At 69.1% G+C, this 227,290-nt stretch carries 216 protein-coding genes and 4 pseudogenes (2 of these 220 running past the window's edge); 73 read left to right on the top strand and 147 right to left on the bottom strand.

Annotation, left to right across the window (positions count from 1 at the left end):
* The 13 genes and pseudogenes from QGN30_RS12590 to mutA all read right to left on the bottom strand — a co-directional run.
* A protein-coding gene (locus QGN30_RS12590) for an SDR family NAD(P)-dependent oxidoreductase (RefSeq protein ID WP_038536633.1) crosses the window boundary here: on the bottom strand, positions 1-104 show its start. 676 nt of this gene lie to the left of the window's left edge; only the first 104 of its 780 coding nucleotides appear in the window; it begins with the start codon at positions 102-104; its stop codon lies beyond the left edge, outside the window.
* 95 nt (positions 105-199) lie between these two features.
* Complete coding sequence (locus tag QGN30_RS12585; protein ID WP_038536635.1) at positions 200-1,003, bottom strand: TylF/MycF/NovP-related O-methyltransferase; 804 nt, start codon at positions 1,001-1,003, stop codon at positions 200-202.
* Between the two features lie 115 nt (positions 1,004-1,118).
* Positions 1,119-1,925, bottom strand: coding sequence for a TylF/MycF/NovP-related O-methyltransferase (locus QGN30_RS12580; RefSeq protein WP_038536637.1), 807 nt, complete (start codon positions 1,923-1,925; stop codon positions 1,119-1,121).
* A gap of 166 nt (positions 1,926-2,091) precedes the next feature.
* Positions 2,092-3,378, bottom strand: coding sequence for a glycosyltransferase (locus QGN30_RS12575; RefSeq protein ID WP_051472950.1), 1,287 nt, complete (start codon positions 3,376-3,378; stop codon positions 2,092-2,094).
* Between the two features lie 364 nt (positions 3,379-3,742).
* The gene (locus QGN30_RS12570) at positions 3,743-5,011 is read right to left on the bottom strand and encodes a glycosyltransferase (protein ID WP_038536640.1); all 1,269 of its coding nucleotides are present in this window, start codon (positions 5,009-5,011) and stop codon (positions 3,743-3,745) included.
* A gap of 120 nt (positions 5,012-5,131) precedes the next feature.
* Positions 5,132-5,938: a TylF/MycF/NovP-related O-methyltransferase gene (locus QGN30_RS12565; RefSeq protein ID WP_038538692.1), complete on the bottom strand. Its 807-nt coding sequence runs from the start codon at positions 5,936-5,938 to the stop codon at positions 5,132-5,134.
* Positions 5,939-6,171: 233 nt separating this feature from the next.
* Positions 6,172-7,281, bottom strand: coding sequence for an NAD-dependent epimerase/dehydratase family protein (locus QGN30_RS12560; protein WP_038536642.1), 1,110 nt, complete (start codon positions 7,279-7,281; stop codon positions 6,172-6,174).
* A 173-nt stretch (positions 7,282-7,454) separates the two neighbouring features.
* Positions 7,455-8,465 carry a sulfotransferase family protein gene (locus tag QGN30_RS12555; RefSeq protein WP_038536644.1) on the bottom strand — a complete coding sequence of 337 codons (1,011 nt, stop codon included), beginning with the start codon at positions 8,463-8,465 and terminating at the stop codon, positions 7,455-7,457.
* A gap of 402 nt (positions 8,466-8,867) precedes the next feature.
* The gene (locus tag QGN30_RS12550) at positions 8,868-10,001 is read right to left on the bottom strand and encodes an acyltransferase family protein (protein WP_248923134.1); all 1,134 of its coding nucleotides are present in this window, start codon (positions 9,999-10,001) and stop codon (positions 8,868-8,870) included.
* A gap of 293 nt (positions 10,002-10,294) precedes the next feature.
* On the bottom strand, positions 10,295-11,581 hold the full coding sequence (locus QGN30_RS12545) for a serine hydrolase domain-containing protein (RefSeq protein WP_038536646.1): 1,287 nt from the start codon (positions 11,579-11,581) through the stop codon (positions 10,295-10,297).
* Between the two features lie 54 nt (positions 11,582-11,635).
* A pseudogene (meaB, locus tag QGN30_RS12540) lies at positions 11,636-12,618 on the bottom strand (methylmalonyl Co-A mutase-associated GTPase MeaB).
* A 76-nt stretch (positions 12,619-12,694) separates the two neighbouring features.
* Positions 12,695-14,944, bottom strand: coding sequence for a methylmalonyl-CoA mutase (gene scpA / locus QGN30_RS12535; protein ID WP_009953287.1), 2,250 nt, complete (start codon positions 14,942-14,944; stop codon positions 12,695-12,697).
* 6 nt (positions 14,945-14,950) lie between these two features.
* Entirely contained in the window at positions 14,951-16,828 is a 1,878-nt protein-coding gene (gene mutA / locus QGN30_RS12530; protein ID WP_038536648.1) for a methylmalonyl-CoA mutase small subunit, read from the bottom strand.
* Positions 16,829-17,008: 180 nt separating this feature from the next.
* Between mutA and QGN30_RS12525 the strand changes: the two genes are divergently transcribed.
* The 3 genes from QGN30_RS12525 (at position 17,009) to QGN30_RS12515 (ending at position 19,162) form a co-directional block, all read left to right on the top strand.
* Positions 17,009-17,776, top strand: a complete 768-nt coding sequence (locus tag QGN30_RS12525) for a TVP38/TMEM64 family protein (protein ID WP_008257927.1) — start codon at positions 17,009-17,011, stop codon at positions 17,774-17,776.
* Positions 17,777-17,825: 49 nt separating this feature from the next.
* Complete coding sequence (locus tag QGN30_RS12520; protein WP_038536650.1) at positions 17,826-18,809, top strand: endopeptidase; 984 nt, start codon at positions 17,826-17,828, stop codon at positions 18,807-18,809.
* A gap of 113 nt (positions 18,810-18,922) precedes the next feature.
* Positions 18,923-19,162, top strand: a complete 240-nt coding sequence (locus tag QGN30_RS12515) for a hypothetical protein (protein WP_142305269.1) — start codon at positions 18,923-18,925, stop codon at positions 19,160-19,162.
* Between the two features lie 82 nt (positions 19,163-19,244).
* On the opposite strand, the gene QGN30_RS12510 is transcribed toward QGN30_RS12515, so the two are convergent.
* The 3 genes from QGN30_RS12510 to QGN30_RS12500 form a co-directional block, all read right to left on the bottom strand.
* Entirely contained in the window at positions 19,245-20,714 is a 1,470-nt protein-coding gene (locus QGN30_RS12510) for a sensor histidine kinase (RefSeq protein WP_042792052.1), read from the bottom strand.
* Positions 20,711-21,442 carry a response regulator transcription factor gene (locus QGN30_RS12505; protein WP_038536655.1) on the bottom strand — a complete coding sequence of 244 codons (732 nt, stop codon included), beginning with the start codon at positions 21,440-21,442 and terminating at the stop codon, positions 20,711-20,713. The genes QGN30_RS12510 and QGN30_RS12505 overlap by 4 nt, the downstream gene beginning before the upstream one ends.
* Positions 21,443-21,560: 118 nt before the next feature.
* Positions 21,561-21,704, bottom strand: coding sequence for a hypothetical protein (locus QGN30_RS12500; protein WP_157742832.1), 144 nt, complete (start codon positions 21,702-21,704; stop codon positions 21,561-21,563).
* A gap of 28 nt (positions 21,705-21,732) precedes the next feature.
* Between QGN30_RS12500 and QGN30_RS12495 the strand changes: the two genes are divergently transcribed.
* The 3 genes from QGN30_RS12495 (at position 21,733) to QGN30_RS12485 (ending at position 22,988) form a co-directional block, all read left to right on the top strand.
* On the top strand, positions 21,733-22,101 hold the full coding sequence (locus QGN30_RS12495; RefSeq protein ID WP_042792051.1) for a hypothetical protein: 369 nt from the start codon (positions 21,733-21,735) through the stop codon (positions 22,099-22,101).
* A gap of 100 nt (positions 22,102-22,201) precedes the next feature.
* A complete protein-coding gene (locus tag QGN30_RS12490; RefSeq protein WP_051472948.1) occupies positions 22,202-22,486 on the top strand; it encodes a hypothetical protein in 285 nt (94 codons plus the stop codon).
* Between the two features lie 7 nt (positions 22,487-22,493).
* Positions 22,494-22,988: a nitroreductase family deazaflavin-dependent oxidoreductase gene (locus tag QGN30_RS12485; protein ID WP_038536657.1), complete on the top strand. Its 495-nt coding sequence runs from the start codon at positions 22,494-22,496 to the stop codon at positions 22,986-22,988.
* Here the strand turns inward: QGN30_RS12485 and QGN30_RS12480 are convergent.
* Genes QGN30_RS12480 through QGN30_RS12470 form a run of 3 tightly spaced genes read right to left on the bottom strand, consistent with a single transcriptional unit; the run spans position 22,985 to position 24,951 of the window.
* Positions 22,985-23,341, bottom strand: coding sequence for a DoxX family protein (locus tag QGN30_RS12480; protein WP_008257948.1), 357 nt, complete (start codon positions 23,339-23,341; stop codon positions 22,985-22,987). The genes QGN30_RS12485 and QGN30_RS12480 overlap by 4 nt on opposite strands.
* A gap of 9 nt (positions 23,342-23,350) precedes the next feature.
* Complete coding sequence (locus QGN30_RS12475; protein WP_008257951.1) at positions 23,351-24,481, bottom strand: SPFH domain-containing protein; 1,131 nt, start codon at positions 24,479-24,481, stop codon at positions 23,351-23,353.
* A 35-nt stretch (positions 24,482-24,516) separates the two neighbouring features.
* Entirely contained in the window at positions 24,517-24,951 is a 435-nt protein-coding gene (locus tag QGN30_RS12470; RefSeq protein ID WP_008257952.1) for an NfeD family protein, read from the bottom strand.
* A gap of 56 nt (positions 24,952-25,007) precedes the next feature.
* On the opposite strand from QGN30_RS12470, the gene QGN30_RS12465 reads away from it, so the two are divergent.
* Positions 25,008-25,952 (top strand): hypothetical protein, encoded by a 945-nt coding sequence (locus tag QGN30_RS12465; protein ID WP_326567162.1) that lies wholly within the window; start codon positions 25,008-25,010, stop codon positions 25,950-25,952.
* Here the strand turns inward: QGN30_RS12465 and QGN30_RS12460 are convergent.
* The 3 genes and pseudogenes from QGN30_RS12460 to fabG1 all read right to left on the bottom strand — a co-directional run.
* Positions 25,924-26,971: pseudogene (locus QGN30_RS12460) on the bottom strand (ferrochelatase); the annotation flags it as partial. The gene QGN30_RS12465 and the pseudogene QGN30_RS12460 overlap by 29 nt on opposite strands.
* Before the next feature lie 6 nt (positions 26,972-26,977).
* Positions 26,978-27,787 carry an NADH-dependent enoyl-ACP reductase InhA gene (gene inhA / locus QGN30_RS12455; RefSeq protein WP_009953267.1) on the bottom strand — a complete coding sequence of 270 codons (810 nt, stop codon included), beginning with the start codon at positions 27,785-27,787 and terminating at the stop codon, positions 26,978-26,980.
* Between the two features lie 34 nt (positions 27,788-27,821).
* Positions 27,822-28,589 carry a 3-oxoacyl-ACP reductase FabG1 gene (fabG1, locus tag QGN30_RS12450; protein WP_009953266.1) on the bottom strand — a complete coding sequence of 256 codons (768 nt, stop codon included), beginning with the start codon at positions 28,587-28,589 and terminating at the stop codon, positions 27,822-27,824.
* Between the two features lie 163 nt (positions 28,590-28,752).
* On the opposite strand from fabG1, the gene QGN30_RS12445 reads away from it, so the two are divergent.
* Positions 28,753-29,592, top strand: a complete 840-nt coding sequence (locus QGN30_RS12445) for a type IV toxin-antitoxin system AbiEi family antitoxin (RefSeq protein ID WP_038536661.1) — start codon at positions 28,753-28,755, stop codon at positions 29,590-29,592.
* Between the two features lie 69 nt (positions 29,593-29,661).
* On the opposite strand, the gene QGN30_RS12440 is transcribed toward QGN30_RS12445, so the two are convergent.
* From QGN30_RS12440 to QGN30_RS12415, 6 genes are all read right to left on the bottom strand, one after another.
* Positions 29,662-30,669 (bottom strand): VWA domain-containing protein, encoded by a 1,008-nt coding sequence (locus QGN30_RS12440; protein WP_008257965.1) that lies wholly within the window; start codon positions 30,667-30,669, stop codon positions 29,662-29,664.
* 7 nt (positions 30,670-30,676) lie between these two features.
* Entirely contained in the window at positions 30,677-31,588 is a 912-nt protein-coding gene (locus tag QGN30_RS12435) for a DUF58 domain-containing protein (RefSeq protein ID WP_014380439.1), read from the bottom strand.
* Between the two features lie 38 nt (positions 31,589-31,626).
* A complete protein-coding gene (gene moxR1 / locus QGN30_RS12430) occupies positions 31,627-32,760 on the bottom strand; it encodes a chaperone MoxR1 (protein ID WP_008257970.1) in 1,134 nt (377 codons plus the stop codon).
* A gap of 122 nt (positions 32,761-32,882) precedes the next feature.
* Positions 32,883-33,617 carry an NlpC/P60 family peptidoglycan endopeptidase RipB gene (ripB, locus tag QGN30_RS12425; RefSeq protein ID WP_008257972.1) on the bottom strand — a complete coding sequence of 245 codons (735 nt, stop codon included), beginning with the start codon at positions 33,615-33,617 and terminating at the stop codon, positions 32,883-32,885.
* 25 nt (positions 33,618-33,642) lie between these two features.
* The gene (gene ripA, locus QGN30_RS12420) at positions 33,643-35,079 is read right to left on the bottom strand and encodes an NlpC/P60 family peptidoglycan endopeptidase RipA (protein ID WP_042792050.1); all 1,437 of its coding nucleotides are present in this window, start codon (positions 35,077-35,079) and stop codon (positions 33,643-33,645) included.
* A 202-nt stretch (positions 35,080-35,281) separates the two neighbouring features.
* Entirely contained in the window at positions 35,282-35,854 is a 573-nt protein-coding gene (locus tag QGN30_RS12415; RefSeq protein WP_014380442.1) for an Rv1476 family membrane protein, read from the bottom strand.
* A gap of 259 nt (positions 35,855-36,113) precedes the next feature.
* Here QGN30_RS12415 and acnA point away from each other — a divergent pair, with 259 nt between their 5' ends.
* Positions 36,114-38,951, top strand: coding sequence for an aconitate hydratase AcnA (gene acnA, locus QGN30_RS12410; RefSeq protein ID WP_036459211.1), 2,838 nt, complete (start codon positions 36,114-36,116; stop codon positions 38,949-38,951).
* A 22-nt stretch (positions 38,952-38,973) separates the two neighbouring features.
* Positions 38,974-39,549, top strand: a complete 576-nt coding sequence (locus QGN30_RS12405; protein ID WP_008257987.1) for a TetR/AcrR family transcriptional regulator — start codon at positions 38,974-38,976, stop codon at positions 39,547-39,549.
* Here QGN30_RS12405 and QGN30_RS12400 read toward each other — a convergent pair.
* The 4 genes from QGN30_RS12400 to trxA form a co-directional block, all read right to left on the bottom strand.
* A complete protein-coding gene (locus tag QGN30_RS12400) occupies positions 39,546-39,743 on the bottom strand; it encodes a helix-turn-helix domain-containing protein (RefSeq protein ID WP_008257988.1) in 198 nt (65 codons plus the stop codon). The two genes, QGN30_RS12405 and QGN30_RS12400, sit on opposite strands and share 4 nt — an antisense overlap.
* Positions 39,744-39,926: 183 nt before the next feature.
* Entirely contained in the window at positions 39,927-41,564 is a 1,638-nt protein-coding gene (locus tag QGN30_RS12395; protein WP_202376548.1) for an ABC-F family ATP-binding cassette domain-containing protein, read from the bottom strand.
* A 27-nt stretch (positions 41,565-41,591) separates the two neighbouring features.
* Entirely contained in the window at positions 41,592-42,401 is an 810-nt protein-coding gene (locus QGN30_RS12390; RefSeq protein WP_083018278.1) for an enoyl-CoA hydratase, read from the bottom strand.
* 41 nt (positions 42,402-42,442) lie between these two features.
* The gene (gene trxA, locus QGN30_RS12385) at positions 42,443-42,796 is read right to left on the bottom strand and encodes a thioredoxin (protein WP_064940198.1); all 354 of its coding nucleotides are present in this window, start codon (positions 42,794-42,796) and stop codon (positions 42,443-42,445) included.
* Positions 42,797-42,941: 145 nt separating this feature from the next.
* Here trxA and QGN30_RS12380 point away from each other — a divergent pair, with 145 nt between their 5' ends.
* The 4 genes from QGN30_RS12380 to QGN30_RS12365 all read left to right on the top strand — a co-directional run bounded on the left by QGN30_RS12380 (position 42,942) and on the right by QGN30_RS12365 (position 47,016).
* Complete coding sequence (locus QGN30_RS12380) at positions 42,942-44,771, top strand: acyl-CoA dehydrogenase (protein WP_014382818.1); 1,830 nt, start codon at positions 42,942-42,944, stop codon at positions 44,769-44,771.
* Positions 44,772-44,844: 73 nt separating this feature from the next.
* Positions 44,845-45,633: a DUF5666 domain-containing protein gene (locus QGN30_RS12375; RefSeq protein WP_026071332.1), complete on the top strand. Its 789-nt coding sequence runs from the start codon at positions 44,845-44,847 to the stop codon at positions 45,631-45,633.
* A gap of 125 nt (positions 45,634-45,758) precedes the next feature.
* Positions 45,759-46,496, top strand: coding sequence for a DUF5666 domain-containing protein (locus tag QGN30_RS12370; protein ID WP_095763441.1), 738 nt, complete (start codon positions 45,759-45,761; stop codon positions 46,494-46,496).
* Positions 46,497-46,797: 301 nt separating this feature from the next.
* On the top strand, positions 46,798-47,016 hold the full coding sequence (locus QGN30_RS12365) for a hypothetical protein (protein ID WP_009955746.1): 219 nt from the start codon (positions 46,798-46,800) through the stop codon (positions 47,014-47,016).
* Positions 47,017-47,036: 20 nt separating this feature from the next.
* Here QGN30_RS12365 and QGN30_RS12360 read toward each other — a convergent pair whose 3' ends face one another.
* From QGN30_RS12360 to QGN30_RS12320, 9 genes are all read right to left on the bottom strand, one after another.
* A complete protein-coding gene (locus QGN30_RS12360; protein ID WP_009955747.1) occupies positions 47,037-49,982 on the bottom strand; it encodes an MMPL/RND family transporter in 2,946 nt (981 codons plus the stop codon).
* Entirely contained in the window at positions 49,979-50,404 is a 426-nt protein-coding gene (locus QGN30_RS12355) for an MmpS family transport accessory protein (RefSeq protein WP_008258012.1), read from the bottom strand. The genes QGN30_RS12360 and QGN30_RS12355 overlap by 4 nt, the downstream gene beginning before the upstream one ends.
* A 367-nt stretch (positions 50,405-50,771) precedes the next feature.
* Complete coding sequence (locus QGN30_RS12350) at positions 50,772-51,119, bottom strand: metal-sulfur cluster assembly factor (RefSeq protein WP_008258091.1); 348 nt, start codon at positions 51,117-51,119, stop codon at positions 50,772-50,774.
* Entirely contained in the window at positions 51,094-51,594 is a 501-nt protein-coding gene (gene sufU, locus QGN30_RS12345; protein ID WP_009955750.1) for a Fe-S cluster assembly sulfur transfer protein SufU, read from the bottom strand. Before sufU ends, QGN30_RS12350 begins: the two co-directional genes overlap by 26 nt.
* Complete coding sequence (locus tag QGN30_RS12340) at positions 51,591-52,907, bottom strand: cysteine desulfurase (protein WP_326567148.1); 1,317 nt, start codon at positions 52,905-52,907, stop codon at positions 51,591-51,593. The genes sufU and QGN30_RS12340 overlap by 4 nt, the downstream gene beginning before the upstream one ends.
* 1 nt (position 52,908) lies before the next feature.
* The gene (gene sufC, locus QGN30_RS12335; RefSeq protein WP_067168573.1) at positions 52,909-53,682 is read right to left on the bottom strand and encodes a Fe-S cluster assembly ATPase SufC; all 774 of its coding nucleotides are present in this window, start codon (positions 53,680-53,682) and stop codon (positions 52,909-52,911) included.
* The gene (sufD, locus tag QGN30_RS12330) at positions 53,682-54,866 is read right to left on the bottom strand and encodes a Fe-S cluster assembly protein SufD (protein WP_067168571.1); all 1,185 of its coding nucleotides are present in this window, start codon (positions 54,864-54,866) and stop codon (positions 53,682-53,684) included. The genes sufC and sufD overlap by 1 nt, the downstream gene beginning before the upstream one ends.
* Complete coding sequence (gene sufB / locus QGN30_RS12325) at positions 54,866-56,314, bottom strand: Fe-S cluster assembly protein SufB (protein ID WP_067168569.1); 1,449 nt, start codon at positions 56,312-56,314, stop codon at positions 54,866-54,868. Before sufB ends, sufD begins: the two co-directional genes overlap by 1 nt.
* On the bottom strand, positions 56,311-57,084 hold the full coding sequence (locus QGN30_RS12320) for a helix-turn-helix transcriptional regulator (protein WP_009955755.1): 774 nt from the start codon (positions 57,082-57,084) through the stop codon (positions 56,311-56,313). Before QGN30_RS12320 ends, sufB begins: the two co-directional genes overlap by 4 nt.
* Before the next feature lie 96 nt (positions 57,085-57,180).
* Here QGN30_RS12320 and mptB point away from each other — a divergent pair, with 96 nt between their 5' ends.
* The 4 genes from mptB to QGN30_RS12300 all read left to right on the top strand — a co-directional run bounded on the left by mptB (position 57,181) and on the right by QGN30_RS12300 (position 61,670).
* Positions 57,181-58,884: a polyprenol phosphomannose-dependent alpha 1,6 mannosyltransferase MptB gene (gene mptB / locus QGN30_RS12315; protein ID WP_009955756.1), complete on the top strand. Its 1,704-nt coding sequence runs from the start codon at positions 57,181-57,183 to the stop codon at positions 58,882-58,884.
* A 61-nt stretch (positions 58,885-58,945) separates the two neighbouring features.
* Positions 58,946-59,881, top strand: coding sequence for an ABC transporter ATP-binding protein (locus tag QGN30_RS12310; protein WP_036397191.1), 936 nt, complete (start codon positions 58,946-58,948; stop codon positions 59,879-59,881).
* A complete protein-coding gene (locus tag QGN30_RS12305) occupies positions 59,878-60,654 on the top strand; it encodes an ABC transporter permease (protein WP_014380452.1) in 777 nt (258 codons plus the stop codon). Before QGN30_RS12310 ends, QGN30_RS12305 begins: the two co-directional genes overlap by 4 nt.
* A gap of 62 nt (positions 60,655-60,716) precedes the next feature.
* Complete coding sequence (locus tag QGN30_RS12300) at positions 60,717-61,670, top strand: COX15/CtaA family protein (protein ID WP_009955760.1); 954 nt, start codon at positions 60,717-60,719, stop codon at positions 61,668-61,670.
* On the opposite strand, the gene QGN30_RS12295 is transcribed toward QGN30_RS12300, so the two are convergent.
* Positions 61,620-62,270, bottom strand: a complete 651-nt coding sequence (locus QGN30_RS12295; protein ID WP_009955762.1) for a hypothetical protein — start codon at positions 62,268-62,270, stop codon at positions 61,620-61,622. The genes QGN30_RS12300 and QGN30_RS12295 overlap by 51 nt on opposite strands.
* Before the next feature lie 19 nt (positions 62,271-62,289).
* On the opposite strand from QGN30_RS12295, the gene QGN30_RS12290 reads away from it, so the two are divergent.
* Positions 62,290-63,264, top strand: a complete 975-nt coding sequence (locus QGN30_RS12290; protein WP_038536674.1) for a quinone oxidoreductase family protein — start codon at positions 62,290-62,292, stop codon at positions 63,262-63,264.
* A 351-nt stretch (positions 63,265-63,615) separates the two neighbouring features.
* On the opposite strand, the gene QGN30_RS12285 is transcribed toward QGN30_RS12290, so the two are convergent.
* Positions 63,616-64,542 carry a heme o synthase gene (locus QGN30_RS12285; RefSeq protein WP_036390170.1) on the bottom strand — a complete coding sequence of 309 codons (927 nt, stop codon included), beginning with the start codon at positions 64,540-64,542 and terminating at the stop codon, positions 63,616-63,618.
* Positions 64,543-64,797: 255 nt separating this feature from the next.
* Between QGN30_RS12285 and tkt the strand changes: the two genes are divergently transcribed.
* Genes tkt through QGN30_RS12250 form a run of 7 tightly spaced genes read left to right on the top strand, consistent with a single transcriptional unit; the run spans position 64,798 to position 72,626 of the window.
* Positions 64,798-66,897 carry a transketolase gene (gene tkt, locus QGN30_RS12280; protein ID WP_008258107.1) on the top strand — a complete coding sequence of 700 codons (2,100 nt, stop codon included), beginning with the start codon at positions 64,798-64,800 and terminating at the stop codon, positions 66,895-66,897.
* 16 nt (positions 66,898-66,913) lie between these two features.
* A complete protein-coding gene (gene tal, locus QGN30_RS12275) occupies positions 66,914-68,035 on the top strand; it encodes a transaldolase (RefSeq protein ID WP_009955767.1) in 1,122 nt (373 codons plus the stop codon).
* Positions 68,032-69,576: a glucose-6-phosphate dehydrogenase gene (gene zwf / locus QGN30_RS12270; RefSeq protein ID WP_009955768.1), complete on the top strand. Its 1,545-nt coding sequence runs from the start codon at positions 68,032-68,034 to the stop codon at positions 69,574-69,576. Before tal ends, zwf begins: the two co-directional genes overlap by 4 nt.
* Positions 69,576-70,487 carry a glucose-6-phosphate dehydrogenase assembly protein OpcA gene (opcA, locus tag QGN30_RS12265; protein WP_008258116.1) on the top strand — a complete coding sequence of 304 codons (912 nt, stop codon included), beginning with the start codon at positions 69,576-69,578 and terminating at the stop codon, positions 70,485-70,487. The genes zwf and opcA overlap by 1 nt, the downstream gene beginning before the upstream one ends.
* Positions 70,484-71,239, top strand: a complete 756-nt coding sequence (pgl, locus tag QGN30_RS12260) for a 6-phosphogluconolactonase (RefSeq protein WP_009955770.1) — start codon at positions 70,484-70,486, stop codon at positions 71,237-71,239. Before opcA ends, pgl begins: the two co-directional genes overlap by 4 nt.
* A gap of 45 nt (positions 71,240-71,284) precedes the next feature.
* Positions 71,285-71,683 carry a hypothetical protein gene (locus QGN30_RS12255; RefSeq protein ID WP_009955772.1) on the top strand — a complete coding sequence of 133 codons (399 nt, stop codon included), beginning with the start codon at positions 71,285-71,287 and terminating at the stop codon, positions 71,681-71,683.
* Between the two features lie 13 nt (positions 71,684-71,696).
* Positions 71,697-72,626 carry a histone deacetylase family protein gene (locus tag QGN30_RS12250; RefSeq protein ID WP_014380459.1) on the top strand — a complete coding sequence of 310 codons (930 nt, stop codon included), beginning with the start codon at positions 71,697-71,699 and terminating at the stop codon, positions 72,624-72,626.
* Positions 72,627-72,640: 14 nt separating this feature from the next.
* Here the strand turns inward: QGN30_RS12250 and QGN30_RS12245 are convergent, their stop codons facing one another.
* The 8 genes from QGN30_RS12245 to QGN30_RS12210 all read right to left on the bottom strand — a co-directional run bounded on the left by QGN30_RS12245 (position 72,641) and on the right by QGN30_RS12210 (position 83,212).
* Positions 72,641-73,630, bottom strand: coding sequence for an aldo/keto reductase (locus QGN30_RS12245; RefSeq protein WP_009951912.1), 990 nt, complete (start codon positions 73,628-73,630; stop codon positions 72,641-72,643).
* Between the two features lie 130 nt (positions 73,631-73,760).
* Positions 73,761-76,574 carry a phosphoenolpyruvate carboxylase gene (ppc, locus tag QGN30_RS12240; RefSeq protein ID WP_248923138.1) on the bottom strand — a complete coding sequence of 938 codons (2,814 nt, stop codon included), beginning with the start codon at positions 76,572-76,574 and terminating at the stop codon, positions 73,761-73,763.
* 38 nt (positions 76,575-76,612) lie between these two features.
* Complete coding sequence (secG, locus tag QGN30_RS12235; protein WP_008258126.1) at positions 76,613-76,846, bottom strand: preprotein translocase subunit SecG; 234 nt, start codon at positions 76,844-76,846, stop codon at positions 76,613-76,615.
* Between the two features lie 30 nt (positions 76,847-76,876).
* Positions 76,877-77,662 (bottom strand): triose-phosphate isomerase, encoded by a 786-nt coding sequence (gene tpiA / locus QGN30_RS12230; protein ID WP_014382829.1) that lies wholly within the window; start codon positions 77,660-77,662, stop codon positions 76,877-76,879.
* Complete coding sequence (locus QGN30_RS12225; RefSeq protein ID WP_014380462.1) at positions 77,659-78,894, bottom strand: phosphoglycerate kinase; 1,236 nt, start codon at positions 78,892-78,894, stop codon at positions 77,659-77,661. Before QGN30_RS12225 ends, tpiA begins: the two co-directional genes overlap by 4 nt.
* Positions 78,895-78,897: 3 nt before the next feature.
* Positions 78,898-79,917: a type I glyceraldehyde-3-phosphate dehydrogenase gene (gap, locus tag QGN30_RS12220; protein ID WP_009951905.1), complete on the bottom strand. Its 1,020-nt coding sequence runs from the start codon at positions 79,915-79,917 to the stop codon at positions 78,898-78,900.
* A 126-nt stretch (positions 79,918-80,043) separates the two neighbouring features.
* Entirely contained in the window at positions 80,044-81,474 is a 1,431-nt protein-coding gene (locus QGN30_RS12215) for a phytoene desaturase family protein (protein ID WP_038536677.1), read from the bottom strand.
* On the bottom strand, positions 81,467-83,212 hold the full coding sequence (locus QGN30_RS12210; RefSeq protein ID WP_038536679.1) for a DUF3556 domain-containing protein: 1,746 nt from the start codon (positions 83,210-83,212) through the stop codon (positions 81,467-81,469). The genes QGN30_RS12215 and QGN30_RS12210 overlap by 8 nt, the downstream gene beginning before the upstream one ends.
* Positions 83,213-83,391: 179 nt before the next feature.
* On the opposite strand from QGN30_RS12210, the gene QGN30_RS12205 reads away from it, so the two are divergent.
* The 6 genes and pseudogenes from QGN30_RS12205 to QGN30_RS12180 all read left to right on the top strand — a co-directional run.
* Positions 83,392-84,201 (top strand): lysophospholipid acyltransferase family protein, encoded by an 810-nt coding sequence (locus tag QGN30_RS12205; protein WP_014380467.1) that lies wholly within the window; start codon positions 83,392-83,394, stop codon positions 84,199-84,201.
* A gap of 3 nt (positions 84,202-84,204) precedes the next feature.
* Positions 84,205-85,824 carry an acyl-CoA ligase FadD12 gene (gene fadD12, locus QGN30_RS12200; protein WP_038536682.1) on the top strand — a complete coding sequence of 540 codons (1,620 nt, stop codon included), beginning with the start codon at positions 84,205-84,207 and terminating at the stop codon, positions 85,822-85,824.
* Positions 85,824-87,095, top strand: a complete 1,272-nt coding sequence (locus tag QGN30_RS12195; protein WP_038536684.1) for an alpha/beta hydrolase — start codon at positions 85,824-85,826, stop codon at positions 87,093-87,095. The genes fadD12 and QGN30_RS12195 overlap by 1 nt, the downstream gene beginning before the upstream one ends.
* Positions 87,096-87,327: 232 nt before the next feature.
* Positions 87,328-88,380, top strand: a pseudogene (locus QGN30_RS12190) (13E12 repeat family protein); the annotation flags it as partial.
* Positions 88,381-88,618: 238 nt separating this feature from the next.
* Positions 88,619-89,689: an IS110 family transposase gene (locus QGN30_RS12185; protein WP_042792078.1), complete on the top strand. Its 1,071-nt coding sequence runs from the start codon at positions 88,619-88,621 to the stop codon at positions 89,687-89,689.
* Between the two features lie 99 nt (positions 89,690-89,788).
* A pseudogene (locus QGN30_RS12180) lies at positions 89,789-90,136 on the top strand (HNH endonuclease signature motif containing protein); the annotation flags it as partial.
* Between the two features lie 123 nt (positions 90,137-90,259).
* Here the strand turns inward: QGN30_RS12180 and QGN30_RS12175 are convergent.
* Genes QGN30_RS12175 through uvrC form a run of 5 tightly spaced genes read right to left on the bottom strand, consistent with a single transcriptional unit; the run spans position 90,260 to position 96,623 of the window.
* Positions 90,260-91,660: a WS/DGAT/MGAT family O-acyltransferase gene (locus QGN30_RS12175; protein WP_009954040.1), complete on the bottom strand. Its 1,401-nt coding sequence runs from the start codon at positions 91,658-91,660 to the stop codon at positions 90,260-90,262.
* 52 nt (positions 91,661-91,712) lie between these two features.
* A complete protein-coding gene (gene whiA, locus QGN30_RS12170; protein ID WP_026071328.1) occupies positions 91,713-92,690 on the bottom strand; it encodes a DNA-binding protein WhiA in 978 nt (325 codons plus the stop codon).
* Positions 92,687-93,763, bottom strand: a complete 1,077-nt coding sequence (locus tag QGN30_RS12165; RefSeq protein WP_038536688.1) for a YvcK family protein — start codon at positions 93,761-93,763, stop codon at positions 92,687-92,689. The genes whiA and QGN30_RS12165 overlap by 4 nt, the downstream gene beginning before the upstream one ends.
* Positions 93,760-94,671, bottom strand: a complete 912-nt coding sequence (gene rapZ, locus QGN30_RS12160) for an RNase adapter RapZ (RefSeq protein ID WP_009956169.1) — start codon at positions 94,669-94,671, stop codon at positions 93,760-93,762. The genes QGN30_RS12165 and rapZ overlap by 4 nt, the downstream gene beginning before the upstream one ends.
* A complete protein-coding gene (gene uvrC, locus QGN30_RS12155; RefSeq protein ID WP_038536691.1) occupies positions 94,668-96,623 on the bottom strand; it encodes an excinuclease ABC subunit UvrC in 1,956 nt (651 codons plus the stop codon). The genes rapZ and uvrC overlap by 4 nt, the downstream gene beginning before the upstream one ends.
* Positions 96,624-96,727: 104 nt before the next feature.
* Between uvrC and QGN30_RS12150 the strand changes: the two genes are divergently transcribed.
* The 3 genes from QGN30_RS12150 to QGN30_RS12140 all read left to right on the top strand — a co-directional run bounded on the left by QGN30_RS12150 (position 96,728) and on the right by QGN30_RS12140 (position 99,999).
* Entirely contained in the window at positions 96,728-97,900 is a 1,173-nt protein-coding gene (locus QGN30_RS12150; protein ID WP_038536693.1) for a cupin domain-containing protein, read from the top strand.
* A gap of 184 nt (positions 97,901-98,084) precedes the next feature.
* Complete coding sequence (locus tag QGN30_RS12145; protein WP_038536695.1) at positions 98,085-99,557, top strand: PPE family protein; 1,473 nt, start codon at positions 98,085-98,087, stop codon at positions 99,555-99,557.
* A gap of 103 nt (positions 99,558-99,660) precedes the next feature.
* Complete coding sequence (locus QGN30_RS12140; protein ID WP_014380474.1) at positions 99,661-99,999, top strand: hemophore-related protein; 339 nt, start codon at positions 99,661-99,663, stop codon at positions 99,997-99,999.
* A 92-nt stretch (positions 100,000-100,091) separates the two neighbouring features.
* On the opposite strand, the gene QGN30_RS12135 is transcribed toward QGN30_RS12140, so the two are convergent.
* The 4 genes from QGN30_RS12135 to QGN30_RS12120 form a co-directional block, all read right to left on the bottom strand.
* Positions 100,092-100,562 (bottom strand): PH domain-containing protein, encoded by a 471-nt coding sequence (locus QGN30_RS12135; protein WP_014385263.1) that lies wholly within the window; start codon positions 100,560-100,562, stop codon positions 100,092-100,094.
* On the bottom strand, positions 100,559-101,041 hold the full coding sequence (gene ribH / locus QGN30_RS12130) for a 6,7-dimethyl-8-ribityllumazine synthase (RefSeq protein ID WP_008258173.1): 483 nt from the start codon (positions 101,039-101,041) through the stop codon (positions 100,559-100,561). The genes QGN30_RS12135 and ribH overlap by 4 nt, the downstream gene beginning before the upstream one ends.
* Positions 101,042-101,090: 49 nt before the next feature.
* Positions 101,091-102,368, bottom strand: coding sequence for a bifunctional 3,4-dihydroxy-2-butanone-4-phosphate synthase/GTP cyclohydrolase II (locus QGN30_RS12125; protein ID WP_008258174.1), 1,278 nt, complete (start codon positions 102,366-102,368; stop codon positions 101,091-101,093).
* 123 nt (positions 102,369-102,491) lie between these two features.
* Positions 102,492-103,091 (bottom strand): riboflavin synthase, encoded by a 600-nt coding sequence (locus tag QGN30_RS12120; protein WP_014380477.1) that lies wholly within the window; start codon positions 103,089-103,091, stop codon positions 102,492-102,494.
* 118 nt (positions 103,092-103,209) lie between these two features.
* On the opposite strand from QGN30_RS12120, the gene QGN30_RS12115 reads away from it, so the two are divergent.
* Together QGN30_RS12115 and QGN30_RS12110 are read left to right on the top strand one after the other, a co-directional pair.
* Complete coding sequence (locus QGN30_RS12115) at positions 103,210-103,917, top strand: LppX_LprAFG lipoprotein (RefSeq protein ID WP_008258177.1); 708 nt, start codon at positions 103,210-103,212, stop codon at positions 103,915-103,917.
* Positions 103,914-105,470 carry an MFS transporter gene (locus QGN30_RS12110; RefSeq protein WP_008258179.1) on the top strand — a complete coding sequence of 519 codons (1,557 nt, stop codon included), beginning with the start codon at positions 103,914-103,916 and terminating at the stop codon, positions 105,468-105,470. Before QGN30_RS12115 ends, QGN30_RS12110 begins: the two co-directional genes overlap by 4 nt.
* Here the strand turns inward: QGN30_RS12110 and ribD are convergent.
* The 4 genes from ribD to fmt form a co-directional block, all read right to left on the bottom strand.
* Positions 105,467-106,492, bottom strand: coding sequence for a bifunctional diaminohydroxyphosphoribosylaminopyrimidine deaminase/5-amino-6-(5-phosphoribosylamino)uracil reductase RibD (gene ribD, locus QGN30_RS12105; protein ID WP_014380478.1), 1,026 nt, complete (start codon positions 106,490-106,492; stop codon positions 105,467-105,469). The two genes, QGN30_RS12110 and ribD, sit on opposite strands and share 4 nt — an antisense overlap.
* On the bottom strand, positions 106,489-107,196 hold the full coding sequence (gene rpe / locus QGN30_RS12100; protein WP_085977606.1) for a ribulose-phosphate 3-epimerase: 708 nt from the start codon (positions 107,194-107,196) through the stop codon (positions 106,489-106,491). The genes ribD and rpe overlap by 4 nt, the downstream gene beginning before the upstream one ends.
* A 152-nt stretch (positions 107,197-107,348) precedes the next feature.
* Positions 107,349-108,791 (bottom strand): 16S rRNA m5C967 methyltransferase, encoded by a 1,443-nt coding sequence (locus QGN30_RS12095; protein ID WP_042792047.1) that lies wholly within the window; start codon positions 108,789-108,791, stop codon positions 107,349-107,351.
* Positions 108,788-109,726, bottom strand: a complete 939-nt coding sequence (gene fmt / locus QGN30_RS12090) for a methionyl-tRNA formyltransferase (RefSeq protein ID WP_014382834.1) — start codon at positions 109,724-109,726, stop codon at positions 108,788-108,790. Before fmt ends, QGN30_RS12095 begins: the two co-directional genes overlap by 4 nt.
* Before the next feature lie 179 nt (positions 109,727-109,905).
* On the opposite strand from fmt, the gene QGN30_RS12085 reads away from it, so the two are divergent.
* Positions 109,906-110,733 carry a class I SAM-dependent methyltransferase gene (locus QGN30_RS12085; RefSeq protein ID WP_009956099.1) on the top strand — a complete coding sequence of 276 codons (828 nt, stop codon included), beginning with the start codon at positions 109,906-109,908 and terminating at the stop codon, positions 110,731-110,733.
* 18 nt (positions 110,734-110,751) lie between these two features.
* Here QGN30_RS12085 and QGN30_RS12080 read toward each other — a convergent pair whose 3' ends face one another.
* The 3 genes from QGN30_RS12080 to QGN30_RS12070 form a co-directional block, all read right to left on the bottom strand.
* Complete coding sequence (locus QGN30_RS12080) at positions 110,752-111,237, bottom strand: MarR family winged helix-turn-helix transcriptional regulator (protein ID WP_008258186.1); 486 nt, start codon at positions 111,235-111,237, stop codon at positions 110,752-110,754.
* Positions 111,238-111,365: 128 nt separating this feature from the next.
* Positions 111,366-113,378: a primosomal protein N' gene (locus tag QGN30_RS12075; protein WP_198347133.1), complete on the bottom strand. Its 2,013-nt coding sequence runs from the start codon at positions 113,376-113,378 to the stop codon at positions 111,366-111,368.
* A gap of 79 nt (positions 113,379-113,457) precedes the next feature.
* Positions 113,458-114,228, bottom strand: a complete 771-nt coding sequence (locus QGN30_RS12070) for a lysoplasmalogenase (RefSeq protein WP_038536698.1) — start codon at positions 114,226-114,228, stop codon at positions 113,458-113,460.
* Here QGN30_RS12070 and QGN30_RS12065 point away from each other — a divergent pair.
* Genes QGN30_RS12065 through QGN30_RS12055 form a run of 3 tightly spaced genes read left to right on the top strand, consistent with a single transcriptional unit; the run spans position 114,227 to position 117,313 of the window.
* On the top strand, positions 114,227-115,192 hold the full coding sequence (locus QGN30_RS12065; protein ID WP_038536701.1) for an alpha/beta hydrolase: 966 nt from the start codon (positions 114,227-114,229) through the stop codon (positions 115,190-115,192). The genes QGN30_RS12070 and QGN30_RS12065 overlap by 2 nt on opposite strands.
* Before the next feature lie 46 nt (positions 115,193-115,238).
* On the top strand, positions 115,239-116,726 hold the full coding sequence (locus tag QGN30_RS12060) for a flavin-containing monooxygenase (RefSeq protein ID WP_038538704.1): 1,488 nt from the start codon (positions 115,239-115,241) through the stop codon (positions 116,724-116,726).
* A 20-nt stretch (positions 116,727-116,746) separates the two neighbouring features.
* The gene (locus QGN30_RS12055) at positions 116,747-117,313 is read left to right on the top strand and encodes a pyridoxamine 5'-phosphate oxidase family protein (protein WP_020822973.1); all 567 of its coding nucleotides are present in this window, start codon (positions 116,747-116,749) and stop codon (positions 117,311-117,313) included.
* Between the two features lie 75 nt (positions 117,314-117,388).
* On the opposite strand, the gene metK is transcribed toward QGN30_RS12055, so the two are convergent.
* The 5 genes from metK to mihF all read right to left on the bottom strand — a co-directional run bounded on the left by metK (position 117,389) and on the right by mihF (position 121,453).
* A complete protein-coding gene (metK, locus tag QGN30_RS12050; RefSeq protein ID WP_008258192.1) occupies positions 117,389-118,600 on the bottom strand; it encodes a methionine adenosyltransferase in 1,212 nt (403 codons plus the stop codon).
* Between the two features lie 94 nt (positions 118,601-118,694).
* The gene (gene coaBC / locus QGN30_RS12045) at positions 118,695-119,957 is read right to left on the bottom strand and encodes a bifunctional phosphopantothenoylcysteine decarboxylase/phosphopantothenate--cysteine ligase CoaBC (protein ID WP_008258194.1); all 1,263 of its coding nucleotides are present in this window, start codon (positions 119,955-119,957) and stop codon (positions 118,695-118,697) included.
* 21 nt (positions 119,958-119,978) lie between these two features.
* Positions 119,979-120,305 carry a DNA-directed RNA polymerase subunit omega gene (gene rpoZ, locus QGN30_RS12040; protein ID WP_008258195.1) on the bottom strand — a complete coding sequence of 109 codons (327 nt, stop codon included), beginning with the start codon at positions 120,303-120,305 and terminating at the stop codon, positions 119,979-119,981.
* Between the two features lie 73 nt (positions 120,306-120,378).
* A complete protein-coding gene (gene gmk, locus QGN30_RS12035) occupies positions 120,379-121,050 on the bottom strand; it encodes a guanylate kinase (protein ID WP_085981088.1) in 672 nt (223 codons plus the stop codon).
* Positions 121,051-121,138: 88 nt separating this feature from the next.
* Positions 121,139-121,453 (bottom strand): integration host factor, actinobacterial type, encoded by a 315-nt coding sequence (gene mihF / locus QGN30_RS12030; RefSeq protein ID WP_007171927.1) that lies wholly within the window; start codon positions 121,451-121,453, stop codon positions 121,139-121,141.
* 634 nt (positions 121,454-122,087) lie between these two features.
* On the opposite strand from mihF, the gene QGN30_RS12025 reads away from it, so the two are divergent.
* Entirely contained in the window at positions 122,088-122,510 is a 423-nt protein-coding gene (locus QGN30_RS12025) for a TOBE domain-containing protein (protein ID WP_008258197.1), read from the top strand.
* Positions 122,511-122,566: 56 nt separating this feature from the next.
* Here the strand turns inward: QGN30_RS12025 and pyrF are convergent, their stop codons facing one another.
* Genes pyrF through pyrR form a run of 7 tightly spaced genes read right to left on the bottom strand, consistent with a single transcriptional unit; the run spans position 122,567 to position 131,215 of the window.
* Positions 122,567-123,391, bottom strand: a complete 825-nt coding sequence (pyrF, locus tag QGN30_RS12020) for an orotidine-5'-phosphate decarboxylase (RefSeq protein WP_008258199.1) — start codon at positions 123,389-123,391, stop codon at positions 122,567-122,569.
* Positions 123,388-126,753, bottom strand: a complete 3,366-nt coding sequence (carB, locus tag QGN30_RS12015) for a carbamoyl-phosphate synthase large subunit (RefSeq protein WP_009951745.1) — start codon at positions 126,751-126,753, stop codon at positions 123,388-123,390. Before carB ends, pyrF begins: the two co-directional genes overlap by 4 nt.
* Positions 126,753-127,889 (bottom strand): glutamine-hydrolyzing carbamoyl-phosphate synthase small subunit, encoded by a 1,137-nt coding sequence (carA, locus tag QGN30_RS12010; RefSeq protein ID WP_038536706.1) that lies wholly within the window; start codon positions 127,887-127,889, stop codon positions 126,753-126,755. Before carA ends, carB begins: the two co-directional genes overlap by 1 nt.
* Positions 127,886-128,401, bottom strand: a complete 516-nt coding sequence (locus QGN30_RS12005; protein ID WP_014380487.1) for a PH-like domain-containing protein — start codon at positions 128,399-128,401, stop codon at positions 127,886-127,888. The genes carA and QGN30_RS12005 overlap by 4 nt, the downstream gene beginning before the upstream one ends.
* Entirely contained in the window at positions 128,398-129,690 is a 1,293-nt protein-coding gene (locus QGN30_RS12000) for a dihydroorotase (RefSeq protein WP_009951742.1), read from the bottom strand. The genes QGN30_RS12005 and QGN30_RS12000 overlap by 4 nt, the downstream gene beginning before the upstream one ends.
* Positions 129,687-130,646, bottom strand: a complete 960-nt coding sequence (locus QGN30_RS11995; RefSeq protein WP_009951741.1) for an aspartate carbamoyltransferase catalytic subunit — start codon at positions 130,644-130,646, stop codon at positions 129,687-129,689. The genes QGN30_RS12000 and QGN30_RS11995 overlap by 4 nt, the downstream gene beginning before the upstream one ends.
* Positions 130,643-131,215, bottom strand: coding sequence for a bifunctional pyr operon transcriptional regulator/uracil phosphoribosyltransferase PyrR (pyrR, locus tag QGN30_RS11990; protein ID WP_009951738.1), 573 nt, complete (start codon positions 131,213-131,215; stop codon positions 130,643-130,645). Before pyrR ends, QGN30_RS11995 begins: the two co-directional genes overlap by 4 nt.
* A gap of 433 nt (positions 131,216-131,648) precedes the next feature.
* Here pyrR and QGN30_RS11985 point away from each other — a divergent pair, with 433 nt between their 5' ends.
* Complete coding sequence (locus QGN30_RS11985) at positions 131,649-132,863, top strand: serine hydrolase domain-containing protein (RefSeq protein ID WP_014380489.1); 1,215 nt, start codon at positions 131,649-131,651, stop codon at positions 132,861-132,863.
* Positions 132,864-132,876: 13 nt separating this feature from the next.
* Entirely contained in the window at positions 132,877-133,416 is a 540-nt protein-coding gene (locus QGN30_RS11980) for a GNAT family N-acetyltransferase (protein ID WP_009951758.1), read from the top strand.
* On the opposite strand, the gene QGN30_RS11975 is transcribed toward QGN30_RS11980, so the two are convergent.
* The 12 genes from QGN30_RS11975 to QGN30_RS11920 all read right to left on the bottom strand — a co-directional run bounded on the left by QGN30_RS11975 (position 133,417) and on the right by QGN30_RS11920 (position 146,220).
* Positions 133,417-136,131: a fumarate reductase/succinate dehydrogenase flavoprotein subunit gene (locus QGN30_RS11975; RefSeq protein ID WP_014382838.1), complete on the bottom strand. Its 2,715-nt coding sequence runs from the start codon at positions 136,129-136,131 to the stop codon at positions 133,417-133,419.
* A complete protein-coding gene (locus QGN30_RS11970; RefSeq protein WP_008258209.1) occupies positions 136,128-136,877 on the bottom strand; it encodes an ABC transporter ATP-binding protein in 750 nt (249 codons plus the stop codon). The genes QGN30_RS11975 and QGN30_RS11970 overlap by 4 nt, the downstream gene beginning before the upstream one ends.
* Positions 136,874-137,731: an ABC transporter permease gene (locus QGN30_RS11965; RefSeq protein ID WP_038536708.1), complete on the bottom strand. Its 858-nt coding sequence runs from the start codon at positions 137,729-137,731 to the stop codon at positions 136,874-136,876. Before QGN30_RS11965 ends, QGN30_RS11970 begins: the two co-directional genes overlap by 4 nt.
* Positions 137,728-139,116 (bottom strand): ABC transporter substrate-binding protein, encoded by a 1,389-nt coding sequence (locus QGN30_RS11960; protein ID WP_038536712.1) that lies wholly within the window; start codon positions 139,114-139,116, stop codon positions 137,728-137,730. The genes QGN30_RS11965 and QGN30_RS11960 overlap by 4 nt, the downstream gene beginning before the upstream one ends.
* 25 nt (positions 139,117-139,141) lie before the next feature.
* Entirely contained in the window at positions 139,142-139,372 is a 231-nt protein-coding gene (locus QGN30_RS11955) for a 4Fe-4S dicluster domain-containing protein (protein ID WP_014942483.1), read from the bottom strand.
* The gene (locus QGN30_RS11950) at positions 139,369-140,127 is read right to left on the bottom strand and encodes a GntR family transcriptional regulator (protein ID WP_038536715.1); all 759 of its coding nucleotides are present in this window, start codon (positions 140,125-140,127) and stop codon (positions 139,369-139,371) included. The genes QGN30_RS11955 and QGN30_RS11950 overlap by 4 nt, the downstream gene beginning before the upstream one ends.
* A gap of 188 nt (positions 140,128-140,315) precedes the next feature.
* Entirely contained in the window at positions 140,316-143,177 is a 2,862-nt protein-coding gene (locus QGN30_RS11945; RefSeq protein WP_038536717.1) for an aminotransferase class I/II-fold pyridoxal phosphate-dependent enzyme, read from the bottom strand.
* Positions 143,178-143,272: 95 nt separating this feature from the next.
* The gene (locus QGN30_RS11940) at positions 143,273-143,656 is read right to left on the bottom strand and encodes a hypothetical protein (RefSeq protein ID WP_038536719.1); all 384 of its coding nucleotides are present in this window, start codon (positions 143,654-143,656) and stop codon (positions 143,273-143,275) included.
* Positions 143,653-144,162 (bottom strand): transcription antitermination factor NusB, encoded by a 510-nt coding sequence (nusB, locus tag QGN30_RS11935; RefSeq protein ID WP_008258232.1) that lies wholly within the window; start codon positions 144,160-144,162, stop codon positions 143,653-143,655. Before nusB ends, QGN30_RS11940 begins: the two co-directional genes overlap by 4 nt.
* Positions 144,159-144,722: an elongation factor P gene (efp, locus tag QGN30_RS11930; RefSeq protein WP_007171952.1), complete on the bottom strand. Its 564-nt coding sequence runs from the start codon at positions 144,720-144,722 to the stop codon at positions 144,159-144,161. The genes nusB and efp overlap by 4 nt, the downstream gene beginning before the upstream one ends.
* A gap of 126 nt (positions 144,723-144,848) precedes the next feature.
* A complete protein-coding gene (locus QGN30_RS11925) occupies positions 144,849-145,073 on the bottom strand; it encodes a hypothetical protein (RefSeq protein WP_008258233.1) in 225 nt (74 codons plus the stop codon).
* A gap of 37 nt (positions 145,074-145,110) precedes the next feature.
* A complete protein-coding gene (locus QGN30_RS11920) occupies positions 145,111-146,220 on the bottom strand; it encodes a M24 family metallopeptidase (protein ID WP_038536721.1) in 1,110 nt (369 codons plus the stop codon).
* 33 nt (positions 146,221-146,253) lie between these two features.
* On the opposite strand from QGN30_RS11920, the gene QGN30_RS11915 reads away from it, so the two are divergent.
* The gene (locus tag QGN30_RS11915; RefSeq protein ID WP_009955904.1) at positions 146,254-146,940 is read left to right on the top strand and encodes a B-4DMT family transporter; all 687 of its coding nucleotides are present in this window, start codon (positions 146,254-146,256) and stop codon (positions 146,938-146,940) included.
* On the opposite strand, the gene aroQ is transcribed toward QGN30_RS11915, so the two are convergent.
* The 4 genes from aroQ to aroC are packed head-to-tail and all read right to left on the bottom strand — an operon-like array spanning position 146,937 to position 150,188.
* Positions 146,937-147,371, bottom strand: a complete 435-nt coding sequence (gene aroQ, locus QGN30_RS11910; protein WP_038536723.1) for a type II 3-dehydroquinate dehydratase — start codon at positions 147,369-147,371, stop codon at positions 146,937-146,939. The two genes, QGN30_RS11915 and aroQ, sit on opposite strands and share 4 nt — an antisense overlap.
* Positions 147,368-148,462 carry a 3-dehydroquinate synthase gene (gene aroB / locus QGN30_RS11905; protein ID WP_042792045.1) on the bottom strand — a complete coding sequence of 365 codons (1,095 nt, stop codon included), beginning with the start codon at positions 148,460-148,462 and terminating at the stop codon, positions 147,368-147,370. Before aroB ends, aroQ begins: the two co-directional genes overlap by 4 nt.
* Positions 148,459-148,983, bottom strand: coding sequence for a shikimate kinase (locus QGN30_RS11900; RefSeq protein WP_008258238.1), 525 nt, complete (start codon positions 148,981-148,983; stop codon positions 148,459-148,461). Before QGN30_RS11900 ends, aroB begins: the two co-directional genes overlap by 4 nt.
* Positions 148,983-150,188 (bottom strand): chorismate synthase, encoded by a 1,206-nt coding sequence (aroC, locus tag QGN30_RS11895; protein WP_008258240.1) that lies wholly within the window; start codon positions 150,186-150,188, stop codon positions 148,983-148,985. Before aroC ends, QGN30_RS11900 begins: the two co-directional genes overlap by 1 nt.
* Positions 150,189-150,351: 163 nt before the next feature.
* Here aroC and QGN30_RS11890 point away from each other — a divergent pair, with 163 nt between their 5' ends.
* Positions 150,352-151,425, top strand: coding sequence for an LLM class flavin-dependent oxidoreductase (locus QGN30_RS11890; RefSeq protein ID WP_038536726.1), 1,074 nt, complete (start codon positions 150,352-150,354; stop codon positions 151,423-151,425).
* Between the two features lie 5 nt (positions 151,426-151,430).
* On the opposite strand, the gene QGN30_RS11885 is transcribed toward QGN30_RS11890, so the two are convergent.
* The 6 genes from QGN30_RS11885 to QGN30_RS11860 form a co-directional block, all read right to left on the bottom strand.
* On the bottom strand, positions 151,431-151,868 hold the full coding sequence (locus QGN30_RS11885) for a prepilin peptidase (protein ID WP_042792044.1): 438 nt from the start codon (positions 151,866-151,868) through the stop codon (positions 151,431-151,433).
* Positions 151,869-151,878: 10 nt separating this feature from the next.
* The gene (locus QGN30_RS11880; RefSeq protein WP_248913659.1) at positions 151,879-152,664 is read right to left on the bottom strand and encodes a shikimate dehydrogenase; all 786 of its coding nucleotides are present in this window, start codon (positions 152,662-152,664) and stop codon (positions 151,879-151,881) included.
* Between the two features lie 79 nt (positions 152,665-152,743).
* A complete protein-coding gene (gene mltG, locus QGN30_RS11875) occupies positions 152,744-153,988 on the bottom strand; it encodes an endolytic transglycosylase MltG (RefSeq protein ID WP_038538707.1) in 1,245 nt (414 codons plus the stop codon).
* Complete coding sequence (ruvX, locus tag QGN30_RS11870; RefSeq protein ID WP_008258252.1) at positions 153,981-154,493, bottom strand: Holliday junction resolvase RuvX; 513 nt, start codon at positions 154,491-154,493, stop codon at positions 153,981-153,983. The genes mltG and ruvX overlap by 8 nt, the downstream gene beginning before the upstream one ends.
* Complete coding sequence (gene alaS / locus QGN30_RS11865; protein ID WP_038536733.1) at positions 154,494-157,208, bottom strand: alanine--tRNA ligase; 2,715 nt, start codon at positions 157,206-157,208, stop codon at positions 154,494-154,496.
* Positions 157,209-157,339: 131 nt separating this feature from the next.
* Positions 157,340-157,729, bottom strand: coding sequence for a secondary thiamine-phosphate synthase enzyme YjbQ (locus QGN30_RS11860; RefSeq protein WP_008258256.1), 390 nt, complete (start codon positions 157,727-157,729; stop codon positions 157,340-157,342).
* A gap of 164 nt (positions 157,730-157,893) precedes the next feature.
* On the opposite strand from QGN30_RS11860, the gene QGN30_RS11855 reads away from it, so the two are divergent.
* Both QGN30_RS11855 and QGN30_RS11850 read left to right on the top strand, forming a co-directional pair.
* The gene (locus QGN30_RS11855; protein WP_014382843.1) at positions 157,894-158,514 is read left to right on the top strand and encodes a putative quinol monooxygenase; all 621 of its coding nucleotides are present in this window, start codon (positions 157,894-157,896) and stop codon (positions 158,512-158,514) included.
* A 152-nt stretch (positions 158,515-158,666) separates the two neighbouring features.
* Entirely contained in the window at positions 158,667-159,290 is a 624-nt protein-coding gene (locus QGN30_RS11850) for a hypothetical protein (RefSeq protein ID WP_008258260.1), read from the top strand.
* A 13-nt stretch (positions 159,291-159,303) separates the two neighbouring features.
* Here the strand turns inward: QGN30_RS11850 and QGN30_RS11845 are convergent, their stop codons facing one another.
* Both QGN30_RS11845 and QGN30_RS11840 read right to left on the bottom strand, forming a co-directional pair.
* Positions 159,304-159,639, bottom strand: a complete 336-nt coding sequence (locus tag QGN30_RS11845) for a hypothetical protein (RefSeq protein WP_009955916.1) — start codon at positions 159,637-159,639, stop codon at positions 159,304-159,306.
* Positions 159,636-161,000: a replication-associated recombination protein A gene (locus tag QGN30_RS11840; RefSeq protein ID WP_038536736.1), complete on the bottom strand. Its 1,365-nt coding sequence runs from the start codon at positions 160,998-161,000 to the stop codon at positions 159,636-159,638. The genes QGN30_RS11845 and QGN30_RS11840 overlap by 4 nt, the downstream gene beginning before the upstream one ends.
* Before the next feature lie 405 nt (positions 161,001-161,405).
* On the opposite strand from QGN30_RS11840, the gene QGN30_RS11835 reads away from it, so the two are divergent.
* Both QGN30_RS11835 and QGN30_RS11830 read left to right on the top strand, forming a co-directional pair.
* Positions 161,406-162,077, top strand: a complete 672-nt coding sequence (locus QGN30_RS11835) for a membrane protein (RefSeq protein WP_009955920.1) — start codon at positions 161,406-161,408, stop codon at positions 162,075-162,077.
* A gap of 66 nt (positions 162,078-162,143) precedes the next feature.
* Positions 162,144-164,795: a circularly permuted type 2 ATP-grasp protein gene (locus QGN30_RS11830; protein WP_038536739.1), complete on the top strand. Its 2,652-nt coding sequence runs from the start codon at positions 162,144-162,146 to the stop codon at positions 164,793-164,795.
* On the opposite strand, the gene QGN30_RS11825 is transcribed toward QGN30_RS11830, so the two are convergent.
* The 3 genes from QGN30_RS11825 to QGN30_RS11815 are packed head-to-tail and all read right to left on the bottom strand — an operon-like array spanning position 164,792 to position 167,468.
* The gene (locus QGN30_RS11825; protein WP_232517756.1) at positions 164,792-165,463 is read right to left on the bottom strand and encodes a DUF6629 family protein; all 672 of its coding nucleotides are present in this window, start codon (positions 165,461-165,463) and stop codon (positions 164,792-164,794) included. The two genes, QGN30_RS11830 and QGN30_RS11825, sit on opposite strands and share 4 nt — an antisense overlap.
* Before the next feature lie 15 nt (positions 165,464-165,478).
* A complete protein-coding gene (locus tag QGN30_RS11820) occupies positions 165,479-166,534 on the bottom strand; it encodes a zinc-binding metallopeptidase family protein (RefSeq protein WP_038536744.1) in 1,056 nt (351 codons plus the stop codon).
* A complete protein-coding gene (locus QGN30_RS11815; RefSeq protein ID WP_038536746.1) occupies positions 166,527-167,468 on the bottom strand; it encodes a transglutaminase family protein in 942 nt (313 codons plus the stop codon). The genes QGN30_RS11820 and QGN30_RS11815 overlap by 8 nt, the downstream gene beginning before the upstream one ends.
* Positions 167,469-167,566: 98 nt before the next feature.
* Between QGN30_RS11815 and QGN30_RS11810 the strand changes: the two genes are divergently transcribed.
* Positions 167,567-167,956: an MmcQ/YjbR family DNA-binding protein gene (locus tag QGN30_RS11810; protein ID WP_008258269.1), complete on the top strand. Its 390-nt coding sequence runs from the start codon at positions 167,567-167,569 to the stop codon at positions 167,954-167,956.
* Between the two features lie 3 nt (positions 167,957-167,959).
* On the opposite strand, the gene QGN30_RS11805 is transcribed toward QGN30_RS11810, so the two are convergent.
* The 3 genes from QGN30_RS11805 to aspS are packed head-to-tail and all read right to left on the bottom strand — an operon-like array spanning position 167,960 to position 171,237.
* The gene (locus QGN30_RS11805; protein ID WP_095562811.1) at positions 167,960-169,027 is read right to left on the bottom strand and encodes an FUSC family protein; all 1,068 of its coding nucleotides are present in this window, start codon (positions 169,025-169,027) and stop codon (positions 167,960-167,962) included.
* A 3-nt stretch (positions 169,028-169,030) separates the two neighbouring features.
* On the bottom strand, positions 169,031-169,465 hold the full coding sequence (locus QGN30_RS11800; RefSeq protein ID WP_014385292.1) for a nitroreductase family deazaflavin-dependent oxidoreductase: 435 nt from the start codon (positions 169,463-169,465) through the stop codon (positions 169,031-169,033).
* On the bottom strand, positions 169,462-171,237 hold the full coding sequence (gene aspS / locus QGN30_RS11795; protein ID WP_009957659.1) for an aspartate--tRNA ligase: 1,776 nt from the start codon (positions 171,235-171,237) through the stop codon (positions 169,462-169,464). Before aspS ends, QGN30_RS11800 begins: the two co-directional genes overlap by 4 nt.
* A gap of 62 nt (positions 171,238-171,299) precedes the next feature.
* On the opposite strand from aspS, the gene QGN30_RS11790 reads away from it, so the two are divergent.
* The 3 genes from QGN30_RS11790 to ypfJ are packed head-to-tail and all read left to right on the top strand — an operon-like array spanning position 171,300 to position 173,582.
* On the top strand, positions 171,300-172,187 hold the full coding sequence (locus QGN30_RS11790; protein WP_198347191.1) for an oxidoreductase: 888 nt from the start codon (positions 171,300-171,302) through the stop codon (positions 172,185-172,187).
* 9 nt (positions 172,188-172,196) lie between these two features.
* Positions 172,197-172,694 (top strand): SRPBCC family protein, encoded by a 498-nt coding sequence (locus QGN30_RS11785; RefSeq protein ID WP_038536752.1) that lies wholly within the window; start codon positions 172,197-172,199, stop codon positions 172,692-172,694.
* A 9-nt stretch (positions 172,695-172,703) separates the two neighbouring features.
* The gene (ypfJ, locus tag QGN30_RS11780; protein ID WP_038536753.1) at positions 172,704-173,582 is read left to right on the top strand and encodes a KPN_02809 family neutral zinc metallopeptidase; all 879 of its coding nucleotides are present in this window, start codon (positions 172,704-172,706) and stop codon (positions 173,580-173,582) included.
* Between the two features lie 110 nt (positions 173,583-173,692).
* On the opposite strand, the gene QGN30_RS11775 is transcribed toward ypfJ, so the two are convergent.
* Positions 173,693-174,574, bottom strand: a complete 882-nt coding sequence (locus tag QGN30_RS11775) for a dihydrodipicolinate synthase family protein (protein ID WP_009957662.1) — start codon at positions 174,572-174,574, stop codon at positions 173,693-173,695.
* Between the two features lie 36 nt (positions 174,575-174,610).
* Positions 174,611-175,408, bottom strand: a complete 798-nt coding sequence (locus QGN30_RS11770) for an aldolase (protein ID WP_202378326.1) — start codon at positions 175,406-175,408, stop codon at positions 174,611-174,613.
* 71 nt (positions 175,409-175,479) lie between these two features.
* Here QGN30_RS11770 and QGN30_RS11765 point away from each other — a divergent pair, with 71 nt between their 5' ends.
* A complete protein-coding gene (locus QGN30_RS11765; RefSeq protein WP_064939927.1) occupies positions 175,480-176,004 on the top strand; it encodes a helix-turn-helix domain-containing protein in 525 nt (174 codons plus the stop codon).
* Here the strand turns inward: QGN30_RS11765 and QGN30_RS11760 are convergent.
* Positions 175,979-176,422 carry a hypothetical protein gene (locus QGN30_RS11760; protein WP_008258290.1) on the bottom strand — a complete coding sequence of 148 codons (444 nt, stop codon included), beginning with the start codon at positions 176,420-176,422 and terminating at the stop codon, positions 175,979-175,981. The genes QGN30_RS11765 and QGN30_RS11760 overlap by 26 nt on opposite strands.
* A 101-nt stretch (positions 176,423-176,523) precedes the next feature.
* Between QGN30_RS11760 and QGN30_RS11755 the strand changes: the two genes are divergently transcribed.
* Positions 176,524-178,104, top strand: a complete 1,581-nt coding sequence (locus tag QGN30_RS11755) for a purple acid phosphatase family protein (protein WP_236595487.1) — start codon at positions 176,524-176,526, stop codon at positions 178,102-178,104.
* Position 178,105: 1 nt separating this feature from the next.
* Here QGN30_RS11755 and QGN30_RS11750 read toward each other — a convergent pair whose 3' ends face one another.
* Positions 178,106-179,131, bottom strand: a complete 1,026-nt coding sequence (locus QGN30_RS11750) for an Rv2578c family radical SAM protein (protein ID WP_008258292.1) — start codon at positions 179,129-179,131, stop codon at positions 178,106-178,108.
* Between the two features lie 141 nt (positions 179,132-179,272).
* Between QGN30_RS11750 and QGN30_RS11745 the strand changes: the two genes are divergently transcribed.
* From QGN30_RS11745 to QGN30_RS11735, 3 genes are all read left to right on the top strand, one after another.
* Entirely contained in the window at positions 179,273-179,572 is a 300-nt protein-coding gene (locus QGN30_RS11745; protein ID WP_014385295.1) for a hypothetical protein, read from the top strand.
* Between the two features lie 68 nt (positions 179,573-179,640).
* Positions 179,641-180,135 carry an SRPBCC family protein gene (locus QGN30_RS11740; protein WP_014942497.1) on the top strand — a complete coding sequence of 165 codons (495 nt, stop codon included), beginning with the start codon at positions 179,641-179,643 and terminating at the stop codon, positions 180,133-180,135.
* A 23-nt stretch (positions 180,136-180,158) separates the two neighbouring features.
* Positions 180,159-180,383: a hypothetical protein gene (locus tag QGN30_RS11735; protein WP_008258295.1), complete on the top strand. Its 225-nt coding sequence runs from the start codon at positions 180,159-180,161 to the stop codon at positions 180,381-180,383.
* A gap of 28 nt (positions 180,384-180,411) precedes the next feature.
* Here the strand turns inward: QGN30_RS11735 and QGN30_RS11730 are convergent, their stop codons facing one another.
* From QGN30_RS11730 to QGN30_RS11720, 3 genes are read right to left on the bottom strand one after another with little or no spacing between them, the layout of a single operon-like run.
* Positions 180,412-181,920 carry an HNH endonuclease signature motif containing protein gene (locus QGN30_RS11730; RefSeq protein WP_248923139.1) on the bottom strand — a complete coding sequence of 503 codons (1,509 nt, stop codon included), beginning with the start codon at positions 181,918-181,920 and terminating at the stop codon, positions 180,412-180,414.
* Between the two features lie 54 nt (positions 181,921-181,974).
* Complete coding sequence (gene hisS, locus QGN30_RS11725) at positions 181,975-183,237, bottom strand: histidine--tRNA ligase (protein ID WP_008258300.1); 1,263 nt, start codon at positions 183,235-183,237, stop codon at positions 181,975-181,977.
* Positions 183,238-183,240: 3 nt separating this feature from the next.
* Positions 183,241-183,897 (bottom strand): MBL fold metallo-hydrolase, encoded by a 657-nt coding sequence (locus QGN30_RS11720; protein WP_009954373.1) that lies wholly within the window; start codon positions 183,895-183,897, stop codon positions 183,241-183,243.
* 115 nt (positions 183,898-184,012) lie between these two features.
* Here QGN30_RS11720 and QGN30_RS11715 point away from each other — a divergent pair, with 115 nt between their 5' ends.
* On the top strand, positions 184,013-184,903 hold the full coding sequence (locus tag QGN30_RS11715; RefSeq protein ID WP_009954372.1) for a peptidylprolyl isomerase: 891 nt from the start codon (positions 184,013-184,015) through the stop codon (positions 184,901-184,903).
* Between the two features lie 13 nt (positions 184,904-184,916).
* Here QGN30_RS11715 and QGN30_RS11710 read toward each other — a convergent pair whose 3' ends face one another.
* The 6 genes from QGN30_RS11710 to yajC form a co-directional block, all read right to left on the bottom strand.
* Positions 184,917-187,229 (bottom strand): RelA/SpoT family protein, encoded by a 2,313-nt coding sequence (locus QGN30_RS11710; protein ID WP_369751752.1) that lies wholly within the window; start codon positions 187,227-187,229, stop codon positions 184,917-184,919.
* A 201-nt stretch (positions 187,230-187,430) separates the two neighbouring features.
* Positions 187,431-187,973 (bottom strand): adenine phosphoribosyltransferase, encoded by a 543-nt coding sequence (locus QGN30_RS11705; protein ID WP_201359515.1) that lies wholly within the window; start codon positions 187,971-187,973, stop codon positions 187,431-187,433.
* A gap of 7 nt (positions 187,974-187,980) precedes the next feature.
* Positions 187,981-189,672: an ABC transporter substrate-binding protein gene (locus QGN30_RS11700; protein ID WP_248923140.1), complete on the bottom strand. Its 1,692-nt coding sequence runs from the start codon at positions 189,670-189,672 to the stop codon at positions 187,981-187,983.
* A 5-nt stretch (positions 189,673-189,677) separates the two neighbouring features.
* A complete protein-coding gene (gene secF / locus QGN30_RS11695; RefSeq protein WP_038538709.1) occupies positions 189,678-190,976 on the bottom strand; it encodes a protein translocase subunit SecF in 1,299 nt (432 codons plus the stop codon).
* Between the two features lie 4 nt (positions 190,977-190,980).
* Positions 190,981-192,813 (bottom strand): protein translocase subunit SecD, encoded by a 1,833-nt coding sequence (gene secD / locus QGN30_RS11690; RefSeq protein ID WP_095763473.1) that lies wholly within the window; start codon positions 192,811-192,813, stop codon positions 190,981-190,983.
* Positions 192,814-192,925: 112 nt separating this feature from the next.
* Complete coding sequence (gene yajC / locus QGN30_RS11685) at positions 192,926-193,252, bottom strand: preprotein translocase subunit YajC (protein ID WP_008258310.1); 327 nt, start codon at positions 193,250-193,252, stop codon at positions 192,926-192,928.
* Between the two features lie 211 nt (positions 193,253-193,463).
* Between yajC and gabT the strand changes: the two genes are divergently transcribed.
* The gene (gabT, locus tag QGN30_RS11680; protein WP_009953660.1) at positions 193,464-194,804 is read left to right on the top strand and encodes a 4-aminobutyrate--2-oxoglutarate transaminase; all 1,341 of its coding nucleotides are present in this window, start codon (positions 193,464-193,466) and stop codon (positions 194,802-194,804) included.
* A 139-nt stretch (positions 194,805-194,943) separates the two neighbouring features.
* Positions 194,944-198,468 (top strand): carboxylic acid reductase, encoded by a 3,525-nt coding sequence (car, locus tag QGN30_RS11675; RefSeq protein WP_233042756.1) that lies wholly within the window; start codon positions 194,944-194,946, stop codon positions 198,466-198,468.
* Positions 198,469-198,531: 63 nt separating this feature from the next.
* On the opposite strand, the gene QGN30_RS11670 is transcribed toward car, so the two are convergent.
* The 6 genes from QGN30_RS11670 to ruvC form a co-directional block, all read right to left on the bottom strand.
* On the bottom strand, positions 198,532-199,224 hold the full coding sequence (locus tag QGN30_RS11670) for a hypothetical protein (RefSeq protein ID WP_009953663.1): 693 nt from the start codon (positions 199,222-199,224) through the stop codon (positions 198,532-198,534).
* Between the two features lie 129 nt (positions 199,225-199,353).
* A complete protein-coding gene (locus QGN30_RS11665) occupies positions 199,354-199,740 on the bottom strand; it encodes a DUF1304 domain-containing protein (protein WP_008258316.1) in 387 nt (128 codons plus the stop codon).
* A 98-nt stretch (positions 199,741-199,838) separates the two neighbouring features.
* The gene (locus tag QGN30_RS11660; RefSeq protein WP_036459436.1) at positions 199,839-200,525 is read right to left on the bottom strand and encodes a hypothetical protein; all 687 of its coding nucleotides are present in this window, start codon (positions 200,523-200,525) and stop codon (positions 199,839-199,841) included.
* 92 nt (positions 200,526-200,617) lie between these two features.
* Complete coding sequence (gene ruvB / locus QGN30_RS11655; protein ID WP_014712018.1) at positions 200,618-201,667, bottom strand: Holliday junction branch migration DNA helicase RuvB; 1,050 nt, start codon at positions 201,665-201,667, stop codon at positions 200,618-200,620.
* Between the two features lie 52 nt (positions 201,668-201,719).
* Positions 201,720-202,319, bottom strand: coding sequence for a Holliday junction branch migration protein RuvA (gene ruvA, locus QGN30_RS11650; RefSeq protein WP_014942508.1), 600 nt, complete (start codon positions 202,317-202,319; stop codon positions 201,720-201,722).
* A complete protein-coding gene (gene ruvC / locus QGN30_RS11645) occupies positions 202,316-202,870 on the bottom strand; it encodes a crossover junction endodeoxyribonuclease RuvC (RefSeq protein WP_094081038.1) in 555 nt (184 codons plus the stop codon). The genes ruvA and ruvC overlap by 4 nt, the downstream gene beginning before the upstream one ends.
* 193 nt (positions 202,871-203,063) lie before the next feature.
* On the opposite strand from ruvC, the gene QGN30_RS11640 reads away from it, so the two are divergent.
* The 5 genes from QGN30_RS11640 to QGN30_RS11620 are packed head-to-tail and all read left to right on the top strand — an operon-like array spanning position 203,064 to position 206,693.
* Positions 203,064-203,675 carry a DUF4178 domain-containing protein gene (locus QGN30_RS11640; protein ID WP_009956149.1) on the top strand — a complete coding sequence of 204 codons (612 nt, stop codon included), beginning with the start codon at positions 203,064-203,066 and terminating at the stop codon, positions 203,673-203,675.
* 19 nt (positions 203,676-203,694) lie between these two features.
* Positions 203,695-204,210 carry a DUF2617 family protein gene (locus tag QGN30_RS11635; protein WP_233042757.1) on the top strand — a complete coding sequence of 172 codons (516 nt, stop codon included), beginning with the start codon at positions 203,695-203,697 and terminating at the stop codon, positions 204,208-204,210.
* Positions 204,207-204,638, top strand: a complete 432-nt coding sequence (locus QGN30_RS11630) for a DUF4247 domain-containing protein (RefSeq protein WP_009955062.1) — start codon at positions 204,207-204,209, stop codon at positions 204,636-204,638. Before QGN30_RS11635 ends, QGN30_RS11630 begins: the two co-directional genes overlap by 4 nt.
* A 25-nt stretch (positions 204,639-204,663) precedes the next feature.
* Entirely contained in the window at positions 204,664-205,119 is a 456-nt protein-coding gene (locus QGN30_RS11625) for a DUF350 domain-containing protein (protein ID WP_014385310.1), read from the top strand.
* Positions 205,116-206,693 carry a polyamine aminopropyltransferase gene (locus tag QGN30_RS11620; protein ID WP_248923141.1) on the top strand — a complete coding sequence of 526 codons (1,578 nt, stop codon included), beginning with the start codon at positions 205,116-205,118 and terminating at the stop codon, positions 206,691-206,693. Before QGN30_RS11625 ends, QGN30_RS11620 begins: the two co-directional genes overlap by 4 nt.
* A gap of 98 nt (positions 206,694-206,791) precedes the next feature.
* Here the strand turns inward: QGN30_RS11620 and QGN30_RS11615 are convergent, their stop codons facing one another.
* The 10 genes from QGN30_RS11615 to thrS form a co-directional block, all read right to left on the bottom strand.
* Entirely contained in the window at positions 206,792-207,547 is a 756-nt protein-coding gene (locus QGN30_RS11615; RefSeq protein WP_008258326.1) for a YebC/PmpR family DNA-binding transcriptional regulator, read from the bottom strand.
* 261 nt (positions 207,548-207,808) lie between these two features.
* Complete coding sequence (gene pdxT, locus QGN30_RS11610) at positions 207,809-208,399, bottom strand: pyridoxal 5'-phosphate synthase glutaminase subunit PdxT (RefSeq protein WP_009955058.1); 591 nt, start codon at positions 208,397-208,399, stop codon at positions 207,809-207,811.
* Complete coding sequence (gene tesB / locus QGN30_RS11605) at positions 208,396-209,232, bottom strand: acyl-CoA thioesterase II (RefSeq protein WP_014380522.1); 837 nt, start codon at positions 209,230-209,232, stop codon at positions 208,396-208,398. Before tesB ends, pdxT begins: the two co-directional genes overlap by 4 nt.
* Before the next feature lie 9 nt (positions 209,233-209,241).
* Positions 209,242-210,090: a pyridoxal 5'-phosphate synthase lyase subunit PdxS gene (gene pdxS / locus QGN30_RS11600; RefSeq protein ID WP_014380523.1), complete on the bottom strand. Its 849-nt coding sequence runs from the start codon at positions 210,088-210,090 to the stop codon at positions 209,242-209,244.
* Between the two features lie 132 nt (positions 210,091-210,222).
* Entirely contained in the window at positions 210,223-211,245 is a 1,023-nt protein-coding gene (locus QGN30_RS11595) for an NUDIX hydrolase (protein WP_008258330.1), read from the bottom strand.
* Positions 211,245-212,369 (bottom strand): glycosyltransferase family 4 protein, encoded by a 1,125-nt coding sequence (locus QGN30_RS11590; RefSeq protein WP_009953626.1) that lies wholly within the window; start codon positions 212,367-212,369, stop codon positions 211,245-211,247. Before QGN30_RS11590 ends, QGN30_RS11595 begins: the two co-directional genes overlap by 1 nt.
* Entirely contained in the window at positions 212,369-213,319 is a 951-nt protein-coding gene (locus tag QGN30_RS11585) for a phosphatidylinositol mannoside acyltransferase (protein ID WP_009953628.1), read from the bottom strand. The genes QGN30_RS11590 and QGN30_RS11585 overlap by 1 nt, the downstream gene beginning before the upstream one ends.
* A 17-nt stretch (positions 213,320-213,336) precedes the next feature.
* Positions 213,337-213,978, bottom strand: coding sequence for a phosphatidylinositol phosphate synthase (gene pgsA, locus QGN30_RS11580; RefSeq protein WP_008258333.1), 642 nt, complete (start codon positions 213,976-213,978; stop codon positions 213,337-213,339).
* Between the two features lie 13 nt (positions 213,979-213,991).
* On the bottom strand, positions 213,992-214,567 hold the full coding sequence (locus tag QGN30_RS11575) for an HIT family protein (protein WP_008258334.1): 576 nt from the start codon (positions 214,565-214,567) through the stop codon (positions 213,992-213,994).
* Positions 214,560-216,635 (bottom strand): threonine--tRNA ligase, encoded by a 2,076-nt coding sequence (gene thrS, locus QGN30_RS11570; protein ID WP_009953630.1) that lies wholly within the window; start codon positions 216,633-216,635, stop codon positions 214,560-214,562. Before thrS ends, QGN30_RS11575 begins: the two co-directional genes overlap by 8 nt.
* A 98-nt stretch (positions 216,636-216,733) precedes the next feature.
* Here thrS and QGN30_RS11565 point away from each other — a divergent pair, with 98 nt between their 5' ends.
* Positions 216,734-218,482: a cation:proton antiporter gene (locus tag QGN30_RS11565; protein ID WP_014382862.1), complete on the top strand. Its 1,749-nt coding sequence runs from the start codon at positions 216,734-216,736 to the stop codon at positions 218,480-218,482.
* A gap of 72 nt (positions 218,483-218,554) precedes the next feature.
* On the opposite strand, the gene QGN30_RS11560 is transcribed toward QGN30_RS11565, so the two are convergent.
* Positions 218,555-219,208, bottom strand: a complete 654-nt coding sequence (locus tag QGN30_RS11560) for a PaaI family thioesterase (RefSeq protein ID WP_009953633.1) — start codon at positions 219,206-219,208, stop codon at positions 218,555-218,557.
* An 11-nt stretch (positions 219,209-219,219) separates the two neighbouring features.
* Complete coding sequence (locus QGN30_RS11555; RefSeq protein WP_014382863.1) at positions 219,220-220,104, bottom strand: aldo/keto reductase; 885 nt, start codon at positions 220,102-220,104, stop codon at positions 219,220-219,222.
* A 58-nt stretch (positions 220,105-220,162) separates the two neighbouring features.
* Between QGN30_RS11555 and QGN30_RS11550 the strand changes: the two genes are divergently transcribed.
* Positions 220,163-220,663 carry a DUF1990 family protein gene (locus QGN30_RS11550; protein WP_009953636.1) on the top strand — a complete coding sequence of 167 codons (501 nt, stop codon included), beginning with the start codon at positions 220,163-220,165 and terminating at the stop codon, positions 220,661-220,663.
* Between the two features lie 7 nt (positions 220,664-220,670).
* Here QGN30_RS11550 and QGN30_RS11545 read toward each other — a convergent pair whose 3' ends face one another.
* Positions 220,671-221,126, bottom strand: a complete 456-nt coding sequence (locus QGN30_RS11545; RefSeq protein ID WP_009953638.1) for a DoxX family membrane protein — start codon at positions 221,124-221,126, stop codon at positions 220,671-220,673.
* Between the two features lie 92 nt (positions 221,127-221,218).
* Here QGN30_RS11545 and QGN30_RS11540 point away from each other — a divergent pair, with 92 nt between their 5' ends.
* The gene (locus QGN30_RS11540) at positions 221,219-221,923 is read left to right on the top strand and encodes a helix-turn-helix transcriptional regulator (protein ID WP_095763478.1); all 705 of its coding nucleotides are present in this window, start codon (positions 221,219-221,221) and stop codon (positions 221,921-221,923) included.
* 14 nt (positions 221,924-221,937) lie between these two features.
* Here QGN30_RS11540 and QGN30_RS11535 read toward each other — a convergent pair whose 3' ends face one another.
* From QGN30_RS11535 to fdxA, 5 genes are read right to left on the bottom strand one after another with little or no spacing between them, the layout of a single operon-like run.
* Positions 221,938-222,891 (bottom strand): NAD(P)H-dependent flavin oxidoreductase, encoded by a 954-nt coding sequence (locus tag QGN30_RS11535; protein ID WP_095763479.1) that lies wholly within the window; start codon positions 222,889-222,891, stop codon positions 221,938-221,940.
* A gap of 6 nt (positions 222,892-222,897) precedes the next feature.
* Entirely contained in the window at positions 222,898-223,242 is a 345-nt protein-coding gene (locus QGN30_RS11530) for a cupin domain-containing protein (protein WP_009952612.1), read from the bottom strand.
* Between the two features lie 54 nt (positions 223,243-223,296).
* Positions 223,297-223,722, bottom strand: a complete 426-nt coding sequence (locus tag QGN30_RS11525) for a hypothetical protein (protein ID WP_095763480.1) — start codon at positions 223,720-223,722, stop codon at positions 223,297-223,299.
* Entirely contained in the window at positions 223,719-224,462 is a 744-nt protein-coding gene (locus QGN30_RS11520; protein ID WP_014380532.1) for a helix-turn-helix transcriptional regulator, read from the bottom strand. The genes QGN30_RS11525 and QGN30_RS11520 overlap by 4 nt, the downstream gene beginning before the upstream one ends.
* A 24-nt stretch (positions 224,463-224,486) precedes the next feature.
* Entirely contained in the window at positions 224,487-224,843 is a 357-nt protein-coding gene (gene fdxA / locus QGN30_RS11515) for a ferredoxin (protein ID WP_043955118.1), read from the bottom strand.
* A 159-nt stretch (positions 224,844-225,002) separates the two neighbouring features.
* Here fdxA and QGN30_RS11510 point away from each other — a divergent pair, with 159 nt between their 5' ends.
* The 3 genes from QGN30_RS11510 to QGN30_RS11500 all read left to right on the top strand — a co-directional run bounded on the left by QGN30_RS11510 (position 225,003) and on the right by QGN30_RS11500 (position 226,691).
* Positions 225,003-225,842, top strand: coding sequence for a class I SAM-dependent methyltransferase (locus QGN30_RS11510; RefSeq protein WP_225331661.1), 840 nt, complete (start codon positions 225,003-225,005; stop codon positions 225,840-225,842).
* A gap of 191 nt (positions 225,843-226,033) precedes the next feature.
* Entirely contained in the window at positions 226,034-226,246 is a 213-nt protein-coding gene (locus QGN30_RS11505; RefSeq protein ID WP_026071309.1) for a hypothetical protein, read from the top strand.
* 181 nt (positions 226,247-226,427) lie between these two features.
* Positions 226,428-226,691 carry a hypothetical protein gene (locus tag QGN30_RS11500; RefSeq protein ID WP_095562820.1) on the top strand — a complete coding sequence of 88 codons (264 nt, stop codon included), beginning with the start codon at positions 226,428-226,430 and terminating at the stop codon, positions 226,689-226,691.
* A gap of 10 nt (positions 226,692-226,701) precedes the next feature.
* Here QGN30_RS11500 and QGN30_RS11495 read toward each other — a convergent pair whose 3' ends face one another.
* Positions 226,702-227,290: the end of a lyase family protein gene (locus QGN30_RS11495; protein ID WP_225325434.1), read on the bottom strand. Its footprint extends 638 nt past the window's final position; the window shows 589 of its 1,227 coding nt (coding positions 639-1,227); its start codon lies off the right edge, out of view; the stop codon is at positions 226,702-226,704.

The raw sequence follows: 227,290 nt of genomic DNA, 5'->3' as shown, positions 1-227,290 counted from the left end.
TCGTTTTCGGCCGCCACCACCAGGTCATATCCCCGCTGGGCAAAGAGCTCCGCTAGCTCGAGACCAATTCCACTGGACGCGCCGGTGATCAATGCTAATGCCATAGCAGAGGCCTACCCGTGTGAAAGAACGTGAAACCCGACCGCTCGGCAACTCGAGGTTCAGCGCGCTAAAACCCTTGGGAGAAGGCCTGGTTCGCCTAGCGCGCCGGCTTGATGAGCAGGCCCTGGCCCGTGGGCAATGTGCAGATTTTCACACCCAGCTCGCCGGCAACCTCGTCCATGGCGGCGCGCTGCTCGTCGCGTCCCCGGTTGGCGTAGTCATCCAGCAGCACGAAGGCACCCGGGGTGAGCCGCGGCCAAAAGTACCGGAGCGCAGCGACTTCGGGGGGAGCACAGTTCATGTCGATGTGCAGGTACGCCACCGACGGCGCATCGACCTGCTCCAGCGTCTCGGGAACCGCGCCGACGATGATGCGCTGGTTTTTCCATTGCGCGAAATTGGCGCGGACGCTGTCAACGCCGTTCACGTACATGCCGTTGCGCAGATGCCCTTTGCTGGTCTCCAGCGCGCCCGCCCGCCGTTCGTTCTCGGTGACGAACCGCGGGTCGAGACCGGCGAAGGTGTCAAGCAAATAGAACGTCTTGCCCAGCCGATCCCAGTCGAGGTACTCCATGATGGCGCTGCTCAAGAACCCGTAACTGACGCCGCACTCGACGAAATCACCCTCGAGCTTGCTGGCACTGGCCGCCGCCCACAGCCCCACGTGCACGCGCCATTGCCACTGGTACCAATCCTCGTTGCCGAGGGAGCGGGCACCACGCTGGTAAGCGCGCTGGAATTCGGGATCATCGAGAAACGCGTGAAAGTTGTTGAACGTGATCAACGCGTCATTGGCGTAGACGTCGGGCAACAATGTGCGCGCGAGCCAGTATTCGGTGCGCACCCACCACATCCGCAGGCGGGTGCCGGTTGTCAGCCCTGGTGCCACGGCGGCAACCATAGCATCGGCACGTACCGCGTCCGGTGCAAACGGAATCGGTTCATCATGGTCGTGTTCCGCCCATCCTGCACCGGAGGGCAAATCGTTTCGTGCACCTAGAGTTTCAGCGATCTCTTTAGGACTTGCGCCACAGCACGCCGGTGCCGTCGATCTCGACGATCTCGTCGGTCACGCCATGCTTGTCGCGATAGTCGGTCACCGCCTGCGCGCACGCCTTGATCGCGTGGTAGTCGTCGACGATGCAAAAGCCTCCTGGCGACAACCGCGGGTAGAGCGCATCGAGCGCCTGAATTGTCGACTCGTAAAGATCTCCGTCAAGCCGCAACACGGCAATGCGATCGATCGGGGCGTCCTGCAGCGTGTCTTTAAACCAACCCGGAAGAAAACGTACCTGGTCGTCCAACAAACCGTAGCGCTCGAAGTTGGCCTTGACGTGCTCTTGCGGCACACCCAGGATGCGCGCGTGGCGATGCAGCCGGATTCCTTTATCCGCCTTGTAATTGACGGTGTCGGGGGGCGGCACTCCGGCGAACGAATCGCACAACCACACGGTTCGCTTCTCGTCTCCGTGGGCCGCCAGCACGGCACGCATCAAGATGGAGGCACCGCCGCGCCAGACGCCGCACTCGACCAGGTCGCCGGGGACATCGTCTTCAAGAACCTTCTCCACACAGTGCTGCAAACTGGTCAGCCGCTGCATACCAATCATCGTCAAGGCATCCGCCGGCCAGTCCAGGCCCAGGTCGCGCGCCTTTTTATTGAATGGCCGCTTGCGCACGAGCATCAGGTTGCGGGTACTGAACAGGGGACGCCCCAGGCGGTACAACCCCACAGGTACTAACTCGTCGCTGCCGTACCTGGTCAGATCGCGCCGAAGCAGGTCGAGGTATGCAAACCGCGTGTCGTGATCGGTGACGGCCAAGACTGCCCCTAACTCCGCTTGCCTGTATTTCCCGCGATCGAGCCTAGTCGTCGATCAGCCTAATTAACGCGTTTGCACTGTATCCACGAGCGTCGTTCGGCTGGTTAACTCCGCGCCGGGCGACGCTGCTTCGGTCGTTTTCACGGATGGTCACCGGCCGGTCAACTTAGTGGCTTCGCCCAGCTCGAACGCCGCCTGTGCACCGCCCCGAACGCGCGAAATTCTCCAGCAGGTCAACTGCGCGACCCGCGCTCTCGGCGGGCTTGCTCATCCGGGTCGCGAGCTCACGGGCGCGGGTGAGGTATTCCGGCGCAAGGATTTTCCGCAGGTCCGCAACCAACGATTCAGGCGTAGTAGCCGAAAAACGCCGAGCGGTACCCACCTTGAGTTGCTTGATGTGTGACCCCCAGAGTGGCTGGTCCCCGGCCGTCCACAGGATCAGCATGGGGACGCCCGCGCGCAGGCAGGCGGCCGTGGTGCCCGATCCACCGTGGTGCACGACCGCACGGCAGGCGGGAAAGATCTTGGTGTAGTTGACCACGCCGACGACCTTGACGTGCTCCGGGTGAGGAACGTCGCTGAAGTCACTCCAGCCGGAGCAGATCAACGCGCGCTCACCCAGCTCGGCACATGCCGCACCAATTATTTCGACCGTATCGGCCGGCGATTCGGCGACCGGCATGCTCCCGAAACCGAAGCAAATCGGCGGAGTGCCAGAGGCGATCCACGACAAAACGTCGTCGTCGGCGTCGGTCGTCAACTCCATCGTCAGGGAGCCCACGAAGGGCCGCTGGCCACCCCACTTCGACCATTCGTCGGCTAGTCCTGGGAAGCAAACATCGTCGTAGGCCTGGATTTCCAACGAGCCGCGTTCGGCGATCCGCCGCGGTGAAGCAACCGTGGCGGTAGGTAGGCCAAGCTCGCGTCGCTGCCTGTCCTCGGCCTTCTTGTTCATCCGCCAGCACATCCAGTCGTACATCGCCATGCCGTTACGGACCAACGGTGCCGGCAGTTTCGGAATCAGCTGGCCATTGGGACGCATCGGGATGTAATGCAGCGTGGCCATCGGAATGCCGTAATAGTCCGCGACGTTAATTGCCAAGTCCTGGTAAAGCTGTCCGGTGAATAGCAAATCCGCACCGGCCCCTACCGACATCAACGCGGAGCTCATTTCCTGCCAGTTCCTCAGCACAGGCTCCCAGGCTTCCCGGATCAAGGTAACCGGACCCCGGACGAAATTCTTGAAAAAGTTCCGTATGAACTCGTCGCTCCAAAAGTCGTGCATATCTGGCCCGTAGGCGATCGCCGGGAGTCCGGCCGCTTCGGCAAGTTCGACGAGATTGGGCGGCACGGCCATACGCACCGAATGGCCCCTCCGCATCAGTTCACGACCGATGGTGAGGCATGGCTCTATATCGCCACGCGTTCCATAGCTTGCCACAGCAAATTTCATCGCGCCCGTTACCTTAATCAATCCCCGACCGCGGGGGCAAGATTGATGACGGCGTTTCCACCCCGTAATCTGCGGCTCGCCATCCGCCCCGGGATTGAATCAGAGTCGCTGGTTGCGCTTGCTTCGCAACGGTTTTGCCTACCCGCGCCGCAAAGGGGTCGCCACACGATAGCGGCGTACTTGAGTGCGGCAAAGCCAACCTCATCGGCCTTCCCCCCGACCGTAGAACTTTGACGACCTTTGGGCGGTTTGGCTGAACCCGGCGTCGTCGCCCGATCTTGTGTCAGTGTGCCAGACGATCGATGTCGTGTCCTGGGAAATCGGTAAGTCAGCCCAGCACAGCTGCTGTAAAGCTCTTTGACGATCACGCATGAGTTCGCGAGTTCACGAAGTTCTCCACAACATCGGCGGCCTTCACAACGCTGTCGGCAGGTTTGGTCATCCGGGCGGCGATCGCGCGAGCGCGCCGCGCGTAATCCGGGGCGAGGATTTGGCTTAAATCCTTCACCAGTGATTCGCGATCGGCAGCCGAAAACCGCCGGGTAGTACCCACTTTCAGACGTTTGAGCTGCGCGCCCCAGATGGTCTGATTCGCGTCCATCGAGAGGATCAGCGTGGGAACGCCGGCACGCAGGCTGGCGGCAGTCGTTCCCGATCCGCCATGGTGAACGACGGCACGGCAGACGGGAAATATCGTCGCGTAATTTACCGGTCCCACCACCTTGACGTGATCGGCGATCCGGACGCCACCGAAGTCGCTCCTGCCGGCGCAGATCAATGCCCGCTCGCCCAGCTGCGTGCAGGCGGAAGTGATCATCTCGACCGTGTCGGCCGGAGACTCGACCGGCATGCTGCCGAAGCCGAAGCAGATCGGCGGTGTCCCGGCGTGAATCCAGGACATCACGTCGTCGTCGGCCTCGGTGGTCAGCTCCATCGTCAGCGTGCCGACAAAGGGCCGCAGACCGTCCCATTTCGCCCATTCGTCCGCCAGCCCGGGAAAACAGGCCTCGTCATAGGCCTGGATTTCCAGCGATCCGCGCTCGGCGATCCGCCGCGGTGACGGCGCTGTCGCCTTCGGCAGCCCCAGTTGGCGGCGCTGGGCGTCCTCGACCTTTTTGTTCAGGCGCCAGCAATACCAGTCGAACGCCGTCATCGCCGAGCGGGCCAACGGCGGCGGCAGGATCGAAACCACCTGGCCGTTGGGACGCATCGGGACGTGATGCAGTGTCGCCAGCGGAAGGTCGTAATACTCCGCGACATTGGCGGCGGGCTCCTGATAGCTCTGGCCGGCGAACAGCAGGTCAGCCCCGTCGGCCAGCGACATCAGCGCGGTATTCATCTGCGCCCAACACTGGTCGCTGAGATCCCACATCTGGCGCCACATGCCGCGCATCTCCTGCACCTTCCAAAATCCGCGGAAGAACGAGGTCCAGAAGTTGCGGTAGACATCAAGCCATGTCTGCGAGTCCAGTCCGTAAGGGACCGCGGTCAGCCCAGCCGCCTCCGTGAAGCTCACCGAGTCGGGCGGGACCGCCATGACCATGTCGTGTCCCCTGCGCTGCAGTTCACGGGCGACGACCACGGAGGGCTCGATGTCGCCACGCGTTCCATAGCTGGCCAGCACACATTTCATCGCGATTCCAAGCCCTTCGGTTGCGCCATCACAGGGATGCACCGATCACTCTAAATATCGACGATCTCCACAGCGCCGGTTTGCGCGAGTACACCGGCTACGAATTGCGGTCGGCAGCTGTCACGGCTTGCGCCACAGCACGCCGGTGCCGTCGATTTCCTCGATCTCTGCGGTGACGTCGTGCGCCGTGCGATAGTCGCCCACAGCCTGCCGGCACGCGTCGATGGCGTGGTAGTCGTCGATGATGCAGAACCCTCCGGACGACAGTCGCGGGTAGAGGGCATCGAGCGCCTGGATCGTCGATTCATAGAGGTCACCGTCGAGGCGCAACACGGAAATGCGATCGATCGGTGCACCCTGCAGGGTGTCTTTGAACCAGCCCGGAATGAAACGAACCCGGTCGTCGAGCAATCCATAGCGCTCGAAATTCGACCTGACCTGCTCTTGAGGCACCGCGAGCACGCCTGCGGCGCGATGCAGGTTGATGCCTTTGTCCGCTTCGTAATGCGCGATGTCCGGGGGTGGCACCCCTTCGAACGAATCACACAACCACACGGACCGCTTCTCGTCCCCGTAGGCCGACAACACGGCGCGCATCAGAATGGACGCGCCACCGCGCCACACACCGCACTCGACAAGATCGCCGGGAATGTCCTGCTCCAAAACCGTCTCGACGCAGTGCTGCAAACTAGTCAGCCGCTGCATACCGATCATCGTCAGGGCATCCGCCGGCCAATCTAGGCCCAACTTGCGCGCCTTCTCGTTGAACGGACGCTTGCGCACGAGCAGATAGTTGCGGGTATTGAAAAGCGCACGTCCGAAGCGTTGCCAGCCGACCGGAACCAACTCGTCACTGCCGTACCGGGTGAGGTTGCGTCGCAGCAGGTCAAGATACGCCGACCGGGTATCAATGAACGAAGATCGCATGTCACGATCGGCCACGGTCAAGGTTGCCCCCTGTTCAGATGAAGTTCTGGCGTGATGACCTCGACATCGTCGAAGCCGTCAATGCGTTCGCATTGGTCCGACAAGCTCGACCGACGGCCTCCTTCACCCGCCCCGCGCCCAACGGCTGCCCCGTACCTACCGGGGAGTAGCAACCATCATAGGCGTTAATAAGCACTGCCCCCGCTTCTAGCAGTCACGCCAGACTCGACTTCTCAGAGGCGTCCCGCCTGTTCAACGGCCGGACGGCCCGATTGGTTCGATCCGGCCGCGGCTTCGGGCCGATCACCGATCCAGTCGAGCAGCGCGCGCAGGCCGTCGTCCAGCGTCCACTTCGGATGCCAACCGAGTTCGTTGATCGCCGGCTCGATGTCGCAACTTGCGGCGCGTACGTCGCCGTCGCGGAATTTCGGTACGACGGTTGGTTGTGGGGCGCCGCACAGCGCGGCGATCTTGTTGGCCAGCTCGTGGATGGTGGTGGCCTGACCGGACCCGATGTCGAGACAGCGCGGCTGGGTTGCCGGGCGCTCGACCGCCGCGAACAAGGCGTCGATGACAGCGTCGATGTAGACGAAATCGCGCACGATGCGGCCGTCTTCGTATACCTCCAACGCGAGCCCTTGGCGAGCTAACCGCGCGAAGAGGGCGACGATTCCGGTATACGAGTTGGTCAGCGACTGCCCGGGGCCGTAGACGTTCTGCAGACGCAGCACGCTGAGGTTGGTGTCGTGCGCGGAGGTCCAGGCGGCCAACAGGTGTTCCTGCGCGAGCTTGGTCGCCGCGTACACGTTGGTGGGCCGCGGCTCGGTGCGGTCGGCGCGGCTGGGCAGCGGCAACGCCTGCTCGCCCGCGGGGCCTTGCGGATCCCAGCGGCCCGCGACGAGCTGCGCGTGGCTGCGTGGTGGCGGGTAGAAGATGTGCGGGCCGGATTGCCACGAGCCCTCGCCGTACACCGCCCTCGACGACGCCAGGACGAGTTGGTCGGGCACCAGTCCCGAGCGGCTCAAGGCGTCGAGGAGCTGGGTGGTGCCGACGACGTTCACCGAGCCGTGCCGCGTCGCCTCGGACAGCGATTGCGCGGTTCCCGTCTCGGCGGCCAGGTGGACGACTTGGGACGGGCGGAACAATCGCAGCACCGCGTCGAAGTCGGGCGCGTGCGTGACGTCGCCGGTGAACAACCGCACCGACGGCGGCAACTCGATCGGCCGATCTCCCCCGTGCACCTGCGGATGCAGCACGTCCATCACGGCGACGTCGTATCCGGCCTCGATGAGACGACGTGCCAGCGCCGACCCGATGAATCCCGCCCCGCCGGTGATGAGCACGGACGCTGACACGAATCGACGCCTCCCTTTTGCGATGCTGAAGAAAATGTGCGATCGGCACATTTCGCCGAGTTCGCGGTCCGGTCGATCATATCGGGGACTTACCGCGGCATCAGACGATTCAGGTTAGCGGATCGTCGACACGCCAGGCCGAACCGAACGCGCGAAAGGCGCTACGCCCAAGTCCCCCTGTGCCGGTGGGCCATTGCGACGACCTCCATCACCGGCCTCGCGATGGCCGGACGGAAAAGCCGGAACAGCATGCTGTTGGACAAGCCGTGAAAGTCCTCGTACGCCTTTCGGAAATCACGCTCGCTGGCGCGGTAAGACTCGAAAACGCGGTCCAACGCTGACATGTCCATCGGGTCGTCCTGCGCGGCCTCACGAAGCGCTTCATAGACGGTGGAAATCCAATTGGCGCCGAAAAGATCCGTCACCGCGCCACAGTGCCGCTGCCGATGCAAGCCTGGCGTGAGGAACCCCTCGATGGCATCCTCGTCCTGAGTATGCAGGTCGATCTGCAACTCCGTGGAGATTCGCTTCACTTCCCGACGCCAGTCATCGAGCAGGTTCGCGTAGTCGACGAATACCCGTGGTACGCCGCGTGAATTCCGTTCGGCCAGGATGTTGCATTTCAACCACAGGGCGCTCGCGAGCGCGGGCGAAACACGCCAGGACTTCGCAATCGACGAAATGACCTCCTGCGGATGACGTACGGCGATCACCGAGGCGACGTCGAACCCGGCCCTGCGTGCCGCCTCGAACCACAGGTCGGACAGTGTCGTGATCCTAGGTTCTTTGATCACAACCAGCGGCGCCGCCGGCAACGTCGACAAATACTCCGCGACTTTGCCGATGCGAGCTTTGTTTTGTTTGGCGGGCGCATCGTCGTCTAGAAAGCGAAGCGAGGGGTCGTACCAATTGGTCCCCAGACGGCGCAGGATCGTTTCATTGAGCGAGATGGCCGCTCGCGGTTCCCAATACCCGAGCGGGTTGTTGGCGTCGGCGCCCAGCATCGCGGCCGGCAGCGTGCCACCGCACAGCGAGAGTACCCGGGTGAGCGCCGAGGTTCCCGACCGTTGCGGTCCCAGTACGAAAAGCGCGACCGGACGCTTTCCGGCGCCGAGGGCGTCGGAGGAAGCAACAGTATGTACGACGGGCTTGGTCATCCGGCCCAATCTCATCGCGAATCGAACCTTTCACTGGTCTCCGGTGTGGCACACGCGCTATCAACGCGCGCAGCAACCGTTCGAAATCGGCGCGGTCGTGCACACTACGATGTCAGGGAGCTAAATCCCAGCCTGCTCAACAACTTTGGCAAGGAAAAGACGACGCCCTCCTCCTGCGGAATCAGGCTCGACTTTTGACCGGCAACTTCTGCCCCCCCGGTGAGAACCATCGAATCATTGCGCCCGTTAAAGACTGTAGCCGGGCAGAAGGATCAAGACCTCGCTTTTGCGAAACTGTTTTGCTTACTTGACGTTTGATCGCGCCGCTCGTTGCGATCTCAACGTGGCCTGCCCACGACGGGCGCTGTTGACTGCGATGTCGCGCGCGTCGCGCCACGTCCGGGAATTCATCAGCGGCTATTCGCCCGAGACGGTGCCCATGGCCGGCTGCGCCTCAGCGACCACGCTGCCCGATTCGCGCCGTCTGCGCTTGAACCGAGCTTTGAGTGAAAGCGCACGCTTTTCGACCAGGAACCAGCTCATTGCGGCCAGCGGCAGGGTGGCCGCGGCGGCAACGACCGTGAACAAAAGCGGATGCAAGAACCCCAGGCCGCAGATGACCAGCAACTGCTGCATCGGCCATGCGTAGATGTAGACGCCGTACGAGAGGTCCGTGCGCAAGCGCAAACGCTCGTTGTGGATCAGAGCACCGGAAACAACGACCGCGTACGCCAGCGGAATGGCGGCGAGCACCCGGTAATTGGGAACGAACAAACCGGCCGCCACGACGATGCCCGCGCTCAGGGCGACGAGTGACCAACGTGCGGGAACCATGTCCTGGAACTGGTGCAGCAGCGCCCCCGCGGCGAACACAAGGGCGAAGCGCGTGATCATCTGGGCGATGTTTTCGACCGCGCCAATCGGGTAAGAAGCCAGCGCCGCAGCCACCAGAAACACTGCGAACACCACGGGGGCGGGCCACCGGCGCTTGAGGAGACCGGCGACGCCGGCAATGGCAATGGCGATGTAGCAAAAGAATTCGAAGATCAGGGTCCACAGCACCCCGTCCCACACGCCCGGGAACGGCACATTGCGCGGCGTTCCATCGATGCTGGCGTGATACACGTTCAGTACGGCGTTGTTCAACACGTACTCGATCGGCGCGGGAGACAGGAGCAGCTTGGCGGGCGAACCTCCTTGGATCACCACTCCGATCGGGGCGATGACGAAGGCGACCACGATCAGACAGACCCAGAGCCCCGGAAAAATGCGAAGAACCCGGGCGACGAAGTATTCGCGCAGCCGGGGGTTGCGCACCCAGCTCGCGGTGATGAGAAAGCCTGATATCACGAAGAATCCGTCGACCCATACCTGGGTCAGCAGCTGCTCGATTGGGGGGTAGATCTTGCGTCCGGTGAGCGGCCAAGAGTGTTGCAGGATGACGCCCGATGCCAGCACCAACCGCCAAACGTTCAGTGCGTTATTTCTGGTATCGAATATTTGCACGAGCCTCGGACTCACAGTCCTCGGCTCCTTTGTGCTCGCGCTCATCTCGACGATTCCTATGCGTTCAGCCAGGCGAACTGAGGTCGCCCGGTTCCCGGGTGCCAATGGCGCTGTCCAGCCATCACCGGACCCGCAAACTCAGGGTCGCAGACCGGCGTTCCCCAGCATTGCAACGGGCCTGCGCAGGCACGGACGGGTCAAACATCCGGACAGATTACATCCCCAGCAAATCAGAGGTAGCCGAACCTCATCTTCCCAGGGTCCCGCCGATTTGAGCTTGCGCCCATTTATGTTTGTGGCGCCCCGTGCAACGCGGACCTCATACCGTCCGCGCGCTTTCAGCCCGCGACGGCCCCCGGCTCGCAGAACGGCGCCCCGAACTCGGTGACCGGGCGGAATCCGCGTTTGCGGGCCTTGTCCGCGGCCCTGCGGATCAGCGCATAGATCCCGACGAACGCCGCGTGGTCACTCATCACGAGCGGCGTCAGCAGACGGTTGTGCACCAGCGCGAACGCCACCCCCGAGGCCGGGTCGGCCCATCCGACCGAACCGCCCATCCCGACGTGACCGAAGCCGGGCATCACGCCGCCGATCGGCAGACTGTGATAACCGAGGTGGAATGCCAACGGCACGTAGATGTTTCGGTCCGGCCGCAGGCTGCGCTCGCCCGTCAGGCCTGCCGTCAGGTCGTGGGAGAGGAATCGGATGCCGTCGACCTCGCCACCGTTGGCGATGGCGCCGTACATCCGCGCCAGGCCGCGCGCCGTGGCCACACCGTTGGCCGCCGGGATCTCGGCGTCGAGCAGCGGGGTGTCGCCCTGCACCGCCGCGACCATGCCCGGGAAATAGATCGACCGGAAGCCGCCGGAGAGCTCGTTGGCGACCTTGCGGGAGACGTAGTTGACGAGCGAACTGCCCAGCAGGTTCTGCGGCGCGACGATCTCGGCCACCCGCGTCGGGCATCCGGCCGGCGGCCGGCCCAGGTACAGGCCGTCGACGCCCAGCGGCTCGGCCAGTTCCTCGCGAATCAGCCTGCGCATCCCTTTACCGGTCACCGCCCGGCCCAGACCCGACATTAGCCAGCCGAAGGTCAGCGCGTGGTATGCGGATTTGCCGAACAGCCGCCCCGGAGCCGCCGCCGCCAGCCGCTCCTCCATCACCACGTGATCGAGGAGGTCTTCCTTGGTGGCGCCGCGCAGCCCCGAGAGGCCGGCCTGGTGGCTCATCACCTGGCGCACGGTCATGTCGGCCTTGCCGTTGGCGGCGAACTCGCGCCAATACTCGGCGACCGGGGCGTCGTAGTCGATCAGCCCCCGGTCAGCGAGCCGGTGGATGACGGTGGCGGCCATTCCCTTGGTCGCGGAGAACACCATCGGGGCGGTGTTCTCCGACCACGGCCGCTGCCCGCTCCGGTCGGCAAACCCCGTCCAGACGTCCACGACGGGCTGGCCGTCCACATAGACGGCCAACGCCCCGCCACCGAACCGGCGGGCGGGAAACATGCTGGAAAAGCTACGAACGACGCACCCGAAGTGTGAGTCCGCCGCGCCGGACACACGGTGACCTGCGTCAAGGTCATCGTGGACACGGACCGCGCGGCGATTGACTCGGCTATCCACCGTCACACTTTTGAATTTACTTGGATTACACACCGGGCAGGAGCGAAACCCCCCGATTATTTACCTATCCGTTAGCCAGACGCGGCCGTCAATATTTGCTGGGCGGCCAGGGCCGGAGTTAGCTCCCCCGCCTTGACCTTCCGCTCGACGTCGGCCCGGATCTTGCGCACCGCCGGGTTGGAGGCCAGCCGGTCCAGCACCGTGTCGCGCACCATCTGCCAGGTCCAGTCGACCAGCTGGCCGCGGCGGCGCGCCTCGAACTCCCCCGCCTCGCTGAGCACCTCACGATGGCGTTCGACGGTCTCCCACAGTTCGTCCAGTCCGGTCCCCTCCGCAGCGCTCATCGTGAGAACGGGCGGGCGCCAAAGGGTTTCGCGCGGATATATCAGCCTGATCGCCCCGGACAGCTCGCGGGCCGCCGACCGCGCCTCGGGCAGGTGATTCCCGTCGGCCTTGTTCACTACCACGATGTCGGCCAGCTCCAGCACGCCCTTTTTGATGCCTTGCAGCTGGTCGCCCCCGCGCGCCAGGGTCAGCAACACGAAGGTGTCGACCATGTTGGCCACGGCCACCTCGGACTGCCCGACGCCGACGGTCTCGATCAGGACCACGTCGAACCCGGCGGCCTCCAGCAGCACCGATGTTTCGCGGGTGGCCTTGGCCACCCCGCCGAGGGTGCCCGACGTGGGCGACGGCCGAATGTATGCATCCGGGTGCATCGCCAGGCGCGCCATCCGTGTTTTGTCACCGAGGATCGAGCCGCCGGTGCGCGTCGACGACGGGTCGACGGCCAACACCGCGACGCGATGGCCCAGTTCGATCAGGTGCATGCCGAGGGCCTCGATAGTGGTGGACTTGCCCACCCCGGGAATCCCGGTGATCCCCACCCGGTGCGCCTTGCCCGAGTCCGGCGTCAGCTCCAACAGCAGCCGCTGCGCCTTCTCCTGATGGTCCTTGCGGGTGGACTCCAGCAGGGTGATGGCGCGCGGCAACGCCGCGCGGTCACCGCTGCGGACCGCCTTGGCCAGCTGCTCTGGGTTCATTTCCACACCGCGAGACCGCAACTGGCGACGCATTTCCCGAGTAACCCTGTCGGTAGTTGCCGTCTCGCGCGCATCATTAGAGGTCGTAACCCAGCCGCTCGGCGAGCTTGTGCAGCAAGCCGATTGCGGCGTCGGCGATCACCGTGCCGGGCGGGAAGATGGCGGCGGCCCCGGCCTCGTACAGCTCGTCGAAATCGCCGGGCGGGATAACGCCGCCCACCACCACCATGATGTCGGGGCGCCCCACCTCTTTGAGCGCGTCGCGCAGCGCCGGCACCAGCGTCAGGTGACCGGCGGCCAGCGAGGACACCCCCACCACGTGCACGTCGTTGTCGGCGGCCTGGCGGGCCACCTCCTCGGGCGTGGAGAACAGCGATCCGACGTCCACGTCGAAGCCGATGTCGGCGAACGCCGTCGCGATCACCTTCTGGCCCCGGTCGTGGCCGTCCTGCCCCATCTTGGCCACCAGGATCCTGGGGCGGCGGCCGTCGGCCTCGGCGAACTTCTCGACCAGTTCGGTTGCGCTGGCCATGTTTCCGGCCTTTCCAGCTTCGTCGCGGTAGACGCCGGCGATGGTACGGATCTCCGCCTGGTGACGGCCATAGACCTTCTCCAGCGCGTCGGAGATCTCGCCGACGGTGGCCTTGGCGCGGGCCGCGTCGATGGCCAGCGCCAACAGGTTGTTGCCCAGCCCGTCCTCACCCGCACGACCGTGCGCGGCCGCGGCGCGTGACAACTCGGCGAGCGCGGCGTCGACGGCCTGCTGGTCGCGGCTTTCCCGCAGCTCCTTGAGCTTGGCCAGCTGCTCGGCGCGCACCCGGCTGTTCTCGACCTTGAGGACCTCGACCTCCTGGTCCTCCTCGACCTGGTACTTGTTGATCCCGATCACCGGCTGGATCCCGGAGTCGATGCGGGCCTGCGTGCGCGCGGCCGCCTCCTCGATGCGCAGCTTGGGGATCCCGTCGCTGATGGCCTGGGCCATGCCGCCGTGCTCGGCGACCTCGGCGATGTGGGCGCGGGCCTTCTGCGCGAGCTGATGGGTCAGCCATTCCACGTAATACGAGCCCGCCCACGGGTCGATGGGCCGCGTGGTGCCCGACTCCTGCTGCAGCACCAGCTGGGTGTTGCGGGCGATGCGGGCCGAGAAGTCGGTGGGCAACGCCAGCGCCTCGTCCAGCGCGTTGGTGTGCAGCGACTGCGTGTGCCCCTGGGTGGCGGCCATCGCCTCGATGCAGGTACGCGCGACGTTGTTGAAGGCGTCCTGCGCGGTCAGCGACCAGCCCGAGGTCTGCGAATGTGTGCGCAGCGACAGCGATTTGGCGCTCTTTGGGTCGAACTGGGAGACCAGCTCGCTCCACAACAGCCGGCCCGCCCGCAGCTTGGCGACCTCCATGAAGAAGTTCATCCCGATGCCCCAGAAGAAGGACAACCGCGGCGCGAACTTGTCGATGTCCAGCTCGGCGTCCAGGCCGGCCTTGATGTAGTCCACCCCGTCGGCCAGGGTGTAGGCCAGCTCCAAATCCGCTGTGGCACCGGCCTCCTGGATGTGGTACCCGGATATCGAGATGGAGTTGAACTTCGGCATCTTGGCGCTGGTGTAGGCGAAGATGTCGGAGATGATGCGCATCGACGGCTTGGGCGGATAGATGTAGGTGTTGCGCACCATGAACTCTTTGAGGATGTCGTTCTGGATGGTGCCGGCCAGCTTCTCCGGCGGGACACCCTGCTCCTCGGCGGCCACCACGTACAGCGCCAGGATCGGCAGCACCGCGCCGTTCATGGTCATCGACACCGACACCGTCGACAGGTCGATGCCGTCGAACAGCTGCCGCATGTCGAGGATGGAATCGATTGCCACACCGGCCATTCCGACGTCACCCTGCACGCGCGGGTGATCCGAGTCGTAGCCGCGGTGGGTGGCCAGGTCGAACGCCACCGACAGGCCCTTCTGTCCGGCCGCCAGGTTGCGGCGGTAGAAGGCGTTGGATTCGGCGGCGGTGGAGAACCCGGCGTACTGCCGAATCGTCCACGGCTGGTTGACATACATCGTCGGGTACGGCCCGCGTACGAACGGCGGTTCGCCGGGGAAGCTGTGCAGCGGATAGCCGTCGGCCTCGACCGCGGCGCGGTCGGCGGCGATGTAGACCGGTTTGACGTCGATGTCTTCCGGTGTGTGCCATTGCAGTTGGTCGGGCGTGTACCAGTGCGCGGCCGCGGCCGCGGCGACGTGTTCTTCGACGGCGGCTTCGGTCGCCGGTTTTATGGTCCGTTCGCTGTGCAGCGGCACATCGGCGAAGCTGCCGACAGCAGGTGCAGTGGTCGTCATAACTGGCTACGCCCCCAGCCTCGTGAGCAGATCCGACAGTGCTTCGACCGCATTGATTTTCGCGGTCAGGAATTGGTCCGGTTGGTGCTCGGCGTCGGCCACGGCCTTTTCCGGTCCGGCCAGATAAACCCGGTCGATGCCGGCGGCGCGCGCCGCCTGCACGACGCCGGACGCCTCGTCCTGGTAGCGTTTGTCGGTGCCGCAGATGACCGCCACCGTTGGCGTCCCCGCCTCAGCCACCGCCGCCGCGACGCCGGCGGCGTCGACGGTTCCGGGGTTGACCGCCTCGATGCCCCCGGAGGCCAACAGGTTCGACGCGAAGGTTGCCCGAATGTTGTTCTCGGCCAACGGGCCCAGCGGCAGCAACAACGCCTGGGGGCGCGAGCCGGTGCGGGCCACGAAGGCGTCGGAGCGGTCGCGCAGCGCTTCGAACTCCGCGGCGTAACGCACCAGCTTCCCGGCGGCGAGCGGCGAATACGACGAGTCGCTTTGCGGCAGCGGCGGTTCGGTGAGGTTCGGGAACTCGTTGACACCCGTGATCGCCGTGCGGCGGTGCGCGATGTCGTCGCTGCGGCGGGCCGCGATCTCGCCGATCTGGGCGGCGATGAAATCGACGGCCTCGGTGAATCCGCCGTGCGCCTCGATCGCCTGGAAGTGCTGCCAGGCCTGTTCGGCCAGCCGGGCGGTGAGGTCCTCGACGAACCAAGACCCGCCGGCCGGGTCCAGCACGCGACCTACGTGCGACTCCTCGAGCAGCAGCAGCTGGGTGTTGCGGGCGATTCGCCGCGCGAAACTGGTTGCGGTGCCCGGGAATCCCCCGTCGATCGCCACGTCGAAGGGGAACACCAGCAGCGAGTCCGCGCCGCCGACGCCGGCACCGAAGGCGGCCAGGGTGCAGCGCAGCATGTTCACCCAGGGGTCGCGCTGCGTCATCATCGGCAGCGAGGTCTCGGCGTGGATGACGGCCGCACCGGCGTCCGGATCGCCGACGACCTCGGCGACCCGCGCCCACAGGTTGCGTGCGGCGCGGAACTTGGCGATCGTCATGAACTGGTCGTCGTCGGCGGCGAACCGGAAGCTGATCTGGCGCAACGCCTGGCCGATCGGCATCCCCGCCTCGGTGAGCACCCGCAGGTAACTCACCGCGGCCGCGACACCGGCGGCCAGCTCCCAGGTCGCGTTGGCGCCCAGATTGTGGAACGCGGGTCCGTCGACGGTGATCGCCCGCACGCCGGTGTGCTCGGCGGCCCGCTTGGCGACGGCGACCACGTCCTCGATCTTCGGGGCGGCACGCTCACTGAGCGCCGCGGTCAGCGGGTCGCCGCCGAGGTCGATCGACACGGTGGCGCGCTGGTCGGGTTCCACCCCCTCGGCCAGCGCCAGCGCCACGTCGCTGGCCGCCGCGTAGTCGGCGCCGGCTTCGAGGATCAGCGGCGCCATGCTCAGGTAGACGCCCTGCAGCGCGTCGGCCAGCTGGCCGGGCGCCATGCCCGACTCCCCGATCCGCAGCACTAGGGCGCTGGCCCCGTTGCCGAGCGCGTCGAGCACCGCGGAGTTGACGTCGGCCGCCGCGACGCCGGGCACCGGGGTGGCCGGGAACGCCTCGGCGACCCGCCAGCCGGTCTTGACGTCGCGCAGCGCGTCGCCGCCTCGCACGTAGGGCCACTCGCCCGGCAGCGGCGGTTCGGGAAGCTCGTCGAGCGCGGTGTAGAGCGCGCGAATCGCGATCCCGTCGTACGTCGGGGTCTCCAGCAGGCGCTCCGGCGCGTCCCCCAACTGCTCGGGGTCCTTCCGGGTGCTCTTGGCCAGCACTCCGGCGACCGCACTGCGCCAACGCCCGCGAACCTGTTCTAGGCCGGCGAGCTCGGGTACATCAATGGACACCGATTGCTCCCTTTTCCCAGCATTTGGGCTACAGCTTTGGGGATACCACTTAGCTATTGAGGCTAATTGATGGGAGCTCTCCGCTAAAAACCGCCAGGCGACGCCACCCGACCGGGTTCTGGACGAAACGCCAGCCGCGGGCAACGCCCAATTCATCTGCGCCCCGTAACCTTGGATGCCGTGACGGGTTCCGCCACCAGCAAAATCACCGCGACGCTTCGCGATCTCGGCTGCGCCATCGGCGCGGCGGCCCGAAGTGTGTCTCGGTCGCGGATCGTCTGGACAGTGGTGGGCATCACAGCGCTGCTGGTGCTGGCGTCGTGGCTTCCGCTGCCCTCGCCGGTGCAGATGCGCGACTGGGCGCAGTCCCTCGGACCGTGGTTCCCGCTGGCGTTCTTGGTCGCCCACATCGTCGTGACGGTGGTGCCCATCCCGCGGACCGCGTTCACGCTGGCGGCCGGGTTGCTCTTCGGCCCGCTGCTGGGCGTCGCCATCGCGGTGGTCGCCAGCACGGCGAGCGCGATGATCGCCCTGCTGTTGGTGCGGGCGCTCGGGTGGCGGTTGAACCGCCTGGTGCGCCACCGATCGATCGACACGGTGGAAGAACGGCTGCGGCGGCGGGGCTGGCTGGCGATCGTGTCGCTGCGATTGATTCCGGCGGTGCCGTTCTCGGCGCTGAACTACGCCGCCGGCGCGTCGAGCGTGCGGGTGCTGCCGTACGGCCTGGCGACGCTGGCCGGCCTGCTGCCCGGCACCACCGCCGTCGTCGTCCTCGGCGACGCGCTGGCCGGTCACCCGAGCTCGCTGCTTTACCTGGTGTCGGCGATCACCAGCGCGCTTGGCCTGGCGGGCTTGATCATCGAGGTCCGCCACTTCCGTCGGCACCACCGCCGCGCACACCGTCGCGTCGATGACGAACCCTCCCCCGAGCCGGCCACCGTCGGCTGATCCACCAACTCTGTCGAGAGCGCCGCGCGAGGCGGCAAAGACCGATCTAATGGGGGGCGTGTACGCGCTGGAGTTCGCCAGCTGGGGGTCGCCTTATTCGCCGGCTCGTACCGTCGCGCTGCCGCTCAGTGCCCTGGTGTTGGCGGTGCTGGCCGTGTTGGGCTTTCTGCCCAGCCGGGACCAGCGCCGGCGCAAGCCGAAGAGCCGTTTCTCCGATGTGCCGCAGCGCGCCAAACTGCACACCACACTGCTCATCCTGGCGGCGGTGTGCAGCACCGCCGCCCTGGTGGCGGCCGTCTGCCTGTACCCCAGGGCCGCGACCCCGGCGCGGCAGCCTCCCCTACCGCCGCCGCCGACCCTGGCGCCGATCGATCTGCCCGCGGCCAGCGCCATCGGCCCGGGTGCCGGCATTTACGTCGAGTATGCCGACGGATCCGGTGGAATGGGTTGCACCGCGGGATTTTTGGTGCATACCGGGGGCGGCCGGGCCGGGATCCTCACCGCCGGTCATTGCAATCGGCCCGGTCAGCGGAGCAAGGTGACGATGAACCTGGGCGGGGTCCTTCCCTACACCACGCTGGGCACGTTCACCGAGACGATCAGCGAGGGGGTCCACGACGAACAGCACGACATCGGCCTGATCACGCTCGACGGTGACAGCGTTCCCCAGTCCGCGGCGGTCGCCGCGTCGTTACCGGTCACCGGCGTCGCCACCAATCTTCAAGTCGGACAACAGTTGTGCAAGTTCGGCATGGGTTCGGGCGCGGACGCCTGCGGGCAGATCGTGGAGATCACCGCCAGCAAGGTCGTGTTCCTGGCGAGCGGGCAGTGTGGCGATTCGGGTGGGCCGGTGTACCACTACGAACGCGACGGCACCGTCAGCGCCGTCGGCATCCTCATCCGCGGCGGCGCCCCCTACACCCCCAAAGCCGGGTGCGCGGCGCGCGCCCAATTCTCCGTCGCCGAGTTGGTGCGGCCCTGGCTGGACAAGTGGAACCTGACCGCCGTCACCGCGCCGTCCTCCCCCGGCTGATTTCTTCAGGCCCACTTCAGGCTGACTTCCTACCGTCGCGACAAGCGGTGCGAGAACGACGATTTCGCGCCGCCGGGGTAAGGAAACGCCGATCGGAAGGATGGATGGGCCGAATGAATTTCAAGCAACTCATCGCGGGTTCGTTGGTCGCGGGGACCCTCGGGGCCGCCGTGGCCGGCATCGGCGCCGCGGTGGCGAGTGCGGATCCGCCGCCCCCGCCACCCGGGCCGGGCGGGCCGCCGCCGGGTGGACCGTTCGGTGCGCCCCCGCCCGGGCCGGGCGGGCCGCTGGGACCACCGCCTCCGCCGGGGCCGGGCGGACCGGTGCATCAGCCGCCACCGCCGGGATGGTGAGTGCGGCGGTGTGCTAGCGCTGCCCGAGCGGTGGTCGCGCCGAACGGATTTCGGCGGCGGCCACCGCTCGCCATCGGCCCCGTCACGCCCTCGGCAGGCTGAGCCGGAATCGCGCGCCGCCCTCGTGGGGCAGGCACACCAGTTCGCCGCCGTGGGCGCGGGCCAGCGCCCGCGCGATCGCCAGCCCCAGGCCGGCGCCGCCGTGGTCGCGGGCGCGCCCGGCGTCCAGGCGCAGCAGCCGCTCGAAGACGCGATCGCGCTCGTCGTCCGGGACGCCGGGGCCGGTGTCGGTGATGGTGACCTCCGCGACGTGGTCGTGGGCGCGAAGGTCGATGGTGATGGCCCCGCCGGCCGGCGTGTACCGGCGGGCGTTGTCGAGCAGGTTGGACACGATCTGGGACAGGCGGGTCGCGTCGACTTGGAGCGTCAGCGCGGTCGAACCGGTCCGGCTGACGCTGATCTGCGGTGCCAGCATCGCGGCCCGGTCCGCTTCGCCATCGAGGACGGCGGCCACGTCGACGTCCTGCCGCTCGAGCGCCAGCCCGGCGTCGATGCGGCTCAGGTCCAGCATGTCGGACACCAGCCGTCCGGCCCGACGCGCGTCGGAGAGCAACAGGTCCGCCCGACGGTACTGCCCGTCGTCGGAGCGCGCGGACGCGCTGTATGCGAGTTGCTCGGCGGCGACCTGAATGCCCGCGATCGGGGTGCGCAGCTCGTGGGCGGCGTCGATGAGGAAGCGCCGGGTGGCCGTCTCCGCGCGCTGCGCGGTGTCGGCGGCGCGCTGGGCGCGGCGCTCGGACTTTTCCAACGCGTCCAGCATGCCGTCGAAAGCGCTTGCGGCGCGGCCGAGTTCGGTGTCGGTCCGCTCGGGGTGCAGGCGACGGCCGCGGTCCCCGGTGGTGATGGCGTTGGCCAGCGCGGTGAGCCGATCCAGCGGGCGCAGCGCCGCCCGGCTCACCACGATCAGCAGCAGCGCCGCGATGAGCAAGGTCACCAGGCCCGCCGCGATCAAAAGCCCGCGCAGTTGGTGAGTGACCTGCGTGGTCTGCGTGGTGTCGGCGACCAGGATCACCCGGGAGCCGTCGGGCAACGCGTGCACCACGGCCGTCGCGGTGGCATCCGGCGGGGGGCCCGGCGGAGGCGGGAGTGGGTAGGGCGGTGGCGGGTAGGGCGGCGCATACGGCGGAGGCGGTGGTGGAAAGGGCGGCGGGGGCGGATAAAACGGTGGTGGCTCGACCGGCCCGGCGGTCAGGTCGGGGCTGATCCCGCGGTCTCCGTAGGCGGAGCCGTCGGCGGTGACGACGAGCGCCCGAATCCCGCCACCGTTGAGTTCGGCCGCGAGCAGATCGGGCGAGGTGTGCGCGGCGCTCAGCGCGTCGGCGCGCGATGTCGCCGCGAGCAGGCGGTCGTGCAGGTCGCGGCGGGTGAGGACACCCATCGTGACGTCGACGGTGACCCCGAGCACCACGAGCAGGGCGGCCAGCAGCGCCAACACCACCAGGGTTACCCGCCGTTGCAGCGACGGGGTCGGCGTCGTCGAGGCGGCCGTCATGGCCGCTCGGGTTGCAGGCGGTAGCCGATGCCGCGGACGGTGTGCAGGATCCGCGGCCCATGCGCCTCGAGCTTGCGGCGCAACCCGCTGACGTGCACCTGCACCAGGTTGGGGTCGTAGGCGTCGTAGCCCCACACCCCGTTCAGGATCTGGCCGGCGCTGACGATCCGGCCCCGCTGCTCCACGAGAAAGGCCAGCACGCGCAGCTCGGTGGCGGTCAGATTCAGCCGATGGCCGCCGCGCGCCGCGACACCCGCGCCGAGGTCCAGGGTCACGTCGCCCACCTGGATCACCTGTGGCAGCCGCCCGCGCCGGCGCAACACCGCGCCGACCCGAGAAACCAGTTCGGCCAACTCAAATGGCTTGATGACGTAGTCGTCGGCGCCGCCGTCAAGGCCGCGCAGCCGGTCCGTCAGCCCGTCGCGAGCCGTGATCAGGACGATCCCGATGTCACCCCAGGCGCGGATGACGTCGATGAGGGCGAAGCCGTCGCGCCCCGGCAGCATCACGTCGAGCACCACCAGGTCCGGCCGCATGCCGTCGAGAACCTCTTCCAGCCCGTCGCCGTCGCAGCGGGAATCGGTGTGATAGCCGACATCGGTGAGCGCTTCGCTGACCATCTCCCGGATGGTCTCGGAGTCTTCGACGACCAGCACCCGCGGCGTGCCGACGCTGAAGTGGCCGCCGCGGCCGCCGGCCGCGCGGAGGCAATCGGTCATGACGACCATTGTCGGCGCCGCTGCTGAAACCAACCTGAAGGTGCGGGCCCGGAAACGTCCGCCAGGGCAGCCTCGTCGGTCACGCGGGGTCGGCGATGCGGCTGTTGCCCACCTCCGAGCGACAATCTCACTTCCAGCGCGGCGTCGCGCTCACTTCCAGCGCGGCGTCGCGGCCGTTGTCGCTCGGTGGTGGGCACAACACTGCTTCCTTCTGCTGGTGACGGCCGTGGCGAATGGGACTCGTGGGGCGGAGCACTTTCTTCAGATCCATTTCAGTTCCGGCTCCTACCGTCCGTGACATGACCACGAACGACGACATCGATACCAATCCGCCACCGCCCGCCCACCAACCACCCGAACGACGCCGTCACTCCACCGGCGTGGTGATCGGCGCCGGGGTGGCCGGCGCGCTGGTGGGCGCCGTCGGCACCGTCGCGGCTATCGCCTTCGCGTGGATCGTCAGCGTCGGGCCGCCCGGCCCGCCGCTGCCTCCCGGGCCGCCGCCGATGCTGTTCCACGGGCCGCCGCCCCCGATGGCGGGCCCGGGAGGTTTCGGACTTGCGCCGCCGCCCGGCCCGCCGGGACCACCGCGCGGGGCCTGGCCGGCGCCGCCGAACGAGGGTTTCCCGGCGCCCCCCACGCCGCCGTCCGACACGCCGCGTCCCTAGCCGATCCGGTCGCCGTCACGATCCCCGAAATCGTGACGGCGACCGGCGTCCGGCCAGTACCGTCTCGGTTATTCACCGCCCGACGACCGTGGAGAGCCCCATGACATCGGACAACAGCGGCGCCCGCCGGTTTCCCACCGGCGTCGCCCTCCTCGCCGGGCTGGCCGGCCTGATACTGGGCGCGCTGGCCACCTTCGCGATCACCGGTCTCGTCTGGACGGTGCGCGTCGAGCTGCCCCCGCCGCCGTACCCGCCGCCGCTGGGGCAAACGTCGGGACCGGGCTGCGTGTATTCGCCGCCGCCATCGCCATCGCCATCGCAGGCGCCCGCGCAGGCACCCGCGCCCGCCGTCGTGCCGCCCCTGCCCCCGGCCCCGCGCCCCTGAGTGCAGGATGGGGAGCGTGCCACGAGATCAATCGTCTCCGCTCCCCGCCAAGCTCGCCGCACGGCTGCTACGGTCGCGCCACCTGATGCGCGCACCGATCTGGATCTACAAGGCCCGTGCGGGCGCGCTGTTCGGTTCGCGCATCCTGTTGCTCGAACACATCGGCCGCAAATCCGGAGCGCCGCGCCACGCGGTGCTGGAGGTCATCGACCACCCGTCCCCCGACACCTACGTCGTGGCCTCCGGATTTGGCCGAAAAGCCCAGTGGTTCCGCAACATTGCGGCCAACCCTCAAGTACGCGTCTACGCCGGCAGCCACGCGCCCAGGCCCGCCGCCGCGCGCGTCCTCGACCAACACGAGGCCGACCGCACGCTGGCCGACTACCGAACCCGCCACCCCAAAACGTGGGAGCGGATGCGCCCGGTGCTCGAGGACACGCTCGGCGCGCCGATCACCGACACGAATACCCCGCTGCCGCTGGTCGAGTTCAAGCTGGACTAACCCCGATCCGGGCCCTTGACCGTCATCGCGGCGAACAGGGCCAAAAACAGCGCGGCCGGAAGGCCGTTGACGACCTTGTCGCGCACCCGGACGTGCGCGCCGACCGCCACCACGAAGTACAGCGTCAGCATCGCCGTCGTCACCCTCGCCAGGACGGGGAAACGGGTGACCGACAGCAGGCCGACCGCGGCGGCCGCCTTCACCACCGGCAACACGGGCCGCACGTTCTCCGGCAGGCCCACGTCATCCAGCACCTTCTTGATCGGGGCCACCTGGACGCCGCACAGTACCGCGTCGACGGCGTGGAAGGCGCCAAGCGCCGCATAGGTCTTGGGGGAGGTCAACGCACTCATCCCGCAATCCTATTGAGTCAGCTCGCCCGGGCCTTCGGCCGGCTGACGGGCGATCGCCTCCGCCTTCGCCACCGCCTGGGCGATCGCGGGGTCGGTTTCGGTGGAGAACCAGTCCGCGACGTCGGCGTCGTCATCGGCGCTGTGCTTGGGCGCGTCCTCGACCGGCGAGGGCTGGAAGCGGAACACCCCGTCCTGGCCCGGGGTGCCCAGGAGTTTGGTGAATCCCTGCAGCGCCGCGCTGAAGTCACTGGGCACCACCCACACCTTGTTGGCGTCGCCGCGGGCCATCTCCGGGAGCGTCTGCAGGTACTGGTAGGCGAGCATCTCCGGGGTGGGCCGGCCCGCCTTGATCGCGGCGAACGTCTTCTCGATGGCCTTGGCCTGCCCCTGCGCCTGCAGGTAGGCGGCGGCGCGCTCACCCTGGGCGCGCAGCATCCGGGACTGCCGCTCGGCCTCGGCGCCCAGGATCGCCGCCTGCTTGGCGCCCTCGGCGGCCAGGATCTGCGCCTGCTTCTGACCCTCGGCCTCCTTGATGGCCGCCTCGCGCATACCTTCGGCGGTCAGGATCATCGCCCGCTTCTCGCGGTCGGCCTTCATCTGCTTTTCCATCGACGCCTGGATCGACGGCGGCGGGTCGATGCTGCGCAACTCGACCCGTGCGACCCGCAGGCCCCAGCGGTTGGTGGCCTCGTCGAGCACGCCGCGCAGCTGCCCGTTGATCTGGTCGCGCGATGTCAGCGTCTGCTCCAGCGTCATCCCGCCGACCACGTTGCGCAGCGTGGTGGTGGTGAGCTGCTCGACGCCGACGATGTAGTTGCTGATCTCGTAGACGGCCGCCTGGGGAACGGTGACCTGGAAGTAGACGACGGTGTCGATGTTGAGGGTCAGGTTGTCCTCGGTGATCACCGGCTGCGGCGGGAACGACACCACCCGCTCACGCAGGTCCACCCGGGCCCGGATGCGGTCGATGAACGGCACCAGCAGTGTGAGTTGCCCGCTGACGGTGCGGCTGTAGCGGCCCAGCCGTTCGATCACCGCGGCCTCGGCCTGCGGTATCAGCGCCACCGACTTGGCCACCACGACGATGGCAAAAATCACCAGCACCGCCAGCAGCACCAGACCAGCAACCGCACCTTGCATCGGAGTTCCTTTCTTTCGCAGCCGTTCTCGCGGCCCTACAGACCGGCCTTGAAGACCACAGCGGTGGCGCCGTCGATCTGCATCACGGTGACGGGCTCGCCGGGTTCGTAGACGTCGTTCTCGTCGAGCGGACGCGCCGTCCACACCTGGCCGTCGAGCTTCACCTGACCGTTGTCCCGGGCGACACGCTCGAGCACCAGCGCGGTTTTGCCCTCCAGCGCCTCGATTCCCAAGCGCGGCACGTTCGGCGTCAGCCGTCGCCGCAGCGGCGGACGCACCACTACCAACAGCAGCACCGAGACGACCAAAAACACCGCGCCGTCCACCCACACCGGAGAATCCAGCAACCAACTGGTGAGCGCCGCGGCCAGCGCGCCCCCACCGAGCATCACCAAAAACATATGACCGGTGAGGGCCTCCGCACCGGCCAGCACCAGCGCGAATATTAGCCAAAGCAGCGCGGCGTGCATGCGGCAAGGATACGCGTGATCGGCCTTTGCGGGGCAAAACAACTACACTGCGTCTCGTGTGGTGTCCCAGTGTTTCGCTGTCCCTGTGGGCCAATGCCTGGCTCGCGGGAAAGGCCGCGCCCGACGACGTCCTGGACGCGTTATCTGTTTGGGCGCCAAAGCAATCGGTGACCGCGTATGATGCTGTCGCGGCGGGCCATACCGGGCTGCCGTGGCCCGACGTGAACGACGCCGGCACGGTCACGCTGCTGCAGACGCTGCGCGCCGCGGTGGGCCGCCCGACGGTGGCCTCGGGGGCGCCTCCGCTGATGCGCGGGACCATCAACGTGGTTTTGCCGGTACCCGGCGATGTGCGCGGGCTGGCGCCGGGAACACAGTTCGAGCGGGACGCGCTGGCCGCCGGCGAGGCGATCATCATCACCAACCCCCACAGCCCCGCAACCGCCGTCGGCCTCGTCCCCGAATTCTCCTATCAGGATGACGACGACACGCCCGACGACTACGAGACGGGCCTGGCCGAACTGTGCGCGCTGACGTGGACGGTGTACTCGCTGCCCGGCGCGCCGATACTCGACCACTACGAGCTGGGCGACGCCGAATACACGCTGCGGTCCGCCGTGCGCTCGGCCGCCGACGCGCTCGGCGCCATCGGGCTGGGATCGGCCGCGGCCGACGTCGACGATCCACGGGGACTGATCGAGCAGTTGCTGGAATCCGCACGGCAACACCGCATTCCGGACCACGCGCCGTCGCGCGCGTTGCGGGTGCTGGAGAACGCCGCGCACGTCGACGCCATCATCGCGGTCAGCGCGGGGCTGAGCCGGTCCGACTCACCGGACCGTTTCGCCGCGCCCATCGCGGCCGGCCTCGAACCGCTCGGCACGCAGTCGTCGTCGGAGGCCCGCATCGCCAGCGACGCGCTGCGACCGCTGACCGCCGTGGTGCGTTCGGCGCGGATGGCCGCCGTGACCGCGATCCTGCATTCGGCCTGGGCGGACTAGTCCTGATAGCGGGCCGCACAGTGCGGGGGCTCGCATGGCGCGCCGTCGACGCTGGCGAGGCAGCCGGGCACCGGGTCGGGACCGGTCACGCGTTCGGGCGCGCGGCCGTGGCGCAATTCGTCGATCAGGTCGACGGCCAGTTGCGCAAAACGCGGGTGGGCGTTGGGCGTTGACGCCCGCACCATGACGATCCCCGCGGCCTCGGCCTGTCCCGCCAATTCGTGGTCGAGGTCCCATACCACCTCGATGTGGTCGGCCACAAAACCGATCGGGCAGACGACGACGGCCGTCGTGCCCGCCTCCGCCAGGGCCGCCAGGTGGTCGGCGACGTCGGGCTCAAGCCACGGAACCTGGGGCGGCCCCGACCGCGACTGCCATACCAGGTCGTAGTCGGCGTATCCGGCGGCGGCCGCCACAAGGCTTGCGGCGTAGGCGACTTGCCGGCTGTACAGCCGCGGGCCCAGCCGCTCGTCGGCGGCCACCGGGATCGAATGCGCGGTGAACACCAGGCGCGCGTCGGGAACCTTTTCGGCCGCGTCTGTGATTGCCCTGGCGAACATCTCCACGAAAAGCGGGTGGTCGAAATACGGCCGCAGCTTGACCAATTCGGGTGCGTCCGGCCCGGCGGCGCGTCGCGCCCGAGCGATGTCCTCGACGTATTGGGTGCAGCTGGAATAGCCGCTCCACGCCGAGGTGGTGAACACCGCCGCTCGGCGAATCCCGTTGTCGCGCATGGTTGCGACGGTGTCTTCGACGTAGGGCTCCCAGTTGCGGTTGCCGAAATAGACCGGGATGTCCAGGCCGCGGTCGGTCAGTTCGGCGCGCAACTGCTCGATCAGCGCCAGGTTGATCCGGTTGATCGGTGACACCCCGCCGAAATGCAGGTAGTGCTCGGCGACGTGGTCGAGGCGTTCCGGCGGCACGTTGCGACCCCGGGTGACGTTCTCCAAGAACGGCCGCACCTGCTCGGGGCCTTCCGGCCCACCGAAGGACAGCAGCAGGACGGCGTCGAATTCCATTAGGCTCTAAAGCAATTGCGTGCTGGCGCCACCGTCGGCGTAGATGATGGTCCCCGTCGTCGCCGGCAGCCAGTCCGACAGCAGCGCGCACACCGTCTTGGCGACCGGTGTCGGGTCTTTCATGTTCCAGCCGATCGGGGCGCGCTGGTCCCAACCCTCCTCGAGCAGCTGCATCTGGGCGCCGGCCTCTTCGCCCAGCGCACCGCCGACGATCGCGCTCATCGCCAGGGTCCGGATCGGGCCCGCGGCAACGAGATTGGAGCGGACGCCGAACTTACCCGCCTCGCGCGCCACAAACCGGTTGACCGATTCCAGCGCGCTCTTGGCGACCGTCATCCAGTTGTACGCCGGCATCGCGCGGCTCGGGTCGAAGTCCATGCCGACGATCGAACCGCCGGGGTTCATGATCGGCAGCGTCGCCTTGGCCAGCGAGGCGTACGAATACGCCGAGATGTGAATGCCTTTCGAGACGTCCTCGTACGGCGCGTCGAAGAACGGGTTGATGCCCATCCCCGTCTGCGGCATGAACCCGATCGAGTGCACCACGCCGTCGAGCTTGTTGCCGTCGCCGATCTCGGCCGTCACCCGCTCGGCCAGCGAGTTCAGGTGCTCCTCGTTCTGCACGTCGAGCTCGATCAGCGGCGCCTTCTCCGGAAGCCGGTCGGCGATGCGCTGAATCAGGCGCAACCGGTCAAAACCGGTCAGCACCAACTGCGCCCCGGCCTCCTGGGCCGCCTTGGCGATGTGAAACGCGATCGACGAATCGGTGATGATCCCCGAGATCAGGATCCGTTTGCCGTCGAGCAGTCCAGCCATGTCCGTCCTTAGTGTCCGTATGTCGTATTTGAACTCAGTGGCCCATGCCCATGCCGCCGTCCACCGGGATGACCGCGCCGGCGATGTAGCTGGCGTCCTCGGATGCCAGGAAGCTGACCACCCCGGCGACCTCGGCGGCGGTGCCGACCCGCTTGGCCGGGATGAAGTCCAGCGCGCCCGCCTGGATCCGCTCGTCGAGGGCACGGGTCATCTCGGTGTCGATGTAGCCCGGCGCCACCACATTCGCGGTCACGTTGGCCTTGGACAGCTCCCGGGAGATCGAGCGGGCCATGCCGATCAGGCCGGCCTTGGCGGCCGCGTAGTTGGACTGGTTGCCGATGCCCCAGCTGCCGGAGACCGAGCCGATGTAGATGATGCGGCCGAACCGCTTTTTCTGCATGCTGCGCGCGGCGCGCTGGGTCACCCGGAACGCCCCGGTGAGGTTGGCGTTGATGACCTCCTCGAACCGCTCCTCGGTCATCCGGATGAGGAATGCGTCCTTGGATATGCCGGCGTTGGACACCAGCACCTCAACCGGCCCCTGGTGCTCCTCGACCTCCTTGAAGGCGCGGTCGATGGCCTCGTTGTCGGTGACGTCGCACACGACGCCGAACAACCCCTCGGGCGCCCCGGATCCCCGGTGCGTGACCGCCACCTTGTGGCCGTCGGCGGCCAGCCGCTGCGCGATCGCCAGACCGATCCCCCGGTTTCCTCCGGTAACCAGGACCGAGCGGGCTACGAATGCGGGTCTGCCGTAGTCGGCAGCACTTTCGGTGGTGTTCTCGGTGGCCGTGTCAGTCACCCCGTCAACCTATCGCCTCGGCTCACGCTGGCCGAAACCTCCCCCTTTTCCCTCGTCCCGCTTTTTGCCACCGGCCGTAACGCCAGGGCGAAAAATCGCGCGAAATCCCGCCGTGGCGTTACGAGCGCGATCCGGTGTCGGTGTGACTCAGCACACTCTCGTCATGACCGACCCGTTCCTGGGCAGCGAAGCCCTGGCCGCGCGACTGATGTCGCGGCATGAGCTGCGGAGTCGTTACCTCGCCCTGCATCGCGATGTGTACCTGCCGAGGGATGCCGAACTGACGGCGATGCTGCGGGCCAAGGCGTGCTGGCTGCGATCGCGCCGAAGGGGCGTCCTGGCGGGCTTCTCGGCCTCCGCCATGCATGGCGCTCGGTGGATCGACCCGTCCCGACCCGCCGAGATCATCGATACCAATCGACGTCCGGCCCCGGGCGTACACGTCTGGGAGGAACGCATCGAACCGGACGAGATCACCGTCGTCGAGCAGATGCGCGTCACCACGCCGGCGCGCACCGCGCTTGACTTGGCACGTCGTCATCCCAGAGCCATCGCGGTCGCCGCGATCGATGCGCTGGTGCAAGCGACGGAGCTGAAGATGGCCGACGTCGAGGTGCTCACGGACCGCTACCGCAGCCGCCACGGCGTGAGGGCCGCCAGGGCGGTTCTCGAACTGGTCGACGGCGGGGCTCAGTCCCCGAAGGAAACGTGGCTGCGTCTGTTGTTGATCGATGCCGGCTTCCCGCGGCCGCAGACACAGATCGCCATACGCAACGAATGGGGTTGGGCCGAGGCGTATTTGGACATGGGGTGGGAGGACATCAAGGTCGCGGTCGAGTATGACGGCGACCACCATCGGTCCCTGCGCACCCAATACGCCAAGGACATCGGCCGGCTCGAGATGCTCGAGCGTTACGGCTGGATCGTCGTCCGCGTCATCGCCGAGCACCATCCCTCCGACATCATTCGCCGGGTGCGCGACGCCCGAGGCCGCCGCTTGTAACGCCAGGGCGAAAAATCGCGCGGAATCCCGCCGTGGCGTTACAAGCGGGCTCAGGGGGACGGCGAAGACTCAAGTCGGCAGGCGGCGGTTGATCAGCAGCGCCGCCAACGCCGCCAACGCCAACACCAGCGCGCCCAGCCGCACCCAGCCCACGCTCGCGTCGCCCTTGATCGTCTCGTAGCCGATCTGCTGTTGCAGGGTCGCGTAGACGGCCTTCAGCTCCTGCAAAGACGCTGCGTTGTAAGCGTTTCCGCCCGAGAGCTGGGCCACCTTCTTGAGGGTCTCGTCGTCGACCGGCACCGGCTGGCGCTGGTCGTTGATCTCGACGAAACCATAGGGGGTGCCGAACGAGATCGTCGAGATCGGCACGCCCTGGTCCTTGGCGGTGCGCGCGGCGGTGAAGGCGCCCTTCGGGTTGTCGGGGTTGGTCGGCATCGTCTCCTTGCCGTCGGAGAACAACACGATGCGCGCCGGCGGCGGCTTGTCGCCGCCGCCGATCACCGCGCCGACCGTCGCGATGGCCTGCAGGGCGGTGAAGATGCCCTCCCCGGTGGCGGTGCGGTCGGCGAACTGCAGCTTGTCCAGCGCGGCCTTGGTCGAGTCCCGATTGGTCGTCGGCGACACCAACACCGTCGCGGTCCCCGCATACGCGATCAGTCCCAGGTTGATGCCCGGGGTGAGCTCGTCGGCGAACTGCTTGGCCGCCTCCTGGGCCGCCGCCATCCGGTTGGGTTGCACGTCGGTGGCGCGCATCGACTGCGACACGTCGATCACCAGCATCACCACCGCGCGGTTGCGGGGAATGCGGACGTCGTTCGTCGGGCCCGCCATCGCGATCGTGAACAGCACCAGGGACGCGACCAGCAGGATGGCCGGCACATGCCGCCACGTCGAAGGCCGTTTGGGCGCAACGCTTTCCAGCAGCTCCATGTTGGCGAACCGCAGCATGCGCCGCTGCCGCGCCAACTGCATCAGGATGTAGAGCGCGGCCAGGCCGAAGACGACCAACAGGAACAGGAAGAACCACGAATGTTCGAAGCCCGACAACGACATCGGGCCCAGGAGCGGCAGGCTCATATCCGAGTCACTGGCGCCCCGCCAATGCCCCGCGCCGGCGGGATTCCACGAACCGCACGATGTCGGCGATCCAGTCGCGGTCGGTGCGCAGCGTCAGGACCGGGGCCCCGCAACTGCGGATGGTGCGCGCCACGTCGGCGCGGTGCGCCGCGGCGGCCTTGGCGAAGTCGTCGCGCAGCTGCGCGTCGATGGTGAACTCGCGGGTGACCCCGGACTCGGCGTCCTGCAGCACCACGTCGCCGATGTCGGGCAGTTCGACGTCGCGGGGGTCGAGCACCTCGATGGCCAGCACCTCGTGCCGGGCGGCGACCGCGCGCAGCGGGCGCATCCAGTTGATCGGCCCGAGGAAGTCGCTGATGATCACCGCCATACCGCGCCGGCGTTCCGGGCGGCGCAGCGCGTCGATCGCCGTCGCCAGGTCGCCGCGCACCCCGACCGGCGCGCGCGGCGTGGTGGCGATGGTGCGCAACAGCGTCTGCTCATGCTGGCGGCCGGAGCGGGCGGGCACCCGGGTGATGTTCGCGCCGGTGGACACGATCGCGCCGAGCCGGTTGCCGCCGCCGCTGTTGAGGAAGGTGATCGCGGCCGCGGCCGCCACCGCCAGGTCGCGCTTCTCGCACACGGTGGTGCCGAAGTCCAGGCTGGCCGACATGTCCACCACCAACCAGGTTTCCAGCTCGCGGTCGGCGATCATCTGCCGAACGTGGGGATGGGTGGTGCGCGCGGTGACGGCCCAGTCCATGCGGCGGACGTCGTCACCGGGCTGATACTCGCGCGACTCCCCCGGCTCGGAGCCCGGGCCCGGGATCAGCCCGAGGTGATCGCCGTGCAGCACACCGTCGAGCTTGCGTTTGACGGTGAGCTCGAGGGTGCGCAGCGCCGCCGACAGCTTCGGGTCATCGATCTGCCCGCGCTGCATCGACGGGGGATGGACAGCCGACCGCCCCTTGGGCCCGGTCACCGACCGCTGGCCGCGCCGGCGGGTTGCATCACCGGGGCCACCGAATGCCCTTGCTGCGGAACGGCATTCACCTGAGGCAGGGCGACCGTCTGCAGCACCCGGTTGATGACGATCTCCGGCGAGATCTCGTCGGCCAGCGCGTCATAGGTGAGCACGAGCCGGTGCCGCAGGACGTCGGGAATGACGTCCACGACATCTTGCGGAATCACGTAGTCGCGGCCGCGGACCAGCGCCAGCGACCGGGAGGCGGCGATGATGCCCAGCGAGGCGCGCGGCGACGCACCGAACGAGATCCACGTCTTGACGTCGTTCATGCCGAGCTGTTCGGGATGACGGGTGGCCGTCACGACGCGCACCACATAGTCCACCAGCGCGTGGTGCACGAAGACGTTGGCCGCGATGTCCTGCAGTCGCAACAGGTCGCCGGTGTTGAGGATCTGCTTGGGCTCCGGCGGGCGCACGCCCATCCGGTAGATGATCTCGCGCTCCTCTTCGGGCGACGGATAGCCGACGTTGATCTTGAACAGGAAGCGGTCGCGCTGCGCCTCGGGCAGCGGATACACACCCTCGTGCTCGATCGGGTTCTGGGTGGCCATCACCAGGAACGGGTTGGGCAGCGGGAAGGTCTTGCCGCCGATCGAGACGTGGCGTTCCTGCATGACCTCCAGCAGCGCCGACTGCACCTTGGCGGGCGCGCGGTTGATCTCGTCGGCGAGCAGGAAGTTGACCACCACCGGGCCGAGCTCGGTGTCGAACTCCTCCTTGCCCTGCCGGTAGATGCGGGTACCGATGATGTCGGTGGGCACCAGGTCGGGGGTGAACTGGATGCGCGCGAACGTCCCGCCGACCACCCGCGCGAACGTCTCGACGGCCAGCGTCTTGGCGACGCCCGGCACACCCTCGAGCAGCACGTGGCCCCTGGACAGCAGGCCGACCAGCATCCGCTCCACCAGCTGGTCCTGGCCGACGATGATGCGTTTGACTTCGAAGATGGCGCGCTCGAGGGTCTGGACCTCGGCGGCCAGTCCGTTGCCCCCGCCCGTCGGCGCTTCGTGAGCCGGCGAACCTGCTTGCCCGCCCGGGCCCGAGTAACCACTGGCGCCTGGCGGCGGCCCACCTGCTGCTGTCATCAAGAACCCTCCACGCTCAATCGGACACGACTGCCGGGCAGCGACGTGCCCTCGTCCAACTATTCCAGGCCTGCCGGTCCCCGTCGACGCTCGCCCGGCCGATGGGTCGCCGGCCCCCGCGATCAGTACTCGATGATCCTGGTCAAAAACGGCGTCATCCCCGGCTTACGAACCGGACTGACCGTAACCTTCCCGGCGCTGCCGGAGGCCTCCAGCATCTGGCCGTTGCCCAGGTACATGGTGACGTGCTGGCCGCCGTTCGGGCCGTAGAAGATCAGGTCGCCGCGCCTGGCCTGATCCGGCGGGATGTGGCGCCCGGCGTTGTACTGGTCACCCGAGAACCGCGGGATCAGCACGCCGACCCCGGCGAAGCCGTAGCGCATCAGCCCCGAGCAGTCGAAGCCGGTGATGTTGGCCCCGTCGCCGACGCCCTTGCTGGGGCCGTCCAGCGAACCGCCGCCCCACGAGTAGGGCACGCCCATCTGCGACCCCATGCGCTTGATCACGTACTCGATGGCCTGCCGCCCGTAGACCCGCGGGATCTTGCCGCCGGGGTTGGAGGGGGTGGCCGCGCTGGGAGCGGGATCCCCGCCGATGTTGATGCCGAGCCCGCCCAAAAACTGCTTGCCCAAATTGAACGTGGTCTGGGTGGCCTGGGCGGTGGCCTGCAGCGAGGCGTTGGCGACGGCGAGCGGATCGCCCGGGGCGCCGGCGCTGATTTGGGCCGGCAGGGTGGGATCCCACGCGCCCGGATCGGCCGCGGCCACCGGAGCCGGGCCGGCCACAGAAAGCATCAGCCCGGTCACCACGGTGGTGATCCAGGCGAAGTTGATGAGACGGAATCGCTTGCGGCGCATGACTTCCCGTTCAGTTCTCACTGGATCACCATTCGATGTATCGGACCACGTAGGGGGTCATGCCGCTGGTGCGCACCGGGGCGACGCGAACCTTCAACCCGATGTCGGGAGCCTCAAGCATCTGCCCGTCACCGAGGTAGATCGTCACGTGCTGGCTGCCGCCCGGGCCGTAGAAGATGACGTCGCCGCGGCGCATCTGCGAGGACGGGATCTTGCGGCCGAGGTTGTACTGCGAGCCCGAGTAGTGGGGCAGCTTGATGCCCACCCCGGCGAACGAGTACAGGACCAGGCCCGAACAGTCGAAACCGGTGATGCCGGCCCCGGAGTCGATCCCCTTGCTCGGGCCGGCCGCGTTGCCGCCGCCCCAGGAGTAGGGCACACCGATCTGCGACATGCCGCGCCGGATCACGTACTCGGTGGCCTGCCGGCCGTACACCCGGGGAATGCGCCCCCCGACCCCGCCCGGCGCCGCGTTGGTGATGCCGGTGTCGTCGGGCTTGAGGATGCCCAGCTGCTGCAGGAAGTTGCGGCCGAGACCGGCGGTGACCTGTGTCGAGGTGGCCGAGATGCCCAGCACCTGGTTGATCACCGCGATCGGGTCGCCGGGGATGTTGGCGCTCGGGACCATCGGCAGCGTGGGGTCCCAGGCGCCGTCCCACTGGCGGGCCCCAGACGACGGCGCCGCCCCGCCGGGCGTTCCCGTCTCCCAGCGATCGCCCGACGCCGGGGAGCCGCCCGACCCTTGCCGAGCGGCGGCCTCCCGCTTGGCCGCCTCGAGCTTGGCCTGCGCCTGGTTCCGCTCGGCGGCCAGCCGGATCATGTCCTCGCGCTGCTCGTCGAACTTCTGCCGGGAATTGGTCAGCGCCGCCACGGCGGCATCCTGGCTGGACTTGGCGTCGGCGGCGGCCTTGTCGGCGTTCTGCTTGGCCAGCCGCGCCGCCGATTCCTTGTTCAGCTGCTCGGTGCGGGCCTGCTGCAGCTTGGCCATCACGGTCTGCGAACTGGCGGTCAGGCTCTTGGCGGCGGCCTCGGTGGCGATGATGTCGTCGGGGCTGCTGGCGGTCAGGTAGCTGCTCGACGGTCCGTTCATATAGGCGGCCGCGGCGAACGTGTTGAAGCGCTGCTGCGCGCCGGCGATCGCCGAGTTGGCGTCCTTGACCGCCTGCTGGCTGGTCTCCAGATCGTGTTGGGCGGTGGCCACGTTGTCCCGGGCGGTCTCCACATCGACGAGGGCCTTGTTGACGCTTTCCTGTTCGGTCTGAATTTCGGCGCTCAGGTTCTGCAGGCGCTGGTTGGCCTTGGCGACGTTCGCGATCAGTGCCGCGAGATTGTCGGCGGCGGGGTCAGCCTCCGCCAGTCCCGGGGTGCACACCAAGAGGGCCACGCTCAACACCGATGGCACGACGGGCCGGAGCAATCTTGCGGTCGGTCGCGCGGAAGACCCCCAGCGTGTGCGTCTCATTCGACTAGGTCTCCTACGGCTCGACGCGACGGGCGGCGCCGGCCACAGCATTCTCGTAAGGCGCCAAAGACAACACCAGCATCATTTGCACCGTACGTCACACAGGTGGGCGTGCAAACGCTCCACCGAAATCGCACTCTCTACGTGCGTTTAATGTGACCGAACGGTGACCTGGCCCGTTTGCCGAATTAGCCGCGAGTCGTCAGGACCCGGTGTTGGCCTCGGCGTCCTCAGCGGTCGCCGACTCGTCCGAGGTTGCTGAGCGCTCGCCGCGCACCTGCAGCAATCGGGTGCCGACGGCCGCGGCGAAGACCGCGATCAACAGGAAGATCGTCAGGCCGGTCCAGGGAAACTCGGGCGTGTCGAGCTCGTGCAGGAAATGTTGCGCCGAGACCACAGGGTTGCCCGTCTTCGCGATGTCCTCGCCGGCCTCGAGGGTGACGCGCGGGAACTGCGTGCTGTAGCTGCCGACGTAACTCGGGCTCAGCGTCAGGACGGTGGCGTCGTGGTAGTCGGCGCCGACCACGGTCGAGATGTCGCGCAGCGGGGTGTCGTTCGGGGGGTTGTGGTCGAGCAGCACGATCTTGAGGTTGATGCCGTCGGCGTGCGCCTGGTTGACCACCTCGAGCAAACCGGGCATGGCCGCCGGTGGCGCGCTGACCCCGGTGGCGGCGACCTGGGCCTTGATCATCGTCATGTCGACGTCCACCGGAATGTAGGCGGGAAGGACCGGAACCGTTTGCGGCGGCGGTCCGAAAGAAACGTGCCCGGTCATCTGCGCCTCCTGCGGTAGTGCTAGAGGCACCGTACGCGACGCGCGGGCGCCGCAGCGCGCCCGGCGCCGATCGCGCCGCGTTCATCCCGGCGAGATTCGGGCGCACGCGAAGGTTTAACCGGCGGCCACCGCGATAAGACTGCAATCAGGACTGCCGTAGTAATGCAGGACAAGCGTACTGTTAAAGTTGCATGATCGTTTTGGACGATCCGCCGACACTCAGCCCGTCGGCGCTAGAACTAAATCCTTGGGAGTTGAAGTGACTGATTCTGTGAACTCATTCGGAGCCCGCAACACCCTCGAGGTCGGCGACAAGAGTTACCAGATCTATCGCCTCGACGCCGTCCCCAATACCGAGAAGCTCCCCTACAGCCTCAAAGTCCTGGCCGAGAACCTGCTGCGCAACGAGGACGGCAGCAACATCACCAAGGACCACATCGAGGCCATCGCGAACTGGGATCCCAAGGCGGAGCCCAGCATTGAGATCCAATACACCCCGGCGCGCGTCGTGATGCAGGACTTCACCGGCGTGCCGTGCATCGTTGACTTGGCCACCATGCGCGAGGCGATCGGCGAGCTCGGCGGCGACCCGGAAAAGGTCAACCCGCTCGCGCCGGCCGACCTGGTGATCGACCACTCCGTGATCGCCGACCTGTTCGGCACCGCCGACTCGTTCGAGCGCAACGTCGAGATCGAGTACCAGCGCAACGGGGAGCGCTACCAGTTCCTGCGCTGGGGCCAGGGGGCGTTCCAGGACTTCAAGGTGGTGCCCCCGGGCACCGGCATCGTGCACCAGGTCAACATCGAATACCTCGCCAAAGTGGTGATGTCTCGCGCGGACGCGCAAGGCACAGTCGTGGCCTACCCCGACACCTGTGTGGGGACCGACTCGCACACCACGATGGTCAACGGCCTCGGTGTGCTCGGATGGGGCGTGGGCGGCATCGAGGCCGAGGCCGCGATGCTCGGCCAGCCGGTGTCGATGCTGATCCCCCGCGTGGTCGGCTTCAAGTTGACCGGCGAGATACAGCCCGGCGTGACGGCGACCGACGTCGTGCTGACCGTGACCGAAATGCTGCGCCACCACGGCGTGGTCGGCAAGTTCGTCGAGTTCTACGGCGAGGGCGTGGCCGAGGTGCCGCTGGCCAACCGAGCCACCCTGGGCAACATGAGCCCCGAATTCGGTTCCACCGCAGCGATTTTCCCGGTCGACGAGGAGACCATCTCCTACCTGCGCTTCACCGGCCGCAAGGACGAGCAGCTGGCGCTGGTCGAGGCCTACGCCAAGGAACAGGGCATGTGGCACGACCCCAAGCACGAGCCCGAGTACTCCGAATACATCGAACTCGACCTCTCCGACGTGGTGCCGTCCATCGCCGGCCCCAAGCGTCCGCAGGACCGGATCGCGCTGGCCGACGCGAAATCCACGTTCCGCGAGCAGATTTGCGACTACGTCGGTGACGACCCCGACAAGAAGGAATACTCCAAGCTCGACGAGGTTGTCGATGAGTCGTTCCCGGCCAGTGACCCGGGGCAGGCAACCAACGGCCACGCCGACGACCACAAGGTGCAATCGGCCGCCGCGCACTCCAAGGGCCGCGTGAGCAGCCCGGTGACGGTCAAGTCCGACGAACTCGGCGAGTTCGTGCTCGACCACGGCGCGGTGGTGATCGCCGCCGTCACGTCGTGCACCAACACCTCCAACCCCGAGGTGATGCTGGGCGCCGCGCTGCTGGCGCGCAATGCCGTCGAAAAGGGCTTGGTCTCCAAGCCATGGGTGAAAACCACCATGGCCCCGGGCTCCCAGGTGGTCCACGACTATTACGACAAGGCCGGCCTGTGGCCGTATCTGGAGAAGTTGGGCTTCTATCTGGTCGGCTACGGCTGCACCACGTGCATCGGTAACTCCGGCCCGCTGCCCGAGGACATTTCGAAGGCGATCAACGACAACGACCTTTCGGTGGCCGCCGTGCTGTCGGGCAACCGCAACTTCGAGGGCCGCATCAACCCCGACGTGAAGATGAATTACCTGGCGTCGCCGCCCCTGGTGATCGCCTATGCGCTCGCCGGCACCATGGACTTCGACTTCGACGAGCAGCCGCTCGGCAAGGACAAGGACGGCAATGACGTCTTCCTCAAAGACATCTGGCCGTCGCAGCAGGACGTCTCCGACACCATCGCCTCGGCGATCAACCAGGAGATGTTCACCAAAAACTACGCCGACGTCTTCAAGGGCGACGAGCGCTGGCGCAACCTGCCCACGCCGAGCGGCAACACCTTTGAGTGGAACCCGGATTCGACGTACGTGCGCAAGCCCCCGTACTTCGACGGGATGCCCGCCGAGCCCGAGCCGGTCGCCGACATCACCGGCGCGCGGGTGCTGGCGCTGCTCGGTGATTCGGTGACCACCGACCACATCTCCCCCGCCAGCAGCATCAAGCCGGGCACCCCGGCGGCGCAGTACCTCGACGACCACGGCGTGGAGCGCAAGGACTACAACTCCTTCGGCTCGCGGCGCGGCAACCACGAGGTGATGATCCGTGGCACGTTCGCCAACATCAGGCTGCGCAACCTGCTGCTCGACGACGTGTCCGGCGGTTACACCCGCGACTTCACCCAGGATGACGCGCCGCAGGCGTTCATCTACGACGCGGCGCAAAACTATGCGGCGCAAGACATTCCGCTGGTGGTGCTGGGCGGCAAGGAGTACGGGTCGGGCTCGTCGCGTGACTGGGCGGCCAAGGGAACCCGGCTGCTCGGGGTGCGCGCTGTGATCGCCGAGTCCTTCGAGCGCATCCACCGGTCCAACCTGATCGGGATGGGCGTGATCCCGTTGCAGTTCCCCGACGGCAAGTCCGCCAAGGACCTGGGGCTGGACGGCACCGAGGTGTTCGACATCACCGGTATCGAGGCGCTCAACGACGGCAAGACGCCGAAGACGGTGAAGGTCAAGGCAAGCAAGGACGGTTCGGACGCAGTGGAGTTCGACGCCGTGGTGCGCATCGACACCCCCGGCGAGGCCGACTACTACCGCAACGGCGGCATCCTGCAGTACGTGCTGCGCAACATGCTGAAGTCGGGCCAGAAGTCGGACTAGCGCGAGACCGGCCCAGCCACTCGTGCCCAAAGTCAGCGAGGACCATCTGGCGGCTCGCCGCCGCCAGATCCTCGACGGCGCCCGCCGCTGCTTTGCCGAATTCGGCTACGACAAGGCGACGGTGCGCCGCCTGGAGAAGGCGATCGGGATGTCGCGCGGCGCGATCTTCCACCATTTCCGGGACAAGGACGCGCTGTTTTTCGCACTCGCCCACGAGGACGCCGAGCGGATGGCCGATGTCGCCTCCCGCGCGGGACTGATCCAGGTGATGCGGGACATGCTGGCCGCGCCCGACCAGTTCGACTGGCTGGCCACCAGATTGGAGATCGCCCGCAAGCTGCGCAACGATCCCGCGTTCAGCCGCGGCTGGGCGGAGCGTTCGGCCGAGCTGGCGGCGGCGACCACGGATCGGTTGCGTCGGCAGACGGAGGCACACCGGGTGCGCGACGACGTGCCCGGCGACGTACTGCAGTGCTATCTGGAGTTGGTGCTCGACGGCCTGGTCGCCCGGCTGGCGTCCGGCGAGGACCCGCAACGCCTGGCCTCGGTGCTCGACCTGGTCGAGAACTCGATGCGGCGCAACGGTTCTCGAGGTTAGGCCCGCGCCGCCTTCGCGGTCCGGTTGGGGCCGCCGCGGCTGCGCATCGTGGTACCCGACTCCCGCAGCAGGCTGTGGATCGACCCGTACGACCTACCGGTCGTGGCAACCAGGCTGCGGATGCTGGCCCCGCCTTCGTAGGCGTGGCGCAGTTCGTCCAACAACTGGTCGCGCGCCTTGGCCGACCTGTGCATTGCTCTTCTCATGGCTCCTCCGACACCGGGACACGACCGCAAGAAACCTAGAGTAAGAAGCCGTCGTCGACGGCGGGCGAATTTCGCCAAATCGCCTTGGGGCGCTTGCCGCCAGTGGCGATCGCAAGCGCGACCGCCGCAGAGTCCAAGCCGGGCGCAGCGGGTCGCCACCATCAGGCCAAGTCAGGCGAGCTCGATGAGATCCCGGTATTCGTCGGACCAGTAGTCCTCGGTGCCGTCCGGTAGCAGCACCACTCGTTGCGGGTCGAGGGCCTCGGCGGCGCCGGGGTCGTGCGTCACCAGCACCACCGCGCCCTGGTAACTGCGCAGCGCGTCGAGCACCTGCTCGCGCGACGCCGGATCGAGGTTGTTCGTCGGTTCGTCGAGCAACAAGACGTTGGCGGTCGACGCCACCAAACCGGCCAGCGCGAGCCGCGTTTTCTCACCGCCGGACAGGGTGCCCGCCAATTGGTCGAGCTGCGGACCGCTGAACATGAACGCGCCCAGCAGGCCGCGCAGGTCCTGCTCGCCCGAATCCGGTGCGGCGTGGCGGATGTTGTCCCACACGCTCGCGTCGTTGTCGAGGGTGTCGTGCTCCTGCGCGAAGTAGCCGATCCGCAGGCCGTGCCCGGGCTCGAGCCCTCCGGTGTCGGGGGTCTCGGTGCCGGCCAGCAGCCTCAGCAGTGTGGTCTTGCCGGCGCCGTTGAGCCCCAGCACCACCACCCGCGAGCCGCGGTCGATCGCCAGATCGACGCCGGTGAACACCTCCAGCGACCCGTAGGACTTGCTCAGCCCCTTGGCGACCAGCGGCGTGCGCCCGCACGCGGCCGGCGTCGGGAACTTGATGCGGGCCACCTTGTCGGCGACGCGCTCCTCGTCGAGCGCGGCCATCATCCGGTCGGCGCGGCGCAACATGTTCTGGGCCGCAACGGCTTTGGTGGCCTTGGCACCGAGCTTCGCGGCCTGGGTGCGCAGCGCGGCGGCCTTGCGTTCGGCGTTGGCGCGCTCCCGGCGGCGGCGCTGCTCGTCGGTCGCGCGCGCGTCGAGGTATTTCTGCCAGCCCATGTTGTAGACGTCGGCCTCGCCGCGCACGGCATCCAGAAACCACACCCGGTTGACGACGTCGGCGAGCAATTCGACGTTGTGGCTGATGATCACCAGCCCGCCGGTGTGGGCCCGCAGGAAATCCCGCAACCAGCCGATCGAATCGGCATCCAGGTGGTTGGTGGGCTCGTCGAGCAACAGCGTGGTCTCCGAGCCCGACGTTCCCGCTCCGCCCTCGGAGGCGGCGAACAGGATGCGCGCCAATTCCACCCGGCGGCGCTGCCCCCCGGACAGGGTGCGCAGCTGCTGGGTCAGCACCCGTTCCGGCAGGCCGAGACTGGCGCAGATGCGGCTGGCTTCGCTCTCCGCGCCGTAGCCGCCCAGGGCCACGAAACGCTCCTCGAGCTGCCCGTACCGACGGATCGCGCGGTCGCGGGCGTCGTCGTCGGCGACCTCGGCCATCAACGCCTGCTGCTTTTCCAGGTCGGTGAGCAACACGTCCAACCCGCGGGCCGACAGGACCCGGTCGCGGGCCAGCACATCGAGGTCGCCCTCTTTGGGATCCTGTGGCAGATAACCGATTTCGCCGGTCCGGGTAATCGACCCGGCGTACGGCTCGGTCTCGCCCGCCAGGATGCGCAGGGTGGTGGTCTTGCCCGCGCCGTTGCGGCCGACCAGGCCGATGCGGTCGCCGGGCTGGATCCGCAGGTCGGGGCCGTCAGGTGAGAGCAGGATGCGCGCGCCAGCGCGGACCTCCAGGTCCGTGGCCGTGATCACGATCGCTCTCCTGAGTTGAAAAGACGCCTATTTGTCGTCGGTGAATACCGCTGGTCGTCGTTCTGCGCGTGCGGCAACCGCTTCTTCGAAGTTGGCGGTGAGCAGGCGGACGAAAAGCTGTCCCAAGCCTTCGGCTTGCATGTGCCCTTCCAGGCTACCGGCGTCCAGTCCACTCCACAGCGTGCGCTTGGTCAACTCGACACCCGGGCGCGAGAACGCCGCGATCCTGGCGGCGATCGCGTAGCAGGTGTCCAGCAGCTGCTTGTCGGGCACCTGGCAGGACACCAGCCCGATGCGCTCGGCTTCCTCGGCGGTGATGTCGCGGCCGGTCAGCATGATCTCGAAGGCCCGCGAGGACCCGATCGCCCGCGGCAGCAGATACGACAGCCCCAGCTCGCTGGCCGTCAGCCCGTTGTTTATGCCGGCGGCGCGGAAGTACGCGCTGGTGGAGGCCACCCGGATGTCGGCGGCCAGCGCCAGGCACAGGCCCCCGCCGATGGCGGGTCCGTTGACCGCGGCGATCACCGGTTGGTGCAGCCGGCGCAACCCCAGGATGACCTCGTCGAGGATCTCCATGGAGCGCAGCGCGTAGGTGGGGCGGGTCAGCCCCTCGACGTGGGGCACCGAGCCCGCGGACTTGTGGTCAGCGCCCGAGGAAAAGCCCCGGCCGGCGCCGGTGAGCACGACCACGCGCACCGAGTTGTCGTGCCTGACCTTCTCCAGGGCCTCCTTGAGCGGCACCATGACGTCGAAGGCCATGGAGTTCATCCGCTCGGGCCGGTTGAGGGTTATCAGCGCGACGCCGGGCCTCGGGTGGTCTACCAGTACCAAACTCACCCATGCAACCTAGCGCGTGGCCGACGGCGACGCGGTCGCTCCTACTCGGCCGAACCGGCCTCGGCGGCGTCGATGTCGAACGCCCGGACCTGTTGGACCAGGTCCTCCAGTGCCGCCGGTGGCAGCGCCCCGGGCTGGTTGAACAGCAGTTTGCCCTTCTTGAAGGCCATCAGCGTGGGGATGGACCGGATCTGGGCGGCCGCGGCCAGCTGCTGTTCGGCCTCGGTGTCGACCTTGGCGTGCACGATGTCGGGGTGTTTCTCCGAGGAGGCCTGGAACGTGGGGCCGAACTGGCGGCAAGGACCACACCAGGACGCCCAGAAGTCGACGAGCACGATGTCGTTGCCCTCGATGGTTTCGTTGAACTTCTCAGCGGTGAGATCGAGTGTTGTCACATTTGCGGTAACGCCCGGCGTCGACACGGTGTTCCCGCTCCGCCGGCGCCGCGCCCGGCGCTGGTTACGGTTGCGTACGTTTTCCCGCGTCCGACAGACTGGGCCTGACCATCCGCCGCCTCAATGAACCAGTGAGGGAATCGCGTTGGGCCACTACATCGCAAACGTCCGTGATCTCGAGTTCAACCTCTTCGAGGTCCTCGACATCGGCGCCGTCCTGGGCACCGGGGGCTACAGCGAACTCGACGAGGAGACGGTCCGCACGATATTGGCCGAGGCCGCCCGCCTCGCCGAGGGCCCGGTCGCCGAATCCTTCGCCTTCGCCGACCGCAACCCGCCGGAGTTCGATCCGGCCGAGCACACCATCAGCGTGCCCGACGAGCTGGCCAAGACGGTGCGGGCGATCAAGGAGGCCGGCTGGTGGCGGTTGATGCTGGCCGAGGAGATCGGCGGCATGGCCGCACCCCCGCCGCTGGCGTGGGGGGTCAACGAGATGATCATCTGCGCCAACCCGTCGGCGAATTTCTTCTGCCTCGGCCCGTTGATGGCCCAGGCCCTGTACATCGAGGGCAACGAGCAGCAGCGGCACTGGGCCGCCGAGGGCGTCGAGCGCGGCTGGGCGGCCACCATGGTGCTCACCGAACCCGACGCGGGTTCTGACGTCGGCGCCGGCCGCGCCAAGGCCTTCGAACAGCCCGACGGCACCTGGCACATCGAGGGCGTCAAGCGCTTCATCTCCGGCGGCGACGTGGGCGACACCGCCGAGAACATCTTCCACCTGGTGCTGGCCCGCCCCGAGGGCGCGGGTCCGGGCACCAAAGGCCTGAGCCTGTTCTATGTGCCCAACTATCTGTTCGACCCGGACACATTCGAACTCGGTTCGCGCAACGGGGTTTTCGTCACCGGCCTGGAACACAAGATGGGCATCAAGTCCTCACCCACGTGCGAATTGACCTTTGGCGCAACCGATGTGCCCGCCGTCGGCTACTTGGTCGGCGACGTGCACCGGGGTATCGCGCAGATGTTCACCGTGATCGAGCACGCGCGCATGACGATTGGCGTCAAGGCCGCCGGCACGCTGTCCACCGGTTATCTGAACGCGCTGGCTTTCGCCAAGGAGCGGGTGCAAGGTGCGGACCTGACGCAGATGTCCGACAAGACCGCGCCGCGGGTCACGATCATCCACCACCCCGACGTGCGCCGCAGCCTGATGACCCAGAAGGCCTACGCCGAGGGCCTGCGGGCGCTCTACATGTACGCCGCCGCACACCAGGATGACGCAGTGGCCCAACGTGTTTCGGGCGCCGATCACGACATGGCGCACCGGATCGACGATCTGCTGCTGCCCATCGTCAAGGGCGTGAGCTCGGAGCGGGCCTACGAGGTGCTGACCGAATCGCTGCAGACACTGGGCGGTTCCGGCTTTTTGGCCGACTACCCGCTCGAGCAGTACATCCGCGATTCCAAGATCGACTCGCTCTACGAGGGCACCACCGCCATCCAGGCGCTCGACTTCTTCTTCCGCAAGATCGTGCGCGATCGGGGCCAGGCCCTGCAGTTCCTGACGACTCAGATCACCGCGACCATCGACGACTGCGACGAGGCCCTCAAGCCGGTCGCCCAACTCCTGCAGACCGCGTACGACGACGTGACGGCGATGACGGGCGCACTGACCGGGTATCTGATGTCCGCCGCCCAACAGCCCACCGATATCTACAAGGTGGGGCTGGCCTCGGTGCGGTTTCTACTCGCCGTGGGCGATCTGCTGATCGGCTGGCGATTGCTGGTGCAGGCCGGCGTCGCACACCGCGCGCTGACCGACGGCGCGGCGGGCGCTGACGAACCGTTCTATCAGGGCAAGGTCGCGACCGCGACGTTCTTCGCCAAGAACATGTTGCCTAAGCTGACCTCCCTGCGCACGGTCATCGAGGCCATCGACGACGAGATCATGAGGGTGCCCGAAGAGGCCTTCTGACGGTCACAGGTTACGCACAGCTCAAATGGGTAAACCATGACGTTCGCTCTCACCGACGAATGGAGAAACGTTGATGTCTGCCAGCTGTGCCGTGCCCCGGCTCACGCGCTTCGCGGTATTCGCGGTCGCGGGGGCCACCGCCCTGTCCCTGTCCGCCTGCGGCTCGTCGAACAAGTCCAGCTCCACCTCCACCTCGACGTCGACGTCGACGTCCACCGTGACCTCGGCGGCCCCCTCATCCACCCCGAACGCCGAAGCTAAGGTCAGCGGCCTTATCGCGTCGGTGGCCGGCAACTCCATCCAGGTCACCAAGGAAGACAACGCGACCGCCGCGGTGAACTTCACCTCGACCACCAAGATCACCGAGGCCGTTCCGGCGGGCCTGCCCGACGTGACCCAGGGCAGCTGCCTCAGCGTGAAGCCCACCGAGGGATCGGCGCCCGGGCAGCCGGTGACGGCCGCGAAGGTCAAGATCAGCGAGTCCGTCAACGGCACCTGCCCCAAACCGCACGAGTCCACCCCCGGCGGGGCCAGCAGCACACCGCCGTCCGGCTCGCCGTCGCCGGCCCCCGCCAAGCCGGCCTGGGTGCGGGGTTCGGTTGCGTCGGTGTCGGGCAACACCATCAACCTGACCGGCACGGATGCCAGCGGCAACACCACGCAGACGACGGTCACGGTCGACGACAAGACCAAATACACCAAGCAGACCAGCGCGAACACCGAAGCGATCGCGCCGGGCAAGTGCCTGTCCGCGCGCGGAACCACGGACAGCGGCGGCGCGCTGCAGGCGACGAGCATCAAGCTACGACAGGCCGTCGACGGCAAATGCGGCAAGCCCAAGCAGCCCGGCCAGGGTGGATGACCCAGGCTCGAGCTAGCTGAGATTGCCGTCACCGCCGGCGGGCGCGAGCGAAAACCGCGCCCGCCGGGGGTGATTGGCCACGACGGCGAACATGTGATGGAGAAGAGTCTGTGCGTGCCGCTTCGTTGAAACCCCGGCCGACGCACATCGCGATCGCCGCGGTGATCGTTTTCATCGCGTTGTGCGTGGCCATGTGCGACTCCCCGCGCGACACGTCGAGCAGTAACGCGCCGCCCGCCGTCACGGCCGTCCCGCCCAGCGCCGCACCGAGCGCGGTGCCACCGCCGGCGCCGCCCCCGCCGCCGCCGGTCGGCAAGGATTACGTCGAGGGCATGGTCCAGTCGGTGTCGGCTGGCACGATCGCACTGCGGACGCGAACCGGCTCCGCGAGTGTGGATTACACGCCCGAGACGAGGGTTGTCCAGGTCACCCCGGCCAAGCTGGCCGACGTGACCCCCGGCAGCTGCGTGAACGTCCGCGCCACCCCGCAGAGCGCGCCGACCCCCGGGGCGGTCACCGCGCAATCGGTGACGGTCACCGCGTCCGCGGACGGCAAGTGCCAACCGCCGGCCGGGTTCTACGGGACGGTTGCGTCGGTGTCGGGCAACACCATCACCGTCACCGGGCTGGGCCCCGGCGGCCCGGGCGCGCCCACCACCGTGACGGTCACCGAATCGACCTCATATCAACGGCAGACACCGTCGGACGCCCAGGCGATCACCAACGGTAAATGCCTGGGCGCTAACGGAACTCAAGACGGCGGTGTGCTGCACGCGGCGATGATCAGCTTGGAGACGTGCCCGCCCATGGGCCACCCGCACCACCACCACCTGCATCTGCCCCACCTGCCGTTCCACCTTTAGCCTGCGGCGGCGCGAAGCCGGGCGCAGCGGGCCGCCGGCCGTTCAGCCGTTGAACTGGTCGGAATAGACAGAGTCATTGTTGAGCTGCACCGGCAGCGTCGACCGTTTGACCCGTCCGGTTCGCTGATCTGCCGTGACGGCGGGAATCGAAAACGACCGAGTTGGTTTTGGGCGGCAGTTAATTCGTTAGCGAAATAAAGTGACTTTGAATTGCACGCCTCCTGTTTTGCGCAACGGAAATTGTCCGCTAGCGATAAGAAACCAGCACCGATTCAGGGCAGCCGCGCGTATTCTGACCAGTATGGTCAAGACCAAGACCTGCGTGCATTGCGGCCACACGTTCGACCCGGATGCCCGGCGGCGTGACCTATCCGATCCGGAGTGGCTCCCGGCCGCATCGGTCTATTGTTCGCACGAGTGCAGTGACCGCTACCATTGCGAGATCGTGCATTGCTGCTCGACCCACGTCAAAGAGAAGGCTCAGCGCGAAGCCGCCATGGCGGCGCATCGCGAAACGTAGACCGATTGTCCCGCCGGCTGCTATGTCTGCGCATCCGACGGCACCCCGCGTTGCGGGTGGTACAGCAGTGCACGAACAAGCGGGCGGGGTCCGACCGACCGGAGCATCTGACTGGCCGGGCGGACCCGTACCCGCTTCGGCCACCAGAACCAGCGTCCCATCACCGTCATGATCGACGGCGTGATGAGCGATCGGACGACGAACGTGTCGAACAACAGGCCGATGCCGATCGTCGTGCCGAATTGGCCGATCGCCCGGAGATCGCTGGTGATCATCGTGCCCATGGTGACGGCGAACACCACGCCGGCGGCCGTCACCACCGGCCCGGTCACACCCATGCCGCGGATGAGTCCCGTTTTCAGCCCCGCTCCGATCTCCTCCTCGATGCGGGACACCAGCATCAGGTTGTAGTCGGACCCCACCGCCAGGAGCACGATCAACGCGAATTCGGTTGCCACCCAGTGCAACTGGAAATCACCAAGGTGCTGCCAGATCAGTGTCGAGAACCCGAAGGCGGCCCCTAGCGACATCACGATGGTGCCGACGATGACGCCCGCCGCGACCAGCGCGCGGGTCACGATCACCATGATGATGAAGATGAGCACGATCGAGGCCACCCCGGCGATCATCAGGTCGTACTTGGCGCCGTTGGCGATGTCGTAAAACGTTGCGGCCGTGCCGCCGAGGTAGATGTCCGCGTTCTCCAGCGAGGTGAGTTTCAGCGCCTCCTTGGCCGCTTGGCGCTCCTGATCGACGGACGCGATTCCCTTCGACGTCGCCGGATCCACGGAGTGAGTGATGATGAAGCGCGCGGCCTTGCCGTCCGGCGACACCATCAGGCTCAACCCCAGCTGGAAGTCCGAGTTCTGGAAGATCTCGGGTGGCAGGTAGAACAGGCTCTCCACCTGGGCGTCGTTGAAGGACTTGCCCATCACGGCGTTCGTGTCGGTCAACCGGTCGAACTGATCGATCAGGCTGTCGAACGAGCTGTAGATGGTCAGCGTCGTATCCCGGATCGACTTCGAGACGGCGATGTTCTCGGGGATGATCGCCAGCAGTTCGCGCGTGGCCTTGGCCGTGTTGGTGAGGTCGCTCGTGAGGGCGTGGAACTTTTCGGCCAGCAGATCGAACCCGTCCAGCGCGTCGAACAGGCTCCGTAGCGACCAGCAGATCGGGATGTCGTAGCAGTGCTTCTCCCAGTAGAAGTAGCTGCGAATCGGTCTCCAGAAGTCGTCGAAATCCGCGATGTGATCCCGGATTTCGTCCGTGATGGCCGCCGTCTCCCCCGTGGTTTTCGAGCTGTCGTCGGCGGCGTTCGCGAGCTTCTGTGTGACCGCGTACTGACGCTCCAACAGCGCGATCTGGGTGTCGAGGAAACCGGTGATCTTCTTGATGTCGGCGACGCGATCCTTCAGGTAGTTCAGGTTGCTGCGGATCGGCGCGCTTTGCACACTGAGCTGGAACGGAATCGATCCGTCTTGAATCGGCGGGCCCAGAGGCCTGGTGATGCTCTGCACACGTTCGATGCCCGGCACCCGGAAAATGGCACCGGCGATCTTGTCCAGGACCAGCATGTCCCTCGGATTGCGCAGATCGTGGTCCGATTCGATCATCAGCAGGTCCGGGTTCAACCGGGCCTGGGTGAAGTGTTGATCGGCCGCGGTGTACGCCTGCACCGACGAAGCGCTCGGCGGCAGGTAGTACAGGTCGTTGTAACGAGGAGTGAAGCCCATCAAGCCAATTGCGCCGACGATCGCCAGGATGACCGACGTAGCGAGGATGGGCGCCGGCCACCGCACGATGGCCGTCGCCAAGCGGCGCCACCGCGTGTAGTTGAACTCGCGCTTCGGGTCGAAAAGGCCGAAGCCGCTTGCGAAGGCGATCAGCGCGGGCGTCAGCGTGACGCCCGCGGCCACCACCACCAGCAGACCGACCGCACACGGAAACGCCAGCGAACTGAAGTACGGCAGCCGGGTGAATTTCAGACAGGCCAGCGCCCCGACAATCGTCAAACCCGAGCCCAGCACCACCTTGGTGACACCGGCGAACGTGTCGTAATAGGCGGCTTCGCGATCCAGCCCCCGTTCGCGGCCCTCCTGGTAGCGGCCGACCATGAATATGGCGTAGTCGGTGCCGGCGGCGATGGCCAGTGCCGTCAACAAGTTGACGGCGAAGGTCGACAGCCCCATGATGCCGGTTTCGCCCAGCAGCGCAACGACGCCGCGACCGGTGGCCAGTCCGACGAACAGGATGACCATCGTCAGCAACACCGTGCCGATGGATCGATAGACGAACATCAGCATGATCGCGATGATGATGATGGTGATGATCGTCATCTTGGCCAGGCTCGCGTCGCCGACGACGATCGTGTCGGCGGTCAGGGCTCCCTGACCGGCGACGTAGGCCTTCACCCCGGCCGGCGGTTTCGAGTCCGCGACGATTTTGCGAACCGCCGCAACCGATTTGTCGCCGACGGCCCCGCCTTGGTCACCCCGCAGGTTGACCTGAACATAGGCGGCCTTGTGGTCGTAGCTCTCGACACCGGAAGACGTGAATCGCTGTCCCCAGAAATTCAGCGCATGCTCGACGTGTTCGTGGTCCTGCTGCAGCTTCTTGACCAGATCGTCGTAAAACCGGTGAGCATCCTCGCCGAGGGGTTTGTCACCGACCAGGGTCACCAGGACAAGGTTGTCGGAGTCGTACTCCTTGAATTTCTCCCCGATGTGCTTCATCCCGGTCACCGAGGGCGCGTCGGATGGCGAGAGCGGCACCGAGACTTCCTCGGCAACCTTTTCCAGCTGTGGGACGAAGACGTTGACGCCGATCGCGATCAGCAGCCAGACCACGATGATCGGCAGCGCCAGGACACGCATGGTGCGGGCGATCCGCGGTTTCCGGTCAACCTCGGTGCGCTGCACGACGGGGATTTCGGCCGTGTCGTCAGCGTCGCTGCTATCGCTGCTCACGCGGACTTGTCCAAGCAGGAAACCTGCGCGTTCCGGTTGGTGGCCTGTTGTTGATCGACCAACTTGCCGTCGACGGTGATGCGGCAGCCGATGAAGGGACTGTCACCTTGGGCGACGACGTAGGCGAAGATGCCGGGCATCTCGGCGACGATCGTCTTCGACCACGGCAAGGTGGTGAAGTTGGCCTTCTGCGGCAGTGACTCCGCATCCATCCAGTTGACGACGCCGGTCGTCCCGGGCGGTCCCAGGATTTCGTAGATGGCGGTCTTGGCCGCATACGGCGGGGTCGCGTCCCGGGGATCGGGCTTGGGCAGCCCGGGTCCTGGGAAAACGCCGTTGAGTCGGATCACTGCGACGCCACCGATGACCAGCGCCACAGCCACGACCAGCGGAACCCATGCCCGCTTGAGAAGCGTTAACACCGTGCCCCCCGATCAGGAATGCTCGACCGGCTGATATTAAGACATCTCTTCGCGTGCGCCACGGCTAGCCGAACGCAACAGCGGTCGAGTTGATTCCCGGGGGCGGCCGCCAGACCGACGCCGCAGCGGCCAGACATCCTCCTCTTTGTTGCGATGGCGTCGCGGCGCTTCATCCACCCGCGACACGTTGAATCCAAAGGCTACGGACAGTACGTAATTCTGCTCACGAGCCCGGGCGCGCCGCGGCGCAACGCATTTCGTGGCGTCGTCCACAACTGCGGCCGCGAACCGCGACGGATGATCGAGCGTCCCCTCCACAACCCGTGGCGGGAGCCGCGCGTCGGCGCGGCGTGCGAAAGGGCCGGTTCTAGACCGTGAAGCCAAGGGCGCGCAGTTGCTCGCGCCCGTCGTCGGTGATCTTGTCCGGGCCCCATGGCGGGTTCCACACCCAGTTGATCTTCAGCTCGTCGACCAAGCCGGCGCCGACGAGCGCGCTGCGCGACTGGTCCTCGATGACGTCCTGCAACGGGCACGCCGCCGAGGTGAGCGTCATGTCGATCAACGCCACCGGGCCCATCTCGCCGTGCTCGACCTCCAGGCCGTACACAAGGCCCAAATCCATGACGTTGATGCCGAGTTCGGGGTCGACGACGTCATGCATCGCTTCCTCGACGTCGGCGAGCAACTCGTCATGCGGTGTGGTGGTCTCGCTCATCTGTAACCTCCTCGAGGGCTGGTTCTTGTCGTGAGTAAGCCTGCGCCAGCGCGTCTTTGCACGCCATCCACCCCAGCAGCGCGCATTTCACCCGGGCGGGGTATTTGGCCACTCCGGCGAACGCGACCCCGTCGCCCAGCACGTCCTCGTCGCCCTCGATGGTGCCGCGGGAGGACACCATCTCGGTGAACGCGGTGATGGTCTTGAGGGCATCGCCGACACTTTGACCGATCACCTGCTGGGTGAGGACCGAGGTGGCCGCCTGGCTGATCGAGCAGCCCTGCCCGTCGTACGACACGTCGGCGACGGTTTCGCCGTCGTCGGACAGCGCGACGCGCAGGGTGACCTCGTCACCGCAGACCGGGTTGACGTGGAACACCTCGGCGCCGAACGGCTCCCGCAGCCCGCGGTGCTGTGGGTGCTTGTAGTGATCGAGGATCACGTCCTGATACATCTGTTCGAGGCGCAAGGTCATTGTCTCCCAACCGATGGCGACGACCCGCTGCGCCCGGCTTCGCCGGGCTTACGATCGCCGACGAAGAAATCCAGCGCGCGGCGCACGCCCGCGACCAACCGCTCGACCTCTTCGGCGGTGTTGTACACCGCGAAGGACGCCCGGGCGGTGGCCGCCAGTCCGAACCGGCGGTGCAGCGGCAGCGCGCAGTGGTGCCCCACACGCACCGCGACGCCATCGTCGTCGAGCACCTGCCCGACGTCGTGCGCGTGCACGCCGTCGACGACGAACGCCACCGGCGAGCCGCGGTTTTCCAGTGCGGTGGGTCCGATGATCCGCACCCCGTCGATCCCGGACAGGCCCTCGAGGGCGGCGGCGACCAGCTCGCGTTCGTGTGCCTCGACGGCGTCCATGCCGATGTCGTCGAGGTAGCGGGCCGCCGCGGCCAAGCCGACCACCTGGGACGTCATCGGGGTGCCGGCCTCGAAACGCTGCGGGGGCGCGGCGTAGGTGGAGGAGTCCATGGCCACGTTCTCGATCATCGAGCCACCGGTGAGGAAGGGCGGCATCGCCGACAACAGCTCACCGCGGCCGTAGAGCACGCCGATCCCGTTGGGGCCCAGCATTTTATGTCCGGAGAAGGCGGCGAAGTCGACGTCGAGGGCGTGGAAGTCGACCGGCCGGTGCGGCACCGACTGGCAGGCGTCCAGCACGGTGAGCGCGCCGACGGCTTTGGCGCGGGAGACCAGCTCGCCCACCGGCGCGAGCCCGCCGGTGACGTTCGAATGGTGGCTGAAGGTCACGACTTTGACGCGCTCGTCGAGCTCCAGCGAGTCCAGGTCGATGCGGCCCTGGTCGGTGACGCCGTACCAGCGCAGCGTGGCACCGGTGCGGCGGGCCAGCTCCTGCCAGGGGACCAGGTTGGCGTGGTGCTCGAGCTCGGTGGTGACGATGACGTCGCCGGGACGGACGGCGCGCTCGAACCGGTTGTCGCCGAGCACATAGGAGACCAGGTTCAGCGCCTCGGTGGCATTCTTGGTGAAGATCAGCTCTTGCGCGTCGGCGCCGACGAACGCCGCGATGTCGGCGCGGCCCTGCTCGTAGGCGTCGGTGGCCTCCTCCATCAGCTGGTGCGCCCCGCGGTGCACCCCGCCGTTGGACGTCAGCAGAAATTCGCGCTCGGCGTCGAGCACCTGCACCGGGCGCTGCGCCGTCGCCCCGGAGTCCAGATAGGCCAACTGATTTCCGCCGCGCATGACGCGCTTGAGGATCGGGAAGTCGGCACGGATCGCCGCGAGATCGAGACTGGAAGCCGCCGCATCACGCCGAGTCATGTCAGGCCTTCGCAGACGCCGCCTGCACGAAGCGCTCGTAGCCGTGCTCCTCGAGCTCGTCGGCCAATTCGGGGCCGCCGGCTTCCACGATGCGCCCGCCGACGAACACGTGGACGAACTGCGGCTGGATGTAGCGCAGGATGCGGGTGTAGTGGGTGATCAACAGGATGCCGCCCTGCTCGGCTTCGGCGTAGCGATTCACACCCTCGCTGACCACTCGCAGCGCGTCGACGTCCAGGCCGGAGTCGGTCTCGTCCAGGATGGCGATCTTGGGCTTGAGCAGCGACAGCTGAAGAATCTCGTGGCGCTTCTTCTCGCCACCGGAAAAGCCTTCGTTCACACTGCGTTCGGAGAACGCCGGGTCGATGCCCAGGTCGTCCATCGCGGCCTTGACTTCCTTGACCCAGTGCCGCAGCTTCGGCGCCTCACCGCGCACGGCGGTGGCCGCCGAGCGCAGGAAGTTCGACATGGACACCCCGGTGACCTCGATCGGGTACTGCATCGCGAGGAAGAGCCCGGCCCGGGCGCGTTCGTCGACGCTCATCGCCAGCACGTCTTCGCCGTCCAGCGTGATCGACCCGGACGTCACCTCGTACTTCGGGTGCCCGGCGATGGCGTAGGACAGGGTGGACTTGCCGGACCCGTTGGGTCCCATCAGCGCGTGCGTCTCCCCCGACTTCACCGTGAGGTTGACGCCCTTGAGGATTCCGATGGCGTCGGCCTCGTTGGAACGCGCGACGCTGACGTGCAGGTCCTTGATTTCGAGTGTGGTCATCAGTTCTTGTTTCCTTCGGTCAGCTCAAGCTCGTGTTCGATGGCCTCGGTCAGCCGCTCGCGCACGGCGGGCACGGCGATCTTCTGGATGATCTCGGCGAAGAACCCGCGCACGATCAGCCGTCGGGCCTGGTCTTCGGGGATGCCGCGGGCCCGAAGGTAGAACACCTGCTCGTCGTCGAATCGCCCTGTGGCGCTTGCGTGTCCGGCGCCGACGATCTCACCGGTCTCGATCTCGAGGTTGGGCACCGAATCGGCGCGGGCGCCGTCGGTCAGCAGCAGGTTGCGGTTGGTTTCGAAGGTGTCGGTGCCGGTGGCCTCGGCGCGGATCAGCACGTCGCCCACCCAGACGGCGTGTGCGTCCGGACGGTCGGATTCCGGATCCGCTTGCAGCGCACCCTTGTACAGCACGTCCGAGCGGCAATTGGGGTGCGCGTGGTCGACGAGCAGCCGGGATTCGATGTGCTGGCCGTCATCGGCGAAGTAGGTGCCGAGCAGCTGAGCGTCGCCGCCGGCGGCGGTGAACCGGACCGTCGTCGACGTGCGAACCAGGTCTCCCCCGAGCGTCACGTTGACGTGGCCGAGCACCGAATCCTTGCCCAGCCGTGCGTGATGCGCACTGACGTTGACCATATCGTCGGCCCAGTCGGCGATCCAGATCACGCCGAGTGCCGCCGAGTCTGCAACGATGATCTCGACGTTGTCGGCGTACGTTCCGCTGCCACGCAGGTCGACGACCACGATGGCCCGCGCGAGTTCTTCGACGCGAATCTGCAGATGGCCGTAGGCGACCGCGCCCTCGCCGGGCCCGTCCACGACGATCTCGATAGGTTTGGCGATCTCGGTGTCACGCTCCACGGTCACCACCGTCGCGGAGTTGAATGACGAGAAGGCCTGAGCCGCAACGCGATCGGTGGGGACGCCGCCCTGGCCCAGCCGCTCGTCGCCCCGGCGGACGGTCTCGGTGCGCACACCGGGCTGGTCGGTGACGGTGATCTGCGCCTTGCCGGTGGCATGCGCCGAACCGTCATGCAGGCCGCGCAGCCGGCGCAACGGGGTGAAGCGCCAGATTTCGTCGCGGCCGTGCGGGACCTCGAACGCATCCACGTCGAAGGAGGAGAACAGCTCCCCCTTGTTCAACGCGGTCAGGGCCGAGCCCTCAACCGCTTCGGTCAGATTCGTCACTATCCGACCGCGCCTTCCATTTGCAGCTCGATGAGGCGGTTGAGCTCGAGCGCGTACTCCATTGGCAGCTCTTTGGCGATCGGCTCGACGAAGCCGCGCACCACCATCGCCATCGCCTCGTCCTCGGTGAGCCCACGGCTCATCAGGTAGAAGAGCTGGTCCTCGCTGACCTTGGACACGGTGGCCTCGTGCCCCATCGTGACGTCGTCCTCGCGGATGTCGACGTACGGGTAAGTGTCGCTGCGGCTGATCGTATCGACCAGCAGCGCATCGCATTTCACGCTGGAACGTGATCCGTGGGCGCCCTTGTTCACCTGCACCAGGCCGCGATACGACGCGCGGCCCCCGCCGCGCGCCACCGACTTGGACACGATGTTGCTCGACGTGTTGGGCGCCAGGTGCAGCATCTTGGCGCCGGTGTCCTGGTGCTGGTCTTCGCCGGCGAAGGCCACCGAGAGCACCTCGCCCTTGGCGTACTCGCCGGTCATCCACACCGCCGGGTACTTCATGGTGACCTTGGACCCGATGTTGCCGTCGACCCACTCCATGGTGGCGCCGGCCTCGGCCCGGGCCCGCTTGGTGACCAGGTTGTAGACGTTGCCCGACCAGTTCTGGATCGTCGTGTAGCGCACGCGCGCATTGGGTTTCACGATGATCTCGACGACGGCGGAGTGCAGCGAATCCGATTTGTAGATCGGTGCCGTGCAGCCCTCGACGTAGTGCACGTACGAACCCTCGTCGGCGATGATCAGCGTCCGCTCGAACTGGCCCATGTTCTCGGTGTTGATCCGGAAGTAGGCCTGCAGCGGGATGTCGACATGCACGCCGGGCGGGACGTAGATGAACGAACCGCCGCTCCATACCGCGGTGTTGAGCGCGGAGAACTTGTTGTCCCCCGCCGGGATCACGGTGCCGAAGTACTCCTGAAAGATCTCGGGGTGCTCGCGCAGACCGGTGTCGGTGTCGACGAAGATGACGCCCTGGGCCTCGAGGTCTTCGCGGATCTGGTGGTAGACCACCTCGGACTCGTACTGCGCCGCGACGCCACCGACCAGGCGCTGCTTCTCCGCCTCGGGGATGCCCAGCCGGTCGTAGGTGTTCCTGATGTCCTCGGGCAGGTCATCCCAGGTCGCGGCCTGTTTTTCGGTGGAGCGCACGAAGTACTTGATGTTGTCGAAGTCGATGCCCTCCAGGTTGGAGCCCCACGTCGGCATCGGCTTGCGCTCGAAGATGCGCAGCGCCTTGAGCCGGGCCTGCAGCATCCACTCCGGCTCGCTCTTCTTCGCGGAGATGTCGCGGACCACCGCGTCGGACAGCCCGCGCTGGGCGCTGGCGCCCGCGACGTCGGAGTCCGCCCAGCCGTAGCCATACCGCCCCAGGGAGGCGATCGCCTCTTCCTGGGTCAGCGGTGCGGTAGCCGTCTTGCTGGCCTCGGGTGTGAGTGTCATCGAGACGCTCCTTTGATGCTCGTGGTGTCGGTCATGTGGCGCGGGCTGGGCGCCGTACTTGAAGCCTTGCTCTGCGTCAGCGGGACGTGCGTGGTGCAGGCGCAGTCGCCGTTGACGATGGTCGCCAACCGCTGGACATGGGTGCCCAGCACCTCGGCCATCGCCTGCTGTTCGGCCTCGCACAGCTCGGGGAATTCCTCGGCGACATGCGAGACCGGGCAGTGGTGCTGGCAGATCTGCACGCCGTGAATCGGCCCGCCGACCTGGGTGGTGCTGGCGACATAGCCGGCCTTGGTCAGCGCGGTGGCGATCCGTTCGGCGGCCGCCTCGACGTCGTCGTCCGCCGCGCTGTCAGCCGCGGTGACCTCGGTCAAGATGGCGTCGATCCGTTGCCGGGCGAACGCCTGAACCGCCTCTTCGCCGCCGATCTCGCGAAGCTGCCGCATGGCCGCCGCCGCCAGGTCGTCGTAGGCGTGGTCGAGCTTGGCCCGACCGCCGGCGGTCAACCGGTAGCGCTTCGCGGGACGCCCGCGCCCCGCCTGCTGCCATGCCGCGGGGGCCGTGGCCTCGGCATCGCCGGCCTCGATCAGGGCGTCGAGGTGCCGGCGCACACCGGCGGCCGCCAGGCCCAGCCGGTCACCGATCTCGCCCGCGGTGATCGTTCCGGATTCCAGCAGCAGGCGCACGATGGCGCGGCGGGTGTGACGATCCGAGCTCGCAGCGCCGACGTCGGGCGCGGCGACGCCATCGGGGCTGGTTCGGATTTTCACAACACCAGTGTGACGCAATTCCGACGATCGGTCTAGCAAGGGTCCCCTGTCCTGGCGTTGCGCTGGTCACACCGCCGGACGGCTACGCTGCTGAAGATGTCAGCCCGCCACCACACGCTGAGCTCGTCGATCGCGAGTCTGCACGGCGACGAGCAGGCGGTGGGTACGCCGCTGAACGATACCGAGCTGACCTCGCTCCGCCGCATCCGCCTGTTCGGCGCCAGCGGCACGATGCTGATGGCGATCGGCGCGCTGGGCGCCGGGGCGCGGCCCGTCGTGCAGGACCCGACGTTCGGGGTGCGGCTGCTCAACCTGCCGTCGCGCATTCAGACCGTGTCGTTGACGATGACGACCACGGGCGCGGTCATGATGGCGCTGGCCTGGCTGATGCTCGGCCGGTTCGCGCTGGGCAACCGGCGGATGTCGCGCGGTGACCTGGACCGCACCCTGCTGCTGTGGGTGCTGCCGCTGCTGATCGCCCCACCGATGTACAGCAAGGACGTCTACTCCTATCTGGCGCAGAGCCAGATCTCCCTGGAGGGACTCGACCCGTACCGGGTCGGCCCGGCCTCCGGGCTGGGCCTGTCCCACATCTTCACCCTGTCCGTGCCGACGCTGTGGCGCGAGACGCCCGCGCCCTACGGCCCGCTGTTTCTGTGGATGGGGCGCGGCATTTCGGCGATCACCGGGGAGAACATCGTCGCGGCCGTGCTGTGCCACCGGCTCGTCGAGCTGCTCGGCGTCGCACTGATCGTGTGGGCGACGCCCCGGCTGGCCCGGCGCTGCGGCGTCGCCGAGGTCAGCGCGCTGTGGCTGGGCGCGGCCAATCCGCTGCTGATCATGCATCTGGTGGCCGGCGTGCACAACGAGGCGTTGATGCTGGGCCTGATGCTGGCGGGTGCCGAATTCGCGCTGCGCGGTGTCGACACCCCGCGCCTGCTGCCGCGCTCCCTCAAGCCGGGTCCCGACTGGGAACCGCTGGGCATGCTGGTGGCCGGCGCCGTCCTGATCACGCTGTCGTCGCAGGTGAAGCTGCCGTCGCTGCTGGCGCTAGGCTTCGTCACGATGGCCCTTGCCTACCGGCGGGGAGGAAACCTGCGCGCCCTGCTGTTGACCGGAGGCGGCATGGCGGCCCTGTCGCTGGCGGTGATGGCCGTCGTGGGCTGGGCCAGCGGCCTGGGCTTCGGCTGGATCTACACGCTGGGCACCGCGAACGTGGTGCGCAGCTGGATGTCGCCCCCGACGCTGCTGGCGCTCGGCACCGGGCAGGTGGGCATCCTGCTGGGCCTGGGCGATCACACCACCGCGGTGTTGGGACTGACCCGTGCGATCGGTGTGCTGATCATCACGGCCATGGTGGCGTGGCTGCTGCTGGCCGTCTTCCGCGGCCGGTTGCACCCGATCGGCGGCCTCGGCGTCGCGCTGGGCATCTGCGTGCTGCTGTTCCCGGTCGTGCAGCCCTGGTATCTGCTGTGGGCGATCATCCCGCTGGCCTGCTGGGCCACCCGCGCCGGCTTCCGGGTGGCGGCGATCGTCATCAGCCTCGTCGTCGGCATCTTCGGCCCGACCGCCAACGGCGACCGGTTCGCACTGTTCCAGATCGTGGACGCCACCTTGGCCAGCACCGTCATCGTGGTGCTGCTCATCGCGCTGACCTACACCCGGTTGCCCTGGCGGCCCCCGCCGGTGCAGGCCCGGGAAACCGACCCCCGACCGGCCGCCGACCCGTCATCGCCCGCGCAACCTGCCCCGACCCCGCGGCCGACGCCGACCCATGACGCCTACGCTGATTCCACGTGAGCCGCGCCGACGACCCAGCCGTGCGCCGCATGAGCGGCGCCTATGAGGAGGAGCGGCGCTCGTGAGTCCCGACGTTCCTGACACGGTCGTGCGACTGCGCGGCGTGAGCAAGCACTACGGATCCACCACAGCGGTCTCCGATCTCGACCTGGAAGTGCACGCCGCCGAGGTGCTGGCCCTGCTCGGGCCCAACGGCGCCGGTAAGACCACGACGGTCGAGATGTGCGAGGGCTTCGTGCGCCCGGACGCCGGCACCATCGAGGTGCTCGGCCTGGACCCGATCGCCGACAACGCGCGGCTGCGGGCGCGCATCGGCGTGATGCTGCAGGGCGGCGGCGGCTACCCGGCGGCCCGCGCCGGCGAGATGCTCGACCTGGTGGCCGCCTACGCGGCCGATCCGCTGGACCCGGCGTGGCTGCTGGACATCCTGGGCCTCACCGACGCCGCGCGCACCACCTACCGCCGGCTCTCCGGCGGCCAGCAGCAACGGCTCGCGCTGGCGTGCGCGCTCGTCGGCCGGCCCGAATTGGTGTTCCTCGACGAGCCCACGGCGGGCATGGACGCCCACGCGCGGCTGCTGGTGTGGGAGCTGATCGACGCGCTGCGCCGCGACGGCGTGACGGTGGTGCTGACGACCCACCAGCTCAAAGAAGCCGAGGAGCTCGCCGACCGGATCGTCATCATCGACCGCGGGGCGACGGTGGCCTCGGGCACGCCCACGGAGCTCATGCGCAGCGGCGCCAAGGACCAGTTGCGGTTCAGCGCGCCGCCCCGGCTCGACCTGTCCCTGTTGACCGCGGCGCTGCCCGAGGACTACAAGGCCACCGAGGTGACGCCGGGCGAATACCTCGTCGAGGGCCCGGTCGACCCGCAGGTGCTGGCGACGGTCACGGCGTGGTGTGCCCGCATCGACGTGCTGGCCACCGACATGCGCGTCGAGCAACGCAGCCTCGAGGACGTGTTCCTCGACCTCACCGGCAGGAAGTTGCGGCCATGAGCGAATCACCTTTCCCCGCAGGCACTTTCGCCCCCGACCCGCGCCCCAGCGCGGTGCCCAAGATGCTGGCCGCGCAGTTCGGTCTGGAGCTCAAGCTGCTGCTGCGCAACGGCGAACAACTGCTGCTGACCATGTTCATCCCGATCACGCTGCTGGTCGGGCTCACGCTGCTGCCACTCGGCTCGTTCGGCCAGCACCGCGCCGCCACGTTCACGCCGGTAATCATGGCGCTGGCGGTGATCTCGACCGCGTTCACCGGGCAGGCGATCGCGGTCGCCTTCGATCGCCGGTATGGCGCGCTCAAGCGGCTCGGGGCCACCCCGCTGCCGGTGTGGGGCATCATCGCGGGCAAGTCCCTGGCCGTCGTCACGGTGGTGTTCTTGCAGGCAATCCTGTTGGGCGCCATCGGTTTTGCGCTGGGTTGGCGACCCGCGTTGCTCGCGTTGGCGTTGGGCGCGGGGGTCATCGCGCTGGGCACCGTGGTGTTCGCGGCCCTCGGCCTGCTGCTCGGCGGGACGCTGCGGGCCGAGATCGTGCTCGCGGTCGCCAACCTGATGTGGTTCGTCTTCGCCGGCCTGGGCGCGCTGACCGTGGAAACCGACATCATCCCGACGGGTGTGAAATGGGCGGCCCGGCTGACCCCGTCGGGCGCGCTGACCGAGGCGCTGTCGCAGGCGATGACCATGTCGGTGGACTGGTTCGGGGTGATCGTTCTGGCGGCCTGGGGCACGCTGGGCGCGCTGAGCGCGCTGCGCTGGTTCCGGTTCACCTGACGACCGCTCGGCGACCCAGGGCGTACTACAGCATGTAGTTTTCGGTGCCTTAGGATCGGGCCGTGCTCGGACGAACGCTGTTGCGACTGGTGGACCTGCTCCCCAATCCCAGTCTGGGCGTCCAGCGGCTGATCGCCGCGGCCGTCATCCTGACCCAGGGCGGCATCGCCATCACCGGCGCGATCGTGCGCGTCACCGCCTCGGGGCTGGGCTGCCCCACCTGGCCGCAATGCTTTCCGGGCAGCTTCGTCCCGGTGGCTCACGCCGAGGTGCCGCGCATCCACCAGGCCGTCGAGTTCGGCAACCGGATGGTCACCTTCGCCGTGGTGATCACCGCGGCGTTGGCCGTGCTCGCGGTGACGCGGGCCCGCCGACGGCGCGAGGTCCTGGTGTATGCGTGGCTGATGCCGGTGTCGACCGTCGTCCAGGCGGTCATCGGCGGCATCACCGTGCGCACCGGGCTGCTGTGGTGGACGGTGGCCATCCACCTGCTGACGTCGATGACGATGGTGTGGCTCGCGGTGCTGCTCTACGTCAAGATCGACGAGCCCGACGACGGAGCCGTGCGCGTGCTGATCCCCCCGCCGCTGCGCGCGCTGACCGCCCTCTCGGGCGTGAATCTGGCCGCGGTGCTGGTCACCGGCACGCTGGTGACGGCCGCCGGCCCCCACGCGGGTGACCGCAGCGCCACCCGGACGGTGCCGCGACTCAAGGTCGAAGTCGCCACTTTGGTGCACGTGCACTCCTCGCTGCTGGTCGCCTACCTCGCGCTGGTCGTGGGCCTGGGCTTCGGGCTGCTGGCGGTGCGTGCGACCCGCCCGGTGCTGCGGCGGCTCGGGGTGCTGCTCGTCCTGCTGTGTGCGCAGGCCGCCGTCGGCACCGCCCAGTACTACACCGGCGTCCCGGCGGCGCTCGTCGCCCTGCACGTGGCAGGGGCCGCCGCGGCCACCGCCGCCACCGCGGCGCTATGGGCGTCGATGCGAGAACGGGCCGAGCCCGAGCCGCTCGCAGCCTGACTCGACCGCCACGGCGAACCGGCGCTGCGCGAGCTCGCGAGTGGCGGCGTCCACGTGCCGCCAACCCAGCTGCGGCGCAACGAGATCCAGCTTCACCAACCGGTCCCCCGCCACGTCGGCGCGCGCGTAGAGGAGCTCCCGCGCGCCGACCCCGGCGCGTTCGGCGGCCGCCGCCAGCGCGGCATAGGCGAGGTCCCAGGACTCGAACTCCGGCTCGCCCGGCCAGGCGTGGGATCGCTCCCCGCCGAGAAAGATCAACGTCGAGCGGGCCGTTGCGCCAGGGTCCGTCGGGATCCCGTCGTCCGCGAGATCGCGCAGATAGCGCTCAGTGAAATTCCAGGCGATGGCGTCGGGCGGGTTGAGCAGGTGGCGCACCCGGCGGGTCCAGGCCAGGAATTCGTCGCGCCGGCCCGGCCCGACCGGGGCGGCCCGCAGGATCACCAGGTCGGCCTGGGCGGTCCCCGGGTCGTCCCAGGACAGCCACCGCGCGTGCAGGCCACGCCGGCGCAGCGCGGGCACCAGCCCCGCGTCGTCGGGGTTGTCGCCGGGCCCCGCCAGCACGATGCGGGGATGGAAGACGTCCGGACGAGCGAGCTTCATGCCCGGGCATGATAAGCACATGCACGCAATCGAAGTCAGCGAAACCGGCGGCCCCGAGGTGCTGCGCTACGTCGATACGCCGCAACCCTCCCCCGGCCCGGGCGAGGTGCTGATCGAGGCCGAGGCCATCGGCGTCAACTACATCGACACGTATTTCCGCTCGGGCCAGTACCCGCGCCAGCTGCCGTTCATCCTCGGCCAGGAGACGAGCGGCACGGTGGTGGACACCGGCGAGGGCGTCGAGGGGTTCACCGCGGGCGACCGGGTGGTCACCGCCGCGGCTTCCGGCGGCTATGCCGAATATGCCACCGCCCCAGCCTCTTTCACCGCGTCGGTGCCCGACGGCGTTCCCGCCGACGTGGCGGCCTCGGCGCTGCTGAAGGGGCTGACCGCGCATTACCTGTTGAAGTCGGTGTATCCGGTGCAGGCCGGCGACACGGTGCTGGTGCACGCCGGCGCGGGCGGTGTCGGACTGATCCTGACGCAGTGGGCGCACCTGCTCGGCGCGCGGGTGATCACGACGGTCTCGACCCCGGAGAAGGCGCGGATGTCGGCGAAGGCCGGCGCCGACGAGGTGCTCTCCTACCCCGACGACGCCGACGAGTTCGGCGAGCGGATCCGGGCGTTGACCGACGGTGCCGGGGTGGCCGCGGTGTACGACGGCGTGGGGGCGACCACGTTCGACGCCAGCCTGGCCAGCCTGGCCGTGCGGGGCACGCTCGCGCTGTTCGGCGCGGCCAGCGGGCCCGTTCCGCCGTTCGATCCGCAGCGGCTCAATGCCGCCGGCTCCGTGTTTTTGACCCGGCCGTCGCTGGCGCACTTCGTCCGCACCGGGCAGGAATTCAGCTGGCGCGCAGAGGAATTGTTCTCCGCGATCGCCCGTGGCGACATCACCGTCGAGGTGGGCGGGCGTTACCCGCTGGCTGATGCCGCCCGCGCCCACGAGGACCTGCATGGCCGCAAGACCACGGGCTCGATCGTGCTGGTGCCCTGAGGGCTGTCGAGTCACAGGGGTCACATTGGTCTCGCCGCGGAAGGGATGGGCGTTTTGCCCACCTCCGAGCGACAACGCATCGTGGTGGGGTTGCCGTTACTAGGCGCGGTGGGGTTGCCGTTACCCGCCTTGGTGGGGTTGCCGTTACTAGGCGCGGTGGGGTTGCCCTTACTCGCCGTGGTGGGTTTGCCGCTACTCGCCGTGGTGGGTTGCCGTTACTCGCCGTGGTGTGGGTTGCAACTACTCGGGCCGGGCGATTGTCGCGGGGAGGTGGGCATTCGCGGTCCACTCTCTCGGAGAGACGGGAGTGGCCCAAGTGACTGGCGGCGCCCGAGTGGCGGCCCCAGATCGTCAGAACAGGTGCGGCAGTCCGATGGCCGAGTCGATCGCCAACGCGCAGAACACCACCGCCAGGTAGTTGTTCGACTGCAGGAACAACCGCAGCGGCTTGACCGGCTCACCGACGCGCACCCCCGCGTACAGCTGGTGCGCCATCGCCAGGAACCACACCCCGGCCACCACGGCGACCGCCGCGTACAGCCAGCCCGTCGCCAGCGCCAGCGCCAGGGTGGACAGCACCGTCAGCCAGGTGTAGATCAAGATCTGCTTGGTCACGTGGCGCTCGGTCGCGACGGCCGGCAGCATCGGGACGCCCGCCGCTTTGTAGTCGTCCTTGTAGCGCATCGCCAGCGCCCAGGTGTGCGGCGGCGTCCAGAAGAAAATGATGGCGAACATCACCAGGGCGGGCCAGCCGATCGTGTTCGTCACGGCGGACCAACCGATCATCACCGGCATGCAGCCGGCCGCACCGCCCCACACGACGTTCTGCGAGGTGCGGCGCTTGAGCAGCAGGGTGTAGACGAACACATAGAACGCGATCGTCGCCAGGGCCAGCAGCCCCGACAGCAGGTTGGTCGTCCACCACAGCCAGAAGAACGATCCGACCGTCAGCACCAGCCCGAGCACCAGGGCGTTGCGGGTGGGCACCGCGGCCCTCGCCAGCGGCCGGCGCGCCGTGCGCTTCATCACCTTGTCGATGTCCGCGTCGGCCACGCAGTTCAGCGTGTTGGCGCCCCCGGCGGCCAGCATGCCGCCGATCAGGGTGTTGACGATCAGCAGCGGGTTGACCGTGCCGCGCTGGGCGAGCAGCATCGCCGGGATCGCGGTCACGAGCAACAGCTCGATGACCCGCGGCTTGGTCAGCGCCAGATACGCCAGCACCGTGCCTCGCACCCGGCTTGGCAATCGGCTCGGCGCGGCGCGCCCGCGAACGCTCACGCAATAACTCCTCGGGGTCGCAGCGGCGCGCAGCATCTACTACAGACGATGGTAGACCGAGTGGCGGCGATGCCCCGCCCGTGGGTCGGTTCCCGCAGACTTTTCCCAGTTTTCCGAACTGAATGTTAAGGGCTTTCGACGGGCGCGTAATTTTCTCACCTGCCGGCCGCGGGTACCCGAAATCCTGCTCTGCAAGAGCCGGCCCTCCCGCACTAGGGTGGGATTGATCAGCTCGATGACCCAAGGACTGAGTCTGTGACGACACTCGAAGAGATCTCCACGCTGACCCAACCGCACCTCCCGGACGACTGGTCCGAGCTCGACTCGGCCGCCGTCGACACCATTCGGGTGCTGGCGGCCGACGCGGTGCAAAAGGTCGGCAACGGCCACCCCGGGACGGCGATGAGCCTGGCCCCGCTGGCGTACACGCTGTTCCAGCGGACGATGCGCCACGACCCCAGCGACACCTACTGGCTGGGCCGCGACCGGTTCGTCCTGTCGTGCGGGCACAGCAGCCTGACCCTGTACCTGCAGCTGTACCTGGGCGGTTTCGGCCTGGAGCTCTCCGACATCGAGTCGCTGCGCACCTGGGGATCCAAGACGCCCGGACACCCGGAGTTCCGCCACACCAAGGGCGTTGAGATCACCACCGGTCCGCTCGGGCAGGGCCTGGCGTCCGCCGTCGGCATGGCGATGGCCGCACGCTACGAGCGCGGCCTGTTCGACCCCGACGCCGCCCCGGGCACTAGCCCGTTCGATCACTTCATCTACGTGATCGCCTCCGACGGGGACATCGAAGAGGGCGTCACCTCGGAGGCCTCGTCGCTGGCGGCCGTGCAGCAACTGGGCAACCTCATCGTTTTCTATGACCACAACCAGATTTCGATCGAGGACGACACCAACATCGCGCTGTGTGAGGACACCGCCGCGCGCTACGAGGCCTACGGCTGGCACGTGCAGAGGGTCGAGGGCGGCGAGAACGTCGTGGGCATCGAGGAGGCCATCGCGGCCGCCCAGGCCGTCACCGACCGGCCGTCGTTCATCGAGCTGCGCACCATCATCGGCTATCCCGCGCCGAAGTTGATGAACACCGGCAAGGCGCACGGCGCGGCGCTGGGCGACGAGGAGGTCGCCGCCGTCAAGCAGATCCTCGGCTTCGACCCGGACAAGAACTTCGAGGTGCGCGACGAGGTGATCGCCCACACCCGCAAGCTGGTCGACCGCGGCAAGGAAGCGCACGAGAAGTGGCAGGCGGATTTCGACGCGTGGGTGCAGCGCGAGCCCGACCGCAAGGCGCTGCTGGACCGGTTGACCGCCGAGGAACTTCCCGACGGCTGGGACGCCGACATCCCGCACTGGGAGCCGGGTTCCAAGGAGCTGGCCACCCGGGCGGCCTCGGGCAAGGTGCTGTCCGCGGTGGGACCGAAACTGCCCGAGCTGTGGGGCGGCTCGGCCGACCTCGCGGGCAGCAACAACACCACCATGGATGGCGTGAAATCCTTTGGCCCGCCGTCCATTTCGACGAAGGACTACACCGCCGACTGGTACGGTCGCACGCTGCATTTCGGCGTTCGCGAGCACGCGATGGGCGCGATCCTGTCCGGCATCGTGCTGCACGGCCCCACCCGCGCGTACGGCGGCACGTTCCTGCAGTTCTCGGACTACATGCGGCCCGCGGTGCGGCTGGCCTCGCTGATGGACATCGACACCATCTACGTGTGGACGCACGACTCCATCGGGCTGGGCGAGGACGGCCCCACCCACCAGCCGATCGAGCACCTCGCGGCGTTGCGCGCCATTCCCAAGCTGTCGGTGGTGCGCCCGGCGGACGCCAACGAGACCGCGCACGCCTGGCGCACGATCCTGGCCCGTGGCAACGGCAGCGGCCCGGTGGGGCTGATCCTGACCCGCCAGGGCGTGCCGGTGCTCGAGGGCACCAGCGCCGAGGGGGTCGCCCGCGGCGGGTACATCCTGGGTTCGGACGGCGAGGAGGCCGGCCAGGACCCCGACGTGGTGCTGATCGCCACCGGCTCGGAGGTCCAGCTCGCCGTTAAGGCGCAGAAGTTGTTGGCGGACAAGGACATTGTGGCGCGGGTGGTCTCCATGCCGTGCGTCGAATGGTTCGAGTCCCAGCCCGACGACTACCGCGACAGCGTGCTGCCGCCGTCGGTGTCGGCGCGGGTCGCCGTCGAGGCCGGCGTCGCGCAGAGCTGGCACAAACTGGTCGGTGACACCGGGAAGATCGTTTCGATCGAGCACTACGGCGAATCCGCCGACTACAAGACCTTATTCCGTGAATTCGGCTTCACTGCCGAAGCCGTCGCTGCCGCCGCGGAACAAGTCGTGGATAACTGAGGAAAGGGTAATTCACATGACCGCTCAGAACCCTAACCTCGCGGCGCTGAGCGCCGCGGGCGTTTCCGTGTGGCTCGACGACCTGTCGCGGGAGCGGCTTCGGTCGGGGAACCTGCAGGAGCTCATCGACACCAAGAGCGTCGTCGGCGTGACCACCAACCCGTCGATCTTCCAGAAGGCGTTCGCCGAGGGCGATGCCTACGACAGCCAGATCGCCGAGCTCGCCGAGCGCGGCGCCGACGTCGACGCCACCATCCGCACCGTCACCACCGACGACGTGCGCAACGCGTGCGACGTGTTGACGCGCGAGTGGGAGAACTCCGACGGCGTCGACGGCCGGGTGTCCATCGAGGTCGACCCCCGGCTGGCGGGCGACACCGACAAGACCATCGCTCAGGCCGTCGAGCTGTGGAAGATCGTCGACCGGCCGAACCTGTTCATCAAGATCCCGGCGACCGAGGCCGGGATTCCGGCCATCACCGCCGTTCTGGCGGAAGGGATTTCGGTCAATGTCACGCTGATCTTCTCCGTCGAGCGGTACCGGGCCGTGATGGACGCCTACCTGGCCGGTATGGAGAAGGCCCGCGAAGGCGGACACGACCTGTCCAAGATCCATTCGGTGGCTTCGTTCTTCGTCTCCCGGGTGGACACCGAGGTCGACAAGCGGCTGGAGAAGATCGGGTCCGAGGACGCCAAGGCGCTGCTGGGCCAGGCCGGTGTGGCCAACGCCCGGCTGGCCTACGCGGCCTACCAGGAGGTGTTCGAAGGCGGCGAGCGTTACCAGGCGCTCAAGGCCCACGGGGCCCGGGTGCAGCGTCCGCTCTGGGCGTCGACCGGGGTCAAGAACCCCGACTACTCCGACACCCTCTATGTCACCGAACTGGTGGCGCCCAACACGGTGAACACCATGCCGGAGAAGACAATTGACGCGGTCGCCGATCACGGTGTGATCAAGGGCGACACCGTCACCGGCACCGCCGCGGACGCCCAGGCGGTATTCGACAAGCTGGACCAGATCGGCATCGATCTGAGCGACGTCTTCGTGGTGCTCGAAGACGAGGGGGTGGAGAAGTTCGTGGATTCGTGGACCGAGCTGCTGGAGGAAACGCAGAAGCAGCTGGGTTCCGCCTCCAAATGAGCCCAGCCCGCACCGCGCAACAATGGCATAACCCGTTACGGGACAAGCGCGACAAGCGCCTGCCGCGCATCGCCGGGCCGTGCGGGATGGTCATCTTCGGTGTCACCGGCGACCTGGCGCGCAAAAAGGTCATGCCGGCGATCTATGACCTGGCCAATCGCGGGCTTCTTCCGCCGAGCTTTTCGCTGGTGGGCTTCGCCCGCCGGGATTGGAGCACCCAGGATTTCGGCAAGGTGGTGTACGAGGCGGTCAAGGAACATTGCCGCACCCCCTTCCGGGAGGAGAACTGGGAGCGGCTGGCCGAGGGATTCCGTTTCGTGCCAGGCGCTTTCGACGACGACGAGGCGTTCGCCCGGCTGGCCGAGACACTGGACAAGCTGGACGCCGAGCGGGGAACCGGTGGCAACCACGCCTTCTACCTGGCCATCCCGCCCAAGTCCTTCCCGGTCGTGTGCGATCAGCTGCACAAGTCCGGCCTGGCCCGCCCGCAGGGCGAGCGGTGGAGCCGGGTGGTCATCGAGAAGCCGTTCGGCCACGACCTGGAGAGCGCGCAAGCGCTGAACCAGTCCGTCAACGCCGTCTTCCCCGAGGAGTCGGTCTTCCGGATCGACCACTACCTGGGCAAGGAGACGGTCCGCAACATCCTGGCGTTGCGGTTCGCCAATCAGCTGTTCGACCCGATCTGGAACGCGCACTACGTCGACCACGTGCAGATCACCATGGCCGAGGACATCGGCCTTGGCGGTCGGGCCGGCTATTACGACGGCATCGGCGCCGCGCGCGACGTCATCCAGAACCATCTGATGCAACTGCTGGCGCTCACCGCCATGGAGGAGCCGGTCAGCTTCAGCCCCAGGGCGTTGCAGGCCGAGAAGATCAAGGTGCTCTCGGCGACGCAGCTCGCCGAGCCGCTCGACGAGACCACCAGCCGCGGCCAGTACGCCGCGGGGTGGCAGGGCGGCGAGAAGGTCCTCGGGCTGCTCGACGAAGAGGGGTTCGCCAAGGACTCGACCACCGAGACGTTCGCGGCCATCACCCTCGAGGTGGACACCCGCCGCTGGGCGGGCGTGCCGTTCTACCTGCGAACCGGAAAACGGTTGGGCCGCAGGGTAACCGAGATCGCCCTGATCTTCAAGCGCGCACCGCACCTGCCGTTCGACGCGACCATGACCGACGAGCTGGGCACCAACGCCATGGTGATCCGCGTGCAGCCCGACGAGGGTGTCACGCTGCGGTTCGGCTCCAAGGTCCCCGGCACCGCGATGGAGGTCCGCGACGTCAACATGGACTTCTCCTACGGTTCGGCGTTCGCCGAGGAATCCCCGGAGGCCTACGAACAGTTGATCCTCGACGTGTTGCTGGGTGAGCCGTCGCTGTTTCCGGTCAATGAAGAGGTCGAATTGGCTTGGCAGATACTCGATCCCGTGTTGGATAACTGGGCGGCCGGTGGCAAGCCCGAGCCTTACGAGGCGGGCACCTGGGGCCCGGACTCCGCGTTCGAGATGCTGCACCGCACGGGCCGGGAATGGCGGCGGCCCTGATGATTATCGATATGCCGGACGCCACCACCACCGCGGTCAACAAGAAACTCGACGAACTCCGGGAGAGGGTCGGCGCCGTCGCGATGGGCCGGGTCCTGACGCTGATCATCGCGCCGGACAGCGAGGAGATCCTCGAGGAGTCGCTGCAGGCGGCCAACGACGCGAGCCACGAACACCCCAGCCGGATCATCGTCACGATGAGGGGAAATCCGTACGCGGACAAGCCCCGGTTGGACGCGCAGCTGCGCGCCGGTGGCGACACCGGCGCCAGCGAGGTCGTGGTGCTGCGGCTGTCGGGCGCGCTGTCCGGCCACGCGGCCAGCGTCGTCACCCCGTTCCTGCTCCCCGACATCCCGGTGGTGGCCTGGTGGCCCGACGTCGCGCCGGCGGTGCCCGCGCAGGATCCGTTGGGCCGGTTGGCGATTCGCCGCATCACCGACGCGACCAACGGGGTCGATCCGCTGGCGGCGATCAAGAGCCGGCTGCCGGGATACACCGCCGGTGACACCGACCTCGCCTGGGCGCGCATCACCTACTGGCGGGCGCTGCTGACCTCGGCCGTCGACTTGACGCCGCACGAGCCCATCGAGTCGGCGCTGGTGTCCGGCCTGGCCACCGAGCCGGCGCTCGACGTCCTGGCGGGGTGGCTGGCCAGCCGGATCGACGGCCCGGTGCGCAGGGCGGTCGGCGAGCTCAAGATCGAATTGACGCGCAGCAGCGAGACCATCGTGTTGAGCCGCCCGCAAGAAGGCAGGACGGCCACGCTGAGCCGGACGTCGCGGCCCGACGCGCTGCTTCCGTTGGCGCGCAGGGAAACCGGCGAGTGCCTCGCCGAAGACCTGCGCCGCCTGGATCCCGACGAGATTTACCAAACCGCGCTGGAAGGCATTGAGAAAGTGCAATACGTGTGAGCACCAGCATCGAAATCTTCCCGGACAGCCAGGCCCTGGTCGACGCCGCCGCGACGCGACTGACGGACACCATCGGGAAGGCGGTCGCGGCCCGCGGCCGCGCGCTCGTCGTGCTGACCGGCGGCGGCAACGGCATCGGGCTGTTGCGGTCGCTGGTGGACCGGCCGATCGAGTGGTCCAAGGTGCACCTGTTCTGGGGCGACGAACGCTACGTCCCCGAAGACGATGACGAGCGCAATGACAAGCAGGCGCGGGCCGCGTTGCTCGATCATGTCGACATCCCGTCCAGCCAGGTGCACCCGATGCCGGCCAGCGACGGCGAATTCGGCGGCGATCTGGCCGCGGCGGCGCTGGCCTACGAGCAACTGCTGGCGGCCAACGCCGCGCCCGGCCAGCCGGTGCCGAGCTTCGACGTGCACCTGCTGGGCATGGGCCCCGAGGGCCACATCAACTCGCTGTTCCCGGACACCCCGGCCGTGCTCGAAACCACCCGCATGGTGGTGTCGGTCGACGACTCCCCCAAGCCGCCGCCGCAACGAATCACCTTGACGCTGCCCGCGATTGCGCGGTCCCGCGAAGTCTGGTTGATGGTGTCGGGCGCCGGGAAGGCCGACGCGGCGGCCGCGGCCATCGGTGGCGCCGCGCCGGTGTCGGTGCCGGCCGCCGGGGCGATCGGTCAAGAGACCACGCTCTGGCTGCTCGACGAGGACGCCGCGTCGAAGCTGCCGTCGGATCCGTCCGGCGTGGCCTGACGCGATTCCCACCGTGGGGTCCCCGGCCGGCCCGTCCGGGTCATAATGGCGGTCATGGCAGACAGAACCGTGCGCGGGGGGCAAGAGCGAAGCCGGATCAAGACGCTCACCCAGGCCGCCTTGAACGCCGACAAGACGGTGGAGCAGGTCGAAGACGTCCTCGACGGTTTGAGCAACACCATGAAAGAGCTCAGCAGCTCCTTGTCGGCGCTGAACGCCACGGTGGAACGCCTGGAAGCCGGCCTCGATCACCTGGACGGCACCATGGCCAGCCTGGACGATCTGGCCAAGCGGCTGATCGTGCTGGTCGAGCCCGTGGAGGCCATCGTCGCGCGGATCGACGAGATGGTGAAGGTGGGCGAGACCATGATGTCGCCCCTGGCGATCACCGAGCACGCGGTGCGCGGTCTGCTGGACAGGCTGCGCAACCGGACCGCGGAGTAGGCCCCGACCCCTGATGGCCACGCTGCTGCTGCACCACTCCGCCTTCGCCGCGCATCGGACGGCCCCCGGGCACCCGGAGCGGCCGGACCGCTATCGCGCGGTGGAGGCGGCGCTGCGCCAGCCCCGGTTCGACGCGCTGGTGCGCGAGACGGCTGAGCCGGCCGAGCTTGCCGCGGCGCGCTACGTGCATTCCAACCGCTACGTGGACGCGCTCGAGGCGGCGCGCCCCGAGCACGGCTACGTCTATCTCGACGGCGGCGACACCATGATGGAGCCCTCGACGTGGGAGACGGCCTTGCGCGGGGTGGGCGCCACGCTGCGGGCGGTGGACCGGGTGCTGGCCGGCGACGTGCAGAACGCGTTCGTCGCGTGTCGGCCGCCGGGGCATCACGCCGAGTCCGAGCGCGCGATGGGCTTCTGCCTGTTCAACAACATCAGCATCGGCGCGCGGCACGCGCAGCGCAAACACGGGCTGATGCGCGTCGCCATCGTCGATTTCGACGTCCATCACGGCAACGGCACGCAGCAGATCTTCTACTCCGACCCGAGCGTGCTCTACGCGTCCACGCACCAGATGCCGCTGTTTCCCGGCACCGGCGCGGCGCGGGAAACCGGGGTCGGCAACATCTTCAACGCGCCGCTGGCGCCCGGCGACGGCGGCGCCGAACTGCGCGCCGCCTTCGCCGACCGGATACTGCCCGCGCTGCACGCCTTTTCACCCGAACTGATCATCGTGTCCGCCGGGTTCGACGCGCACGAGCGCGATCCGTTGGGCTCGCTGACCATGACGACCGACGACTTCGCCTGGGTCACCAGGGAATTGATGAAATCGGCGGAGATGCTGTGCGACGGCCGATTGGTGGCGGTGCTCGAAGGCGGTTATGACCTGCAAGCCCTGGCCGATTCGGTGACCGCGCACGTCGGCGAGCTGGTGAAGGGCTAGGCGCCCTCCCCTGGTCAGCTCGCCTTTTTCTCGTGCATCTCGGGGGCCGGGCCGCCGACCGGCGTCGCCGACTTCATGATGTCCTCGATCGCGGCCAGGTCCGCGTCGGTCAGCGTGACGTCGGCCGCACCGGCGCTGTCCTGCAGGTAGGTGACGTGCTGCGCGCCCATGATGGCGGTGTGCACGCCGGGTTGCGCGAGCGTCCAGGCGATGGCCAGCTGGCTCGTCGTGACGCCGAGATCGATAGCCAAATGGCTCAGGTCATCAACGACTTTGAGGTTACGCAGATAATCCTCGCCGGTGAAGATCGGACTCTTGCCGCGCCAGTCGCCGTCGGCAAAGCTGGTGTCTGGCTTCATGGTTCCCGTGAGCAGGCCGTGCGCCAGCGGTCCGTACACCATCACCCCGATGTCGTGGGCGTGGCAATAGGGCAGCAGGTCGGATTCGATGTCACGGCGGAACAGGTGGTATGGCGGCTGCACCGCTTCCACCGGAAGCGTGGCCGAAAGTTCCTCGATCTGGGTCGTGTCGTAGTTCGAGACACCGACGTGCCGAATCTTGCCCTCCGACACCAGTTCTGCGAGCGCTTCACCCGTCTCGGCCGCCGGAGTCGTGGGATCCGGCCAGTGGACCAGGTAGAGGTCGATGTAATCCACGCCCAGCGCGCGGAGGCTGGACTCGACACCGCTGCGCAGGTACTCGCGGCTGGCGTCGCGGACCAGTCCCGTGTCGGTTTTGCGCAACCCGCCTTTGGTGGCGATCACCAACTCGTCGCGGGCCCGCGCGAAATCGTCGCGCAGGGCCTTGCCGAGAATGCGCTCGGATTCCCCGAACCCGTATTGCTGGGCGGTATCGAAAAAGTTGATCCCCAGGTCACGAGCGCGTTGGATCATGGTGATCGCGGCGTCCTCGTCGGCTTGGCCCCAGTCGCTGCTGAACGCCCAGGTGCCGAAGGCCAACCGGGAAACCTCAAGCCCCGTCTTGCCGAATGTGATGGATTTCAAATGCCAACCTCCCCCGTTGGATGTTCGTCCCTGCGTGCGCGGCCCGCGCAGGCAAGCCACGACTCAACCATAACGACGCCGACACCGCGTGCCGCAACACCGGTGGTCAGCGCGGGAAGTACGCGCGTCGTCAGCCGCTGTTGCGCAACGCGCTCGCCAGCCCGTTCATCGTCAGCAATATCCCGCGCTGCACCAATTCGTCGTCGTCCCCGGAGCGGTAGCGGCGCAGCAACTCCACCTGGAGGTGGTTCAGGGGCTCGAGGTACGGGAAGCGGTTGAACACCGACCGCGCCAGCGCGGGGTTGTCGGCGAGCAGGTTGTCCTGCCCGGTGATGAGCTTGTGCATGGCGATGGTTCGGCCGTGCTCGTCGACGATCTTGTCGAAGACCCGGCGCCGTAATTCCTCGTCGTCGACCAATTCGGCGTAGCGGGCCGCCAGGCCGAGGTCGCTTTTGGCCAGCACCTGAGCCAGATTCGACAGCACGCTGCGGAAAAACGGCCAGCGCTGGTACAAGTCGTGCAGGATGCTCACCCGCTCGGCCTCGCTCTGCGGGCCCGCCGCGATCCACTGCTCGAATGCCGATCCGGTGCCGTACCAGCCGGGCAGCATGACCCGCGACTGGCTCCACGCCAGCACCCACGGGATGGCGCGCAGGTCCGAGATCGACTCGGTGGGTTTGCGGGACGTCGGCCGGCTGCCGATGTTCAGTGACCCGATCTCGCTGACCGGGGTGGAGGCCATGAAGTAGTCGACGAAACCCGGTGTGTCGTGCACCAATTCGGCGTAGGCCCGCTGGGCCAGCACGGCCACCTCGTCGAGCACCGCGTACGCCGGTTCCGCGGCGTCGCCCAGGCCCTCGACGTCCAGCAGCGTGGACTCCAGCGTGGCGGCCAGCAGGCTTTCCAGATTGCGTTGCGCCGCTTGCGGTTCGGCGTATTTGGCGGCGATCACCTCGCCCTGCTCGGTGAGCCGCAGCGAGCCGTTCACCGCGCCGGGCGGCTGCGCCAGGATCGCCTCGTAGCTCGGCCCGCCGCCACGCCCGACGGTGCCGCCGCGACCGTGGAAGAGCCGCAACCGGATTCCGGTTTTGCGCGCTTCCACCAGCGCCAGCTCGGCCCGGTACACCGCCCAGCTGGACGCCAAATACCCGCCGTCCTTGTTGGAGTCCGAGTAACCCAGCATCACTTCCTGGGTCTCGCCGCGCGCGGCCACCAGCGCCCGGTAGATCGGAAGTTCCAGTATCGCGTGCAGGATCGTCGCGCCGTTGTGCAGATCGTCGATGGTTTCGAACAGCGGGGAAATGCCCACGGGGCAGTAGGGTTCGGGACCGGACGCGTCGATCAGCCCCGCCTCTTTCAGCAGGATCGCGGCCTCGAGGACGTCGGAGACCGAACGGCACATCGAGATCACGTAGTTGGGGACGGCGGACGGTCCGTAGCGCTTGATGGCGTGCGCGGCGGCGCGCACCACACCCAGCTCGCCGCGGGCCAGGTCGGACAGCTGCGCGTCGTCGGCGACCAGCGGGCGGCGGGTGCCCAGCTCGGCCGCCAACAGCTCGACGCGCTCGTCTTCGGGCAGCGACCGGTAGTCCGGGTGCACGCCGGCCCACGCCAGCAGCTCGCAGATCACCTCTTCGTGCGCGTCGGAGTTCTGCCGCATGTCCAGGCCGCACAGGTGGAACCCGAAGACCCGCACGCCTTCTCGCAGCAGCGCCAGGCGGTCGTCGGCCAGCAGCGCGCTGCCGTGGCCGCGCAGCGACTCGTCGATGGTGTCGAGATCGGCCCCCAGTTCGGCCGGGGTTTCGTACGGCGGTAGCCCCAGATCCAGCACCTGCTGCGGTGTCCGGTCCAGGATCGCCGCGCTCGTCGCGCTGAGGCGGGCGCGGATCACCCGCACCGCCCGCCGGTACGGTTCGTCGGCGCGGGCCTTCTCCGCGCAGCCCCCGGCGAGTTCGGTCAGCGCGGGGGTGACCGAGACCAGGCGCGCCGACATCGACAGCTCCTGCTCCAGCGCGGTCAGCTCGGCCAGGTAGTGCGCCAGCGCGGTGAACGCGGCGCTGCCGGTGGCCTGGCGCACCACGTCGGCCGTCACGTTCGGATTGCCGTCGCGGTCCCCGCCGATCCAGGATCCCGGCTGCAGCATCGGCTCGTCGAACAGGTCGGCGTCGGGCCAGCGGGCGCGCAGGGCGTCGCGGACCTCGGCGTTGACCTGCGGGATCACCTTGAAGAACGCGGCGGCGTAGTAGCGCAGACCCACCTCGATCTCGTCGGTGATCTGCAGGCGGGACAGCCGGATCAGCGCGGTCTGCCACAGCGTGAGGACCTGGCGGCGCAACTCGAGTTCGATGTTGCGGCCGTCGTCGGTCTCGGCGTGCCCCTCGGCGTGCAGCCGCATCAGCTCGGTGATCCGGTGCTGGGTGACGAAGACGGTGCGTCGGCGGGTCTCGGTGGGGTGGGCGGTGATCACCGGAGCGACCACGGCGCCCTTCAACGCGTCGGCAACCGTGTCCGAATCGAGTTGTGCCTCATCGAGTTTGGCGTAGGTCGCGGCCAGGGTGCTGTCCGGCGGCGGTTCGCCGGCGGCGACGTGGACAGCGCGGCGGCGCTCGCGGTGGATGTCTTCGGCGACGTTGGCCAGCAGCGCGAAGTGACTGAACGCGCGGATGACCGGAATGGCCTGGTGGATGTCGATGCGAAAGAACATCCGGGCCAGCTCCGCCCGGTCGATTTCGGAGCGGCGCACCCGGAACGATTCCACTCGGGCGCGTTCGACGAGCTCGAACACCTCGCGCCCGTTCTGCTCGCGCACCGTGTCGCCCAGGATGGCGCCCAGCAGTCGGATGTCGGCCCGCATCGGCTCGGTCGCCTCGCGCCCCACCGGGGTGCGCTGGACGGCGCCGATCGGTTCCAGGGTGTCCTCGGGGGCTTCGGAGGCGTCAGCCATGCGTCCCAGTATCGGCGTGCCGCGGGGCGGTCAGGTCGTCAGTGGTACTTGATCAGCAGCGCCATGCCGATGATGCACACCAGCCAGATGCCGGTGATGAACAGCGTCAGGCGGTCCAGGTTCTTTTCCACCACGGTGGATCCGGACAGGCTCGATTGGACGCCACCGCCGAACAGCGTGGACAGGCCGCCACCCTTGGCGCGGTGCAGCAGCACCAGCAGCACCACCAGGATGCTGGTGACGACCAGGGTGATCTGCAAAGCCAACTGCATGACGGCCAGCCTACCGGTGCCTTGGCCGCATCACGGAAGAGGCCCACCGGCGGCGATGGCCGCCAGCGTGGCGAATTGCTCGCCGTCCAGCGACGCGCCGCCGACCAGGCCGCCGTCGATGTCGTCCTGGGCGACGAGCTCGCCGACGTTCTTGGCGTTGACCGAGCCGCCGTAGAGCACCCGCACCGAGTCGGCGACCTGGGGCGAGGCGAGCGACGCCAACTCCTTGCGGATCGCCGCGCACACCTCCTGGGCGTCGGCGGCGCTGGCCACCCGCCCGGTGCCGATCGCCCACACCGGCTCGTAGGCGATGACGACCTTGCCGATCTGTTCGGTGGACAGCCCGGCCAGCGACCCCCGCAGCTGCTCTTCGCAGTGGATGACGTGGTTTCCGGCCTCGCGCACCTCGAGGTGCTCGCCGATGCAGACGATCGGGGTCAGTTCGTGCTTGAGCGCCGCGGCGGTCTTGGCGGCGACGACGGCGTCGTCCTCGTGGTGGTAGGTCCTGCGCTCGGAGTGCCCGACGACGACGAACGTGCAGCCCAGCTTGGCCAGGAAGGCGCCGCTGATCTCGCCGGTGTAGGCGCCGGCGTCGTGCTGGGACAGGTCCTGCCCGCCGTAGGTCAGCCGCAGCTTGTCGCCGTCGACCAGGGTCTGCACGCTGCGCAGGTCGGTGAACGGCGGCAGCACCGTGACGTCGACCTTGTCGTAGTACTTGTCCGGCAGCGCGAACGCGATCTTTTGCACCAGCGCGATCGCCTCGAAGTGGTTGAGGTTCATCTTCCAGTTGCCGGCGATCAGTGGCTTGCGGCTCACGCTGCGCCTCCAGTCGGTTGCGGACGGTCCAGTACCTCGACACCCGGAAGCGTCTTGCCCTCAAGGTATTCCAGCGACGCTCCCCCACCGGTGGAGATGTGCGAGAAGTCGCCTTCCGGGATGCCCAGCGCGCGCACGGCCGCCGCCGAGTCCCCGCCGCCGACCACGCTGAAGGCGCCCTTGCCGGTCGCGGTGGCGATCGCTTCGGCGACGCCCTTGGTGCCCGCGGCGAACGCCGGGAACTCGAACACGCCCATCGGCCCGTTCCAGAAGACGGTCTCGGCGTTGGACAGCAAGGTGGCGAACCGTTTGACCGATCCGGGCCCGATGTCCAGACCCATCAGGTCGTCCGGGATGGCGTCGGCGGCGACGGTCTGCGGGGTCGCGTCGGCGGCGAACTTGTCGGCCACCACGATGTCCACCGGGAGCCGCAGCACGTCGACGTAGGTGTCCAGCAGCCGCCGGCAGGTGTCCACCATCTCGGTCTCCAGCAGTGACTTGCCGACGGAAAAGCCTTGCGCGGCAAGGAAAGTGAAGCACATGCCGCCGCCGATGACGATGCTGTCGGCCTTGGTGGCCAGCGACTCGATGACCCCGAGCTTGTCGGACACCTTCGACCCGCCGAGCACCACGGCGTAGGGGCGTTTGGTGGAGCTGGTCAGCTGCTGGAGCACCTGGATCTCCTCGGCCACCAGCGTGCCGGCGTAGTGCGGCAGCAGGGTCGCGATGTCGTACACGGACGCCTGCTTGCGATGCACCACGCCGAAGCCGTCGGAGACGAAAGCGCCTGTGGGCCCGACCAATTCGGCGAGCTGGCGGGCGAGGGCGAGCCGCTCGGCGTCGTCCTTGCTGGTCTCGCGGGCATCGAAGCGGATGTTCTCCAGTAGCAGGACGTCGCCGTCGGTCAGCCCCTCGGCGCGGGCCAGCGCGTCGGTGCCGACGACATCCCCGGCCAACTGCACGTGGCGGCCCAGCTGCTCGGAGAGCGCCGCGGCGACCGGCGCCAGCGACAGCTTCGGGTCCGGCCCGTCCTTGGGACGCCCGAGGTGCGCGGTGACCACCACCTTGGCGCCCGCCTCGACGAGCGCCTTCAGCGTCGGCACCGAGGCGGTGATGCGCCCGGGGTCGGTGATCTTGCCGTCATCGAGCGGCACGTTCAGGTCCGAGCGCACCAGCACGCCTCGGCCCGAAACCCCCTCGCCGAGAAGGTCTTTGAGCGTGTGGACGGCCACGGGTTACAGCGACTTGCCGACCAGGGCGACCAGGTCCACCAGGCGGTTGGAGTAGCCCCATTCGTTGTCGTACCAGGACACCACCTTGGCCTGGTCGTCGATCACCTTGGTCAACCCGGAATCGAAGATCGAGCTGTGCGGGTCGGTGACGATGTCGCTCGAGACGATCGGCGCGTCGTAGTACTTGAGGATGCCCTTCATCGGCCCCTCGGCGGCCGCCTTCATCGCCGCGTTGATCTCCTCGGCGGTGGCGGACTTCTTCAGCTCGGCGGTCAGGTCGGTGACCGAGCCGGTGGGGATCGGCACCCGCAGCGCGTAGCCGTCGAGCTTGCCCTTCAGCTCGGGCAGCACCAGGCCGATGGCCTTGGCGGCGCCGGTGGAGGTCGGCACGATGTTCAGGGCGGCGGCGCGGGCGCGGCGCAGGTCCTTGTGCGGGCCGTCCTGCAGGTTCTGGTCCTGGGTATAGGCGTGGATGGTGGTCATCAGGCCCTTGACGATGCCGAACTCGTCGTTGAGCACCTTGGCCAGCGGCCCCAGGCAGTTCGTGGTGCACGAGGCGTTGGAGATGATGTTCTGGCTGCCGTCGTACTTGTCGTCGTTGACGCCGAGCACGATGGTGATGTCCTCGTCGGTGGCCGGCGCGGAGATGATCACCTTCTTGGCGCCGGCGTCCAGGTGGCCCTTGGCCTTGGCGGCGTTGGTGAAGATGCCGGTTGACTCGACGACGACGTCGACGCCCAGGTCGCCCCAGGGCAGCGCCGCCGGGCCCTCCTTGACCTCCAGCGCCTTGATCTTGGCGTTGCCGACGACGATGGTGTCGTCACCCTCGAGGCTGACGTCGTGCGGCAGGCGGCCCAGGATGGAGTCGAATTTCAGCAGGTGCGCCAGGCTGGCGTTGTCGGTGAGGTCGTTGACCGCGACCACCTCGATGTCCGCGGTGCCTTGCTCCTGTTGAGCCAGCAAGGCCCGGTAGAAGTTCCGCCCGATTCGACCGAAGCCGTTGATACCTACTCGGACCGTCACTTGTCTCTCCTCTGTCTTCTTTCCTGTGTCCGCTGATTTGCGCTCGTCGCCAGCCTAGATCAGCGCCGCCACCCGTTGCCGCGCTGGTACATCGGCCGTGACGTCGGCCACACGCGGCCCGTACCGCTAGGCCGGATTGCGGCGCTTGCGCAGCCAGCCCAGCGCCGCCTCGGCCGCGTGGTAGCCGCACAACCCGTGGATGCCGGCCCCGGGCGGGGTGGATTGCGAGCACAGGTATACCCCCGGCACACCGGTCGCATACGGGTTGACGGAGACCCGCGGCCGCAGGATCACCTGGAGCCCGTCGTTGGCGCCGCCGATGATGTCGCCGCCGATGAAGTTGGGGTTGTAGGCCTGCAGATCGGCGGTACCGCTGGTGACGGTGGCGACGACGCGGTCGCGGAATCCGGGCGCGAAGCGCTCGATCTGGTCAGTGATGATCTCGGTGGCATCGCCGGTGTAGCCGAACGGCACGTGGGCGTAGGCGTAGATCGGGTTGATATTGCCCGCCGAGCGCGACGGGTCGGCCAGGTACTGCTGCCCAAGGATGATGAACGGCCGCCGGTACATCCGTCCTTGCGACCGCTCGCGTTCGCTGTGTGCGATCTCGGCGAATGTCCCGCCCAGGTGCACGGTGCCGGCGTGACCGCAGTCGGGATTGGTCCAGGGAATGTGGCCCTCGATGGCGTAGTCGACCTTGAAGGCCGAGGACCCCTGGCGGTAGCGCCGGTAGGAGCGCTTGATGCGGCCGGGCATGGCGTCGCCGTAGAGCCGCAGCGTCGCGGCCGGGGTGAGGTCGAGCATGACGATGTCGGCGCCGGGAATGTCTTTGCGGCTGGTCACTGTGACGCCGGTGGTGATCGCAGCGCCGTGTTCGGCCAGGACGGCTGCTAGCGCCGCGATGATCGAACCCGATCCGCCCGCAGCCACCGGCCAGCCGTAGTGGTGCCCGCTGGCCATGAACATCAGCGCCATTGCGGCCGTCAGCGGCCGGTCGAGCCGGGTGTAAGCGTGCGCGGCCTGGCCGCCGTATAGCGCGCGTACCCGCTCGGTGCGAAACCAGCGGGCCAGCACGGTCGCCGGCAACAGCGCGCGCGGCCCGAAGGCAGCAAGCCGGATGGGGTGGTGCGGAACATGCAGGACCGGGCGCATCAGGTCTTGGCACAGCTCGTCGAAGCCGGCGGCGAGATCGCCCACCGCGAGCCGCCACCGCCGTCCGTCGGCGCCCATTTCGGCCACGGTTCGGTCGATCGACCGGTAGAGCAACCCGGCGGTGCCGTCGTCGAGCGGATGCGCGCAGTCGACCTCCGGCCACTTCCAGGTCAGCCCGTAGCTCCGCAGGTCGATCTCCTCCCAGAACGGTGAACCCACTGCCATCGGATGCGCAGCCGAGCAGACGTCGTGGATCACCCCGGGCACCGTCAGCTCGGCCGAGCGCGCTCCCCCGCCGACCGTCTCGCCGGCCTCCAGCACCTGCACGTCGACACCGTGGCGGGCGAGGTGGATCGCGGCCGCCAGCCCGTTCGGCCCGGCGCCGACGACGACTGCCCTAGCCATGGGCGTCATCAATGACGTGGACGGGGCAGTCATCCCCGGGCTCGGGCCACGGCTGGCGGGTCAGCATGTCCTTGACGTCGACGTAGCCCGCCTCGATCAGGCCGGTCTTGGCGTCGAGGATGCGATACGACTGCCGTTGGACGTGGATGGGCTGACCCTCCAGGACGATGACCCGCACGTCGCCGTCCTCGAAGCGGCAGCGGCGTTGCACCGCCTCCACAAGTTGCTCGTTGTGTAGGTGGCCCTCGCCGAAGTTCCACCCGACGAGCGGCCCGGCAACGATTTCGCCCTCACGGATCTTGTAGTCGGCTTCGTCGTCGATCGCGCGCGGCAGCAGCCCGTTGAGCGCCCGGCCATGCACGTGCATCGCGCGGAAGGCGGCGATCTTGTCCGCCAAGATTTCGGCGGTTTCCGGGTCGTAGAGCCTCGCCAGCTGATTGACGACGAGCGCGGAGCTCTTCACGATGTCGGCGTCGATCTTCTCCTCGGCGCCCGCACGGAAGCACCACACGCTGGTGGCCCAGTTGCCGGCGTAGTACCGCATCGCCGGAAGGAACGAAATCCTTTCGGGGAACATGTTTCCCACGATGACCACCACCACCGCGAGGATCACGAGGGCGAGCAGCACGGGCGAGCGAAGATCGGTGGCCCGGACCGCGCCGTAATGCCCGAACAGATAGAACAGCGAGAAGATGAAGAACACGTTCCATTCCAAGGGCACTCCCATTGGGAGGTTGGAAATGATGTTGAGATGGAACAGCACCATGAACGCGATCAGAAACCATCGCCACGGGTGATCGGCGGCGAAGAAGACCAGCACCGTCGGAACCACGAATTCCGCTGTGGTGCCGCCGACGTGGGCCATCAGCTTGGGCAGCAGCGACGGTCGCAGGTCGTTGACGTGGTCGAGGTAGAGCAGGTGCTTCAGCGGGGTGAACACCCGGCTTCGCAGCAGCGCGTTGTTGCTCGTCATCACCGCCACCACGTAAGGGAAATGGTGGTTGAGCTTGGAAACCGCTGCGCCCCACCACAAGCAGAGCATGATGAGCTTGCAGGCCGCGACCTGATCGGTGAACGGGAAGAAGAACACGAACAGCTTCAGCCAATAGTGTTCGCCGCGGGCGGCCAGGAAGACCGTCTTGTCGCGTAGACCCAACAGGGCCAGCGCCACGATCGTCGGGACGACCCGCACGGGGTCGATCAGGCCGACATCGCCCGCGGTGGTGACCGGCCCGCCGTGGCCGGGCGACAGCAGCGCCCACACCCCGCCGATCAGAACGATGGCATACAGCGCGACGTCGAAGGCGGTGCGCGTGTCGCCGCGGGTGAACGGAACCTTGCCGGGCCAGGCCGGGAGCCGAATTGTGTTGGGTCGCAACCAGTAAAGGATGCCGCCGATCGGTGGCATGAACCGCCCGGTCAGCGGCCCGGATCCGCAGCCGAGGCCGGTGACCTCGAACAGCAGCGTGAAGATGACGACCTTCTGGTAGACGATGGGTTGCGTCCACCAGTCGCCGATGCGGCCCAGACCGCCCAGGCCGGGGGTTAGCGAGATGATCGCGGCGGGGGCGGCGACGTAGAGGGCGATCTTGAGCAGGTAGAGCAAATACACCGCGTATGGCGTGCCGAAGCCGTGTTCCGCCCAGTGCCGGGTCACGACTTGCAGCCGGGTGGCCCGGGGCAACGTGGGCCAGGTGCTGCGGTCGACGTCCGGAAGCTCCGGTGACATGAATCCCATGGGCGGCCTCGTTCCTGTCGGAAAACCAGCTGGCCCATCGAATGTATCGGCACCGCAGCCGACTCAACGGCTTACGCGGGCGAAAATGCCGAAACACCATGACGGCGGCGCTTCCTTGGTCGCTACCATCGAGGGACTCGACTCGGCACCTGGCCCGGCGCGAGCGTCAAGGGAGGAACGTGACCGACAGCGACAACGCCGATGGCGGGGACATCGGCAAATTCGACCCCGTCTTGACCCAGCGCCTGATGGCGGTGATGCGCCCGGTCTTGAAGACGTACTTCCGGTCGGAGGTACACGGCTTGGACTCGTTCCCGCCCGGCGGTGCGCTGGTGGTCGGTAACCACTCGGGCGGCATGTTCCCGATGGACGTCCCGATCTTCAGCGCCCACTTCTACGACAAGCTCGGCTACGACCGGCCGGTCTACACGCTGAGCCACGACATCCTCATGACGGGCCCCACCGCGGACTTCTTCCGGCGTACCGGATACATCCGGGCCAATCGGGAGAACGCGGCCGTCGCGCTGCGGTCCGGCGGGGTGGTGATCGTGTTCCCCGGCGGCGACTACGACGCCTACCGGCCCACGCTGTCGGAGAACGTCATCGACTTCAACGGCCGCAAGGGTTACGTCCGCACCGCGATCGACGCCGGCGTCCCGATCGTGCCCGCGGTGTCGATCGGCGGGCAGGAGACGCAGCTCTACCTGACGCGCGGCACCTGGCTGGCCGAGCGGCTGGGCATCAAACGGTTGCTGCGCAGCGCGATTCTGCCGGTGTCGTTCGGTTTCCCCTTCGGCCTGAGTGCGGTCATCCCACCCAACCTGCCGCTGCCGACCAAGATCGTGACCCGGGTGCTGGAGCCGATCGACATCGCCGGGAAGTTCGGCGAGGACCCCGACATCGACGAGGTCGACGAGTACGTGCGCTCGGTGATGCAGGAGGCGCTGACCGAGCTCGCCGCCAAGCGCCGGTTCCCGATCCTCGGCTGAGTCATGCCAAACCCTTTGAGCGAGACCCTTGGTCTGATCGGCACCATGCGCCGCGCCGGACTGATCGCGCCCATGCGCCCGGATCGCTACGTGCGGATCGCCGCGGCCATGCGCCGCGAAGGCATGGGCATGACGTCAGGGTTCGCCAGCGCCGCCCAACGCTGCCCGGATCGGCCCGGGCTGATCGACGAGCGGGGCAGCCTGACCTGGCGCGAACTCGATGAGCGGTGCAACGCGCTCGCCGCGGCGCTGCAGGGGTTGCCGTCGGGCCAGCCCCGCGTCATCGGGATCATGTGCCGCAATCACCGCGGTTTCGTCGAGGCGTTGGTGGCCGCCGACCGGATCGGCTCGGACATCCTGCTGCTCAACACGTCGTTCGCCGGGCCGGCGCTGGCCGACGTGGTGACCCGCGAGGGCGTCGACGCCGTCATCTACGACGAGGAGTTCACCGAGACGGTGGACCGCGCGCTGGCCGGCACGCCTGACGCGACCCGCATCGTGGCGTGGACCGATGCCGAGCATGAGCGCACGGTCGAGGGGCTGATCGCGGCCCGGGCAGGCGCTCAACCCCAGCGCACCGGGCGCAAGGGCAAGATGATCCTGCTCACCTCCGGCACCACCGGAACGCCCAAGGGCGCCAAGCAATCTGGCGGCAACGCGGGAATCGGAACGCTGAAGGCGATCCTGGACCGCACGCCGTGGCGGGCGGAGGAGCCCATCGTGATCGTGGCGCCGATGTTCCACGCCTGGGGCTTTTCCCAGCTGCTGCTCGCGGCGTCGTTCGCCTGCCCGGTGATCACCCGGCGCAAATTCGACCCGGAGGCCACCCTGGACCTTATCGACCGGCACAAGGCGACCGGCCTGGTGGTGGTGCCCGTGATGTTCGACCGGATCATGGATCTGCCGACCGAGGTGCGGCGCCGCTACAGCGGCCGGTCCCTGCGGTTCGCCGCGGCATCCGGTTCGCGGATGCGCCCCGACGTCGTCACCGCGTTCATGGACGAGTTCGGCGACGTGATCTACAACAACTACAACGCCACCGAGGCGGGCATGATCGCCACGGCCACGCCGGCCGACCTGCGCGCGGCGCCCGACACCGCGGGCCGGCCCGCCGGTGGAACCGAAATCCGCATCCTGGACCCGGAATTCAACGAGCTGCCCGCCGGCGAGGTCGGCAGCATCTACGTGCGCAACAACACCCAGTTCGACGGCTACACCTCGGGCAGCACGAAAGACTTTCACGCCGGATTCATGTCGTCGGGCGACGTCGGGTACCTGGATTCCGCGGGCCGGCTGTTCGTCGTCGGCCGCGACGACGAGATGATCGTGTCCGGCGGCGAGAACGTCTACCCGATCGAGGTGGAGAAGGCGCTCGCAGCACATCCCGACGTGGCCGAGGCGGCGGTGATCGGCGTGGACGACGAACAATACGGCCAGCGGCTGGCGGCGTTCGTGGTGCTGGGGCCGGGCGCCGGCGCCACCCCCGACGCCCTCAAGCAACACGTGCGGGACAACCTCGCCAACTACAAGGTGCCGCGCGAGATCGCGGTCCTGGATGAACTCCCCCGCAGCAGCACGGGCAAGATCCTGCGCGCGGAGCTGCGAGCACGGGTCGGCGGCTGATGCGGTTCACCCGGATGATCAGAAGGCCCAGGCCACTGGTGCGCGCCGCGCTGGAATTGGCCAACGCCGCCAACGGTTTACGGCCGCTGGCCCGCAAGGGCTACAGCACGGTGTTGGTGTTCTGGTTCGGGTGGCCGGCGTCCGAGGTGCCGGGCGTGTACTTCTCCGCTTCGCTTTTGGACGTGCTGCGGCGCGGGCACCGCGGCGACTTCGCGGGACGTCGCGGGAAGGTGGCGCTGGCGCTGACGGCGGCGTCCTGGGCCATCCTGGCGGTGATCAAGTATCGCGGCGTGACGACCCCCGGGCCAGTGCTGGAGGCGGGGCTGCGCGAGCAACTCGGCGACGACTATGAAGAGGCGCTCGACAAGCTGCCGCAAACCAAGCCCACCCGCAGCGGGCGTCGCACCCTGCCGCTGGGGAATACGGTGGCGCGGCGCCGCTACGTGGAGAAGACGAACGTGGTGTCCTACGGGCCGCACGGTCGCGCCAATCTGGCCGACATCTGGCGCCGCCACGATCTACCGCGCGACGGCAAGGCGCCGGTGCTGGTGCAGGTGCCCGGCGGCGCGTGGGTGATCGGAATGCGCCGGCCCCAGGCCTATCCGCTGATGAGTCACCTGGCCGCGCGCGGTTGGGTGTGCGTGTCCATCGGCTACCGGGTGTCGCCGCGGCACACCTGGCCCGACCACATCGTCGACGTCAAGCGCGCGCTGGCCTGGGTGAAGCAGAACATCTCCCGCTACGGCGGGGATCCGAATTTCGTGGCGATCACGGGCGGTTCGGCCGGTGGCCATCTGTGTTCGCTGGCGGCGCTGACACCCAACGACCCGGCGTTCCAGCCCGGCTTCGAGGAGGCCGACACGTCGGTGGTCGCCGCGGTCCCGGTGTACGGGCGCTACGACTGGTTTTCCACCGAGGGCGAGGGCCGGCGCGAATTCGTGGAGTTGCTCCAAAAGTTCGTCGTCAAGCGGAAATTCAGCACCCACCGCGACATCTACGTCGACGCCTCACCGATCCGTCGGCTGCGCGCCGACGCGCCACCCTTCTTCGTCCTGCACGGGCACGACGATTCGCTGATCCCGGTGGGCGAGGCGCAGGAGTTCGTCGAGGAGCTGCGCGCGGTGTCGAAGTCACCGGTCGCCTACGCCGAATTGCCGCACGCCCAACACGCTTTCGACATCTTCAGTTCCCCGCGGGCCCACCGTTCCGCGGAGGCCGTAGCGCGGTTTTTGTCGTGGGTGTACGCGACGCGTCCGCCCCAGCGCGACTAGGACCGCTCTCGGCCGACCGAGGCGGTGCCCCGAGCCGTGCACGCTCCGGCGCCGCGGGCCGCGCGCGCTCCCGCGCCCCGGGCCGCCCGCGCTCCCGGCGACACGAGCCGCCCGCGCTCCCGCCGACACGATTTCGGATATCGGAAACGGATATTGAATTCCCTTGTGTCACTATGGTTTCTGTGGTCACAATGTGGGGTTTTGTGTCGGTGGGCCTCGATAGTTTGACGGTATGAGTTCGGGCGGCATCATCGATCGGGACGCGATCAGCGCGGCCTTCGACGCGCTCGATGCCGCCATCGAAGGCGTGGCGGGGCTGAGTTTTGATGCGCTGGCTCCTCGGGAGTGCCTGGCGCTGTTAGAGCGCTGCGAAAAGACGCGCCGCCGGCTGCCAGTGGCTGAGCATGCGTTGATCAATCACCTGGCCCGCCAAGCCAGCATCGAAGAACTCGGCGCCAAACTCGACCAGGCGATCGCCGACCGGCTGCGGATCAGCCACACCGAGGCCGCCCGGCGGGTCAAAGACGCCGCCGATCTGGGCCCGCGCCACGGCCTGACCGGTGAACCCTTGCCCCCGGTGTTGGCCGCCACCGCCGCCGCCCAGGCCCGCGGTGAACTCGGCGCCGCCCATGTGGCGGTGATCCGCCGATTCTTTCGCCGCCTGCCCGGCTGGATCGACCCGGCCACCCGCGAGCGCGTCGAGGCCGACCTGGCCGGCCACGCCGCGTATCACCGGCCCGACGAACTCGACGGCCTGGCCCACGTCCTGGAAGATTGCCTCAATCCCGACGGCCTTTTCACCGACGAGGACCGCGCCCGTAGCCGCGGGGTGACCCTGGGCCGCCAACAAGCCGACGGCATGTCGGAGTTGCGGGGCCTGATCACCCCCGAACTACGGGCCACGCTGGAAGCCGTGGAAGCCAAACTCGGCGCCCCGGGCATGTGCAACCCGCTTGATGAGATGCCGTGTGTGGAGGGGACGCCCAGCCAAGAGGCCATCGATCGTGATACCCGCTCGGCTGCTCAGCGCGGCCACGACGCCCTGCTGGCCGGGCTGCGTGGGCTGTTGGCCTCCGGGGAGTTGGGTCAGCACAACGGGTTACCGGCCTCCATCATCGTCACCACCACCCTGGCCGAGTTGGAGGCCGCCGCCGGGCGAGCCCTGACCGGGGGCGGCACCATCCTGCCGATGAGTGAGGTGATCCGCCTGGCCCGCCACGCGCATCACTACCTGGCGATTTTCGATAAGGGCAAGGCCCTGGCGCTCTATCACACCAACTTGTTAAATCCTTGCAGGCGATCGTGGTCTGCAGCCATGATCTCCGAGGTGGTGGCCGGTTGACTCGTATCACACCTGTCACCCGTGGTTGACTTTCGCTTGGCTTGTCGGCCGGTCACCGCCGTATATGCGCAGAGTGGCTGAAGAGAGGCCTGCGTAGCCGAAAGTTGGTGTGCCCTCCGCGCTTTCATCTCTAAACCGAGGCGAGGAGAGAAGTTTCGTGCCAGCGATATTGAAGACCCAGATGGTGATCGCAATCGATCCACACAAAGCGTCCTGGACTGCCGCAGCAGTGGACGCCTCGTCGCGGCCCGTAGCCGCCATTCGCGTACCGGTCAGCCGTGACGGCTACCGCGCATTGCGTCGTTTCGCCCGCCAGTGGCCCGACTCGACATGGGCGATCGAAGGCGCATCCGGTCTGGGCGCGCCACTGACAGCGTGGCTACGTACCGACGGAATCGACGTCGTCGATATACCTGCGAAACTAGCTGCGCGCGTGCGGACGCTGTCGACCGGCCACGGTCGCAAGAACGACGACGCGGACGCAGTAAGCGTGGGGATCGCCGCACTGAGCGCACGTTCGCTGACTTCTGTTGTGGTAGACGGCACCGTGATCGCCCTACGTGCGATCGTCGACCACCGCGACGACCTGGTCAAAACCCGCACCCAGACCGTCAACCGCCTGCACGTCGTGCTTGCCAATCTCATTCCTGGTGGTGCAAAACGTGATCTCACAGCCGAGCGGGCCGTCGAACTCCTTCGCAAGGTCCGTCCTCGCGATGCCGCCGGCAAAACCCTGCGCAGCCTCGCCGCCGACCTCATCACTGAGGTACGCCACCTGGACCGCCGAATCACCAAGGCGGCCGCCGACATCAAGACCGCCGTCAGCGCCTCTGGCACAACCCTCACCGAGTTGTGCGGCATCGGAGAATTGACCGCGGCCAAGATCCTCGCCCGAGTCGGCACCATCGATCGGTTCTGCTCCGCCGCGGCGTTCGCCAGCTACAACGGCACCGCCCCGATCGACGTGTCCTCCGGAGATGTCATCCGCCACCGGCTCTCTCGCGCCGGAGACCGCCAACTCAACTGCTGTCTACACATCATGGCCTTAACACAAATCCGGCAGGACACCCCAAGCAAGGCCTACTACTTGCGGAAACGAACCGGCGGTAAGAGTCACAAGGAAGCAATACGGTGCCTGAAACGACGCCTGTCTGACATCGTCTACCGCCAACTGCTCCGCGACGCGACAAGACGTAAGGCAGGCCCGGGAGGACAATCGGGGGCGGCTCTAATATCCAGCGCGGCCAGCTGAAACCCCGCACACTGACTCTTCGGACAAGCCACTTCCCGGACCTGCTAGCAGCCACCATACAACCGAACAATGGCACACCTCTTGACACAGAGAGGCGCCAAGCGGCTGGCCTCCCCGGGACAACGAATCGTGTTGTACGCCAAGGACCGCGGCTGCACCGCCCCGGGCTGCACCGTGTCGGGTTACTACTGCGAAGTCCACCACACCACCGACTACAGCACCTGCCACAGCACCGACATCAACCAGCTCACCTTCGCCTGCGGCCCCCATCACCGCATGCTCGACCCCGGCGGCTGGACCACCCGCAAAAACACCCGCGGCGACACCGAATGGAAACCCCCACCCCACCTCGAGCGCGGCCAACCCCGCACCAACACCTACCACCACCCCGAAAAACTCCTCCACCACGAACACGACGACGAAGCCGACAATCCCGGCGCCGCATAACACTTTCACCATCGCCGCTAGCTCCGATGGCGCCGACCCGCCTCGCCCGGCTGCGCCGCGCTCGCGATCGCCGCTAGGTCAAATGGCGGCGCCTCATAGTCGTGAGATCGCCTGGCAGCAGGCCTAGTTGGGGCTGTTCTCCCGCGCGGCGGCCTTTTCGAGGTCGGTGAGCGCCGGCTCGATGCGATCGGCCATGTCGTCGATGTCGTTGGCCACTTCGGGCGTCGTCACGAAGCCGAAGTCGAGGTAATCCGTGTAGGAGAAGCAGGTGATGTTCAGCGCGACGTCCATCACCGGGGGCCCCAGCGGCACCAGCGAATCGAGCTTGGCGCCGGCCATGTACAGCGGGAACGACGGGCCGGGCACATTCGAGACAACCAGGTTGATAGGGGCCAGGTTTCGCGACAGACCGCTGGCGGTATATGCCCGCGCGGCCAGCCCCAACAACCCCGGCGGTGTCGTCTCGGTCAGCCCCATGATTTGGTGCGCCGACAACGCCTTGGCCATCAGCTTGGCGTTCTGGGTGCTTTCGTGGATGGACCGCAGCCGCTCCCCGGGGTCTTCGATGTGGGTGGCCAACGAGACGGTCATCGAGCTCACCTTGTTGCCGACGTCATCCTTGTTCTCGTCGGTGCGCGTCGACACGGGGATCTGCGCGATGAGCGGTTTGGCAGGCAGCTCACCGCGTTTGAGTAGGTAGTCGCGGGCGGCGCCGGCCACCAACGCCAGCACCACGTCGTTGAGCTTCACACCGTAGGCGTCCTTGACGACCTTGGCGCGGGCCAGTTCGACGCGGCAGCCGGTGATGCGCCGGTGTGGCGAAACCGGCGCGTTGAAGCGGGTTTTCGGCGCTTCGAAGTAGCGCGGCGGCCTGCTGCGCACCCCCAGCGTGGCGATTTGCTGGCGCACGGTCTGCTCCACCAGCCGCGCGACGCGGAACGGCGTTTTGACGCCGACGTTGATGAGCGCGCCCACCGCCCGCCGCTCGATGCCCGGAATATTCAACCCCACCAGCGATCCGACCGTCTCCTGTTGCGGCGGTCGCGGTTCCGGCGTGACGTCCAGCAGGATCTCACCCAGGCCGGCGCCCGAGACGCCGTCGACGATGGCGTGGTGCATCTTGGTCAGCGACGCGATCCGGCCGCCCTCGACACCCTCGATCACCCACATCTCCCACAGCGGCCGGGCGCGGTCCAGCTTGTAGGACATCAACCGCCCCACCAGTTCCTCGAGTTCGCGCCGACCGCCGGGCGCCGGAACCGCGATGCGCCGGATGTGGAAGTCGGGGTCCAGGTCCTCGTCCTCGACGAACCACGGCCGGTCCAGGCCGAATGGCGCCCCGGTAACCCGCCACCGCAACTGCGGCAATTCCGGCAGCCGCTCGATGATCAGCTCGCGCAGTCGCGCAAAGCTGTACTCGGAGCATTCCTTCGGGTCGCAAATCGCCAGCGCCCCCACGTGCATGTGCCAGCCCGCGGTTTCGGCCGACCAAAACGCCGCATCAACGCTCGAAAGCCGTTTCATTCCCCGACCGTAGCCCCCGCCACCCCTTGCGAACAGCGATTCGCGCGACCAGTTAGGCGTCTTCCAGCAAATCCGGCGTCACCGCCGACTCGGTGTCGGGAATACCCTCGATCTTCGCCTTGCGGTCGGCCATCGACAGCAACCGCCGAATGCGGCCGGCCACAGCGTCTTTCGTCATCGGCGGGTCGGCGAGCCGGCCGAGCTCCTCCAGCGACGCCTGTCGGTGCTCGACGCGCAGCTTGCCGGCCGAGGCCAAATGGTCGGGGACGGTGTCGCCGAGGATCTCCAGCGCCCGCTCCACCCGGGCGGCCGCCGCGACCGCCGCGCGCGCCGAGCGGCGCAGGTTGGCGTCGTCGAAGTTGGCGAGCCGGTTGGCCGTGGCCCGCACCTCGCGGCGCATCCGGCGCTCCTCCCACACCAGCCGGGTGTCCTGGGCGCCCATCCGGGTCAGCAACGCGCCGATCGCCTCGCCGTCGCGCACCACTACCCGGTCGGCGCCACGCACCTCGCGGGCCTTCGCGCTGACCCCCAGCCGCCGCGCCGCGCCCACCAACGCCAGCGCCGCCTCCGGGCCGGGGCAGCTGACCTCCAGCGCCGAGGACCGTCCCGGCTCGGTCAGCGACCCGTGCGCCAGGAAGGCCCCCCGCCACGCGGCCTCGGCGTCGCCGACGCTGCCGCCCACCACCTGGGCCGGCAGCCCGCGCACCGGGCGGCCGCGGTTGTCGAGCAGCCCGGTCTGGCGGGCCAGCGCCTCACCGTCGTTGGCCACCCGCAACACGTACCGGGTGCTTTTGCGAATTCCACTGGCGGACAACACATGCACGACGGCGGTGTAGCCGTAAAGTTCGAAAATGTCTTTGCGCAGCCGCCGGGCGACATTGCCGAGATCGACCTCGGCCTCGACCACGACGCGGCCGCCCACGATGTGCAGCCCTCCGGCGAACCGCAGCAGGGACGTGACCTCCGCCCGGCGCGCGCTGACCGATTTCACGACCAGGCGGCTCAGTTCGTCCTTGACTTCGGTCGTCATCGCCACGAGTCGTCACCCCTTGGTCCGCTGCCGGCGGGCCCATCCCCACCTGGTGGTGGTTTTGCACCGTCGACCCGAATATCCGCGGTGGCCGTGGCCGGAGCCGCTTCCGGACCCTTGCGGGCCGCCCGGACCCCGTCCAGGGCCGCCGCGAGCTTGCCTGGATCATGTAAAGGTGTACCAGGTCGGGACACGTCGGCGAAGTGGACCTCGGCATGCAGCAGGGTGGCGGTGCGGCGCAGTTGCTCGCGTTCCCGCTCACTCGGCACCCGGTCGGCGTCGATGATGATGTCGTGCACGGTAAATCCCGGAGCGTGCTGGGCCAGCACGTGCAGATGACGCTCGACGGAGAACCCGGCGGTCTCCCCCGGCTCGGCCACCAGGTTGAGCACCAGGGCGCGCCGCGCGGACGTCGCCCGCAGCGCCGCCGCCAGCTCGGGCACCAACACGTGCGGGATCACGCTGGTGAACCACGAGCCGGGGCCCAGCACCACCAGGTCGGCGGCCATGATGGCGTCGATGGCCTGCCGGGTGGCCGGGGGGTGGTCCGGCAGCAGCCGCACCCGGCGCACCTTGCCCGGGGTGGTCGCGATCGCCACCTGGCCGCGGATCACCCGGAACATCCGCGGGTCGCCTTCCAGGCCGGACACGTCGGCCTCGATCTGCAGGGCGATCGGGCACATCGGCAGCACCCTGCCCTTGACGCCCAGGATGCGCCCGAGCTCGTCGAGGGCGGCCACCGGATCGGCCAGCACCTCCGACAGGCCAGCCAGCATCAAATTGCCGATCGGATGCCCCGCCAGAGCGCCGCTGCCACCGAACCGGTGCTGCAGGATGGTCGCCCACAGACGCCCATGTGGACTGTCAGAAGCCAAGGCCGCCAACGCCATTCGCAGGTCGCCGGGCGGCACCACGCCGAGTTCGCCGCGCAGCCGGCCCGAGGATCCGCCGTCGTCGGCGACCGTCACCACGGCGGTGACGTAGGGGGTGAGACGCCGGGCCGCCGACAAGGTCGCGTACAAGCCGTGTCCGCCGCCCAGCGCGACGATGCCCCGGTTGAACGGCTCGCTCATTCGCGACCCAGATCCCGGTGCAGCACGCGCACCGACAGCTGGTGATCGGCGTTCAGCAACTGCATCAATTGCTCGGCGATCGCGACACTGCGATGCTTCCCCCCCGTGCAGCCGATGGCGACCGTCATATAGCGCTTGCCCTCCCTGCGGTAGCCGTCCACGACCAGAGATAGCAGTCGATGGTAGGCGTCGAGAAACTCGGCCGCGCCGGGCTGGCTCAACACGTAATCCCGCACCGCGGGATCCTGCCCGGTGCGGGGGCGCAATTCGTCGACCCAGTGCGGGTTCGGCAGGAATCGCACGTCCATCACCATGTCGGCGTCCATCGGCAGGCCGTACTTGAAACCGAACGACTCGACCGTGACGCTGGTGGTCGCGCCGGCGTCATTGCCGAACGCCCGCTCGATGGTCTCGCGCAGGCCCCGCACCGACAGCGTCGACGTGTCGATGATCAGGTCGGCGGTGGCGCGCACCGATGCCAGCATCCGGCGCTCGGCCGCGATGCCCTCGGCCAGCGTCTGATCGCCCTGCAGCGGGTGGCTGCGCCGATTCTGCTCGTAGCGGCGCACCAACATGTCGTCGGATGCTTCCATGAACACCACCCGCGGGGCGATGTTTCGGGTCGCCAGCTCAGTGCGCACCGAATCCAGATCTCCGGTGAAGCCCCGCGACCGCACGTCCATCACCACCGCCAGCTGGGTGATGCGCGACCCCGCGTCCATGCCGAGGTCGACCATCCGGGTGATCAGCTGCGGGGGCAGGTTGTCGGCCACATACCAGCCGAGGTCCTCGAGCACCTTGGCCGCCGTACCCCGCCCGGCCCCGGACAACCCCGTCACGAGAACGACGTCGATACCGGCCGGGGCGTCCACCGAGGGATTCCCCGCCAACTCGCCCGGACCCGTCATTGCGCGGCCCTGGACTCGTCGGGGGCCCGCTCGGGTCGCAGCGCCTCCAGGACGGCGGTGGCGGTGGCGACGCCGATGCCGGGAACGGCGGTGATCTGGTCGACGGTGGCCTCCTTGAGGCGGGCTATCGATCCGAAATGGCTTACCAGTGCCTTACGGCGATGTTCTCCCAATCCTGGCACCGAATCCAGCACCGATGCCGTCATTCGCTTGGATCGCTTGCTGCGATGGTAGGCGATCGCGAACCGGTGCGCCTCGTCGCGGACACGCTGCAGCAGGTAAAGACCCTCGCTGTTGCGCGGCATGATGACGGGGTCGGGTTCCGAGGGCACCCACACCTCTTCGAGCCGCTTGGCCAGCCCGATCACCGCGACGTCGGTGATGCCGAGCCCTTCGAGCACCGCGCTGGCCGCGTTGACCTGCGGCGCGCCGCCGTCGACGACGTACAGGTTCGGCGGGTAGGCGAAGCGGCGGGACTTCCCTTCCGGTGAAAGCATATTCGGGTCGTTCTGCTCGCTGAGGTGGCGCGCGAAGCGGCGCCGGGTCACCTCGGCGATGGAGGCGACATCGTCGGAGCGCCCCTGTCCGGCGGCCTCCCGGATGCTGAAGTGCCGGTAGTCCGATTTGCGTGGCAGACCGTCCTCGAACACCACCAGCGAGCCCACCACGTCGGTGCCCTGCACGTGGCTGATGTCCACACATTCGATGCGCAGCGGCGCCTCGGACAGCCCGAGGGCTTCCTGAATGTTCTGCAGCGCAGCGGATCTGGCGTTGAAGTCACCGGCCCGCTTCAGCTTGTGTTGCTGCAGGGCTTCTTTCGCGTTGCGCTGCACGGTTTCGGCCAGTGCGCGTTTGTCACCGCGCCGCGGCACCCTCAAGACGACCCGGGACCCGCGCAGGCCGGACAACCAGCTCGTCAGCTCGTCGGCGTTGGACGGCAGGCAGGGCACCAGCACCTCCCGAGGCACCGGGTTCACCGATTCGTCTGCGGCGCCGCCCAATTCGGCCTGCTCGCCGTAGAACTGCGTCAAAAACTGCTCGACCAACTGCTCCTCGCCGGAATCGCCCGGGTCGGCGGACTTTTCGACGATCCAGCCGCGCTGACCGCGGACCCGGCCGCCGCGCACGTGGAACACCTGCACCGCGGCCTCGAGGTCGTCGTCGGCGAAGGCCACCACGTCGGCGTCGGTCCCGTCACCGAGCACCACGGCCTGCTTTTCCATCGCCCGCTTCAGCGCGCCCAGGTCGTCACGCAGCCGCGCGGCCCGCTCGAAATCGAGACGCTCTGCCGCGGCGTTCATCTGCTGTTCGAGCTCGCGGGCGAACCGGTCGGTCTTGCCGGACAGGAAGTCGCAGAAATCGTCCACGATTTGACGATGCTGTTCGGCACTGACCCTGCCGATGCACGGCGCCGAGCATTTGTCGATGTAGCCCAGCAGGCACGGACGGTCGATCTGCCTGTGCCGCTTGAACACTCCCGCCGAACAGGTGCGCGCCGGGAACACCCGGGTGAGCAGGTCCAGCGTTTCCCGGATGGCCCAGGCGTGCGAGTAGGGGCCGAAGTACCGGACGCCTTTGCGGCGCGGGCCGCGATAGACCATCAACCGCGGGAATTCCTCGTTGAGGGTGACCGCCAGCACCGGATACGACTTGTCGTCGCGGTAGCGGACGTTGAACCGCGGGTCGAATTCCTTGATCCAGTTGTATTCGAGCTGCAGCGCCTCGACTTCGGTGTTGACCACCGTCCACTCGACCTTGGCCGCGGTGGTGACCATCTGCCGCGTTCGCGGGTGCAGGCCGGAGATGTCGGAGAAGTAGGACGTGAGCCGGCTGCGCAGGCTCTTGGCCTTGCCAACGTAGATGACCCGGCCGTGCGGATCCCGGAATCGGTAGACGCCCGGCTCCACCGGGATGGACCCGGGCGCCGGGCGGTACGTGGCGGGATCTGGCACAGATCCAGGCTAGTAGCCGGGAACGACGTGCCGAGAAAGGCGGGGCGCCGGTCTACTGTGGTGCCCACGAACGTTGGGGAGGCCGGGAAGGGTTGGGAGGAACATTGGCCGCCGAGTCCTCGCTCGCCTGGTTGCTGCGGCCGGTTTCGGTCGAGGCGTTCCTCGACGAGATCTGGGCGATCAGGCACCACCACATCCAGCGTGGCGAGCCGGGCTACTTCGACGGCCTGCTGCCCGCGGCCGACGAACTCCTCGAGCAGATGCGAGCGGAGCCGTCGGCCGTGCGGCTGGTGAAGGGCGGCCAGGACAGGGATCCGGCGAGCTATCGCCGCGGCGACGGCAGCCTCGACCCGGACCGCGCCCGCGAGGGCCTCGCCGACGGGTACACCATCGTGCTGAACGGCCTCGAGCGGTACCTGCGCACGGTCGCGACGCTGTCGCATTCCCTCGAGGTCGAGCTGAACTTCCCGACGCGGGTCAACGCCTATGTCACGCCGCCCGACGCCACCGGCTTTTCCCCGCACTACGACCCGCACGACGTGCTGGTCCTGCAGATCCGGGGATCCAAGACGTGGCATGTGTCCACCGGCGCCCCCGTGCCGCCGCACGAGATCGAAAGCCGCAAAGGGGTCGGGACGGACGGGCCGGCGGCGGCGACCGACGTGTGCCTGCGCGCCGGCGACGTGCTGTATCTGCCACGCGGCCAAGTGCATTCGGCCGAAACGCGCTCGGAGCCATCCGTCCATCTGACGATCGGGCTGCACGCACCCACCGTGCTCACGCTCGTCACGCACGCGCTCTACGCGCTGAGTTTGCGCGACCCCCGGCTGCACACCCGCCTGTCGCCGCGCCACCTGGACGACGCGGGCGCCCGCGCCGGCCTGGAAGACCTGGTGCACGACACCCTGCGCACCGTCGAGGGCCCCGACATCGTCGCCGACGGCCTCGGCGCATTGGAGGACGTCCTGGTCCGGCGCGGCCGATGCCCACCGGTCGGGCGGGTGAGCGACACGGCCGGAATCGACGCCCGGACGCTGGTGCGCAAGCACCAGCCGCTCTACGCGCGGGTGACCCGCGCCGCCGATCGCGTTGTCCTGCACTTCGCTCAGCTGTCCGTGGCCGCCGGCCTCGACCACGAGGCCGCGATGCGGTTCCTCGCGTCGAGCACCGAGCCGTTCCGGGTCGGCGAACTGCCCGGCCTGAGCGCCCCGCAGCAGACGGGGTTGGTTCAGACGCTCCTGTTGAACGGGTTCCTTGCCCGGCTGTCCACTGACTGAAAAATACCTTCGCATTTCCGGTGAAAGTCGGGAATCGTATCCGTATTTGCGGACACTCTGGCGATAAGCTTCATGACATGCGGACCGCTGTCCGCACCGCGGCCGCCCTCGTCACTGCCACGCGACATCGGCGACCGCAGCCTTCGAACGAATCGCAGTGTCGCAACGACGAGGGTGGCCAACGATGACGATGCCGATCTGGGCGGCCTTTCCACCGGAAGTGAATTCGGCGGCGCTCACCACCGGCCCGGGGCCCGCCTCGTTGTTGAACTCGGAGACGGCGTGGCTGAACTTGAGCGCCGAATACGACACGGCGGCTACCGAACTCAGCGAGTTGTTGGCCGAGGTGCAGGCCGGGACGTGGCAGGGTCCCACCGCGGAGAAGTTCGTGGCCGCGCATGTGCCGTACCTGGCCTGGCTTTTACAGAACAGCGCCAACGCCACGGCGGCGGCCCTCGAGCACGACACCGTGATCGCGGCGTACAACGCCGCGGTGGCGGCCATGCCGACACTGGCAGAGATAGCAGCCAACAAAGCCCTGAACGCCTCCCTGATAGCGACGAATTTCCTTGGTGTCAATACGATTCCGATCGCGCAAAACGAGTTCGAGTATTTGCAGATGTGGCTGCGGGCAGCCACCGCGATGGCGATGTATGAAGCGGTGTCCCAGACCGCGATGACGTGGGTCCCGCCCACCGCGCCACCCCCGCCGATCCAGCTGACCAACCCCCCGAACCAAGATGCGGGCGGGGGGGCAAATCAGCTGAGCTGGTGGGTAGATCGCGTGCAGATGGTCGCCCAAGAACTCACCACGGACCTGAACCAGCCTGGGTCCAACCCGTCCACGGCCATCCACAGCCTGCTGACTGACCCGCTACTCCTCAAGGTTCCGCACTGGGCGGGCGAGTCGCTTTACACCTTCATTCCCCAAGTGCCGCAGTTGACTCAGCTCTCGGTCGGGCTGATCGTCCCGTTCCTGCCCGTCGCCGGGGCGGCCGGCCTGGCGGGGCTGGCCGGGCTGGCCGGCGTCGCGCCGCCCGCGCCCACCCTGCCCGGGGTGGCGGCCGCGCCGGCGCCGTCCCACACCGGAGCGCCCGTCGCGATGGCGCCCGGCCTGAGCGCACCCGCCCCGGCCGCAACGCCGGCCGCGGCGCCCGCGCCGGCACCGGCGGCGGCCCCGGCGTCCGCCGCGGCGCCCGCGGCGCCACCCGCGACCGCCGTCGCCGGCTTCGATTACCCCTACGTCGTCGGCCCGCCGGGCATCGGCGCCGGTGCGAACCTCCCGGCCGGCGCGCGGTCCCAGCAGAGATCGGCCGAACCCGGCACCGCGGCCGCGGCGACCGCCCCGGCCCGGCGGGAACAGGCCCGGCGCCGGCGCCGCCAGCGGCCCGGCCTGATCGACCCCGGCCGCCGCCACGAATACCTCGACGCCGACCCGGAGCCCGATGCCGCCGGCAAAACCACGGCGACGGCCACGGACCGGGGGGCGGGGCCCCTGGGGTTCGCCGGCACCGCCCGCGGGCCCGATGCGGCCCCAGTGGGGTTGACCACAATCGGCGCCGATTCCTTGGACGACGGACCCCGGATGCCGCTGCTACCGAGCAGCTGGGGCCCCGAAAGCGAGGGGGCGGAACCGGGGCAGACGGACGCCCCCTGAGCGGCCCGTAAGCGTTGCCGGCGGTTTGGGCGGCGCCGGTTCTGGCTACCAAGCCTCTAACTCAACGTTAGAGTGGGGGCACAGCAATGGAGGGAGTCCGTAAATGATGAAGCGCTCGTGGGCCAGACTGGCCGTCACCGTCGGCGGCTTGGCTTTGGCGTCGACCGCTGGGGCCGGGGTCGCATCGGCCAGCCCCGATTACGGTCCGATGATCAACACGACCTGTAGCTACGACCAGGCGATGCGGGCCGTGCACGCGGAGAACCCGATGGCCGCCCAGTACCTCGACCAGTCGCCGCCGAACCAGCAGTTTTTGCAGCAGTACCTGGCGTCGTCGCCCGATCAGCGCGTGAACCTGCTGCACGCGATCGAGCACAACCAGGGGGCGCAGCAGGCCCTGCCGATTTTCCAGCAGATGATGACGGACTGCACCCGATACTGAGTGCCTCCGATACGGGTCTCCGACTCAAGCGTTAGGTAGTCAGGCGGCGGGCCGCTGCGGGTACGCAGCGAGCCCGCCGGCCTGTACGGCGCTCAGGAGGCCGGCAGGTCCGGCCGATAGCGCGTCAGCAACGCGCGCACCGTGTCCATGGCCTCCACCGCGCGGCCCTTGTCGACGGCCTGGATGGCCATCACCGGGATGTACTCGTCGTCCGGCAAATCGATGCGCGCCCAGCGGTGGCCCACCGGAAACGAGACGTCGACAACATCGGGCCACTCGATCAGCTTGTCTCCCAGCAGGTTTCGCACCGATACGCCCGACGGCCCAACCCGCAGCCGGGGGCGGGCGAACAACAGCACGATGCCGGCGATGACCAGCCCCAGCACCGCGATCGCCACCTGGTCGGCAGTCTGAAAAACCACGCCGGTCGATCTCGCCTTGAGCAATAGCCCCACCACGATGTGCGCGCCGGCGATGAGCACCGCCGCCCCATAGGCGAACAGCGGCGTGCGGTGGGGACGCAACACCGCATCCCAGGTCTCGCGGTCGGGAGGCTCAGTCACGACCGAGCGCGCAACTCACGCAGGGTCAGCGCGGTGGTCAGGGCCGCCAGCGTGGCTTGGGCCCCTTTGTCCTCGGCCGATTCCGGAAGGCCGGCGCGGTCCAGTGCCTGCTGCTCGGTGTCGGTGGTCAGCACCCCGTTGGCCACCGGTGTGGAAGTGTCCAGCGACACCCGGGTCAGGCCCTGGGTCACCGCATCGCAGACGTATTCGAAATGCGGTGTCTGCCCACGGATCACGACGCCCAGCGCGACGACGGCGTCGTGGTTGCGGGCAAGCTCCTGGGCCACCACCGGAATCTCGATCGCGCCGATCACCCGGACCACCGTCGGGTCGTCGACACCCGATTCCGAGGCCACCTTGCTGGCACCCGCCAGCAGTGCGTCGCAGATCTCGCTGTGCCAGGTACTCGCAACGAGGGCCAGTCGCAGGCCGGACGCATCGAGCGGGGGAACCTCCGGCACCCCCTCGGCGGGGCTCATGGGCGCCGCTCCTGCGCATCACTTCGTTCTGCATCGTCGGCGGCGCGATTCACAACGCACCACCGAATTCACCTGGCAGGTGGACGGATTCGTGAAAGTCGTCCAGCCCGGCCAGGTCGTGGCCCATCTTGTCCCGCTTGGTCATCAGGTAACGGATGTTCTCCGCGTTGGCGCGCACGGGAAGCGGCACCCGCTCGATGATGTGCAGACCGTACCCGTCCAGCCCGACGCGCTTGGCCGGGTTGTTGGTCAACAGCCGCATCGAGCGCACGCCGAGGTCGACCAGGATCTGCGCGCCGATCCCGTAATCCCTTGCGTCGGCGGGCAATCCGAGCTTGAGGTTGGCGTCGACGGTGTCCTCGCCGGCGTCCTGCAGCTGATAGGCCTGCAGTTTGTGCATTAGGCCGATGCCGCGGCCCTCGTGGCCGCGCATGTAGAGCACGATGCCGCGTCCCTCGCGGGCGACCATCGCCATGGCGGCGTCCAGCTGCGGCCCGCAGTCGCAGCGGCGGGAACCGAAGACGTCACCGGTCAGGCACTCGGAGTGCACGCGCACCAGCACGTCGTCGCCGTCGGAGTCCGGCCCGGCGATCTCGCCGCGCACCAGCGCGACGTGTTCGACTTCCTCGTAGATGCTGGCGTAGCCGATGGCACGAAACTCGCCGTGCCGAGTCGGGATCCGGGCCTCGGCGATGCGGGCGATGTGCTTCTCGTGCTTGCGCCGCCACTCGATCAGGTCGGCGATGGTGATCATGGCGAGGTCGTGTTCGTCGGCGAACACCCGCAGCTCGTCGGTCTGCGCCATCGAGCCTTCGTCCTTCTGGCTGACGATCTCGCAGATGGCGCCCGCGGGCTGCAGGCCGGCCATCCGGGCCAGGTCGACCGCGGCCTCGGTGTGACCGGGCCGGCGCAGCACGCCACCGTCCTTGGCGCGCAACGGAACCACGTGACCGGGGCGGGTGAAATCGTCGGCGACGCTGATGGGATTGGCGAGCAGCCGCATCGTCGTGGCGCGGTCGGATGCCGAAATGCCGGTTCCCACACCATCTTTCGCGTCCACCGTGACTGTGTAAGCGGTGCCGTGCTTGTCCTGGTTCACGGCGTACATCGGCAGCAGCCCCAGGCGGTCGCAGATCGCCCCGTCCAGCGGCACGCACAGGTATCCCGAGGTATAGCGCACCATGAACGCCACCATCTCCGGCGTCGCCTTCTCGGCGGCGAAGATCAGATCGCCCTCGTTCTCGCGGTCCTCGTCGTCAATGACGATGACGGCCTTGCCGGCCGCAATGTCGGCAACCGCCCTCTCGACGGAGTCCAACCTCGTCATCCCTGCTACCTCGCCGTCCCCGCTTTTCCGAGGGGGAACACTGTCAAAACGGCCCACACGAGAAGCCCACGTGTTGCATTCAGTATGAACCACGCCGGCGGCGCCGTTATTGCGACGGCTTGATCAGCGGGACATCAACCGCTCGACGTATTTCGCGATCACGTCGACTTCGAGGTTCACCTGCGTCCCGATCGGGGCCTGGCCCAGGGTGGTCAGTTCGCGGGTGGTGGGAATCAACGAGACCTCGAACCAGTCGCGCGGGTCACTGCCGAGCCCGGACACCGTCAACGAGATCCCGTCGACGGTGATCGACCCCTTCTCCACGACGTAGCGGGCCACCTCCGCGGGGATCTCGATGCGCACGACCTCCCAGTGCTCGGACGGCGAGCGGGCCACGATCCGCCCCGTCCCGTCGACGTGGCCCTGCACGATGTGCCCGCCCAGCCGGCTGTTGACGGCCGCGGCGCGCTCCAGGTTCACCCGGCTGCCGACCTGCAATGCGCCGAGGTTCGACCGGTTCAGCGTTTCGCCCATCACGTCGGCGGTGAACAGCCCGCCGGGCAGCAGCTCGGCGACGGTCAGGCACACGCCGTTGACGGCGATCGAGTCGCCATGGCCCGCGTCGGCGGTCACGACGGCTCCGCGGATCGTCAGCCGCGCCGCGTCGGAAAGGACGTCGCGACCCGTCACCTCCCCGAGTTCCTCGACAATTCCGGTAAACATCCCCTAAGGCTAATTGGCCCGCCCGCACGCGGATGAGCAGGGCAAACACCACCGCACGGGCGACACCGGGGCCCCGCGTTAACCAGGGCAGTCACCGGCACCCTCTACGATGCGAAGTATGCAGACCCGCCGCCGTCTATCGGCCGTCCTCGCATCCCTGACCCTCGCCACCGCCTTGATCGCAGGCTGCTCGTCGGGCTCAAAGCAGAGCGGCGCACCACTGCCCGACGGCACGACCTTGGTCAAGCAGTCGGCCGACGCCACCAAGAAGGTGCAGAGCGCGCACATCGCGCTGAGCATCCAGGGCAAGATCCCCGGGCTCCCCATCAAGACGCTCAACGGCGACCTCACCACGGCACCGGCCACCGCCGCGTCGGGCAACGCCACCATCACCTTGGGCGGCTCCGACATCGACGCCAACTTCGTGGTCGTCGACGGGACCCTGTACGCCACGCTGACCCCCAACAAGTGGAGCGATTTCGGCAAGGCGTCCGACATCTACGACGTGTCGGTGCTGCTGAACCCGGACAGCGGGCTGGGCAACGCGCTGGCGAACTTCAGCGACGCCAAGGCCGAGGGCCGCGAGACCATCGACGGGCAGAGCACCATCAAGGTCAGCGGCAACGTCTCGGCCGACGCGGTGAACAAGATCGTGCCGCAGTTCAACGCGACCCAGCGGGTCCCGAGCACGGTGTGGATCCAGGAGTCCGGTGACCACCAGCTGGTGCGCGCCAACCTGGAGAAGAGTTCGGGCAATTCCGCCGAGGTCACCCTGTCGAAGTGGGGCGAGCAGGTTCAGGTCACCAAGCCCCCGGTGAGCTCGTGACCACACAAACCGGGCGCCGCGTCGCGATCAGCGCCGGCAGCCTGGCGGTTCTGCTGGGCGCCCTGGACGCCTATGTCGTCGTGACGATCATGCGCGACATCATGAGCGACGTTCACATCCCCATCAATCAGCTGCAGCGCATCACGTGGATCATCACGATGTACCTGCTGGGCTACATCGCCGCCATGCCGCTGCTGGGCCGGGCGTCCGACCGGTTCGGCCGCAAGCTGGTGCTGCAGGTCAGCCTGGCGCTGTTCATGGTCGGCTCGGTGGTCACCGCGCTGGCCGGTCATTGGGGCGATTTCCACCTGCTGGTCGGCGGCCGCACGATCCAGGGTGTGGCCAGCGGCGCGCTGCTGCCGGTCACCCTCGCCCTGGGCGCCGACCTGTGGGCCCAGCGCAACCGCGCCGGCGTGCTCGGCGGCATCGGCGCCGCCCAAGAGCTCGGCAGCGTGCTGGGCCCGCTGTACGGGATCTTCATCGTCTTCCTGTTCCACGACTGGCGCTACGTGTTCTGGATCAACGTCCCGCTGACCCTCATCGCGATGGTGATGATCCAGTTCAGCCTGCCGTCGCACGAACGCACCGAAACGCCCGAGAAGGTCGACCTGGTCGGTGGCGTGCTGCTCGCGGTCGCGCTGGGGCTCGCCGTGATCGGCCTGTACAACCCGCAGCCCGACGGCAAGCAGATCCTGCCCAGCTACGGGTTGCCGCTGGTGATCGGCGCGGCCGTGGTCGGGGTGCTGTTCCTGCTGTGGGAGCGGTTCTCCCGGACCCGGCTGATCGAACCGGCCGGCGTGCGCTTCCGGCCGTTCCTGGCCGCGCTGGGCGCCTCGTTGTTCGCGGGCGCGGCGCTGATGGTGACCCTGGTCGACGTCGAGCTGTTCGGCCAGGGAGTGCTGGGGCAAACCCAGACGCAGGCCGCCGGGCTGTTGCTGTGGTTTTTGATCGCGCTGCCGATCGGGGCGGTGCTGGGCGGGTGGATCGCCACCCGCGTCGGCGACCGGGCGGTGACCTTCGTCGGGCTGCTCATCGCGGCGTACGGGTACTGGCTGATCCATTACTGGCGCCAGGACGTGATGAGCCAGAAGCACAACATCCTGGGGCTGCTCAACGTCCCGGTGCTGCACGCCGACCTGCTGGTGGCGGGCTTCGGCCTCGGACTGGTGATCGGGCCGCTGACGTCGGCCGCGCTGCGCGTCGTCCCGTCGGCCCAGCACGGCATCGCCTCGGCGGCCGTGGTGGTGGCCCGGATGACGGGCATGCTGATCGGGGTGGCCGCGCTCAGCGCGTGGGGCCTGTACCGGTTCAACCAGATCGTGGCGGGCCTGACGGCCGCGATCCCGCCCGACGCCACCCTGTTGGAGCGGATCGCCGCGCAGGGAACGATGTACCTCAAGGCGTTCGCCATGATGTACGGCGACATCTTCGCGGCCACCGTCGTGATCTGCATCGCGGGCGCGCTGCTGGGTCTGCTGATCGGCGGCCGCAATGAACACGCCGAGGAACCGGAAATCCCTGAGCCGCAAGAAGTTTCGCTGAGCGAGCGCTAGGCGCTGCGCGGCACCAGGCTGAGTACCACGTCGGGTCCCACCCGATCGATTCCGTCGAACTGCCAGCGCAACGCCCGAGTTATCGTCGACACACCGACGTCGTCGACCGCGGTGACCGGTCCCCCTAACAGGGTCGGCGCGACGTAGGCGAGGATTCGGTCCACCGCCCCGGCCCGCAGGAAGGCGCCCGCCAGGGTCGGGCCGCCCTCCAACAGCACGTCGGTGCGGTCCGACACGGCCTTGAGCACCTCGGCGGGGTCGTGCGTCCGGATCAGCATGGTTCGCGAATCGTCGTTGAGAACCTTTGCCTCCGAAGGTATTTCGCGCATCCCCACGACGACCCGCAGCGGCTGTCGCGCGGCCAGCGAGCCGTCGGGCAAGCGGGCCGTCAGCGCCGGGTCGTCGGCCAGCACGGTGCCCGTGCCCACCACGATCGCGTCGCACGCCCCGCGGCGGCGGTGCAGGTCCAGCCGTGAGGCCTCGCTGGAAATCCACTGGCTGGAGCCGTCGGCGGCCGCGCTGCGGCCATCGACGCTGCTGGCGTACTTCCACGTCAGATGCGGCAGCCCGGTCCGCTGCTTGTGCAGCCACTCGCGCAGCGGCCCGCGGGCGACCTCGTCGGCCAGCACTCCGGAGCGCACCGCGACGCCCGCCTCCTCGAGCCGCGCCGCGCCCCCGGCGGCCTGCGGGTTCGGGTCGGCGACCGCGTAGACCACGGTGGCCACCTTCGCGTCCAGCAGCGCGTTCACGCACGGCGGGGTCTTGCCGTAGTGGTTGCACGGCTCGAGCGTGACCACGACGGTCCCGCCCGCAGCCAGGTCGCCGGCGCGGCGCAGCGCCAGGATCTCGGCATGATCGCCACCGGCCGGCTCGGTGCCGCCCACGCCGACCACCTCCCCGCCGGCGTCCAGGATGACCGCGCCGACCGGGGGATTCGGATACGTCGTTCCCTTGACGAGAGTGGACTGCTCGATCGCCAAGCGCATCGCGGCGTCAAGGCCGTCGCCCGGGGAAACGGTCATCGACGCCGATGCGGGGACGCGGCGGCGGCCTGACGGCGCAACGCGTCGATCGCCGTCTCCGGGTCGGCGGCGCCGTAGACGGCCGACCCTGCGACGAAGCAGTCGACGCCCGCCTCGGCGGCCTGCTCGATGGTGTCCCCGTTGATCCCGCCGTCGATTTCGACCAGGATCGTCAACTCCCCCGCGTCGATCAGCTTGCGGGCCGTGCGCACCTTGCTCAGGACCTCGGGAATGAAGCTCTGGCCGCCGAAGCCGGGCTCCACCGACATGATGAGCAGGGTGTCGAACTGCGGCAGGATCTCCAGGTACGGCTCGAGCGGCGTGCCCGGCTTCACGCTGATCCCCGCTTTGGCGCCGGCGGCGCGGATGTCGCGCGCGACGGCGATCGGATTCTGGGTGGCCTCGGCGTGGAAGGTGACGTTGTAGGCCCCCGCCTCGGCGTAGGGCGGCGCCCAGCGGTCGGGGTCCTCGATCATCAGATGGCAGTCCATCGGGATGGTGGTGGCCGCCAGCAGGCTCTCCACCACCGGCAGCCCGAGGGTCAGGTTCGGCACGAAGTGGTTGTCCATCACGTCGACGTGCAGCCAGTCGGCGCCGGTCACGGCGGCGGCCTCGTCGGCGAGCCGGGAGAAGTCAGCGGAAAGGATCGACGGTGCGATCAGGGGCCCCTTCGATGATTCCGTGTTGCCAGCCATGAGCGCCAGACTACTGAGCCGCGCGGGCCGGTTCACATCTGGCGGCGCTACCCCGCTTCGCGGCGCAGCGCGGCCGCGGCGGGGTTCGTCGTGTCGCGTCCCCGCTACCCCGCTTCGCGGCGCAGCGCGGCCGCGGCGGGGTTCGTCGTGTCGCGCCCCCGCTACCCCGCTTCGCGGCGCAGCGCCGCCGCGAACATCGCGTCGGTGCCGTGCCGGTGCGGCCACAGCTGAACGTAAGGCCCGTCGCCCAGGTGGTCGACGGGCTCGAACAACGGCCGGGTGTCCAGCGCGCTCACCGGATGGCGGCGCAGCGCGTCGGCGACCACCCCGACGGTTTCGGCCAGGTGCGGCGAACAGGTGGCATAGAGCACCACACCCCCGGGACGGGTCAGCGCGATCGCGGCGCCCAGCAACTCGCGCTGCAGCTTGGCCAGTGCCGGCACGTCGGACGGTTGACGGCGCCACCGGGCCTCGGGCCGGCGGCGCAGCGCCCCCAGCCCGGTGCAGGGCACGTCGACGAGCACCCGGTCGAACGCCGGCTCGAGGTCGGTGTGCCGGCCGTCGACCCGCAGCACGTCGACCGGCAGGCCGCGGGTGTTCTCGGTCACCAGGTCGGCGCGGCGCGGGGCCGGCTCCACCGCGGTGACGTGGGCCCCGGATCCCGTGCCCAGCGACGCCAGCAGCGCCGTCTTGCCGCCCGGCCCGGCGCACAGGTCGAGCCAGCGGCCGCCGTCGCGCTCGACCGGCGCCAGGGTCAGCGCGCGCGCCACCAGCTGGCTGCCCTCGTCCTGGACCAGCGCCGCACCGTCGCGCACCGGCGCCAGCCGCCCGGGATCGCCGCCCGGCAGGTACACCGCGTACGGCGAATACCGCCCGACGGTGCCGCCCACCGCGTCCGCCAGCTCGGCGGCGGTCAGCGCTCCGGCGCGCGCGGCCAGATGCACCTGGGGCCGTTCGTCGTCGCTGGCGAGCACCGCGTCGAGTTCACCCGCCGCCGCGCCCAGCGCGTCGGCGAAGGCCTGGGCGATCCATCGCGGATGGGCGTGCACGAACGCGGCGTGCCCGATCGGATCCCGCGCCGGGTCCGGCGCCAGCTCCGCGACCCAGGCTTGTTCGTCGCGCCCGGAGATGGTGCGCAGCACCCCGTTGACGAAACCCGCTCGCGCCGAATCGAATTCGATGCCCGCCTGTTCGACGGTGGTGGACACCGCGGCGTGCGCGTCGACCCGGGTGCGCAGCAACTGATACGCGCCCAGGCGCAGCAGGTCGAGCAGGACGGGGTCGATGGCTTGCGGGGTGCGCCCGGCGGCCGCGCCGATGACCGCGTCGAGCAGGCCACGGCTGCGGCACGCGCCGTACGTCAGCTCGGTGGCGAATGCGGCGTCGCGGCCGGTGATTCCGCGCTCGCGCAGCAGCGCGGGCAGCGCCAGGTTCGCGTACGCATCGCGCTCGCTGACCGCCCGTAGCACCTCGAACGCCGCTGCCCGGGCCGGGTCCAGCGGCCGGCGGGCGGGCCGCCGATCCCGCTGCGCAGGCCGGCGCTGCGGCCGGGCCGGCTGGCGGTCCGGCCGGTTGCGCTGGCGCCCGTCACGGCCGGCGCTCATGTCGCCCGCACCGCGGGGTCGAGCCGGGCGCCGCGCGCCCAGTCGACCGCGTTCATGAATTTCTTTCCGGGCGGCTGGATTTGACCCAGGCGAACCGGATCCGAACCGGTGCCGACCCAGACGCCTTTGCGATCGACGTGAATCGCGCCGGGCGGCAACGGTTCTGGCGAACCGGACGCGACGGCGGCGTCGACCGGCCCGAGTTTGACGCGCAGGTCGCCGATCACGGTCCACGCGCCGGGGTTGGGCGTGACGGCGCGAATGCGGCGTTCCACCACGAGCGCCGGCAGATCCCAGCGCACCCGGGCCTGCTCCACGGTGATCTTGGGGGCGACGCTGACCCCCTCGGCCGGCTGCGGCCGCGGCGTCAACGTCGAGTCGGCGATGCCGTCCAACGTGGTCGACAACAGCGCCGCGCCCGAAATGGCCAGTCGCTCAAGCAATTCCCCGGCGGTATCGGTCGGGCGGATCGTCTCGGTCACCACCCCGTAGATCGGGCCCGAGTCCAGGGTCGGCTCGATCTGGAACGTCGAGGCCCCCGTGATGGTGTCCCCCGCCGCGATGGCCGCCTGGACCGGCGCGGCGCCGCGCCAGGCGGGCAGCAGCGAGAAGTGCAGGTTGATCCAGCCCCGCGGGGGTACCGCCAGCAGGTCGTCGCGCAGCAGCGCGCCGTAGGCCACGACCGCGCAGCAGTCCGGCGCCAGCCGCGACAGCTCCGCGACGAATTCCGCCGAGTTGGGCCGCGGCGGCCGCAGCACCGGAATGCCCCGGTCGAGCGCCTCACGGGCCACCGGGGACGGCTCCGGCTTGCCGCGTCGCCCGGCGGCGGCGTCGGGCCGGGTCAGCACCGCGATCACGTCGTGGCGTGGCGAGTCGATGAGGCGGCGCAGTGCGGGCAGCGCGGGCTCGGGAGTACCGGCGAAGACAAGGCGCACCGGCCCAGTCTAGAAAGCGACGGAGGCCGGCCGGACCCACCCGAGGAGACCGGAATTGCGCGCGTACACTATTGCTTATAGCTACTATTTCTAGTAGTCATGATCCGAGCGGCGTGAGACCGCGCCGCGTGTCGACATCGACGTCGAAGACAACCTTTCCGTTCCCCCAAGGAGGTCTGATGACCGTCGACTCCACCATCAGCGACGCCCGAGTCGCCGCCACACACCGCACGGTTTGGGCACTGGGCGACTACGCCCTGATGGCCGAGGAAGTGATGGCCCCGCTGGGCCCCGCCCTCGTCGAGGCCACCGGCATCGGGCCCGGCGTCCGAGTCCTCGACGTCGCCGCCGGCTCGGGCAACATCTCGCTGCCGGCCGCCGCCGCCGGGGCGGCCGTCGTCTCCACCGACCTCACCCCCGAGCTGCTCCTGCGCTCGCGGGACCGGGCCGCGGCGCAGGGCCTGACGATCGACTACCGGGAGGCCAACGCGCACGCGCTGCCGTTCGGCGACGGCGAATTCGACGTCGTCATGTCGGCGATCGGCGTGCAGTTCGCGCCCGACCAGCAACGCGCCGCCGGCGAGCTCGTCCGGGTCTGCCGGCCCGGCGGCACGATCGGCGTGATCAGCTGGACCCCGGAGGGCTTCTTCGGGCGGATGCTGGCCACCATCCGGCCCTATCGCCCGAGCCTGTCGCACCCCGTGCCGCCGGCGGCGCTGTGGGGACGGCCCGGCTACGTCACGGCGCTGCTGGGCGACCGCGTCGGCGAAATCACCACGGCGCGTGGGATGTTGGCGGTGGACCGGTTCGCCAGCGCGGAGGACGTGCACGCCTACTTCAAGCGGCACTACGGCCCGACGATCGAGGCCTACGCGAACATCGGCCACAACCGGGTGCTGGCCGCCGAGCTCGACGCCCAACTCGTCGAGCTCGCGCAGCAATACCTCGTCGACGGCACCATGGGGTGGGAGTACCTGCTGCTCACCGCCACCAAGCGGACCGACTAGGCGGGGTAGACCCGGCGGCTACAGGCCGATATCGGCGTCCAGGTGCACGTCGGGCTCGCCACCGGCCGCGGTGAACGCGGTCAGCGCCCGCACCAGCCCGTGGCGCTCGGGCGGCGGCATCTTCGCGACGATGGCCGCGATCTCGGTGCGCCGGTGCGCGGTGACCTGGTGGACGACGTCGCGTCCGCGCGTGGTCAGCGCGGCGAGCAGCTCACGGCGCGAGGTCGGGTGCGGCAGGCGGTCGATCAGTCCGGCGGCGACCAGCCGGTCCACCATCCGGCCGGTGGCCGACGGCTGCACGCCCAACAGACCCGCCAGGGTGGCCAGATTGACCGGGCCGCGGTTGGACAGGATCACCAGCGTCCGGAACTGCGCGATGGTGATGGTCTCGTCGACCTGCCCGACCGAACGGGCCGAGATCGCCATCAGCAAACGGGAGGCCGTCAGCAAAGCGTCGGTGATGACATCCAACGACTCGTCAACGGTCGCGTTGTCCGCTGTCATATCGCCCCTCCCCGGATTGTTTCCGGCCTCTCGGCGGCTAAGGAATAGAAAGTGTAGCAACCTTCGAATGTCGTAAACAGGAAATATTGCATGCACATACTGTCGCCCAGGGTAACGGTTTGTGACCGCTAGCCGATGTGCAGCGGATCGATCTGGACCCGGGCGGGCTCATGGGTTTGCCGGGCGCTGAGCACACCGACGCCGCGGCGCAGCGCGGCCGCCAGCGCCAGGCCCTGCCGGCGGGGCACGCGCACCAGCATTCTCGTCACCGCCACGCCCGCCGGGGTCCCGGCGGGGCGGCGCACGCCGGCCGGCAGGTCCACCGGCCCGAGCAGGTCGGCTTCCAGTTCGGCGAGCCGGACCTCGCCGAGCAGCGCGGTCACCGCGTCGGGCGTTCCGTCGATGGCCGCCATGTGCACGCTCGGCGGCAGGCCCACCTCGGCGCGGGCGGTCAGTTCCGCTTCCGCGTGCCCCACCGGATCCCAGCGGATCAGCGATTGCACTGTGGGAAGCGATGATTCGGCGATCACCAGCACCACGCCGCCGTCGCCGCGAGCACGCACCAGCGCGGCGGCGCTCATCCAGCGCCACAACGCGTCCTCGGCGGCGCGCAGATCCTGCCGGCCCAGCAGCGCCCACGTGTCCAACAGCAGCGCCGCCCCGTAACCACCGGACGCGCGCGGTTCGGCCCCCGGGGTGGCGACCACCAGGGCCGGTCCGGGCGCGACCTCGGGCACGACGCCATCGCCCGACGAGGTGATCACGGCCGTGCCCGGAAACGCGCGGCCGAGCTCTTCGGCGGTGCGGCGGGCCCCGACGACCACGGCGCGCACCGCGTCCGAACCGCAGCGCGCGCACCGGCGCGTCGGGTCGATCCGCCCGCACCAGCGGCACACCAGCGCGGCGCCCCCCTCCTGCAGCGACAGCGGCCCGGTGCAGTGCCGGCACCGGGCGATGGTGCGGCAGCGCGCACACGCCAGCGACGGGACGTATCCGCGCCGCGGCACCTGCACCAGTACCGGAGTCCCGGCCTGCAACGCCGAGCGGGCCGCGCGCAGCGCGATCGAGGGAATGCGCGCCGTGCGGGCCGCCGGGTCGCGCTCGTCGGCGTAGCCGGTGTCGTCGAGCGCGCTCACCCTCGGGGTGCGGGCGCGCACCACGGGCCGCCCCGCGACGATGTCGTGCGCCCATCCGCTGCGCACCAGCGCGTGGGCCTCCGCGGTGCGCGCGTAGCCGCCGATCAGGGCCGCGCACCGGGCCTGGTGCGCGCGCAGCATCGCCACCTCGCGGGCGTGCGGATACGGGGCCCGCGGCTCGGCCAGGCTGTCGTCGGCGTCGGCCCACACCATGACCAGGCCCAGGTCGCTCAGCGGCGCGAACACCGCGCTGCGGGTGCCGATCACCAGCCGCGCGGTGCCCCGCAGCGCCGCCAGCCAGCGGCGATACCGGGCCGCGGGGCCCAGGCCCGCCGACAGGGCGACCACGCTGCCCTCGTCGATCCGTGTCGTCGCCGCCCGCCACAGGGCGTCCAGGTCGCGCTGGTCGGGAACGATCGCCAGCGCGGACCGGCCGGCCCGCACCGTTTGCGCGGCGGCCTCGGCGAATCGGTCGGTCCACGGCTCGCCCGGCAGCGCCTGCCAGACGGCCCGGGCGGCCCGCGACTCGGCCAGCGCGGCCAGGAATTGAGCGCCCCGCCCGTAGCCGTCCCAGCCCGCGGGGTCGACGGGGTCCGGGATCGCCGGGCCCGGCGGGTCCCGGCTCACGGCGGGCTCCCGCTCCACCCTGGCGTGGCGGGCCGGCACGGCCAGCCGCAAGACGTCGGGACGGGTGCCCGCGTAGCGCGCGGCCACGGCGTCGACCAGCCGGCGGATCTCGGGGGTGAGCACCGGTTCGGCCGACACGACGCGGTCCAGCCAGCCCAGCTTGCCCGGGTGGTCGGTGTCGGCGCGGCGCTCCAGCACGAACCCGTCGACCAGCCGGCCATGGAAACGCACCCGGACCCGCACCCCGGGCTGGGCATCGTCGGACTGCTCGGCCGACACCAGATAGTCGAACTCGCGGTCCAGGTGCGGCACGGACAGCATCGGCAGCACGCGGGCGATGGGTTCCACTTCGACCGGCGTGCGCGCGCTGGGGCTCACGGCGCCCTCGGGCCGCGAATCATGGTGCTATCCAATGCCTTACCGTCCGGCCCGCAGCGTACCGGCGACCACCGACAGATCAGCCTTCGGCGGGCGGCGCGGCGTCCCCGCCGTCCTGGCCGGGAAGCTCGCGGCCGAAGAAGAATCCCGCCGTGATCAGGATCTGGGCCGCCGCGTAGGACCACCAGATCGGCACGGCGAGCGCCTCGTTGCCCAGGATGAAGCGGCTGATCGCGATCATCGAATCCGAGGCCGCGAAACACACCGCCCCCACCGCCGTCCAGATCGTCGGCATTTTCGCCAGCAGCGCCGTGCACACCATCGCGGTCAGCACCACGATGTAGACCGTCACCGGCAACGTCAGCTTGTCCGGGCCCAGGTGCGGCCAAAACCACACCATCAGCGCGATCGACACCAGGCACATCAGGACCACCGCGGCGATCCGGAGCGCCGCGGGCCGCTCGGCTTGCGACGACCACGACAGCGGGGGAACCAGCGGCAGCAGGGCACCGATGAAACACATGTGCGCCAACAGGAATGCCGCCAGGCCGATCTCGAAGGACAGCGTCCACCACGGGATCGCGAGCACCCAGTCGCCCAGGGCCGACAACAGCAGGGCCGGCATCAGCCACCGCCGCTCCCGTACGCATCCGTGCCCGGCGGCGGCGAGCATCAGCAGGATCGCCATCGAGGCCTTGAACGCCGGCTGCAGCACCCAGTGCCCGGTCAGCTCCATTCCGGGCGGCGAGCGCAGCGCCAGCACGGTCAGGTAGATGCCGTAGCCCAGGGCCACCCAGCCGGCCACCACCCAGGCGCCGGCCACCAGACGAGGTGCGTACGGTACGTCCATGCCCAGCTTGGATAACACAGCCGACGAGAAACCCGCGATCGACCCCATCCTGCAGAAGGTACTGGACGCGGTTCCCTTCCGGCTATCCACCGAGGACGGCATCGACGCGGCGCGCCAGCGGTTCCGCGACCTGCCGCGCAGGCCGCTGCATCCCGAGCTGCGGGTCGAGGACCGCACGATTGCCGGCCCCGCCGGGCCGGTCGCGATCCGGATCTATTGGCCGCCAAGCCATTCCGACGGTCAAACCGGGGCGCCCGTCGTGTTGTTCTTCCATGGCGGCGGCTTCGTGATCGGCGACCTCGACACCCACGACGGCACGGCGCGCCAGCATGCGGTCGGCGCCGACGCGATCGTGGTGTCGGTCGACTACCGGCTCGCGCCCGAGCACCCCTACCCCGGCGCGGTCGAAGACGCGTGGGCGGCAACGCTTTGGGTCACCGGGCACGCCGCCGACCTGCACGGCGACCCGGGCCGGATGGCCGTCGCCGGGGATTCGGCCGGCGGCACGATCGCCGCCGCGGTCGCGCAGCGGGCACGCGATCACGGCGGACCGGCCCTGAAATTCCAGTTGTTGTGGTACCCGTCGACCATGTGGGACGCCACGCTGCCGTCCTTCGCCGAGAACGCCACCGCGCCGATCCTCGATGTCAAGGCCGTCGCCGAGTTCTCCCGTTGGTACGCGGGCGAAGTCGACCTGTCCGACCCGCCGTCGGACATGGCGCCGGGGCGCGCGAAGGACCTGAGCAACCTGGCGCCGGCCTACATCGGCGTCGCCGGCTATGACCCGCTGCGCGACGACGGCATCCGGTACGGCGAACTGCTGGCGGCTGCCGGGGTCGCCGCCGAGGTGCACAACGCCGAGACGCTGGTGCACGGCTACCTGGGCTACGCCGGTGTGGTGCCCGCGGCCACCGCGGCGCTCGAGCGCGGCCTGGCGGCGCTGCGAACCGCCCTGCGGGGCTGAGCCCGGGGCGTACGGTGAGTTCATGACGGAGCGCACCTTCGCCCGGATGGACGGGGAAACCCCCGATTACCACACGCTGATCATCGGTGCCGGATTCTCCGGCATTGGCGCCGCCATCAACCTCGATAAGGCGGGGCTACCCGATTATCTGGTGCTCGAGGCCGGCGACGGGGTCGGCGGCACCTGGCACTGGAACACCTATCCCGGTATCGCGGTGGACATTCCGTCGTTCTCCTACCAGTTCTCCTTCGAGCAGAGCCGGCACTGGTCGCGCACCTACGCGCCGGGCCGCGAACTCAAGGCCTACGCCGAACACTGCGCCGACAAGTACGGCGTCCGCTCGCGGATCCGGTTCAACACCAAGGTGCAGGCGGCCGACTTCGACGACGAGCGCGGGCTGTGGCGGGTGCAGACCGACCCCGGCGGCGAAGTCACGGCGAGGTTTTTGATCAGCGCCTGCGGCGTGCTGACGGTGCCGAACCTGCCCGACATCGACGGCGTGGACTCGTTCGCCGGCGTCACGATGCACACCGCGCGGTGGGATCACGGCCAGGATTTGCGCGGCAAGCGCGTCGCGGTGATCGGCACCGGCGCGTCGGCCGTGCAGGTGATCCCCGAGATCGCGCCAATTGTCTCGTCGCTCACCGTGTTTCAGCGCACCCCGATCTGGTGTTTCCCGAAGCTGGACGTCCCGCTGCCCGCGCCGGCGCGCTGGGCGATGCGCATCCCGGGCGGCAAGGCGCTGCAGCGGCTGCTCAGCCAGGCGTACGTGGAACTGACCTTCCCGATCTCGGCGCACTACTTCACGGTGATCCCGCTGGCCAAGAGGATGGCCGCGTTGGGACGCGCCTATCTGCGGCGGCAGGTCCGCGACCCGGTGGTGCGCGAGCAACTCACCCCGCGCTACGCCGTCGGCTGCAAGCGCCCCGGCTTCCACAACGGCTACCTGGCCACGTTCAACCGCGACAACGTGCGCCTGGTCACCGAACCGATCGACAAGATCACACCCGACGCGGTGGCGACCACCGACGGCGAAACCCACGAGATCGACGTGCTCATCCTGGCGACCGGCTTCAAGGTGATGGACCCCGACAGCGTCCCCACGTTCGCGGTCACCGGCAGCGGCGGTCGCTCGCTGAGCCGGTTCTGGGACGAGCACCGCTTGCAGGCCTACGAGGGCGTCACCGTTCCGGGCTTCCCCAACCTGTTCACGGTGTTCGGCCCGTACGGTTACGTCGGCTCTTCGTATTTCGCGCTCATCGAGGCGCAGACCCATCACATCGTGCGGTGCCTCAAGCGGGCGGAGCGCCTGGGCGCGACCCGCGTCGAGGTGAGCGAGGAAGCCAACGACCGCTACTTCGCCGAGATGATGCGCCGGCGGCACCGGCAGATCTTCTGGCAGGACAGTTGCGGGTTGGCCAACAGCTATTACTTCGACAAGAACGGCGACGTGCCGCTGCGGCCGGGCACCACCCCGGAGGTGTACTGGCGCAGCCGGCGATTCGATCTGGACGACTACCGCTTCACCGGCTAGCTAGCGGTTACGCTGCACGGGTGGCGAAGGAATTTGACTGCATCGACGAGTCGCTGCGCGACTTCATCCGCGAACAGGCCGTGTTCTTCGTCGCCACCGCGCCCTCCGAGGGTGGCCGAATCAACATGTCCCCCAAGGGATATTGCGACACGTTCGCGGTGCTCGACGAGCGCACCGTGGCCTACCTGGACCTGTTCGGCAGCGGCGTGGAGACCATCGCCCATCTGCGCGACAACGGCCGCATCACTGTCATGTTCTGCTCGTTCACCCGCAACTCGCGGATCCTGCGGCTGTTCGGAACCGGGCGGGTGATCCGGCCCGACGACGCCGAATTCGCCGATCTCATCACGCATTTCGGTGACCGGCATGCGGGGATCCGCGCCATCATCGTGGTCGATGTGGAGCGGATCGCCGACGCGTGCGGATTCGCGGTGCCCTACTACGAGCTGGTCGACGAGCGACCGGTCCTCGACGCGTATCACCACAAGGCGCCCGACGAGGCCTACACCCGGCTGATCAACCGCAACCGGCGCAGCATCGACGGGCTGCCCGCGCTCGATTCCGACCACCCGGGTCCACCGCGGTGACCCGTCGAACGTGACACTGTGGTCACGCTCGGCGCCGAACGTGACTGCGACGTCACGTTCGAGGCGGCGGGCACTCTAGATGGCGCGCTTGAGGTCGTCGACCTTGTTCAGCTGCTCCCAGGGCAGTTCGACGTCGGTGCGGCCGAAGTGCCCGTAGGCGGCGGTCTGCGCGTAGATCGGGCGCAGCAGGTCCAGGTCGCGGATGATCGCGCCGGGACGCAGGTCGAACACCTCCGGGACGATCTTCTCGATCTTGACCGGGTCGACGGTCGCGGTCCCGAAGGTCTCGATGAACAGCCCGACCGGCGCCGCCTTGCCGATGGCGTAGGCCACCTGCACCTCGACCCGCTCCGCGAGCCCGGCGGCGACGATGTTCTTGGCCACCCAGCGCATCGCGTACGCCGCCGAGCGGTCCACCTTGGACGGGTCCTTGCCGGAGAACGCCCCGCCGCCGTGCCGCGCCCAGCCGCCGTAGGTGTCGACGATGATCTTGCGGCCGGTCAGCCCGGCGTCGCCCATCGGGCCGCCGACGACGAACTTGCCGGTCGGGTTGACCAGCAGCCGCGTCGAGGAGGTGTCCAGCGTGTCGTGCGCCAGGTCGTTGAGCACGGTGTTGAGCACCTTTTCCCGGATGTCGGGGGTCAGGGTGTTCTCCAGGTCGATGTCGGCCGCGTGCTGGGTGGAGATGACCACGGTGTCCAGCCGGACCGGGACGTCGTCCTCGAATTCGATGGTGACCTGCGTCTTGCCGTCGGGGCGCAGGTAGGGCAGCACGCCGTTCTTGCGGACCTCGGTCAGCCGGCGCGACAGGCGGTGGGCCAGCGCGATGGGCAGCGGCATCCGCTCGGGGGTGTCGTTGATCGCGTAGCCGAACATCAGGCCCTGGTCGCCGGCGCCCTGCGCGTCAAGCGGGTCGGCGGCTCCCTCGACGCGGGTCTCGTGGGCGGTGTCGACGCCCTGGGCGATGTCGGGCGACTGCGCGCCGATGCCGATGTTGACCCCGCAGGACGCCCCGTCGAAGCCCTTGTCCGACGAGTCGTAGCCGATGTCGAGGATGCGCTCGCGGACCGTGTTGGTGATGTCGGCGAAGGCCTCCTTGGCCGTCGTCGTCACCTCGCCGACCACGTGCACCTGCCCGGTGGTCACCAGGGTCTCAACCGCGACGCGTGAGCGGGGGTCCTGCGCCAGCAGGGCGTCGAGGACCGAGTCGCTGATCGCGTCACAGATCTTGTCGGGATGTCCCTCAGTCACCGACTCACTGGTAAACAGGCGACCCTTTTCGCTCATGCCAATCCTTCCAAATAGTTAGTCAACCGAATTATATCGGCCCGCATCAGCCCGGCCGGCACCCCGTCCCGGTGCCGGGAAGAACTCGACCGCTTTACCCGCTGTCCCCGTGCAGGAACGCGGCGATCGCATCCACGATACGACTGGCCATCAATGTCTTGGAGCCGTGCTGCAGTGCGGACTCGGTGCCGTCGGAGGCCAGCAGCCAGCCGTCGTTGCTGTCCACCTCGAACGCGCGGCCCTCGCCGACGGCGTTGACCACCAGCAGATCGCAGCCCTTGCGCTGCAGCTTGGCCCGGGCGTGAAACAGCACGTCGCCGCTGGCGTCGCCGGTCTCGGCGGCAAAGCCGACGATGGCCCGCATGTTGGGCAACTGCCCGTGGGCGCGGGCCCGCACCGCCCCGGCGAGGACGTCGTCGTTGCGCACCAGCTCGATCGTCGGGGGCGCCGTCTCGTTCGAGGCGCTCTTTTTGATCTTGGCGGCGGCAACGTGCGCGGGCCGGAAGTCGGCGACCGCGGCGGCCATCACCAGCACGTCGGCCTCCGGGGCGCGCTTGGACACCGCGTCGCCCAGCTGGGCCGCGGAGCTGACGTGGACGACCTCGACACCGGCGGGATCGATCAGCCCGGCGGTGTGCCCGGCGATCAGGGTGACCTCGGCGCCGCGCTGGGCCGCCACCCGCGCCACGGCATAGCCCTGCTTGCCGGAGCTGCGGTTGCCGATGAAGCGCACGGGGTCGACCGGTTCGCGGGTGCCGCCGGCGGTGACCAGCATCTTGCAGCCGGCGAGGTCGTAGGGCAGCGCGTCGTGGCGTTCCAGCAGCAGGTGGGCCAGGGTGGTGATCTCCTCGGCTTCGGGCAGCCGGCCCGACCCGCTGTCGGTCCCGGTGAGGCGCCCGGCGGCGGGCTCGAGCACCACCGCGCCCCGCCGGCGCAACGTGGCCACGTTGTCGACGGTGGCCGGGTGCAACCACATCTCGGTGTGCATGGCCGGCGCGAACAGCACCGGGCACCGGGCGGTGAGCAGCGTGGCGGTCAGCAGGTCGTCGGCGCGGCCGTGCACCGCGCGCGCCAGCAGATCCGCCGTGGCCGGGGCCACCACGACCAGGTCGGCCTGTTTGCCGAGCTGGACGTGCGGGACCTCGGGAACGTCGTTGAAGACGCCGGTGTGCACCGGCTGGCCGGAGAGCGCCTCAAAGGTGGCCGCGCCGACGAAACGCAGCGCGGACTCGGTCGGGATGACCCGGACGGAATGGCCGGCCTCGGACAGCTGGCGGACGACGGTGCACGCCTTGTAGGCGGCGATGCCGCCGGAGACACCGACTACGACTCGTTTGGGGATCCGCGTGCGGTCCACAGCGCGCCCGGCCCGGCCCTGTTACTCGCCCTCGGTGTGCTCGAGCAGGTCGCCGTGGATCTCGCGGAGCGCGATCGAGAGCGGCTTCTCCTGCAGCCCCGGCTCGACCAGCGGCCCCACGTACTCGAGGATGCCCTCGCCGAGCTGGTTGTAGTAATCGTTGATCTGACGGGCCCGCTTGGCCGCGTAGATGACCAGGGCGTACTTGCTCGAGACCCGGTCCAGCAGCTCGTCGATGGGCGGGTTGGTGATGCCCAGCGGGGTGTCGTAGGCGCCCGGCGCCCCGGCGGACAGGTCGAACCGGTCGGGGACGGCGGCCAGCGCGGCGTCGGACTGCGGAATAGTCACTGAGGTCAATCTCCTCTACGTTCGAAGGCGGGCCAGGGCCCAAAACGGCTGATCGCCGGCGAAAAGTCGGTGCTCAATCTTGATTGGATGTGGTCTGGCTTTCGGTCTGGCCAGCCGGGTCGTGCCGGTCCGGGGCAGTTCCCACCAGCAAGGATACCAATTCGGCGCACGCAGACTCCAATCGACGGTTGACGACCACCCGGTCGAAGTCGTCACGGGCCGCCATTTCGATGCGGGCCGTCTCAAGGCGCCGCCGCATGACCTCCGGGGTCTCGGTGCCGCGGCCGACGAGCCTGGCCTCCAAGTCCTCCCAGCTGGGCGGCGCCAAAAACACCGTCAGGGCCTCGGGCATCGCCCTCTTCACGGCCTTGGCCCCGGCCAGGTCCACCTCGATCAAAACCGGGAATCCGCGGGCCGTGGCGTCGCGAACCGGCTCGGCCAGGGTGCCCGAGCGGTGCAGGCCCGCGTGAATTTCGGCCCACTCCAGCAGGGCGCCCTCGTCGATGAGCTGCTGGAAGCGGGCGGGGCTGACGAAGTGGTAGTCGACGCCGTCGACCTCGCCGGGCCGGGGCGCCCGCGTGGTGGCCGAGACGCTGAAATGCAGGTCCGGGACCCGCTCGCGCAGGCATCGGACCACGGTCGACTTGCCGACCGCGGAGGGACCGGACAGCACGACCACACGCCCCGCACGCGATGGTTCGGGACGTGCCCCGTGCTGGATGTCCGGTCCCCCGCCGCCGTTCATCGGCGCTCCCGGGCGGGTGCGCCCACGGCTCGGGTCGGTTTGCCCGCCTTCTCCTCAGGCCGTTCGGCCTGCATCGTCGGCGGCCGGGTTAGGAGCCGAACTTTTCCAGCAGGGCCTTGCGCTGACGGTCGCCGAGGCCGCGCAGGCGGCGGGTGGGGGCGATCTCCAGCTCAGTCATGATTTCCTGCGCCTTGACCTTGCCCACCTTGGGCAACGCCTCGAGAAGCGCCGAAACCTTCATCTTGCCCAGGACTTCGTCGGTCTCGGCGTCCTTGAGCACCTGGGTGAGGTTGGTGCCGCCACGCTTCAGCCGGTCCTTGAGCTCTGCTCGTGCACGACGTGCGGCAGCCGCCTTCTCCAACGCGGCCGCGCGCTGCTCGTCGGTCAACTGGGGAAGGGCCACGATTCCTCCGTATCTGATCAATCAATTTCAATCGATCTCATTTTGTCTCGCCGGTTCTTCTGCCAGCGGAGACGACCGTACTCAGGCCTCCTGACGAAATCTAACCCGCCCCCCTGCTTAACGGGGCAAACTCCCAGCATGCAACGGCGCGTGTCCCCCCAAAGCGGCCCGCCGCGCGACGTCGACGGCGCCCGCCGCGACGCCGTGCCGAGGGGCCCGGCGCGGCCCGTTTTGGGCCGTCGCTAAGCCATCTACCAGCGGCTTTATCCGAAGGGGCCGTCGTGGGGTGCGACGACGTGGCCGTCCGGAAACGCGCCGGCGCGCACCCGGGCGGGGCGGTGCGAGGGATCACGCATTCGTCGCGGCGTGTCGCGCGTGTCGCGTTCGGCCGGTCAAAGGGCAGGCCAGCGGCGCCGCCCCGCGGCCGCGCGGGCGGCGGGGGGTCCCGCGGGGTCGTGTGTGCCGCCCGGGCCTCACGGCGGCGGGCGTGTCACTTCCGCGGATTCGCGTCGGCGGGGGACGTGTCACCGCAGGGACGGGATCGTGGCCTGAGAGCGTTCCGTACCCGCGGGAAGGCTGCGGCGCCGGCCGCGTATCAGCTAATCCGCGGTCGTGGATCGGATACCATCGGGGCGTGTCCAACCTGCGAATTCGCCAGGCGGCTGAGCTGCTCGGCGTCAGTGATGACACTGTGCGGCGCTGGATCAACCAGGGGGCGTTGGAGGTCAGTCACGACGCGGCCGGCCGCAAAGTGATCGCCAGCGAGGACCTCGCCCGCTTCTCCCGCAGCAACGCGCCCGCGCCGCCGGCCGACCCGCTCAGCATCGGCAGCTCGGCCCGCAACCGCTTCGTCGGGCTGGTCACCGCGGTGGTCAGCGACAAGGTGATGACCCAGGTGGAGATGCAGTGCGGCCCGTTCACCGTCGTCTCGCTGATGAGCACCGAGGCCGCCGAGGAGTTGCAGCTGCGTCCCGGCAGCGTGGCGGTGGCCGTCGTCAAGGCCACCACGGTCATCGTCGAAACGGCCCAGCCCAGCACGGCGCTGGCGTCGGACTAGCGGCGATCGCAAGCGCGGCGTAGCCGGGCGCAGCGGGTCGCCGCCATCGGACTAGCTCACACCGCCAGGTAGGCGACGGCGTCCAGCATCCGTTCGGCCGCCCCGCGCAGCTCCGCCACCCCCGGCCCGGCCCGCAGCACCTCGCGCGCGACCGCGGGCAGCAGCTGCCCCGGCTCGGCGCCGCCCAGCCCGGCGAGCGCCTCGGGCCGCCCGCCCTGCACCCCGAGGCCCGGCACCAGCACGGGTCCACCCAGGGCGCTGAGATCGGGCGCCTGCAGCACCGTCGCACCCACGACGACGCCGACGTATCCGGGCCCGGACGGGGTCGCGGACCGATTCACCACGGCCGCCTGGTCGACGACCAGCTGGGCCACCGTGCGGCCGTCGAAGGCGGCCCGCTGCACGGTCGCGCCCTCCGGGTTGGAGGTCGCGGCGAGCACGAACACCCCCCGGTCGTGCGCGGCAGCGGCTTCCAGCAGCGGCCGCAACGACCCGAACCCCAGGTACGGCGTGGCCGTCACCGCGTCGGCGGCCAGCGGCGAATCCCCCGCCCAGGCGGCGGCATAGGCGGCCATCGTCGTTCCGATGTCGCCGCGCTTGGCGTCGGCCAGCACCAGCACGCCGGCCGACCGCAGGGCCGCGATGGTGCGTTCCAGCACCGCGAATCCGGCCGCGCCGTACGCCTCGAAGAACGCCACCTGCGGCTTGACGACGGCGAAGCCGGAGAACGCCTCGATGCAGATGTCGCAGAACGCGGCCAGCCCGTCGGCGGTGGTGGGCAGCCCCCAGGCCCGCAGCAGCTCGGGGTGCGGGTCGATGCCCACACACAGCGGTCCGCGTTCGGCCTTCGCGTCGCTCAGCCGGACCCCGAAGCCGGTCACCGGGCCCCGTTTCCGGGCAGGCCGCCCTGGCCGATCTGGCTGTGCAGCTCCTGCAGGCTGCGCACCCCGATGTCGCCGCGGATGCCCGCTTCGATGCCCTGCACCGCGGCCGACGCGCCCTGCACCGTGGTGACGCAGGGGATGTTGACCGACACCGCGGCCGAACGGATTTCGTAGCCGTCGATGCGCGGACCGGAATTGCCGTAGGGGGTGTTGATCACCATGTCGACCTCACCGGCCTTGATCACGTCCACCGCCGACTGCGCGGGCCGCCCCGGCTGCGGGTCCTCGAAGTGCTTGCGCACCTCGTCGCACGGAATCCCGTTGCGGCGCAACATCTCCGCGGTGCCCTCGGTGGCGAGGACGCGGAATCCCAGGTCGGCCAGCCGCTTGACGGGAAACACCAGCGAGCGCTTGTCGCGGTTGGCGACCGACACGAAGATCGTGCCCCGCGCCGGCAGCGACCCGTAGGCGGCGGTCTGGCTCTTGGCGAACGCGCTGCCGAAGTCGCGGTCGATTCCCATCACCTCGCCGGTGGACTTCATCTCCGGGCCGAGCAGCGAATCGATGGCGGCGCCGTCGATGCGGCGGAAGCGGTGGAAGGGCAACACCGCCTCCTTGACGGCGATCGGGGCGTCCAGCGCCGCGTGTGCCCCGTCCCCGGACGCCGCCAGCAGCCCCTCCTCGCGAAGCTGGGAGATGCTGGCGCCCAACATGACCCGGGCGCACGCCTTGGCGAGCGGGATCGCGGTGGCCTTGGACACGAACGGCACCGTGCGGCTGGCCCGCGGGTTGGCCTCGAGGACGTAGAGCACGTCGTCCTTGAGCGCGTATTGCACGTTCAGCAGCCCCACCACGCCGATGCCGTGCGCGATGGACTCGGTCGCGCGGCGCACCTTCTCGATGTCGCTGCGGCCCAGCGTGACCGGCGGCAGCGCGCAGGCCGAGTCGCCGGAGTGGATGCCGGCCTCCTCGATGTGCTCCATGATGCCGCCGATGTACACCTCGGTGCCGTCGCACAGCGCGTCGACGTCGATCTCCACGGCGTCTTCGAGGAAGCGGTCGACCAGCACGGGGTGTTCGGGCGAGAGCTCGGTCGCGCGGGTGATGTAGCCCCGCAGCGTCTCCTCGTCGTAGACGATCTCCATGCCGCGACCGCCCAGCACGTAGGACGGGCGCACCAGCACCGGGTATCCGATGTCTTCGGCGATCCGGCGGGCCTGGTCGAAAGTGGTTGCGGTGCCGTACTTCGGGGCCGGCAGGCCGGCCGCGGTGAGCACGTCGCCGAATGCGCCGCGGTCCTCGGCCAGGTCGATGGCTTCCGGCGGGGTGCCGACGATCGGCACGCCGGCGTCGGCGAGGCGTTGCGCCAACCCCAGCGGGGTTTGACCGCCGAGTTGCACGATCACCCCGACCACCCCCGGCCCGTCCCCGGCCGATTGTTGCTCGGCGCGGAACACCTCCAGGACGTCCTCGAAGGTGAGCGGTTCGAAGTACAGCCGGTCGGCGGTGTCGTAGTCGGTCGACACGGTCTCGGGGTTGCAGTTGACCATCACGGTCTCGAAACCGGCCTGGCTCAACGTCGTTGCCGCGTGCACGCAACTGTAGTCGAATTCGATGCCCTGCCCGATCCGGTTGGGGCCCGAACCCAGGATCAGCACCTTGGGTTTCTGGGTCTGCGGGGCCACCTCGGTCTCGGCGGCGGGGTCGAGCTCGTAGCTGCTGTAGTGATACGGCGTCTTGGCCTCGAACTCGGCCGCGCAGGTGTCGACGGTCTTGTACACGGGGTGCACGCCGAGGCGCTCGCGCAGCGAGCGCACCCCGTTCTCGCCGGCCAATTCCGGCCGCAGCGCGGCGATCTGGCGGTCCGAAAGCCCGTTGTGCTTGCCGCGCCGCAGCAGGTCGGCGTCGAGGACCGGGGCGGCGATCAGTTCGGCGCGCAGCGTGATCAGCTCGCCGATTTGCGCGACGAACCACGGGTCGACGCCGCTGGCCTCGGCGACGCGTTCCACCGAAGCGCCCAGGCGCAGCGCGAGTTCGATGTCGTAGAGGCGGCCCTCGGTCGGGGTGCGCAGCCGGGTCAGCACCTCCTCGACGTCGCCGTCGGGGTCCGGCTTGGTCCAAAAGCCCGTGCGGCTGGTCTCCAGCGAGCGCATCACCTTGCCCAGCGCCTCAATGAAGTTGCGGCCCAACGACATTGCCTCGCCGACGGATTTCATCGTGGTGGTCAGGGTGGGGTCGGCGCCCGGGAACTTCTCGAAGGCGAACCGCGGGGCCTTGACCACCACGTAGTCCAGGGTGGGCTCGAAGCAGGCCGGGGTCTCCTTGGTGATGTCGTTGACGATCTCGTCGAGGGTGTAGCCGATGGCCAGCTTGGCGGCGATCTTGGCGATCGGGAAGCCGGTGGCCTTGGACGCCAAGGCGCTTGACCGCGACACCCGGGGGTTCATCTCGATGACGATCAGCCGGCCGTCGGCCGGGTTGATCGCGAACTGGATGTTGCAGCCCCCGGTGTCCACGCCCACCTCGCGCAGGATCGCGATGCCCAGGTCCCGCATCCGCTGGTATTCGCGGTCGGTCAGCGTCATGGCCGGCGCGACGGTGACCGAATCACCGGTGTGCACGCCCATCGGGTCGAAGTTCTCGATCGAGCACACCACGACGACGTTGTCGTTGCCGTCGCGCATCAACTCGAGCTCGAATTCCTTCCAGCCGTAGATCGATTCCTCGATGAGCACGTTGGCGCTGGGGCTTTCGGCCAGCCCGGCGCCGGCCATCCGGTCGACCTCCTCGACGGATCGCGCCATCCCCGAACCCAAGCCGCCCATGGTGAAGCTGGGCCGCACCACCACCGGCAGGCCCAGCTCCTCGACCGTCTCGCGGACCTCTTCCATGGTGAAACACACTCGGCTGCGGGCGGATTCACCGCCCACCTTGGCGACGATGTCCTTGAACATTTGCCGGTCCTCGCCGCGCTGGATGGCGTCGAAGTCGGCCCCGATGAGCTCGACGCCGTGGCGCTCCAGCGCGCCGTTCTCGTAGAGCGCGACCGCGGTGTTGAGCGCGGTCTGCCCGCCCAGGGTGGCCAGCAGGGCGTCGATCTTGTTGCCGCGCTCGGCCTGCTGGGCGATCACCTTCTCGACGAATGCGGCGGTGATCGGCTCGACGTAGGTGTGGTCGGCGTACTCGGGGTCGGTCATGATGGTCGCCGGGTTGGAGTTGACCAGGCTGACCTCCAGGCCCTCGGCCCGCAGCACCCGGCAGGCCTGGGTGCCCGAGTAGTCGAACTCGCAGGCCTGACCGATGACGATCGGCCCGGAGCCGATCACCAGGACGTGACGCAAATCGGCGCGACGCGGCACTACCGCCCCTTTCCGCGGTTTGGGGCCGCCATCAATTCGATGAATTGGTCGAACAGGTAATTCGCGTCGTGCGGCCCGGCGGCGGCCTCGGGATGGTATTGAACCGAAAAGGCCCGCCCGTCGGCGAGTTTGACGCCCTCGACCACTCCGTCGTTGGCGCATGTGTGGCTGACGATCGCCTGGCCGAACGGCGTGTCGAAGGACTGGCCGGCCTCCCCCTCGAGCGCGAAGCCGTGGTTCTGCGCGGTCACCGCCACCCGCCCGGTGGCGTGGTCGATGACCGGGATGTTGATGCCGCGGTGACCGAACACCATCTTGTAGGTGGACAGGCCCAGCGCCCGGCCCAGGATCTGGTTGCCGAAACAGATGCCGAACAGCGGGATTCCGGCGCCCAGCACCTCGCGGGTCACCGCCACGATGTGGTCGGCGGTGGCGGGGTCGCCCGGGCCGTTGGACAGGAACACGCCGTCCGGTTTGATGTCGGCGATCTGCCGGTAGGTCGCCGAGGACGCCAGCACGTGGGTGCGGATGCCGCGGCGGGCGAAGTTGCGCGGCGTGTTGGTCTTGATGCCCAGGTCTAGCGCGGCCACCGTAAACCGGGGCTCGCCTTCGGGTTCCACGATGTAGGTGTCCGGCGTGCTGACCTCGCCGGCCAGGTCGGCGCCCAGCATGGACTGCTGGCCCCGCACCCGCTGCAACAGCTCGTCGGGGTCGGCGAGCGCGTCCCCGGAGAACACGCCCGCCTTCATCGAGCCGCGGGTGCGCAGGTGCCGCACCACCGCCCGGGTGTCGATGCCGGCGATCCCGACGACGTGCTGGCGGATCAGTTCGTCCTCCAGGGTGCCGGTGGCCCGCCAGTTGGACGGACGCGGCGAGGGATCGCGCACCGCGTAGCCGGCGACCCAGATCTTGTCACCGCGGCTCTCGGCGTCCTCGTCGTTCCAGCCGGTGTTGCCGATCTGCGGCGCGGTGGCCACCACGATCTGGCGGTGGTAACTGGGATCGGTCAGCGTCTCCTGGTAACCGGACATGCCGGTGGAAAACACGGCCTCGCCCAGTGTTTGGCCGATCTTGCCGAACGGGGTGCCGGTGAAGACGCGGCCGTCTTCGAGTACCAATAGGGCCTTACTGCTCACGCGACCTCATTCTCCTGGCCATCCCGTTCCTCCAGCCACGGGTCGTAGTCGTGGCGGTGATCCGCCCGGAAACCGGTGTCGATCTCGACGCCCGACGGCAGCCGCCAGCGGATCGCCAGAATGCCGATCCGGGCCGGCCTGACCGCCATTCCGCGCTCCATGCGGATGGCCGTGATCGAGTCCTGTGGAATCCAAATCGGGTGGGCCCGCAGGCGTTCCACCATGATGCCCCCGGCGTAGCGGGTCAGCACCGCTTTGCTGCGGTAACCGAGATCGCCCGCCGCGATCCGCTCGTTCCAGCCCGGCGCCATCATGGACCCGCAATAGTGGCCGCGGGTGGTGATGCTCGCCGCACCGACCTGGTCCGGGATCTGCGGCAGGTCGCCGATCAGCTCCGCCTGCCGCTGCGCGCGGCGCTGCCAGCTGCGCATCATCAGCTGGATCACCACCGTGATCACCACCACCAGCACGGCCGCGAAGATCAGCGACCCCACCAGCGTGCCCGAATTCATGCCGGGCACTTCCCGTCTCGGCAGGTGACCTTGCCGCGCAGCAGGGTCGCGGTCACGGTGGCGGGCAGGGTCATCGCTTCGTAGGGCGTGTTGGCCGACCGGCTGGCCAGGTCGGGCCCGGCGACGGTCCAGGAGGCGTCGGGGTCCACCACGGTCAGGTTGGCCGGCTCCCCCACTTCCAGCGGCCGGCCGTGATCGGGCAGGCCCACGATGCGCGCGGGGCTCTCGCTCATCACCCGGGCGAGGCCACGCCAGGTCAGCAGCCCCGGGATGACCATCGTCTGCACGACGATCGACAGCGCCGTCTGCAGTCCCAGCATGCCGGGCCGCGCCGCGGAGAACTCCACGCACTTCTCGTGCTCGGCGTGCGGGGCGTGATCGGTGGCCACGCAGTCGATGACGCCGTCGGCCAGCGCCTGGCGCAGCGCCACCGCGTCGGCGGCCTCGCGCAGCGGCGGGTTGACGCGGTTACGCCCGTCGTAGCTGGACAGCCGGCTGTCGTCGAGCATCAGGTGGTGCGGGGTGACCTCGGCGGTGATCGAAATCCCTTGACCCTTGGCCCATTTCACGATCTCGACGGTGCCCGCGGTGGAGGCGTGGCAGATGTGCACCCGGGCGCCGGCGTCGCGCGCCAGCAGCGCGTCGCGGGCGACGATGGATTCCTCGGCGGCCCGTGGCCATCCGGACAGGCCCAGCCGGGCGGCGGTGGGTCCCTCGTGGGCGACGGCGCCGACGGTCAGCCGGGGCTCCTCGGCGTGCTGGGCGACGAGCACGCCCAGCCCGGTGGCGTACTCGAGGGCGCGGCGCATCACCAGCGGATCGTGCACGCAGATGCCGTCGTCGGAGAACATCCGCACCTGCGCGGCCCCGGCGGCCATCATGCCCATCTCGGTGAGCTCCTTGCCGGCCAGCCCGACGGTGACGGCGCCCACCGGGTGCACGTCCACCAGGCCGACCTCCTGGCCCCGATGCCAGACGTGGTCGGTGACCACCGGGCTGTCGGCGACCGGGTTGGTGTTGGCCATCGCGAACACCGCGGTGTAGCCGCCCAAAGCCGCGGCGGCCGAACCGGTTTCGATGTCTTCGGCGTATTCGCGGCCCGGTTCGCGCAGGTGGGTGTGCAGGTCGACGAACCCCGGCAGCAGCACCTGGCCCGTCGCGTCGATGACGTCGGCGCTGTCGGGGATCTTCAGGCCCGGGCCGATCTCGGCGATCTGACCGTCCTCGGCCAGGACGTCGACGCGGTCGCCTTCGCCGTACAGCCGAACCCCGCGCAGCAACACGCTCATGCGGCCCCCTCGCTTCCGGCCGACTCGGCACCCACCAGCACGTGGAACAGCACCGCCATCCGCACGTGCACACCATTGGAAACCTGTTGCAGCACGGCCGATTGCGACGAATCGGCCACCGATGACGCGATCTCCATGCCGCGCAGCATCGGCCCGGGGTGCAGCACCACGGCGTGCGCGGGCAGCATCGCCTGGCGGCGATCGGAAAGCCCGTACAGGGACGAGTATTCGCGCACCGACGGGAAGAAGCCGCCGTTCATCCGCTCGGCCTGCACGCGCAGCATCAGCACCGCGTCGGCGGCGGGCAGCTCGGCGTCGAAGTCGTTCGACACCGTCACCGGCCAGCCGTCGACGCCGACCGGCAGCAGCGTCGGCGGTGCCACCAGCACCACTTCGGCGCCCAGGGTGTGCAGCAGCATGACGTTGGAGCGGGCGACCCGGCTGTGCAGGACGTCGCCGACGATCACGACCCGCCGGCCCTCGATGCCGCCGAGCCGCTGGCGGATGGTGAGCGCGTCCAGCAGCGCCTGCGTCGGGTGCTCATGGGTGCCGTCGCCGGCGTTGATCACCGAGGGGCCGGAATCGCCGCCGGCGCATGTCCATTCGGCAAGCAGGTGCGCGGCCCCCGACGCCGGGTGCCGGATGATCAGCGCATCGGCCCCGGCGGCCCGCAGCGTCAGCGCGGTGTCACGCAGCGACTCGCCCTTGCCCACCGACGATCCGGCGGCGCTGACGTTGATCACGTCGGCGCTCATCCACTTGCCGGCCACCTCGAAGGACACCCGGGTGCGGGTCGAGTTCTCGTAGAACATCGTCACGATGGTGCGGCCGCGCAGCGTCGGCAGTTTCTTGATCTCGCGGCCGACCAGCGCCTGGGCGAAGCGGTCGGCGTCGTCGAGGATGGCGGTGGCGTCGTCGAGGCTCAGGTCCCCGGCGGCAAGCAGGTGTCGGGTCATCGCGAGATCACCACGCCGTCGTCACCGTCGCTCTCCCGCAACAACACGTGCACGCTCTCGGTGCGTGAGGTGGGGACGTTCTTGCCCACATAGTCGGCGCGCAGCGGCAGTTCGCGGTGGCCCCGGTCGACCAGCACCGCCAGCTGCACCACCCGGGGGCGGCCGACGTCGCGCAGCGCGTCCAGGGCGGAGCGCACCGAGCGGCCGGAGTAGAGCACGTCGTCGACCAGGATCACCAAGGCGTCGTCGATCCCGCCGGCCGGGATCGAGGTGGCTTCCAGCGGCCGGGGTGGTTTTTGCATCAGGTCGTCGCGGTACAAGGTGATGTCCAGCGCGCCGTGGCCGACCTCGACGCCGCTGTATTCGCCGATGTTGCCGGCCAGGCGTTCGGCCAGGATCACGCCGCGAGTGGGGATGCCCAGCAGCACGACCCGCGGAGCGTCGGGGCCGTCGAGGGCCGTCTTTTCGATGATCTGGTGTGCGATACGGGAAATGGTGCGGCCCACGTCGGCCGCCGACATCAATTCCCGGGAATCACTGCCTGAGCGCGTGTCGCCCGCAGCACCCATACGAAACTTGACCTCCTTCTCCGCCTCACCGGACGGATCGTTAAAGGATGTCGACTGCACGGCAGCGTAGCACTTATTTCGGGGGCGGCGGCGCCGGCCGCGTGTGGCGCGCATCGCTCCCCGGTCGCGCTCGTCACACGCGTCCCACGAGTCTCTCCGGGGAGGCACACGATGTGTGCCCACCTCCCAGCGACAAGTTGCCGGGCGGCACCCGCCACGGGCGGCACCGCTACGGGCGGCACCCGCCACGGCCCGCCGTCCCGGCCCGTTGTCGCTCGGAGGCGGGCAAAACACCCATCGCTTCGCCAGTGACGCGTGGGAGGAGGATCGGACGGCGCGTTCGCGCGCGTTGCGCCGCGTTCGCGCGCGTTGCGCCGCGTCCGCGCGCGGCGGCGCCGGTCGCGCGGCGGCGCCGGCCCGCTAACCTGACCGGGTGAATCGCTCGACCCTTGACGGCAACGCGGCCTCCGTCCGCGAGGTGTGCGACGCCGGCCTGCTCGCCGGCGCGGTGACGGTGGTATGGCAGCGCGGAGAACTACTGCAGGTCAACGAGATCGGCTACCGCGACGTGGACGCGGGCCTGCCGATGCAGCGGGACACACTGTTTCGCATCGCGTCGATGACCAAGCCGGTGACGGTCGCGACGATCATGAGCCTGGTCGACGAGGGCAAGCTGACGCTCAAGGATCCGGTTGTGCGCTGGGCGCCGGAGCTGGCCGGCGTGCGGGTGCTCGACGATCCGCATGGCCCGTTGGACCGCACCCACCAGGTGAACCGCGCCATCCTCATCGAGGACCTACTCACCCATACCAGCGGCCTGGCATACGGATTCTCGGTGTCCGGCCCGATCGCCAAGGCCTACATGCGGCTGCCGTTCAACCAGGGCCCGGACGCGTGGCTGGCCGAACTGGCCAAGCTGCCGCTGGTGCACCAACCCGGCGAGCGGGTCACCTACAGCCACTCCATCGACCTGCTGGGCGTCATCGCTTCCCGCATCGACGGCAAGCCGTTCCATCAGGTTCTCGACGAACGGATCCTGGGGCCGGCGGGCATGACCGACACCGGGTTCTTCGTCACCGCCGAGGCGCGGCGGCGCGCGGCGACCATGTACCGGCTCACCAACGAGCACCAGCTGCAGCACGGGGTGATGGGCCCGCCGCACCTCACGCCGCCGTCGTTCTGCAATGCCGGCGGCGGGTTGTGGTCGAGCGCCGACGATTACCTGCGCTTCGTGCGAATGCTGCTCGGCGGCGGAACGATCGACGGGGTGCGGGTGCTCTCGGAGGAGTCCGTGCGGCTGATGCGCACCGACCGGCTGACCGACGAGCAGAAGCGGCACAACTTCCTCGGCGCGCCGTATTGGGTCGGCCGCGGCTTCGGGCTGAACCTGTCGGTGGTGACCGATCCGGCAAAAAGCACACCGCTGTTCGGACCCGGCGGCGTCGGCACGTTCAGCTGGCCCGGCGCCTACGGAACCTGGTGGCAGGCCGATCCCACCGCGGATCTGGTCCTGATCTACCTCATCCAGAATCTGCCGGACCTGACCGTCGACGCGGCCACGGCTGTCGCGGGCAACACGTCGCTGGCCAAACTCCGCACGGCCCAACCGAGATTCGTCCGCAACACCTACCGCGCGCTCGGCCTCTAAAGGGCGCATCGCCATGCCCGATTACCCACCCGACCGCATCAACGGGCCGCGGCTGACCCTGCGCCTGCCCACGCTCGACGACGCCGGACCGCTGTACCAGCGGGTCGCGCGCGATCCGCAGGTCACCAAGTATCTGCTGTGGGCACCGCATCCCGACGTCGCGGCGACGCGGCGGGTGATCACCGAAAAGCTCAACGCGGCCGCCGACGAGAAGACCTGGGTGATCGAACTGCGGCACCGCGGCGAGGTCGTCGGGCTGGCCAGCTGCCGACGCACGGCGGCGCACTCGGTCGAGATCGGCTACTGCCTGGGCCGGCGGTGGTGGGGCAAGGGCCTGATGTCGGAGGTGCTCGGCATGCTGCTCACCGCGCTCGACGCCGATCGCGACGTGTATCGGGTCTGGGCCACCTGCAGCGTCGACAACGAACGCTCGGCGCGCCTGCTCGAGCACGCCGGCTTCTACCTGGAGGGCCGGCTGGCCCGGCACGCCGTCTACCCCACCATGGGACCCGAGCCGCAGGACAGCCTCCTCTACGCCAAGATCCTGCGCTGACTAGCCGTTCTGCAGCGAGCCGTCGTGCTCGAGCGCCCGGCGGGCGTAGGCCCGCACGTCGGCGTCGCTGTCCTTGAGCGCGATCCCGAGCGCGTCGCGGGCGTCGGGTTCGGCCGCCCAGCGCGTCAGGCTGAGGACAGCCGCCTTGCGCACGTCCAGGTGCGCGTCGCTAAGCGCTTCGGACAGCTGGGGAACCGCGAAATCCGCGGCCGCGCCGGCCAGCGCGCGCGCCGCGCCTTCGCGCACCTGCCAGGCCGGGGCCCCTAGCGCCTGCTTGACGGCGGCGTAATCGCCTTGGCCGCAACCAATCTCACCCAGCGCGGCGAGGCCGGCGGCACGGACCAACGGGTCGGTGTCGGCGACCAGCCCGCGCACCGCCCGGCTAGCTGGGGCTGCCACCGCCGCTAGCGTCGCCAGACCGGCGGCCGCGGCGATCCGGACCTCCCGGTTCTCGTCGCCGGCGGCGTCGACGACGCCCTGCACGTCGTCGACGGACACCAGCGCGCGCACCGCCTCGATGCGGACCCGATGATCGGCATCGGCGAGGGCGCGGCGGTAGTGGGCGCCGTCACCGGCGCGGCGTGCCGCCAGCACGTACAGCGCCGCCGCCCGCACCACGCGGTCGGCCGAATCCAGGTATTCCCGGGCCTTTTCGGGCTCGGGCAGCACCTCGACCAGTTCGCGGATCCCGTCGGCGCCGGTGCGGCGCACGGCCGCGTCGTCGTCGCCCAGCGCCGCCAACAGCGCGGGGGCGTACCCGTCGGGGATGTGCTCGGTCAGCGTGGCCACCGCGGTGCGGCGCACGCCGGGATCGGAGTCGGCCAGGTAGCGCGCCAGGTCGGCGACCGTCGGCTCCTCGAGCGCCAGCACCTCGGCGATGCGGGGCGAGGGCGGCTCGAAAGCCGTTGTCGCCGGGGTGATTCGGGAGACCGCCGTGGCGGGCGCCTGGCCGCCGATCAGCGGCGGCTCCTCCACCGGGTACACGGTCCGGTCGGTGGGCGGCAGGCCGTCCAGCTCCGGGACCGGCACGAAGTACGGCGCCACCGGCCGCTTGAGGAACACCATCTCGCCGCCGGCGTCCTTGCGAAGGTTGAGGTGGTAGCCCCACTGGGCGTCGTCGCGGCCGGGCAGATCGGCGCGGTCGTGATAGAGGCCCCACCGCGATTCGGTGCGGGTGTGCGAGGATCGGGCGGCCATCTCGGCGCAGTCCCGGATGAACGACACCTCCACCGCGCGCATCAGCTCGTGCGGGTTGCGGGCGCCCATCTCGGCGATCTCCTCGCTCATCCGCTCGAAGGTGCGGATCGCGAGCGACAGTTTGGCCGCCGTCTTGGGCGGGGCGACATAGTCGTTGACGAAGCGGCGCAGCTTGTATTCGACCTGCGGCTGCGGCGGCCCGTCGGGGTGGCGCAGCGGCCGGTAGATCAGCTCGTGCGCCTCGCGCACCTGGTCCTGCGGAAGCCGTTGCGGCGCGGCGACGTCGGCCAGGGTGGACGCGGCGTGCGTGCCGGCGAGGTCGCCGAACACGAACGCCCCGATCATGTAGTTGTGCGGGACGCAGGCCATGTCCCCGGCGGCGTACAGGCCGGGCACCGTGGTGCGGGCCTGCTCGTCGACCCACACGCCGGAGGCGGAATGCCCACTGCACAAACCGATCTCGGAGATGTGCATCTCGATGTCGTGGGTGCGGTAGTCGTGGCCCCGGTTGGCGTGGAACGTGCCCCGGGTGGGCCGTTCGGTGGTGTGCAGGATGTTTTCCAGCGCCGTCAGCGTCTCGTCGGACAGATGCGTCACCTTGAGGTAGATGGGCCCGCGCGCGGAGTCGATCTCGCTTTTGACCTCGGCCATCATCTGCCCCGACCAGTAGTCGGAGTCCACGAACCGCTCGCCGTGCGCGTTGACCTGGTATCCGCCAAAGGGATTGGCCACGTACGCGCACGCCGGCCCGTTGTAGTCCTTGATCAGCGGGTTGACCTGGAAGCATTCGATGCCCGACAGCTCGGCGCCCGCGTGGTAGGCCATCGAGTAGCCGTCGCCGGCGTTGGTCGGGTTCTCGTACGTGCCGTACAGGTAGCCCGAGGCGGGCAGCCCGAGCCGGCCGCACGCCCCGGTCGCCAGGATGACCGCCTTGGCGCCGACGGTGACGAACTCGCCGGTGCGCGTGTTCAGCGCCGCGGCGCCCACCGCCCGGCCGCCATCAGTGAGCACCCGCACTGGCATCAGCCGGTTCTCGATCCGGATCTTCTCGCGCATCGACCGTTGCCTCAGCACCCGGTACAGCGCCTTTTTCACGTCCTTGCCCTCGGGCATCGGCAGCACGTACGAGCCCGAGCGGTGCACCCGGCGCACGGCGTATTCACCGTGCTCGTTCTTCTCGAACTTCACCCCATAGCGCTCGAGACGCTGCACCATCGCGAAACCGCGGGTGGCGGTCTGATAGATGGTGCGCTGGTTGACGATTCCGTCGTTGGCGCGGGTGATCTCGGCGACGTAGTCCTCGGGTTCGGCCTTGCCGGGGATCACCGCGTTGTTGACGCCGTCCATGCCCATCGCCAGGGCGCCCGAGTGCCGCACGTGGGCCTTCTCCAGCAACAGCACCTGCGCGCCGTTCTCGGCGGCGGACAGTGCCGCCATGGTGCCGGCGGTGCCGCCGCCGATGACCAGGACGTCACAGTCGAGCCGGACCGGAGCCGCCGGGTCGGGAATCTGCATCATGGGACCTCCGCGTGGTTCAGCGCGGCGATGATCTGCGCGCGCAACTCCTGCTGTGGCCGGTCGCTGCGCGGCTCCGGCACCTCGATCGAGGCACGCACCGGCTCACCGGCGCGGCCCAGCACCACGATGCGGTCCCCCAGCGCCAGCGCCTCGTCGACGTCGTGGGTGACGAACACGATCGTGGTCGGGTGGGTGCGCCAGGTGTCGATCAGCAGCCGCTGCATGGCGGCCCGCGTCTGGGTGTCCAGCGCGCCGAACGGCTCGTCCATCATGACCGCCCGGGGCGCCCCGGCCAGGCCCCGCGCGAGCTGGACGCGCTGGCGCATCCCGCCGGACAGGCTCTTGGGCAAATAGTTGCCGAATCCGGTGAGCCCGAGTTCGTCGATCCAGCGTTCGGCGGCGGCGCGCCGGCCGGCCCGGGGTGCGCCGCGCAGGCGCAGCGCCAATTCGATGTTGGACCGCACGGTGCGCCAGGGCAGTAATGCGTTGTCCTGAAACACCATTCCCCGGTCGCCCGAGGTGGTTTCGACGGGGTCGCCGTCGGCCAGCACGCGGCCGCCGTCGGGTAAGAGCAGGCCGGCCAGGGCGCGCAGCACGGTCGACTTGCCGCAGCCCGACGGCCCGGTCAGCACCAGGATCTCGCCCGGCCGCACCACCAGGCTCAGGTCGTCGATCACCGCAGGACCGTTGTAGGACAAGCGAACCCGGTCCAGCTCGAGGCCCATCCCGGTCTTGGTCGCGGTCATCGTGCGCCCTCCTGGGCGCGCGGCAGCCAGCGGGTCACGCGGCGGCCCACCAACTCGACGGCCGCCGACGTCACGAATCCCAGCACCCCGATGGTGATGATGCCGACGAACACCCGCGGGTAGGCCAGCACGGTGTAGTCCTGCCAGGTGCGGTAGCCGACGCCCAGGCGCCCGGAGATCATCTCGGCGGAGATCACGCAGATCCAGGCCACGCCCATGCCGACGGACAACCCGCCGAACACACCCGGCAGGATGCCGGGCAGCACCACCTGGGTGAGCACCTGCCAGCGGCCGCCGCCGAGCGTGCGCACCGAGTCCTCCCACAGGGTGGGCAGCGCGCGCACCGCGTGCCGGGTGGAGACCATGATCGGGAAATAGGCCGCCAGGAACGTGATGAACACGATGCCGGCCTCGTCGGTCGGGAACAGCAGGATGGCCACCGGCACCATGGCGATCGCCGGGATGGGCCGGGCCAGCTCCACCAGCGGCCCGAACACGTCGGCGAACAACCGCGAGCGGCCCAGCAGCACACCGGTCGCGACGCCGACGACGGCGGCCAGCCCGAACCCGGTCAGGATACGGATCAGCGACTGCGCCAGGTCGAGCCAGTACTCGCCGGTGCCGAGCCGGCGGTGCAGCGCGTTGACGATCTCGGTGACGGTGGGCAGCGTGTCGAACCGCAGCAACAGCCGCACCTTGTCCGCGGTGAGCAACTGCCACACCCCGATCGCGGCGGCCACCGACGCCAGCCCCAGCAGCCGAGACTGCCACCGCGCCGCGATCCGCCGGGGCCGCGCCACCGCGGGCGTCGAGACAACGCCGAGGACTTGATCGGCCACCACTTGGGCAGTCATACCGAACCTCCCAGTGCCTCTTGGTAATCCATGGCGACACCGCGCGGGTGACCGGCGAGGTACCGGTTCGCCCCGGCCGGGGTGCCGAACGGCAGGTAGTTCTGCCCGTCTTTGACCCAGAACGCTTTGTCGGCGAACCAGCGGGTGCCGAGCTCGGCGTCGGGAACGTAGGCGGCGCGGACCTTGGCTCCGCGGCTGACCGCGTCCCGCACGGCCTGCAGCAGCGCGGTCGGGGTCGCGACCGTCTGCGTGGCGTCGGCCCCGTCCAGCCACAGCTCGCTGGCCAGCGCGGGGTCGCCGCGCAGCGCCGACGGGTTGGCGGTGCGGGCCCGCGACGCCGCATAGTCGAGGCCGCGGGCGGTGAACACCGCGCGCAGCGGTTCGTCCACGACGAACTTCGCCACATCGAGATCGGCGAAGTCACCGATCGACTTCAGGTACGGCACATCGCTTTTCAGCGCCTCGACCAGCGACGGCTTCAGCGTGGTGTCGAACGACGTGCCCCCGGGACCGTTGTAGAGGTAGACGACCTCCTGGGGCAGCCCGCTTTCCTTGGCCACGATGCGGGCGGCCTGCAGCGGCTTGTCGTTGAGGAAATCGGTGGCGTCCAACTGCGCCTGCAGGAAGGCGCCCAGCACCTCCGGGTGCGCCGACGCGTAGGAGCGGCGCACCACCACACCGTGCAGGGTGGGCAGGTTCAGCTCGGCCCCGTCGTAGAGCAGCTTGGCCTTGCCCTGATAGACCAGCAGCCCCGGCCAGGCGACGAATTGCGAAAGCGCCTGTACCTGACCGGATTCCAGCGCCGATGCCCCGACCTGCGGTTGCTGGTTGAGCACCTCGACGCCGGTGACGCCGGCCCTGCCCAGCGCGCGCACCAGGGTGCCGTGGCCGGCCGACCCGACGCTGGCGGAGACCTTGGTGCCGGCGAGGTCGGCCAGGCCCTTGGCGCGCGAATCCGGGGTCACCACCACCATGTTGAGGGCGCCCTTGGGGTTGTAGCCGGTGATGGAGACGATCTCGGTGCGGGCCAGCGGGTTGGCCTGCGTCTTGGAGCCGTTGATCAGCATCGGATAGTCGCCCATCGAGCCGATGTCGATCTTCTCGGCGAGCATCTGCGCGGTGATCGGGGCGCCGGTGTCGTAATCCTGCCACCGCACCGCGTATTTGGTGCCGGTGCGGGTGGTGATGTCGGCAAGGCGGTGTTCGAGGTAGCCCTGTGCGCGCAGCAGCGTGCCCGCGGTGACGGTGTTGATGGTCTTGGACTGGTATCCCACCACCACGTTGACCACGCCGGATGACTGCGACAGGGATTCCAGCGAGCACCCGGAGGTGAACGCGGCGATCGAGATCATCACCGACGCCGGCCAGACGGCGTGTCGTCTCATCGAAGATCCTGGGGATAAACGCTTTTCAGCGAAGGAGATAGGGCATGTTGACGGTGACGGCGCCGGTCGGACAGCGGGCCGCGCAGGGGCCGCAGTACCAGCATTCGTCGACATGCATGAAGGCCTTGCCGGTCTCGGGGTTGATGGCCAGCGCGTCGAGCGGGCAGACCTCCACGCACAGCGTGCAGCCGTCGATGCACAGCGACTCGTCGATCGTCACCGGCACGTCCGCGCGCGTGTTGTTGATCAGCGTCATGGGTTGCTCCTCGTTTCGGCTCGGACAAGATTGCCGCGCATGGTGATTCGGTCGCCGCGCATCCGGATGTACTCGAGGTCGACGGGGGTGCCGTCGGCGAGGCTGGTGAGGCGCTCCAGCATCAGCAGCGCCGCGCCGTCGGGCACCTGCAGCGTGGCCGCCGAGTGCGCGTCGGCGGGGATGGCCTCGAGCGCCAGCGCCGCCGAGCCCAGCCGCTGCCCGCTGACCTCCTCGATGAGCGCGAACAGGTCGTCGGTTTCCAGGGGATGGTTCAACACCTGCCTGCCGATGTCCGGGGCGAGGTAGGTGAGGTCCAGGCTGAGCGGCAGGTCCCCGAGGTAGCGCAGCCGCTCGACGAACACCGCCTGCTCCCCCGGTTTCAGGCGCAACCGGCGGGCCACCGACGGCGGCGCGGTGACCGGCATGGCCGCCCGCACCTCGTTGCGCACCTCGCCGAGATCCTTGAACGTTTCCTTCAGGCCCAGCAGCGCGTCGAGCCCGTGGGCGTACTTGCGCTGCGCGACGTGGGTGCCGACCCTGGGCCCGCGGTCGATCAGCCCCTCGTGCTTGAGGACGGTCAGCGCTTCGCGAACGGTGTTGCGCGAGACCGAGAACTCGGCGGCCAGATCGAGTTCGGCCGGCAGGCCGTCCGGGTAGGCGTCGGCGTGGATCTGCTGGCGCAACACGTCGGCGACCCGGCGGGCGCGGCTGGCCCGCGAGCCCTGAGCGTCCCCGACGGGTACTGGTTGCGCCACGCCGCCACGCTAACGCAGCTCAGGGGCACTTTCCGGGCCGCCGGGCAGCGTCGGCGACGGCCCCCGGCCGCATTGCGCCGGGTCCCGTTCGCGCCCGACCAGCGGAAACCTCGGACCGACGCGCCATTGCGCCACCTGCGGCGATCCGCCGGTGTTGCGATCTGGATGAGCAGAACCCGACGCGCGCGTCAGGTGTTGTCGGCGACCGACGGCACCGCCGGGGCGCCGTTGCGCGCCCCGTTCATGCCGGAGGCGACGGAGGCGTCTGCGGGCAGCTCGAACGCCGCGGTCACCGAGCCCACCGCGGCCGCCGCGGCGTTGCGTTGCGCTTCCATGCGCGCCAGCGCCGTCTCGGTGAAGACCGACAGCCCCAAATCGGGGTTGTAGCCGTGGATTTCCTTGACGTCGAGCTGGGCCAGGAAGTAGACGATCTCCTTGGAGACCACCTGGCCGGGCACCAGCACCGGGAAGCCCGGCGGGTAGGGCACCACGAACGTCGTCGACACCAGCGTCTTGCCCTCGGCCAGCCGCCGGCCGGCCATGCCGATCAGCACGTGCTCGCGATCGGCCTCTTCGTATCCGGCGTAGAACGCCGACCGCATGTCGCCGAAGTTGCATTCGTCGACGGGCCGGAACGCGACGTCGAACTCGCTGAAGTCGGGCAGATGCGGCAGGTCCTCGGTGATCTCCTCGACGTGGCGTTGCTGCAGCGCCCGGTCCGCCACGCTCGCCGCCTTTTCGGTGCGGTCGAAATCGATTGCCACCCTCCGCAACACGTCGAGCAGGTAGTGCACGCTCGACCAGGTGACGCCGATCGTGAAGATCAACAACACGCTGTTGATCGACGTCTTGTTGATCTGGATGCCGAACCGCTCCATCAGGATTTTCTCGCGGAAGTCGTAACCGTTCATCCCGGTCGCGCCGACGAACAGGGTCACGCGCGTCGCGTCCAACACGAACTGGTCGGAGCGCCACGCCTCGTTCCATTCGGCCAGCGCGCCCTGCCTGACCTCGCGGTACGAACTGACCGACGACTCCCGGAATTCCTCGGGCACCAAATCGGATTCGTCGAGGATGCGGAACCACTTGCTGATCAGCCGGTCCTTGCGGACCCGGTGCCGGAAGACCAGCGCCATGTCGTAGACCTGCCGGACGAGTTGGAAACCCTCGATGTCGACCTGGCGGCGGGCCAGGTCCAGCGACGCGAGCAGCTGCTGGTTCGGTGAGGTCGACGTGTGGGTCAAAAACGCCTCCCCGAACGCGTCGCGGGTGAGCGCGTTGAAATCCTCGTCACGGACGTGGATCATCGACGCCTGCCGCAGCGCCGACAGCGATTTGTGCGTGGAGTGCGTCGCGTAGACGCGGACCCGCGCGCTCGCCGGATCGGGCATCAGCTCACGCTCGATCCACTCCGACCGGTCGACCCCGTCCATCGACGCGGCCCATTTCCGGTATTCCTCAACGTATTCCGGCGATGCCAGCATGTGCTCGAGCCGTTCGGCGGCCACCATCGCGGTCCGCTGCCGCGCCCACGGCACCGCCGTCGCGAAGGCGTACCACGCCTCGTCCCACAGAAAGCAGATGTCCGGCTTGATCGCCAGCACCTCCTGCATGACCTGCAGCGGGTTGTAGACGACGCCGTCGAACGTGCAGTTGGTCAGCAGCAGCATCCGCACGCGGTCCAGTTGTCCCGCCGCCTCCAGGTCCAGCAGCGTCTGCTTGATGGTGCGCAGCGACACCGCCCCGTAGATCGCGAACTGCGGCAGCGGATAGGCGTCCAGGTAGAGCGGGTAGGCGCCGGCCAGCACCAGCCCGTAGTGGTGCGACTTGTGGCAGTTGCGGTCGATCAGCACGATGTCGCCGGGCCGGGTCAGCGACTGCACGACGATCTTGTTGGCGGTCGACGTCCCGTTGGTGACGAAGTAGGTGTGGTCGGCGTTCCACGTTTTCGCGGCCTTGTCCATCGCCTTCTTGATGTTGCCGTGCGGGTCGAGCAGCGAGTCCAGACCGCCGGAGGTGGTGGAGGTTTCGGCCATGAAGATGTTGCGGCCGTAGAACTCCCCCATGTCCTGCAGCGACCTGGAGTTGAAGATGCTGGCGCCGCGCGCGACGGGCAGCGCGTGGAACTGGCCGACCGGCGCCGCCGCATACGCCCGCAGCGCGTCGAAAAACGGTGTGGCATAACGATTCCGCAGCCCGGCGAGCACCGTGCTGTGCAGATCGGTGACGTCGTTGAGCCGGTAGAACGTCCGGTCGTAGACGTCGGGCTCGCTGTCGTCGCCCGCCGCGATCGACTCGTCGGTGAGCAGGTACAGGTCGATGTGGGGCCGCAGCTCCCTGATCCATTCGCCGCACTCCACCCAGTCGTTGGCGCGGTCGGGGATGACGCCGTCCGCGTCCTCGTTGGGCCCCAGCAGCGTGTTCATCAGCGGCAGCCGGTCACGCGAGCGCAGCGGCAGGTCGTCGCGGATGATCGCGGCCTGGATCTCCCCGTTCAAAGCGACGGCGGTGATCGCGTCCTCGACGCTGGGGACGACCAGGATCTCGAACTGCACATCGTCGGACGGGCAACGCAGCGCCCGCAGGCATTCGGCCAGGCTGTCCGGCGCCGTGCTGGGGGCGTCGTCGGCGAGCAACACGGTGTAGAAGTGCTGCTGTTTGGCCTGCGCCACCAGCTCCTGGTCATCCAATGGCGCCGAGGTGTCGAAAAGGCCTGCGCGGTCGCCGTATTCGCTCAGCAGCCGCACGGCCAGGGAGACCTCTTCGGTGAGCCGCACCGTGGACAGGCTCTCCAGGTGCGCGCGGAAGACCGCCAGGTTTTCCGCGCCCGGGTACAGCCAGTAGCGCTCGTAGGCGGCGATCCGGTCCATCAAACGCTTCACCCGGGCCACGTCGTGGGTTTTGTCCAAGCCGGCCAGATCCACCTCGGCGAGGTGGCGGCACGCGTCGTCGAGCAGGTTCCAGGTGTCGACCCGGGCGTAGGACGGGTTGGCCACCGCCGCCAGCGCGGAGACTCGAAGTCGTCGCGGCTGGGTGCTGTATCGGATCATGACCTCACCTGTTCTTCTCGGATCGCCGCCGCTGCAGTCCAACTCGTATTGTCAACCCGCCGCGTCCCGACCGTGGCCGTTTCACCTGAGCTTGATCAGCGATCGGGCTCGTCACCTTCGATCATCCGCCGGTTTGCCCGGGCGTCCGCCCACCGCAGCACGGGCAGCTCCCGGCTACGGGACGGCAGGTCGGTGACGTCGCTGAGCGCTCGCACCACTCCCTGCGTCAGGCCCATGATCGCGGCCATCACCGGCAGCAGCGGCTGCAGCGGCCGGGCCGCCGAACGCACCGTGCTGATGCGGCGGGCGACGGCCACCCGTTCGACGCAGTGATACAGCCAGGCGCCCACCCCCAGCGCGAAGATCGAGAGCACCGAGGCGACGATGGTCCACCCGTAGGCGGCGCACACCACGGCACCCACCACCACCGCCGCGGCCAGCACGGCCGCAACGACCAGGCGCAGCTCCAACCGGGTCATGGCTGCGGTCCGTGGTCCTCCGCTGTGCCGGGGGCGTCTGAACCCGCCGCGCCGCGAACGGCCTGGGCGGCCGCCCTGATCTGCGGGGTCACCAGCATGACGTGGCCGAGCACCCCGTTGACGAAGCCCGGCGAGTCGTCGGTGGACAGCTCCTTGGCCAGCTGAACGGCCTCGTCGACGGCGACCGGCTCCGGCACGTCGTCGGCGTAGAGCAGCTCCCACACCGCGACCCGCAGGATGGCGCGGTCCACGGCGGGCAGCCGGTCCAGCGTCCAGCCCTGCAGATGCGAGCTGATCAGGTCGTCGACGTGTGCGGCGTGTTCGCCGACGCCCCGCGCCACCGCCGCCGTATACGGCTGCAGAGGCGCGATTTCGGGGTTCGCCTCGGCGAGCCCGGTGCGGACGTCGACCACCTCCGCGGGGCTCAATCCGCGCGCCTCGGCTTCGAACAACAGGTCGACGGCGCGCTTGCGAGCCTGATGTCGCCCTTTAACGGGCCGGCTCACGCGTTGACACGTCCCAGATAGCTGCCGTCGCGGGTGTCCACCTTCAGCTTGTCCCCGGTGTTGATGAACAGCGGCACCTGAATCTCGGCCCCGGTTTCCACGGTGGCGGGTTTGGTGCCGGCGCTGGACCGGTCGCCCTGCAGGCCGGGTTCGGTGTGGGTGACCTCCATCTCGACCGACACCGGCAGCTCGATGTAGAGCGGCGCCCCGTTGTGGAACGCCACCTGCACCGGCAGACCCTCGAGCAGGAACCGGGCGGCGTCGCCGACCAGCGACTCCGGCAGCGGATGCTGCTCGTAGTCCTGGCTGTCCATGAACACGAAGTCCGAGCCGTCGCGGTACAGGTAGGTGGTGTCGCGCCGGTCCACGGTCGCGGTTTCCACCTTCACCCCGGCGTTGTACGTCTTGTCGACGACCTTGCCTGACAGCACATTCTTCAGCTTGGTGCGCACGAACGCCGGGCCCTTGCCGGGTTTGACGTGCTGGAACTCGACGATCTGCCACAGCTGGCCGTCGATCACCAGCACCAGTCCATTCTTGAAATCGGCAGTGCTTGCCACGGTTCGGTACGTCTCCTCGGGGATGGACAGTCGTCTAGGGAACTGTCTGTGACTTGTCGGCCAGTTTAGAGTGCTCGCCGGCGCGGGCCCGCGGCCCGGGGTCGGGGCGCTGACGGGTGGAACGTGTCAGCGGTGGGCGTGTTGTCCGTCGACCCGGGATGGTTCCTCGTGCGACGCCAACGGCTTGATCATCGTCAACAGCGGGACGCGCAGCGTCACCCCGCTGGCGAACGGCAGCCGCACGGCGAAATAGACGATGTCCATCTCCAGCCGTGTCTCGCGTAGGGGCTGGGCGTACATGTCCCACCGGAAATCCCGCAGGCGCGCCAGCCCCCGTGCCACCCCGTTCACGCCCCCGACCTTACTCGGGCGCGCAACCCCCCCCGAGCTAGGAGAGAACGGCCAGCTCCTTGGGGAATTTGGTCAGCAGTTCCGGGGCCTGCGCGCGGCCCTCTTCCGGCACCACCAGGGTGTCCTCGATGCGGACGCCCCCGCGGCCGGGCAGGTAGACGCCGGGTTCCACGGTCACCACGGACTCGCCCAGCAAGGTGCCGGTGGACGTGGCGCCGATGCCCGGCGCCTCGTGGATCTCCAGACCCACGCCATGGCCCAGGCTGTGGCTGAACTGCTCGCCGTAGCCGGCGTCGGCGATCACCTGGCGGGCCGCGGCGTCCACCCCGCGCAGGTCGGCGCCGGCGCGCAGCGCCTCCCGGCCGGCCCGCTGGGAGTCGACGACCAATTGGTAGATCTCCAGCTGCCAGTCGGCGGCCTTGCCGAGCACGAACGTGCGGGTCATGTCGGAGTGGTAGCCGCCGACCAGCGCGCCGAAGTCGATCTTGACGAAATCACCGGCCGCCAGCGCGGCGTCGGTGGGGCGATGATGCGGGATCGCCGAGTTCGGCCCCGCGCCCACGATGGTCTCGAACGAGATCGCGTCGGCGCCGTGGTCGAGCATCAGGGCCTCGAGCTCCCTGCTGACCTCGCGTTCGGTGCGGCCGGGCCGCAGCCCGCCGCGCGCCACCAGGTCGGTGAGCGCGGCGTCGGCCGCCTCGCAGGCCAGGCGCAGCAGGGCGACCTCACCGGCGTCCTTGACCTCGCGCAACGCCTCGACGGTTCCGGCGGCCTTCACCAGTTCGGTGGGCGCCTTCCGGTCGTTCAGCTCGCCGGTCAGGGCGTCGAATCCGTCGACGGTCACCACGTTGCTTTCGAAACCCAGCTTTCGCGCGCCCGCCGCGGCGGCCTGCCCGACCAAATAGCGCCCCAGCGCGCGCTCGATGGCGACCTCCAAGTCCGGCGCCTGCTCGGCGGCCTGGGTGCGGTACCGGCCGTCGGTCGCCAGCAGGGGGCTTCGATCGTCGGCGAACACCAGCAACGCGCCGTTGGACCCGGTGAATCCGGAGAGATAACGGACGTTGACCAGGTCCGTGACCAGCAGCGCATCCAATCCGCTGGTCTGCAGCCGCGCTCTGAGCCTGTCTCGACGCTGTGAATGTGTCACGGGTCTTGACGGTACTCGCTACGCTTTTGGGCCATGAGTAACTGGATGCTGCGCGGATTGGTGTACGCCGCGGCGATGGTCGTCGTTCGATTGTTCCAAGGTGCGCTGATCAACGCGTGGCAGACCCAGGCGGGTTTGTTCAGCGTGGTGCTGCTGCTGCTGTTCGTCATCGGGGTCGCCGTGTGGGGGGTTCTGGACGGCCGGGCCGACGCCATCGCCAACCCCGATCCGGACCGCCGCGGCGACCTGGCGATGACCTGGCTGCTGGCCGGCCTGGTCGCGGGCCTGCTCAGTGGCGCCGTCTCCTGGCTGATCGCGCTGGTGTACACCGGCCTGTACACCGGTGGGCTGATCAACGAGGTGACGACGTTCGCGGCGTTCACCGCGCTGTGCGTCTTCCTGCCCGGCATCATCGGCGTGACCATCGGCCGCTGGCGGGTGGACCGCAATCCCCCGCCGCGCCGGCCCGGCACTGACGAGGAACGCGCCGACACCGACGTGTTCTCCGCGGTGCGCGCCGACGACGCGCCCACCGGTGAGATTCCCGCGGCCGGCGCCCAGACCGAGGAGCGGACCTCCGCTGTCGCCACCGCCGAGCGCGAGGGGCCCACGGAGACGATGCCCACGGAGGAATCCCCCACCGAGACGATCGCCAAGACCGAGGACGACCCGAAGACCGAGGTCATCCCGTCGGCCCGCGAGGAGCCGAAAAAGGACTAGCCGGCAGCGGCCAAGTAACGCAGGGCGAGCAGATAGCCCTGCACGCCCAGCCCCACGATCACTCCGGTCGCGACCGGGCTGAGGTAGGAGTGCCGCCGAAACTCTTCGCGCGCATGCACATTCGAGATGTGCACCTCGATCAGCGGCGCGCTCAATTCGGCGCACGCGTCGCGCAGCGCCACCGAGGTGTGGGTGAGCCCGCCGGCGTTGAGGATCACCGGTTCGCTCACGTCGGCCGCCGCGTGGATCCAGTCCAGTAGCTGCGCCTCGTTGTCGCTTTGTCGCACAACGGCTTTGAGGCCGAGCCCGGCGGCTTCGCGCTCGATCAGCGCCGCCAGCTGCTCGTGCGTGGTGTCGCCGTACACGTCGGGCTCGCGCCGGCCGAGCCGGCCCAGGTTGGGACCGTTGATCACGTTCACCGTGGTGGTCATGATTGCGCCTCCGCGAGTCCGGCGTACGCCGCCGCCAACAGCGACGGGTCGGGCCCGGCCAGCCGGCCCGGCTTGGCCAGTCCGTCGAGGACGACGAACCGCAGCACCCCGGCGCGCGACTTCTTGTCCCCCGCCATGTATTCCAGCAACTGAGGCAACGCGTCGGCGTCGTAGCTGACCGGCAGGCCGAGCGCGGAGAGGATGGTGCGGTGGCGCTGCGCGGTGGCGTCGTCGAGGCGCCCGGCGAGGCGGGCCAGTTCCGCGGCGAAGACCAGCCCCACCGATACCGCCGCGCCGTGCCGCCACTCGTAGCGCTCCCGGCGTTCGATCGCATGCCCCAATGTGTGCCCGTAGTTGAGGATCTCGCGCAGCTCGGACTCCTTCTCGTCGGCGGCGACGACCTCCGCCTTGACCGCGATCGCGCGACGGATCAGCTCCGCGAGCACCTCGCCGGAAGGGTCCACGGCGGCTTTCGGGTCGGCCTCGATGAGGTCGAGGATCACCGGATCGGCGATGAAGCCCGCCTTGACGATTTCGGCCATCCCGGCGACGAGTTCGTTGTGCGGCAACGTTTGCAGCGTCGCCAGATCGACGAGGACCGCGCGCGGCTGGTGGAACGACCCGACCAGGTTCTTCCCCGCGTCGGTGTTGATGCCGGTCTTGCCGCCGACGGCCGCGTCGACCATGCCCAGCAGCGTCGTGGGCACGTGCACGATGTCGACGCCGCGCAACCAGGTGGCCGCCGCGAAGCCGGCGACGTCGGTGGCCGCGCCGCCCCCGAGGCTGACCAACGCGTCCTTGCGCCCGATCCCGATGCGGCCCAACACTTCCCACAGGAAGCCCACGACCGGAAGGTCCTTGCCGTCCTCGGCGTCCGGGATCTCGATGCGGTGGGCGTCAACGCCCTTGTCCGCCAACCGGCTTCGGATCAGCTCGGCGGTCTCGGCCAGGACCGGTTGGTGCACGATGGCCACCTTGTGCCGGTCGCAGAGCAGCTCCTCGAGCTCCGTCAGCAGGCCGGTGCCGATGATCACCGGGTACGGCGGGTCGACGGCCACCTCGATGGTGACCGGGTCATCATGCGCCCTCACGTGGCCGCCCCCGCCGGTGCCTGCAACCGCGAGACGATGTAGCGGACCACCGCGCCGGGGTTGCGGCGGTTGGTGTCGACGCGGATGGTCGCCGCCCGGCGATACAGCGGACTGCGTTCGGCCATCAGCGCGCGGTATTTGTCGGCGCGGTCGGGCCCGGCCAGCAGCGGGCGCACCGTGTTGCCGCCGGTGCGCCGGACGCCTTCGGTGGCGCTGATCTCCAGGTAGACGACGGTGTGGCCGGCGAGCGCCTCGCGGACGCCGGGGCTGGTGACGGCGCCGCCGCCCAACGACAGCACGCCGTCGTGGTCCGCCAGCGCCGCGCGCACCACGTCCTCTTCGATGCGCCGGAATTCCCGTTCACCGTCGGTGGCGAAGATCTCGTCGATGCGCCGCCCGGTCCGTTGCTCGATCGCCGCGTCGGTGTCGAGGAAGCCGACGTCGAGCGCCTTGGCGAGCCGGCGCCCGATGGTGGACTTGCCCGACCCCGGCAACCCGATCAGGACCGCTTTGGGCGCCATCACGCCGTGCCCCGGGCGGCCGGCGATTCCCGCTCGGCGACCGCCCGGCGATAGGCCTCGACGTTGCGGCGGGTTTCGGCCAGCGAATCGCCGCCGAATTTCTGCAGTGCGGCGCGGGCCAGCACCAGCGCGACCATGGCCTCGACCACCACGCCGGCGGCGGGCACCGCGCACACGTCCGAGCGCTGGTGGATCGCGACGGCTTCGTCGCCGGTCGCCATGTCGACGGTGGCCAGCGCGCGCGGGACGGTGGAAATCGGCTTCATCGCCGCGCGCACGCGCAGCGGCTGGCCGTTGGTCATGCCGCCTTCGAGCCCGCCGGCGCGGTTGGTCGAGCGGACCACGCCGTCGGGGCCCGGGTACATCTCGTCGTGGGCACGGCTGCCGCGGCGGCGCGCGGTCTCGAATCCGTCGCCGATCTCGACGCCCTTGATCGCCTGGATGCCCATGACGGCGGCGGCGAGCTGGCTGTCGAGCCGGTTGTCGCCGCTGGTGAACGAGCCCAGCCCGACGGGCAGGCCCAGGGCGACCACCTCGACCACACCGCCGAGGGTGTCGCCGTCCTTCTTGGCCGCTTCGATCTCGGCGATCATCGCCTTTTCGGCCGCCTCGTCGTACGCGCGGACCGGGCTGGCGTCGATCGCGGCCAGGTCCCCCGGGCCCGGCGGCGGGCCCTCGTAGGGCGCCGACGGGCCGATCGCGATCACGTGCGAGAGCACCTCGACGCCCAGCGCCTGGCGCAGGAACGACCGGGCGACGGTCGCCGCGGCGACGCGGGCCGCGGTCTCCCGCGCGCTGGCCCGTTCCAGGACCGGCCGGGCGTCGTCGAAGCCGTACTTGAGCATGCCCGCGTAGTCGGCGTGGCCGGGCCGCGGCCGGGTCAGCGGGGCGTTGCGCGCGCTGTCGGCCAGCTCGCCGGGGTCGACCGGGTCGGGAGCCATCACGGTCTCCCACTTCGGCCATTCGGTATTGCCGATCTCGACGGCGATGGGCCCGCCCAGGGTGACGCCGTGGCGCACCCCGGACAGCACGCTCACCGCGTCCCGCTCGAACGCCATCCGGGCGCCGCGGCCGTAACCGAGCCGGCGGCGGGCCAACTGCTCCGAAATGTCCAGGGAGGTGACCTCCACGCCGGCGACCATGCCTTCGAGCACGGCCACCAGCGCACGGCCATGCGACTCCCCGGCGGTGATCCAACGCAACACGCGTCCCATCTTCCCATGGCGGCTTCCGAAAGCCGATTCGCGCAGCCCGCGGCCGCGGGGAACCGATGCGGGGACTTTCATCCGCCCTGATTCCAGGGGTGACCACGCGATTCGGTCCGCGGCCGGGCCGGGCCGCCGCGGTCGTGTGCCAGCATCTTGTCTGGTGGGTCAATTTCTCTGGTACATACCGAATACCGTCGAGCCCGGCCATCGCGGCGACGACACCGTCGACGGCTGGGGAAGCCTCGACTATTCCGTCGACCTGGCACAGCGCGCCGAGCAACACGGCTGGGACGGCGCGCTGATCGGCACCGGCTGGGGACGTCCGGACACCTTCACGGTCGCGACCGCAATCGCCGCGCGCACCAACCACTTCGCGCCGCTGGTGGCGGTCCGCCCCGGGTATTGGCATCCGGCGCATTTCGCCAGCGCGGCGGCCACCCTCGACCGGCTCAACGACGGCCGGCTGCTGGTCAACATCGTCAGCGGCGCCGACGATCCGGCCGCCTACGGCGACGCCGAGGTCGACAAGTCACGCCGCTACGACCGCACGCGGGAATTCATCCGGGTGCTGCGCCGGTTGTGGCGCGAGGACGACGTCACCCACCGCGGCGAGTTCTACACCGTCGAACACTCGAGCCTGCAGCCCCGCCCGCTCGGTGCGGCCGAGGGCCGGCACCCGACGCTGTACTTCGGTGGGGCATCGGCGGCCGCCGAGCAGGTCGCCGCGACCGACGCCGACGTCCAACTGTTCTGGGGGGAGCCGCTGGACGGGATCGCCGAACGCATCGACCGGCTGAAGTCGTTGTCCGCCAAGCTCGGTCGCGAGCACGCGCCGCTGGAGTTCGGCCTGCGGGTCACCACGCTGGTGCGCGACACCTCCGAGCAGGCCTGGCGCGACGCCGAGGCCAAGGTCGCCACCCTGGCCGGAACGCCCACCATGCAGCTGCTGCACGACCCGAAGGGATCCGCGGGCCAGCGGCGGCTGTCCGACCTCGCCGCACGCGGCGAGGTGCTCGATTCCTGTCTGTATACGACGCCGAGCAAGTACGGCGGCGAAGGCGCCGGGACGACGTGGCTGGTCGGGTCGGCCGCCGAAGTCGCCGCCGCGCTGCGCAAGTACGCCGACCTGGGGGTCAGCCATTTCGTGTTGTCGGACACCCCGTACAAGTCGGAGACGGTCCGGCTCGGCGACGAGCTGTTGCCGCTGCTGCGCCCCGACGTCGTCGGCAACTGAGGGCGTCAGAGCAGCGACAGGCCGATGCCCGCCGCGGTGGCCAGGCACATCGACGGCCCGTGCGGCACCGTGCGGCCGCCCCGAGCGCCGCCCCGAATCCGGGCGACCATCCCGACCAGCACGGTCAGCAGCGGCGCACCGAACGCCGCCAGGAACCACACGCCGGCGCCGCCACAACCGGTCAGCGCGCCCACGCCGATGGCCAGCTTGACGTCGCCGGCCCCCATCCCGCCCGGCGCCACCCAGTGGACCAGCAGATAGATCGCGCTCAACGCCGCGGCCCCGGCCAGCGCCGACCAGCCGCGCCCGGCCACCCCGGCCCCCGCCAGGATCGCCGCGGCGCCGGTCAGGGTCAGCGCGTTGGGCAAGCGCCGTTGGTGGATGTCGTAGCAGCCCAACGCCGCCAACCAGGCCAGCACCAGGCACCCCGCCGCAATCCGCATGCGCGGCAGGCTAATCCGATGCCTCCAGGGCGCAAGCCATGGCCTCGCGGGGCGCCGGCAGCCCGGTGAACTGTTCGACCTGCGCGAAGGCCTGGTGCAGCAGCATCTGCACGCCGCTGATCACCCGGCCCCCCGCGGCGCTCACCGCGGCGGCCAGCGGCGTCGGCCACGGGTCGTAGACGGCGTCGAGCAGCACACCGATGCCGGCGAAGGTGCCGGCATAGCGGGCGGCCACGTCCGCGGGAATGGTGCTGACCAGCACGTCGGCGGCCGCGACCTCGTCGGCCAGCCCGCCGCCGTCGAGGTCGCAGAACCGCGTCGCGACGCCCATCGCGTGTCCCAGCTCCACCAGCCGGGCCGCCTTGCCGGGATTGCGGGCCACGACGGTGATGCCGCCGACGCCCAGTTGCGCCAGGCCGGCGACGGCCGCCGGCGCGGTGCCGCCCGATCCACAGACCAGCGCCCATCCAGAGGCCGTCGACCCGAGCGCGCCCGCCACCCCGTCGATGTCGGTGTTGTCGGCCCGCCAGCCCGCCGGGGTGCGCACCAGGGTGTTGGCCGACCCCACCCGCTCGGCACGCTCGGTGCGCTCGTCGGCGAACGCCAGGGCGGCGAACTTGCCCGGCATGGTCACCGACACCCCGACCCATTCGGGGCCGAGCCCGCCGACCACCCCGGGCAGCTGGTCGGCGTCGCATTCGATGCGGTCGTAGGTCCAGCCGGTCAGGCCCAGCGCGCGGTAGGCCGCCAGGTGCAGCTGCGGGGATTTCGAGTGGGCGATGGGTTTGCCGAGCACCGCCGCCTTCCGGGGTGCGCCGCTGGCTTGACCGAGCGGCGACCCGCTGCGCCCGGCTTCGCCGCGCTTGCGATCGCCGTCAGCGGGCGGAATCGAGGACACCGTTGTGCTTAGCCAGCTCGATGTTGGCCAGGTGCTGCTGATAATCCTTGGTGAACAGCGTCGTCCCCTGGCCGTCGATGGTGACGAAGTACAACCAGTCGCCGGGTTCGGGGTGCTCGGCGGCGTTGAGCGCGTCGACACCGGGCGAACAGATCGCGGTGGCCGGCAGGCCCTGGGACACGTAGGTGTTCCACGGCGTCTTCTGGGCCCGGTCGCCGTCGGTGGTGGCCACCTCCCGGCGGTCCAGCGGGTAGTTGACGGTCGAGTCGAACTCCAGCGTGTGGTGGGCGTGCAGCCGGTTGTAGATGACGCGGGCAACCTTCGCGAAGTCCTGCGACCTGGCCTCCTGCTGCACCAGCGACGCCACCACCAGGATGTCGTAGGGCGACAGGCCCATGGCCTGGGCGGTGTCGACCAGCCCGGACTTCATGTACTCCACCGCCCCGGCGCCGATCAGGTTCGACAGGATGGTCTCGGGCGGCGCGGACGGATCGACGTTGAAGGTCCCCGGCGCGATCAGCCCCTCGATGCGGCGGTGGTCCTTGCCGAGCTCACCGACGGGTTCGGTGGCCCAGGGCGGCACCGCCAACGCCAAGGGAGAACTGTTGGTGGCGGCCGCGCGCAGGTCCTCCACGGAGACGCACCGCTTACTCCCGTCGAAATCCACGCAGGTGGCCCGCGAGATCAGGGTGAAGATGCCGGGGTTGACCACGTTGGTCTTCATGTCGGTGGTGTCGTCGAGCTGCCGGCCCTCCGGGATGACCAGCCGGCCCACCCGGCTGTCGGGGTCGGCCAGCCGCGTGACGGCGTTGGCGGCCGGGATCTCGGTGCGCATGCGGTAGAAGCCGGGCTGGATCGAGGAGATCTTGCTGTTGCCGTGCGCGGCGTTGACGAACGCGCGGACGGTCTTGATCACGTGCTCGTTTTGCAGCGTCTCCCCGACCATTGTGGTCGAGTCGCCGTCCTTGATCTGAATCACGATGTCGCGCTTGCCGTTTCCGGTGTAGTCGTCACCGGGCCCGAACACGGCGTGCCAGAGCTTGCCGCCGGCGAAAACACCCGCCACCACGATGACCGCCACCAGCGCCAGCGCGGTGCGCAGGACGGCGCGCCGACGCCGGCGGCCCCGCTCCGCGCGATTGCGGGCGGTGCGGCTCGACCTGCGCCGGGGCGGACCCACGGCCTCGGGTTCGGCGCGTTCACGCCGTGCGCTGTCAACCATCGGCACGCTCCCCGGGCCCGGTCAGGGTCGCGCGGCGCTGATCCAGCCAACTCTGCAGGATGGCCACCGCCGCCGCCTGGTCGATCACCGCACGCTGCTCTTTGGCCCGCACCCCGGCCGCGCGCAGCGATCGCTGCGCGCTCACCGTGGTCAGCCGCTCGTCGGCCAGCCGCACGGGCGTGGGTGCGACGCGGTCGGCCAGCGCGTCCGCCAACTCGATCGCGTCGATCGCCGAGGGACCGGTGCGGTCGGCCAGCGTGCGCGGCAGCCCGACGACCACCTCGACGGCCTCGAGTTCGGCGGCCAGCGCCGCCAGCCGGCGCAGGTGTTTGCCGGAGCGGTCGCGGCGCACGGTTTCCACCGGGGTGGCCAGGATGGCGTCGGGGTCGCTGCAGGCCACGCCGATGCGCACGCTGCCCACGTCGACGCCGAGCCGCCGGCCCCGCCCGGGGTCCTGGTCAGGATCGCCGGGCCGGTCGGGCGCGCGGTGCTGTGCGGAAACCACTCAACCGACCCGCGCTATCGCGGTGATCTCCGAGCGGATTGCGGCGAGGGCGGCGTCGATGCCGGTCGGGTCCTTGCCGGAGCCCTGCGCCAGGTCGGCCTTTCCGCCGCCGCGGCCGTCGACCGCCGCGGCCAGCTTCTTGACCAGGTCGTTGGCGCGAAGCCCGAGGTCCTGGGCGGCCGGATTGGCCGCGACCGCATACGGCACGCTTCCGCCCTCGCCGTCGGCGATCAGCGCGACCACCGCGGGATCGCCGCCCAGCTTGCCGCGGATGTCACCGACCAGGGAGCGCAGATCGCCCGCCGTCATCCCGCCGGTCATCCGTTGCGCCACCACCCGGACGTTACCGATGCGCTCCGCGCCGGCCGCGGCGTCGGTGGCGGCGGCCTTCGCGCCGGCCAACCGGGCGCGTTCGAGCTCCTTCTCCGCCGCCTTGAGCCGCTCCACCAGGTTGGCCACCCGGGCGGGCACCTCGTCGGACGGCACCTTGAGCGACGACGCCAGCCCGGCCATCAGCGCGCGTTCCTTGGCCAGGTGCCGGAAGGACTCCAGCCCGACGTAGGCCTCGACCCGGCGCACCCCGGAGCCGACCGAGGATTCGCCCAGGATCGTCACCGGCCCGATCTGCGCGGAGTTGTGCACGTGGGTCCCGCCGCACAGCTCCAGCGAGAAGGGCCCGCCGATCTCCACCACCCGCACCTCGTCGGGATAGCGTTCGCCGAACATCGCGATCGCCCCCATGGCCTTGGCCTTTTCGAGTTGCTCGGTGAACGTGTGCACCTCGAAGTCGGCCTGCACGGCCTGGTTGGTCACCTCTTCGATCTGGGTGCGCTGTTCGTCGGACAGGGCGCCCTGCCAGTTGAAGTCGAAGCGCAGGTAGCCCGGCCGGTTCAGCGATCCGGCCTGAACGGCGTTGGGGCCCAACACTTGTCGCAGCGCCGCGTGCACCATGTGGGTTCCCGAGTGGCCCTGGGTGGCGCCCCGCCGCCATTGCGGGTCGACGGCCGCGATGACGGTGTCGCCCTCCACGAATTCCCCGGACTCGACGTTGACCCGGTGCACCCACAGGGTTTTGGCGATCTTCTGCACGTCGGTGACCGCGGCGCGGGCGCTCCCGCTGGCGCCCGTCCCGCTGATGGTGCCCTCGTCGGCGATCTGGCCGCCGGCCTCGGCGTAGAGCGGGGTGCGGTCCAGCACGAGTTCGACGCGGTCGACCCCCTCGGTGCCGTGCGTGACCACCGGCACCCGCTTGCCGTCGACGAAGATTCCCAAAAGCTTTGCCTCGGACGTCAATTCGTCGAAGCCGGTGAATTCGGTGGGGCCGGCGTCGACCAGTTCGCGGTACGCGCTCAGGTCCGCGTGCGCGTGCTTGCGGGCGGCGGCGTCGGCCTTGGCGCGGCGGCGCTGTTCGGCCATCAGCTCCCGGAACCCGACCTCGTCCACCTGCAGGCCGGCCTCGGACGCCATCTCCAGCGTGAGCTCGATCGGGAACCCGTAGGTGTCGTGCAGGGTGAAGGCGTCCGATCCCGAAATCGCCTTCGCGCCTGAGGCTTTGGTGGTGCCGGCGACCTCGTCGAACAGTTTCGATCCCGCCGCCAGCGTGCGGTTGAACGCGGTTTCCTCGGCGACGGCGATGCGCCTGATCCGGTCGAAATCGGCGACGAGTTCGGGATACGACGGGCCCATCGCGTCGCGCACGGTGGCCATCAGGTCGCCGACGATGGGGCCCTCGATGTCGAGCAGCTTGGCCGAGCGGATCACCCGGCGCAGCAGCCGGCGCAGCACATAGCCGCGGCCGTCATTGCCCGGCGTGACGCCATCGCCGATCAGGATGGCCGCGGTGCGGCTGTGGTCGGCGATGACCCGGTAGCGCACGTCGTCGTCGTGGTTGCCTTCTGGACCTGACAAGCCGTATCCGCGCGGGGCCCGCGCGGCCACGGCGTCGATGACCGGGCGCAACAGGTCGGTCTCGTAGACGTTGTGCACGGCCTGCAGGATGAACGCGACCCGCTCCACACCCATGCCGGTGTCAATGTTCTTGCGGGGCAACGGCCCGAGGATCTCGAAGTCCTCCTTGCCGGTCCCCTCCCCGCGCTCGTTCTGCATGAACACGAGGTTCCAGATCTCGATGTAGCGGTCCTCGTTGGCGATCGGGCCGCCCTCGACCCCGAATTCGGGTCCCCGGTCGTAATAGATCTCCGAGGACGGGCCGCACGGCCCGGGGATGCCCATCGACCAGTAGTTGTCGGCCATGCCGCGGCGCTGGATGCGCTCGTCGGGCAGCCCGGCGATCTCCTTCCACAGCTGCACGGCCTCGTCGTCGTCGAAATAGACCGTCGCCCAGATGCGTTCGGGATCCAGGCCGTAGCCGCCCTGCTCGACGCTGTTGGTCAGCAGGGTCCACGCCAGTTCGATGGCGCGGCGCTTGAAGTAGTCGCCGAACGAGAAATTCCCGGCCATCTGGAAGAACGTGTTGTGCCGGGTGGTGATCCCGACCTCGTCGATGTCGGGAGTGCGGATGCACTTCTGGATGCTGGTGGCGGTCGGGTATTCCGGTGTGCGCGCGCCCAGGAAGTAGGGCACGAACTGGACCATGCCCGCGTTGACGAACAGCAGGTTGGGGTCGTCGAGGATCACCGATGCGCTCGGCACCTCGGTGTGGCCCGCCTTCACGAAATGATCAAGAAACCGTTTCCTGATCTCGTGTGTCTGCACTTTTTCAGTCCGCTTCTTTCTCTTACTTCGACGTCTTGTTCCCAGCCTATTCGCCGGGGTATGGGAAGCCCGTCTAACGACGCATTTCGACCGCTCACAGTACCTGCTCGGTGGCGTCGGCTATCGGGCCGCTAACCCTCCAAAAAGCTCAGCCGGACCGAGCGTTGCGGGTTGTCGCGGTTCAGGTCGACCAGCACGATGCTCTGCCAGGTGCCCAGCATCGGCTCCCCGCCGGAGACCGGAACCGTCACCGACGGTGCGACGAGCGCGGGCATCACGTGGTCGGCGCCGTGCCCCTCGGAGCCGTGCGCGTGCCGGTAACGGTCGTCGCGCGGCAGCAGCCGTTCCAGCGTGTCGACCAGGTCGTCGTCGGAGCCGGCGCCCGTCTCGATGATGGCCACCCCCGCCGTGGCGTGCGGGATGAACACGTTGCACAGACCGTCCCCGCGCGACCAGCAGAAGCCGCGCACCGCCTCGGTGAGGTCGACGATGCGGCGGCGGGAGGTGTCCACGTCCAGCACATCGGTATGCATCCGAACCAGCCTACGGCGCGCGCGTCGCGACCAGCCAATCGTTTGTGAGCGCGACCACATTTGGGCATTGCGGCGCGTAACCCGCAGGAGGAAGGTGGTTCATGACCGGTGGCGCCACCGGGGCGCTGCCCCGAACAAAGAGGGGGTGGATCGTGTACGCACGCTCTACCACAATTCAGGCGCAACCCTCGTCGATCGACGCCGGGATAGCGCATGTTCGCGATGAGGTCATGCCCGCGCTGCAAGGCATGCCGGGCTGCATCGGAGTATCCCTTTTGGTCGACCGTCGCTCCGGCCGGTGCATCGCCACCAGCGCCTGGGAGAGCGACGAAGCCATGCGCGCCAGCGGTGAAGCCGTGACCGGAATCCGCGATCGGGCGGCGGAAATGTTCGGGGGCACGACGGACGTCGAGCAGTGGGAGATCGCGGTGCTGCATCGCGACCACCACGCGCCCGACGGTGCGGGCGTGCGTGCGACGTGGGTCATGGTGCCGCCGGAGACCATGGACCAAGGCATCGAGTACTACAAGTCGTCCGTCCTGCCCCAGCTCGAGGGCCTCGACGGGTTCTGCAGTGCGAGCCTGCTGATCGACCGCGCCTCCGGGCGTGGCGTGTCCTCGGCGACGTTCGACAGCATCGACGCGATGGAGCGGAACAGGGAGCAGGCAACCGCGCTGAAGAGCTCCTCGATGCAAGAGGCGCGCGCCGAGGAACTCGATGAATGCGAGTTCGAGCTGGCGCTGGCGCACCTGCGGGTGCCCGAGCTGGTCTGATCTAGAGGGGTGGTGGACCGGCCGAACCAGGCATTCGGCCGGTCGCCGATCCGCGTCCCGAAAGCATTGCGGCGAGTTGCCGGCAGGAGGAAGGTAACTGGTGGGACCGGTGGCGCCACCGGGGTGCCGCCCCGACAGAGAAGGGGTCGACCGTGTACGCACGCTCTACCACCATCCAGGCGCAACCCCTTTCGGTCGACATCGGAATTGCGCATGTTCGTGACGTCGTCATGCCCGCCCTCAAGGAGATCGACGGGTGGTTGGGGTTGTCGCTGTTGGTCGACCGGCAGTCCGGCACCTGCATCGCCACCAGTTCGTGGGAGACGGTGGAGGCCATGCGCGGCAGCGCCGAGCGGGTCGCGCCCATCCGTGACCGGGCCGCGCTGATGTTCGACGGCAGCGCGCGGGTGGAGGAATGGGACATCGCCCTGCTGCACCGCGACCACCCCTCCCGCCAGGGCGCGTGCGTGCGCGCCACCTGGCTCAAGGTGGTGCCGGACCAGCTGAGCAGATCCCTGGACTTCTACCGGATGGCGGTGCTACCCGAGATGGAGAACCTGGACGGGTTCTGCAGCGCCAGCCTGCTGGTCGACCACCCCAGCTGCCGCCGGGCGGTGACCTGCTCGACGTTCGACTCGATGGACGCGATGGCCCGCAACCGCGACCGCGCCACCGAGCTGCGCAGCCGGCGGGTGCGCGAACTGGGGGCCGAGGTGATCGACGTCGGGGAATTCGAGCTGGCGATCGCCCACCTTCGGGTGCCCGAGCTGGTCTGAGAGCGCACGCGGGTCAGGGCAGCGCGTCGCCGGGGAATCCGCGGCAGGCGTGCACCTGGTAGACGAACACCCCCGCCGCCACCCCCGGGTCGTCGGCCATGATGGCAGCGGTCTCGTCGACGGTCGCGGCGAAAACGCCGATGCCGCAGACGTCGGACTCGTCGGTGACCGGCAGCACCACCGCGAGCACGCCGTCGTCACGCAGTCCGAAGTTGCGCCGGCCGTGCTCCCAGATGATCTGCGCCGACGACTCGTCCCCGAACCTCGGGCCGCGCTTGAGGATGACGACGCTGTATTGCTTGGCGGTGGGCAGCAGTTGGCCCATCTCCTCGTCGCTGAAGGTTTTCATCCCTTGTCACCCCGCTTCCGGCGGATGATCGCGCGCAGCCGCTCCAGTCGGCCCGCCATGTCGCGCTCGAAGCCTCGGGCGGTGGGCCGGTAGTAGTCGACGCCCACCAGCTCGTCGGGTGGGTATTGTTGCGCCGCAACACCATCCGGCTGGTCGTGGGAGTATTTGTAGCCCTGCGCATGGCCCAAGGCCTCAGCCCCCGAATAGTGTCCGTCGCGCAGGTGGGGCGGCACGCGGCCGGCCTTGCCGGCCCTGATGTCGGCCATCGCCGCGCCCAGCGCGGTGGTGACGGCGTTGGATTTCGGCGCGGTGGCCAGGTGAATCGTGCAGTGCGCCAAGGTGAGTTGCGCCTCGGGCATGCCGATCAGCGCGACCGTCTGCGCGGCCGCGACCGCGACCTGCAGCGCGGTCGGGTCGGCCATGCCGATGTCCTCGCTGGCCAGGATCATCAGCCGGCGCGCGACGAACCGAGGGTCCTCCCCGGCGACGAGCATGCGGGCCAGGTAGTGCAGCGCGGCGTCGACGTCCGAGCCGCGCACCGACTTGATGAACGCGCTGATGACGTCGTAGTGCTGGTCGCCGTCGCGGTCGTAACGCACGGCGGCTTCGTCGAGGGACTGCTCGATGGCGGTGACGGTCAGCTCGCCGTCGGGCGGCACCGCCTCGGCGGCGACCTCCAGCGCCGTCAGCGCGCGGCGGGCGTCACCGGCGGCCAGCCGCACCAGGAGGTCGACGGCGTCGGGCGCGACCGCGACCTGCCCGCCCAGGCCGCGTGGGTCGTCGATCGCGCGCTGCACGACGGTGCGGATGTCGTCGGCGCTCAGCGCCCGCAACTGCAGGATCAGCGAGCGGGACAGCAGCGGCGCCACCACCGAGAAGGACGGGTTCTCCGTGGTCGCCGCCACCAGCAGCACCACCCGGTTCTCCACGGCCGACAGCAGCGCGTCCTGCTGGGTCTTGGAGAACCGGTGCACCTCGTCGATGAACAGCACCGTCTGCTCGCCATGGAGGAGCGCGGTTCGGGCCTTTTCTATCACCGCCCGAACGTCTTTCACACCGGCCGACAACGCCGACAGCGCCTCGAACCGGCGCCCGGTCGCCTGTGAGATCAGCGCGGCCAGCGTGGTCTTGCCGCTGCCCGGCGGCCCGTACAGGATGGCCGACGCCACGCCGGAGCCCTCGACGAGGCGGCGCAGGGGCGAGCCGGGCGCCAGCAGGTGGTCCTGCCCGACCACCTCGTCCAGCGACGCCGGGCGCATGCGGACGGCCAGCGGTGAGCCGCTCGACGCGCCCAAGCCGTGATCGTCTGGCAGCGGCGCGCCGGGCAGGTCAAACAGACCGTCGGACACGGATTCAGGCATACCACGAGGGACGGACGTCCGCTGCGGCCCCGGCGATCCGCGCGCACCGGCCGCATCTTTGCTAAGTTCCGGTTTGCCAAGTTCAGCGCGCGTTCCTCCCAGGACAGCAAGGACGGACATGAGCCAACCCCCCGAATATCCAGGCCCGCCGGACCCTCAGGGCGGGGGCCAGGATCCCCCCGGCTACCCGCCACCGCCCGGTTACGGCACGCCTCCCCCGCCGCCCCCGGGTTACGGCCCGCCCCCCGGATATGGCGCGCCTCCCCCGGGTTACGGGCCGCCGCCCGGCTACGGCCCCCGCCCGGGTACGGCGCCCCGCCGCCCGGGTACGGCGGCCCACCCGCGCCGGCCTTCAGCATCGGTGACGCGTTCGGCTGGGCCTGGAACGCCTTCTCCAAAAACCCTGTGGCACTGATCGTTCCGGCCTTGGTGTACGGGATCCTGATCGGCGTCGCCTCGGCCCTGGTCGGCCTGAGCCAAAGCGTGGGCACGACGACGACCGGCTCCGACGACGACTACTTCACCTTCACGGCGAACCTCAACGGCGGCGGGATGACGCTGCTCATCCTCGGCTACCTCGTCGCCTACCTGGTGGGCGCGTTCGCCCAAGCCGCCTTCCTGTCCGGCTGCCTGGATCTGGCCGACGGGCGCCCGGTGACCGTCGGTTCGTTCTTCAAGCCGCGCAACTTCGGCATGGTGTTCCTGGCCGCGCTGCTGGTCGGCATCCTCACCTCGATCGCCTCGGCGCTGTGCTTCTTGCCGGGCCTGATCCTGGGCATTTTCGCCCAGTTCACGATCCCGTTCGCCATCGATCGGTCGGAGCAGCCCATCAAGGCGCTGACCTCCAGCTTCTCCACCGTCACCGCAAACTTCGGCAACGCGCTGCTGGTGTGGCTGGTCGAGGTGGCGCTGTTCGTGGTGGGCGCGCTCGCGTGCGGGGTCGGGCTGTTGGTGGCGGCCCCGGTCGCCTCCCTGATCGGGATCTACGCCTACCGCAAGTTCTCCGGCGGGCAGGTGGTCGCGCCGCAGCAGGCGGGTTACCAGCCCGGGCCTCCGCCGGGTCCGGCGCCGGCGTAACACTCGGCGCGAATTCGGCGCGCCGGGCATCGGAGGCTTGCGCCGCGTGCGTACCGTGCAGCAGTAATGGCGTTTGCGGACATGACATTCGGCACCGGTGCGGCCCCGGCCGGCGGCCGCTACGACGCGGACCGGTTGCTGGCCGCCTACCGGGCCGCCCGCGCTCAGCAAGCGCTCTTCGATCTGCGGCGCGGCCCGGCGAGCGGCTACGACGAATTCGTCGACCCCGACGGCAACGTGCGCCCGGCGTGGGCCGAGGTGGCCGACGCGATCGCGGAGCGCGGCCGCGCGGGGCTGGACCGGCTGCGCTCGGTGGTGCGCGGGCTGATCGACAACGACGGCATCACCTACACCGACGTGGCGCCCGGCGGCCGTGGCCAGGAGCCGAGGCCCTGGCAGCTGGACACGCTGCCGCTCGTGCTGTCCGCGGCCGACTGGGAGGTGCTCGAGGCGGGGCTGCTGCAGCGGTCCCGGGTGCTCGACGCCGTGCTCGCCGACCTGTACGGGCCGCGCAGCCTGCTCACCGACGGTGTCCTGCCGCCTGAGCTGCTGTTCGGCCACCCCGGCTACGTGCGTGCCGCCAACGGCATCGAGATCCCCGGGCGCCATCAGCTTTTCATGCACGCCTGTGACGTCAGCCGGCGTCCCGACGGCGCCTTCGTCGTCAACGGCGACCGGACCCAGGCGCCCTCGGGGGCCGGCTACGCGCTGGCCGACCGGCGCGTGGTCGCGCACGCCGTTCCCGACCTCTACGAACGCATCGCGCCGCGGCCGACCACGCCGTTCGCCCAGGCGCTGCGGCTGGCGCTGATCGACGCGGCACCCGACGATGCGCAGGACCCGGTGGTGGTGGTCCTGTCCCCGGGCATCTACTCCGAAACCGCTTTCGATCAGGCCTATCTGGCCACCCTGCTGGGCTTCCCCCTGGTCGAGAGCGCGGACCTGGTGGTGCGCGAGGGCATGTTGTGGATGCGCTCGCTGGGCACCCTGAAGCGCGTCGACGTGGTGCTGCGCCGGGTTGACGCCGACTACACGGACCCGCTGGATCTGCGCGCCGATTCGCGCCTCGGGGTGGCCGGTCTGGTGGAGGCACAACACCGCGGCACGGTGACCGTCGTCAACACGCTGGGCAGCGGGGTCCTGGAAAACCCTGGGCTGCAGCGTTTCCTGCCCGCCATGGCCGAGCACCTGCTGTCGGAGACCCTGCTGCTGCCCAGCCCGCCGGCCTACTGGGGCGGCATCGCCTCCGAGCGTTCGCACTTGCTGGCGAACCTGGGGTCCCTGCTGGTGAGGTCGACGGTCGGCGCGAAAACCCTTGTCGGACCGGCGCTGTCGTCGCCGCAGCTGGCGCGGTTGGCGGCCCAGGTCGAGGCGGCGCCGTGGCAGTGGGTCGGCCAGGAGCTGCCGCAGTTCTCGTCAGCACCCACCGATCACGCCGGAGCGTTGTCCTCGGCGGGCGTCGGCATCCGCTTGTTCACCGTCGCCCAGCGGGGCGGTTACGCGCCGATGATCGGCGGCATCGGCTACGTGCTGGCGCCCGGGGACGCCGCCTACACGTTGAAAACCGTTGCGGCAAAGGATGTCTGGATCCGGCCCACCGAGCGGGCGCGGGCCGAGGCGGTCAGCCCGCCGAGCGTGGAACCGCCGGCGAAGACGGCCGCGGGCACGTGGGCCGTCAGTTCCCCGCGCGTGCTGTCCGACCTCTTCTGGATCGGCCGCTACGGCGAGCGCGCCGAAAGCATGGCGCGGTTGCTCATCGTCGCCCGCGACAGGTTCCACGTGTACCGGCACCACCAGCACAGCGAGGAAAGCGAGTGCGTGCCGGTGCTGATGGCCGCGCTGGGCCGCATCACCGGAACCGACACCGCGGCCGACGGCGGCGGCGACCACGCCGAGATGATCGCCGTCGCCCCCTCGACGCTGTGGTCGCTCACCGTCGACCCGCACCGCCCCGGCTCCCTGGTGCAGTCGGTGGAAGGCCTGGCGCTGGCCGCCCGCGCGGTGCGCGACCAGATGTCCAACGACACGTGGATGGTGCTGGCCGCGGTGGAGCGCGCGCTGGCGCTCGACAGCGAGCCGCCGGACTCGCTGGCCGAGGCCGACGCCGCGCTGAGCCGGGCGCAGGCCCAGACGCTGGCCGGGATGCTGACCCTGTCGGGGGTGGCCGCCGAGTCCATGGTGCGCGACGTGGGCTGGACGATGATGGACATCGGCAAGCGCATCGAACGCGGCCTGTGGCTGACCGCGTTGCTGCGGGCGACGCTGACCGTGGTGCGCGGGGCCGCCGCCGAACAGACCGTCATCGAATCCACCCTGGTGGCGTGCGAGTCTTCGGTCATCTACCGCCGCCGCACCGCGGGCAAGGTCAGCGTCTCCGCCATGGTCGAGCTGATGCTGTTCGACGCGCAGAACCCGAGATCGCTGCTGTACCAATTGGACCGGCTGCGCACCGATCTCGGGGACCTGCCCGGCTCGTCGGGCTCGTCGCGCCCGGAACGTCTGGTGGACGAGATCGGCACCCTGCTGCGCCGATCCCATCCCGCGGCGCTGGAACGGGTCGGCGACGACGGGCGGCGCGCCGAGTTGGCGGACCTGCTCGGCGCGGTCCACGCCGAGCTGCGCAACCTGGCCGACGTCATCACCACCACGCAGCTGGCCTTACCCGGTGGGATGCAACCACTTTGGGGTCCCGACGTGCGCCGGGTGATGCCCGCCTAGCCGGTCGGCGATGCCTCCCGCTCCGCGGCGACGCCGTGGTAGCGGTGCGGGTCGGGCAGCCGCCGGCGCCGCACCATGTGCACCAGCGCCAGGACCGAGAGCGTCGCGGCGTAGATGCACCACAGCGACGCGAACGCGTGCACGTAGAGGACGGCAACCACGCTCAGCCCCACCAGGTTCGCTATCCCGAACACCACGATGGAGCGATAGCCCGACATCACCGCGGGCCCGATGACGGCGATGACATAGAGCGCCGCCCACATGTAGCCGCCCCGAACGCCGGTCTGGTACTGCAGCGCATGGGGACCCATCGTCACCGTGACCGGGTCGGTGAGCACGACGACGGCGAGATAGACCGACACGACGGTGCCCAGCACCGCAAACGGCGCCACCCGGAGCCGGGCGCCGCTCGGTTCCAGCGCCAGGATCGCCCACGGAACCAGCGCGGGAAGCAGCGGCAGCGCGATGAAGACGTAGGCGAGCATCGCCAGGTGTTTCATCCCCGGGGAGACGACGTCGTTGGGCCACACCGCCGCCTCGATGAACTGATGGACCGAGAACACCGTCGGCAGCAGGGCGAAGGGCACTTCGCGCCAGTGCTTCACCTCGCGCAGGGTCGCCACGGCGACGGGCACGAGGGCGGCGCCCACCACCAGATCCGCCGTCATCGAGAAGCACATCGGCTAACCCGCCACGGACGCGGGTCCCCGGGACTCCGACGTTGCCTCGTCGACGACGGTGTGGATGAACTTCATCTTCTCCAGCACCGCGGCCGGCAACACGAACGGGTACAGGTCGTCGTGCCCCATCGACCGGTTCACCATGTTCAGTGACCACGACAACGGCAGCCACATGTCGATGATCGTCTGAAATGCGCTGGGCCCCAACGCGGGGCGGTCGAAGGTGGCCGACGCCGCCGCCAGCCCGCACCACGCCGAGGTGTCCAGCGCGTCCCGGATGTGCAGGTAGTGGGCGAACGTCTCGGCCCAGTCCTCGCTCGCATGCATGGTGGCGTAGGACGACACGAAGTGGTCCTGCCAGCCGTTGGGCGCGCCCTCGCTGTAGTGGCGGTCGAGCGCCGCCTGGTAGTCGGCGTCGGGGTCGCCGAAGAGCTCGTTGAACCGCTCCAGGCGGTCGCGGTACGGGGCGATCAACCGGTAGTAGTAGTAATGCCCGATCTCGTGGCGGAAGTGGCCCAGCAGGGTCCGGTACGGTTCGTCCATCTCGACCCGCAGCTGCTCGCGGTGCACGTCGTCACCCTCGGCCAAATCGATTGTGATGACCCCGTTCTGGTGCCCGGTCATCACGTTTTCGTGTGCGCTGGACAGCAGCCGGAAGGCCAGCCCGTAGTCGGGATCCTTGTCCCGCCCGACGATCGGCAGCTTCAGCTCGTGCAGCTCGGCGATCAGCCGTCGTTTGGCCGCCTCGGCCCGGGCGAACTCGGCCAGGCCGACCGCGTCGGCGTCGTTGGGCCGCTCGGCGGTCAGCGCGCACGACGCGCACAACAATCGCGGGGTGTTGACCGGCACCAGCCAATTGCATTCGGCCACCTGAAGATTCGCGCACAGCTGGTACTCGCTGGCGGGCACGACGCCGGCGTGCTCGGTGGCCTCGCCGTCGGAGATCACCAGCAACGCCATCTGTTCGAGCGAAAAGCCCAGCGCGCTACCGCAATTCAGGCACGTCGAGTTCTCGAACGTCAGGCGCTGGCCACAGTTGGGGCAGGTGAAGTCACGCATGCGAGAAGTCGCCTTCGATGGGGTCTGAATAGGGCACCACGTCGACGGCGACGTCGATCACGCTGTGCTCGGAATCGGTGTAGATGATGCCGCGCAGCGGCGGGACATCCGCGTAGTCGCGGCCGCGGCCCACCACGATGTAGCGCTCGTCGATCATCTGGTCGTTGGTGGGATCGAGCCCCAGCCACTCGAATTGGCCGGGGTCCTGCGGAGTCCACACCGCGGCCCAGGCGTGCGTGGCGTCGATGCCGATCATCCGATCCTTTCCGGGCGGCGGGTCGGTGGCCAGGTAGCCGGACACGTAACTGGCCGCCAAACCGTTGGCGCGCAGGCAGGCGATCGCCAGCCTGGCAAAGTCTTGACATACCCCCTCCCGGGCCGCCAGAACCTCGGCGACGCCGGTGGAAATCGTCGTCGACCCCGACCGGTAGGTGAAGTCGGTGAAGATCCGGGACGCCAGATCGCGCAGCACCTCGATCAGCGGGCGTCCGGGCGTGAAGCTGGGCGCCGCGTAGTCGCGGACCTCGTCGGTGATCTCGGGCGGATCCAGGTCCAGGGTGAACTCGGCGGCCAGCGCCCCGATCCGTCCCGCCGGCCGGGCGTCCTCCCACGGCTGCACGGCCGCCCCGGCGGCGTACAGGCCCGGCGCCGGCGGATAGACGTCGACGACCGAATCGCTGACCACCTTCAAGACGCTGTGCGGCTCGGTCACGTGGAAGTAGGAGCTGATGTTCCCGTAGGTGTCCGTGCTGGTGGAGCTGTCGGCGGGGGCGGGCTCGATGATCAGCCGATGGGCGACGCGGCGCTGCCGCAGCGAGTCGCGCGGGGTCAAAAACCCGCGGCCGTACGAGCTGGTCACGACGTCGGAGTAGCGGTATTCGGTGCGGTGGGTGACTCGATGCCGGCGGGCGGACCCGGCGTCTGCTTCAGACACAGGCTGATCACATCACACACCGGGCCGCTACGGACTGCCGGCGGCGGCGGTTTGCCGATATGACGGCAACGGGCCGGAAACGGGAGCACAATCGAGGAGTGGCCACCTGGGACGAGGTCGCCCGCATCGTCGGCGAGCTGGCCCTCACCTCCGAGCCGTCGCCGCACGACTGGCGGGTCGGCAAGAAATTGCTGGCCTGGGAGCGGCCGCTGCGGCCCTCGGAACGCGAGGCCCTGGCCCGCAACGGCCCGGAGCCGCCGCGCGGCGACATCCTCGGCGTTCGGGTGTCCGACGAGGGAGTCAAGTTCGCGCTGATCGACGACGAGCCGCAAACCTACTTCACCACTCCGCATTTCGACGGCTACCCCGCCGTGCTGGTCAACCTGGCCGAGATCTCGGTGCGCGACCTCCAGGAGCTGATCACCGAGGCGTGGCTGACGCAGGCGCCGCGGAAGTTGGTGCAGGAGTTCTTGGCCGACTCGCGGTGAGGCTCACACGGGCCGGAGGTCGATGACCCGTTGCAGGTCGTCGATGCAGGCGCCGACGGCGTCGGCGAGGATCGCCTGGGTTTTCGCGCCGGCGCCCGACGGCAACTGCGACGCGTGATGGCGGGCCGACGCGGTGTATGCGCAGGCGCCGGCGGCGTCGCGGTCGGCGAGCGCGGTCGCGGCGGCGAGCACGACCAGCACCGTGTGCACGTGCGGGGCCGGGGGCTCGGGGCCGACGTCGGGGGCGGGGGCGACGGCGCGGGCCAGCTGCAGCACCGAGCCGGCCAGCAGGGCCACGTGCACGGCCTGGTGATCGGCGGCGTGCACGGCGTCGCGCAGGCCCCATCGGCGCGGGGCGATGGTGACGACGTGGCGGGCGGTGGTGCGCGCCTCGAGCAGGCCGCTGAGCTGTTCGTGCACCCGGTCGACGGCCGTCAGCGGCCAGTCGGGCGCGGCGGCTTTGCGCCCGGCGGCGACGTCGGCGGCGCGCGCCAAGACGTCGTGCAGCACCGCCAGCACGCCGACGCGCGCGCCGCGCAGCAGTGCCAGCGGGTCGGCGGGAAACAGCAGCACGGCGAAGACGATGGCCACCGCGCCGCCGATCAGCGCGTCGAATATGCGTTCCAGCCCGACGCCGCCGTGGTAGAGGGCCAGCACCAGGATCGCCGACACGATGGTCTGGTTCGCGAACATCATCCCGTGCCCAATGAAGCCGCCCCCGATGAACACCGCGGCGCCGAGCGCGATGAACGCGGCGATCGCGATGGGCACCGCGCCGGGCCCGAGCAGGCCCTGGACGGCCGAGCCCAGCCCGATGCCGAGGGTCACCCCGATCATCATCTGGATGGCGCGTTGCGCGCGGAGCACGTTGCTGGTCGACAACGACACCGCGGCGGCGATCGGCGCGAAGAACGGTTGCGGGTGACCGAGGACATCGTGGGTCAGGTACCAGGACACGCCCGCGGCCGCCGACGTCTGCACCAGGTTGAACCAGACCGCGCGCAACCGCTTGCCGCCCGCGCGCGCGGCGGCGAGGACCCTCGAGGGCACCGCCGGCCGCGAAGCGCCCACCGGCTAGGTCCGGATTAACTCGAACAGCGGAATCACCCTGCTGGTCTTGGCCTGGTACTCGGCGAACCCGGGCGCCGCGGCGGTGACCTTGTCGAAGAGATCGTCGCGCTCGTCGGTCGGCAGCTCGCGCGCGGTCACGTCGAACGCGTCCGTTCCGACCTCGACGCGGGCGCTCGGGTTGGCCCGCAGATTGTGCACCCAGGCCGGGCTGACCGGGGCCCCGGCGAAGGAGCCGATGACGATGAGCTTGCCGTCGATGTCGAAGTACGCCAGGGGGGACACCCGGGGCTGGCCGGACTTGGCGCCGGTCGTGTGCAGCAGCAGCAGGTTGGCGCCCTCGAACTGGCCGCCGACCTTGCCGCCGTTGGCGCGGAATTCGTCGACGATGGCCCGGTTGAAGGCATTAATAGTGTCGGTGTCCGGCAGGTGTTCGGTCATGCCCGGTCAACCTTTTCGGGCTTGGCGTCTATTCCGGACTCCTTGCGCTGCTGCGCGGTGATCGGCGCCGGCGCATCGGTGAGCGGGTCGACGCCGCCGCCCGTCTTCGGGAACGCGATCACCTCGCGGATGGAGTCGACCCCCGACAGCAGGGCGTTGATCCGGTCCCAGCCGAACGCGATCCCGCCGTGCGGGGGCGCGCCAAAGGTGAACGCCTCCAACAGGAATCCGAACTTCTCCTCGGCCTCGGCGTGGTCGAGCCCCATCACCGCGAACACCCGCTCCTGGATGTCGCGGCGGTGGATACGGATCGAGCCGCCGCCGATCTCGTTGCCGTTGCAGACGATGTCGTAGGCGTCGGCGAGCACGTTGCCCGGATCGGTGTCGATCGCGTCCTCATGCCCGGGCTTCGGCGAGGTGAACGCGTGATGCACGGCGGTCCACGCCCCGGAGCCGACGGCCACGTCGCCGGCCGCGGTCGCGTCGTCGGCGGGTTCGAACAGCGGCGGGTCGACCACCCAGACGAACGCCCAGGCGTCCGGATCGATCATGCCCAGCCGGTGCGCGATCTCACCGCGCGCCGCCCCCAGCAGGGCCCGCGACGGCTTCGGCGGGCCCGCCGAGAAGAAGACGCAGTCCCCCGGCTCGGCCCCCACGTGCGCGGCCAGGCCGTCGCGCTCGGCGTCGGACAGGTTCTTGGCGACCGGGCCGCCCAGCGTGCCGTCGTCGGCGATCAGCACGTAGGCCAGCCCGCGGTGGCCGCGCTGCTTGGCCCATTCCTGCCAGCCGTCCAGCGTCCGGCGGGGCTGCGACGCGCCGCCCGGCATCACCACCGCACCGACGTAGGGTGCCTGGAAGACGCGAAATGTGGTGTCTTTGAAGAACTCTGTGCAGTCGACGAGCTCGAGTCCGAATCGCATGTCGGGCTTGTCGGAGCCGAACCGGCGCATCGCCTCGGCGTAGCTGATTCGCGGGATGGGTGTCGGGATCTGGTACCCGATCAGCGCCCACAGCGCCGAGAGGATCTCCTCGGAGATGGCGAGGATGTCCTCGGCGTCCACGAAGCTCATCTCCATGTCGAGCTGGGTGAACTCCGGCTGGCGGTCGGCGCGGAAGTCCTCGTCGCGGTAGCAGCGGGCGATCTGGTAGTAGCGCTCCATCCCGGCCACCATCAGCAGCTGCTTGAACAGTTGGGGGCTCTGCGGCAGGGCGTAGAACGAGCCGGGGTGCAGCCGGGCCGGCACCAAAAAGTCGCGCGCGCCCTCGGGGGTCGAGCGGGTGATCGTCGGCGTTTCGATCTCGACGAAATCGTGCTGCGCCAGCACCGCACGCGCGGCCGCATTCACCTTGGAGCGCAACCGAATTGCCTCCGCCGGACCGTCGCGCCGCAGATCGAGGTAGCGGTACTTCAGCCGCAGTTCCTCGCCGGCGGGCTCGTCGAGCTGGAAGGGCAGCGGCGCGCTCTCCCCCAGCACGGTCAGCGCGGTCGCGTTGACCTCGATCTCACCGGTCGCGATCTCGGGGTTGGCGTTGCCCTCCGGGCGGATCTCGACCACGCCGGAGACGGCGACGCAGAACTCGGCGCGCAGCCGGTGCGCCTGGGCCAGCACGTCTTCGGCGCGGAACACCACCTGGGTGATCCCGGAGGCGTCGCGCAGGTCGATGAAGATGACGCCGCCGTGGTCGCGGCGGCGGGCCACCCAGCCCGCTAGCGTCACCTGCTGCCCGGCGTCGCTACTCCTCAGCGACCCGGCGGCGTGGCTGCGCAGCACAAAAACACTCCCCTTTACGTTGGACGACAGATCAGTCTAAGGGGCGGTGTAGTTTCGCTCGTATCGCCACAAACATCGCACTCGTCGGTCCGGGCGCCGTCGGTACGACGGTTGCCGCGCTGCTGTCGCGGGCCGGACATTCGGTCGTAGTGTGCGGCCGCACCCCGCGCGAGAGCATCGAACTGCGGCCCGACGGCGCCGACCCGATCGTCGTCCCCGGCCCGGTGCACACCGATCCCGACGAGGTTTCCGGCCCGGTCGACGTGGTGCTGCTGGCCGTCAAGGCCACCCAGAACGACCAGGCGGCCGGCTGGCTGGCCCGGCTCTGCGACGTCCACACCATCGTCGTCGTGCTGCAAAACGGTGTGGAGCAGGTCGAGCACGTGCAGCCGCACTGCCCGCGATCCCCCGTCATCCCCGGCATCGTCTGGTACTCGGCCGAGACCCAGCCCGACGGCTGGGTGCGGCTGCGCGGCGAGGCGGCCCTGGTGCTGCCCAGCGGGCCCTCGGCGGAGACGGTCGCCGAACTGCTGCGCGGCGCCGGCTGCCGGGTGGACTGCGACCCCGACATCATCACCGCCGGCTGGCGCAAGCTACTCACCAACGCGCTGGCCGGGTTCATGGCGCTGTCGCGCCGGCGGTCGGGGATGTTTCGCCGCGACGACGTGGCCGCGCTGTCGCGCCGCTACCTCGCCGAATGCCTGGCCGTCGCGCGGGCCGAGGGCGCCCGGCTTCCCGACGGCATCGCCGACGAGCTGACCGACCTGTTCCACAACGCCCCAGAGGACATGGGCACGTCGATCCTGACGGACGCGGAAAACCACCGGCCGATGGAATGGGACGTCCGCAACGGCGTGATCATCCGCAAGGCACGGGCCCACGGCCTGGCCACACCGATCAGCGACGTCGTGGTGCCGTTGTTGGCCGCGGCGAGCGACGGGCCCGGTTAGATTAATTTCATGTTCCCCTGCGAGCGCGTCGACGTGAACTTCATCGAATCGGCGCCATTTGCGTTCCGCAACAGCGTCGACCTGGCCATCACCCCCGAGCAGCTGTTCGAGGTGCTCTCCGACGCGGCATCCTGGCCGCGCTGGGCGAAGGTGATCACGAAGGTCACGTGGACCAGCCCCGAGCCCCGCGGCGTCGGCACCACCCGCGTCGTGGAGATGCGCGGCGGCATCGTCGGCAACGAGGAATTCCTCGCGTGGGAACCCTTCGCGCACATGGCTTTTCGCTTCAATGAATGCTCGACCAAGTCCGTGGCGGCCTTCGCCGAGGACTACCGGGTCGAGGCCATCCCGGGCGGCTGCCGGCTGACGTGGACCATGGCCCAGAAGCCGGCCGGCCCGGCGAAGCTGGCGATGGTCGTGGTCGGGCCGCTGCTGAACCTGGCCCTGCGCCGATACCTGCGCAACCTGCGTAGCTACACCGACTCCCTTGCGACCCGGCAACCTTAGGAGCGTGTCATGACCTTCAACGAGGGCATGCAGATCGACACCAGCGCAGCATCGTCGTCCGGCGGTGGCGGGATGGGGATGGCCGTCGGGGGCGGCGGCCTCGGGCTGATCATCCTGCTCGGGGCGCTGTTTTTGGGCGTCGACCCCGGTCGCGTGATGAACCAGCCGCAGACCAACACCGGCGGCTATTCCGCGCCCGGTTTCGACCTGAGCCAGTGCAAGACCGGCGCCGACGCCAACAAGTACGTGCAATGCCGCGTGGTCGCCACCGGCAATTCGGTGGACGCGGTGTGGCATCAGCTGATGCCGGGTTACACCCGCCCCCATGTGCGTCTGTTCAGCGACCAGGTGAGCACCGCTTGCGGACCGGCCACCACCGACGTCGGGCCGTTCTACTGCCCGGCCGACCAGACGGCGTACTTCGACACCAGCTTCTTTCAGGATGTGCTCGTCAAGCAGCTGCATTCCAGCAACGGCGCTTTCGCGCAGGAATACGTCGTCGCCCACGAATACGGTCATCACGTGCAGCAGCTGCAGGGCGACCTGGGCCGCGCCCAGCAGGGGGCCAAGGGCGCCGGCGGCAACGGCGTGCGCACCGAGCTGCAGGCCGACTGCTACGCCGGCATCTGGGCGCACTACGCAGCGACGGTCAACCAGAAGGACGGCACGCCGTTCCTGAATCCGTTGACCGACGAGGACATTCGCGACGCGCTATCGGCCGCCGCATCGGTCGGCGACGACCGCATCCAGAAACAGGCGACCGGGCGCGTCAACCGCGAAAGCTGGACCCACGGCTCGGCCGAGCAGCGGCAGCATTGGTTCACCGTCGGCTATCAGACCGGTGATCCGAAGCAGTGCGACACCTTCTCCGCACCCGACTTGGGCTAGCCCTACGACGATGCAGCCCGCGCAGCGGGGTGAGGAGGAGTAGGGCAATCGGGCTAGCCCTACGACGATGCAGCCCGCGCAGCGGGGTGAGGAGGAGTAGCCCAATCGGGCTAAGCCAGTAGGCCTTTCAGTTCGCCCCGGCCGGCCTCGTCGAGCGGCAACAGTGGCGCGCGCGGATCCCCGACCGGGAAGTCGAGCAGCTCCAGGCCGGCCTTGACGGTGGTGGCCAGCCCGCCCGCGACGATGAAGGTGAGCAGCGGCTTGAGGTCGTCATAGAGCTTCTGCGCCGTGTCGAGGTCGTTCGCGCGCACCGCCTCGTAGAGGTCGATGCAGGGCTGCGGCCGCAAACACGGTGCGGCCGTGCACCATCCGGACGCCCCGGCCTTCAGCGCGTCGAGCACCAGCGGGTTGCTGCCGTTGTAGAAGGGCAGCCGATTGCCGGACAGTTCGGCGATGCGCTGCATGCGGGTCAGGTCGCCGGTGGACTCCTTGACCATGGTCACGTTGTCGATGGATTCGAACATGCGCACCAGCAACTCGGGCGGCATGTCGACGCCGCTGGTGGCCGGGTTGTTGTAGGCCATGATCGGGATCGAGATGGCATCGCTGATGCTGCGGTAGTGCTGGAAGATCTCCCGCTCGGTCAGCTTCCAGTAGGACACCGGCAGGATCATCACGGCGTCGGCCCCGGCCTGCTGCGCGTAGGTGGCGCGCCGAATGGTCTTGGCGGTGGTCACATCCGACACACCGACCACCACCGGCACCCGGCCCGCGACGGTGGCGATGGTGGTGTCGACCACGGTGTCGAATTCGGGTTCGTCGAGATAGGCGAGTTCGCCGGTGCTGCCCAGCGGTGCGATCGCATGAACGCCGGCGGACACCAGCCGGTCGACCAGCGCCGCAAGGCGTTTCGTGTCGATGCCGTCCCCAGAGAACGGCGTTACCGGGTAGGCGATGATGCCGTGGATCTTGGGCTCGGACGTTTGCGCCACAGGCGGGCTCCTCGGATTCGGTTGGCGGATAGCGGGTTAGCTGGTCAGCGCGTCCGGGTGCCGGGCCAGGGCCCGGCGGGCGTAGTAGGCGAAGTTGGCGCGGCTGCGCTGCGGCGACAGTGTCCAGTCGTGGGCCTCGCGGGCCAGCTCCTCGGGTAGCTCTTTGACGGTGCCGGCGGCCATCGCGGCCAGCTGCAGTTTCGCGGCGCGCTCGATGAGGATGCCCAACGAACACGCCTCCTCGACGCTGGCGCCGGCGATGACGTGGCCGTGGTGAGCCAGCAGGACCGCCTTCTTGTCCCCCAGCGCGGCGGAGATGATCTCCCCCTCCTCGTTGCCGACCGGCACGCCCGGCCATTTCTCCAGGAACGCGCAGTCGCCGTAGAGCGGAGTGGTGTCCATGTGGGACACGATCAGCGGAACTTCCAGCATCGACAGCGCCGCCACGTGGAACGCGTGCGTGTGCACGATGCATTGCACATCGGGGCGGGCGCGATAGATCCAGCTGTGAAAGCGGTTGGCGGGGTTGGCGATTCCGTCTCCCTCAAGGACGTTGAGGTCCTCGTCGACCAAAAGCAGGTTGGCGTCGGTGATCTCGTCGAAGCCCAGACCGAGCCGCTGGGTGTAGTAGGTGCCGTCCCGCTCGGCGCGGGCGGTGATCTGCCCGGCCAACCCGGAATCGTGCCCGGCGTCGAACAGGACGCGGCACGTCAGGGCGAGCTTCTGGCGCGTGGTCAGCGGCGCATCGGCGGCGTCCTTGGATTGAAGGGCCGTCAACTGCTCGACCGCGCGGCGCATCAAGTCGGATTTCGAATCGGTGAACGTGCTGGCCATAACGGGCTCCCTCGGCGATATGACACGATAGTATCACTATAGGAAACCTTGTGTCATGAGAGGGGCGGCCGGTGACGGCACTGCTGCGCGCGGTCCGCAAGCAACGCGGCCTCACTCTCGAGGCCCTCGCCCAGCAGACCGGGCTGACCAAGAGCTACCTGTCCAAGATCGAACGCCGGCGCAGCACGCCGTCGATCGCGGTCGCCCTCAAGGTCGCCAAGGCGCTGGACGTCGACGTCGGGCGGCTGTTCTCCGAGGAGGCGGCCCACGAGAAGATCACCGTCGAACGGGCCGCCAGTGCGGAGGGTGAGCGCTACCGGGTGCTGGCCTCGTCGCTGCTGGGAAAGTCGATGTCGCCGTTCGTGGTTCGCCCGACCGAGAAGCCGGCCGACGACCCCCATCCCGAGCACACGGGTCAGGAATTCCTGTTCGTGCACGCCGGGACCGTCGAGCTCGACTACGGGGATCAGACGTTCACCCTCGGGCCCGGCGACAGCGCCTATTTCGACGCCTCGATCGGCCACCAGGTCCGGGCCGTCGGCGCCGAACCCGCCGAGGTCGTCGTCGTGGCTACCAGGGACGCGTCGAGCAGGTGACTCCGGTGGTGGCGCTCTGGGTCACCACGACCTGGCCGTCCACCGCGATCTGGCATTGAATCTGCGGCATGTTCGACGAGTCGCAGTCCGGCCAGTGGCATCCACCGCTGGCGTTGACGAACGCCCACTGGTTGGGGTCGGCCAGGGTGGCGTTGTAGACGAGCGGCTGCCCGGCGGTGAACGCCGTCTGCACGGTGTTCAGGAACTGCGACGAGTTCGAGTTGAAGGCCGCCTGGCTGGGCGGATCGCTGTTCATGTACCTGACGTTGCCGGTCAGGTTGCCGGTGGCGGTGATCGTGTACGTCACCTGGTGGCCGGCGGGATCCGCGTGGGAGGTGGCGGGCGTCGCAATCATCGCAGCGGCCGCGGCAAACGTCGCCGCCGCGATCCCCGTGGTCGCTATTCGCACGTTCGTCATATCTCAAACGCTACCGAATCCGTTACCGCCGTATCCGGGAAACGGCCTCTACCACGCGGGGCGTTCACCTTCAGGTCGCGCGGCTGCGGTATGAAGCAGGAGTGAGCGACGATTCGGAACATGCCGGCATCAGCCGCCGCCGGTTACTCACATCGAGTGCGGCCTCCGCGGTTCTCGGCGGCGTCGGGGTGGGTGGCGCCGCGCTGCTGTGGTCGCAGCCCGCCGGCCCCCGCGGGCCCGCGGCCTGGCTGCAGCCCGACCGCAACGGCGCGCCACCGATCGGCGGGCTGCACCTGCAATTCGGCAGGGACGCCGCCACCGAGGTGGTGGTGTCCTGGCACACCACCGACGCCGTCCGCAATCCGCGCGTCCTGCTCGGTACACCGACATCCGGCTTCGGCCGCACCGTGGCCGCCGAGACCCGCACGTACCGGGACGCCAAGTCGGGCACCGAAGTTCGAGTGAACCACGCCCGGCTGACCGACCTGACCCCGGACACCGACTACGTGTACGCCGCGGTGCACGACGGAGCCGAACCGGAACAGGGCACCGTACGAACGGCGCCGTCGGGCCGAAAGCCCTTGCGGTTCACCAGCTTCGGCGACCAGTCCACGCCGGCTCTGGCCAAGATGCCCGACGGCCGCTATGCGACCGACAACATCGGCTCGCCGGCGGCCGCCGACACCACCATGGCCATCGAGCGCCTCGGCCCGCTGTTCAACCTGGTCAACGGCGACCTGTGCTACGCCAACCTGGCCCAGAACCGGATCCGGACCTGGTCGAACTGGTTCGACAACAACACCCGCTCGGCCCGCCACCGGCCCTGGATGCCGGCGGCCGGCAACCATGAGAACGAATTGGGCAACGGGCCGATCGGTTACGGCGCTTATCAGACCTACTTCGCGGTGCCCGATTCCGGGTCCAGCCCCCAGACCCGCGGCCTGTGGTACTCGTTCACCGCCGGATCGGTGCGGGTGATCAGCCTGGCCAACGACGACGTGGCCTACCAGGACGGTGGCAACTCCTACGTGCACGGCTACTCCGGCGGAGAGCAAAGGCGCTGGCTGGCAAGCGAACTCGCCGCGTCCCGGAGCGACCCGAATATCGACTGGGTGGTCGTGTGCATGCACCAGACGGCGATCTCCACCGCCGACAAGACCAACGGGGCCGACCTGGGCATCCGGGAGGAATGGCTGCCGCTGTTCGACCAGTACCAGGTGGACCTGGTGTTGTGCGGCCACGAGCACCACTACGAACGCTCGCATCCCGTGCGGGGCGCGCTGGGGACCGACACCCGCACGCCGATCCCCGTCGACACCCGAAGCGATCTCATCGACTCCACCCGGGGCACGGTGCATCTGGTCATCGGCGGCGGCGGCACCTCGGCGCCGAGCAACGCGATGTTCTTTCCCGAACCCCGGTGCCGGGTGGTCACCGGCGTGGGGGGGTTCGACCCCGGGCTGCGGCGCAAGGCGCCGATCTACGTCCTCGAGGACGCGCCGTGGTCGGCGTTCCGCGACCGCGACAACCCTTACGGCTTCGCGGCTTTCGACGTCGACCCGGGCCGCCCCGGCGGCAATACCTCGATCAAGGCGACGCATTACGCGTTGCGGGGCCCGCTGGGCGACATGGTCGTGATCGACGAATTCACCCTGACCAAGCCGCGCCGCGACAAAAGCTAGCTCAAAACAACGTCTCCTGAACGGGTTGCGGCGTTTCGGCCGAAACCGCTTGGGAGAACGGGCGATGATCGCCGGCGAGCCGGTACTTGGCGATCAGCGGGGCGGCGCGCTCCCGTAGCATGTCGCGATAACCCTGCGGCAGGTAGGCGCCCCGCCGGTACAGCTCGCGATAGCGGCCGACCAGTTCGGGATGCGAGCGCGCCAGCCACGACATGAACCATCCGCGGGTCGAGCTGCGCAGGTGCAGGCCGAAAACCGTCACGCTGCCGGCGCCGGCCGCCGCGATCTGGCCGAGCAGCGCGTCGAGATGCTCGGCGGAATCGGTGAGATACGGCAGCACCGGCGCGACCATCACGTGGCAGTTCAGCCCGGCGGCGGTGATCGCGCCGATCAGGCCGAGCCGCGCCTGTGGCGTGGGCGTGCCGGGCTCGACGTCGCGGTGCAGCTCGGCATCCCCGACCGCCAGCGACACCGCGACCGACACCGGGACCTGCGCCGCGGCGTCGGCGATCAGCGGCAGGTCGCGGCGCAGCAGGGTGCCCTTGGTCAGGATCGAGAGCGGGGTGCCCGATTCGGCCAGGGCGCCGATGATGCCGGGCATCAACGCGTAGCGCCCCTCGGCCCGCTGGTAGGGATCGGTGTTGGTGCCCAGGGCGACGGTCTCGCGCTGCCACGACGGCCTGCGCAACTCGCGACGCAGCACCTCGGCCACGTTGGTCTTGACGACGACCTGGGTGTCAAAGTCGTTGCCGCAGTCCAACTCCAGGTATTCGTGGGTGGGCCGGGCGAAGCAGTACCGGCAGGCGTGCGAGCAGCCGCGGTAGCCGTTGACCGTATAGCGGAACGGCAGGGCCGACGCGTTGGGCACCTTGTTCAGCGCGGACTTGCACAGCACCTCGTGAAAGGTGATGCCGTCGAACTGCGGCGAGCGCACGCTGCGGACGAAGCCGATGCGTTGCAGCCCCGGCAGCGCCCCGTCCTCGACCGGTTTCCCGTTGACCGCGACGGCCTGGCTTGCCCACCGCATCCCGCTATTCGAACATCAGTTCGAGATACAGTCAAGTGCCGTGGCCCATCCGCCCCGCTGCGCCGCCGAAGCTTGGCCTTGTGCGTGGTAGCAAACCAGATTATTTTCGGGTGACCGAACCGAAGGCGGGGTGTTGCACGCATGCGTTTGATCCATGTCGCGGCGGCGGTTGGCATTCCCGTCGTTGTGCTGATGGGGGCGTCGCCGGCCGGCGCGGAAACCGGCGCCGTCGGTTATGCCCAATGCGTCGGAGGCGACACGAAGCCCCCGCCGCCGGGCGTGAGTGCAGACGTGTGGTTCCCCAGCGTCCATGTGATCGACCACGACATCATTTCGGGTGTGCCGGCCGCCGAAGTGGTTGAGAGGCTGGTGAACATGGGCGTCAACCGGGACGACGCCGTTCGCCGCGTGCAGTGTTATCTGGTCAACTCACCGCATTAGCCCGCTTCTGCCGCCCTTCGCGGGGCTAAGCTGCGGATCGTCGCCCCGGACGTCAGCCGCGAGGAGTTATGACCGAACGCATCGAGACTTCCCGCACCATCGCCGCACCGGCGTCGGACATATTCGCCGTGCTGTGCGACCCGCAGGGCCACGTGGCGATCGATTCGTCCGGGATGCTCCAGGATGCCGACGGCGATGCGGTGCGCGGCGTCGGTGACCGCTTCGTCGTGCACATGGATCGCGAGTCGTTGAACGACTTTCCGCAATTGGGCAAGTACGACGTCACCGTCGAGATCAAGCAGTTCGAGCAGGACCGCCTCATCGCGTGGACGGTGCTCGGTCAGATCCAGCCACCGATCGGCCATGTGTACGGCTATGCGCTCGCGCCGACCGAAGACTCCACGGCCACCGTGGTCACCTCGTTCTACGACTGGTCGAACATCGACCCCAAGTGGCGGGAAGCCGGGATTTTCCCGATCCTGTCCGAGGGCGCGCTGCGGGCGACCCTGGGAATTCTCGACCGCACCGTCCGCCGCGGTTATCCGCGGGGAATATTGCTGTAAGCCCGGCGGCAGGAGGGACCGACATGTTGCATTCGATGGTTCTGGCGAGTTCGGACCCCGTCGCCGCCGGCTTCATTCTGCGTGGCATCAAAGGGATTTTCGTCGCGATCGGCAGCATCATCGCCGCAATAGTCTGCGGCGTCATCGCCATGATGAAGGGCCGCAATCCGCTGGGATGGGGAATCCTTGGACTGTTCTTCTCCATCCTCACCCTGATCGTGGTGATCGTCATTCCCAGCAAGAAATGACCGGGCCGCGCCGGCCCGCGCCGGCGCGCTAGAAGGGCGGCGGCTCCCCGTCCCCCACGGCGTGAGTCGATTCGGAATACCAAGCGTACGAAGGCCTTTCAGCCAGGCGAGCCGTTCGGTTGTGTTTGCGTTCTGCTGCGATGCGGGTGGCGCGGTCTTGGGTGCGGGTGCGGCGGCGTTGGGGCATCATCGCGGTGCGCTGGGCGCAGTGGTTCGGGGGCGGGTCGGCTTCGGGGGCCGCGATCGCGCCGGTGGCCGCGCACAAGCTGGGAAACAACAGGGCGCTGCCCGGGGTGGTCACATAGGTGTGCCCGGCCGGGGAGGTGAAGATCAGCGTGCCATCGGGCAGCTGCTTTTCCTGCCAGCCCCAAAACGTTTTCACCAAATGATGCGTACGGCACAGCGCCTTGAGGTTCGACGCGTGTGTGGGGCCACCGGCGGCGTACGGGATGGTGTGGTCCACATCGCAGGCGGTGGCCGGGCGATCACAGCCGGGCCAGCGACACGTCAGATCCCGACACCGCACAAAATCGGCCAGCGCCCGCGAGGGCACATACCCCGCCTCGGGTGGCGCGTCGCCGGGATGGGTCAACGGCACCAGTGTCGCCGAGGCCGCCAGCTCGGCCAGCACCTCCGGCGGGATGAGCCCCTCGGCGCCGACCTCGGCACCCGGGGTGGATGCGCGACCCTCCAGCACCGCGTGTTCGCCGATCACATGGACAGTCACCGGGCCCGCGGCCCGCCCCCCGGCCGCACAATCCGCGCGCCCGCAGCGACACCCCAGCCGATCGGCGTCGGCGGCCAACGCCCCCAATGCATCAGCGCGGCGCTGCTCGCGAGTCCGTGGGTCGTGCGCACACACCGTGGCCGCCAACCCATCCAGGCGCCGATCCAGGGCATGGGCATCCGGGGCATACAGGGTGGCCTCCAGATGCGCCAGCCCATCACCCATGTCGGCCATCCACACCTGCCGGCCGGCCGCGCGCTCCTGGCGCCGCCGCACCGCATCCACATCAGCCTTGGCCACGACCTTGTCGACCTGGGCCGCCAACCGGCCCTGACTCAACGACGGCCACCGGCCCACATTGGCCGCCAACACCGCGTCCACCGCCCCCAGAACCTCGGGATCGACGATCAAATCGGTGCGGAACACGATGGTCTGAAACATCCGATAATCGATATCCCCGGCGCCAAACACCGCCCCCACTTTCGGCAGGCGTTCGCGCATCGCGCGGGCATAGCGCACCCGGCTCGCGGCCAACCCCTGGCCGATCCGCAACTGCGCGCCCACCTCCGCGGCCACCGCCGCCTCGGTGTCCACCGCCCACTCCTCGGTCTCCGCACAGCGCGAGAGCCGATAGGCAAACAACTCCCCGATCGCCACCAACTGCGCCGCCGCCGCCCGATTCTCCACCCGCGCCACAACCCCGAGGTGCTCCAACAACGCCGCCGACTCCCGCGTCGACGACGGATGACAACGCTCAACGAGCTCATCAAGCTCCGCGATCACCGCACGCCGCCGCACCTCATCGAACATACGTTCGACTATGCCACAGGCAACCGACAAACCGCCTACCAGGCCCGAAACGGGCTACCGGCCCAGCCGCGCAAGCACGTCGGCGACAACGGTCTCCGAAGCGACGGCCGACTGCTCCCCCGTCCCGAGGTCCTTCACCCCGACCGTGCCGGCCTCGATATCGCGGTCGCCCAGCACCAGGGCGACCCGGGCGCCCGACCGGTCGGCCGCGCGCATCGCGCCCTTGAGCCCGCGGTCGCCGTAGGCCAGGTCGACGCGCACCCCGGCGGACCGCAGTTGACCGGCCAGCACCGCCAGCCGCAGCTTGGCCTGCTCGCTCAACGGCACCCCGAAGACCTCGCAGCGCGCCGCCGTCCCCACGCTCTTGCCCTCGGCCCGCAGCGCCAGCAGCGTGCGGTCCACGCCGAGCCCAAATCCGATGCCGGACAGGTCTTGTCCGCCGAGCTCGCGCATCAGGCCGTCGTAGCGGCCCCCGCCGCCGATGCCCGACTGCGCGCCCAGCCCGTCGTGCACGAACTCGAACGTGGTCTTGGTGTAGTAGTCCAGCCCGCGCACCATGCGCGGGTTGATGACGTAGGGCACCCCGAGCGCGTCCAGATGCGCCAGGACGGTGTCGAAGTGCTGCTTGGCCGCATCGGACAGGTGGTCGAGCAGCACCGGCGCATCGGCCGTCATGGCCCGCACCTCGGGTCGCTTGTCGTCGAGGACGCGCAGCGGGTTGATCTCGGCGCGCCGGCGCGTCTCGTCGTCAAGCGAGAGCCCAAACAGGAACTCCTGCAACAGTTCTCGATACGCCGGTCGGCAGCTGTCGTCGCCGAGCGAGGTGATCTCCAGCCGGAAGCCGTCGAGCCCCAGGGAGCGAAAACCCGCGTCGGCCACGGCGATGACCTCGGCGTCCAGGGCTGGGTCGTCGACGCCGATCGCCTCCACGCCGACCTGTTGCAGCTGGCGATAGCGGCCGGCCTGCGGGCGTTCGTAGCGGAAAAACGGTCCCGCGTAACAAAGTTTGACGGGCAACGCGCCGCGGTCCAATCCGTGTTCGATGACGGCGCGGACCACGCCGGCGGTCCCCTCGGGCCGCAGCGTCACCGAACGATCGCCGCGGTCGGCGAACGTGTACATCTCCTTGGACACCACGTCGGTGGACTCGCCCACGCCGCGCGCGAACAGCGCGGTGTCCTCGAAGATGGGCAGCTCGATATCGCCGTAACCGGCGCGGCGGGCGGCCCCGAGCAGTCCGTCGCGCACCGCGACGAACTGGGCCGAGTCCGGCGGGACGTAGTCGGGCACGCCCTTGGGCGCAGAAAATTCCGCCACCGGTTACAGGCCTTCGAGGAAGGGGTTGAGGCGCCGCTCGGCGCCGATGGTGGTGGCGTTGCCGTGCCCCGGCAGCACCACCGTCGCGTCGTCGAGCACCAGGAGTTTGTCGACGATCGAGGTCAGCAGGTCGCGCCCGCTGCCGCCGAACAGATCGGTGCGCCCGACCGACCGCTCGAACAGCGTGTCGCCGGTGAACACCAAGTCCTTGTCCCCGGTCACCCGGAACACCACCGATCCGCGCGTGTGCCCGGGGGTGTGGTCGACGTTGACCGTCACGCTGCCCAGGTCGAGCTTGTCGCCGTCGCGGTCGAGCTCGACGACCTGCTTGGGCTCCCGCCAGAAGGCGCCCGCCACCAGCTGCGCCAGCCGTGGGCCCAGGCCGTAGATCGGGTCTTTGAGCATGAACCTGTCCTCGGGATGGATGTAGGTCGGGCACCCGTAGGTGTCGGAAACCTTCTGCGCCGACCACATGTGGTCGATGTGCCCATGGGTCAGCAGCACCGCCGCCGGCGTCAGCCGGTTCTCGTCCAGGATGCGCCGCAGCGGGGCCATCGCCCGCTGACCCGGATCCACGATGACGGCGTCCGTTCCCGGCCGCTCAGCCAGCACGTAGCAGTTGCACTGCAACATGCCGGCGGGAAATCCGGTGATCAACACGGATCCCATTTTCCCATGGGGCCCACTTGACACGAGTCGCGGCGCCCACATTAGCCTGAGCTGGCCACCTCACGGGTTTATGGGGCTCCGATCCAATCATGGAGGCATAGCGGCCGTGCCGACCAACGAACAACGACGTGCCAACGCCAAGCGCAAGCTCGAACGCCAGCTGGAGCGGCGCGCGAAGCAAGCCAAGACGCGCCGGATCGTGTTGATCGCGGCCGGCTCGATCGTGGCCGTGGCCGTGGTCGTGGCGGTGGTCCTGACGATCGTCAACACCAAGCACGAACACAAGAGCAACACCGCGGCGACGACGACCAGCAGCAGCTCGCCGGAGAGCACGACGCCCGCCGGGCCCGCGCCGTCCGCCCCGCCGTTGCCGGCGTTCAAGCCGTCGGCCGAGGTCGGCGCCAATTGTCAATACCCGGCAACGCCGGAGCCCGCGGCCAAGCAGGTCAAGCCGCCGCGCACCGGCAAGGTGCCGACCGATCCGGCGCAGGTGAGCGTCAGCATGGTGACCAACCAGGGCCACATCGGCCTGATGCTGGCCAACAACGAATCGCCTTGCACCGTCAACAGTTTCGCGAGCCTGGTCGGGCAGAAATACTTCGACAACACCAAATGCCACCGGCTGACCACCTCACCGGGGCTGGGCGTCTTGCAGTGCGGCGACCCCAAGGGCGAAGGCACGGGCGGCCCGGGCTACCAATTCGCCAACGAATACCCCACCGACCAGTACCCGCCGAACGACCCCAAGGCGCAGGAGCCCGTCCTCTACCCGCGCGGCACCCTGGCCATGGCCAACGCCGGGCCCGGCACCAACGGCAGCCAATTCTTCATGGTCTACAAGGACTCCCAGCTGCCGCCGCAATACACCGTGTTCGGCACCATCCAGCCCGACGGGCTCGCCACCCTGGACAAGATCGCCAAGGCCGGCGTCGCCGGCGGCGGCGAGGACGGGGCACCCGCGACCGAGGTCACCATCACCTCGGTGCTGCTCGACTGAGTCCGAGCGGGGCTCAGGCCGCCGACGTCACCCGGTAGACGTCGTACACGCCCTCGACGTTGCGCACCACGTTCAGCAGGTGGCCGAGGTGCTTGGGGTCACCCATCTCAAAGGTGAACCGGCTGATGGCAACTCGATCACCGGACGTGGTCACAGACGCGGACAGGATGTTGACCTTCTCATCGGCCAGCACGCGCGTGACGTCCGACAGCAGCCGGTGCCGGTCGAGCGCCTCGACCTGAATGGCCACCAGGAACACCGACGACGGCGACGGCGCCCAGTGCACCTCGATGATGCGCTCGGACTGCTGCTGCAGCGAGGCGGCGTTGGTGCAGTCGGTGCGGTGCACGCTGACCCCGCCGCCGCGGGTGACGAACCCCATGATCTGGTCGCCGGGCACCGGCGTGCAGCACTTCGCCAGCTTGGTCAGCACGCCCGGGGCACCCGGGACCGAGACCCCGACGTCGTCGCTGCTGCGCGGGCGCCGCAGCATGGTCGTCGGGGTGGACCGTTCGGCGAGGTCTTCTTCGGCCTGGTCGATGCCGCCGAGTTCGGCCAGCAGCCGCTGCACGACGTGCCGGGCCGACACGTGCCCCTCACCGATCGCCGTGTAGAGGGCGGACACGTCGAGGTAGTGCAGCTCGCGGGCCACCGCCGACAGGGTCTCGCCATTGACCAAGCGCTGCAACGGAAGTCCCCCGCGACGCACCTCGCGTGCCATCGCGTCCTTACCGGCCTCCAGTGCCTCCTCGCGGCGCTCCTTGGCGAACCACTGCCGGATCTTGGCCTTGGCGCGCGGTGACACCACGAACTGCTGCCAGTCCCGCGACGGCCCGGCGTTGGCCGCCTTCGAGGTGAAAACCTCGACGACTTCCCCGTTTTCCAGCTTGCGTTCCAGCGCCACCAGCCGTCCGTTGACCCGGGCGCCGATGCAGCGGTGGCCGACCTCGGTGTGCACGGCGTAGGCGAAGTCCACCGGCGTGGAGCCGGTCGGCAGGGTGATGACGTCGCCCTTGGGGGTGAAGACGAAGATCTCTTGTACCGCAAGGTCATACCGCAACGATTCGAGGAATTCGCCGGGGTCGGCGGCCTCCCGTTGCCAGTCGAGCAGCTGGCGCATCCACGCCATGTCGTCGATCTCGGCGGCGGCGTGCGGATGCGGAACGCCGTTGCGCCCCTTGGCCTCCTTGTAGCGCCAGTGCGCGGCGATGCCGTATTCGGCGGTGCGGTGCATGTCGCGGGTCCGTATCTGCACCTCCAGCGGCTTGCCCTCGGGGCCGACGACCGTGGTGTGCAGTGACTGGTACACGCCGTAGCGGGGCTGGGCGATGTAGTCCTTGAACCGGCCGGCCATCGGCTGCCACAGCGAATGCACCACGCCCACAGCGGCATAGCAGTCCCGGATCTCGTCGCACAGGATGCGGATGCCGACCAGGTCGTGGATGTCGTCGAAGTCGCGGCCCTTGACGATCATCTTCTGGTAGATCGACCAGTAGTGCTTGGGCCGGCCCTCCACCGTCGCCTTGATCTTCGAGGCGCCCAGCGTGCTGACGATCTCGGCGCGGACCTTGGCCAGGTAGGTGTCGCGCGACGGCGCGCGCCCGGCGACCAGCCGGACGATCTCCTCGTACTTCTTGGGATGCAGGATCGCGAACGACAGGTCTTCCAACTCCCACTTGACGCTGGCCATACCCAGCCGATGCGCAAGGGGCGCAATGACTTCCAGCGTCTCGCGGGCCTTGCGGGCCTGCTTCTCCGGCGGCAGGAACCGCATGGTGCGCATGTTGTGCAGCCGGTCGGCCACCTTGATCACCAGCACGCGGGGATCGCGCGCCATCGCGGTGATCATCTTGCGGATCGTCTCGCCCTCGGCGGCGCTGCCCAGCACCACCCGATCCAGCTTGGTCACACCGTCGACGAGATGGCCGACCTCTTCGCCGAATTCCTCGCTCAAGGCGTCCAGGGTGTAGCCGGTGTCCTCGACGGTGTCGTGCAGCAGCGCGGCCACCAAAGTCGTGGTGTCCATGCCCAATTCGGCCAGGATGGTGGCGACGGCCAGCGGGTGGGTGATGTACGGGTCGCCCGAGTGGCGCAACTGGGTGGCGTGGCGCTGGTCGGCGACCTCGAAGGCGCGCTGCAGCATCGACACGTTCGCCTTCGGGTAGATCTCCCGGTGCACCGCCACCAGCGGTTCGAGCACCGGGTTGAGCGTGCTGCGCTGCGCGGTCATCCGCCGGGCCAGCCGCGCCCGGACCCGCCGCGACGCGCTGCTGGACGTCTTCAGGGACTCGGTCGGCGGCTCCGGCGCCTCCATGGGCTGCGTGATGGCCGGCGGCTCCGTGACTTTGGTGGGCGCGTCGAGCGCCTGCGACGCGCTGTTGTCATCCGCCACGTGTGGTCACCTCCGAATTCGAGGATACGTCCTCTCGATCCGATGACCCGGCTCCTTCTCGCGCCGTCCCCCTCGCCGCTCCGCGGCTGGGAGGTACCCCCGTCGCGGCGCGCACCGCCGCCGGAGGCGAGAGCGCTACTCGCACATCAGGCTGTGCACCGGCAGCGGCGCGACCGCGTCCCGGCCGCCCAGCCCACCGAGTTCGAACAGCACCGCCGCCGCCACCACGTTCGCCCCGGCCCGCTCGAGCAGCCGGGCCGACGCCGCCAGGGTGCCGCCGGTGGCCAGCACGTCGTCGACGATCACGATGTTGCGTCCGCGCAGGTCAATGCCCTCGCCGGGGATCTCCAGCGTGGCGGTGCCGTATTCCAGGTCGTACCGCTCGGCGTGCACCGGCGGCGGCAACTTCCCGGCCTTGCGGATGGCCAACACGCCCGTGCCCAGCCGGTCGGCGACGGCCGCGGCCACCAAAAACCCCCGGGCCTCGATGCCGGCCACCAGATCGGCGCCGGACGCGAGCTCGGCCACCGCTCCGGTGATCGCCGTCATCGCCGTCGCGTCGGCGAACACCGGGGTGAGGTCCTTGAACTGGATCCCGGGCTTGGGGAAATCGGCCACCTTGCGCGTCAGCGACGCGATGAGCTCCGCCACGGGCGTCCGCCCGCCGACGTCCGTCACGGCAACCTCACTGCACCAGGGCCCATCGGTCCATGTTCCAGCCCACGCCCCACCGGGTCGGGTTGTTGCTCACGGCGTACATCTTCTTGGACATCAGCAACGTGCGCTGCTGCCGGTACAGCGGAAGGGTGGGCATGTCGCCCCACAGGATCGGCGCGGTTTCGGCCAGCAGCCTGACGCGCTCGGCGGCGTCGGCGGACACCGCCAGCGCCCCGATCGCGCTGTCGACCTGGGGATTGCTGTATCCGGACAGGTTGTTGCCGTTGCCGGTGTGCAGGGCGTACGCATCCAGCGCCGAGGACCCCGTCGAACCGCTGCCGGTCGCGCCGCCCGTGCTGGCCAGCAACGCGTCGATCTTCCCGTCCCGCAACGCCCGCGGGCCCGAGCTGTCCAGCGTGACGCCGGTGACCGTGATCCCGGCCGCGGCGCACGATTTGGTGATGACGCCCACGTTGACCGCGAGCCGCGCGTTGGGCCCCTGGTAGCCGATCCGCACCGCCAGCGGCGCACCGCCCAGCGCGTTGCGCGCGGCGACCGGATCCGCCTTGCCGAACGGGCCGGCCTCGGCGGCCCCGTCGGCCGCGGTGACGGCGTCGTCGCCGGCCGGGTTGAGGCGTGAATTGGCGATCGGCGTCCCCGCGTCGTGGGCCAGCGCGTCGCGCGGCGTACACAGCGCGACGGCCCGGCGCGCCTTGGGCGCCGCCAGCGGCCCCTGCGGGGCGAAGAACAGCTGCTCGATGCCGTCGGACGGGGCATCCGAGCGCTCGTAGTTGTCGGGCGTGGCCAGCGTTCCCGACGAGCCCGCGGCGACGTCGACCACGTCGACGGTGCGGTTGTTGACCCGGTCCTGGATGTCGGGCCCCTGCGGCCACACCGTGATCCGCTTGGTGATGGCCCGCGGCCCCCACCACCGGTCGTTGGCGACGAGCACCACCGCCCCGCCCTCCAGGACGGACCCGATCTTGTAGGGCCCCGACGACGGAAAGCGCTTGAGGTCGACACCGGGTTTGAGGTCCCAGATCGTGTTCCACAGCTTCGCGATCTGCTGCACCAGCGGCGCGTTGTGGCTGAGCAGCGCCGCGGTCACGTCGACGTTGAGCTGGTCGGCGATGACGTGCGAGGGCATCAACGAGGTCGCGGTGAACAGCTGGTTGTAGTCGACGACGCCCCGGTCCGGGACGAACGACACCCGCGCCTTCTTCTGCCCGGGGATGCACTCGACGTTGGCGATGTCGATATAGCCGCCCTGAGTGGCCGCATCGAATTCCGGGAAGCGGCCGGACTGGGCCGCCCACGCGAGCACGATGTCGTCGCAGGTCAACGGCTTGCCGTCGGAGTAGACGGCGTTGTCGGCGATCTGGTAGTCCAGCACCAGCGGCGTGCCGCCGACCACCGAAACGGTGCCGAAGTCGCGGTCGGCGACGATCTGCCCGCCCGGCCCGTGGTAGCTGAACCCGGTGAGCGTGCGGGCGAAGGCCTGCGCGCCGGCCGAGGCGGCGCCGGCGACGGTGTTGGTGTTGTAGGTGCCCAGCGGGCCGTCGACCACGTAATCGACCTCGGAGGCGGCGCTACCGGCGCACGCGGTCACCACGAAACCCGCGACCAGCGCCACCGCCAGCCCGGCGCTGATCCACAGCGCGATGTTGTGCCGGCCGGTTAGCGCGCCATCGGCCCCAGTTCCCCGGTACCTGGTGGCCATCGCGTCTACCGCCGGCCGACGTTCCGCTTGCCGGTGGGACGACGAGTCCCGGTCGGCCGCACGGGACGGGCCCCCGGCGCAGGCTTGCTCGGCGCGGGCTTGGACGGCCCCGACGGCCTCGACGCCGATTCGGCGGCGTCGGCCTTGGCATCCTCGTCGGGGACGTCGGCGACGTCGTCGGCGTCCGGCGCGTTCTCGGCACCCGCGCGCGCACCGCCGGCGCGCCGCCGCAGGACGCGGCGGGTGTGGGTGCGCACCAACTCGGTGCGTTCCCGCATGCTGACCAGCAGCGGCGTGGCGAAGAAGATCGAGGAGTAGGTGCCGACGATGATGCCGATCAACTGCACCAGCGCCAGGTCCTTCAGGGTGCCGACACCCAGCAGCCACACCGCCACCACCATCAGCGCCAGCACCGGCAGCACGCCGATCAGGCTGGTGTTGATGGACCGCATGAACGTCTGGTTGATCGCCAGGTTGGCCTCTTCGGCGAAGGTGCGCTTGGGTTTGTGCTGGAAGCCGTGGGTGTTCTCCTCGACCTTGTCGAACACGATGACGGTGTCGTAGAGGGAGAAACCGAGGATCGTCAGCAGGCCGATGACGGTGGCCGGGGTGACCTCGAAACCCACCAGCGAGTACACGCCGGCCGTCACGGCCAGGTCGAAGAACATCGCCGCGATCGCGGCCAGCGTCATGTACCGCTCGTAGCGGACCGTGATGTACACGCCGACCAGCGCCAGGAACACCACCAGCGCGAACAGCGCCTTCATGGTGATCTGGTCGCCCCAGGTCTCGGAGACCGCCGAGTCGCTGATGGCCTGCTTGCTGGGCTTGCCGTCGGGTCCCTTGGGCCCGAACGCGTCGAACAACGCGTTGCGCAGCTTGGTCGTCTGGTCGTTGGACAGCGTCTCGGAGCGAATCTGCACGGTCGCCGCCGCGCCGTTGCCGACGACGACCACCGATTCCGCATCGTTGCCGAGGGTCTTGCGGAACACGTCCTGGACCTGGGAGGTGTGCACCGTGCCGTGCGTCCCGTTGGCGGGCATCGACACCGTGGTACCGCCGTTGAAGTCGATGCCGAAGCTGAAGCCCCGCAACACGATGGACAGCAGCGCGACCGCGACGATCGCGCCGCTGATGCCGAACCACAGCCGCCGCCGTCCGACCACCTCGAACGCGCCGGTGCCGGTGTAGAGGCGCGACAGGAAGCTGTGGTGCGGCGCCCCGGCGGTGCCGGCGGCGCTGGCGGTCAATTCCGTTGTGCCTGCCGAGGTTTCGGTGATCTCGGTCGCGTCATTGGAGGCCATCACGTCATCCCCGTCCCGTCGTGACCTGCGACGAACCCCGGCGTTCGCGGGCGACCTGCTGGATTGCGCCCAGGCCGTTATATGCGGGCTTCGCCAACGTCGGTGACTTGGAGGCCAGGTAGACCAGCGGCCACGTCACCAGGAACACCACCACCAGGTCCAGGATCGTGGTGAGGCCCAACGTGAATGCGAAGCCCTTCACCTGGCCGATCGCCAGCGCGTAGAGCACCGCGGCGGCCAGGAAGGTGACCGCGTTGCCCGACACGATCGTCTTGCGCGCCCGCGTCCACCCTCGCGGGACCGCCGACCGGAACGAACGCCCTTCGCGGATCTCGTCTTTGATGCGTTCGAAGAAGACGACGAACGAGTCCGCGGTGGTGCCGATACCGATGATCAGACCGGCGATGCCCGCCAGGTCGAGGGTGTAGTTGATCTGGCGACCCAGGATCACCAGGATCGCGAAAACCATTGCGCCGGAAGCGGCCAGCGACAGCGCCGTGAGCAGTCCCAGCACCCGGTAGTAGAGCAGCGAATACAGCAGCACCAGGACCAAGCCGATCGCGCCGGCGATCAACCCCGCGCGCAGCGACGTCAAACCCAGTGTCGCCGAGACGGTTTGGGCCTCGGAAGATTCGAACGACAGCGGCAACGAACCGTATTTCAGGACGTTGGCCAGCTGCTTGGCGGTCGCCGCGGTGAACGGCGGGTCGCCGCCGCTGATCTGGGTGCGGCCGCCGGGGATGGCTTCTTGGATCATCGGGGCGCTGACGACCTGCGAGTCCAGCGTGAACGCGGTCTGGGTGCCGATATGGGCGGCGGTGAAGTCCGCCCAGGTGTTGGCCGCCGCGGACTTGAACTGAAGGTCGACGACGTAGCCGATGCCACGCTGGTTCTGGCTCGAGGTGGCGTCCTGGATCTGGTCACCGCTGATGATGGACGGACCGAGCAGATAGGCCACCTTGTGGTCGGTCGAGCAGGTGATCAGCGGCTGGGTGGGGTCGTCGTTGCCGGCCAGGATGTCTTCTTTGTCGCAGCGCGTCGCCTGGAACTGCAGGGCCAGGAACTGGATGCCCTGCCGGGTGCTCTGCCGCCACTTCTTCTCGTCGGCGATGCGCTCGGCGAGGTCCTTGCGCGGATCCGGCGACGCGGGCTGCTCGGCCGGCGGCGCCCCCGGGGCCGGGGTGGCCGGGGCGGGCGCGGGCGCCGGGCCCCCGGGAGCCGGAGCGGGAGGCGCGGGGCTGGGCGCCGGCGGCGGGTCCTGCGGGTAGGGGCGGGGCTGGGCGCCCGGCTTGGTTCCCGGCGCGGGCTGTCCGGCCGGGGGCGGGGCCGGCTGGCCCGGCGCGGGTTGGCCGCTGGGCCCGGGTTCTGCGGGCGCGGGTTCTGCGGGCGCGGGCTGCCCCGGGGCGGGCTGGCCGGGCGCAGGCTGGTGCGCCGGGGGCTTGGGCTCGGCGCTTTGGGCCGGCATCGAGTTGAGCACCGGACGGATGTACAGCCGGGCCGTCTGGCCCAGGTTGCGGGCCTCGTTGCCGTCGTTGCCGGGGACCGTGATGATCAGGTTGTCGCCGTCGACGACGACCTCCGAGCCGGACACGCCGAGCCCGTTGACGCGGGCGCCGATGATCTGCTGCGCCTGCGCCAGCGCCTCGCGGCTGGGGCGCGAGCCGTCCGGGGTGCGCGCGGTCAGCGTGACGCGGGTGCCGCCCTGCAGGTCGATCCCGAGCTTGGGGGCGGCGCGCTTGTCGCCGGTGAGGAACACCAGCAGGTAGACGCCGATGAGCAACACCAAGAAGACCGACAGGTAGCGGGCAGGGTGCACCGGCGCCGAAGACGATGCCACGTTCCTTCTATCTCCTCGAGAATCGGTTACTTACCCCGGACAGAGCCTAGAAAAGCCTACGTGGCCCCGAGGAGCCCGTCGCGCAAGCCGCCCTCCCCCGAAGTATTAGGCGTCAGGAATCCTTGGCGACCGAGCCCTCGTCGGCGGGCTCGTCCCCGTCGACCAGATCCTCGTCGTCGTCGGGCAGGATGCGGTCGCGGATCGCCAGCTTCATCCAGGTGGTCACCACGCCGGGGGAGATCTCGAGGTCGACGGTGTCGTCGGTGATCGCGACGACGGTGGCCTGCAGGCCCGACGTGGTGTGCACCCGGTCGCCCGGGCTCAACGACTCGTGCAGGTCGATGGTGGCCTGCATCGCGCGCTTCTGGCGCCGCGACGCGAAATACATGAACCCGCCCATGATGAGCAGGAACGGCAGGAACAGGATCAAACTCTCCATGGGCGCGCCTGTGTCTTTCTTTCTTCGGATTTCGGGGGTGGGTGCCGGTGCGACGCGGACGCCGCGCACCTCATCACGGTCCAGTGTGCCCGTTCAGTCTGGCAGGCCGCGGCCCGTCACCGGCCGCCGCGGTGCGACCGATGCCCGCCGGAGGCAAGCTCGATAGGCTTTCAACGTGGCGTGACACGCGCGCCGCGGGAGGGAGTACGTGGTGGCCGGCCTCGAGCAGACTCGCCAACTGGTCACCGAGATCCCCGGCCCGCTCTCGCTGGAACTGAGCAAGCGCCGGGCGGCGGCGGTGTCGCACGCGGTCAACGTCTCCGTCCCGGTCTTCGTGGCTCGCGCCGGCGGCGGCATCATCGAGGACGTCGACGGCAACCGGCTCATCGACCTCGGCTCCGGCATCGCGGTGACGACCATCGGCAACTCGGCGCCCCGGGTGGTCGACGCGGTGCGCGCGCAGGTCGCCGAGTTCACCCACACCTGCTTCATGGTGACGCCGTACGAGTCGTACGTCGCGGTGGCCGAGACGCTCAACCGGATCACCCCGGGCTCCGGCGAGAAGCGCTCGGTGCTGTTCAATTCCGGCGCCGAGGCCGTCGAGAACGCCGTCAAGGTCGCGCGCGCCTACACGCGCAAGTCCGCGGTGGTCGCGTTCAACCACGCCTACCACGGCCGCACCAACCTGACGATGGCGCTGACCGCGAAGTCCATGCCCTACAAGGCCGGCTTCGGCCCGTTCGCGCCGGAGGTCTACCGGGCGCCGCTGTCCTACCCCTATCGAGACGGCCTGATCGACAAGGAGCTGGCCACCGACGGCGAGAAGGCCGCCGCGCGGGCCATCCGGGTCATCGACAGCCAGATCGGCGCCGACAACCTGGCCGCCCTCCTGATCGAGCCGATCCAGGGCGAAGGCGGGTTCATCGTGCCGGCCGAGGGATTCCTGCCCACCCTGCTGGAGTGGTGCCGCAGGAACGACGTGGTGTTCATCGCCGACGAGGTGCAGACCGGTTTCGCGCGCTCGGGCGCCATGTTCGCCTGCGAACACGAGGGTATCGAGCCCGACCTGATCTGCACCGCCAAGGCGATCGCCGACGGGCTTCCCCTGTCGGCGGTCACCGGCCGGGCCAACATCATGGACGCGCCGCACGTCGGCGGCCTCGGCGGCACCTTCGGCGGCAACCCCCTGGCCTGCGCGGCGGCGTTGGCCACGATCGAGACGATCGAGAGCGACGGGCTGGTCGAGCGGGCCCAGCAGCTGGAGCGGCTCATCACCGAACCGCTGCTGCGGCTGCAGGCCGGCGACGACCGGATCGGCGACGTCCGCGGCCGCGGCGCGATGATCGCGATCGAGTTGGTGAAGTCGGGGACCGCCGAGCCCGACAAGGAACTGACCCAAAAGCTGACCGTCGCCGCCCAGGCCGCCGGCGTCATCGTCCTGACCTGCGGCATGTTCGGCAACATCATCCGGCTGCTGCCGCCGCTGACCATCGGCGACGAGCTGCTGGCCGAGGGAATCGACATCCTGAGCGGGTTGTTGCGCGACCTGTAAGGCCCCGCCCCCGTGGGCAATCTCACAACCACGCCATAGGCCGTATCATGGTGGAATACCGTTACTTTAGCTAACGTTCTATGTGTCAGCGCCGACGCGCTTATTGACTCGCTATCTTTCATTCGCAAGGGATCTGTTTATGTCGACTGCCATTCATGACGAACGCCTCGACCGTCGCATCGAGGAACTCATCGCCAACGACCCCCAGTTCGCCGCCGCCCGACCGGACCCGGCGATCACCGCCGCCACCGAAGCGCCCGGGCTGCGGCTGCCGCAGATCATCCGGACCGTGCTCGACGGCTACGCCGACCGGCCTGCCCTGGCGCAGCGCGTCGTGGAGTTCGTCACCGACGCCAAGACCGGGCGGACGACGGCCGAGCTGCTCCCCCGTTTCGAGACCATCACGTATGGCGAACTCGGCGAACGGGTTTCGGCCCTCGGCCGTGCCTGGGCCGGCGACGCGGTGCGCCCCGGCGACCGCGTCTGCGTGCTCGGCTTCAACAGCGTTGACTACGCCACCATCGACATCGCGCTGGGCACCATCGGGGCCGTGTCGGTGCCGCTGCAGACCAGCGCGGCGATCTCCTCGTTGCAGCCGATCGTCGCCGAGACCGAGCCCAGCCTGATCGCCTCGAGCGTCAACCAGCTGCCCGACGCGGTGGAGCTGATCCTGGCCGGCGACCACGTGCCCGGCAAGCTCGTCGTGTTCGACTACCAGCCCCAGGTCGACGACCAGCGCGAGGCCGTGGAGGCCGCCGCCGCGCGGTTGGCCGACTCCGGCGTCGCGGTCGAGGCTCTCGCCGACGTGCTGCGGCGCGGCAAGGACCTGCCGGCCGTCGAGCTGCCGGCGAGCGACGAGGACTCGCTGGCCCTGCTGATCTACACCTCCGGCAGCACCGGCGCGCCCAAGGGCGCGATGTACCCGCAGAGCAACGTCGGCAAGATGTGGCGGCGCGGGAGCAAGAACTGGTTCGGGGAAAGCGCCGCGTCGATCACCCTCAACTTCATGCCGATGAGCCACGTCATGGGGCGCGGAATCCTCTACGGCACGCTGGGCAACGGCGGCACCGCGTACTTCGCCGCCCGCAGCGACCTGTCCACCCTGCTCGAGGACCTCGAGTTGGTGCGGCCCACCGAGATGAACTTCGTCCCCCGCATCTGGGAGACGCTGTATGGCGAATTCCAGCGCCAGGTCGAGCGGCGGCTGGCCGACGGCGATGCGGGCCCAGAGGCCCGCGAGACTGTCGAGGCTGCGGTGTTGGAAGAACAGCGCCAGTACCTGCTGGGCGGGCGGTTCATCTTCGCGATGACGGGCTCGGCACCCACCTCGCCGGAGCTCAAGGCGTGGGCCGAGTCGCTGCTGCAGATGCACCTGATGGACGGCTACGGCTCCACCGAGGCCGGAATGGTGTTGTTCGACGGGGAGATTCAGCGTCCGCCGGTCATCGACTACAAGCTGGTCGACGTTCCGGATCTGGGCTATTTCAGCACCGACCGTCCGCATCCGCGCGGTGAGTTGTTGCTGCGGACCGAGAACATGTTCCCGGGTTATTATAAGCGGGCCGAGACCACCGCGAACGTGTTCGACGAGGACGGTTATTACCGCACCGGTGACGTGTTCGCCGAGATCGCGCCGGACCGGCTGGTGTATGTCGACCGCCGCAACAACGTGCTCAAGCTCGCGCAGGGCGAGTTCGTCACGTTGGCCAAGCTGGAGGCGGTGTTCGGCAACAGCCCGCTGATCCGCCAGATCTACGTTTACGGCAACAGCGCCCAGCCCTACCTGCTGGCCGTGGTGGTGCCGACCGAGGAAGCGTTGGCGGACAACGATCTTGAGTCGCTCAAGGCGAAGATCGCCGACTCGCTGCAGAAGGTCGCCAAGGAGACCGGCCTGCAGTCCTACGAGGTGCCGCGCGACTTCATCATCGAGACCACGCCGTTCACCCTGGAAAACGGTCTGCTGACCGGGATCCGCAAGCTGGCGTGGCCGAAGCTCAAGGCACACTACGGGGATCGGCTCGAGCAGATGTATGCCGAGCTGGCCGCGGGACAGGCCAACGAGTTGGCCGAACTGCGCCGCAGCGGCGCGGCGGCGCCGGTGGCCCAGACCGTGAGTCGGGCCGCGGCCGCCCTGCTGGGTGCGACGGCCGGGGATCTGTCCGCAGATGCCCACTTCACCGATCTTGGTGGAGACTCGTTGTCGGCGTTGACCTTCGGCAATCTGCTGCGCGAGATCTTCGATGTCGACGTGCCGGTGGGTGTCATCGTCAGCCCGGCCAACGACCTGGCGGGGATCGCCGCCTACATCGAGGCCGAGCGGCAGGGCTCCAAGCGCCCGACGTTCGCCGCCGTGCACGGACGCGGCGCCACCACGGTGCACGCCGGTGACCTCACGCTGGACAAGTTCCTCGACGAGGCGACCCTGGCCGCCGCGCCGAGCCTGCCCACCCCGGCCACCGAGGTGCGCACCGTGCTGTTGACCGGCGCGACCGGCTTTTTGGGCCGCTACCTGGCGCTGGACTGGCTCGAGCGGATGGACATGGTCGACGGCAAGGTCATCGCCCTGGTGCGGGCCCGCACCGATGAGGAGGCGCGCGCCCGGCTGGACAAGACCTTCGACAGCGGCGACCCCAAACTGCTGGCGCACTACCAGCGGCTGGCCGCCGACCACCTCGAGGTCATCGCCGGCGACAAGGGTGAGGCCAACCTCGGCCTGGACCCCCAAACCTGGCAGCGACTGGCCGAGGAGGTCGACGTCATCGTCGACCCCGCCGCGCTGGTCAACCACGTGCTGCCCTACAGCGAGCTGTTCGGCCCCAACGCCCTGGGCACCGCGGAACTGATCCGGATCGCGCTGACCTCCAGGCAAAAGCCCTACACCTACGTGTCGACGATCGGGGTGGGCGATCAGATCCAGCCGGGTGAGTTCGTCGAGAACGCCGACATCCGCCAGATCAGCGCCACCCGCGAGATCAACGACGGCTACGCCAACGGCTACGGCAACAGCAAGTGGGCCGGCGAGGTGCTGCTGCGCGAGGCCCACGACCTGTGCGGCCTGCCCGTCACGGTGTTCCGCTGCGACATGATCCTGGCCGACACCACCTATGCCGGGCAGCTCAACCTGCCCGACATGTTCACCCGGCTGATGCTGAGCCTGGTCGCCACCGGTATCGCGCCCGGGTCGTTCTACGAACTGGACACCGACGGCAACCGCCAGCGGGCACACTACGACGGTTTGCCGGTCGAGTTCATCGCCGCGGCGATCTCGACGCTGGGGACCCAAATCACCGACAGCGACACCGGCTTCCAGACCTACCACGTGATGAACCCCTACGACGACGGCATCGGGCTGGATGAGTACATCGATTGGCTGATCGAGGCCGGGTATTCGATCGAGCGGATCGCCGATTACTCCGAGTGGCTGCGGCGCTTCGAGACCTCGCTGCGGGCCCTGCCCGATCGGCAGCGTCAGTACTCGCTGCTGCCGCTGCTGCACAACTACCAAAAGCCGGAAAAGGCGATCAACGGCTCGATGGCGCCCACCGACGTGTTCCGTGCGGCGGTGCAGGAAGCGAAAATCGGCCCCGACAAAGACATCCCGCACGTCTCGGCGCCGGTGATCGTCAAGTACATCACCGACCTGGAGTTGCTCGGACTCCTCTGAGGTGAGCCAAACAGCAAGTCGCCCAGCCCTTTTGGGGCTGGGCGACCTGTTTCGGTGTGCCGACTACTGCTGCGGGTGCGGCCAACGCAGATATGCGGCGTTGCCCCCTGATCCCGCGCCCGCCCGGTGGCGGCGCCATCCCCGCTTTGGTTCGGGGTCAGACGACGCGCGCGGCTTGGTCAGCGCACCCGAGGAGACCTCGGCTGGCTGCTCGTAAACCGAATCCCGATACGGCTCAACGGTCGGTGTGCCCGTGGTGGCCGGCGCCAGCGGCTGCACGTCGCGCGCCAGGCGCACGGCGGTGCGCGCCAACACGACACCTCCGATGAAGATGATCAGCGCGCCCAGGCCCGAGAAGTAGGTGACCTCGAGCACCGCGCGCTTGCGGTCGGTCGCGGCTATCGGGTCACCGGCGGAGCCGATTCCCAGCAGCGGGGCGACGTCGCCGCCCACCACGAACCAGGCGCCGGCCAGCACGGCCAGCCAGCCGCCCAACATCGCGGCGACGCGGTTGCCGGCAACGATCAGCAGCAGGCCGCCCAGCGCGGTGGCCGCGCCCGGCGCGACTTCCAGCCAGCCCCGGGCCGTGCTCCACGCCCAGTTTCGGTCCGGCGTGTAGGCGAAGTTGAAGTGTGGACCGACAAACGGTATTAACGCCCCCCAGGCTCCCAGAATGACCAGGAGCAATCCGCTGACCGCGCCTCGCGAGCGCGGCATGCTCAGCGCGCTGGTTCGGCCGTCTTCTGCGTATTTCATGACATCCCCTCGTTGAATACCGGGCCTGTTTCCGGCTCGAGATGGGTACCCGGCGACTTCCACTAGTAACCCACGCGGCAAACGGAAGCCAACCGAGCGCCGTGGTTGTTGAGGCTGGTGGGACTGGTGTTACTGCTGAAGGCCGAGCAACAGCAGCACGATCGCCATCGCCGGAAAGGTGCCCTGGGCGAGCGCGGCGCGGGCCTTGTCGGGCGCGGACACCAGCAGCACCACCGCGGCCGCGGCCATCGATCCGATGCCGGCGAAAACGAGCGCCGCGCCAACGGTGGTGTGCCCCAACGCAATTACGGCGATGCCGATGCCGGTGACGATAGCGAGGAACAAGTTGTAGAAGCCTTGGTTGAAGGCGAGCAGCTTCGTGGTTTCGGCTTCCGCGGGGGTGGTGCCGAAGGTGGCGCGGGTGCGCGGCGAGGTCCAGGTCAACGATTCCATCACGAAGATGTAGACGTGCAGTAACGCCGCCAGCGCGGCGAACAGCAGCGCGGTTGTGATCATCGCGTCCTCCTCGTCTCGCGGTCGCTCGCACTACCTTCGCGCAAAGCGGCACCGGCAGCCAAGGGCTGCCGGTGCCGTTCGTGTTGCCGGCTACCGTCCTAGACGCCGGCGTGGTGGCGGTGGAACAGGCCGCCGGGGCGGCGGTGGAACAGGCCATGCCCGCCGCGCTCACGGGGTGCCGCGTCGGCCGGCACCGCGTCCGTCCGTGCGGGCGCCATGCCGCCCGTCTCGTCGTACATGGCCGGTTGGGCCGCCGGCACGGCGGCATCGCCCGCCGCGGGCGCCGGTTGGGTCACCACGACGTCGCGCGCGTGCCGAACGGCCAGGCGTGCCACGGCCGCCCCACCCAGGAACACGATCAGGGCGCCGAGGCCGGTGAAGTAGGTGACCTCGAGCAGGGCCCGTTTCAGGTCCGCCGCGGCCGCCGGTTGGCCGACGTCCCCGATGCCCAGCGTCGGCGCGAACGCGCGGCCGACGACGAACCAGGCGCCGCCCAGCACCGCCAGCCAGCCGCCGAACACGGCGTTCGCGCGGTTGCCGGAGAGCAGCACCAGCAGGCCACCCACCGCCGCGGCGACCCCGGGAAGCACCTCGAGCCAGCCTTTGGCCGCGGTCCAGGTCCAGGCCGGGTCGGTGGCGTAGGCCCAGTCGATGTTGGGCCCGAAGAACGGAACCAGCGCACCCCAAGCTCCCAACAGAATCAGGAGTAGCCCGGTCAGCGCACCGCGGGTACGCGGCATGTACAGCGCGCGAGGGCGTTCGTAGTCGTGGCGCCTGTTCCTCATCTCAATCTCCTTCACGAGGCGTGATTGTTGTGAGGTTGGTTACCCACGGCGCCGCGAAGTAACCGGATGGGGCCCGCGCGATCGTTTGCTGGCTACTCGAACAGGCCGGGCTGCCCGAGACCGGCCGCCCCGGCCGGCGGCGCCATGCCCAGGTGCGTCCACGCCTGGGCGGTGGCCACCCGGCCGCGCGGGGTCCGGGCGACCATGCCGGCGCGCACCAGGAACGGCTCGCACACCTCCTCGACGGTGGTCGCCTCCTCGCCGACCGCCACCGCCAGCGTCGACACCCCGACCGGGCCGCCGCCGAAGCTGCGGGTCAGCGCCGAGAGCACGGCCCGGTCCAGCCGGTCCAGTCCCAGTTCGTCGACGTCGTAGACCGCCAGCGCGGACTTGGCGACGTCGCGGGTGATCACACCGTCGGCGCGCACCTCGGCGAAGTCCCGCACCCGGCGCAACAGCCGGTTGGCGATCCGCGGCGTGCCCCGCGAGCGGCGGGCGATCTCCTCGGCCGCGTCGCCGCCGAGTTCGATGCCCAGGATCCCGGCGGAGCGGGCCAGCACCCGTTCCAGCTCGGCGGGCTCGTAGAAGTCCATGTGGGCGGTGAAGCCGAAGCGATCGCGCAGCGGGCCGGTCAGCGCGCCGGACCGGGTGGTGGCGCCAACCAGGGTGAACGGCGCCACCTCCAGCGGGATCGACGTCGCGCCCGGGCCCTTGCCGACGACCACGTCGACCCGGAAGTCCTCCATGGCCAGGTAGAGCATTTCCTCGGCGGGCCGCGCGATGCGGTGGATCTCGTCGATGAACAACACGTCGTGCTCGACCAGGTTGGACAGCATGGCCGCCAGGTCGCCGGCGCGTTCCAGCGCGGGGCCGGACGTCAGCCGCAGCGAGGAGCCGAGCTCGGCCGCGATGATCATGGCCAGCGACGTCTTGCCCAGCCCCGGCGGCCCGGACAGCAGGATGTGATCCGGTGTGCCGCCGCGGTTTTTGGCGCCCTCGATGACGAGCTGCAGCTGTTCGCGCACCCGCGGCTGGCCGATGAACTCCCGCAGCGAGCGCGGCCGCAGGCTGACGTCGATGTCGCCCTCGCCGGGCGCCAGCGCGCCGGAGACGTCGCGGTCCGACCAGTCGTCGTCGGTCATGTGCGCCGCTCCTCCTCATCGCTGCGCTCTACATCGTCGTCGTCAGCGGGGGTCATCGGGACTTACCCAGCAGCGACAGGGCGGCGCGCAGCGCACCGGAGGTGGTCGCGTCCTGCTCGGCGGCCAGCACCTTGTCGGTGGCTTCCTCGGCCTGCTTGACGGCGAACCCGAGGCCCACCAGGGCCTCCACCACCGGCCCGCGGATCGCGTGGCCGTTGAGCGCGGCGCCCGCGGCGGCCGCGCCCGCACCGGCGGCGCCCACCTTGTCCCGCAGCTCCAGGACCATCCGTTCGGCACTGCGTTTGCCGATCCCGGGCACCCGGGTCAGCGCGGCGACGTCACCGTCGTGCAGCGCCTGGCGCAGCGCGCCGGCGTCGTGCACGGCCAGGGTCGCCATCGCCAGCCGGGGCCCGACCCCCGACACCGACAGCAGGGTCAAAAACAGGTCGCGGGTGTCGGTGTCGGTGAAGCCGTACAGCGTCATCGAATCCTCGCGGACGATCATCGCGGTGATCAGCCGCGCCTCGGTCCCGGTCCGCAGCGTGGACAGCGTCGACGGCGTCGCGTTCACCCGGTAGCCGACGCCGGCGGCCTCGATCACCGCATGGTCGAGCGCCACCTCGAGCACCTCGCCGCGCACCGCGGCGATCATCGGGCGGCCTTGAGCTTGGCCTTGTATTTCTGCCGCTGCTGGGCGGCCAGCGCCTCGGCGGCGGCCATCCGGGCGATCATCGGCGCCCGCCAGCAATGGCAGATCGCCAGCGCGAGCGCGTCGGCGGCGTCCGCCGGTGTCGGTTTGGCCTGCAGCGCAAGGATTCTGGTGACCATCGCGGTGACCTGGGCCTTGTCGGCCGCGCCGTTGCCGGTGACCGCGGCCTTGACCTCGCTGGGGGTGTGGAAGTGCACGTCGATGCCGCGCCTGGCCGCCGCCAGCGCGACCACCCCACCGGCCTGGGCCGTGCCCATCACCGTCGACACGTTCAGCTGGGAGAAGACCCGCTCGACGGCCATGACGTCGGGCTCATGCGTGGCCAGCCAATGCTCGACGGCGTCACTGATCGTCAGCAGCCGCTCGGCGAGCGGTGCGTCCGACGGCGTGCGCACCACGTCGACGTCGAGCGCGACCACGGTGCGCCCGCGCCCACTCTCGACGACCGACAGCCCGCACCGGGTCAGGCCGGGGTCGACGCCCATCACCCGCATTACCCGCTCCCACCTAGTAGAACAGCTGTTCGATACCCTAGCGGCCGGCACCGACGCGCCGCGGCTGCGACACGCGGCGGCGTCACCGATTCTGGGCCGATTCCCGGGCCGCGAGGTTACCGCGCCGGTGCCGCGAAAAAGCTGTTAGCTTTAGCCCACGTTCGCTCAAGCATCGTGGCAACGGAGGGTGCGCGTGGGATCTCTGCTGGTCGTGCTCGCCATCGTGCTGTTCATCGCGTCCATCGTGGTGCTCGTCATCGCTTTGCGCCGCCCCAAGCGGCCGGCCGAGCGCGCCGGGCGGCCGGATCCGCTCGCGTCGGACGCGATGCCGCAGTTCGGGCCGCGCCAACTGGGCCCCGGCGCCATCGTCAGCTACGGCGGCACCGACTACATCGTGCGCGGGTCGGTCACCTTCCGCGAGGGACCGTTCGTCTGGTGGGAACACCTGCTCGAGGGCGGCGACCAGCCGATCTGGTTCAGCGTCGAGGAGGACGACGGACGGCTGGAACTGGCGATGTGGATCACCCGCAAGGACGTCCCGCTGCGGCCCGGCGACCCGTACGTCGTCGACGGCGCGATGTTTCACGAGACCGAACGCGGCCGCGCCTCGTACACGACCGAAGGCACCACCGGGCTGCCGGCCGGCGGCGAGATGGAATTCGTCGACTGCACCAACGAGGACGAGACGGTCCTGCTCTCCTTCGAGCGCTGGGCCCCGGACATGCCCTGGGAGGTGTCGACGGGCAAGGCCGTGTCGCCCGGCGAACTCACCGTGTACGCGGCGCCCCCGCCCAGCCCCGCCTAGCGCGCGCGAGGTCAGGCCGGTGCCCCTTCATCAGCTCGCCGTGACCCCGGCGGACGTGTCCGGGCACCGGCTGGGGCTCGCGCTCAACGCGCCGGTCCCCGCACCGCTGGCCACCTGCCGCCTGGACCATCCCTGCGGCGCCGGGGCGCTGCTGCTCGGGGTGCTCGGCGCGTCGCACGTCGTCGCGGTCGAGCACGCCGCGGGCCGGTTCTCCGAGGAAATCTCTTGCACGGCACGCAATCTCGGGGCCGACCTGCCCGAGCGCACCGACGCGCCCGGCTACCGCCTGCAATCGCGCACCGGCGTCCGCGACGAGGCGGACTTCCGCCGCCTCGCGCACGACCTGCGCGGCCGCTGCGCCCGCCAGGCGGGCTGGCTCGGCGGCACGTTCCCGGGCGACGACGCCGCGCTGACCGTGCTGGCCGCCGAGCCCGACGGCGCCGGATGGCGTTGGCGGACATGGCATCTGTACCCGGGGCGTCCCGCGGGCTCCGGCGGGACGGTGGTTCACACGGCGAGCCGGTGGCAACCGTGAGCCGGACCCGCCTGTTCGTGATCTCCGGCCTGCTGGCGGCCGGCGCGGTGGTGTGCCTGATCACCGGAATCATCCTGTTGCAGAAGAACATCGCGTCGTACGTGGCGGGCCACTATCACGAGTACGCCCACGACGTGAACGGCAGGCGCTACCAGTGCAGCGGGTCGCCACGGCAGGCGGCCGACACGCTCGCCGCGTACGCGCACCCCGAGGCGCGCGCCGACAACGGCAACACCGAATACCTGCGTTACGCCAACAACATCGTGATCGTCGGCCCCGACGGGACCTACCCGTGCAGCATCCGCGTCGAGTCGCTGAGCGCCGGCTACAGCCACGGCGCGTTCATCTTCCTCGGTCCCGGATTCACCCCCGGCTCCCCGTCGGGCGGTTCCGGAGGCAGCCCCGGCGGCCCGGGCGGAACCAAGTGATGGCACCACCGCAAAGGAGACAACCATGTACCTCGCCGTCGAGATCGGAACCGTCGACATCAATCCCGTCCTGAAGGGCGCGGTCGCGACGATCCTGTACTTCGTCGTCGGCATGGGCGTCCTGCTCGTCGGGTTCTACGTGGTCGACGTGCTGACCCCGGGAAAGCTGCGCCACCTGGTGTTCATCGACCGCCGCCCCAACGCCGTGATCGTCGCGGGCGCGATGTACATCGCGCTGACCGTCGTCATCATCACCGCGATCGCCAACAGCTACAGCCAGCTTGGTCAGGGGCTCCTCGGCGTGGCGGTGTACGGATTGATGGGGGTGATTTTGCTCGGGATAGCGCTGCTCACAATGCATCTGCTGATCCCGGGGAGTTTCCACGAGCACATCGACGAGCAGGTGCTGCATCCCGGCTCGTTCGCGGTGGCGCTGATACTGCTCGCTGTGGGAGGGGTGACCGCCGCGGCGGTGTCATGAGCTCCGTCGACGTGGCCACGGCCCCGGCGGCGCCGTCCGCGCCGGTATCGGGGCGGTGGCGGGCACTCCTGTTGGCCGCCGTGGCGGCGTGCGCGGCCTGCGGCATCATCTACGAACTCGCGCTGCTGACGCTGTCGGCCAGCCTCGACGGCGGCGGCATCGTCGCCACCTCGCTGATCGTGGCGGGCTACATCGCCGCGCTGGGCGTGGGCGCGCTGCTGGTCAAACCCCTGCTGGCGCACGCGGCAATTACCTTCATCGCCGTGGAGGCGCTGCTCGGCGTCATCGGCGGGCTGTCCGCGGCGGCGCTGTACATGGTGTTCGCGTTCCTGGACGGCTCCGTCGGGTCGACGTGGGTGCTGGCGGTGAGCACGGCCCTGATCGGCGGCCTGGTCGGTGCCGAGGTGCCGCTGTTGATGACGCTGCTGCAGAGCGGGCGGGTGACCGGCGCCGCCGACGCCGGGCGCACGCTCGCCAACCTCAACGCCGCCGACTACCTCGGCGCGCTGCTGGGCGGGCTGGTCTGGCCGTTCCTGCTGCTGCCGCAGCTGGGGATGATCCGCGGCGCGGCGGCCACCGGCATGATCAACCTGGCGGCGGCGGCCGTCGTCGCGCTTTTCCTGCTGCGCCGCGTGGTTTCGACGCGCCAACTGCTGCTGGCGCTGTGCGCGCTGGCCGCCGCGCTGGGGCTGCTCGCCACCCTGCTGCTGCGTTCGGCCGACGTCGAAACCACAAGCCGGCAACGGCTTTACGCCGACCCGATCGTCGCCTACCGGCACACGCCCTACCAGGAGATCGTGGTGACCCGCCGCGGCAACGACACCCGCCTGTACCTCGACGGCGGGCTGCAATTCTCTACCCGAGACGAATACCGCTACACCGAAAGCCTGGTGTACCCCGCCGTCGGCAAGGGCGCGCGTTCGGTGCTGGTGCTCGGCGGGGGCGACGGCCTGGTGGCCCGCGAGTTGCTGCGCCTGCCAGGCGTTTCCAAGATCGTGCAGGTCGAGCTCGACCCTGCGGTGATCGACATCGCGCGCACCACGCTGCGTGGCGCCAACGGCGGTTCGTTGGACAACCCGCGGGTGGCCGTGGTGACGCAGGACGCGATGAACTGGTTGCGCGGACCCGACCTCGACCGGTTCGACGCGATCATCGTCGACCTTCCCGATCCCGACACACCCGTGCTGGGCCGGCTGTATTCGGCCGAGTTCTACGCGCTGGCCGCGCGGGCGCTGGCGCCCGGCGGGCTGATGGCGGTGCAGGCGGGCAGCCCCTTTTCCACGCCGACGGCCTACTGGCGCACGGTGTCGACGATCCGGGCGGCGGGCTACGCGGTCACGCCGTATCACGTGCACGTGCCGACGTTCGGCGATTGGGGATTCGCCCTGGCGCAGCGCGCCGATACCGCACCCACGCCGACGGTGCCGCCCGACGCTCCCCCGCTGCGTTTCCTCAACCAGCAGGTGCTTCAGGCCGCGTGCGTGTTCTCCGGCGACGTCGCGCCGCGGCCCGTGGAGCCGTCGACCCTGGACAATCCGCGCATCGTCGAGGACATGCGGCACGGGTATGACTAGATCCCTTGCGTAATCCCTTGCGCCGAGCGTGCAGTGAGGGCGAAAAATCGGCCGAAATCTCGCCCTGAGTGCACGCTCGGCGAGGCGAAGGAGGTGAATTACTCCTGGTCGAGGGCGGCGAGCACCTCGTCGGACAGGTCCACGTTGGTCCACACGTTCTGCACGTCGTCGCTGTCCTCCAGCGCGTCGACCAGCTTGAACACCTTGCGCGCGCCCTCGACGTCGACCGGCACGCTGACCGACGGCTGGAAGCTCGCCTCGGCGGACTCGTAGTCGATGCCGGCGTCCTGCAGCGCGGTCCGCACCGCGACCAGGTCGGTCGGCTCGGAGATGATCTCGAAGCTCTCGCCGAGGTCGTTGACATCCTCGGCGCCGGCGTCGAGCACCGCCGTCAGCACGTCGTCCTCGGTCAGGCCGTTCTTCTCCAGCGTGACGACGCCCTTGCGGGTGAACAGGTAGGACACCGACCCGGGGTCGGCCATGTTGCCGCCGTTGCGGGTGACGGCCACCCGGACCTCGCCCGCCGCCCGGTTGCGGTTGTCGGTCAGGCATTCGATCAGGACCGCGACGCCGTTGGGCCCGTAGCCCTCGTACATGATCGTCTGGTAGTCGGCGCCACCGGCTTCCTCGCCTGCGCCGCGCTTGCGGGCCCGCTCGATGTTGTCGTTGGGCACCGAGGTCTTCTTCGCCTTCTGGATGGCGTCATACAGCGTCGGGTTGCCGGCGGGGTCACCGCCGCCGGTGCGGGCGGCGACCTCGATGTTCTTGATCAGCCGGGCGAATTCCTTGCCGCGGCGCGCGTCTTTGACGGCCTTTTGGTGCTTGGTGGTGGCCCACTTGGAATGGCCGCTCATCGGTGTCTCTTACCTCTTCTATGTCTGGAAAGTTCGCCAGTCGAGTCTACGTGGACGTCTGCGGCCGACTACCGGGCGCTTCACTCCGGTCGCAGGGTTCCCGCAGTCACGACTTCCGGCGAGAGCGTGCGCCTGAGGGCTTTGGCTGTGCGGTGACGGCGTTGAGTGTGCGCTGGCGGCGGCGACCCGCCCGGGGAGCGCCGCCCTGGACGCACACTGAAAACCCGGACTGCACACCGAACGCCCTGACAGCCTCGGCCGTCAGCCGGTCACCATGTCGACGAACATGTGGTGGATCCGCCGGTCGCCGGTCACCTCGGGGTGAAACGCCGTCGCCAGCTTGCGGCCCTGGCGCACCGCGACGACGTGACCGGCGGCGCTGGCCAGCACCTCCACGCCGTCACCGACCCGCTCGACCCACGGCGCGCGGATGAACACCGCGCGCACCGGATCGTCGAGGCCCGCGAAGTCGATGTCCCCTTCGAACGAGTCGACCTGTCGTCCAAAGGCGTTTCGCCGCACGGTCATATCGATCGCGCGCAGAGGCAGCGCCTCCCTCCCGCCCGCCCCGGCGTCGAGAATCTCGCTGGCCAGCAGGATCATCCCGGCGCACGCGCCGTAGGCGGGCAGCCCGTCGGCCAGCAGCCCGCGCAACGGCTCCAGCAGGCCGAGGTCTCCCAGCAGGTGGCTCATGGTCGTCGATTCCCCACCGGGGATGACCAGCCCGTCGACCGCCTCCAGCTCACCGCGCCGACGCACGGGCATCGACTCGGCCCCGGCTTCGCGCAGGGCCGCCAGGTGCTCGCGGGTATCGCCCTGAAGCGCGAGGACCCCGATCCGGGGGGCGCTCACTGGTGATATCCCCGCTTGAAGCGGGTCAGCCCCTCCTGCATGACCGCCGCGACCATCTCGCCGGATTGGGTGAAGATCTTGCCCTGGCACAGCGCGCGGCCGCCATTGGCCGACGGGGAGGACTGGTCATACAGCAGCCACTCGTCGGCCCGGAACGCCCGCATGAACCACATCGCGTGGTCCAGCGACGCCACCTGCAGGTGCTCGCGCACGTCGAGGTGGGTGACCTGCGCCGACCCCAGCAGGGTCAGGTCGCTCATGTAGGCCAGCGCGCAGATGTGCAGCACCGGGTCGTCGGGCAGCGGGTCACGGTGGCGGAACCAGACCTGCTGCTGGGCGGCCTTTCCCGGCGTGAGCTGCAGGCGCTCGCGCGGCACGATGCACACGTCCCACTCCGCGAACTGCTTGAACCCGGCGTCGTCGAACACCTTGACCGAGTCCAGCCCCGGCAGGCCGTCGGGCGGCGGCGCGGGCGGCATGGGGTCCTGGTGGTGGATGCCTTCCTGGTCGGTCTGGAAGGACGCGCCCATGCTGAAGATGATCTCGCCGTGCTGAATGGCGTTGACGCGCCGGGTCGCGAACGAGCCGCCGTCGCGGGTGCGCTCCACGATGAACACCGTGCGCTCCTTGGCGTCCCCGGGCCGCAGGAAGTAGCCGTGCAACGAGTGGACCTGGTAGCGCGGGTCGACGGTGCGCACCGCCGACACCAGCGACTGGCCGGCGACATGACCGCCGAAGGTGCGCTGCAGGAATCCCGATTCCGGGCTGAAGATGCTGCCCCGGTAGATGTTGACCTCGAGCTGCTCGAGATCAAGGATCTCTTCGATCGCCACGGACTGTTTTTACCAGCCGCGTTCGGCCAGCCGATGGGGCTGCGCGATCTGCTCGACGTTGATGCCGACCATCGCCTCCCCCAGCCCACGCGAGACCTTGGCCAGCACGTCGGGATCGTCGTAGAAGGTGGTGGCCTTGACGATGGCCGCCGCGCGCTGGGCGGGGTCGCCGGACTTGAAGATGCCCGAGCCCACGAAGACGCCCTCGGCGCCGAGCTGCATCATCATCGCCGCGTCGGCGGGGGTGGCGATGCCACCGGCCGTGAACATGGTGACCGGCAGCTTGCCCGCCCGGGCCACCTCGACGACGAGTTCGTAGGGCGCCTGCAATTCCTTTGCGGCAACATACAATTCGTCTTCGGACAGCGACGTCAGGCGGCGGATCTCGCCGCCGATCGCCCGCATGTGCGTGGTCGCGTTGGAGACGTCCCCGGTGCCTGCTTCGCCCTTGGAGCGGATCATGGCGGCGCCCTCGTTGATGCGTCGCAAAGCCTCGCCGAGGTTGGTGGCGCCGCACACGAACGGCACGGTGAACTTCCACTTGTCGATGTGGTGGGTGTAGTCGGCGGGGGTGAGCACCTCCGACTCGTCGACGTAATCCACCCCGAGGCTCTGCAGGATCTGCGCCTCGACGAAGTGCCCGATGCGCGCCTTGGCCATCACCGGGATGGTCACCGCCGAGATGATGCCCTCGATCATGTCCGGGTCGCTCATCCGCGACACCCCGCCCTGGGCGCGGATGTCGGCGGGCACCCGCTCCAGCGCCATCACGGCAACGGCGCCGGCGCCCTCGGCGATCTTGGCCTGCTCGGGGGTGACGACGTCCATGATGACGCCGCCCTTGAGCATCTCGGCCATGCCGCGCTTGACGCGTGCGGTTCCGGTTCGCCCGTTGCCGTCCGGTGGGTGGGCGCTAGTCACTGCTTGATCTCCTTCAACCGTTGTCGACCCAGTCTAATGAGGCGCTTTGGCCCGCGTTGACCGACGGAGTCAGCGGATTGACAGCAGCGGGCCGGGGGCGCGGCCGCCGGCGAGCGCGGCCGCGTCGGTGAGCAGTCCGGATAGTTGCATGGGGTACACCGTCTCCCCCGCGGCGACGAGCTGGGCGATGTCGGCAGCGTCACACCAGCGGTGGCCGTGGATGTAGCTGCGTTCCAGTTCGGTGCGGCCCGTGCGCGACGGCTCGAACCGGCGGGTGCGGTAGACGAAGTAGAACTCCTCGCTGTCGATCAGCGAGCCGTTGAACTCGAAGACCTGGTCGCGCCGCCACACGGGCCCGACCATGTCGGCGGGCGCGACCCGCAGGCCGGTTTCTTCGGCGAGCTCTCGCGCGGCCGCCTCGGCCAGCCGCTCCCCCTGCTGCACTTCGCCTCCCACGGTGAACCACCACTTCGGGGCGGGCTCGCCCAGCGCCGGATCCGACCCGCGCAGCAGCAGCACCGCCCCGCTCTCGTCGAGCAGCACGACGCGGGCCGAGGTGCGGTGGTTGAGCACGCCGTGATCGCCGTGGGCCAACGCGTGCGGCCGCTCCACGATCTCGAAATAGCTGGGCAGCCCGGCGGTCCCGCCCAGGTGGAACAGCCGCACCAGGGGCCGCTCGGCCAGCGCCAGCGTGTCGCGCACCGCGTCGTTGTGGAAGCGGCGGGCCAGCAGCACCCGGGCCTCGGCGTCGGCCAGCTCGGCGATCAACCCGGCCGGCAGGGACGCCGGGTTGACGGCGGCCAGCGCGGCCGACAGCTCGTTTTCGCACGTCTCCCGCGCGGGCCGGGGCGCGCCCTCGGCGGCGTCGGCCAGCGCCGCCAACCGCCGGCCCTCGGATGCGCCGCCGTAGGCGTCGATTGCCACGGCGCGCGCCACCACCGCGCGGCGCGCCAGCGCGCCGTCGAGCGCCTGCCACGACAGGTCGTAGCGGACGTGCAACCGGTCCAGCCGGTTGGCCGTCCGGTACGCCCAGGCGCCGAAGACGCCCAGCACCGCGACCAACACCGCGATGGCGACGATCAGCCATGTCATCAACCGGCCACCTCAACCTTGGCGCCTGTCGCGGCGACCGTCTCGTAAACCCTCAGGATCTGGCTGGCCACCACCGACCAGTCGTAGCGCTGGACGGCGGCCGAACCGGCCGCCACGTAGCGTTCGGCCAGCCCATCATCCTCCAGCACCGCGACCAGCGCATCGGCGAGCGCGGCGCCGTCGCCGACGGGCACCAGGCGGCCCACGTCCCCGCCGGCCAGCACGCGCCGGAAGGCGTCGAGGTCGCTGGCCACCACCGGAGTCCCGGCGGCCATGGCCTCGACCAAGACGATGCCGAAGCTTTCCCCGCCGAGGTTGGGTGCGCAGTAGACGTCGGCGCTGCGCATGGCCGACGCCTTGCCGGCATCGTCGACCTGGCCGAGGAAGCGAATGTTGTTCACGAATTCGCCTGCCTGCGCGCGTAATTCGTCTTCGTCACCGCGTCCGACGATGAGCAGCTGCACGTCCGCGAACCGCTCAACCAGCCGCGGCAGCGCGTCAAGCAACACCCCCACGCCCTTGCGCGGCTCGTCGTAGCGCCCCAGGAACAGCACCGTCTTGCCCGGCCGCGGGTACCCGTCCAGCAGCGGCGCGCAGGCGAACGAGCCGACGTCGACGCCGTTGGGGATCTCCACCGCGTCGGTTCCCAGCGCCTCCATCTGCCAGCGCCGGGCCAAGTCGGACACCGCGATCCGGCCGACGATCTTCTCGTGCATCGGGCGCAGGATGCCCTGAAAGACCGTCAGCGTCAGCGATTTGGTGGTCGACGTGTGAAACGTCGCCACGATCGGACCCTCGGCGATGTTGAGCGCCAGCATGGACAGGCTCGGCGCGTTGGGCTCGTGCAGGTGCAACACGTCGAAATCGCCTTCGGCGAGCCACTTTTTCACCTTGCGGTGGGTGGCAGGGCCGAACCGCAGCCGGGCCACCGACCCGTTGTAGGGAATCGGGACGGCCTTGCCGGCCGAGACGACGTAGTCGGGCAACACGGCGTGCGGCGAGGCCGGCGCGAGCACGCTGACGTCATGCCCGCGGGCCCGCACCACCTCGGCAAGCTGCAGGACGTGCGACTGCACCCCGCCCGGAACGTCGAACGAGTAGGGACAGATCATCCCGATGCGCATCAGGCGTCCCTTAGCCGGGCCTGCTTGTTCTCGGAGAGGTCGGCCAGCCACTGCGGCTGCATCATGTGCCAATCCTCGGGGCGGGCGGCAATGTTCTTCTCGAAGTGATCGGCCAACAGCTGGGTGATCGCGCCGACGTCGCCGCCGGTGCAGTCCAGCGCCGGGTGGATGGCGACGCCCCAGCCCTGGCCCTCGAACCAGCAGTGGGCCGCTAGCAGGGACGCCCCCGTCGCGATCGCGAGCTTCGCCGGCCCGGCCGGCATCCGGGTGGGTTCGCCGAAGAAGTCGACCTGTACGCCGGTGCGGGTGAGGTCGCGCTCGGCCATCAGGCACACCACCCGGTTGTCCCGCAGCCGGTCGCACAACACGTCGAAGGGTGGCCGCTCGCCGCCGGACAAGGGCAGCACCTCGAAGCCGAGGCCTTCGCGGTAGGCGATGAACCGCCGGTAGAGCGACTCGGGTTTGAGTCGCTCCGCGACGGTGGTGAAGGTGCCGTGTGTCTGCGCCAGCCACACCCCTGCCATGTCCCAATTGCCGCTGTGCGGCAACGCGATCACTGCGCCGCGGCCGCCGGACAGTGCCGCTTCGATATGGTCGCGGCCCTGAACAGAGTCGTGCAGCTGGCGGCCGACCGCGGCGAGGTCCATGCCCGGCAGGCGGAACGCCTCGCGCCAATAACGGGCGTAGGAGGCCACGGACGCCCGCATCAGTGAATCCGGAACGTCTGAGGGCGGCACCCGCAAGACGCGGGCCAGGTTCTTGCGCAACTGATCTGGGCCGCCGCCGCGGGCCGCGTAGCGCGCCGCGGCGCCAAATGCGTTGCGCGCGGCGAACTCCGGCATCGCCCGCACGGCCAACCAGCCTGACGCGTACGCCCAGTCGGCCCCGACGCCGCTCAACCGGCCCGCGACGCGGCTCGCCAGGCGGCTCGGTGCCGTGATCGCGTTCATGCCCGGCGGAGTGGGAATCACGGCGCGACCGATCCGCGGTCGGTCGCACCCGGCGAGGTGCGCACCGTGCGCAACCGCTGCGCGCAGGTGACCAGGCTGGCCGCCGCCAACAGCCACATCGCCACCGGCAACGCGGGCGGCCACGCGACGAACGGAAAGTCCGAGATGCCGGCGCCGACCAGCACGATGATCAGCCGCTCGGGCCGTTCGATGATGCCGCCGTCGCCGCGCAGGCCGCTGGCCTCGGCCCGGGCCTTGATGTAGGAGATCACCTGCGAGGTGACCAGGCAGATCAGGGTGGCCGCCGCCAGCAGCTTGTCGTGCAGTCCGAAGGCGATCCACCACAGCAGCCCGCAGAACACCGCACCGTCGCTGACGCGGTCACAGGTGGCGTCCAGCACCGCGCCGAACCGGGTGCCGCCGCCTTGTTCGCGCGCCATCGCCCCGTCGAGCATGTCGAAGAGGACGAAGAACCAGACCACCAGCGTGCCGATGAACAGCTTGCCAATCGGGAAGAAGATCAGCGCCCCCGCCACGGCCACGACGGTGCCCAGGATCGTGACGACGTCGGGGGTCAAACCCAACCGCAGGCACGCTTTCGCGGTCGGAGTGGTCAGCCGCGCGAACGCCGCCCGGGACAGGAACGGCACCTTACTCATGATCGCGTTGCGCTCATCGCTGCTTCGTCCACTCCGTCGCCAGCAACTGGCGGGTTTCGCGCAGCAACTGCGGGATCACCTTCGACCCGCCGATGATGGTGATGAAGTTGGCGTCGCCGCCCCAGCGCGGGACGACGTGCACGTGCAGGTGCTCGGCCAGCGACCCGCCGGCCGAGGTCCCCAGGTTGAGGCCGACGTTGAAACCATGCGGCCGCGACACGTTCTTGATGACGCGAATCGCCTTCTGGATGAAGGACATCAGCTCCGCGCTCTCCGGATCGGTGAGGTCCTCCAGCTCCGAGACGCGCCGGTAGGGCACCACCATCAGGTGCCCGGGGTTGTACGGGTAGAGGTTGAGCACGGCGTAGACGAGTTCACCGCGCGCGACCACCAGGCCGTCTTCGTCGGTCAGCTGCGGGATGTCGGTGAACGGCTGCTCGGTTTTGCCGTTGTCGCGCTTCATCGGCGCCTCGGCCAGATAGGTCATCCGATACGGCGTCCACAACCGCTGCAGATGATCTTCCTCGCCGACGCCCCGGTCGAGGATGGTGTCGTCGGTGCGCGGCTCGGCGCGTTCGCGCTCACTCACCGGCCGCCACCTTCACGAGTTCGGCGGTGGGAGCGGCATTCTCGCGATCGGCGATCCACTTCACGATGGCGTCGACGGCGCCGTCGCGGGGCACGCCGTTGATCTGGGTGCGGTCACCGAAGCGGAAACTGACCGCGCCCGCCGCAACGTCACGGTCGCCTGCGAGCAACATGAACGGCACCCGCTGGTTGGTGTGGTTGACGATCTTCTTGGCCATCCGGTCGTCGCTGGCGTCGACCTCGACCCGCACCCCATGCGAACGCAGTTGCGCCGCAACGTCGTTCAGATAATCGACGTGGTCGTCGGCCACCGGGATGCCGACCACCTGCACCGGCGCCAGCCACGCCGGGAAGGCGCCGGCGTAGTGCTCGGTGAGGATGCCGAAGAACCGCTCGATGGACCCGAACAGCGCGCGGTGGATCATCACCGGCCGCTGCCGGCTCCCGTCGGCGGCGGTGTACTCGAGCTCGAACCGCTCCGGGAAGTTGAAGTCCACCTGGATGGTCGACATCTGCCAACTGCGCCCCAGGGCGTCGCGGGCCTGCACGGAGATCTTGGGCCCGTAGAACGCCGCGCCGCCCGGATCCGGCACCAGCTGCAGGCCGGATTCGGCGGCCACATCGGCCAGGGCTTTGGTGGATTCCTCCCACATGGCATCGGAGCCCACGAACTTCTCCGGGTCCTTGGTGGACAGTTCCAGATAAAAGTCCTCCAGCCCGTAGTCGCCCAGGAGCTCGAGGATGAACCGCAGCAGCGACGCCAGCTCGGCGTGCAGCTGCTCGCGGGCGCAGAAGATGTGCGCGTCGTCCATGGTGAAACCGCGCGCCCGGGTCAACCCATGCACCACGCCGGACTTCTCGTAGCGGTAAACGGTGCCGAATTCGAAGAGCCGCAACGGAAGTTCGCGATACGAGCGCCCGCGCGACCGGAAGATCAGCGTGTGCATCGGACAGTTCATCGGCTTGAGGTAATAGTCCTGCCCCGGCTTCCGCACGGTCCCGTCGTCGTCGTATTCGGCATCGAGATGCATCGGCGGGTACATGCCTTCGGCGTACCAGTCCAGATGGCCAGACGTGTGGAACAGGTCCGCCTTGGTGATGTGCGGGGTGTTGACGAACTCGTAGCCGGCCGCGATGTGCTTGCGCCGCGAGTACTCTTCCAGCTCCCGGCGCACGATGCCGCCCTTGGGATGGAAAACGGCCAAGCCGGAACCGATTTCGTCGGGAAAGCTGAACAGGTCGAGCTCGGTGCCCAGCTTGCGGTGATCGCGGCGCTGGGCCTCCTCGATCAGCGTCAGGTGGCGCTCCAGGGCTTCCTGCGACTCCCAAGCCGTGCCGTAGATCCGTTGCAGGCTGGCGTTGTTCTGGTCGCCGCGCCAGTAGGCCGCCGAGCTGCGGGTCAGCTTGAACGCGGGGATGTGCCTGGTGGTCGGGATGTGCGGTCCCCGGCACAGGTCGCCCCAGACCCGTTCGCGGGTACGGGGATTGAGGTTGTCGTAGGCCGTGAGCTCGTCGCCCCCGACCTCCATCACCGAAGGATCACCGGACTTGTCGTCGACGAGTTCGAGCTTGTAAGGCTCCCCCGCCAGCTCGGCGCGCGCCTGGTCCTTGGACTCGTAGACCCGGCGCTCGAACAACTGGCCCTCTTTGACGATCTGGCGCATCCGCTTTTCCAGCGCCGCCAGATCCTCGGGCGTGAACGGCTCCGGTACGTCGAAGTCGTAGTAGAAGCCGTCGGTAATGGGCGGGCCGATGCCCAGCTTGGCTTGCGGGAACAGCTCCTGGACGGCCTGGGCCAACACGTGCGCGGCCGAGTGCCGGATCACGCTGCGGCCGTCGTCGGTGTTGGCCGCCACCGGGATCACCTCGGCGTCGGCGGCGGGCGCCCAGCTGAGGTCGCGCAGCTTCCCCTCCGCGTCGCGCACCACCACGACGCCGTCGGGCGCCCCGCGGCCCGGCAGCCCCGCATCCCGCACCGCGGCGGCCGCGGTGGTCCCGGCAGGCACCCGGATCGGGGCTTGCGGGTCGCTGCCGTCGGCTCCCGAGGCGGCGTGTGCGGGGACGGTCATTGTGGCGGTCTCCAAGGCTCGATGGGTCGACGACCATGCTATCGGGGCGGTTCGGCGCCGAGCAGGGCCGTCGAGCAGCCGCCCACAAGTCCGGCAAGATGGACCCGATGGGGGCGCAGACGGGTTTGACGCTGCTGCTCGGCGCCGTCGCCGTCATCGTGCTGGTCAACTGGATCAGCGAGCGCACCAGGCTGCCCAGCGCGCCGCTGCTGGTTCTCGTCGGCATCGGCTATGCGCTGGTGCCGGGGCCGAATATCAGCCTCGAGCCCGACGTCGTGATGACCTGCATCCTGCCGCCGCTGCTCTTCAACGCGGCACTGGAGTCGTCGCTGGTCGGCATCCGCCGCAATCTGCGCACGGTCATCAGCCTGTCGGTGGTCCTCGTCCTGTTGACCGCGGCGTCGGTCGGCATCGCGTTCGGGCTGCTCGTCAGCGGTGCGACGCTCGCGGTGGGCATGGTGCTGGGCGCCGCCGTCGCGCCGACCGACCCGGTGGCCGCGCTGGCCGTGGCCCGCAAGGAAGGCCTCCCGCTCAACATCGTCACCCTGATCGAGGGCGAGGGGCTGCTCAACGACGCGACCGCCCTGACCACGCTGTCGGTGGCCATCACGGTGGCGCGCGGCGCCGCGTTCTCGGTGCCGTCGGCGATCCGGGAGTTCGCGCTGGCGGCCCTGGGCGGCCTGGCGGTGGGAATGGTGTTCGCCTACTTCCGGCGGCTGCTGCGCCGGTGGAGACACGACGTGCTGACGGCCAACGCGATCTCGCTCGCCACCCCGTTCGTGACCTATCTGGTGGCCGAGGAGCTGTCCGCCTCCGGTGTCCTGGCGGTCGTGGTGTGCGGGTTGATCGTCGGCCACGACTCGCCCCGGCTCGAGTCGGGGGCGAGCCGATTGCAGACGCGGGCCGTCTGGCGGCTGGTCAACTTCCTGCTCGAGGGCCTGGTGTTCTTGCTGATCGGCCATCAGCTGCCGGCCATCCTCGACGACCTGGGCGGCTACGACCTGTCGACGATCATCGTGGCGGTCGCCGTCACCGTCGCCGTGGTTCTCGTGGTGCGGCCGCTGTGGTTGCTGCTCACCCAGTCGCTTCCCCGGCCGCTGCGCACCCGGCTCGGCAACGTCTCGGGGTCCGCCGACGCCGACGACGCCGGCGACGCAAACGACGCCAACGAACCCGACGGACCCGCCGAGCCCGACACCGGGCGCCGGCGCAACCGCATCTCCGAGCGCCTCAGCGGCCGTGAAGTCTTGGTGCTGAGCTGGGCCGGCACCCGCGGGGTGGTCAGCCTCGCGGCGATTTTCACGGTTCCGTTCGTGACCGACAGCAGCGCGCCGTTTCCCGACCGGGACCTGCTGCTGTTCTGCACCCTGGTCGTCGTGCTGGTGACGCTGATCGGACAGGGCATCACGTTCGGCCCGCTGGTGCGCGCCCTGGGCCTGCGCGCGGATGCCACCGACGAACTGCGGCTGCGCAACCGGGCTCGCGCCGCCGCCGTGCAGGCCGCGCTGGACAGGCTCGACTCGCTGGACCAACAGGACGACGTGGACGTGGACCCTCGGGTGATCGACGGTGTGCGCCAACAGTTGTCGGCACGGCTCGAGCGGTATCAGCACCGGCTCGACCTGTTGTCGGACGCCGCCGAGGCGCCCGCCGCTCCCCGCTACGAGGCCGCGGTCGCCATCCGCCGCATCGCCATCGACGCCCAGCGCGACGAGCTGGTGCGCTGGCGGGACGCGGGCATGCTGCCCGACCAGAGCCTGCGCGCGATTGAACGCGAACTCGACCACGAAGAGAGCACGCTGCCGATGCGGACGCGCCGGGCCCGCCGGCGCACGCAAAGAACTTGATTTTCAACCTGTTTGGTGCGGCCTACCCTGTTGCGACGACGCTCCATGAAACCCCTTGCGGGCGAACGACCCTCAGGGCTGGCCGGGTTTGAGCCGCACGAACAGCGCGTCGGCTTCGGTGAGCAGGCGATCGTTGTCGGTCAACCGGCCCGAGACGAAGATCTTGCGCCCGTCCACCCGGTCGACGCCGGCGTCGAACTGTAGTTCCTTCTCCACCGGAACGATGTGGCGGTAGTCGATCTTGAGGTAGGCGGTGCGCTGCCGTGGGTTGCCGGTGAGCACCGCGGCGCTCAGCCCCAGAATGGAATCGAACAGCATCCCCAGCGCGCCGCCGTGCACGGCGCCGTTACGGCCGAGATGGAACCGGGCGAAGCGGGCCTCGCCATGGACGCGGCCGTCTGCGCCTTTGCGGGCCGCCATGGGGATCGTCAGGATGTTGCCGCGCATCGGCAGGTCCATCCGGCGGCCCGACGGGGAGGCCCACTCGTCGGCGTCGTACGGCGCCAGCAACGCCGACACCTTCTCCAGCAGGTCGGCCGCCTCGGTGATCACCTCGTCGGGGGCGTCGGCGGCGCGGGCGTGATCCTGCAACGCGCGCACGGCGTCGATGAACCTGCCGTAGTCGGGCCCGCCCTTGGTGGTGGGTTCGGGCGGGTTGAATCCCCCGCCGGGGTGTCGCTGATGTTCGGCCACCACCACACCGTATTGCCCGACGGGCGCGCGCATTCGCGTGGTGGCTACCCGGTCTGCCGGGCCCCGGCGGCCGACAGGGTCTCGAACTCGTCGTCCGACAGCGTGATCTGGGCCGCGGCGACGTTCTCCTCCAGGTGCGCCACCTTCGACGTCCCCGGAATCGGCAGCATCACCGGTGACCGCTTCAGCAACCACGCCAGCGCCAGCTGTGACGGCGTCGCGTCGTGCTCGGCGGCGATGCGCTGCAGCGGTCCGTCAGGGGCGGCCAGCGGTCCGGCGGCCAGCGGGAACCAGGGGATGAAACCGATGCCCTGTTCGGTCACCGCGTCCAGCAGCGGCTCGGCGTCACGGGCCGACAGGTTGTACATGTTCTGCACCGACACGATCTCGGTGATCTTTTGCGCCGCGCCGAGCTGGTCGACGTTGATCTCGGACAGGCCGATGTGGCGGATCTTGCCCTCGTTCTTCAGGGTCAGCAGCTCGCCGACCTGGTCCTCGAGCGGGAAGTTCTTGTCGATGCGGTGCAGCTGGAACAGGTCGATGGTGTCCACGCCCAGCCGGCGCAGGCTCAGCTCGCATTCCTGCCGCAGATAACTGGGGTTGCCCAACGGGATCCAGATGTCCGGCCCGGTGCGCAGCAGGCCCGCCTTGGTCGCGATCACCAGGCCGTCGTAGGGATGCAGCGCCTCGTGGATGATCTCCTCGGAGAAGTACGGGCCGTAGGAGTCCGCGGTGTCGATGAAATTCACCCCGAGCTCGACGGCGCGGCGCAGCACCCGGACGCATTCGTCGCGGTCGTCGGGCGGGCCCCACACGCCCTTCGCGGTAAGGCGCATCGCCCCGAAGCCGAGTCGGTTGATGGTCAGATCTCCGCCGAGGGTGAACGTTCCCGACGCCCCGGCAACGGTTTTCGAGTTTTGTGCGGTCACATCTTCAGACCGTACTCGCAAAACACCGCCGCGCACCGTGGCGTGGCAAGCTGAACGCGTGGACCTACGAGCGCTCGAGGAACTTCCGCTGACCTATCGGGAAGTGGGTGCGACGGCGGCCGGTGACCTGCCCGCGGGATACGACCATCAACACGCCGAGCGCCAAATCGGCACGGGCCGGCAGCGTTTCGAGCAGGCCGCCGACGCCGTGCTGCGCTGGGGCATGCAGCGCGGCTCGGGGCTGCGCGTGCAGGCCAGCTCGGAGATCGCCGTCGTCGACGCGGTGGTGGTGGTGCGGATGGGTTTTCTGCCGGCGCCCTGCCGCGTCGTGTACGTCGTCGACGAACCCGACATTCGCGGCTTCGGCTACGGCACCCTGCCGGGCCACCCGGAATCCGGCGAGGAGCGTTTCGTGGTGCGCTACGACCCGATCACCTCCGCGGTCCACGCGGAGGTGTCGGCATTCTCCCGTCCGGCGACCTGGTGGAGCAAGGCCGGCGGCCCGGTGGTGCGGGTAGCGCAGCGGCTCATCGCCAAGCGCTACCTGAGGGCCGTCTGACGCGCGGCTACCGGGCCGCGATGCCGCGCCCGATGCTGCCGCTGTGCACGCCCTGCGCCAGCCGGGCCAGCGCGATGGCGCCCACGAACAACCCGAAGTCGCGCAACGCGACGTCGTAGAACCCGGGCCCGGTGACCAGGTCGATGATGATCCCGGCGAGCCAGGCCGCGACGACCCAGGCGCCCAGCCGTGGGGCCACCGCCACCACCACCCCGGCCACGATCTCGATGATCCCGACGAGGTACATGCACTGATCGGCCGTTCCGGGCACCAGGTCGTCGATCCAGCCGGCCAGATACATGCTCCAGTGATGCGGGTGGGTCAGCAGGTTGAAGAACTTGTCCAACCCGAACACGATCGGCGCGATCGTGAACACGGTGCGAAGCGCGAGGTAGGCCGAATAGGCCGGGTCCCGTAGCTGCTCGGCGAGGGTGGGCGTCGCGCTGACTTGATTGGTGCTCATAGGGTGCCTCCATTTCTAACGGATAATAAATCGAACGGTAGAGCGTGTAGACTGTAGCGTCAAGCATTTTGTCTGTTAGAAATGGCGCGGGAATGGACGACGGGAAGCACCTGCAGCGCGACGCCGCCGGCATCGGGGCGCTCGCCGATCCGGTGCGCCACCGCCTGTATCAGTTCGTGTGCGACCAGCCCGCGCCCGTGACCCGCGACCAGGCGGCCGACGCCGTCGGGATCCCCCACCACCAGGCCAAGTTCCACCTGGACCGGCTCACCGCCGAGGGCCTGCTGGAAACCGATTTCGCGCGCGTGACCGGGCGCTCGGGCCCCGGCGCCGGGCGTACCGCCAAGCTGTATCGCCGGGCGGGCCGCGACATCGCGGTCAGCCTTCCGCAGCGGGAGTACGAGCTGGCGGGCCGCTTGATGGCGACGGCGATCGCCCGGTCGGCGGGCACCGGCGAACCGGTCACCAGCGTCCTGAACCGGGTGGCCCGTGACTACGGTCGCGCGATCGGGGCGCGGGCCGGCGCGCGAGCGCCCGCCGACGCCGCGGGCGCGCTTCGGCGCGCGGTGGAGCTGCTGAGCCGGCACGGCTACGAGCCCCGCTACGGCGACGGCGAGGTCGAGCTCGCCAACTGCCCGTTCCACGCCCTGGCGCAGGAGCAGACGGAGCTGGCCTGCACCATGAACCACGCGCTGATCAGCGGCGTGGCCGATGCGCTGGCGCCACACGGCCCGAACGCCCGGCTCTGCCCGGGGCCCGACCGGTGCTGCGTCGTGCTGGCGCCCGGCCGCGCGTAGGCCGCGAGCGAGCCCTATGCCGGCTCTGATGTCCCCCAGCCGGACAGCAACCGTGCCGCGCCCGTGCACATCTCGTCGATGACCTCGAGCACCGACGCGTCGTCGCGGATCATCCCGACGCCCTGACCGGCGTCGACAGGGGCGATCCGGCAGTCCCCGGCGGCGATCGCTGTGGCCAGCTCCTCGCAGGCGGCCGGGTCCAGCGCCTCTTCGTGACCGGTCCAGTGCTCGACGAACTCGTTGGCCAGCACCCGCGACGGGAATCGCGCCGGCCAGGGCAGCCCCTTGGCGACGTCGAAGACCCGGGTGACCGCGGTGTCGGTTTCGGTGGCGGCCACCAGGGCCCGGCGGCCGGCGTCGCCGGTCAGCGCCTCCGGACAGGCCGACAGGCGGGTCCCCACCCACGCCCCGCTGGCGCCGGCGGCCAGCACGGCGGCCAGGCTGCGCGCCGAGGCGACACCGCCCGCGGCCAGCACCGGCACCGTGACCGCGTCCAGGACGGCGTCCAGCAGCGGCAGCAGCCCCAGCTTGACCTCGCCGTGCCCGCCGCCCTCCGACCCGCGGGCGACCAGGATGTCGACGCCGGCGTCGACGGCCCTGCGCGCCCCGTCGCTGTCGTAAACCTGTGTGACGGTGGGGATTCCGGCGTCATGCGCCTTGGCGACCCAGGACCAGTCGGTTCCGAAGCTGACCGACAACAGGGCGGGCCGTGCGGCCAGCGCATCCTCGAGCAGCCCGGCCTCGTTGCGCATCACCCAATCGACCAGGCCGATGCCGAACCGGCCGTCGACGCCCCGCAGCTGCTCGGCCAGCAGCTCCCGGGTCGCGACGCTGCCCATGCCGACCATGCCCAGACCACCGGCCGCCGTGACCGCGGCGGCCAGGCGGCCGCCGGCGACCCCGCCCATCGGAGCGTTGACGATGGGCGCCCGCAGACCGAAACTCGTTGCCCAGGGCGTCGAGAGCATCGGCGGCTAGTGCGCCGAGGGGATGGTCTTCAGCACGGTCAGCAGGACCACCGAATCCTCGATCGCGTGCAGGGCATGGCGTTCGGGCGGGATCGCAAGGTATTCGCCGGCCTTACCCTCCCAGGCGTCGCCGCCGGTGGTCAGGCGCACGCGGCCGCGCAGCACCTGCAGGGTGGCCTCGCCGGGGCTGTCGTGTTCGGAGAGGTCGTGGTCGGCCAGCAGGGCCAGCACGGTCTGCCGAAGCTCGTGGCTGTGTCCGCCGTGGATCGTGTGCGCGGCCCGTCCGCTGTGGGACTGTTTGGCCTCGGCGAGCTTTTCGGACGCGAGGTCGGTCAACGAAACGGAATCCATTGTGAGTCCTTCGTAGTTGCAAGGCCTTTCACCGACGGCCTTGAGGGTGGGCAGTTAACCGCTCAGTAGGAGTATCCCCGCCGCGATCAGGCCGGCCACCTTGACCGCCTCGAGGGCGACGTAGCCGTAGTGGGCCCGGGAGCGCGGCCCGTCCGATCCGGACAGCACCCGGTCGGTACGGCGGGTCAGCGCGGGCCGCACGGCGACCAGCTGCACGGCCAACGCGGCGACGGCGACGCCGACCGCCGCGATGACGCCCGCCGGGATGGGGCCCGCGATCACGATCGCCCCGATGACGAGCGCGAAGGCCACCTCGACGGTGTTGAGGGCGCGGAAGACCAGCCGGCCGATGCCGAGCCCGATCTGCAACGTCACGTTGGGCGCCCGGAACTTCAGCGGGGCTTCCAAAAACGAGATGGCCAGCACCATGCCGAGCCAGACGAAGGTGAGCGCGACGGCGATCGCGGTTCCGGTCGTCATTTGGCCGCCCCCTGCAGCGTCAGGTGAGCCAGACACAGGTCCGGCTCCACGAACGAGTCGAGCCGGTCCACCGAGACCGGTGCGCCCCAGGTTTCCACCGCTCCCTGCATGAGGCCGAGGTGCACCGGACACACGACGCTCGACCGGTTTTCGGCCAGCTCCAGGAACGGGCAGTGCCGCAGTCCGACTTGTTGCTCCCCGTCGACCACCCGGCGCTCGGGCGCGAAGCCGAGTTCGTCGAGCACCTCGATCAAACGGGCGATGACCTCCTCGGCGTTGGCGGGGGCGTCGGGCCGCGGATGCAGCTCGGCGTCCACCTTCCGCCCCCACGCCCGTCCCGCGGCCAGCGCCTTGGGCCCTGGGTCGCGCTCGGTGGCGAAGGCCATGGTCAAGATCTCGGCGAGCAGCCGGTAATGCCGCGTCCCGCCGCGATCCATCTGCCGGACCGCCCGGAACATCAGCGGTGGGCGGCCCGGGCCTTTGCGGTCAAGCTCGACGTGTTCCACCTGCCCGTCGGTGACCAGGCTGTCGAGGTGGAAGCGGACGGTGTTGGGGTGCACGCCCAGCTCGTCGGCGATCCCGGCGATGCTCATCGGGTCCGGGGAAGCCCGCAACAACCGCATCACCGCGCGGCGCCGACCGGCCGATTCGCCCGCGACCGAACCCTGAACCTCCGGGAATTTCTCCAACTGCCGGGCCTTCTGGGCTTTCTGCGTCTTCTGGGTTCTCTGGGTCTTCACCGGGTCCCTCACGCTGCTCGTCCTTCAAGCCCCGTCCGAATGGGCGGCACTGGGCTGACCCGCCACCAGCGGTGTGTCGGCGCCGAGCGGGCCGACCTTGGCCGCCCCGCCCGGGGACCCCAGGGGTTCGTCGCGGCCCGGCAGCGTCTCGGCGAAGAATGCTGCATTGTCGGCCAGGTGCGGCTGGAGGTCCTCGGGCAGGTCATCTTCGTAGTAAATCGCCTCCACCGGACAAACCGGCTCGCACGCGCCGCAGTCGACACACTCGTCTGGATGAATGTAGAGCGCGCGGCCGCCCTCGTAAATGCAATCCACGGGACACTCGTCGACGCAGGCGCGATCCATCACATCGACGCATGGCTTCCCGATCGCGTAAGTCATGGGCTACAGTTTACACAACATGTCTTGTAAAAATTGGGTTCGAGGCCAAAGAACGGTGAAGGCCGACGGTAGGCTCATCGACACCCCGCCCCCGGTGCGCCATGGGTACCACGAGCTGGCCCTGGCCTCACCGCAAGGCGCTGCGCGACAGGAGAACTGATGCCAGGACAACGAGCAGGTTCCGAACTTCCGCTGCCGGCATCGCGCCGTGACGACAGCGCCGTCGCCGGCCATTGGCTGTTGGCGCGGCTCGGCAAGCGCGTGTTGCGCCCCGGCGGGGTCGAGCTGACCCGCACCCTGCTGTCGCGCGCGGAGCTGGGCGGCGCCGATGTGGTCGAGCTGGCGCCGGGCCTGGGCCGCACCGCCACCGAGATCGTGGCCCGCGGCCCGCGGTCCTACGTCGGCGCCGAGGGCGACCCGGACGCGGCCAACATGGTCCGCGGCGTGCTTTCCGATCTCGGTGCGCCGAATGCCGCCGTGCGGGTGGCGGACGCGGCGGAGACCGGGTTGCCGGACGCCAGCAGCGATGTCGTCGTCGGAGAGGCGATGCTGACCATGCAGGGCGACGCGGCCAAACAGGCCATCGTCGCCGAGGCGGCCCGCGTGCTGCGGCCGGGAGGCCGCTACGCGATCCACGAACTCGCCCTCATCCCGGACACGGTGTCGGAGGAGATCAGCACCGAGATCCGGCAGGGGCTCGCGCGTTCGATCAAGGTGAACGCGCGGCCGCTGACGATCGCGGAGTGGTCGAAACTGCTCGCCGAGCACGGATTGGTGGTCGACAACGTCACTACCGCGCCGATGGCCCTGCTACAGCCCCGCCGGCTGGTCTCCGACGAGGGCCTGTTCGGGGCCCTGCGGTTCGCCAGGAACGTGCTCCTGCACCGCGATGCCCGCAAGCGGGTCCTGGCGATGCGCCGCACGTTCCGCAAGCACCGCAAGCAACTGGCCGCCGTCGCGATCGTCGCCCACAAGCCGGCGGCATCGGCCACCGGCTGACCGGCCCCGGAAGGCTTTCGGGACGGCCTGCGCCGTTCGGTGTTGCGCCGCTTCCGATATCGGGTCCCGAGTTTGGGCCCGTTCCGCAATCTCCGCGTGACGGTTTAGTGACGCCCCCTGACGTAACTTGGCTGCGGCAGTTGTGGGGAGAACGAAGGAGCTTGCCGAGCATGGGTGCTAGCCCACCGTCGCTGACGGATTCCGACCTCGACGCGTTGGCGTCGGATTTCCTGCAGTCGCATTACCTCGGCGCCATCTACGCCGATTGGTCACCCGACCGGCGGCTCGACATGTTCCTGAGGCGGCGCGGCCTCGCCAGGGTGGCCAACGACGGCGACCTGTCCCACAACGTCTTGCAACGCATCATGTCCCGGGCGGGCCGTGCCTCATTGGCGCGGCATTGATCGGCCTGCTCTTCTACTGCAGAACCAGGTAGGCGACCGCGATGAACAAAATCCGCGAAAAAGTTCGAGTTTTGACGGCCGAAATGACAACCCACGCATTGGTACGGACGTACTATTGCGCTCTAGAGCTGGACGTGACGCCGGGGATGGATGAGTCGTTGAGGCTAGCGGGGAGGGGACGATGAATTCACCGAAATGGATGGTTCATTGGCCGCAGCGCAGGCCGACGGCCACGATCTACCAGTTGACCGACCGACTCCACCGCGGGCACATCGCCCGGGTGCCCGCCCATCAGATCACGGCGACGGTGTCGGCGTGGCTGGCGGACCTGGGAGCCGACAGCCCGCTGGTCGACGAACTCGAGCGCGCCGTGTGCGGCGGGGACTGGGCGGCGGCGCACGCCCTGAGTGAGTGCTTGTCCATCGAGATCGCGGTGGCCGACTGAGAATCGCGACTCAGCGCTGAGCGAGTGCCCGCGCGGCGCGGCCGAGGCTGTCGTCGATCAGCCGGTCGACGGCGCCGAAGTAGGTCGGTGACGGGTCTTTACCCACCAGCTCGGCGATCGCTTGCTGCTCACCCAAAACATCTGCGGCATCGAGGTTTTCGGCCATGCGCTGCGTGTGCACGGTCAGGCCGGTCAGCAACTCCGCGGTTTGGGATCCCGCGACCACGGTGCGCCGGCCCAGCGTGCGCAGGGTGTCCCATTCGGCGTGCCACGCCCCGTCGGGCCGTTCGTCGTCGGCCAGCGCCGCGGCGGTGTGCAAGGTGGCGGCAAGCGGCGGCGCCGACAGCGCGGCGCGGCGAATCAGGATGGACAGCACGGGGTTGCGCTTGTGCGGCATGGACGACGAGCCGCCCCGGTTGTCGGCCGTCGGCTCGCTGAGTTCGGCGATCTCGGGGCGGGCCAGCGTGACGATGTCGGAGGCGATGCGGCCCCAGCAGTCGGTGCAGCCGACGAACGCGTCGGCGGCGCCGGTGATCGGCGCGCGGGCCGTGTGCCAGGGCGCCCGCGGCGCCAGGCCCAATGCGGTTGCCGTGTCGGCG

It is taken from the genome of Mycobacterium sp. 3-98 (assembly GCF_035918355.1).
GTDB classification, from domain to species: Bacteria; Actinomycetota; Actinomycetes; order Mycobacteriales; family Mycobacteriaceae; genus Mycobacterium; species Mycobacterium intracellulare.
Note: the sequence above shows the minus strand (reverse complement) of the source record. Positions and strands in the feature narration are given on the sequence as shown.

What these genes read in the sequence shown, in the direction of transcription:
- QGN30_RS12585 (WP_038536635.1), bottom strand. Translation starts at nt 1,003, where the DNA reads ATGGTTGCCGCCGTGGCACCAGGGCTGACAACCGGCACCCGCCTGCGG.
- QGN30_RS12575 (WP_051472950.1), bottom strand. Translation starts at nt 3,378, where the DNA reads ATGAAATTTGCTGTGGCAAGCTATGGAACGCGTGGCGATATAGAGCCA.
- QGN30_RS12570 (WP_038536640.1), bottom strand. Translation starts at nt 5,011, where the DNA reads ATGAAATGTGTGCTGGCCAGCTATGGAACGCGTGGCGACATCGAGCCC.
- QGN30_RS12565 (WP_038538692.1), bottom strand. Translation starts at nt 5,938, where the DNA reads ATGCGATCTTCGTTCATTGATACCCGGTCGGCGTATCTTGACCTGCTG.
- QGN30_RS12555 (WP_038536644.1), bottom strand. Translation starts at nt 8,465, where the DNA reads ATGAGATTGGGCCGGATGACCAAGCCCGTCGTACATACTGTTGCTTCC.
- QGN30_RS12550 (WP_248923134.1), bottom strand. Translation starts at nt 10,001, where the DNA reads ATGAGCGCGAGCACAAAGGAGCCGAGGACTGTGAGTCCGAGGCTCGTG.
- scpA (WP_009953287.1), bottom strand. Translation starts at nt 14,944, where the DNA reads ATGACGACCACTGCACCTGCTGTCGGCAGCTTCGCCGATGTGCCGCTG.
- QGN30_RS12520 (WP_038536650.1), top strand. Translation starts at nt 17,826, where the DNA reads ATGGGGGGCGTGTACGCGCTGGAGTTCGCCAGCTGGGGGTCGCCTTAT.
- QGN30_RS12515 (WP_142305269.1), top strand. Translation starts at nt 18,923, where the DNA reads ATGAATTTCAAGCAACTCATCGCGGGTTCGTTGGTCGCGGGGACCCTC.
- QGN30_RS12510 (WP_042792052.1), bottom strand. Translation starts at nt 20,714, where the DNA reads ATGACGGCCGCCTCGACGACGCCGACCCCGTCGCTGCAACGGCGGGTA.
- QGN30_RS12505 (WP_038536655.1), bottom strand. Translation starts at nt 21,442, where the DNA reads ATGGTCGTCATGACCGATTGCCTCCGCGCGGCCGGCGGCCGCGGCGGC.
- QGN30_RS12500 (WP_157742832.1), bottom strand. Translation starts at nt 21,704, where the DNA reads ATGGATCTGAAGAAAGTGCTCCGCCCCACGAGTCCCATTCGCCACGGC.
- QGN30_RS12495 (WP_042792051.1), top strand. Translation starts at nt 21,733, where the DNA reads ATGACCACGAACGACGACATCGATACCAATCCGCCACCGCCCGCCCAC.
- QGN30_RS12490 (WP_051472948.1), top strand. Translation starts at nt 22,202, where the DNA reads ATGACATCGGACAACAGCGGCGCCCGCCGGTTTCCCACCGGCGTCGCC.
- QGN30_RS12485 (WP_038536657.1), top strand. Translation starts at nt 22,494, where the DNA reads ATGGGGAGCGTGCCACGAGATCAATCGTCTCCGCTCCCCGCCAAGCTC.
- QGN30_RS12480 (WP_008257948.1), bottom strand. Translation starts at nt 23,341, where the DNA reads ATGAGTGCGTTGACCTCCCCCAAGACCTATGCGGCGCTTGGCGCCTTC.
- QGN30_RS12475 (WP_008257951.1), bottom strand. Translation starts at nt 24,481, where the DNA reads ATGCAAGGTGCGGTTGCTGGTCTGGTGCTGCTGGCGGTGCTGGTGATT.
- QGN30_RS12470 (WP_008257952.1), bottom strand. Translation starts at nt 24,951, where the DNA reads ATGCACGCCGCGCTGCTTTGGCTAATATTCGCGCTGGTGCTGGCCGGT.
- inhA (WP_009953267.1), bottom strand. Translation starts at nt 27,787, where the DNA reads ATGGCTGGACTGCTCGACGGCAAACGGATCCTGATCTCGGGGATCATC.
- QGN30_RS12445 (WP_038536661.1), top strand. Translation starts at nt 28,753, where the DNA reads ATGACCGACCCGTTCCTGGGCAGCGAAGCCCTGGCCGCGCGACTGATG.
- QGN30_RS12440 (WP_008257965.1), bottom strand. Translation starts at nt 30,669, where the DNA reads ATGAGCCTGCCGCTCCTGGGCCCGATGTCGTTGTCGGGCTTCGAACAT.
- QGN30_RS12435 (WP_014380439.1), bottom strand. Translation starts at nt 31,588, where the DNA reads ATGCAGCGCGGGCAGATCGATGACCCGAAGCTGTCGGCGGCGCTGCGC.
- moxR1 (WP_008257970.1), bottom strand. Translation starts at nt 32,760, where the DNA reads ATGACAGCAGCAGGTGGGCCGCCGCCAGGCGCCAGTGGTTACTCGGGC.
- ripB (WP_008257972.1), bottom strand. Translation starts at nt 33,617, where the DNA reads ATGCGCCGCAAGCGATTCCGTCTCATCAACTTCGCCTGGATCACCACC.
- ripA (WP_042792050.1), bottom strand. Translation starts at nt 35,079, where the DNA reads ATGAGACGCACACGCTGGGGGTCTTCCGCGCGACCGACCGCAAGATTG.
- QGN30_RS12415 (WP_014380442.1), bottom strand. Translation starts at nt 35,854, where the DNA reads ATGACCGGGCACGTTTCTTTCGGACCGCCGCCGCAAACGGTTCCGGTC.
- QGN30_RS12400 (WP_008257988.1), bottom strand. Translation starts at nt 39,743, where the DNA reads ATGCACAGGTCGGCCAAGGCGCGCGACCAGTTGTTGGACGAACTGCGC.
- QGN30_RS12375 (WP_026071332.1), top strand. Translation starts at nt 44,845, where the DNA reads ATGTCTGCCAGCTGTGCCGTGCCCCGGCTCACGCGCTTCGCGGTATTC.
- QGN30_RS12365 (WP_009955746.1), top strand. Translation starts at nt 46,798, where the DNA reads ATGGTCAAGACCAAGACCTGCGTGCATTGCGGCCACACGTTCGACCCG.
- QGN30_RS12350 (WP_008258091.1), bottom strand. Translation starts at nt 51,119, where the DNA reads ATGAGCGAGACCACCACACCGCATGACGAGTTGCTCGCCGACGTCGAG.
- sufU (WP_009955750.1), bottom strand. Translation starts at nt 51,594, where the DNA reads ATGACCTTGCGCCTCGAACAGATGTATCAGGACGTGATCCTCGATCAC.
- QGN30_RS12340 (WP_326567148.1), bottom strand. Translation starts at nt 52,907, where the DNA reads ATGACTCGGCGTGATGCGGCGGCTTCCAGTCTCGATCTCGCGGCGATC.
- sufC (WP_067168573.1), bottom strand. Translation starts at nt 53,682, where the DNA reads ATGACCACACTCGAAATCAAGGACCTGCACGTCAGCGTCGCGCGTTCC.
- sufB (WP_067168569.1), bottom strand. Translation starts at nt 56,314, where the DNA reads ATGACACTCACACCCGAGGCCAGCAAGACGGCTACCGCACCGCTGACC.
- mptB (WP_009955756.1), top strand. Translation starts at nt 57,181, where the DNA reads ATGTCAGCCCGCCACCACACGCTGAGCTCGTCGATCGCGAGTCTGCAC.
- QGN30_RS12305 (WP_014380452.1), top strand. Translation starts at nt 59,878, where the DNA reads ATGAGCGAATCACCTTTCCCCGCAGGCACTTTCGCCCCCGACCCGCGC.
- QGN30_RS12295 (WP_009955762.1), bottom strand. Translation starts at nt 62,270, where the DNA reads ATGAAGCTCGCTCGTCCGGACGTCTTCCATCCCCGCATCGTGCTGGCG.
- QGN30_RS12290 (WP_038536674.1), top strand. Translation starts at nt 62,290, where the DNA reads ATGCACGCAATCGAAGTCAGCGAAACCGGCGGCCCCGAGGTGCTGCGC.
- tal (WP_009955767.1), top strand. Translation starts at nt 66,914, where the DNA reads ATGACCGCTCAGAACCCTAACCTCGCGGCGCTGAGCGCCGCGGGCGTT.
- zwf (WP_009955768.1), top strand. Translation starts at nt 68,032, where the DNA reads ATGAGCCCAGCCCGCACCGCGCAACAATGGCATAACCCGTTACGGGAC.
- opcA (WP_008258116.1), top strand. Translation starts at nt 69,576, where the DNA reads ATGATTATCGATATGCCGGACGCCACCACCACCGCGGTCAACAAGAAA.
- QGN30_RS12255 (WP_009955772.1), top strand. Translation starts at nt 71,285, where the DNA reads ATGGCGGTCATGGCAGACAGAACCGTGCGCGGGGGGCAAGAGCGAAGC.
- QGN30_RS12250 (WP_014380459.1), top strand. Translation starts at nt 71,697, where the DNA reads ATGGCCACGCTGCTGCTGCACCACTCCGCCTTCGCCGCGCATCGGACG.
- ppc (WP_248923138.1), bottom strand. Translation starts at nt 76,574, where the DNA reads ATGGCTGACGCCTCCGAAGCCCCCGAGGACACCCTGGAACCGATCGGC.
- secG (WP_008258126.1), bottom strand. Translation starts at nt 76,846, where the DNA reads ATGCAGTTGGCTTTGCAGATCACCCTGGTCGTCACCAGCATCCTGGTG.
- QGN30_RS12215 (WP_038536677.1), bottom strand. Translation starts at nt 81,474, where the DNA reads ATGGCTAGGGCAGTCGTCGTCGGCGCCGGGCCGAACGGGCTGGCGGCC.
- QGN30_RS12210 (WP_038536679.1), bottom strand. Translation starts at nt 83,212, where the DNA reads ATGGGATTCATGTCACCGGAGCTTCCGGACGTCGACCGCAGCACCTGG.
- fadD12 (WP_038536682.1), top strand. Translation starts at nt 84,205, where the DNA reads ATGCCAAACCCTTTGAGCGAGACCCTTGGTCTGATCGGCACCATGCGC.
- QGN30_RS12195 (WP_038536684.1), top strand. Translation starts at nt 85,824, where the DNA reads ATGCGGTTCACCCGGATGATCAGAAGGCCCAGGCCACTGGTGCGCGCC.
- QGN30_RS12185 (WP_042792078.1), top strand. Translation starts at nt 88,619, where the DNA reads ATGGTGATCGCAATCGATCCACACAAAGCGTCCTGGACTGCCGCAGCA.
- QGN30_RS12175 (WP_009954040.1), bottom strand. Translation starts at nt 91,660, where the DNA reads ATGAAACGGCTTTCGAGCGTTGATGCGGCGTTTTGGTCGGCCGAAACC.
- whiA (WP_026071328.1), bottom strand. Translation starts at nt 92,690, where the DNA reads ATGACGACCGAAGTCAAGGACGAACTGAGCCGCCTGGTCGTGAAATCG.
- QGN30_RS12165 (WP_038536688.1), bottom strand. Translation starts at nt 93,763, where the DNA reads ATGAGCGAGCCGTTCAACCGGGGCATCGTCGCGCTGGGCGGCGGACAC.
- rapZ (WP_009956169.1), bottom strand. Translation starts at nt 94,671, where the DNA reads ATGACGGGTCCGGGCGAGTTGGCGGGGAATCCCTCGGTGGACGCCCCG.
- QGN30_RS12145 (WP_038536695.1), top strand. Translation starts at nt 98,085, where the DNA reads ATGACGATGCCGATCTGGGCGGCCTTTCCACCGGAAGTGAATTCGGCG.
- QGN30_RS12140 (WP_014380474.1), top strand. Translation starts at nt 99,661, where the DNA reads ATGATGAAGCGCTCGTGGGCCAGACTGGCCGTCACCGTCGGCGGCTTG.
- ribH (WP_008258173.1), bottom strand. Translation starts at nt 101,041, where the DNA reads ATGAGCCCCGCCGAGGGGGTGCCGGAGGTTCCCCCGCTCGATGCGTCC.
- QGN30_RS12125 (WP_008258174.1), bottom strand. Translation starts at nt 102,368, where the DNA reads ATGACGAGGTTGGACTCCGTCGAGAGGGCGGTTGCCGACATTGCGGCC.
- QGN30_RS12120 (WP_014380477.1), bottom strand. Translation starts at nt 103,091, where the DNA reads ATGTTTACCGGAATTGTCGAGGAACTCGGGGAGGTGACGGGTCGCGAC.
- QGN30_RS12115 (WP_008258177.1), top strand. Translation starts at nt 103,210, where the DNA reads ATGCAGACCCGCCGCCGTCTATCGGCCGTCCTCGCATCCCTGACCCTC.
- ribD (WP_014380478.1), bottom strand. Translation starts at nt 106,492, where the DNA reads ATGACCGTTTCCCCGGGCGACGGCCTTGACGCCGCGATGCGCTTGGCG.
- QGN30_RS12095 (WP_042792047.1), bottom strand. Translation starts at nt 108,791, where the DNA reads ATGAGCGCCGGCCGTGACGGGCGCCAGCGCAACCGGCCGGACCGCCAG.
- QGN30_RS12085 (WP_009956099.1), top strand. Translation starts at nt 109,906, where the DNA reads ATGACCGTCGACTCCACCATCAGCGACGCCCGAGTCGCCGCCACACAC.
- QGN30_RS12080 (WP_008258186.1), bottom strand. Translation starts at nt 111,237, where the DNA reads ATGACAGCGGACAACGCGACCGTTGACGAGTCGTTGGATGTCATCACC.
- QGN30_RS12065 (WP_038536701.1), top strand. Translation starts at nt 114,227, where the DNA reads ATGCCCAGCTTGGATAACACAGCCGACGAGAAACCCGCGATCGACCCC.
- QGN30_RS12070 (WP_038536698.1), bottom strand. Translation starts at nt 114,228, where the DNA reads ATGGACGTACCGTACGCACCTCGTCTGGTGGCCGGCGCCTGGGTGGTG.
- QGN30_RS12060 (WP_038538704.1), top strand. Translation starts at nt 115,239, where the DNA reads ATGGACGGGGAAACCCCCGATTACCACACGCTGATCATCGGTGCCGGA.
- metK (WP_008258192.1), bottom strand. Translation starts at nt 118,600, where the DNA reads ATGAGCGAAAAGGGTCGCCTGTTTACCAGTGAGTCGGTGACTGAGGGA.
- gmk (WP_085981088.1), bottom strand. Translation starts at nt 121,050, where the DNA reads ATGAACGGCGGCGGGGGACCGGACATCCAGCACGGGGCACGTCCCGAA.
- QGN30_RS12005 (WP_014380487.1), bottom strand. Translation starts at nt 128,401, where the DNA reads ATGAATTCGGGCACGCTGGTGGGGTCGCTGATCTTCGCGGCCGTGCTG.
- QGN30_RS12000 (WP_009951742.1), bottom strand. Translation starts at nt 129,690, where the DNA reads ATGAGCGTGTTGCTGCGCGGGGTTCGGCTGTACGGCGAAGGCGACCGC.
- QGN30_RS11995 (WP_009951741.1), bottom strand. Translation starts at nt 130,646, where the DNA reads ATGACCCGACACCTGCTTGCCGCCGGGGACCTGAGCCTCGACGACGCC.
- pyrR (WP_009951738.1), bottom strand. Translation starts at nt 131,215, where the DNA reads ATGGGTGCTGCGGGCGACACGCGCTCAGGCAGTGATTCCCGGGAATTG.
- QGN30_RS11980 (WP_009951758.1), top strand. Translation starts at nt 132,877, where the DNA reads ATGCCCGATTACCCACCCGACCGCATCAACGGGCCGCGGCTGACCCTG.
- QGN30_RS11975 (WP_014382838.1), bottom strand. Translation starts at nt 136,131, where the DNA reads ATGATGCAGATTCCCGACCCGGCGGCTCCGGTCCGGCTCGACTGTGAC.
- QGN30_RS11970 (WP_008258209.1), bottom strand. Translation starts at nt 136,877, where the DNA reads ATGACCGCGACCAAGACCGGGATGGGCCTCGAGCTGGACCGGGTTCGC.
- QGN30_RS11965 (WP_038536708.1), bottom strand. Translation starts at nt 137,731, where the DNA reads ATGACTGCCCAAGTGGTGGCCGATCAAGTCCTCGGCGTTGTCTCGACG.
- QGN30_RS11960 (WP_038536712.1), bottom strand. Translation starts at nt 139,116, where the DNA reads ATGAGACGACACGCCGTCTGGCCGGCGTCGGTGATGATCTCGATCGCC.
- QGN30_RS11955 (WP_014942483.1), bottom strand. Translation starts at nt 139,372, where the DNA reads ATGACGCTGATCAACAACACGCGCGCGGACGTGCCGGTGACGATCGAC.
- QGN30_RS11945 (WP_038536717.1), bottom strand. Translation starts at nt 143,177, where the DNA reads ATGATCCGATACAGCACCCAGCCGCGACGACTTCGAGTCTCCGCGCTG.
- QGN30_RS11940 (WP_038536719.1), bottom strand. Translation starts at nt 143,656, where the DNA reads ATGACCCGGTTGGAGCTGCGCCTGGTCGTTGCGGCCGTGCTGGCCGCG.
- QGN30_RS11915 (WP_009955904.1), top strand. Translation starts at nt 146,254, where the DNA reads ATGAGTAACTGGATGCTGCGCGGATTGGTGTACGCCGCGGCGATGGTC.
- aroQ (WP_038536723.1), bottom strand. Translation starts at nt 147,371, where the DNA reads ATGACCACCACGGTGAACGTGATCAACGGTCCCAACCTGGGCCGGCTC.
- QGN30_RS11900 (WP_008258238.1), bottom strand. Translation starts at nt 148,983, where the DNA reads ATGGCGCCCAAAGCGGTCCTGATCGGGTTGCCGGGGTCGGGCAAGTCC.
- QGN30_RS11885 (WP_042792044.1), bottom strand. Translation starts at nt 151,868, where the DNA reads ATGCGGATTGCGGCGGGGTGCCTGGTGCTGGCCTGGTTGGCGGCGTTG.
- mltG (WP_038538707.1), bottom strand. Translation starts at nt 153,988, where the DNA reads ATGGTTGACAGCGCACGGCGTGAACGCGCCGAACCCGAGGCCGTGGGT.
- QGN30_RS11845 (WP_009955916.1), bottom strand. Translation starts at nt 159,639, where the DNA reads ATGAAAACCTTCAGCGACGAGGAGATGGGCCAACTGCTGCCCACCGCC.
- QGN30_RS11840 (WP_038536736.1), bottom strand. Translation starts at nt 161,000, where the DNA reads ATGCCTGAATCCGTGTCCGACGGTCTGTTTGACCTGCCCGGCGCGCCG.
- QGN30_RS11830 (WP_038536739.1), top strand. Translation starts at nt 162,144, where the DNA reads ATGGCGTTTGCGGACATGACATTCGGCACCGGTGCGGCCCCGGCCGGC.
- QGN30_RS11825 (WP_232517756.1), bottom strand. Translation starts at nt 165,463, where the DNA reads ATGACGGCGGATCTGGTGGTGGGCGCCGCCCTCGTGCCCGTCGCCGTG.
- QGN30_RS11820 (WP_038536744.1), bottom strand. Translation starts at nt 166,534, where the DNA reads ATGCGTGACTTCACCTGCCCCAACTGTGGCCAGCGCCTGACGTTCGAG.
- QGN30_RS11800 (WP_014385292.1), bottom strand. Translation starts at nt 169,465, where the DNA reads ATGACCGAACACCTGCCGGACACCGACACTATTAATGCCTTCAACCGG.
- QGN30_RS11785 (WP_038536752.1), top strand. Translation starts at nt 172,197, where the DNA reads ATGTTCCCCTGCGAGCGCGTCGACGTGAACTTCATCGAATCGGCGCCA.
- ypfJ (WP_038536753.1), top strand. Translation starts at nt 172,704, where the DNA reads ATGACCTTCAACGAGGGCATGCAGATCGACACCAGCGCAGCATCGTCG.
- QGN30_RS11770 (WP_202378326.1), bottom strand. Translation starts at nt 175,408, where the DNA reads ATGGCCAGCACGTTCACCGATTCGAAATCCGACTTGATGCGCCGCGCG.
- QGN30_RS11760 (WP_008258290.1), bottom strand. Translation starts at nt 176,422, where the DNA reads ATGACGAACGTGCGAATAGCGACCACGGGGATCGCGGCGGCGACGTTT.
- QGN30_RS11750 (WP_008258292.1), bottom strand. Translation starts at nt 179,131, where the DNA reads ATGCGGTGGGCAAGCCAGGCCGTCGCGGTCAACGGGAAACCGGTCGAG.
- QGN30_RS11745 (WP_014385295.1), top strand. Translation starts at nt 179,273, where the DNA reads ATGCGTTTGATCCATGTCGCGGCGGCGGTTGGCATTCCCGTCGTTGTG.
- QGN30_RS11740 (WP_014942497.1), top strand. Translation starts at nt 179,641, where the DNA reads ATGACCGAACGCATCGAGACTTCCCGCACCATCGCCGCACCGGCGTCG.
- QGN30_RS11735 (WP_008258295.1), top strand. Translation starts at nt 180,159, where the DNA reads ATGTTGCATTCGATGGTTCTGGCGAGTTCGGACCCCGTCGCCGCCGGC.
- QGN30_RS11730 (WP_248923139.1), bottom strand. Translation starts at nt 181,920, where the DNA reads ATGTTCGATGAGGTGCGGCGGCGTGCGGTGATCGCGGAGCTTGATGAG.
- QGN30_RS11700 (WP_248923140.1), bottom strand. Translation starts at nt 189,672, where the DNA reads ATGGCCACCAGGTACCGGGGAACTGGGGCCGATGGCGCGCTAACCGGC.
- secF (WP_038538709.1), bottom strand. Translation starts at nt 190,976, where the DNA reads ATGGCCTCCAATGACGCGACCGAGATCACCGAAACCTCGGCAGGCACA.
- yajC (WP_008258310.1), bottom strand. Translation starts at nt 193,252, where the DNA reads ATGGAGAGTTTGATCCTGTTCCTGCCGTTCCTGCTCATCATGGGCGGG.
- car (WP_233042756.1), top strand. Translation starts at nt 194,944, where the DNA reads ATGTCGACTGCCATTCATGACGAACGCCTCGACCGTCGCATCGAGGAA.
- QGN30_RS11670 (WP_009953663.1), bottom strand. Translation starts at nt 199,224, where the DNA reads ATGAAATACGCAGAAGACGGCCGAACCAGCGCGCTGAGCATGCCGCGC.
- QGN30_RS11665 (WP_008258316.1), bottom strand. Translation starts at nt 199,740, where the DNA reads ATGATCACAACCGCGCTGCTGTTCGCCGCGCTGGCGGCGTTACTGCAC.
- QGN30_RS11660 (WP_036459436.1), bottom strand. Translation starts at nt 200,525, where the DNA reads ATGAGGAACAGGCGCCACGACTACGAACGCCCTCGCGCGCTGTACATG.
- ruvB (WP_014712018.1), bottom strand. Translation starts at nt 201,667, where the DNA reads ATGACCGACGACGACTGGTCGGACCGCGACGTCTCCGGCGCGCTGGCG.
- ruvA (WP_014942508.1), bottom strand. Translation starts at nt 202,319, where the DNA reads ATGATCGCCGCGGTGCGCGGCGAGGTGCTCGAGGTGGCGCTCGACCAT.
- ruvC (WP_094081038.1), bottom strand. Translation starts at nt 202,870, where the DNA reads ATGCGGGTGATGGGCGTCGACCCCGGCCTGACCCGGTGCGGGCTGTCG.
- QGN30_RS11625 (WP_014385310.1), top strand. Translation starts at nt 204,664, where the DNA reads ATGTACCTCGCCGTCGAGATCGGAACCGTCGACATCAATCCCGTCCTG.
- QGN30_RS11620 (WP_248923141.1), top strand. Translation starts at nt 205,116, where the DNA reads ATGAGCTCCGTCGACGTGGCCACGGCCCCGGCGGCGCCGTCCGCGCCG.
- QGN30_RS11615 (WP_008258326.1), bottom strand. Translation starts at nt 207,547, where the DNA reads ATGAGCGGCCATTCCAAGTGGGCCACCACCAAGCACCAAAAGGCCGTC.
- pdxS (WP_014380523.1), bottom strand. Translation starts at nt 210,090, where the DNA reads ATGGCCGAGATGCTCAAGGGCGGCGTCATCATGGACGTCGTCACCCCC.
- QGN30_RS11595 (WP_008258330.1), bottom strand. Translation starts at nt 211,245, where the DNA reads ATGACATGGCTGATCGTCGCCATCGCGGTGTTGGTCGCGGTGCTGGGC.
- QGN30_RS11590 (WP_009953626.1), bottom strand. Translation starts at nt 212,369, where the DNA reads ATGCGCATCGGGATGATCTGTCCCTACTCGTTCGACGTTCCGGGCGGG.
- QGN30_RS11585 (WP_009953628.1), bottom strand. Translation starts at nt 213,319, where the DNA reads ATGAACGCGATCACGGCACCGAGCCGCCTGGCGAGCCGCGTCGCGGGC.
- pgsA (WP_008258333.1), bottom strand. Translation starts at nt 213,978, where the DNA reads ATGAGTAAGGTGCCGTTCCTGTCCCGGGCGGCGTTCGCGCGGCTGACC.
- thrS (WP_009953630.1), bottom strand. Translation starts at nt 216,635, where the DNA reads ATGACCGTCCCCGCACACGCCGCCTCGGGAGCCGACGGCAGCGACCCG.
- QGN30_RS11565 (WP_014382862.1), top strand. Translation starts at nt 216,734, where the DNA reads ATGGACCCGATGGGGGCGCAGACGGGTTTGACGCTGCTGCTCGGCGCC.
- QGN30_RS11560 (WP_009953633.1), bottom strand. Translation starts at nt 219,208, where the DNA reads ATGCGCGCGCCCGTCGGGCAATACGGTGTGGTGGTGGCCGAACATCAG.
- QGN30_RS11545 (WP_009953638.1), bottom strand. Translation starts at nt 221,126, where the DNA reads ATGAGCACCAATCAAGTCAGCGCGACGCCCACCCTCGCCGAGCAGCTA.
- QGN30_RS11540 (WP_095763478.1), top strand. Translation starts at nt 221,219, where the DNA reads ATGGACGACGGGAAGCACCTGCAGCGCGACGCCGCCGGCATCGGGGCG.
- QGN30_RS11535 (WP_095763479.1), bottom strand. Translation starts at nt 222,891, where the DNA reads ATGCTCTCGACGCCCTGGGCAACGAGTTTCGGTCTGCGGGCGCCCATC.
- QGN30_RS11530 (WP_009952612.1), bottom strand. Translation starts at nt 223,242, where the DNA reads ATGGATTCCGTTTCGTTGACCGACCTCGCGTCCGAAAAGCTCGCCGAG.
- QGN30_RS11525 (WP_095763480.1), bottom strand. Translation starts at nt 223,722, where the DNA reads ATGACGACCGGAACCGCGATCGCCGTCGCGCTCACCTTCGTCTGGCTC.
- fdxA (WP_043955118.1), bottom strand. Translation starts at nt 224,843, where the DNA reads ATGACTTACGCGATCGGGAAGCCATGCGTCGATGTGATGGATCGCGCC.
- QGN30_RS11510 (WP_225331661.1), top strand. Translation starts at nt 225,003, where the DNA reads ATGCCAGGACAACGAGCAGGTTCCGAACTTCCGCTGCCGGCATCGCGC.
- QGN30_RS11500 (WP_095562820.1), top strand. Translation starts at nt 226,428, where the DNA reads ATGAATTCACCGAAATGGATGGTTCATTGGCCGCAGCGCAGGCCGACG.